This is a genomic window from Chitinophaga eiseniae, from assembly GCF_012641265.1.
In the GTDB taxonomy this organism is placed as follows: domain Bacteria; phylum Bacteroidota; class Bacteroidia; order Chitinophagales; family Chitinophagaceae; genus Chitinophaga; species Chitinophaga eiseniae_A.
The window spans coordinates 115,344-346,029 of the sequence record NZ_JABAHZ010000004.1; the positions used below are offsets into that span (position 1 = coordinate 115,344).

A 230,686-nucleotide genomic window follows, 5' to 3' on the forward strand; every position below is an offset into this window, starting at 1 on the left:
GGAGGTTTCCTGTAAGAGGCTGCGATCAGCCCAGGCAGCCAGTATTTGTTGTTGTAATTCCATCTTTTTTTATTTTCCGCAAACATAATACGTAAAAAATAAAATTACGAATCAGGAAGGGGGGAATTCGGGAAATCTTATCAGATATGCGTAAATCGCCATCTGTAATTCGTAATTTCGCGTTTTCGTCTGATAGCGCTATATGAAAATAGGATTCGACGCCAAACGGGCATTCCAGAATAATACAGGTCTCGGCAACTACAGTCGCACGTTAATATCTTCACTGGTAAAGGATTTTCCAGGGGAGGACTGGCTTCTGTTTGCGCCTAAGCAAACAACGATGTACGACCTGCGCAATATGCCGGCCCTGAAAGTGGTGACGCCGGCACACGCCCTTTACCGTTGGTTTAAATCCGCCTGGCGCAGCCGCTTCATCGTAAAAGACCTGATACGCTATCATATCAATATCTTTCATGGCCTCAGTCACGAGCTGCCCTTTGGTATCCATAAAAGCGGTATCCGCGCGGTGGTGACCATGCACGACCTGATTTTCGAAAGATACCCGGAACAATATAACCCGATCGACGTACTCACTTACCGCCGCAAGGCAAAGTATGCTTGTCGCTATGCCGATAGGGTGGTGGCTATCAGCGAACAAACCAAACAAGACCTGATCACCTGGTACCATACCCCCGCGGAAAAAATTGATGTGGTGTACCAAAGCTGTGACCCTGCCTTTGCGGAAACGCATAGCGCTGCCGACATAGCCGCGATGGTGACTAAATACCAGCTGCCGTCTCAATATTTTCTCTATGTGGGCTCGTTAATCGAACGAAAGAACCTGCTGGGCATTGTAACGGCCATGAATACACTAAAAGGAACACTCGATATCCCATTGGTGGTTTTGGGCAGTGGCAGCGGCTATAAAAAGAAGGTGAAAAGTTACCTGGAAGCTAATGGACTTACCAGCCAGGTGATTTTCCTGAATGAAAAGGCAAGGCTCCGGAATGAAGAGTTGCCGTTGCTCTACCAGGGCGCGGTGGCGTTGATCTATCCTTCTTTATTCGAAGGATTCGGCATTCCCATCCTGGAGGCGTTGTGGAGTCGTACGCCCGTTATTACATCTAACGGCTCCTGCTTTGCGGAAACTGCCGGCAATGCTGCCCTGTACGTAAATCCACTCGACCCTGCAACGATTGCGGAAGCTATGAAGGAAGTAGCAGGCAATCCACAGCTGGTAGCGGAAATGCGGGAAAAAGGCTGGCAGCATGCGCAACAGTTTACACCGGAAAAATGCGCGGCCGCCATGATGGAAGTCTATAAAAAAATAAATAACCAATAAATAATAACGGATAAAATGTTTGAAGACGATATCAGCGCGGCCATGCCGGTGCTGCGCAGCGGCGGACTAATCCTTTATCCCACCGATACCATCTGGGGTATTGGCTGCGATGCCACGGATGAAGCGGCGGTGAAAAAAGTATTTGCCCTGAAAAAACGCAGCGAAAGTAAAAGCCTGGTGATCCTCCTGGCCGATGTGCGCGATCTGCTGCAGTACAGCGCTAACCCCCTGCCAGATATCGCCGACATCATCGGAAGCTTTACCCGCCCTACCACGGTGATCTATGAAGGCGCCCTGGGCCTGGCACCCAACGTCATCAGCGAAGACGGCAGCGTAGCTATCCGCATCGTGAAAGATCCTTTCTGCCGCCACCTGGTTAAAAGACTGCGTAAACCATTGGTATCCACCTCTGCCAATATCAGCGGAGCCCCTTCCCCGGCTTCTTTTAAGGAAGTGTCGGAAGAAATCCGGAATGGCGTAGATTACGTCGTAAAATACCGCCAGGACGATACCGAACCCGCTACGCCGTCCAGGATTATCCGGATAAACAAAGACGGTTCTATCGCCATAATCCGGGATTAAATTGTTTATTTATTACATTTGCGCCCTGGTTTCAGCGAAAGGAACAAACTTAACAGGAATATATTTATATGATCAGCAGCAAACCGTTAGATATACCCTGCTCCCTGCAGGAAAGAAAAGTGCTGGAAAAGATAGCCTTGGCCGCCCATGAACTGGGTGTACCCGCCTATCTGATCGGGGGCTTTGTGCGGGACAAACTGTTGGGAAGGAAAACTAAAGATATGGACATCGTGTGTGTTGGTGATGGAATCACCCTCGCACATAAAGTTGGACAAAGCCTGGGCGACAACATTCCCGTTAGCTTCTTCAAAACCTATGGCACCGCCCAGGTAAAGTGGAACGACCTCGAAATAGAATTTGTAGGCGCCCGCAAAGAAAGCTACCGCCAGGAATCCCGTAACCCGGAAGTGACTGCGGGCACCTTGCAGGACGACCAGAACCGCCGCGATTTTACGATCAACGCCATGGCTATCAGCCTTAGAGATATAGATTATGGTACCCTGCTCGACCCATTTGAAGGGCTCGCAGACCTCGATAGAAAACTGATTCGTACACCCCTGGCGCCTGAGCAAACTTTCAGCGATGACCCTCTGCGCATGATGAGAGCCATCCGCTTCGCATCCCAGCTGCAGTTTACCATCGAAGAAAGCGCCTTCGCCGCTATCCGCAGCAATGCAGAACGTATCCGCATCATCTCCCAGGAAAGAATTACCGATGAGTTTAATAAGATCATGCTCTCCTCAAAACCGTCGGTGGGCCTCGACTTATTGTATAAATCCGGCCTGCTCAAAATTATTTTCCCGCAAATGATCGATATGGTGGGGGTAGAGATGTATGAGGGAAAAGGGCATAAAGATAATTTTTATCATACCTTGCAGGTCGTAGATAATATCTCGGAAAATACCCGCGATCTCTGGCTGAGATGGGCCGCACTGTTACACGATATCGGTAAGCCTGCTACCAAGAAATTTGAACCAGGCCATGGCTGGACATTTCACGGCCACGATGCGGTGGGAGGGAAGATGGTCACCCGTATCTTTACCCGGCTTAAATTACCGCTGGGCGATAAGATGAAACTGGTGAAAAAACTGGTAGAACTGCACCTCAGGCCTATCAGCCTCACCAAAGAGAATATAACAGACTCGGCTATCCGTAGATTGCTGTTCGACGCCGGCGATGATATTGAAAGTCTCATGATGCTTTGCGAAGCAGATATCACCTCAAAAAACAGGACCAAAGTAAAACGTTACCTGGAAAATTTTGAACTGGTACGCAAACGCCTCAAAGAAGTGGAAGAAAGCGACAAAATCCGCAACTGGCAGCCTCCTGTAACTGGTGAAATGATCATGGAAACTTTCGGCCTGAAACCCGGAAGAATAGTAGGTGATCTCAAAAATGCCATCAGAGAAGCTATCCTGGATGGCCATATCCCCAATACATACGAAGCAGCATATGCTTTTTTATTGGAAAAAGCCGGGGAATTGAATCTTACCCCTGTTAAATAAAATTGGTAATTTTACATAACCATAATAACAACTAATCATCAGCATAGGGGCTACCGCTCACTGCGGCCTGTTTAAACATTATCTAACATATAACCTTTTTGTCATGCCGGTTTTGAAATTCAGAGTTTACTGGGAAGAAGATGAAAGTGTCTACAGAGACATTGCCATTAAGCCGAATCAGACGTTTTTACTATTTCACCAAGCTATTTTGCAGGCATTCGAATTTGACTCAAAACATAAAGCTACTTTTTTCCGTAGCAATGATAACTGGCAACGCGGCCGCGAAATTATCCTCGAACTGGATAACCAGCCCCGTAAAGCCGAACCCTTGCTCATGGCCGATACCATGATCGCCGCCGCCGTAAAAGATCCTAACCAGAAATTTATTTACCTCTACGATTTCGCTAAAAACTGGTCTTTCCTCGTAGAACTGATCGGTGTTTCCAAAGACGAAAACAGCAAAATTACCTACCCCGCCTGCGTACGTAAAGAAGGCCTCGCGCCCAGTCAATATGGCACCAAAGGCCTCGTAGGTGACAAACTGGTAGAAATGGAGGAAAAATACGACCTCAATAAAGAAGGCATGGATGCCGATGGCTTCGGAGAAGAAGGAGAAGAAAGCGATGCCATGGGCGGCGATAGTGAAGAATTCGGCGCAGAAGAAGAAAGCAGTTTCTAGTTAATTTATCCAACACGATACAACGGAGTTTTGGGAAGATGCCAACAGCCATTGTGCTACAGGTCATCTGCTCAAAACTCCGTCACTTTTCAGCTCATCAGATATGCAAAAAACGGTCATCGTCATCGCAGGACCCACTGCTTCCGGTAAAACAGCCTTGTCCATACAGCTGGCACAACTGTTCAATACCGCCGTAATCTCTGCCGACTCCCGGCAGTGCTACCGCGAAATTACCATCGGTACTGCAAAACCCTCTCCCGAAGAACTGGCGGCCGTTCCACACTATTTCATTAATTCCCACAGCATAAAAGAAGATATCAACGCCGGTATCTTCGAAAAACTCGCCCTCGGCTACACCCGGGAAATATTTCAACAGAACGATGTGGCCATTATGTGCGGCGGCACCGGCCTCTATATCAGGGCCTTCGCCGAAGGAATAGACGATATGCCCGCTATTCCCCCCGGCATACGTACCCATCTCAACGAACAATTTGTTCAACACGGCATCGCCTGGCTCCAGCAACAGCTCCAGGAAAGAGATCCAGGCTTCTATGCCATCGCAGAAACCCAGAATCCACAGCGCCTCATCCGCGCCCTGGAAGTGCTCAACGCTACCGGAAAATCTATTACCACCTTCCGCACGGCCAACCGCACACCCCGCGATTTCCGTATCATCAAAATAGGGATCACCCTCCCCAAAGAACAACTGCACCACAACATCCATTACCGCGTAGATCAGATGGTCCACGCCGGCCTCGTGGAAGAAGTACGTTCGGTAGCTCCCTACCGCGAACATAACGCACTGCGCACAGTAGGATACCAGGAAGTCTTCCAGTTCCTCGATGGACATATCTCCCTCGATCAGGCCATCAACGATATCAAAACACATACCCGCCAATACGCCAAAAGGCAACTGACCTGGTTCAGGAAAGATCCCACCTTCCAATGGTTCGACCCCCGCCAGGTGAAAGACATCGTTACCTGGATACAACAACAGCTATAATCACGCAAAGAGACAAAGAAGCAAAGCCTTGCAAATATTCTTTGCTGCTTTGCTCCTTATAAAACTTTGTGTGAAACTTACATTTGCGAACAATTCAAACCATCCGTGCAGCTACCGAAAATCCCGTGAAGAGCTTAAAAATGGAATAATGTCAAACTCCAGGTAAATAAGAAGGTCCGGGTATAAAGTACCCGGACCTTTTATTTACCTGGAAATAACTTGCTTAGAATTTAAGCCCGATCGTCAGCATAATATTGCTCCGCGTATAATCCAGGCTGGCGGCCTTGGGACTGAGCGACGCTTCATATACTGTATAAGGCTGGTACCTGTCGTTACCCTGTGTATAGCTGTAAGTAGCGTCTGCATAAAAACCCTTGTTACGGAAACCTACACCACCGCTATATACTTTACGGGAAGCATCTATACCGGCATTGTAAGCATCATTGCTATAGGGGTTGGCATACCAGGCAAAACCGGCTCTCACCGCGTACATCGACATGAATTTCAGTTCGGCGCCTGCACGTAAATTGGAAGTAGAGCGGTAAATAGCGTTGATATTATTGTTTAACAGGTTCTGGGTGCCTTTATCATCACTCATCCTGAACTTACCGCTGGCCTGGTTTACGAACTCGTAATCAGCCGTGATAAAGCCCTGTGTGCTGCGCGGATCTTGCAGGTTACCAAAGAAGTAGGAGGCGCCGGCAGCTGCACGCAGCGGAGCGGTAAAGTTGTAATCACTTTCTACAGCATAGCCATTGGTTTGATCAACAGAGAATGCGCTCACTTCTTTTTTTCCATCTTCTACATCAGAGTAAAGTTCAGAAGTAATGGCATCATGAAGCGAATAGAAAGTTGGTGTCACAAAAGTACCCCCTACTCTGAAACGATCCGTTACTTTATAAAGAATACCCACTTTACCGCCAATACCCAAACCAGTACGTTTCAGGTTTTTGTAATAGTCGAAGTAAGAGAAATTGTTGTTCGGGGCTTTGCTTACATCATCTTCCGACCAGGTGAGGGATTCCTTGTAGTTGATGCTGGGCAGGTTCAGGCTGGCGCCAATGTACAGGCGATCGCCATAGTTACCGCCAATGGCAAAAACATATTCGTTCAAACCACCTTCTGTTTTCAGCGTACCGCGCTGGTCAACAGATGGCAGGTTCCCAATTTGTCTTTTGGGAGAAGCTAAGCTCATCGGTTCCTTACTACCTCCGCCCGTTGGCTGGAAGTCGGCAATCAGCCCGGTGCTGAAGCCGAGGTCAGTACCCAGGGCCTGGGTAGCTTTGTTGCCGCTGAAAATATCATCTACCCAGGAATCGGAATAAGAGGAATTGGAATTCCTTCCTGCAATAGCAATTTGATTATTATAGTTGGCCAGGCGGTCCATACCCAATGAAAAAGTAATGTTGTTCCAGGTACTGCGGCCGCTGTTTTTGTTAGTGGCAAAGATCACCCCGATGTTAGGCACCTGGAAATTGCTCCGGTTGCCGGTTGTCTTATCTCCATTCGGATTAGGTAACCAGGTAGAAGTATTGTTATTGATATTGACGGCCCCGGAAATCAGGAATTCTCCTGTTTTAAATACGGCAATACCTGCCGGGTTAATGTGGGCGGATGAATAATCTCCTCCCAGGCCAACGCCTGCTCCGCCTAACGCCTGGGTTCTGGCGGTACCATGAGGTTGTAAGGGCGAATAAAGCAATGCATCGTTGGAGCTCTGTGCGAGGGCTGTTGCAGAAATAAACAAGCCGCCTAAAAGAGGATAAAGTCTTTTAATCATGATCTGTGGTCTTAAAAAATGAGATTTGCTTGCAGGTAAACGCTGTAGTTGCTAACACGTACTGCAGTCTGTATAACGGTTATATAGGCAAAACCTTGTATGGAGACAAAAAATAAGCGTAGGTTTTTAGGCTACGCTTATCTTGTCAATGTTTTTAATTAACGGCCCCCTCTGGAAGGACGGCTGTAACCACCGCCTCCGCCACCGCCGGAGTTACCACCACCTCCGCCGCCGCCAACACGACCACTACCACCGGAAGGAGGAGAGTAGCTAGGCTGACTAGGTGCAGGTCTGCTGTATTCTACACGCTGTGGACGGGAATAATTACCACCGCTATTGTTGTTGCTTGGATAATTGTTATAGTTGCCGGAAGGACGGGAAATAACGGGTCTTTCAGAGTTGCTCTGTTGGAAAACTCTGCGGGGTCTGTCACCTGATGGGTTTACATAACCACCGTTACCATTGCCATTCACCGGTTGTAAAGTACCGCTGCGGGAAGGACGGGAATAACCGCCGTTACCGCTGCCGCCTACCACACCGCCGCCGCTGGTATAGCTGGCCCTTGGAATTCTTTCACCGCTGGATCTTACCGGGCCGTAGGAGTTAGAAGGACGGCTGGTGTAATAACCACCACCATGTCCCCAGTATCCACCGCCATGGCCCCAATAACCACCACCATAATAAGGGTAGCCACCATAGTAGTAAGAAGGCCAGTAACTGCCAATGTAAGGATACCCCCAACCACCATAAAAACTGGTAGCCCATGGGCTATAGTAGCCGCCACCCCAGCCCCAGCCTAAGCCCAGGCTCAGAGATGGACCGTAAAAGCTGCTGTATGGACTGTAACCTAAGCCAAATCCGCTGCCCCAGCCCATACCATAGCTGCCGAAATACATGTTGGACGCCGCATTGTAACCATCCCAGTAACCACCGGAATAGCTGCTGCCACTGCTGCCAAATCTGTTTAAACGACGCTGGTAATCGCCCTGGTCATCGTCATAGGTCACATAGGTACCTTCATCCTGTACACCTTCTACATAAGTACCATCATTCTCATCCTGGCGGCTGTTGCCGTTGGATCCGTTGTTGGAGGCATAGGAGCCCTGCTGCTGCTGACGCGGAGAATAGTAAACATCATCCGGGGTCTGAGCCGTTTTATATGTGCTGGAACATGCCCCCAACGCGAGCGATGCTGCCAGTCCCATGTATAATATAGGCTTCATTTGAAATATATTTTAAGCGTGATTCGTGTAGTAAATTTACTTCTTTTTAACGGATTTAATAGTCAGAAAGTTACAATAACACAGACGACTATATAATATTTTGTGATAACTGTTTGCACAGTTATGTTTTTCATCTATGTTTGTGGCATTTTCTTCTTACGTAAAATTCGACAAAAACTAAGCCAATTCAGCCTTTATCAGCCGGCTGGGATAGTTATTTTTGACAGGATAAATTGATGCGTAATTAGTTTAGAACTAACGATATATAAATAGGTATAATTTTTATGAGTAAAGAGATTACAGCCCGCTCGGAAGACTATTCAAAATGGTATAACGACCTGGTATTGAAAGGCGGACTGGCAGACTACTCTGCCGTGCGGGGATGTATGGTGATTAAACCATACGGCTTTGCATTATGGGAAGCAATGCGCGACGTACTGGATCGCAAATTCAAGGAAACCGGCCACCAGAACGCATATTTCCCGCTGTTCATCCCCAAAAGCTTTTTAAGTAAGGAAGCCGCCCACGTAGAAGGCTTCGCAAAGGAATGCGCCGTAGTAACACACTACCGCCTGAAAAATGATCCAAATGGCGGCGGCGTCGTAGTAGACCCCGAAGCTAAACTGGAAGAAGAACTCATCGTTCGCCCTACGTCCGAAACTATTATCTGGAATACTTATAAAGACTGGATTCAATCTTACCGCGATCTGCCGCTGCTCATTAACCAATGGGCCAACGTAGTGCGCTGGGAAATGCGCACCCGCCTGTTTCTCCGCACCGCCGAATTCCTCTGGCAGGAAGGCCACACCGCCCACGCTACCGCGGAAGAAGCCATCGCGGAAACAGAACAGATGCTCGACGTATACGCCGACTTCGCAGAAAACTTTATGGCCGTTCCCGTGATCCGTGGCGTGAAATCACCCAGCGAAAGATTTGCCGGCGCAGTAGAAACCTATTGCGTGGAAGCCCTCATGCAGGATGGTAAAGCCTTACAGGCCGGTACCTCCCACTTCCTCGGTCAAAACTTCGCCAAAGCCTTCGATGTACAGTTTTCCAATAAAGAAAATAAACTGGAACACGTATGGGCTACCTCCTGGGGCGTATCTACCCGCCTCATCGGCGCACTCATCATGGTACACAGCGATGATGAAGGACTGGTACTGCCACCTAAAATAGCACCTGTCCAGGTAGTGATCGTGCCTATCTATAAAGGCGCAGATCAGAAAGCCGGCCTCGATGAAAAGGTGAACGTGATCGTGAAAGAACTGAGAAACGCCGGTATCATCGTGAAATACGACGACTCCGACAACTCCCGCCCAGGTTGGAAATTCGCAGAATACGAAATGAAAGGTGTTCCCGTTCGTATCGCCATCGGTGCAAGAGATCTTGAAAATAATAGCGTGGAAGTGGCCCGCAGGGATACAAAAGAAAAAATGAGCATGTCGCTCGACGGACTACCAGCCCGCATCAAAGACCTGCTCGACGAAATACAACTCAACCTCTTTAATAAAGCTAAAACTTACCGCGACAGCCACATTACCCGGGTAGATACCTTCGATGAAATGGTGAAAGTGCTGGATGGAAAAGGTGGCTTTGTATCTGCTCACTGGGACGGTACCGCCGAAACAGAAGAACAGATCAAAGAACGCACGAAAGCGACCATTCGCTGCATCCCGCTGAATAACCCGCAAGAAGCAGGTACCTGTATCCTGACCGGTAAGCCTTCCAAAGAAAGGGTGTTGTTCGCAAGAGCATATTAAGATCGTTTATTCCCTTATGGGCGTATTTTATTATATTGGCTATATTCCTTGTAATAAAATACGCCAGTAGGGGAATAAACAACTTTTCGTATATCCCTATTGGACAATAAATCAATAAAATGATCCAATGCCCTTGAACCGTTTTATAATGTTATGGGCGCTGGTCTTCTTCTGTAAGGTTACCACATGCATGGGGCAGGGGCTCATGATCCGTAACTATAATGTGAAGGATGGACTGGCCAACGCTACTGTTTATGCTGCCGTGCAGGATAAAGACGGTTTCATATGGTTTGCTACACCCACCGGCGTCAGTAAGTTTGACGGGAAAAGATTCCGCAACTACACCAAAAAAGATGGACTCACCGACAATGATGTTACTAAACTGGCCGCCGATTCCAAAGGACGGGTATGGTTTTTTACCCTCAATGGAAAACCCTCTTTCTACGACAAACCACTCATTCACAGCGAAGAAAATGATTCATCACTGATCTTCAACAGTCGTAGACACTACATGCAGTACGCCTTCGACGGAAAAGGCGGCTACGTTTGGTTTCTCAATACCAACAACCGGATCATCATGTATTCGGGTAAGGAAACTTCCTATATACCGGGTACATTCGACCTCTTTCACATGATGCGCAACGATAGCATCTATCATCCGTTGCAGCCGTCTTTTCATCTCGATGGACTGGCAGATCTGAACAACTCTACCCAGAAAGTATTTCCCGTATGCCCGTTGCCGTTAGATGATTCCTCGCTGCACACCCGTATCATTGATAAAGCCCTGGTGATTATCCGCAATACGCTGTATTCCTACACGGCAAAGGATGCCATCTGCTTTTTCAATGGCAGCGAATGGGGCATCCACGACGATATCAGCCACGTTTGCCTCGATAATGATAACCTCTGGGTAGGTACCCAGCGGGCCCTTTACTTCCTCAAAGATTTCTTTAAAGGAGAAAGAAAAGTGACCAGGCTGCTCGATAACCACTACATCACTTCCCTCCTGAAGGACCGCGACGGCAACATCTGGATCACCACCTTTGGTGATGGGGTTTACAATATTCCCTACAAGAATTTTTATTTCAGCTACCTCGATAATACAAATGGTCTTTATTCGCACTCTATCTTCAGCATCTCCAAAGACAAAAAAAATAACCTGCTGCTGATAGGACAAAACGCGGGTATCCTCAATACCATGGATGCGGAAAACCGTATCCGCCAATACACGCTGGATACCACTTCCGGCCGGAACAGCCTGCTCACTATCCAGCCCCGTGGCGATAATAATATGATTATTGGCACCGATAACGGGCTGTATAATTTTAATACCGCTACCCAGAAAGCATCACTGCTGAAAGCAGTCAGAATGCTGAAAGACGTGGATATTTCCCCTACCGGCAAAATCAGGATAGCCGCTAAAAACCAGGTGATTGCCCTCGATGATTATTTCATCGGCGACCTGGATATGCTGGTGAATTCTGTTGCCTGTATCAACGACTCCGCCTATTATGTGGGCACCAATACAGGGCTTTATTACTGCACCGATGGTAAACGTCAGCTGATACCTACGGGAACGGATATCCTGCGTAAAGTCAATATTAAAGATCTGAAATGGATAGATGGCTCCCTGTGGATTGGCACCAGCGACCAGGGCATTTACGTAATGCGCCATGATGCCATTGTGAAACATTTTTCTTCTGCCGATAACCTGGCCAGCGATATCTGTCAGCAGCTTTATTATGATGGTATCGGCCGCCTCTATGTAGCCACCAACCGCGGGATGTCGGTTATCGATGTAAAAAACGAATCCATTACCCGTAACATCACTTCCAACGATGGACTGAGTTCAGATGATATTCGCGGGGTATATTCAGATAACGATGTATTGTATATAGCCACTTCCAATGGCCTATGCTATTTTAATGCAGATCATATCCCGGTAGACACCATTCCACCGGTCATCTACCTGAATAATATCCGTTATGGCGACAGTACCTACATGGCCATTAATAATTTTGTGCACCTCTACCAGCGGAAAGCTTCTTTTGAGGCCGAGTTTGGCACCATTGTCTTCGACCTGCCGGAGCTGGTAGAGTACCAGTATAATTTTTCGGGAGATACCACCAACGGATGGGTATCTACCCGGTCAAACATCATCCCGTTCCCTGACCTGCAGCCAGGAACCTATAAACTGATGGTGAGGGCCCGTAAGTATAAGAGCGATTGGTCCAATACCCTGAGTATGGATGTGAGCATCCTGCCCAGGTGGTACCAGCAATGGTGGTCCAGGGGGATCTTGTTGCTGGCCGGCCTGTTGCTGGTATTGGTAGGCCTGCGCTTTATTATCCGGCGTATAAAACAGGCGGAAAAGCGGAAAACGGAATACAACCGGCGTATCGCAGAGCTGGAAGCCAAGGCGTTGACCAACCAGATGAACCCGCATTTTATATTCAATTCCCTCAATTCGGTACAGCACCTCATCCTCGAAAAAGAGGAGAAGCAGGCCCTGAATTTCCTGGCAGATTTTGCCACCTTAATGCGGCAAATGCTTAATAATTCCCGGAAATCCTATATTTCCCTGGAAGAGGAAATCGCCTTCCTGACCCGGTACCTGGAGCTGGAGAAGATCCGGTTTGCCCATTCCTTTACGTACCGCTTTATTATGGAGGATGCACTGAAGGAGTATACCATTTACATTCCCCCCATGATTATTCAACCGATAGTGGAAAATGCCATTAAGCATGGCCTCGCTCCAAAAAATATCAGCGGTTACCTGGAAATCAGGCTGGAAATGGTGGATGATCTCTTATATTGTTCTGTAGATGACGACGGAATAGGCTGGGATAAGTCAAATAGCATTAAAAGTTCGAGGCTCATTAAACACGAGTCTACTGCATTAAGCGTGATTAAAGAGCGCTTGCAGATTATAAAATCTTTTAATGGAAGTGTTGGAAAGTTAGAAATTATTGATAAATTTAAATCTGGTTTCGGCAATAAGGAAGGTACCTTAGTTGAAATTCTGATTCCCATTGTTAAGATGTTATGAGTAATATAAAAGCTGCCATTGTAGACGATGAAGTCCGCAACATTCATATTTTACGCAATATACTGGAGAACTACTGCAAAGATGTGACAGTTGTCGGTGAAGCGCAAAATATCAATGAGGCGGCAGAAATGATCAAAAACAACCCCATTGATGTTCTGTTTCTTGACATTGAGATGCCACCACACAATGGGTTTCAGCTCCTGGAAATGTTCCCGGTCCTGAATTTTGAGGTCATTTTTATCACCGCGTTCCAGGAATATGCGCTGCAAGCCATCAAATTTGCTGCGCTGGACTACCTATTGAAACCCATCAAGGTAAGCGAGGTAGAAGATGCCCTGGAAAAAGTGAAAAAGAGCAAGAAAGGCCGGCTCAATGAACTGGCGTCTATCCTGAAGGATTATGTCAAAAACAACGATAACGCCTTCTCCAAGATCGTAATACCGGTCAATGATGGCTATAATGTTATCGACCTGAAAGATATTATCTACTGTGAGGCGTTCGACAGCTATACCAAAATACAGCTGATCAACAACGTTTCCCACCTGATTTCCAAATCGTTAAAGGAGTACGAGGAAATGCTCTCCGATAAAGGATTTTACCGGGTGCATAAGTCCTTCCTGATCAATATCCACCATATCGTTAAGATCATTAAAGGTCTCGGTACGGCGGTAGTCATGAGCGATCAGAAGAATATCCCCATCTCTTCCCGCAAAAAAGACGAATTCTTTACCCAACTGAAAGGGGTGATCAATCTCTAATATTATTAAATTTTTTTAATTATTAAAGCCGGTTGCACAACGCTTAACCGGCTTTTTGCTGCGTTCCTATCTTTCTTTATAGCGTTTACGGATTAAGGGATCTCCGTTTCATACACTTGTATTATTTTCATAATGGGTTTTCATAGATATGGCTGATTGCATGATTTGCCTTTCCAGGTAATCCATGTATGACTTAATGGAAAAGCCCCCCGCGGAACGTGGGGGGCTTTTGAAAGCTTTATTATGGCTTAGGCTTACAGGTTTTGTGAAGCGCTGCCGGTTGTTGAAATATTATAATAGTAGATGCTGTTGCCTCTTTCCGGGTAAAAGCCAACGAGTTTCAGGTTTTTGTTCTTGTCCAATGCGCTGCTGAGTGCATCTACAGAGGTTACCGGGGTATCGCCGGCTTTCAGGATCACAAAGCCGGGCGCCATAGAGGTTTGTTTTTTCAGGATACCGTTGCCGATATCATTTACAATAACGCCGCCATTTACGCCTAACCGGGTTGCCTGGTCCTGGCTCAGCTCACCCAGATCAGCGCCTAAGCGGTCCAGGGCAGTTACTTTCACCAGGTCGGTATTCCCTTTCAGGTTTTTCATGACTACATTATCCACAGTGGTTTCTTTACTGCCACGCAGGTAAGTAATACTGATTTTATCGCCTGGTTTGTAACGGGCTACCTGCTCGCCGAGTTGGGAAGTAGCCGGAATCTTTACACCGTTAATAGCAGTGATCACATCGCCGGCACGCAGTCCTGCAGCGGCTGCAGAGCTATTGGGCAGTACTTCTGTTACCTGTACGCCGTTTACATTCCTTTTAATACCGGCATCTTTCAGCTCTTCATCGCTCATATTATTGATGAGGGAAGACTGTGCATATCTTACGCCCAGGTAAGCTCTTTGTACGTTACCGTATTTCAGGATATCGTTGACTACTTTTTTCACCAGGTTAACCGGGATTGCGTAGGAATAACCAGCATAAGAACCGGTAGGTGAAGCGATAGCAGAGTTAATACCTACCAGCTCACCAGCCGTATTTACCAGTGCACCACCACTATTACCCTGGTTTACAGCGGCATCGGTTTGTATAAAGGATTCGATGGCACTGTTCATCTTACCACCACTGCGGTTAATACCAATAGAGCGGGATTTGGCGCTCACGATACCGGCAGTAACGGTAGCATCCAGGTTCAACGGATAACCTACGGCCAGTACCCATTGTCCTATATCCACGTTGTCGGAGTTGCCATACATCAGGTAAGGAAGGTTTTTGGCGTCTATTTTAATGACGGCCAGGTCGGTGCTGGGATCCGTACCTACCAGCTTAGCCTTGAAGTTCTGGTTACTGTTGAGTGTTACATTGATTTCGTCAGCATCAGCAATCACGTGGTTATTGGTAACGATATATCCATCGCCGGAAATCAGCACACCGGAACCGGAGGCCATTTGACCAGGAATGTAGTATTTACGTCCGCCACCGCCGCCGTTGAATTCATCCCCAAAAAAGTCATCGCCAAAAAGATCCTGCAGGATACTGCGTTGACGCTGGAGGTTATTGCCATTCGTGACCTGGCGGGGATTGATTTTTGTTTTGATGTGCACTACGCCGGGAACTGCGGCCTTGGCGGCCATGGTAAAATCAGAGGGTGGGGCAGCGTTGGTATTGCCTTCGTTACCAGGCATATAACGTGCATAATTAACCGGGACTTCTGTACCATTCTGATAAACTATTGGCTGCCTCGGTTGGAAATATTTGCCATACACAAATATGGAGGCAGTTGCCGTTACTGCACTGATAAGGACAGTTGTAACAATTTGCTTGAATTTCATATTATAGTGTGTTTGCGTGATAATTAATGAGATAACAACGGCATAAGATCAATTTGCATGCCCTTGCTACAAATTTAACAGGTACAATGAATGAAACGCAAGTACCCATATTTACTTTAACACATTTTTATCGTAATCGTTAAACACGGCTTAAAACCCCACTGACAGGGCTGTCAGGTTGCATGTCAATATAACAAGTAAATGCGACAAATTGTTAGAAGAGGTATGGATGGCAGGGAAGGCAGGCGCCTTCCCTGCGTTTATAATTCCAGGAGAAACTTCAGGGTGTCTACGCCGTCGGCGTAGTCGATCAGGTTGGGTTGCTGGGCGTAACCGAAAGGCGTAAACGACTGGCCTACCAGGCATTGGATGGCTTCTTCGCCGGAAAGCTCCTGTTGTAGCTGGGCCATATCTATATAATAGCTATAGTGCAACACGCTGAGCGGGGAAAACAGGGCGGTATTTTCCTGCAGTAGTATCGTACCATTGGTAATATAAGGGCTGCTATTGAGCAGCAGTAAAGCCAGGTTATAGTCGTAATTGTTTTTGTATTTATGGTGTTCCGCCAGGTAGCTGTACTTGTCCAGTGCTTTTAACAGCGGTGCAAAATCGTAGTTGGTTGGTACATATATCTTAGTCACATTCCGGCAGCCCAGTCCGAAGTACAGCATAATATCATCTGCCAGGGCTTCCAGCTCAGCAGCTGATTCGTGGCCGGTAAGAATGGCGGCAGAGGTGCGGTTATGCCGGATAATATGCGGGTATTTGGCAAAATAATAATGGAAATACCGGGCAGAGTTGTTGCTGCCGGTGGCAATATAGGCATCGCAGCCTTTCAGCATCTCCTGGATTTCGGTTTGGTGGGCGAGGGCAGGATACCATTCGCCCATCTTCTCCAGGATATGTTTCAGGAGGATTTCGTCTTTGGCCGATAGCTTCATTTTTACCTGGTGCCCGCTCACGAAACCGCAAAGCCAGTCATGGAAGCCTACCAGGGGAATATTCCCTGCCGTTACAATGCCCACCGTTTTAGGCTCGTGGGCGTCCGTTACTTTCGGGTAGCCCTCCAGCCAGTCTTTTAATTTTTCCGGGGAAAGGAAATACCGGGAGATATTGTCCAGGGCGTTGTCTATAAAGGCGGGTGTAAACCATCCATTGGCGATAAAAGCGCGCTCTTTCACTGCTTCCAATTCGGGGCTTTTAGCGGCCAGGTACTGACCCAGGCGTATCAATGCGGCTTCTTTTTCTATAATGTTCATGAAACTATATAAATAAATGACTTAATTAAACCGGGAAAATTTTATTTTTGTCACACAAAATTAATGGCTTACTACTTAATCAAAAAGTTTACACTATGGCAATTAAGATAACAGACGAATGTATAAATTGCGGTGCCTGCGAACCAGAATGCCCTAACAATGCGATCTATGAAGGCGGAGTAGAATGGGCCATTGCGGATGGCACCACTGTAAAAGGCTCCTATACCCTTATGGATGGTAGTGTAATGGACGCAGACCAGCGCAATGCGCCTATCAGTGTAGATACCTACTACATTGTACCCAACAAATGTACAGAATGCCAGGGATTTCATGAAGAACCGCAATGTGCGGCTGTTTGCCCGGTAGATTGTTGTGTACCTGACGAAATGTACCAGGAAACGGTGGATGAGCTGATGGGCAAGAAAGCAAAACTGCACATCTAAAATATTTAAAAGGAAGCTTAAAAACCGTTGCGGCTATAGCCGGAACGGTTTTTTTATATCATTTTAACAGCAGCTAACCCAAAAATATACCTATGGCACTTAAAATAACAGACGAATGTATAAGTTGTAATGCCTGCGAATCAGAATGTCCCAATAATGCGATCTATGAAGGTGGCGTAGAATGGGCCATGGCCGACGGCACCACTATTAAAGGCGCTTATACCCTGATAGGCGGCAGCATGATGGATGCCGACCAGCGCAATGCACCCATCAGCGCAGATATCTATTACATTGTGCCTGACAAGTGCACAGAATGCCAGGGGTTTCATGAAGAACCGCAATGTGCGTCCGTTTGCCCGGTAGATTGCTGCGTACCCGACGAAATATACCAGGAAACAGTGGCGGAGCTGATGGACAAGAAGGCTAAGCTGCATGCCTGAAATATTTTAAAGGAAATTTAAAAAACCGTTACGGCCTTAGCCGGGACGGTTTTTTTTATGTAATTTGAACTGCAGCAGCTGTCAGGGCCGTTGCTCTTGCCAATTAACAAATAACCTTTAACTTTACCCGCTTATTGTAAAACATCTTATGAAGAAGAATATAGCTTTGGTAGCCGGTGGATATTCCGGAGAATATGTGATATCTGTGCAGAGTGCCGTAACAATTGAAAATAACCTGGATAGCAGCAAATATAATGTCTATAAGATCATTATCACAAAAGACAGCTGGGGCTATACAGCGGCAGATGGTACCATTGTAGAAGTAGATAAAAATGATTTTTCGCTGACCGTTCAGGGAAATAAAATCACCTTTGATGCCGTATTTATTGGTATTCATGGCACTCCCGGCGAGGATGGCCGCTTACAGGGCTATTTTGAAATGCTGGGGATTCCCTTTACCAGCTGCGGCATGGTTACCTCCGCTGTTACCTTCAATAAGAGCTTTTGTAATAAGATAGTAGATGCCCTGAACGTGGTAAACGTGTCTAAGTCAGTACATATTTTTCGCGATCAGCCTTATAATACTACCGATATCCTGCAGCAATTACGTTTACCGGTGTTCGTGAAGCCGGCAGAAGGTGGCAGCAGCATCGGCATGTCTAAAGTAAAAACAGCGGAAGAACTGCCATCAGCCATTGATAAAGCCTTTAAGGAAGACGCGCAGGTACTGATAGAAGAGTTTATCAAAGGCCGTGAGCTCACCATTGGTTTGTATCGTGAAAATGGCGCCATTACAGTGTTGCCTATTACGGAAATAGTGAGCAGCAAGGAATTCTTCGATTACGAAGCCAAATACACCCCGGGGGTATCCAACGAAATTACCCCTGCACCCGTATCGGACGAAATTACCCGGAAAGTGCAGGAAATAGCTACCATCCTGTATAACAAGCTGAATTGCAAAGGTATTACCAGGGTAGATTTTATTTATGAAGAGGGCACCGGAAAATTATTTTTCCTGGAAATAAACACTATGCCGGGGCAATCAGAAAACAGCCTGGTACCGCAACAGGTAAGAGCTGCGGGTAAAACGCTGAAAGAATTTTATGGCGTGCTTTTAGAAGAAAGCATGAAGTAAGGATTATCACACTTAATATATCATTATCGTGTTCGACTTTATTACCAAACGCTCATTTGGAATCAACCTGCTCGCTGTTATCGCCATGTTCTTTGCACTGGCCCTGCTGTTCTTTTCTTTGCTGGGCTTGATCACCAAGCATGGACAACAGCTGACAGTACCGGATGTGCGCGGAAAAAGTGTAAAGGAAGCTATCAGCCTGCTGGAAAATGCCGGTTTTGAGGCTGATGTGAGAGATTCCATTTATATTGATTCCATCCCCCCACTGGCGGTATATGCACAAACTCCCGATAAAGGAGCCCAGGTAAAGGTGGGCAGAACCATCTACCTGACTGTGAACAAGACCGTAGCTCCTATGGTGAAAATGCCGGACCTGGAAGGGCTTACCTTCCGCAGCGCCGAAATGATGCTGAAAAGCCTGCGCCTCAATGTAGGAGATACCATCTATAAACCAGACTTTGCCACCAATACGGTATTACAACAGCTGTTGGGCGGCAAGAAAATAAAACCAGGCACCCTCGTAGCGGAAGGCAGCAATATTACGCTGATCCTCAGTAGCGGTACCGGCAGCGTAGAAAACCCGGTGCCTAACTTCGTGGGACTTACCTACGCCGAAGCCCGGGAAATGCTGAGTGCCAGCAACCTGAACCCCGGTACGGTGATCATCGATCCAAATGTAACAGATACCGCCAACGCCTATATTATTAAACAGGTACCGGCCCGCAAAAATGAAATCGGTGACTTTAACATGGTGAGAGCCGGCGAAAGTGTTGATTTCTGGTTATCTGCCAACAAACCGGTAACCGATAGTACGGTTACCCAGCCGGCTAAGCAGGAATAAAAGAAATAGTGTAATTTGAACTTGATTTTAAATACTTTATAACTATACAACTATGCAAAATATAACAGCAGAAGAACTGAAACAACGTATTGATAACGGGGAAGAGCTATATATTTTAGACGTAAGAGAACCGCACGAACGTGCAGAATTCAATATTGGCGGTGTACACATTCCGCTGGGCTTTGTACAGCAAATGCAGGTAGACGAAATTGAAGACTGGAAGGATAAAGAAATTATCGTGTATTGCCGCAGCGGCAACCGTAGCGGCCAAGCCTGCATGCTGCTGGATTCTATGGGCTTTACCAACACCAAAAACCTGGTGGGCGGTATGCTGAAATGGACGGAACTGTATAAATAAGCATAAACGCAGAAAGCTTAAAGCAAAAAGCTATTGAAGCGAATGAACTTTGCGGATATAAAAATCGCATGGTTTATTCGCTTCAATAGCTTTTTGCTTTCGGCTCCTATGCTTTCTGCTCCACGATGGCGGTAACTTCCACTTCCACGAGGTATCGCGGATCTATCAGTTTACTTACCTCCACCATTGTGGTAGCCGGTTTAATACTTTTAAAGAACTCTCCGTGTGCCCGGCCATATTCTTCCCATCGTGATATATCCGTCACAAACATGCGGGTGCGTACTACATCATGCAGCGTGGCGCCGGCATTGATCAGCGCCGCTTCTATTTTGGCCAGGGCGAACCTGGTTTGCTCGTAGGCGTCTCCTTCTGCTACTACTTTATCATTGTCGGAAGCAACCGTGCCGGATACTTCTATCACATTGCCGATCCTTACAGCCCGGGAGTAACCTACTTTCCCTTCCCAAAGGGCTCCGGAGGAATAATTGGTACGTTTCATAAGCGTTGTTAAGGAGCACCTTGAGTGCGTTGCTCCTTACTAAATTTAACAATTTTCCCCAGCAAATCAAACCAGAACGGAGCGCCTAAAGAGAGCGCCAGCGCGGTGAGCACCCATCCGGCCCATACCAGCCGCCTATTTTGCTGCAGTGGATGGGTAAAGCCACAGCGGATGGTTACCTGCCCGTTGCTGCTGTCGGCCACACAACCCCGGCTAATACCCAGCACATTCCTGGCATCGCCGGCATCGTTGCGAAGCATGGCGTATATGCCTATCAGTGAGGTATCATTAACGAATACACGGAGGGAAGTATCTGCGCGGTAAAAGGAGCTGTCTTTATGCACCAGGTGTTTACTGATCAGGGTGTCGGTAACGGCAGTATAAGCCGGCACACGGCTGGCGGCCAGTTGCACCAATTGCGTCCTTACATTTTTATCTTTCATCAGGATACGCGCAATGGCAATGGAATCGACATTAAAAACGGCGGCAATCACCAGGCCCAGGCACAACAGCCAGGTTTGTGTTTGCTTGCGGTACCAGCCACTGGCACGGGTCATGGTTTCATTGAACCAGCCCTCCAGCTCTACCCGGAAAGCCTTTATATCGTGTGTGGCGTCTTCAAAAAGCTGTTGCAGGTGTTCCAGGGTATCGGGGGCCAGATACAGGTAATTGTTCTGCAGCGCGGTATAGATCATTTCCGGATCGCCTGGACTGTCAGCAACAGTGGGTTGTTGCGCTTTATAACTGCTGCGCAGCAAATGAATGATGGCCTGGGAAAAAATAGACGGACTGATATACGCCGGCCTCGAAGCGGCGGTATTTTCTCCCAGGTGGAGGATAGAGGGACTATTGTAAAATTTTTCCAGGAAAGGACTGCCTTTGAAAGGCGCAAAGAAATAGATGATACTCCAGCCCAATTCGTAAAACCAGTTGAAAAATGTAAACCGGCGAAACCAGCGATGATCCCGGCGCCGGGGATCTCCTTCCAACAGGCGCCGTAATCCTTTGGTGAGCCCCCGCGCCCGGGCATTCAACATTCTCGCAATAAATTCCTGCACTACAGAAGCCAGCAAGCTATAAAGCAGGTAAATGAAAATAAGGCCAAGGGCCACATCTATGGCCAGGTTGCTAAACATAGGATAATGTATTAAGTTGACATATATACATAAAAATAATAATTATTATTACTAAGTTACCTGCCAACTACGCAATGTATTTGTCAACTCACCGTTATCTTTGGTAGAGTGTGGTAAAAGACCACCCGTGTAAAACCATTTTCAGACATTATATATTTGCGTACATTTTAAGTTATATGAAATTGAAACATTTATCCCTGTGTATGGGGCTGGCGGTAGCGGGTAGTGCTTCTGCCCAGATCAAATACAGGGACACGGAGAAGAAGCCAGCTTTAGTGCCTTACGACAGTAGTATCGCTTTCCAGCATCTTACGCCAGATATTGCCCAACTCACCCTGGTAGGCCAGGAAATCACTTTTCTTAAACTGAATCCGAAACGAGGGGTGAAGAACAAGGAAGACTCGCTGCTGGAGAACATCAAGGTAAAAGCGGCCATAGAAGTACCTTATAAAAGCGTAATCAGAGGCGGGCATCTTTATACGCCCTATAAGGCAATAGAGAATAAAACATTCAAAATTGTGGACTATGACCGGAAAAGTGCAGAGTCGGGGGAAGTTACACTGGTATTCACGCTGCGGGATGAAGACCGCAAATTGTTGTTGTACCAGGTACCCGCCGACAACCTGGCCGGTACCCCGGTGATTATCAATGCCAATTATGAGTGGATGAAAAGGAAGTATGTAGGAAAACAATTACATCTCCTGAAAGAAAATATGAAAACCACCAATATCCTGGAAGATAATAAGGACCTGAGCCTGCGTCAGTCTGACGAATTTTCCTGTACAGATATCGCGGTTATTTTCTCCGGAAAACAAAAATTCGGGCAGCCTTTTCTGATTGTAAAAAATGGCGAAAATGAAGAATTCGCTGTGGGGCTGGGCAAGAGAAGTGAATATGTAACCGGCCCGCTGATCGAAGAATTTGGGTTGTAAGGTAAAATAAAACAGAGAGCCGAAAGCTCTCTGTTTTATTTTATACGCTTATGCTGGTTGTTCAAAAAAGCAGCAGCTTCCTCCCACCCAGGTATCTTTACTATTGAATCCTACGCCAATCATTTTGCCTTTGCTGATACGGGCCAGGTTGTGTACCAGCATAGGACGGGCAGCGCCATCCTGCCAGATATAGATCATACGTATTTCACAGATAGCAGGACCAGTGGGTGTTGCAATAGCAGGTGCATACTTTACTTTATGTTGCAGGATCCAGTTTTCAGGATCCTGTATACGGTCAATATCTTCCTGGGTAACATCTATCAATACACCTTGTCCGGCAAAAGAGAACAGGGGCTTTAATACATAGTTTTCCAGGTCGGCCGGAATAACGGGCAGCTCATGCAGGAACCAGCTTTTAGGCACATATTCGCTGTGAATAAAAGGCATGATGTACTTGCTGATACGATAAAACCAGTTGGGATGCGTAATCCATTCTACGTCCAGATCCTGGAAAAGGTTTACATGCTCTCCCAGGGAAGCGGATTGCTTTTGCAGATCATCGAAGATGATGCGGTTATAGATACGCTGCACCGGTGTTTTAACGCCGTTGCGCAGGTAATACAGCTTTTTCCCGTCTTGTATAAGTTCCGTTAAGCACACGGTAGGAATGCCCAGGCTCTTTTCCGTGCTATAGAAATCGATTTTTGTTTTTTGCTCTTCCGGTTTTACTTCCAGCAGGATCACTTCTTCTGGTGCGTAAGGCCCCACGATCATATCCCTGAGCAGCTCATAGTAGGTTGTTTCATCTAACCCGTTAAAAAAATTATTGAGATAGTCAGGAATATCGAAATGTGTTTTAAACTGCCGGGCCATTACCTCCTGGAAAGCCAGCATGGTAGGGAATCCCTGCAGTTCTATCAGCTGCGGTACCAGTTCGCCGGTGGCTGTTTTACAAACTGCAAAATCAATTACAATAAAGTGAGGATGTTCATTTTCACGCGGCACCTTCAGTGCAGGGGGAATGGCATCCTGGGTAATTGTTTTGAAGTCGGGCCGGAGCAATACTTCCACGATTTCTTCGCAGGCTTGCACCAGTTTACTACTTAGCGCAGCCGGAACAAAAACGGGGGTTTCCGCAATCCGGAAAGACGGGGTTACGCCGGTATCCGTCGCAATACCTTCGAGGAAAGCCTGGTATTGTTCGGGGGTAAATTGTCGATTATAGGATGTTCTGACGTCTGGAATCATGATGTTTTCATTAAAAGAACGAGTGTTCATTATCTGTATGGGCGGCCACCTGCACCAGTCGTTCGATGGCAGCCAGTCTTTCTGAGAGTTGGCCATAAATGGCGTAGTCGAGGAAAGCGGTAATGAACCGGTCGTGTGTAAGCATAATCTTATCCGGATCTGTTAACTGGTTGATCATGCTGTTGTATTTTTCTATGCCGTGGTGATCTATTACTTGTTTTTTCTTTTCGTTCTGCTGAAGATACATATGCATACCTGCAGCATCGGCTTCGGGGTGGAACTGGGTACCAATGAAATGCTCATTGAAGCGGATGGCCATGGTGGCACGTTCCAAAGGTACATGCGGCCTTTCTTTTTCCAACGCCAGCACATGCCCGCCCATGGCTTGCAGATTTGCGTAGTTCAGCTCTATGACCTGCCAGTCGCGGCTATCTACAATATAAAAAGGATCGGGGAGGGCGCTGAACACTTTTTCCTGCATACCAGCTGCGGATTTATGTACAGGGAAAACGCCGAAAGCAGGTGATTTGCGCTTGCAAACATTGCCCAGCTGGTAGTACCGGCACATGATCTGGTAAGAGTGACAAATAAAGAACGCCGGCTTTTTAACTTTCTCCGTACGGTTCCATTCCAATAAATCTTCTACCAGGGAAAAATAGGCGCTTTCCCAGTCACTTCCTTCACTGGCAACGGGGCTACCGGGTCCGCCGGTAGAAATATAGATATCATAGCTGGTGTCGGGAACTTGTATCTGCTGCCTTACTTCAAATTCATCAAATTGAAGGTCCAATGCATGCATGCTGGCATATTTCGTCAATATTTCACGGATACAGCGCATTCCTTCGTTGGGAACACCCTCGTACATATCCAGCACAGCCACCTTCCAGCTTTTTTTAGTTGGATGCATACTGCAAAATTACGAAATATGGACTAACAGCCCCGGAGAAACTGGTCATGAATGAAATCGGTTACTGCTACGAGGTCGTTGGTATCGGCAAATACCTGCAGTTGTTTGTCGGCGCCGGTACCTGTTTCCATGAGCCTGGTGGTAGCCGCAATCACATCGCGGCTGCCCAGATCGTCTACCACATCGTCTATGAAGTCGAGCAGCTCAAAGATCAGGGACCGGGTGTTTACTTCGACCTCTTTACCGAAATCGATCAGGTAGCCGTCGATACCATAGCGGGAGGCTCTCCATTTGTTTTCGTTGATCAGGGCGCGGTTATAGATAATGAAGTTAAGGTTTTGCATGCGCAGCTTGTAAATTTTTGCGCACACGGCCTGGAACAGGCCGGCTATCGTAATGGTATCATCCAGGGTAAGCGGTACATCACAGATCCGGAACTCTACCGTATTAAAGAAGGGATGAACTCTTAAATCCCACCACACCTTTTTGGCATTGTCGATACAATTGGTTTTTACCAACAGTTTGATATAGTTGTCGTACTCCTCTATGCTGCCGAAATAATCGGGGATGCCGGTACGGGGAAATTTGTCGAAAACCTTGGTACGAAAGGATTTGAAACCGGTATTCCTACCCTCCCAGAAGGGAGAATTGGTACTGAGGGCAAATATATGGGGCAGAAAGTACCTAACGGAATTGGCTATATGAATGGCCATTTCCCGGTTTTCCATGCCCACATGCACATGCAGTCCGAAGATGAGGTTAGACCGGGCAGCATCCTGCATTTCGTTCACGATTTCGAAATACCGGGGATGATCGGTAATGAGTTGTTTTTCCCATTTGCTGAACGGGTGTGTACCGGAAGCCCCCATATGAAAGCCCAGGTCGCCCGCTATCTGCGCAATGGTACGGCGCAGCAGGGCTACGTCAGCTCTGGCTTCATGGACATCGGCGCAAATGCGGGTACCTACTTCCACCACAGCCTGGTGAAACTCGGCCTTTACCTGGTCGCTGATCACCTTGTGTGCCTGTTCTACTATCTTTTGTTCGTGTGATCTGAGCTCGCGGGTAGTAGGGTCAATTACCATGTATTCTTCTTCGATGCCGAGCGTGAAGGCCTTAAACATGTGGTGTATTTTTAGCTGTGAGCTGTTACTGGCTTACAGCATCAGTGAATTTTTTTATATAGTTATCGGTTTTTCGCAGTGCTGCTGTCCAGTACTGTGGACAGATATGGAAAATATCACTTTCAAAAAAAGCGAATTGCTGTTTACAAATGTAGCGCAGTAAAATGGAATCATTTTTCTTTTTGCTGTTTTTTAACAGGGCTTTTTTTCGCTGCTGTTTTTCGTTCCTTGAGGTCCGCTTCTTTCTTCGCTTTGGGAGCAGCAGCTTTCTTTTTTTCGCTTGCAGCTTTACTTCTGGACGGACTCCGTTGCACAAACTTGCCCCAGGTAAGATTATCTTTTCCCGGCTTCTGTGCAATAGCTCTTTCAATGGCATAGCGGGCGCTGGTTTCAACTATCCACTCAAAATGTTCTGCGCCGATAGAGTGTAAATCCGCATCGGGTGCAGGATTGCAGAAGTCGATCGCATAAGGAACGCCGCCGCGTACGGCTATCTCCACGGTATTGAAATCGTAACCCAGGTATTGATTCAGCGTTTGTACGTGCCGGGTAATTTGTTCCAGCAGGGCGGGAGGGGCCGTATAATTGGCATCATAGCGCAAATGGTGTGGGTGCCGGGGATTATACGGCATAATCCGCACTTCTGTTCCACCTATGCAGAAACAGCGAAAATACTGGCTGAAATCAATTTCTTCCTGGAGCATCATCACCAGTTGCCCGGTTTCGCTATGTTGCTGGAAGAAGTCCTCTTTATCCTCGAGCCGGTACACATGTTTCCAGCCGCCGCCTGCGTAGGGTTTCATGTAGGCAGGGAAGCCCACGTAATCGAAAATCGTGTTCCAGTCGAACGGGTAAATGAGGTTACGGAATGATTTATCGTTGGTATCTTCTGGGTGTTTATTGGAGGGAAGGAGTACGGTACGGGGTACGGGTACGCCTACTTTTTCGGCCAGGGCGTTATTGAAGAACTTATCATCGGCGCTCCACCAGAACGGATTATTAATGACGGCCGTTCCCGCCATGGCGGCGTTTTTAAGATAAGCCCGATAAAAGGGCACATCTTGGGAAATACGGTCTATGATAACGGCGTAGCCGGAATCGGCGCCCTGCATCACTTTGTCGATGGTCACAAATTCGGCAAAGATGCCCGGGGGATTGATACGGTTCACCCGGTCTACAAATGCCTGGGGAAAAGTGTTTTCCTGTCCGAAGAGAATACCAATTTTTTTCATATCCTGCTACTTGATAAGTGAGATATAATGCGGTAACATTTCCCGCCATACTGCCCAGTCATGGGTCGTTTGCGGGCGTATGTCCAGCCAGTGGGCAATTTTTTTATGGGCAAGTATACCTGACAATTGTTCGTTTTGCGGCCGGGTCACATCCCGGTCTGCCACGCCGAGTACAATACCCATCCGCCATAGGTCTGCCTGGTCATTATCCGGCATAAAGTCGGCGGGATTGTTATAGTACACGGTATCATTGTAATAGCCATCTACCCTTGGTTTGATATCAAATACACCGCTCAGGCTAAAAAGATACGATACCTTATCGGGGTGCCGGAAGGCAAAGTTGGCCGCATGGTATCCACCAAAGCTACAGCCTGCTGAAACAATGCGCTGATGGCCGGTTTCGGCTTCTATCCGGGGAAGTACTTCCTGCATCAGCAGCTGGTCATAACAGGAATGATTATACGCTCTTTCTTCCGGTGTAATATTTTTATTATACCAGCTGAATGCATCGATGCTATCAGGGCAATAAACTTTTATTCTGCCTTCTTCAATAAACCAGCTGATGGCGTCGATCAGGCCAAAATCTTTACTCTCATAGTAGCGCCCCATGGAGGTAGGGAATAGCAGCAGGGGATATCCGCTGTCACCGAATACCAGCATCTCAAAGTCTTTTCCCAGGTTGGGCGAATGCCATTTCAAATAGTTTTCAGTCACAGGAAAGTGTTTAGTTAAATTTAAAGAAGATTATTGGTTTATTGGTAAATTGTTGGGATGCAGACAAGTCGACATGATATTCCTTCTGTGTACCTGCAACGGCAGGTGAGGCTGGAGGCCTGGTGGGAGGGGCCGGCGCCTTCTATATTGCTGCTGGTAAATGATGGACAGGAGCTGGAAGCATTATTACCGCCGGATTTGCCCGCGTCTGTACTGATCGCAGGTATTTATGCCGGTGAGCAACGCCGCGCCGAATACGGCACTGCGGGCGTATTGGATTACATGGGTCAGGGGGCTTTGGCGGAAAATTATACCCGTTTTATACTCCGGGAGCTGTTACCCTGGCTGCAACAACAGTATCCGGGTATGCAGCTCAGGCGGCGTGCTTTTGCCGGCTTCTCCCTGGGAGGCTTATCTGCGCTGGATATGGTGTGGCGCTATCCCGATCTTTTCCAGCTGGCAGGCGTATTTTCCGGGTCGCTCTGGTGGCGGAGCAAGCCATTGGGCAGCGATTACCAGGACGATAAAGATCGTATTATGCACCAGTTGATCCGCCAGGGGACCTATCACCCCGGGCAACAGTTTTTCTTTGAATGCGGTACCGATGATGAAACGGCCGACCGTAACCAGAACGGCATCATCGACAGCATTGATGATACCCTCGACTTAATGAACGAGCTGGTGTTAAAGGGATATAAGCGTAATGAAGAAGTATTTTACGTGGAGATAAAGAACGGGCGGCATGATGTAAGTACCTGGAAAATTGCCATGGACCTGTTTTTAGGGCTACCTTTCTTTCATCACGACTAACCCCTGGTTATTGTGAAAGATGATAAATCACAATTTCTACCCGCCTGTTTTTCCTTCTCCCGGCTGCGGTGTTGTTGTCCGCCACAGGAACAGATTCTCCCATGCCCGTCACCTCCGTAATATGAATGGCGGGGTCTTTTTCACGGATATAGTCTGATACGGTAAATGCCCTGCGCATGGATAGTTCCTGGTTGTACACCGGTGTACCGGTATTGTCGGTATGCCCCGTTACGGTAACGGATATATGATCCCCTGCGGGAATGCGGCCAATGAGGCTATCCAATGCACCCAACATCTGGTGGTTGAGTTGGTGGCTGTTGACTTCGAACAGGAGGTCGGGAATCAGCAGGGTATCGGTATGTGTAACCGGTACGGTGACTTCGCCGGCCGGCTGGCAGCTGATAAATTCCACTCTTTCGGTAGAATCGCCGCCGGGAGCGCATTTTCCTATACCGGCAATGATAAAATCATCAAAACTATACCCCTTTTGATATACCAGGTAGGAAGCTACCGCTTTTGCACGGTCCTGCCCCAGGATTTCATTATATTTTTCGTTGGTATGCCGGAACACATAGCCGGTCAGTTTTATTTTGTTGCGGACATTGTCTCCCTGCAACTGTAATATTTTTTCTAATTGTGAACTATAGGCGGAATTAATATATCGGGTACCAGGCACAAAGAAATCGTTTTTTAGCAGCAGGGTATCACAGGCGCCTTTGTTGAAGAAAACGGTTTGTAAGGTGGGGGCCACCGGTTGAGGCTCCCCATCGTTGTTGGGAGAAATATAGTGATGACGATCGTGCTGTGCATAAAGTATTTTTTTGGTCACGGCCGCGCTTGTACAGAGCTGGCCAGAGAGAGGCGTGAGTGATATACTGTCGATGCTCAGGTAGTAATCTGCCTTGTTGGGATAATTGGCGGTAGAGGTATCAAAGTTCCCGATCACCAGGTGGTTAGCGGAAGCAGGGGCGGTAAATGTTTTTTCCAGTACTGTCCATTTGTTCTCCGCGTGTTTGTCGGTGGTCCGGGAGAAATAGAAAGTAGGAACTACCTGGAGTGGGCGGGGTGTCCAGCGATACACGGCAACGGTATCAAACAATACCGCGGGTAACGGATAAGGGCGGTCTTCGTCCATCAACAGGTAGATTTTCAGCAGGTACTGTTGCCCTTTCTGTAAGGGGCAAAGCAGCTGAGTTTGGCTGTAGGTACGGAAGTCGGGATCAATGCTGCTGTAAAGGGTAAGGGTAATATAGCGGTTGCCTTTATCGGCAGTATACATCAGTTTACTGGTGTTGGGTGCTACGGATTCCCAGGCGCTGGGGGCACAGGGATAGCTGTATTCCGTACAGATATTGACATCGGTGAACCCGGCATTGGCAATCATGTTTTGCGCCTGGATACGTTGAAGCGGAAGCAGGACGGCGACTAATAGAATAAGAGTACGTATAGAGGCCAAGGGTAAGGGTTTTGAGAATAACGGAAATAAAGGGCGATTTATTATAAGATTTTAAATGGGGATGGAAGGAGAAGGTAATTGGAGAAGGTGTTTGAAAAGAGGTAGATGTATAAATTCTGAACGAAATTATCAAGGCGTATTCTTTTTAAAATGATAGTCCCAAAAGAGATATTTTTATCTCGTTGTACGTAGCATTTAACCCTTCAATCCAGTAGCCTTTTATTGATTATTTACCTTTTAATTTTGGTTTATGTATCCTTTAAAACCTTATCGCAAACAGTTTAGTTTGCTATTATTTGTTGGTGCCTTTTTGATGAGTGCCTGTCAAAAAAAAGAAATAGCAGCTTCATCATCCGGGAAGGAAAAATCCCAGGAAATTACTTGTGCATGTGAAACAGCAGATGCGTTACCCGACATTCCAGGGGAAAGAGTTTATGTAAAAGACGCGGCGGGTAATGTAAAGTTGAGTTTTTTGAAAAAGAATAATGTTTATGTTAGTGGGGATATGATCTTTAATCAGGGGCAATTCGATTATTTGACAAAATATTTTCGTCACCCGTTGAAGGAATCTAATCCACTATCAATGCATCCGTCGCCGCTTGCTATGCAAAAAGCGGCATTGATAAAGTCGCAAGGTTCGCCGAATGGCAGGGCTCCAAGGAAAGATTCGTCCATTTTTTCCCGCACAGGGATTGCTCGTATTGGCTACCTCTGGCCCAACAGGACGGTATATTACACCATAAACGGGAGTTTACCTGCACAAGCAAGAGTTAGTATGGCAATTACCCATTGGCAAAACCAGACTAACATCATTTTTGTACCAAGAACAAATCAGGCGAATTATATTGAATTTGTATGGGACCCTTTAGTCTGCGCTTCGCCGATTGGAATGCAGGGTGGGCGCCAGCCAATCTATCTGGCAGACGGTTGTGGTGTTGGTCAGGTTATCCATGAAATAGGTCATGCAATTGGATTTTTTCATGAACAGTCGCGTTCGGACAGGGATAATTTTGTGACTATTAATTTTAATAATATTCAGGAAGATAGAGTGAATAATTATCAAACCTATACACAAACAGGGGATCCTGGTTTTGAGTTGAGAACATTTGATTTTAATTCTGTTATGCTCTATAGTTCAGGTGATTTTGCCAAAGTACCTGGTACTGCTGTTATGCTCCGATTAGATGGCAGTTGGATAGTTGGACAACGCGATGGACTATCAACAGGAGATGTGGAAACATATAACTATATGTATAATCCGTCTATCACAGCCGTGGTAAAATATACGAAAACGCGTGATGATTATGATTGGAATACCGGCTCTTCTGCGGTAGAGGGACATTCAACTATTTACTTTTATACAGATAATACCAGAAGTACGCCACTGGCATTAACCCATCCACTTAAGCTAACTGTCCAGGATTTGGATACAAAGAATTTTGTATACTGGACAATACCTGCTGGAGTTAGTTCCTTCAATTTGGGAGAAACGTGGGAATACCAGGTATACGACTATGGTAATCTCACTTATTATTCCGCTGGAGGTGGATGGGTTTACCCTGGCGTAGGGTACCATTATTTTTGGGAACAATTGTAGAACAAGACAGGCATGAAGGGGAGTTTTCAAACCTTAATGGCAAGAAGATTCAGGCTAACACAACAACGACATTTTTATAAAAAAGGAAAGGCCTCCATGAAAATCACGAAGGCCTTTCTTTTTTTATAAAAATGATTAGAAGCTGTAGCGAAGACCCAATTGCCCTCTCCAACGAGCGGTAAAGTTGTTGATGTAGTATGGTTTTTCATTACCAAAGCCATCGACCTCTCTTCTTCTGTCATATTGGAAAACTGCATTGCCGGTGGCATCGAATTTTCTGAATGTCAGTGGTGTAGATGCGTTGTTAGCAATGAAATATGTTCTTCCCCAATCTTTGTTGAGGAGGTTACCTACGTTCAGGATATCGAAAGTGATTTCTACTTTATGATTTTTATAAATAGGCAGTACCTGCGCTATTTTAAAGTCAAAGATATTTTCGAATGGAGTGCGGCTTGCATTTTTCTTGGCATTTTCACCACGGTGCTTACTGAGGTAGCTGTCGTTGGTAATCAGACGTTCCAGGTCGGCTTTTTGTTGGTCTGGAGTGCGGGTGTAGATCACATTACCTTTAGAATCTTTCTGGGAAATCAGATCGAAGTTCATAGCAGCAACTTCTGTTGCTTTAGGAATGTAGATCAGATCGTTGTTGCCGCTGGAGCCTAAATCATCACCGGTAGGATCAACTGTGTTGAAGTATACCCATGAGTAAGGAATACCGGATTGACCATTATAGAACAGCGTTAAGGTAGTACGGAATTTGTCTTCTTTACCATATTTGAACGTTTTGGAAACTACTGCCAGGACCCGGCTACCCATGCTATAGTTAGAGCGGGCTAATTCCAGGTTGTTCAACCCATTAACATTGGGTCCGAAGCGCCAGTTAGAGCCGGCTGTGGAAGAAGTACCGTCATTAATTGCATAGGAATCACCGTAAGAATAACCAACTTTCAGAAAGAGACCATTGCTTGTTTGTTTGGTTAACTCACCAGAGATGTTATAGGTATAACCTTCACTGGTATTTTTCAACAAAAGAATCTGGTCGCCCCAGTTTTTGTTCTTCTTTACCCAGGTAGGTCTTTTAATACCACCACCTAAAGAAACACTATCGTTAGATTGAACAATATTCAAATTTTCCCAGATAGCGTTGTTAAGCGTTTTGGTAAAGTTTCCTTCTATGGTAGCGCTCATTCCCCATGGTAATTTTCTTTCTATCGCCAGGTTGGTTTTAAACATCTGTGGGAATTTGAAGTCCCTATCGGAAAGGTTGATGTTGGAAGGGCGGCTTCCTACGCTAGCTCCCATTGCAGCGAGGTTAGCAGCAGAATATTGTCCGTAAAAAGGACTATTTGCATCATAGTTGAAGCGGAAGTTGTTTGGAAGGGCGGAACCGCTCAAGCTCACATTGGTATAAACATTACCGGTATTTGCATACTGGTTGGAGATCCATACAAATGGTACGCGGCCGGTAAAAATTCCCACACCACCACGGATGGTAGTCATTCCGTCGTTAGTAACATCCCAGTTGAAACCAATGCGCGGAGCGATCAGCGGTCTTGATTTTGGAATGGTAGTAGTGGAGTAACCAGCAAAGCTAGGATCTTTCGAGAATGCAACGTTATCCGGAGGAGTGGTTGGGAAGATAGGAATATCTATTCTTACACCGTAAGTTAGGGTGAAGTTTTTCCTGATATTCCATTCGTCCTGTGCATAGATACCGATCTGGGCTGCTTTGAAGCCGATACCATCCCGAAGGGTAGAATCAGCTGTATTATAGTTGATCTGGTATTGTCTTGGTTTCAGGTTGTTAATGAATCCGTTGATGGAATCATATGTATAAGAACCGAAAGCACCTTGAATAAAGGTATTTTTGATCTTGTAGATTTCAGCATTTGCACCTACAGTGATGGTATGTTTACCTTTATACATAGTCAGATTATCTGTAATGGTCCAGATGCTCTGATCCAGGGCGTTGGCCGTAGAGGAAAACTCACTACCCAGGTTAATGGTACGTCCGTTGTCGTTAATGGTAACGGTAGGGAAGGGCTGGCCTTCGTAGCTTCTTCTGTCTTTTACATTATTATAGCCAACCCTCAGTTCATTACTTAATTTATTAGAGAAATTGGAGTTCAGCTCAATAACACTGGAATTACTTTTTGACGGGAAGGTATAATAGTTGTTTGCGAAAGCCGCAGAACTATTGCTTCTGCTGTAGATCAGGTCACTTGCATTCAGATAGTTATGACGTATCGTCAGTTTGTGAACAGAATTGATGTTCCAGTCAATACGTCCAAAGAGAGTAGTAGCTGGTTTATTACGTTCCTGGTCAGTGTAGCTTCCCAAATCTACTTTATATTTAGTAGCAACAAAATCATAGATACTTTTCAGTTCGTCAGTGGTTACGTTGGAAGCTCCTGTTCCAGGGTTGAAATCTATTGGGTTCTTTCTAACAGATCTTTCAGCGTTTACAAAGAAGAACAATTTGTTTTTGATGATCGGACCACCTAAGCTGGCACCGAAAGTTTTATTACTGAAAGTACCGTATTTAGAACGGGTGGAATCCGGCGCTTTTCCCACCAGGCTTTGATCCTGGTAATAAAGGTAGGCAGCGCCATGGAGTTCGTTGGTACCGCTTTTGGTAATGGCATTGATACCGCCGCCGGTAAACCCACTTTGTTTAACGTCGTACGGGTTCAGTACAATCTGTAACTGGTCAATCGTTTCTATGGAAATAGGATTAGCTCCAGCCTGGCCACCATTGGTACCGGAAGCAGACAAACCAAATACGTCGTTGGTTACTGCACCATCCACTGCAAATTGGTTGTATTTATTGCTTTGGCCACCAAAGGAAATACCCATTGGTGAACCGTCTTTACCGTTGGTAGATACAGAAGCCTGAGGACTCAGTCTAACAAAATCCTGTACACTTCTGTTAACCGAAGGAAGGTTATTGAGCTGGGTACGGGAAATGTTCATGGCCGTGCCACCGTTACCTTTAACAGTATTCTTAGTGCCGGTAATGCTGATTTCTTTCAGGGTAGTAGATCCTTCAGACAGCTTAACGCTTATTTTCAACGGCTCACCCAGCTTCAGGAAGATGTCGTTGTACGTTTCGGTACCATAGCTGATGAAAGATACTTCCACTTTGTATGGTCCGCCAACACGCATGTTGGGAATGGTAAACTCACCACCGTTACGGGTTGTAGTTCCGTAAATGGTTCCGGTAGGTGTGTGAGTCGCTTTTACCGTAGCCCCAATCAGGCCCTGGCCTTTTGAATCAGTTATCACACCCGTGATGCTACTGGTGGTAACCTGGGCATAAGTGAAGAGAACAGTGATTAACAATGATAATGTAAAGAGTAACTTTTTTAACCCCATAAAGCAAAGATGTTGTTGTTTCAGGCGCAAAGTTGGTCATTTTTCTTGTGAAAAATTTAACTTCAAATTAACAAATTGTTAAGTAGACTGTGGATATCTCGCCTGGTAGATAAAAAATTAAACAGCATCTAGTGGAGGCGTTATAAACAATATGATTTCTGAGAATTCGCACCAAAAATTATAATTTCTCAAATAGGTGTTATTGATAATGAATGAAACATACACGCTGTTTGAACTTTATCGGTATTTAATTGTATGACATTCAATCGTATCGCCTTATTTTTTTATACATTAAAATCGCTTTGTATAATTAAACTATCAGCAATGCCTTTTTGACCAAAATCAACCTGTCCTTCGCTTCATCTTTTCACAGGTATATGTCGTAACTTTGCGCCATTCACATTACTGACCCGGAGGGAATATTATATGTTAGATACAATAGCAGCAGCAATAGAAGATATAAAAAACGGTAAGCTGGTGATCGTAGTAGATGACGAAGACCGTGAAAACGAAGGTGATTTTGTAACAGCAGCACGCAATGTAACACCTGAGATTATCAACTTTATGAGTACCCACGGCCGTGGGCTGATATGTGCTCCTTTAGTGGAAGAACGTTGTGAGGAATTAGGACTGGAGATGATGGTCCGCGATAATACCGCCCTGCACCAGACTCCTTTTACGGTATCGGTCGACTTGCTCGGACATGGCTGTACTACCGGCATTTCCGCACATGACAGGGCCAAAACCGTGCAGGCGCTGATCGATCCTACTACCAAACCGGAACACCTGGGCAAACCCGGGCATATTTTCCCGCTGAAAGCCAAAACAGGAGGCGTGTTACGCCGCTCGGGCCATACCGAAGCAACGATAGATCTGGCCCGCCTGGCAGGATTCGAGCCCGCCGGCGTGCTGGTGGAAATCATGAATGAAGACGGCACCATGGCCCGCCTGCCGCAACTGCGCGAAATAGCCACCAAATTCGATCTCAAACTCATTTCCATCAAAGACCTCATCGCCTACCTGCTCAGCACCGAAACCCTGATCGAGGAAGGCGTGAAAGTACAGATGCCTACCAAATACGGCAACTTTGAACTGGTGGCCTTTAAACAGATCAATTCAGGTGAAATTCATATGGCCCTGAAAAAAGGAAACTGGAAAAAAGATGAGCCGGTACTAGTACGTGTGCACTCCTCTTGTGTAACAGGAGATATACTCCATTCATTACGTTGCGACTGTGGGGAACAACTCCATGCCGCTATGCAGATGGTGGAAAAAGAAGGGAAAGGTCTTATATTATATATGAACCAGGAAGGACGCGGTATAGGCCTCATGAATAAGCTGAAAGCCTATAAACTCCAGGAAGAAGGAATGGATACCGTGGAAGCTAACCTGGAACTTGGTTTTAAAATGGATGAGCGCGATTATGGTGTAGGCGCACAAATCCTCCGCCAGATGGGTATCTCCAAACTCCGCCTGATTACCAACAACCCGCGCAAACGCGCCGGATTAAGCGGTTACGGACTGGAAGTAGTGGAAAATGTGCCCATCGAAATTCATCCTAACCCGCATAATGAAGGGTACCTGAAAACCAAGAGAGATAAATTAGGTCATGATATCCTGAAAGGATAGACACATATGACGGCCCATAAGGCCGCGTGACCGGTGTGGCAACATGCCGGTAACCCATAAACCACGCGAAGGAGGAAACCGGTGCTACAACTGGTTTTCTCCTTTGTCGTTTAACCCATCTTACTCGTTGTTTTTTGTGTTCTTTTGGGTTGCTTTTGCGGAATCTTCCTGTTCCTTTTTCAGGGCAGCGGCCTTACGCAGCGAATCGAGCAGCGGCGTACGCCGGCTGCGGTTTCCCCCGTTGAATAGTTCGGAAAACCGGTTGTACTCCCTGATATAGGAAATGCCTACGCCGGATTTCGTACGGTTGTTGAGGTTATATACGTCGTAGTCCGTTTTACTAAAGGCATTGATACGGAAACGACCATCAGGTGTCAGGAGGTATTCAACGCGGAAGTCGCCCGCAAACCGGTTGGTATTGGCAGACGTGGCCGTTTTACCCCAGTCATAATCGCCACCGGCATATAAACGGAAGCGGTTGTTAAACAGGTTGCTGGTAATACCGGCGCTCACCTGGTTACGGTCTACGGAAGAGTTATCCTGGGGGCCGCCCACGTTATAAGCCCGGTAGTTAACGTTTACGCCTATACCGCTTCCCTTCAGCAGGGCGCCGGTAATATTGTTCAAAATGGCCTGGGCCTGGGCTGATAAAGCCTGCCCTACGCTGTTCTTACCAGTAATACCCACATTGGCAGCCGCAGTAGTGGTAGCATCATCGGGTAAAAACTGGTTGGAAAATAATAATCCCCATACCTGGAACAAGGCCTTGTTCTGGTCGTTATTAATTTCTTTCAGGTGGGCGGCTACCCCGCTTTCATAGGCCAGGCTGCCTACTTCCGGTAATTCGATGGAATAGGTGATGTCCGGTTTCAACAGGGCGCCACGCAGGTTGATCAGTACATCCACCTTTTCGGTGCGGGTAGCCAGTTTATCGGAGCTGATATTGGTGCCCTGTCCTACCAGGTTGTAAAGGCTCACCTTAGGCAAGGAGTACTTGGCCATAATATTTACCCGCGCTTCAGAAGGATCTCCGTTCCAGATAATGCTGCTGTTCTTCTCTATATCAAATTTCCAGCTGGTTAAGCGCTGGAAGGTGAAGTTGTAAGACCCATTATTGATTTCGTAATTTCCGAACATGCTAAAATCACCTTCCGTATTCACGGTGATCTGCAGGTTGCCGGTACCGTTGGCCGAAATGATATCGCCGGTAGTAGCATCCAGGATAACATCTATCTGTGCATCAGGGTTGGCGGCAATGTCGAGCTTGACGGTAAGTTTGGTGTTATCTTTTTTCTTCTTCTTTTCTACGATCTCGGTACCATAGGTTTTAAAGGTGATGTAATCGTATTTACCGATATCCTTGCTGTCGGACATGGGCAGGTAGAAGTGGGTGCCTTTAATGGGCCGGGCCAGGATATGCATCTGCATATCGTTGATCGGGCCGGAGAAATATACTTTACCATCGGCAATAACATCACCGTAAAACAGGTCGTTGTCATTGGCGGTGGTACCCAGGAAAACGAAGCTCCGGCCGGTTACATCGAAATCGAAATTGAGTTTGTCGAAGTGATCATGGCTGATATAGCCGCTGGCGGTGCCCTGGGTATTGTTTTTATCTACCAGTACGAAGTTGCCGAATTCAATCAGGTTATCATCTACATTGACGTTCAGCTTGGGGATCCGGTAATGGGTGCCCAGGTAATCTACGGTTACCCCCACTGTATCCAGGGAAAGGGTGCCTTTCACCGATGGCTGGGCGGTAGTGCCGCCTATTTTGAGATTACCGGCTACGGTGCCGGTAAGGTTCGACACATAGCCCGCCAGGTACTTATTCAGCAGGCTGATAGAGGTCCCATTGAGCTGGATGCCCGCGTCGATATTATTGTTGCCGGCCAGCAGGCCCACCTGTCCCTGTGCGGCGAAAGCCTTGCCTTCATTGTCCGACTGTACGCTGAAGGTAGCTATCCCGGTTTGATGATGATAGGAGCCATCTACATTCACGACACCGATAGAATCGTTGTCTATGCGCAGCTCCCGGGTTCTCAGGGCGGTATTGATATCCAGGTTGGCGGTAGGATCCGCAATATTGATGGTACCGTCTGTAATCCCTTCAATGCGGGTGGTAATGAGTTGGGCAGGGATAACGTCGGCCAGGTTCAGGTTTTTAAGGGTAACGATGAACTTCGACTCATCCGGGTTAAACTCATTGGTTTCTATGGTAACGCTTTGATCATTGCGGGTAATGCGGAAATTTTTTACTGTGAGAAAGTGTTTGCTCCAGTAAATTTCATTGCCGGGTGTTACATTCCACTGGCGCTCGTTAACCGTGAAGGCACTGTTGAGGAAGTTGACTTTCACCCCTTCCGCTACGGTGATGATACGGGCATAAAAGCCATCCAGGGACGAAGTGTCTTCTGCGGAAAGGTCTACTTTCACATAGGAGGTATCATGCCCGGAGCTGGCCAGTATCACGGGGTTTTCAAACATTACATTCTTACCGGACAATATTTTACCAATACTGGTGCTGATATTGACCTTATTAAAATTACCTTCTCCCTTTACCTGTAAATCCTGTACGTGGTAACCCTTGAACCCGGCTTCCGGTATGTTGATATTCAGTGCCAGGTTGCCTCCATTCATCGTATTCAGGGCGCCGTCGACCCGGCTTTGGTTAAAGCCGGTGAACTGGTTGGTAAAGCCTTTCAGCAGTTTGTCCACCTCTCCCAGGTTGAAGGCAAAGGTGAAGTCCTGGTTGATATTGGTTTGTGGCGGGGGACTGAAATAGCTGGGATAATATTTATAGAGCAGCAGGTGAAAGGCATTGGGCAGTTGGAGGAAGCTATATTGTCCTTTTACAAACCCGCTGATTTCACTGCCGGCAAATTCCAGTACTTTTTTATTGTCCACCATATGCGACAGTACGTTGAGGGAGTCGAACTCCAGTCGCCGGTTGTCTTTGAACACCGATACTTCATACATCCGGGCGCTTCCATCGAAGTTGTCGATGTTACTGCCTTTGAAGTTGAGATCCAGCTTGGCTTGCAGGGTAACGGAATCTTCTGTGAGGTGCAGTGCTTTCAGATCGCTTTTACGGATTTCTGAATTGAAGTTAAATACGGGGAGGGCCTCGTTGAAGTCGATGGTACCGGCAAAGTCCATATCCAGGTTAGGATCATTGGCGGTGAGGGAGCCATTGAAAAATTTGCGGCTCATTTCCCCTTTGGTTTTGATGTTGCGGTAGTTGTAGCCGAATAGGGCCATTTCCTGTATATTGGCGTCTACACTGGCTTTGAGCGTTTTAAAGTTAAAGCCGGCGCCATCTACTTTAGCATCCAGGGAAACGGTAGACAGGTTATCGTTGTCGAAAAGGCTGCCTATATCAAAGTTGCTGGCCTTGAGGCTACCGGAGTACACCGGTATATCCCTGCTGGTTTTAAAGTTCAGATCGGAGTTGAGCTTTCCCAGGTTGGTCTGAAACTGGCCATAGGCCACAAAGTCATTGATGAAGCCGGTGTAGCTTCCCTGGAAATGGATATTGGACAACCGGTCGATGCGAACGGTATTAACGACGTCTTTTACGATAGGCATGATCTGCATCACATCTTTACCGGTAGTGACCAGTTCGTCGGTATGGAAATCGATGAATGTTTCGTAAATGTCCGGCAGGCCGCGCATTTCCAGGCTTCCTTTCAGGCGGGTGGTGTTGCCGGCGCTGAGGTCTATTTCAGATGCTTTCAGGTTACTTACCGGACCCCGGGCCTTTCCGTTGAGGATAATCTCTTTTTTCCAGGAGGAAAGGGGCGGGGCAAAAAAGGCGATATCGTCGGACGAGAGTTTACAGTTTTTAAAATGTGCCTGCATAAAGACATCATCGATATAATTGCTCATATCACTGATGTCGCTGTATTGCATGGTGTAGTAGTCACCGATATGACTGCGGTTTGTTTCCAGGTCGAGCTGTGAGAACTCCATTTCTACAGGCGACATTTTAAAGCGGCTGCTCAGTTTTTTCACTTCAAAGCCGCTGCGCTCTTTGGTGCGCAGGGTAAGGTCGCCTATCACGCTGTCCTTTACCAGGCTGGTATTGGTGAGGGAAAGGTTGATATCATTAAAGCGGATATGGTGTGGCGCAAAGTAGCCTTCTTCAATTTTGGTGGTATCGTCGGGATTATCGACGCCGAAAATTCCGTTTTTGATATTAATCTCTTTTATAATAAGTTTCCAGTTGGCACTGTTCCACCGGAGTTCATTGATCTGGCTACTGTCTACAGGGTTGGTGCCTGGAGCGGGGCGTCTGCGGTGACGCAGGGGGGAAGAGGCATAACTGCTTACAATAAAAGCAGGTGAGGTGAGGGTGAGCTCCTGGATATCAATATTATGTTTTTGCAGGTCGAGGTTTTTAGCATCCAGGTAAATGCGTTTGGCGGATGCCCGCATATCTTCACCTACCCAGGCGTCTACCTCGTTGAACTGGATATTGCGGAGGTCTATTTTTTTCAGGTCCAGCGAAATGCCTTTGCTGGGCGTATGGCTGGTATCTGTTGGACCGGAGAACGCTTCTTCCAGGAAATGATAGTTCCACACAGAGTCTTTGCGGGAGCGGAGAAGGTTTACCTGCGCGTTTTCCAGCCCGATAAACTTAATCACCGGCTTATCCTGGAAAAAGAACCAGTCGGTAATGCGTACCTGTAATTTGCCGGCATACAACAGGGTATCGCGGTGTTGATCTTCTATCAGCGCTCCTTCCAGCTGCATATGATTAAATAGCTGAAACTTTACACGGTCAATCTGTACCCTTGTTTTCAGCTGTTCGGATAAACGGCTGGTCACTTCCCCCACGAGGAAGTTCTGTACCACCGGGATGTTTACCAGTATTCCGACCAGGATGACAAGGCCTAACAAACAGAGTAACACGACAGATAATATTTTCCGTACTTTTTTCAGGCGCCTAAAGTTTATCCGGCAAAAATAATTAATAGTTGCCAGTCCTTGGCAATCAGCCAATAAATAAGATAGATTTCCCTATTTGAACGGTGCGATGAGGGATGCTTTTTTCGTATATAGATAACAGTGAGTAGATACGGTTTTGGCGCGGTTGATCAATATTTGTATGGGTAAAATGCATGATAAGTATTTATCACTGGATTGTCTTGTAGGTATCTATATAGTGGTGTTATTTTATCGTATTGTGATTTTATTTTCATCCACCATATGTTGATATGATAATTGCATATTTTATAATAAATTGATTATCAATTATTTTATTTCAGTCGGAGCAATATTGGTATAGTAATTCTTTCTGTCACTGTATTGTCAATAATTACACGCTGCCTATTAAGAAAATTTTAACATCTCTAATTTTCCCCCCGGAACTGTGAACAATTGTAGTAACATCGACCAAAAAAGTAGACAGTTATTATCAACGAGCATTAATAAGTGAACAATACCTACGAGCATTAATATCAGTAACATTAACCAGGATCGATAGTAACATTCTTATTTACATAATTTCAGGCGAGTGCTTAGAGAAGAAGATTATTACCCGTGAACGTTAATAAGTGAACAACATTTCAGGACTGTCAACCAAAAAAACAAAAAGAAACAATAAACGATTTCCAGTGAACAAAAGGTAGTTATCAACCCATCTGATAATTCCAGCTTAATTTATTAAACCAGAATCTATGCACAAAAAGTTGCTATTGCTAGCGCTAATGGGACTGCTATGCCTGCAGGTATGGGCCCAGGAGCGAAAAATCTCCGGTACCGTTAAAGATGACAAAGGGGTTGTATTGCCCGGTGTATCTGTGAAAGAAGTGGGTACCAACAATGGAGCCGCTACTACACCAGATGGTAAATTCACCCTGACGTTAAGAGGTAACTCTGGTAAGCTCTCTATCTCCTATATAGGCTTTGAATCGCAAACCATCGTCCTCTCCGGTAATACTTCCTACACCATTTCATTAAAGCCGGATGCTAAAAGTCTGAAAGACGTAGTAGTGATCGGGTACCAGGAAGTAAAACGTAAAACGGTAACAGCCGCTGTTTCCAGCGTAAAAGGCAAGGAAATCGAAAACCTGCCTTCTCCCAGCTTTGACCAGCTGTTACAAGGTCGTGCTGCGGGGTTGAACGTACAGAACTTTACCGGTGAGCCGGGTGTACGTGGTTCCTTTGTGGTGAGAGGAAATACTTCCATTAGCCGCAATGCTTCTGCTGCCCGCACTTTGAGCTCGCCCTTATTTGTGATCGATGATATTCCCATTTCCATGGATGATGCAGCTGCATTTGACAACACCGGTACCAACTATATTGCCGGTATTAACCCTAACGATATTGAATCGATCGACATCCTGAAAGATGCGTCTGCGGCGGCCATTTACGGCTCCCGTGGCGCCAACGGCGTGGTGATCGTGAAAACAAAACGTGGAAAGCCCGGCAAACCACAGGTAAACGTTTCCGCGTATACCGGTTTGGTGGAGCAGCCTAATTTCGAAAAAGTATTTGGTGGCGCGGAAGAAAGACAGTTCAAAATGAATTTCCTCCAAAAGAATCTGGGCTATGATCAGTTGGCCATCAGGATACCTATGCTGCTGACAGACAGTCTCAACCCGGCTTTCACAGGAGCTACCGACTGGCAGGATCTGTTTTACCAGAAAGCCCTGATCCAGAACTACGATCTTTCTGTGGCCGGCGCCAACGACATGACCAATTACCGTATCAGCGGTAACTACTATAACGAAGAAGGTACTATTAAAGGGACCGGCTTTAAACGCTACACCGTGTCTGCTGCCATGGGTGTGAAACTGAGCACTAAGCTGAATGTAAGCTCCCTGTTCCGCCTGAGCCGTGGCGATAGATCCAGGGGCCGCGGTACAGCGCCCGGTGAAGACGTGATCCCGCTGAATGGCGGACAGTACTTGTCTTCTCTCTTTAACCTTTCGGATTTGGATAAGAAAAACTATGTAGGCGACTTTGGTGATGGAAGAGATAAAAATATCAATGATGATATCACGGCCAGCGTAACGCTCAACTACGATTTCAGCAAAAAGCTGCGTTTTGCTTCTACGGGCTCTATACAGTCGAGCGTCAATTCCCGCGATATCTTCAGACCCGGTGCGCTGAACGTAGCAGGCCTGTCCTATGCACAAAGCAGCAAGTCGCGCTATGAAAACGTGAACCTCGATAACACCCTGAGTTATACGACTAACATAGTGAATAATGATCACCACCTCAATGTGTTGTTGGGTAACACGATCAATAATGTGAAGAATGAATACACCGGTATCGGTGCAGGTGCGCTGAGCAACGACAACGTGAAAGTAGTACAGGGCTTTGTTCCGAACTACCTGGCGTTCTATGACGCTGGCGGAAACCTCATCTCCGGATCGAATTATCAGTCTGCCGGACTATTGTCTTTCTTCTCCCGTGTTAACTATGATTATAAGGAAAAATACCTGTTATCGTTCGCTTACCGCGCAGATGCTTCTTCCCGTTTTGGTAAAGACAGCAGATGGGGATACTTCCCTTCTGTTTCTGCCGGATGGAATATCTCCGAAGAGCCGTTTATGGCGCCGCTGAAAAAGTGGGTAGAGTACCTCAAAGTACGCGGTAGCTTTGGAGTTACCGGTAGCTTGCCAACTAGTTATTACCTGCCGTTCAATACCTACAGCATCAACCAGGGAACTTACGGCGGTTCTAATGGCGGTACTTACAACGGGGTGAATGCGGTAACACCGAACTTTAGTGATGGAGTAGCACAGAATGGGTTGACCTGGGAGCAGGCGCTGCAGTCCAATATCGGTGTTGATGCGAGCTTTTTTAGCGGGCGTTTGAATGTTACTGTAGATGCGTTTAACCGCGGTACTTCCCGCAAACTGTTCGACCTGATGCTCCCTTCTACCACCGGGTATAATAAAGTAAACACTAACGCGGTAGATGTGCGTAACACCGGTGTGGAATTCACGGTACAGGGCCGCCTGATGCCGGCTAACAGTAAATTCCAGTGGAATTCTACGCTGATTCTCTCGTTCATCAAAAACCAGATTGTGGCATTGCCTAATGGTAACCGTGATCTCGTGGTACCTGATAATAATACCGGTATGACGTATATCCTTACCAAAGGAAGAGCCATCAATGAGTTTTACCTGATGCAAAGTAAGGGCGTATACAGTACCGCAAAAGATATTCCTTTCAACCCTTATACCGGTGAGAAACTGACCTACTGGAACGGTAACCATACTGTACAACCAGGTGATTTTATCTGGGTAGATCAGAATGGCGACTACGATGTATGGGACTGGAATGATAAAGTACGTGCGGGTAACCCTAATCCCGGTTGTACCGGCGGTTTTACCAATACCTTTATGTATGGTCCCTGGAGCCTGCAGGTGTATATGACCTTTACCCTGAAACGTGATATTTATAATAAATACATGTCTGACAGGTTGGAGGCTTTAACCAACCGCTATGCAGATGTAGCAGCTATTGACCCTGCCTCCATCGACAGCTGGCATAAAGAGGGCGATCAGAGCAAGTATGCACAGGTAATCCCTTATAGCCAGAATTATTACTACCAGTTCTTACCATTTTCTTCTGCCTTTGTGGAAAACGGTTCTTATGCCCGTATCAAATACCTGAACCTCTCTTATACTGTTGGACCTAAATTATTACAGCGTGCAAGACTCAGTAAGCTGCAGATTTACGGTGTGATTGATAACGTGAAAATGTTCCAGAAATCCAGTGTACCGGATGCGGAAGCGGTGGATGAAAAAGGTACTTACACCGGTGGCGGATACCCTATTCCAAGGAAGTTCACATTGGGCGTAAATGTTGGTTTTTAATTTTAAAAAGAAGTTGATATGAAATGTCTTAAAAATATATTTACAGTGGTGGCAGCGGGGCTGATGTTATCGCCGTTGGTGTCTTGCCGCAAGCTATTAAACCAGGATCCGATTAACTCGCCTTACAGTAATGTTTTCTGGCAAAACCAGCGGGATGCAGAGCAGGGGGCAGCAGGTGGGTATGCCTTATTGCGCCGGGCCTTAACTACCAATACCGACTGGGATCAGAGCATGTCGCATTTTGCATATGGCTCCCTGCCGGCATTCGAGTTCGCGGACTATACCACCTATGACGTAAGGGCGTTAGTAAAAGGAGGGGATGGTTTCAGTAATGCCGATTTCCTGGGTTCTTACCTGGATAAATACCACGACTGGTCGCCGTACTACAAAATAATTACCCAGGCGAATATTATGTTGCATAATATTCCCAATATCCCGGATAACCAGTTTACCGACAACCCTACCCGTACCCGTAACCGTTTCCTGGGAGAGGCGTATTTCCTGCGTGCATTTTCCTATTTCTATATGGCCCGTATCTGGGGCGATGTCCCGGCAGTATTTCAATATGATGCAGATCCGGCACATTCCACCAACATTCCCAGAACCAGCGAAAAGACCATCATAGATAGCTGCGTGAGCGATCTGAAAAACGCGATCCGCCTGCTGCCCTGGGAATATAAATCCGGTACAGAAAGAGCCGTGAGAGCCAACAAGGGAGCGGCTTTTGGCTTGCTGGCACACGTGTATATGTGGAAAAACTTCCTGAATAAAGGCCAGGTGATTTCTGATGTTACCAACGCCATCGCGGCGGTTGACTCGGTGGAAAACAGTGGTATGTACCAGCTGGAGCCTTATGCTAATTATCCGAAAGTGTTCCATGGCAAATCAAACGAAGGCATCTTCGAGATCAACATGCAGGCTGCTAACGGTGAGCAACAAATCGAAACAGGTTTTTATTATAGCCTGATGAAAGCACCTTTTGTCTATAATAAAAGTTCCAAAGTAGACGTGGTAAATCTCGACCTGATCTACTCCCTGTATGACGTGCCTTCTTCAGATGTACGTACCAATTACTTCTTCTCCGGGTTAACGGACAACAGCAATGCCTATGATGTGATCCTGTGCAAGTTTGCTGGGCCTAACCGGGAGAATATCAGTTATAAAAATCCGGGTGACAACAGCGGTGCATCGGTAGATGCCAATATTATGTTGTTGCGCTATGCCGACCTCTTACTGCTGCGCGCTGAAGCCTATGCCGATCAGGGCAACGAAGGTGCAGCACTGCAGGATATCAATACCATAAGAGCCCGTGCGCAGGCTGCCCCGCGTACTGCTGATGATATCGACAACATTAAATGGGAAGTGCTCCGCGAGCGTTCCCGTGAACTGTATGGCGAAGGCCAACGTTGGTATGACCTGGTACGTACCGGTTTCCTGACTAACCAGGATCTGAATGGCGGTGGCATATTCCCGCAGAGCCGTTTTGATGCCGGTGGTTGGAAATGGCCAGTGGGAAGGGTACTGTTTCTCAATAACAACGTGATCTCCCAAAACAGTTTCTGGCTGGGCAAAGTGAAATAGCTTTTAAAATCTTACAAACGTATTGACATGAACAAACTGAAAATATATACTACCCGGGGCGGATGGGCTATGCTGTTGCTGGCGTTGTTGTTTACCGCCTGTAAAAAGGATGATCACTTTATTGGAGGCAGCCCCACCAATGATCATACACCAATGACAACTTACGATTACCTGAAGGCGAATCCCCTGTTTGATACACTGATTTTGCTGATTGATAAAGCGGGTTTAAAGGAAACGGTAAATAGCGATATTACTTTTATTGCACCTACCGACTATTCCATCAAAACATTCCTGGCAATACGGACGCTCCAGTTGCAAAAGGCTACAAATGATGAGAACGTTAAATACACGATCGATAGCCTGAAAGCGCCTGAACTGCGCGACTCCCTGATGGCTTATATGTTTAACGGGAAGATTGTAAGATCCGACCTGTCGCTGGAAGCCCAGGTGTATAAGAATAAAGTAGGAGAAAGTTTTGCGTTCAAGCAGGTAAAATCAGGCGACTATTCCGATGTACTTTCTGCCGGAGTGCGTTACCTGTCGGTAGCAAAGATTATCAATGGGCTGGATCCGGATCCGCTGCCAGATGGTTACCCCGACGGGGATAAGGACAAAACAAACATCCTGCAAACCACGGGTATCATCACCACTACGGGCGTGTTGCATGTATTGGAAAACAAACATGCCTTTTACTGGAAATAGTCATTGATCAAAAAACTTAAAAGTATGTCTGAAAAATATAACCTGAAAAAATTACTGGGACCTGCTATCCTGTTGGGTATACTCATGGGAGGATGTAAAAAAATCGATGAAGGTTTTTTGAGTGATGGACTCTATGTGCCGGATAATCCTCTTACCATACAACGGGGTAACCCTTTCCAGAAAACCAACGCCATCCTGGCCGATGGAACCACACAGCCCATGACCATTACCTTGCTGGATGTAAGAAGGGCAGATACCAAAAAACATGCAGATGAATTTTACAAGGAGTACCCGGTATACGTATATACGGCATCGGTAGATCCTGCTGTTGATACCACCATCGAGCAGGTGAATAAGAAACGTACCCTTAAAAACCTGAAACCATTTGTGTTTTTAACAAGTGGCCAGTTTATATTCAATGGCGCTACAGATAGCTTACCATTGGGCGTTACCTACGAGTATGATATCCAGGTGTCTAACGTGGCCGGATCTAAGGTGTACAAGAATATTGCTACCATGACTACCGTCGATCCGCCTTTGATAACAGAAACAACGGCCAATTGTAACTTCTTCCCGAGTGATGGTTCTGCAACTATCCCTATGGGAGCGCCAACGATGACCATTACCCGGGTAAATGAAAGTGGTGCGTCCGTGATCCTGAAGATAACAGATAAGTACGGTAAACCATTTAACCCGTCTAAGGGAGAAATCATTAAACGTGGCGACCGTCCTATTTTTGAGAACTATGCCCGTTTTCACCCTATCCAGTACACGGATACTGCGATGATCTGTAATTTCGAGATTGCGCCCTTCCCGCTGAGTAAATATTCCAACGGAGGTACCAACTGGAACTACCTGATGTATTACCGGGTTCCCGCTTCTTTCATAAAGGTAGATCCGGCTTTAACAAGTAAGGTCGGTAGCGCCAATCCGTTATTTGCCTTCCGTTTAATGAAAGCAGGCGTATACGTGGTAGAAATAAAATTGCCGAAAGTAACGCATATCTGATAAGGATACCGTTATAGTGTATAGATTGTCTGAACCGGGAGTGATCCTGGTTCAGACAATTTCTTTTAGGAACTGGTGCAGCGTAGTGATATCTTCCCGCAAATGCAACGCAGATATCACTGCCCTGTTTACGGGTACGCTCTGTGGCTGGGGATAAGGAAAGCTGGAGATAATAATATCGCGGTCTTCCAGCGATTTTACCAATGCTTCTCCCGGCGGCAGGATAAATGCCGGTAACCCATGTGGATTATGTACCGGAAGATCTGCCATGATTTGCAGCATATGCGTAATATTCTGTTGCAGCTGCTTACGCATTTTTTGTATCAGCTCTCCTGCATGTAGCCAGGCATGGGCATTGGCGGGCATCATAGGAGTGCTTCCGGCAAAAAGAGGGCTCTTTTTTAAGGCCATAATATCTGCGGCCGATCCGGCAACCACGCCGCCCTGTATGCTGTAAGCCTTGGCCAGGGAAGCGGTGAGCAGGTAACGCACAGGAGGCGTTTTGGGCATAAAGTGAATGCTGCCTTGTCCTGCCGGGCCCAGTATCCCTATGCCATGGGAGTCGTCGGCTACTACCAGCACTTTGCGTTCCAGTTCCTGCAGCCATTGAAAAGGGTGCAGCGTGCTGGTCAGCGGGTTCACGGCGTCGGTAATAATCACAAAGGTATGATCGGGGTGACTGTTTACCTGTTCAATCGTTTGGCGGATCCATTCTTCCCGGGTTGCAAGGGGAAGCGCAGTGGGGAGTCCCCAGAGCGCAGGATGCGTATCCGGCGCATATAGCGGTTTTCCACAGGTGAGCGCGTAATGCACGGCCGCCTGGGAGGCGAGGAAGCCGGAAGAAAATACGGCGGCCGATTGCAGATGCAGCAGTGTACAAAGTGCATGTTCTATTTCTTCGTATAAGGATAACCGTAAGTTGCCTGCCCTGGAGGACGGGAAAACGGTGCCATATTTTTCCACTCCCTGTGCCAGCAATGCCTTAAAGGCCGGCTGCTGGTGTAGCCCCAGGTAAGCAAATCCCGAAAAAAACAAACAGGTCCGGCCTTCCAGTAAGGTAGTTCTGCCGGGCGTATGATCTGTATACTGCATCTGGTGTTATTCTTTTTTGGTACAAAGGATAAACTGGAAATCAGTCGATGTTACTTTCATATCGAAGTAGTCGTCTGTTAACTTTGTAATGGTCACCAGGTTCTCCACTTTCCGGTCGCCGTTTTTAGCGGTAACAGAAATCATGGCGCCATTACTGAGTATAAAATATTTACCGGTATCTGATCTGCCGGCAATGGTAGCTACGAAAACATTTCCTTTCAGAAACTGGTAGTAGGCATCCCGGTAGTAGGTCTTTTTAAGATCTTCTGCCTGGATGTACTGGGTATTACTGATAGGCGCATCGGGCGGTACTTTCACGTCATATACCCGCCACTTTTTATTCATTAGCAGTTCATTGTTCTGTTGGCCCCTGCAGGCTGCCATCATTCCTACGGCGGATATAACGGACAGGACTATACGTATTTTCATGAATTATTTGTTCCCTGTTTTTGCGTTGTTAAAGGCGGCCGATGCTCCTTTGGGGATAGACAGGCTTTGCCATTTATCCTGGAGGATCATTTTACCGATATATACGATCTGGCCTACGTGGTAGGGCACATGCGCCAGCTGGCGATTGATGGCATCTACCACGATATGCGGTTCGTTGCGGATAAAAACGGTTCTGTCGAGGTCACTTTCCTGCAGGCTGCGGATCGCATTCATCATACAGTCCCAGCCTTCATTCCATTGTTCCAGCAGTTGGGCAGCAGTGGTATTGTGTTCTTCAAATTCCTGGTCCCGGTCCCGGTTGGACTTTTCCCCATCGGTTGTCAGGAAATCGGTCCAGCGCGATAGCATGTTACCGTGCAGGTGTTGTATAATGTGGGCAATGCTGTTGGGTTCTCCCGCAGGTTGCCAGTGCAGTTGTGCGGTATCTAATCTTTCAATGGTTTTCTGTCCCAGCTGCCGGTGGGTTTCCAGCCGGTTTAATACGCTTTGCAGATAGATGGATTGGAAGGACATAAAAAAGGTATTTGGGTGTTATTGATTTAGTATCCTGCCGCACTATCATCACCCCGTTTATCGCCAGATGCTTCCAGGAAGCGGCTCCCAGGGGCTCTTTTAATGATTTCGGTACGGCCTATAGGGCCACGTTTACTGATCTTATATCCCATGGCTTCGAGCGCCTGGATGGTGCTGTCTGGAAAATCTTTTTCCACGGCAATTTCATCCGGCAGCCACTGGTGGTGAAATTTGGGCTTGTTGATTGCGTCTGCAGGCGACATGCCAAATTCCAGGGTGTTCATCAATGCCTGGAAGACGGAAGTGATGATAGTAGATCCTCCGGGAGTTCCCAGAGAATACAGCACCTGGTTTTGTTGTAATACCAGGGTAGGCGTCATGGAGCTGAGCATGCGCTTGGATGGTGCAATGGAATTGGCTTCGGTACCTACCAGGCCATACATATTAGGTACGCCGGGTTTTACGCTGAAGTCGTCCATTTCGTTATTGAGCAAAAAGCCGGATTTGCCCACTACCGTTCTGCTACCGAAGTGGCCATTGAGCGTAGTGGTTACCGCCACGGCATTCCCGTCTTCATCGATGACACTGAGGTGAGTGGTTTCTTCGCTTTCTGGCAGTACGCCAGCTTTGGTTTTATCGCTGGAACCAGCCTTGCCGGGAGTGAAGTCCTGCATGCGGGCGGCCAGGTATTTTTTGTTGGTCAATTTTGCTACCGGCACTTTCACAAAGTCGGGGTCGCCCAGGAACTGTGCACGGTCGGCATAGGCCCTGCGCTCTGCTTCTACCATGAGTTGTACCGATTGTGGAGATTGAAAGCCCCATTGCGACAAGGGGTAGTTTTCAACCATTCCCATCAGCTGTTGCAGGCAAATGCCTCCGCTGGAAGGCAGTGGCATAGTTACAATCGTATAGCCTTTATAGTTAAAAGCTACGGCTTCTCTTTCACGGGCCTTGTAGTTTTTCAGGTCCTGTAGGGAGATGATACCATGGCCTCTTTTCATTTCAGCTATGATATTGGCGGCGGTTTCACCCTGGTAAAATCCGGCTGCACCTTTATTACGTATAAGCGTGAGCGTATGAGCCAACTCTGGCTGTATCAGGGTATCGCCTGCTTTCCAGGGTTGATCTTTAACGAACGCTGTTTTAGTTGTATTTAGTCTTTCGAAATCGGCCCTGGCGGCGTTTAGCCCATTGGCCTCCGCTTCTGTGATCACGAACCCTTTCTCTGCCAGCCGGATAGCAGGGGCTATCAGTTTGGAAAAAGGCAGTTTGGCGTATTTCATGGAAGCAAAGAGTCCCGCTACGGTACCTGGGATGCCGGCAGCCAGGTGCCCGTCCAGGCTAAGCTGGGTAATGGGATTGCCTGCCGAGTCGAGGTACATATCCCTGCTGGCTTTAGCCGGGGCGGTTTCGCGGTAGTCGATGGCTATATTGCGTCCGTTTTTCAGATGCCCCACGAGAAACCCTCCGCCGCCGAGGTTACCGGCGCCGGGATATACCACTGCCAGCGCCAGCTGTGTGGCGATGGCCGCATCGACAGCATTTCCTCCTTGTTGCAGTATCATGGCGCCCACCCGGCTGGCCAGGGGATGCGCTGATACTACAGCACCATGCAATACTTTGATGTCTTTCTCAATCGTATAATCGAAAGGATGTAAATCATCTATGGGGTGCTGGGCACAGGCGGTTTGCCAGGTACACACCACCAGTCCGAGCAGGATCAGGAAACGCATGGGTATCGTGTTTGAAGCTAAATTAAGATAAGCGCCGAACTATAGGAAATTTATCATCCGGGGGACCGGGGAAACATTCATTCGGAAAACAATTCCTACCTTACAGCATCTAATTACCAGGCTTTCTATGCACAGACTAGTATTATTGACGTTCGTGATGCTGGGCTTTATTTATACCCGTGCCCAGGTACCCACTCCGGATCAATTCCTCGGCTATCCCCTGGGGGCCCAGTTTACTCCCCATTACCGGGTACTCGATTATTTCAGACAGGTAGCTGCTACCGCTAAAAATGTAAAGCTGGAACAATATGGTACCACTTACGAAGGCCGGCCCCTGATGATGGCCATTGTGGCCTCCCCGGAAAATTTTGGCCGCCTGGAAGACATCCGGCAGCATAGCCTTGATCTTTCCAACGCTCATAGCAGCAGTAACGGACAAGAGCCGGTCATTGTATGGTTAAGCTACAATGTACACGGTAATGAGGCCGTATCTACAGAAGCGGCCATGCAAACGCTGTATGAACTGGTAAATAACGCCAATGCACAAACGCAGCAGTGGCTGAAAAACACGGTAGTCATTATTGATCCCTGTCTGAACCCTGATGGGCGGGAGCGGTACGTGAATTTTTATAATGCCGCCCGCGCGGTGAAACCCAATGTATATGCCTGGTCCCGCGAACATAATGAGCCCTGGCCCGGCGGAAGGTCCAATCACTACTATTTTGACCTTAACCGCGACTGGGCCTGGCAAACACAAAAAGAGTCACAACAGCGGATCGCAAAATACAACCAGTGGATGCCGCAGCTGCACGTCGATTTTCACGAGCAGGAAATAGACGCACCTTATTATTTTGCGCCGGCAGCAGAACCGTTTCATGACGCTATTACGCCCTGGCAGCGGGAAATACAGGTATTGATAGGCAGGAATAATGCAAAATATTTTGATCAGCAGGGCTGGTTGTACTTTACCAGGGAGCGTTTCGACCTGTTCTATCCCAGCTATGGCGACACTTATCCCATGTACAACGGGGCTATTGGCATGACCTATGAGCAAGGCGGCAGCGGAAGGGCAGGCGTGGCCGTGTTGAAGAGAGACGGAGATACCCTGACCTTGTCTGATCGTATTGCACATCATTTTACCACGGGGATGTCTACCATTGAAGTGGCTTCCCTGCAGGCCGGAAAGATCATCACGGAATATGCCCATTATTTCCAGGCTGCCCAGAAAACGCCGCAGGGAGGCTATAAAGCCTATGTGGTGAAAGCCAACGGTAATACTGAAAAGCTAAATACACTGGCTGAACTCCTGCGCCGCAACAATATTGAAGTTGGTTATGGCGCCAATACAGGTAGTGCCAGCGGATTTAACTATTTCACCGGCAAAACTGAATCCTTTACCATCGATAAAGAAGACCTGGTGATCAGCGCCTTTCAGCCTCACTCCAATATGCTGCGGGTACTGTTTGAACCGGTATCTCACCTGACAGATTCTGTCACCTATGATATTACTGCCTGGGCGCTGCCCTATGCATATGGGCTCACTTCCTATGCACTGAAACAGCCGCTCACGCCTGCGTCTACCACCGCAACCATACGGAATAACACGCCGTTATCTGCCCAGAAGCCTTATGCCTACCTGGCCCAGTGGAACAGCGTACGTGATGTGAAGTTCCTGTCTGCCTTATTACAGCATGATATTAAAGTACGTTTTACTGAAGCGCCTTTCAGCGTTGGCGGAAAAGATTTTTCTGCCGGTACACTGATCATCACCCGTTCCGGTAATACCACCCGTGGCGACCAATTCGACCAGTTTATTACCTCCCAGGCCAATCGTTTCAAGATCTCCCTGGACGCGGTGTCCAGCGGTTTTGTAGATAAGGGGACTGACTTTGGTTCTGATAAAATCCGTTTCATCAAAAAGCCCAACGTAATGTTGCTGACCGGCGACGGCGTTTCTTCACTGGGCACCGGGGAAATCTGGCATTTCTTTGAGCAGCAGCTGGATTACCCGCTAACGGTAGTGAACGAACGAAATTTGGGAGATGTCAACTGGGATCAGACCGATGTCCTGATCTTACCGGAAGGCAACTATAAACTATTCAGTGATAAAGCCGCTGCCGAACGTTTGAAAGAATGGGTGAACAATGGTGGTAAATTGATTACCATCGAAGGTGCCGCGGTGGAACTGGCCGGTATGGACTGGGGCATAAAACTGAAGAAAGAAAAAGAAGAAGAACAGAAAGAAGATAAGGGGAAAGTTGCTCCTGTCAATAACTACGATATCCTGAAACCTTATGCCAACAGGGAAAGAGAGAGTATCCGCCAGTTTGTTCCGGGCGCTATTTATAAAGTGCAGCTGGACACTACCCATCCGCTGGCATTTGGCTATGGCCCTTACTATTATACCTTAAAGCAGGATGCCCATTTATACGGATTTATTGAAAATGGCGGCTGGAATGTAGGCGTATTGAAGAAAGACAGCTACCTCAGTGGTTTTGTGGGGGCAGATACCCGGGCGCAGTTGAAAGACGGATTACTGTTTGGGGTGAAGGAACTGGGCAGTGGTCAGTTGATTATCCTGGCAGATAACCCATTATTCAGAAGTTTCTGGGAAAACGGTAAGTTGCTGTTCGGCAACGCCGTGTTCCTGGTAGGACAATAAAAGCAATAGAAAAGCAGCTATTTTGCACCAGCCGTGCAAAGTAGCTGCCTTCAAAAGCGTGTGCACCTTATAAGTTACGCTTTATATTACAACCCAGGCTATGGGAAGTGCTTACTGCTACCGGTTTCCCGGCCAGCATTTCATTAATGGCATTATGCAACAGCCGTGTTTTTACTGCATCAGCATTTCCCGGGCTATCATCAATCCCTCCCTTATAGGCCAGGCGGCTATTCTTATTGAATAAAAAGCATTCAGGGGTGTGGTTGGCATCAAAGGCATCTGCCAGCACGGCTTTCTTATCCACCACGTAATACCAGCTTCTGAATTGTTGTTTGGTGGCATATTCCTTCATGGCTGCAAAGGATTCCAGGTCATTGCGGGCTGCTTCGTTAGAGTTGACCATTACCACACCGATATTGTTTTTACGGGCATAGGTACATACCTCGCGCAGCCGGTCGTGGTTCCGTTGCATATAAGGACAGCTGTTACTGCAAAAGATCACCAGCAGCCCGTTTTCCTGTTTGGCGGTATTCAGGGAAATTTCTTTGCCGGATACATCCATACAAGTGAGCTCGGATTTAGGTAATAAGGCACCCGGCTCCAACGGTATTTCCAGTTCAGGTTGAAATGAAGAAAGTAATACAGTACAACAGGATAAATAAAAGGTGGCCTTCATCATAACAAATGGTTTTCAGGTCCGGACTAAATATAGTAAATGCGACAGTTATTTGCATGCGTTTGGCAAATAATCATATCAAGATATAGAAGAAAATTACAAAATAAAAATAATTATCAAGTGTAAAAAAGTAATAAATTGACTATCTGGCTGATAGCGGGGCAGTACTGGATTTTTCTTCTTGTCTTGCGTCGCTCACACTCCGGATGCTGGCATTTAGTTCAAAGCCTACGAGGAGAAAGAATGAGTTGAAGAAGATCCAGAGCATGAGTACCAGGATGGTACCGATAGAGCCATAGATTTTATTGTAGTTGCCGAAGTTGTTAACGAACCAGGAGAAGCCGATGGTTACCAGTATCATACAAACCGTGGCCACCGTAGCGCCGGCGGTAATGAATTTCCATTTGCGTGTGGTAGCCGCACCAATGCGGTATAGTACTGCATTGACTGAGTAAAATAGCATTACAATCACTACCCACCTGGCAATATCGAGCACATTTCTTAGCGGGGCGCTGGTAATGCCTACCAGGTTGAATAGCCAGCGGAGCGTGGTACCCTGGGCAATAATGAGCGCTACGGTAACCAATAGCAGCAGTACCAATATGGCAGTAAGCTGCAGGGCTATTAACCGGTTTTGCCACCATTTTCTTTTCCGGAAACCGGCGCCCTGTATTTTGGAAAAGGAGCGGAGTATGCCCATTACGCCATTAGACGAATAAAAGAAACCCATCAGGAATGCGATGGAGAGCAGCCCATTGCGGTGGGTATACAGGAAATCATGGATCATTCCCCGCACAATCATGTAGGTATTGTAGTTGGGCGTCAGATCCTGGGCCAGGTCATAGAGGGTAGGCTCTATATTTTTTACCGGTATATAAGGTACCAGGGTAAAAAGGAAGATAAAGAAGGGCGGAATGGCCAGCAGGAAGTTGAAAGAGATGGCCCTGGCGCGGTCGCCCAGGCCCCTGTTTTTGGTTTCCTGTCCGAAGTGTTTAAGTACATCATACAAGGGTAACCCCTCAAATCCGGGCAGGATAAGGGTTTTAGTCCTTTCCACCAACCGGCGGTAGGGGCGGGAATGTAGAATGATGTTTTCGGGTTTGAACGGCAAGTTTATTTTTTAAAATTGATTATTCCCTTATTTCAACAGCGTATGTTACTGTTAAAATAAGGGAATAATTAAATATAGTGTTTGCTAGAATCCTCTTTTATTGAGTTCTGCCTGGTATTTCCTGGCATTCACCAGGTGCTCTTCGTAGGTGGCTGCAAAGGCATGGTAACCGGAGAAATCGGATCTGGCGCAAAAATACAGGTAATCTGTATCAGGTGTGTTTAATACGGCATTTAATGTTTTTTCGGATGGGGTGCAGATAGGGCCAGGAGGTAATCCGCTATAACGGTAAGTATTATACGGAGAATCGAACAGGGTATGATTTTCCCTTATCCGTTTCAATCCAAAGTCCTGCAAGGCAAACTTCACGGTGGGATCGGCCTGCAGGCGCATGCCTTTACGGTAGCGGTTCAGGTATACGCTGGAGATCAGGGGCTTTTCATCGTTTTTATTCGATTCCTCTTCCACAATGGAGGCCAGTATGGTAACTTCATTCACAGACAGCCCCAGTTTGGAGGCTTTTTCTTTCCGGTCGTCTGTCCAGAAAGCCATCCTGGCTTTTTCCAGTTTTTTGAAGACGGCTTCCGCGCCGGTATTCCAGTAAAATTCGTACGTATCAGGCAGTACCCCACACATTACGGTGTTGGTATCGAGGCCAAACTGGCGGAGGTACACTGCATCGGCCATCAGGGAGCGCAACACCGTGGAATCGGCTTCCAGGTTATTGGCTATCTTTCTGACAAAATCGTCTTTGGTGCGTATTTTATTGATAACCAGGTCTACGGGCGATTGTTTCCCCGAGCGTAGCATACGGGCAATATCGAAATTGCTCATCCCCCGGTTAATCTTATACCGGCCGGCCTTTACCCGGGAAGGATAATCCAGCTGTTGAGCCACCCAGTTGAAGCTGTTGCGGTTGCGGATGATGCCTTGTTCTTCCAGTCCATCCAATACATTAGCATAAGTGCTGTTGGTACGGACATAGAAGTATTTGCTATCGCCAAAAGCCTTGGTGTTGGGGCCAAATACGCGATAGGAGATGTATACCAGCGCTCCGGCCAGCAGGCAGCCGGCAATAACCAGTATTCGCCTTATCCAGACAGACTTTGAGCTGGGTTGTTTACTTTTTTTTGCCATAGATAGTGTTGGACATTAGAGTGGGGGCGAATGCGCGCTATCAGCTGGTTTTTCAATATACTCTGTCAGTCGCCATTAAAAAAAACCTCGCTTTTAACGGCGAGGTTTTAAATATTATTATTCAATATGTTATTTATTTCTGTGCAGGAGCAGGGGCAGGAGCCGGAGTGCCAGCAGGTTGCTGAGCCGGAGCCTGTGGTACTACAGGTTGACCACCAGCTGCTTTTTCTATTGCACTGGGAGCCAGTTGTTGTACTTTGCTGATTTTACCAATGAAAAAAGGAGCAGTCAGGCAAAGTAATGCGATCACTATCGCCAGGATCCAGGTACCTTTTTCCAACACGTCAGTAGTTTGACGCACCCCAATCACCTGATTACCAACACCACCGAAGCTACCGGATAATCCGCCACCTTTAGGGTTCTGGATCAGCACGAAGAAGCCTAACAACACACAGGCTAATATGATCAGGATACCGAAAATTATCAACATAGAAATTATTGTTTATTTTTTGTCTGTTAGTGACTTTAGTTCTAAAATCTTTTGCGCAAAATAAGCGTTTTTGTCGGGATTAAGCAAACTTAATTTTTGATATATCTTAATCGCGTTGCCGTATTGATGCTGGCGTATCCAGATTTCTGCCAGCGTTTCTGAAACGATGTCATTGTTGAATACAATGGAGTTCATGGCCATTTTCTCTACGGTTTCCGACACTTCCGGTTCTTCGTCTTCTTCATAAATGCGGTGCAGTTGCTGCTGATACCAGTCTCTGCTGGTTTTACCCACAAAGTTGTCTTTCATCTGCCGCAGCCAGGAAGTAAAGCTTTTCATTTCTGCGGCGCCCTGTATGCTTAATTCATCCGCTTCTTCCGGATTTTTCAATCTTTTATAAGCGAAATAGTCGTCGGTGTATAAAGGTTGGAAAGTAAGTTCTGTTTCTGTTGTATCTACTGCCAATGGGAATATTTTAATAGGCCCCGGAGAAGGATCTTCTTCTTCCGCTACCGGCAGATCAACCGGTGCAGGAGGGGGCATTACTGTGGTGGCATTTGCAGGAGGTGCTTTGGTTTCCTGTTCAAAGTCGGCCACGGTAAGCGGTGTATGGTGAATAATGTCCTGTTGTGGCAGGGCATCTTCAGGAATTACGGGTGCAATGCGGTCTTCCACTACCGGTAAGGTGGTTTCCTGCGCTATTTCCGCGGCTATGGTGGCAGCAACGGTTTCTTCCGGAACAATGTCTTCAGCTATGGCGGTAGTAGTAGCTTCCGGCGCAGGGATTTCCGCATTGTTGTGGATGGCGGCAATCGCGTTCTCCGGCTCCTGCTGTGGCAGGGCATCTTCGGGTATCACGGGCGCAATACGGTCCTCTACTACCGGTAATGTGGTGTCTTGTGCTATTTCCGCAGCGATAGCTGTAGTGCCTTCTTCTTCCGTGAGCGTATTTTCCGGCATATCACCAGTGATCAGCTGATAGGCATGATGGTGCTGGTTCGTATACAGCAGCGCTTTTTTCACGGCATCGCTTTGAAGATTACCGGTTTGCTGGTATACTTTTTTGGCCAGTAACAGCCTGCCTGCAGCAAAATAAGGGTGATCTGCCACGAGTTGCTCCATTACAGCTTCATCAACCTGTTGCAGGGAAGGCTGTAGAAACACATGCGATATAATCCTGTTTACCGTCATAGGTTACTAATGTAATAAAAAATGAGTTACCCGTTACCAGTTCGCAAAGGCCCTGTTGAAGATATCATCTGTAATGCCGGGGATGATCTGATCATCCAGCAATCCATTTTCTACGGTGCTGGGCAGCTGGGTAGCCTTGAACTCAGCAGAACGGGAAAATGACTGGGTAAATCCTTTTTTATCGCCTATACGCTTAATGAATACTACGTTAACGGTCACGTTTAAACGGGAAGTGGCTGCCTGGTCAACGTTGGTAACCGCCGCGTTGGAGAAGGAATAACCGGTAATAGTAGCTTTGAATTCGTAGTCGGCTTTCGGTGCGTTCTCGTTGATCTGTGTCAGACGGGTCTGTGACGTGATTTTATCGCGCAGCTTCTGGGTTAGTTTCTGGCTCAGGGTGGGGTTGTTGATCGGCGCCCTGTTTTCAATAAAGCGCACGTTCACCGTAGATGCGCCCTGGTCTATACTGGCGCCGCTAGCAGAATATTTCACGCTGCAACCCGCTGCTGATACTGCCAGAATAGCTACTGACAGCCATGTTTTAATGCTTTTTATCATTGTAGTGCTGATATTAAATTCGTTTATTCTGCAATGTTATATTCTTTGAGTTTGCGGTAAAGGGTTCTTTCCGAAATACCCAGGTCCAGCGCGGCATCTTTACGTTTGCCTTTATGTTTTTTCAGCGCTTTTACAATGAGTTCTTTCTCTTTATCGGCAATAGACAATGTTTCTTCTACTTCTTCGTGATGATCAATTTTATTATCAGAGATGATAATGGGTTGTGCCGTGGCGATGTTACTGCCCGATGGCGTACCCAGATCCGTAGTGGAAGGGAAACTATGCAGTACATGATTATTCTCCGGGTGATACTCGGCCGCATGCGCCATATTGGGATTCTGCAGGATATCGAAGAACATTTTCTTTACCTCGGTCACATCTTTCTTCATATCGAAGAACAGCTTATACAGGATATCCCTTTCGCTGGCGAAATCGCTGTTCTGTTGCTGTGGCGCGGCCAGCATTGGTAAACGGTTTACTTCCGGCTGATCGGGCAGGAAACGTTTCAGGTCGTTGGCGGTCACCAGTTTATCTGATGATAATACAGAAATCTGTTCTGCAATATTTTTCAGTTCACGGATATTACCTCTCCAGGGATAGTTCACCAATATATTACGGGCTTCTTCATCCAGTTGTATAGAAGGTGTTTTATATTTTTCGGAGAAGTCTACCGAGAATTTTCTGAATAACAGGGGGATATCTTCTTTGCGGTCGCGCAGGGCGGGGACGCGGATAGGCACGGTGTTGAGCCGATAATACAGATCTTCCCGGAATTTGCCCTGTTGGGTACGTTCCAGTAAATCGCGGTTGGTGGCAGCTACTACGCGCACATCCGTTTTCTGTACTTTGGAGGAACCCACGCGGATATATTCGCCGGTTTCCAATACGCGCAACAGGCGGGCTTGTGTGCCCATGGGCATTTCCCCGATTTCATCGAGGAAGATGGTGCCGCCGTTAACGGTTTCGAAGTAACCTTTACGGCTGTCAACCGCACCGGTAAAGGATCCTTTTTCATGGCCGAAAAGCTCTGAATCGATGGTTCCTTCCGGGATCGCGCCGCAGTTCACCGCAATAAAGGGATTGTGCTTACGTGCACTGAGGGAATGAATGATCTGGGAAAATACTTCCTTACCCACCCCACTTTCTCCATTAATCAGCACCGTGAGGTCGGTATTGGCTACCTGAACAGCCACCTGCAATGCGTAGTTGAGTGCGGGACTACTACCAATAATGCCAAACCTGTTTTTTATAGCCTGTATGTCCATAAGCGGTTGTTCGTATGTTTGATGGTTAAATTTATAGCGGCATTGTTATCTGCCGGCAGCTATTGTACGGCTTTTCCTATCAGGGTACCAGAGGTACAGCTTTCTACCTTCACCATCACATAGTCGCCTTTTTTGAAGTTTTCTTTAGGGAAAACAATGACTTTGTTCTGGTCGCTGCGGCCAAAAAGCTGTTCGGTAGAGCGTTTGGACGTTCCTTCTACCAATACTCTGAAGGTTTTTCCTACTTCTCTTTCCATCCCTGCCTGTGAATATTTGCGGTGTAATTCCACTACTTCGGCCAGCCTTCTTTTCTTTACTTCTTCCGGGATATCGTCGTCATAGCGGCGTTCTGCCAGGGTACCCGGGCGTTCGGAATAGAAATACATATAGGCCAGGTCGTACTGGGCATATTTCATGAGACTGAGGGTATCCTGGTGATCTTCTTCCGTTTCTGTGCAGAAGCCACAGATAATGTCGGTCGACAGGCCACAGTCAGGAATCAGTTCCCTGATACGGTCAACTTTCTTCATGTACCATTCCCTGGTATAGGTACGGTTCATGAGCTGCAAGATGCGGGAGCTGCCGCTTTGTACTGGCAGGTGAATATAGTTGCAGATATTCTCATACCGTTGCATGATAAAAAGCACTTCGTCGGTAATATCTTTCGGATGGGAGGTGCTGAAACGTACGCGGAGCAATGGATCTATCTGCGCTACTTTTTCCAGTAACATGGCGAAAGTGATGGTTTCGCTGCCGTCGGCGCTGGTCCAGTAGTAAGAGTCAACATTTTGCCCGAGGAGCGTTACTTCCCGGTAGCCGTTGTCGAACAGTTCGCGGGCTTCCCGTACAATGGAATATGCGTCGCGGCTGCGTTCCCGGCCACGGGTAAATGGTACTACACAGAAAGTACACATATTATTACAACCTCTCATAATGGACACAAAGGAGGTAACCCCGTTGTTGTCCAGTCTCACCGGGCTGATATCGCCATAGGTTTCTTCGCGGCTCAATAATACGTTCACTGATTTTTGCCCGGTTTCTGCTTCTGCAATCAGGGCGGGGAGGCTACGGTAGGCATCAGGGCCTACTACCAGGTCTACCAGCTTTTCTTCTTCCAGGAGCTTTCCTTTGATACGTTCGGCCATACAGCCTAAAACGCCTACCAGCATGCCGGGTGTTTCCCGTTTCAGCTTTTTGAATTCTGTGAGTCGTTTACGAACGGTTTGTTCCGCCTTTTCGCGGATGGAACAGGTATTTAGGAGAATGAGACTTGCTTCTTCTGCATTGCGGGTAGGGCCATAACCCTCTTGTCCAAGTATGGAGGCAACGATTTCACTATCGTTGAAATTCATTGCACAACCATAGCTTTCAATGTAAAATTTTTTAGTATATGTTTGGGTGCCAGCCACGGCGGGAGCATAAGCTTCTCCCTGGCGACTTTCATCATGCACTTTAGTTTCCAGATCAAGCATCCTGACAAAAATTTTGGAAGGCAAAAATAAGCAATAAAAATAACAAAATGACAGAATGGCAGCAAGATTAAACGAGGGTATATTATAATATACTTTTTATTTGCTGATAAGTATATTATAATATACCTTTGCTCGACAAGTAAATGTCATGAAATGTTCTGAGTTAAAGCGGATATTAATGAGAGCAGGTTGGCAGATATTGAGAAGCGGAAAAGGAAGCCATTTAATTATGATACATCCAGGTAAACCCGGCATGAAATAGTTTTCCCCGATCATGGAAGCGCTGAGATGGGTAAAGGCTTAGAGGTACGAATTTTAAAACAGGCAGGATTGAAATAATTAAATAAAATCACGACGAAATATGAAAAAACACTTATTTGTAGTTGAAAAAACAGCTACCGGATACTCCGCCTATGCTTCCGATTTTGAGTCTACCCCCGTTGGCACTACAGGCAAACATATGAAAGAACTGAAACAACGTGTTTTAGAGGCTATGAATGAATACAGGGCTTACAAACATCAAAAGCCCGTTACCGAGAAAGATGTAGTGGTTAGTCTCGACTTGAGGCAGTTTTTTGAATATTATAGCGAGATAAATGCAAAGGCCTTTGCACAACGCATAGGAATGAATTATACTTTATTATCGCAATACATTGCCGGCTCCAAAAAACCAAGTGAAAAGCAAGTGCACAAAATTTTAGGAGGAGTACGGGAACTGGGAAGGGAACTTACCCAATTAGAGATTGCCTAACATAAAACGCCCTGTAACCACTGGTTACAGGGCGTTTCAATATTTTATTCCTGGCTACGCTTTCGCTGCCAGCTTTTTACCTACCCAGCTGTTTTTCAGCGGTACCAACCACTGCGTATCCAGCTCTTGCTTAGTGAGTACGGTATTATTCAGATAGAGCGTGTTTTCATCTATATAGCCTTTTTCCAGCGCGTAGGGCACCTGGGCCATCGGCAGCAGTTGTACCTTATCTTTTACGATAAAGCCCAGCAATAGGCGATCAAACATATTTACCTCGTATTGCCGTTCTATGCTTTTAATGATTCTAACAGAACTATCTGTACTGCAACCACTTACGGTAGTCTGGGATTCATCTGCAATGAGAATGATCACCTGGTTCAACACTACCTGTCCCCAGCCCTTTACTGGTGCGCCGTGGGCATTCCATTGGGCGGTAAACTGGTGCAGCTGTTCATTTATCTCAAGTATCTCCTGCTCGTTGAACGGTCTGTTGCTCTGGTATATCCACACCCTGGAGGCCGGAGAGAAGTCTGCAGGGAAGATGTTATTCATATTCATACCGCAAATTTACGCAAATGAATTTATTTCATGCTTTGCTCGATTAATTCTGCGATGTCGAGCACTTTTACGCTTTCTTCCTTACCGGCTTCCTTTACGCCATCGGTCAGCATGGTCATGCAGAAGGGGCAGTTGGCCGCAATCACGGAGGCGCCGGTAGCTACAGCTTCCTGTCCGCGTTCGAAGTTGATACGGTTGGTACCTTTTTCTTCTTCTTTGAACATCTGGGCACCGCCGGCGCCGCAGCAAAGTCCCTTACTCCGGCAACGTTTCATTTCTATCAGTTCGGCGTCCAGCGTTTCCAGTACTTTACGGGGCGCCTCATATATATTATTGGCGCGTCCGAGATAACAGGAATCATGATAGGTGATCTTTTTGCCTTTAAAGGAACCGCCTTCCTGCATCTTAATCCTGCCTTCATCGATGAGTGACTGCAGGAAGCTGGTATGGTGTATTACTTCGTAGTTGCCTCCCAGCGCGGGATATTCATTCTTCAGTGTATTAAAACAATGCGGACAGGCAGTAACAATTTTTTTCACGCCATACATATTCAACAGCTGTATGTTATTTTGTGCCATCATCTGGAAAATGAACTCATTGCCGGCTCTTCTCGCAGGATCTCCAGTACAGCTTTCTTCCTTACCCAGTATGGCAAAGGAAATTCCTACTTTATCCAGTATAGTGGCAAATGCTTTTGTTATTTTTTGGGCACGCTGATCAAAACTGCCTGCACAACCCACCCAGAAAAGGACTTCAGGGGTTTCTCCGTTCGCGGCATATTCTGCCATTGTTTTAATATGCATTCGTATCTTTTTTAAATTAGTTATTCAGTGGCCCACTTATCCCGGTCGTCCATGCTGAATTTCCAGGGAGCCATATTATTTTCAATATTGCTGAACATGCCCGTCCATTCTGCCGGGGCGCTGGACTCTTCCATTACCAGGTGGCGGCGCAGTTGCAGGATAATATCCAGTGGATTGATACTTACGGGGCATTCCTGTACACAGGCATTGCAGGTGGTGCAGGCGCGCAGTTCTTCTTCGGTGATATAGTCGCGTAACAGTGTTTTGTTGTCGTCTGTAAACGTGCCATTGTTGGCTTTGATGTTGCGGCCTACTTCTTCCAGGCGGTCGCGGGTATCCATCATAATTTTACGGGGCGACAACCGCTTGCCGGTGATATTGGCCGGACAGGCGGCGGTACAGCGTCCGCATTCCGTACAGCTATATGCATCCAATAAGTTTTTCCAGGTAAGGTCGGTTACATCTTTGGCGCCGAATTTAGGCATGGTGTCCGAAGCTGGCGCATTGGCGGCCAGTTCGGGCTGCAGCATCAGCTGTACTTCGTGCTGTACCGCGGGCATATTTTCCATTTCTCCTTTAGGTTCCAGGCTGGCATAGTAGGCATTGGGAAAGGCCAGGATAATATGCAGGTGCTTGGAATAGGGGAGATAGTTCAGGAAAGCCAGTACCCCCGCAATGTGCAGCCACCAGCAGCCCCGCTCTATTACTTCGAGGGTGCCATCAGACATACCTGCAAATATGGGTGTGAGTATACCGGAAATCCAGAAGTTGCCGGTAGGGATATAATGCGCGGCACCCCTGCCTTGTAAGGCCTGGTCGGCCGTATTCATGGTCAGGAAGAGCAGCATCAGCACTATTTCAGTGATCAGGATGTAGTTGGCATCGGAACGCGGCCACCCATCGAGATCCTTGCTGATAAAGCGTTTTAGCTTTAAAATATTCCTGCGTACCAGGAATATGGCGCAGCCGGTAAGGACCAGTACCGCCAGTATTTCAAATAAGCCGATTAAAACGGGATACAAACCTCCCAGTACGGGAACGAATAAACGATGTTGCCCAAGAATACCATCCAGGATAATTTCCAGTATTTCAATATTAATAATCAGGAAACCGGCATACACAAAAAAGTGGAGTACAGCTACCAGTGGATTGCGGAACATCTTCTTCTGGCCGAATGCCAGCAGGAGCAAGTTTTTCCAACGCAGGTCAGGATGATCGTTCAGGTCATTGTCCCGTCCCAGCAAAATGTTTTTCCTTATCTGGCCGGCCTTTCGGGAGAAAAGGTATACTGCTGTTCCAAACAGGATGACAAATAATAATTCTTGTACAATTCGCATTATCTCAGATTTGACTCCCTAATTTATGTCTTTTTTAGGTGCCGGCCATTCGACTGCTATATTTAGTAGTACTGATTTTTTAAGAGATAACAGCAGCCTAATGGCTAATTGCTTATTTTTGCCGATATGGAAAGCAGGAACATCATTCTAACACAGGATATCATTCAAAAGAAAATTGAACGCATCGCTTACGAAATTTATGAACTCAACAGCGATGGCGGTGAAATCATTCTGGCTGGTATCTGGGACCGGGGCGTGATTGTAGCGCACAAGATAGCCGCTATACTGGAGCAGATTTCTCCCCTGAAAACCCATATCATCGAGTTACGCCTCGATAAACAACGTCCGGGGGAAGTAGTGGTATCCGAAGATCTCGACTTCAATGACAAGGTAATTGTGGTGGTGGATGATGTTGCTAACTCCGGCCGTACGATGCTGTATGCCCTGAAACCTTTCCTGAAATACCTGCCTAAAAAAATCCAGACCGCCGTACTGGTTGACCGCAAACATAAGTCCTTCCCCTTATCTGTCGACTTCGTAGGCTATTCACTGGCTACCACGCTGCAAGACATGGTACTCGTAGAAATGAATGGAGAAGAAATTGTATCTGCTTATTTTGAATAACGCTGGCTAGAAGTACAACGCGTGTAATTTCACCTGGCCTGATGAGTTCAACTCCAGTGTGGGCGCGGGAAATTTGATCATGTTCAGTACCTGGAACAACACTTTTACGCCTTTTTTACGGGTATAAATTTTAGTGAAATCCACATCCGGAGAAAGATAAAACTGTCTTATCCGTTTCAGGTGACTATAGTCCTGGTCTACTCCATGTTGATCTGTCCAGGTATTATCCCTGCCGCCCAGCATGTTATCCGCGCCATATCCCACTGCTATATTCAACCATTTGGGCAAGCGACTTTCCTTGCGGAAGGAGTAAACATTGACTGACAGCCAATAGGTTTGTCCGTTATAATTTTTCAGGGTTCTTTCCCAGAAGCTTTCTCCAAACAGCTGGTCGGTCTTGGCGCGTAATACAGGATCATTGTATAAGTCGGGGTGCGACGAAAACTTCAGCTGGATGCGTTGTTCATTCCACAATAATTCCTGGCTGACCAGCATGCCGGAGCCTATGGCATTGGCGCCCATATCGCCCCAGGAAAACCCCCACTCTGATGAGAACCCGTCCAGTACTTCCACGACCGACTGAAAGGCGAAGCCGGTCAATCCTCCGATCCAGATTTGCTTTTTCCTGGGAAGGCCCGACCATCGCCACATTTCACGACTGTATTTACCAATAAAATAAGCACTGAAGATATGCCCGGCTTTATCCATCTGGTTCCATTCGCCCATATCATTGAAAAAATGGAAGCTGGACCTCGGATAGCCTTTATACCAGGCGGTATTCAGGGCAGCCAGGCTGGCGCCATACAGCGCTGCGGTAGTACCGGTGAGTATCCATACATGTGAAGGGGTGGTGGTATCGGGAATAGAAAAGAAAGACACTTTTTTTTGTGCTTCGCCACATAGGAAATGTAGCAGCAGGATCAGCATCAGTAGGCTTTTTTTCATGCGGGTATATCAACAATAAACCCGGGAATGCAGAAAGGGTGTTTGTTAGATGCGTCCTTTCAACATTCCCGGTGGCTTCCTCTTTAGAGGATAAGGGGTATTATTTCAGTTTCAGATCCTGGATAATACCATTTATCTTCTGGTCCAGTTCAGCAGTTACTTTATCATAATCTGCTGCGTTGGCCAGTGGTGCATTTACACTGAAGTAGAATTTAATTTTTGGTTCCGTACCGGATGGACGGGCAGATATTTTGCTGCCATCGGCCAGTAAAAACTGGAGTACGTTGGATTTGGGCAGGTCAAGTGCCTTTGTTTCCCCGGTTTTAATATCGCGGATCTGTTGCAGCTGGTAATCGTAGAGCGTCACTACCGGAGAGCCATTGATGGTCACCGGTGGATTTTCGCGGTATCCCCGCATCATTTCTGCAATTTCTTCGGCGCCTCTCATGCCTTTCTTGGTAATGGAAATCAACGATTCTTTGTAGTAGCCATAACGAACGTAGATGTCGATCAGCTCTTCAAACAGGGATTTACCCTTGCTACGCGCATAGGCCGCCATTTCACAGATCATGGCCACGGAAGAAATTGCGTCTTTGTCACGGATATTGTTGCCTATCATGTAACCATAAGATTCTTCACCTCCGCAGATAAAGTTTTCCTGTGGCTCTTTCCGGCGGATCAGGTCAGCAATCCATTTAAAGCCGGTCAGTACATTATAGCAATTAATATTGTTTTTAGCGGCAAATACGTCAATCAGGTCGGAGGTTACCACGGTTTTGGCAATGAAGTCATTGGGCTTGGCCAATCCTTTGTTTTTGCGGCCTTCCACGATATAGTTGAACAGCAGCACACCGGTTTGGTTACCGTTTAGCAGTATCCACTCGCCTTTCAGGTCTTTTACGGCAATGCCTACACGATCGGCATCGGGGTCGGTACCCAGGAGGATATCGGCATCGAGTGCTTTGGCTTTTTTCAACCCCAGGCTCATTGCTTCGGATTCTTCCGGGTTAGGGAATACGACCGTAGGGAAGTTACCATCGGGCGTTGCCTGTTCTTCTACAATGGTAACGTTGGTAAAGCCATAACCAGCCAGTACGGCGGGCACCTGGGTAATACCTGTACCATGAATAGGCGTATATACTATTTTAAGGTCGTGTTGTTGTTTGTTGATGTCCGGGTTGATCGACAGGCTGATAAGCTCCTGCTGGTAAGCTTTGTCTATTTCAGCGCCAATCAGGGTAATATTGGCTTCGCCACCGGTCCATTTCACGTCGGCAGGCGACGCTATATTTTCCACTTCGCGGATCACATTACCGTCGTGGGGAGGTACCAGCTGGGCACCGTCATTCCAGTAGGCCTTGTATCCATTGTATTCCTTGGGGTTATGGGAGGCGGTCAGTACCACGCCGGCCTGGCAGTGCAGGTGACGGATGGTGAAAGACAGCTCCGGTGTGGGGCGCAGGCTCTCGAAAAGAAATACCTTAATACCGTTTGCGGCGAATACATTAGCCACCGTTTCAGCAAAAAAGCGGGCATTATTGCGGCTGTCGTGGGCAATAGCTACTTTAATATCGCCGGTAAAGGTTTTTTTAAGGTAGTTGGAGAAGCCCTGGGTAGCCATTCCAATGGTATATTTATTCATCCGGTTGGTGCCCACACCCATAATACCACGAAGTCCGCCGGTACCAAATTCGAGGTTACGGTAAAAGGCGTCAGTGAGTTCATCGGGGTTACCTTCCTGCATCTTCTTAATGGTGGCCACGGTTTCGGCATCGAAGTTACCGTTGAGCCATTGTGATACTTTGTTTTGAATACTTATATCCATGGTATTTTTTTTGAGCCGTAAATGCTAAAACGAAGTGTAAAGTAAAAATAAAAAAATGAATGTGGGAAATTACTGATTCCAAAAAAGCATTGAAAATTGTGGGTAATGGTTAATTTTGCGGCCATGAGGCGGTATGAAGATACTTATAAGCAAAAGGGCTTACGTAAACAACTAGTGGATAGTATCCGTCAGAAAGGTATTACCGACGAAAGTGTTCTGGCGGCTATTGGCGCCATTCCGAGGCATTTTTTCCTGGATACGGCTTTTGAGAGCATTGCATACGATGACCGGGCTTTTCCGATCGGGGAGGGGCAAACCATCTCCCAACCGTATACAGTGGCTTATCAGACCCAGCTGCTGGAGGTAAAACCCTATGAAAAAGTGCTGGAAATCGGTACCGGTAGTGCCTACCAGGCCTGTGTACTGGCGGAACTAAAGGCCAATGTTTTTACTATTGAGCGGCAACGCAAGCTGTTCGACCAGGTAAAGGCATTCCCTTTTAAAGCCCAGTATCCTAATCTCCGGTTTTTCTACGGAGATGGCTATGAAGGATTATCTACCTATGCTCCTTTCGATAAAGTACTGGTGACTGCGGCGGCGCCGCATATCCCTGAGAAACTGCTGCAACAGCTAAAGCCCGGGGGAAAGATGGTCATCCCGGTAGGGGGGCACGAAATACAGCGCATGTTGCGCATTACCAAAATCAGCGATACCGAAAACGAACAGGAACTGTTCGATAACTTCTCTTTCGTGCCTATGCTGGCAGGAAAGAAATAATACTAAAAAGCAAAAGGGGATGGTACACATCCCCTTTTGCTTTTATAACCTGCCAGTACCTTCTTTAGGTTTCTCTTCTTCTTTCTTTTCTTCCTCCTTCTTATCATCATCATCCTGCGGCTTCTTTTTCTTGAACAGGTTGGGATCCATTTTGCCGAACCGGTAGCGCACATTCAGGCGGATAAAGCGGGTAGTCCTTTTGCGGTCGTAGTCCTGTATAAAGGTGGCAGTCTGGTAATGCGAATTGAATTGCTGGGTGTTCAGGATATCTGAAATATTAAGCGCCACTACGAGGGCCCTGGTTTTCAGGAACTCTTTACGAACGCCAAAGTCCATACCATTCATGGCTTTAAAAGTACCCTGGGGCTGGATGCGGGGGGAGCGGAAATGGCCGCTCAGTTCCACACTCACCCTGCCGGGTAAACGAAACTGGGTGTTGCCATTGAGCCCATAACTGAAATTTTCATTGTTGATGGTAACGCTGGTAAGTTTGTTATATTCCACATTAAGGTTGGCCCATACTTTCCACCATTTGGAAAGATTGAGGCTATAGGAAACGTTACCGCCAATGTTTTGCTGCGTAGCCAGGTTCATTGGCCGGGTGGTGGTTATCCCCGAAATGGTGTCCAGGGTGCTGATCCTGTCTATATTATCGTTGGTTTGAGCATAGTAGCTGCTGATGCTCATGTAATTGTTGGTTTTGGGATAATATTCGGAATAACTGACCTCGAATTTATGTGATAAAGCTGGCTGTAGTTCCGGGTTACCCGTACGGATATTCTGCGGATCGGAGTTGTTGACGTACGGTAACAACTGATCGAAGTTAGGCCGGTCTATACGGGTAGAGTAGTTGAATACCAGGCTCTGGTTCTGGTTTTTAGGCAGATTATACTTCAGGAATACGCTGGGAAACAGGTTAAAGAAACGATTATTCACCGTAGTATCCCGGGTAACGGAATATCCTTTGAGATGGGATTGCTCTGCGCGTACGCCCACCTGGTAGCCGAGATTGCCGATAGCATTGGCAAAGTTGAAGTACCCGGCAAAGATATCTTCTTCATAATTATACTGGTTGGATAACACCGGGCTCACCTTGTAATCAGGTATACTCCAATCATACAGGGAGGCAATGTAATTGTTATCGATATGCCGCATGGTGGTTTTTACGCCTGCTTCCAGTTTTCCTTTGGCGCCTATGGGGGAGGTGTAGTCGGATTGCAGGTTCCAGAAACTGTTTTTGTTGCGGGAGGTGTTGTATTGTTTATCCGCGTTGGGCAAGGTATCTATGCCGGTAATATGGTACTGCGTATAATAGTTGCTGCTGCTGTTGCTGCTATTGCCGCTATAGCTGACATAGGCTGTGAGCTCCTGGTTGGGCTTATCGAACGTATGTTTATAGTTGAGATTGGTGTTGTTGTTACCGCTGTTGCTGCGGCTGGTATTATTCCGGTCTCCATAGCGAAGCGTAGCTTTTTTATCATCCATGTAGTTCAGGAGGATATTGTCTTCATTCTGGTTATTATTGCGGTTAATACCTTGTGAGATGGTAAAGGTATTATGGTCGTCGAGGAAATAGTCGAAGCCTAATCGCCCTCCATTATTGCGGTTGGTATTTTCGTTCCGGCTCGATTGGGAGAAGAAGCTGGTATGGCTGCTGTCGGCTACCAGGTTTTGGCGATAGCTGTAGCCGCTGCCATTTACCTGTTCATAGCGACCGTTGTAGTTGCCGAAGAAGTTAAATCGTTTTAAACGCAGGCTGGCATTGAGGCTGCCGCTTCCTTCGCCCCTGGTGGCGCCGCCGGCGTTGATCATTACATTGTAACCAATCGCCTTATCTTTTTTCAGCACGATGTTGATAATACCACCGCTGCCGTTGGCTTCAAACTTTGCCGAAGGGTTGTTGATCACTTCCACCCGGTCGATGCTTTCGGCGGGAATCATTTGCAGCGCTGTTTTAGCATCGCCAAAGGGTGAAGGCTTTCCATCTACATAAATGGTGACACTTTTCCCCCGTAAAGTGATGTTGTCATCTATATCTACATCTACGCTGGGAATATTTTTCAATATGTCGGTACCGGTTCCACCTTCCGCATTGATCATGTTGCCGGCATCAAATACCTGGCGGTCTATCTGCATGGAGAAAGCAGGTTTTTCTGCTTTTATTTCCACGGCGTTCAGCACTTTTCCAGCGGGTTGCAATCTTAGGGTGCCGGCGAATGTATTTTTTCCTTCCGTTACTCTTACAGCTTTTTCGAGCTTTTCATATCCCATGAAGGTGATGCGTAACACATATATGCCCGGGGCGATATTATTCAGGGAGAAGCTGCCGGCAGGGTTCGTATATGCGCCGGTAACCATCGCCGAATCGGCTTGTTTAAGTAATACTACTGATGCGTATTCAACAGGTTTACCGGTAGCGATGTCAGCTATTTTTCCGGTGACTTTTAATGGGGTCGATACTGTCGTTTGTGCGTTCACGTTATACGACGCCACGAACAGCACGACGATGAGAAAGAGATAATTTCGCATGCGTGGATTTAGCAACTTTAATTCTTTGATACAACAACCCCATAAAAGTAATAGGCGTATGTTTAAACATCGACGAAATATGATGAGTGGTAGCTAAAAAAACATGGCCGGCAGCCGCGCTGTTGCGTGGCTAACCGGCCTGTGGTTTGCATTCACCTTCTTAGATATCTTTTAGAAACTCTGCGTAGGATCGCCCATCTGCATATCGTTTCCATTTCCCTGGTCTTTCTTTTTCTTTTTAAAGAGCGACGCATCGAATTTTCCGAAGCGGTAGCTGAAGTTGAGTTTCAGTATACGGGATTCGCGCTTGCGGATATAATCCTGCGCAAACTCCGGAGTGGCCTGGTTTAGCTCGTACTGACGGGTATTGAAGATATCCGACAGGCTCAGCGTAACAGCCGCTGCTTTGTTTTTGAGGAATTCTTTCTTCACGGCTATATCCACTGTACTGAAGCCTTTGATGGTGCCCTGTGCGGTGCTTGGAATCTGGTTGAAGCCACCGCCGCCGCCACCACGGCCACCGCCGCCGGATGCCGGCAATGCAATGGTAGGCGCCTGGTAAGTAGCATTTACCTGTACGGTGAAATTGGCCGGTAACTTTGTTTCTGAATTGATCTTGGCAAACCAGCTAAAGCCGCTGTTGTTATAGTTCTGACCGTTGGCGTTTACCTTCATATCCGTTTGATAGAGGTTTACATTGCTGGTAAGATCCCATCCTTTTACCACCTGGTTTTTCAGCGTAAGTTCTGCGCCATAGGAATTGCTCCTGTTGGCGTTGATAAACTGGGTGAGCAGCGTATCTGCACCAATTGGCGTACTGATAGTGGAAATCATGTTATTGGTATTCCTGAAATACACGCTTCCGAGGAAATTGCTGTTAGCCCAATTCTTAACATAGGAAAACTCAAAGCTATTGGTGTACTCTGGCTTCAGGTTCGGATTTCCTTCGCGCTGGTTCTGCGGATCGCTGTAATCGCGATAAGGAATCAACTGGAAGAAGTTAGGCCTGTTTACCCGGCGGGAGTAGTTGAGTTGCAGTTCCTGGTCATGTTTTAATTTCTCCGACAGGAATAAGCTGGGATACAGTCCCGGTACGGCTTTGGTAGGTTTGTATTTAGCACCTTCATTTTCGCCGGCATATACATATTGTTCCACACGTAAGCCTGCCTGGTAGCCGAAGTTACCAATGGTATTGGCAAAGTTGGCATAGCCGGCGTATATTTCTTCGTTGTATTTGTAGTTGTTGGATAATAGTGGGTTGGGGATAAAATTACCACTGACAGTATCTTTGTCAAACACGTTATACATGCTGGTATAATCACGTACGGTGGCTTTGGCGCCCAGTTCCAGTTTCCCATTTTTCCCGATTGGATTGGAATAATCGGTCTGGAAAGTCATGAAAGTCGTTTTTCCGGAGGTGGTATTATTTTGCAGCATGGCTTGTCCCAGTGGCTGGCCCATGGGATCCTGCGCCTGGGTGAGGTAGTCGCCATTGCGACTATTGGAGCTCCGGTTATAGTTGATATCGGCTGTCCATTCTTTATTGGGTTTAGCATATGTATGCTTGAAACTCAATGCCGTAGTGTAGTTTCGGAAGTTGAAATTATTATTGTTGAGCCGGTCGCTTTTGCTGGTAATCGTATGGTTGCGATCGGAGAAAGTACTGGCGAGGTCTTCCTGGTTTTTAAAATCCCCTGCTACGATGTTTTGAGAAACAGAAATGGTATTCCGGTTATCGAGCATATAGTCGAGTCCGAAGCGCCCAAACTGGAACAGCGGTTTGGTAGTGCTGTTGCTGTTTTGGAGCAGGTAGCTGGTATCTTTAGCAACGCCACTGTGATAGTTGCTGCGATTGGTAGTACCATCGGCCCAGTTGTGATTGGAGTTGATATTGTAGTTGGCAAATACGTTGAATTTACCCTGACGGATGTTGATATTGCCGCCACCATTGAATTTGTTTCCTGTGCCTACACCGGCATTTACAGCACCGTTGAATCCTGCTTTGCGGTTTTTCTTCAGTACGATATTTAGTATTCCTGACATTCCTTCGGCGTCGTATTTGGCAGAAGGATTGGTTATCAGTTCAATGCTTTCAATGGCATCGGCCGGTATCTGGTCCAGGGTGAGGGTAGAAGGTTTACCATCTACAAAAATATTGGGAGAAGCATTACGTACGGTAACGTTACCATCGAGGTCAACGTTTACTGCCGGCACACTTTTTAATACGTCTTGTGCCGTACCGCCTACGCTGCTAAGGTTTCTGTCTACATTAAATACTTTTTTATCAATGCCCATTGTGAAAGCGCTTTTTTGTCCGGTTACTTCCACGCTTTGCAGGGTTTTTACATTGGGCTGCATTTTAAGGTTGCCGAGGTCCTGTTCTATTGCCTGGCCGGTGATGACTACTTTTTTGATCACGCTGGTATAACCCATGAAGTTAACACGTAGTATCATGGGCCCGAAAGGTAGATTTTCGAGGCTGAAATCGCCGTTTGGTTTGGTGAGCATGCCTGTTACGAGGGCAGAATCTCTTTGTTTCAGTAATGTAACAGAAGCATATTCTATGGGCTTTCCTGTTTTAGCGTCCACCAGTTTGCCATAAAGGTGGCCTATCTGTGGCATGTTGGGGCGTCCCTGTTGAGTAGGTCCTTGCTGGGGATTCGTAGCTCTCGGCGTCTGTGCATGGGTATGGACCTGCCATAGTAAAAGCCCGGCAAGTACTGCATAGCATTTTTTCATCCTGTTTATTTTTTATCCCGACTTTTCTTATCAGATAGAACAAAAGTATCGGGGTATAGGTATGAAAGGTCGGAGATTGTGATGAGTGGGATTATTATCCGCAGGAAATCACAAAAACGGGCGCTAAGAGGTCTTAACAGTAGTTAACAAAGCTGGTGTGGCGGCTTAAAGGAGACTGATGCCCAGGGCAATGAGGCCGGTGATAAACCCGGTGAGAGCGCCCAGCCATTTAAATTGCCGGAGGACAGCGGGGAGGAGTCGGTGGACCGTACGCTCCAGCTCTTCTGCGGAAATGGCGGTTATTTTTTCTGTCACCATTTTTTCCAGGTCCAGGTCTTTTTCTGCGTTGTCCAGGTATTGGTTAATTAAAACGGGGAACAAGGTATCCAGTTCAGCTACCAGGTGAGATTTGATCTGGTTAACGATGCTGTCGCCGATGAACATGGAGAGGACAGGCATTGCTTTGGGTAGTCTTTCGCGGAGAAAGGCGTCGAGGTGGGTTTCCACCAGTGGAATAATCTTTTTTATTTTTTCCGGGTCTGTCAGTTTACGCTTAATGTCTTCAAAGGAAAAATTTCCGGCCACCATAGCGCCGATGCCTGCGGCCAATTGCGCCTGTCTTTTAGGGAACACCCCCTGTAGGGTAATGAACCCGATTTTTACGGGTTGATAGGGGCGAAACAGCAGTGTAGTGGCAAGGCTGTTAAGCAACCAACCAATGAGGGCAGCAATAAGTGGGAGGAAAAAGATCATTATGAGTAATTGATTTTCAGGTTATCACAAATGTAGAGAATCAACGGGCAATTCTTGCATAGTTTATAATAAGATTGTTTTAACGATATGCACTCGTATAGACAGCATCATTACCACGGTTATTTTTGCGCTGAAAAATCTTCTTTAAAAAAACAGCAAAAAAATTTCTTTTGTAGAGAAAGATTCTCTTATATTTGCACTCCCAAAAACGAGATAATCGTTTGGACACGGTGGTTGTAGCTCAGTTGGTTAGAGCATCAGATTGTGGTTCTGAGGGTCGAGGGTTCGAAACCCTTCAATCACCCAAGATAAAGTAAGGCTTCAGTAATGAAGCCTTTTTTATTTTTATATCTCTCGCAAAGTAGCTAAGAAGCAAAGTCGCTAAGCAATTTTTACAGAAATAAGTTTGCAAGAAATTTTTTCGATGAAGAAATAAGGGGGTGAAGAGGTCATGCTGAAAACCTCCTTGTTTTTTGTTCCTTACAAGGAACAAAAAAGGCTTCGTATTTTACGAAGCCTTTTTAAAACCTGGGTGATTGAAGGGTTTCGAACCCTCGACCCTCAGAACCACAATCTGATGCTCTAACCAACTGAGCTACAACCACCGTTTTTCCGTTGTTGGGAGTGCAAAGATAAGCGAAAGTATTTTTAAATTCCAAAAACTTTGAACAAAAAAATTTCAAGGCATTATACATGGTAAATGCTTTAAATGTAATTGCCTGTCCGGGATGTTAACCGATCTGGTTGTTTGCAGGCATATATTATGCGTTTCGGAATTATTCACCCGTTTTGCACACTTCCGGAAAAAATGTATCTTTGCGCACTTTCCCATTCCATTCCCATTTTTTTAATTAGTTGATTATCAGCTGAATGTTGTTTGCTTAGCATCAGAGAAGCCCTTGTTTCCGGGTATTTCGATGCGGTTGAGTGTGGATATATTGCCCAGGACGGAATATTTAACAAAATTCCCTTGCTACTGTCAATTAGAGTAATATAAGTGTTTAATTTTTAATTGTATATACATTATGGATCAGCTAAAACTGAAGTTACAGGAGTACTATCAGCGTTACCAGCAAATGGATCAACGGGTGAAGCCTGGAAAGGAGGAGCCTGGTTTTGAGGACGTGCTGGACATGGAAAACGATATTCTTTCACAGTTTGGATTGCCAACGTCCCGTCGATTTGTGCAGATACTGCACGACTTTGTACACCACGGCCATGTGAGCGACCAGCTGTTGGATTTTGTGAGTAAGAAACTGCGTACCGCTGCACGCAAATACCTGTTAGCGCCTGTTATGTCGGACATTGATTTATTGGAAGGAGCCCGCGAACAGAAACGGAGTCCCTACGATGTATTACCGGAGCTGGGCTACCCGGTACATGAATATGCATTGTTCCTGTTGGGGGAACTCTTTTACCGCCGCAACATGGCCGCTACCGATATTGTGGATGAGCTGAAAAAAATGCAGCACTTCGACAGCTGGGGGGATCTGATGTTGTTGAGCAAAATACATAATCATACCACCCATGAACTGTATGCCAAGCTGAAAAAGCATGAGCTGCGTTTCATCGATGAGTTTATACAGTTCACCCGCCGCCAGGAACCATCCCGGCTGGTGAATAAACGTGCTACTCCCCTGGAAGAAGGCTATACGCCCAACTACAAAACCATTACCAAAGTACAGGTGGAAGACATCATCTTCGATGAGCAAACCTCTCCCAGCTTATTTGGTAAAATCAAGAGTGGTCGCGGTTACGCTCGCATCACCATCAGCCTGGAGTTTTCAGAACTGAACCAGATCCTGATGAGTAGCGATGAACTGGGGGTAGAGATCAGCAACCATATCAAAAAACGCCTGGCTAATCCCGCTGCGGAAAAACCAACGGTAATAGATATACGCGCCGAATTCGGAGATGTGTTGAAACTCGACAACTGCTATCTCGAGGTATATAAACCTCAGCACAGGGAAGGCAGCAAATGGGTAGAAGACAAAGACAACTTCTACTTCGTAGATAAAATTCTCTCTAAAAAAGAATTTGAAAAACGTACCAAGGAAGCAGAAGTAAAACGTAAAATACAGGAATGCCTGGAACTGATCGGCGGCTCTTATGTATATTACCAGCGGCTGCGCCGCCTCGGTATCACCGACGAAGAAGCCAAGCTGCGTGCAGGCTTACAGGACGAACTCCTGTTTAAATTGTCTTTCTTCCTGAATAAAGTGAAAGAGTAGCAACAGGCTAAAAATAAAATGATTGAGGCGAATGATGTAAGTCATTCGCCTCAATTCATTTAGGACTACAGCAATCCAATGCCCAGCGTGAGTACACATATGGCCAGTAAAAGAACGCCTGTATATAAAATACCTATCCATTGATTGGGCGCTGTTCTTGCCTTCCCGGCCGCGGCTGCAAAAAATCCGCCGCTGATCAGCAGCGTACTCACGGGTACGCCTATCCGGACCAGCCATATTAACCCTGCACCCAGGGAAGCCTCATCTGCCAGGGGCTGACAAATCAGTGATAGCAGCAATAATACCCCCGCATGCGCATGGCCTGCCCTGAACATGCCCTGCTGAAAGGGGGTAAGTGATAACCGGGACATCTTTCCGCTGATGACCTTTAAAAGAAAATATCCTCCAAATTCAATGGTGGGAACGGTAATCAGGATAAGCCCGCACATCAACCTGGCTGAAGCTGTCATAGTACAAGTATTGGTAGATGATAAATATACCTGCTTGTTTATTGCGGCCTCTTAACAAATGTTAGTTTCTTCCTTACGGGGAATTTTTTATGTTTGAGGAAAAAAAGATGGAAGAACTTACATTGGGCGTAGGCTCCAGGGTGCAGCACGCTCACTTCGGCCCCGGCGTCATTGTGACGGTAAAATATGCACAATACCGCGTTACCTTCATGGACCACGGTATTAAAATGATCGATAAAACCGATCCCCTATTTGAAGTGCTCGTAGCAGAAAATGCAACGCCTGAAGTAGAAACTGCATCGGACGTGGAAACATCGCTGCTCAAAATTCTACGCCTATGGGGCGGCATTACAGAAGTAGTGGCCCTGGGCGACCGCTGGAAAGGTGGTACGCTGATCCTGCAACCTGGCGATGCTGGCCTTAAAGCCAAGGAATTACCGATAGATACCTTCTTCCACAAAATAGTGATGCTGCGCGACCGCCTGCGTGTACTGGAGCAAAATATCAACAGCCATAAAGTGCTGACGGATGAAGAAAAGATAAATATCCAACAGTATATTACCCGTATCTACGGCTCTCTCACTACCTTCAATGTATTGTTCAGAGACAAAGAACATTGGTTTACCGGGGAGAAGACCAACGACTAGTTCGTATCTATGTGGTAAATCTGTTCCAGCTCCCAGCGGTAAGGTCCCAGCATGTGATGTGTGAATATGTTTTTACCGTTGAAAGGAAATTTTTCATCATACCCGTTTACAGGATATAATATTACCGGGGTACCTGCCGGGGTATAACTGTGGCTGTTCACAAAATCGGGCCGCCCATACTCCGGCAAAATTTTCTGCACCCGTTTGGCCGCAAACTTTCCCAATACCCGTTGCAAACGCCGGGAAGACCGTTTGGTAGGGCGGTCGAGGCGTCCGTACATATACCGTAAGGCGCCGCGGATAGGCCATTTTTGTGCTTTGATAGCGCCGCTGATATCCGTAAAGGGATTCACCGTAGTAAAGTCGCGGGTAGTTTGTACAGAAAAAGGCGTTTCCGGTACCCAATCCCGGGCATTCACCACCCTTAACCCCCAGCCATCGCGACTGATGTAATCAAAATCATAGGCATATTCCTGGTTACCTGGCTTAGGAGCGGCGCTGGCGTAGGTTTTAAACACCAGGCCTTTGGGAAGTCCTTCTGCATATTCGAAATAGGAGCGCATCAGGAAACAGATAGCACCGCCCTGGCTATGTCCGAAGATGATATATTCGTGTATGCCTTGCTGATAGTATTCATTGATTTTACGGATCATGTCGGGGCCCATGGCGGCTACCGCCAGCATCCAGCCGGCGTGTACATATGCTTTCGGATTTTGTGCCACTTTGTAGGGAACAATGGTGCTGTCGTTCAGCTTTACCTTTCCCTGGGCGGGAATCATACCTGCATAGAAATTCTCCAGCCAGGAAGTACTGGTACCGTTGGTACCGCGGATAGAAATAATGCCTACGCCATCTTTGCGCAGCCATAAGTCCCAGCGATTTTCCAGCCCCACTACCGGTGAACGGTACACCAGCTTGCAATCGCGGGGCGGTGTGCTGGTCACTTTTGTCCAGGGCGTATCCGCCAAACGGTCTACCAGTTTTAACAGTTCGCTGTATTCCGAAGGATTGAAATTAGGTGACAAGTGCTGTCCAACAGCATTATTTCTCCCGAAAAATAAAATTAGAAAACAGAACAGTGAAATACGGATCCCCATAGATAATTACGAATTACAAAACATGAACAACGTATAAAATACTAATAAAAGTGCGTTGCTTTAAAACAAAATGAAACAATTCAGTTGGCTCTATTGTTCTAAATGCGTTTAACTTCCATGCCTAAATTAATCTAAATATGGGAAAGAGAATTGAGCACGATTTCCTTGGAGAAAAGGAAATACCCCAGGATGTTTACTATGGTATTCAAACATTGCGTGCTATTGAAAACTTTCATATTACCGGTATTCCGTTGATGGAGGAACCGATATTCGTTCAGGCATTGGGTTATGTGAAGAAAGGTGCGGCCATGGCTAACCGGGACCTGGGCGTACTGGATAAAAATATTGCGGAATATATCATTAAGGCATGCGACCGGGTGATAGCCGGGGAGTTCAACAACCAGTTCCTGAGCGACCTGATACAGGGTGGCGCCGGTACTTCGGTAAATATGAATGCCAATGAAGTGATTGCCAATATTGCCCTGGAAATGATGGGCAAAGAAAAAGGGCAGTATGAATTTTGCCATCCCAACAACCATGTAAACTGCTCCCAGTCTACCAACGATGCATATCCCACCGCTTTCCGTATTGCGCTGATCAATAAACTTACTGGTTATAAAGAGATATTGGGTGACCTGGCAGGCGCCTTCCTGGCCAAGGGAGAGGAGTTTAAAGACGTGCTGAAAATGGGGCGCACCCAATTGCAGGATGCCGTACCTATGAGCATGGGAGATGAGTTCAAAGCTTTTGCCACCAATATCAATGAAGAGCTATCACGTATAGAAGACAGCAAACGCCTGATCTCCGAGATCAACATGGGGGCTACGGCTATTGGTACGGGTGTAAATGCGCCCAAAGGATATGCTGTGCTGGTCACCAAATACCTTGCGGAAATAACCGGGCTGGAACTGGTGCTGGCGGGCGACCTGATTGAAGCTACCTATGATGCCGGTGCTTACGTACAGTTGTCGGGCGTGTTGAAACGTACTGCGGTAAAGATTTCCAAGATATGCAATGACCTGCGGTTACTATCTTCCGGGCCACGTACAGGGCTAAACGAAATTAACCTGCCACCTATGCAACCAGGTTCTTCTATTATGCCGGGAAAGGTAAATCCCGTAATTCCCGAAGTAGTGAATCAAACGGCTTTTTATGTCATTGGCGCCGACCTGATGGTGACTATGGCTGCCGAAGCCGGACAGTTGCAGCTCAACGTGATGGAGCCTACGATTTCTTTTGCGTTGTTTACGGCTATCACTTATATGAGCAATGCCTGTAAAACGCTGAAAGACAAATGTGTGGTGGGTATTACGGCGAATGCCGACCGTACGAGGGAAATGGTGATGCAGAGCATTGGCATAGTGACCCAGCTGAATCCTATTATCGGTTATGAGAAATGTTCCGCCATTGCGCGGGAAGCGCTGGAAACAGGTAAATCGGTACATGACCTGGCGGTAAAGGAAAAGCAATGGGTAACACAAGAGAAATGGGATGAAATTTTCACCTTCGATAACCTGATCAGACCTCAGTTTATACAATAAGTAATAGTACCGGCTAACCGGGCAACCGGCTGGCCGGTACTATACTGCAGTGTTACAGGCATTGATAGCGACTGGTATTTATGACTGAATATGGTTATCTTCAGCCATACTTTCTTCATATGATCTGGTTACAATTTGCAATTTTATTGGGGGCTATCCTTATTGGTGCCCGTATGAAGGGCATAGGATTAGGGGTGATGGGTATGGTGGCCCTGGCAATTTATATATTCCTGTTCAGGATGCGTCCTGCAGATCCGCCTATTGATGTAATGCTGATCATATTAGCGGTAGTCAGCACTGCTGCTACCTTGCAGGCTGCCGGGGGAATGGATTACCTGGTAAGGCTGGCAGAGAAGATCCTTCGCAGCAAACCTTCGCTGATTGTGTTACTGGGACCGCTGGTCACCTATGTATTTACCCTGTTCGCCGGCACGGCGCATGTCACGTATTCCCTGCTACCTATTATTGCAGAAGTATCTACCAAAAAACGTATACGCCCCGAAAGAGCGCTGAGTATTTCCGTGATCTCTGCCCACCTGGCTATTACTGCGAGTCCCATTTCGGCGGCTACTGCGGCGCTTTTAACGATCCTTGGTGGCAAGATGGCCCTGCTGGATATCCTGAAAGTATGTATTCCGGCTACGCTGATAGGCACACTGGCTGGAGTAGTAGTATGTTGGAAGAAAGGGAAGGACCTTGATAAAGATCCGTTGTTCCTCGAGAAAATGAAAGACCCGGCTTTTGCAGCAAGTATCAATACAGACGTGGCTACTGCCGAAGCGCCTTTGTTGCCCGGGGCCAAAGTTTCGGTTTTTATTTTTGGATTAGCGGTGTTGACGATTGTGTTGGTGGGCGCATTTCCCGCTATGCTGCCTTCATTTGGGGCGGGTAACAGTAACCTGTCGGTAGATGCGCTGGGACATATTAAAATGTCGGCCGTCATAGAACTGGTGATGCTGGCGGCAGCTGCGGCTATTATGCTGATTTGCCGCACTACGGCAGCGGCGGTAGCTAAGGCCAGCTTGTTCAATTCCGGGGCGCAGGCGGTGGTATCTATTTTCGGCGTGGTGTGGATGAGCGCTACTTTCATGCAAAGCAATGCCGCTACCATAGAGCATGCCCTGGGAGATATGGTGCGTTCGGCGCCCTGGACTTTCGCTATTGCCCTGTTCCTGCTGAGCATCCTGCTTTTCAGCCAGGCGGCTACTACCAAGGCATTGATGCCGCTCGGGGTAACCCTGGGCATTGTACCGCCCTATATGCTGGCTATGTTCCCGGCAGTAAACGGCGACTTTGTATTACCCGGCTATCCTACACTGCTGGCGGCTATTAACTTCGACCGCACCGGCAGCACCCATATAGGTAAATATCTCGTGAATCATAGCTTTATGATACCTGGTGTTGTGAGTGTGGCGGTATCTGTAGCGGCGGGCTTTTTGCTTGCCGGGATATTGTTGTAGTACCATTAAGGTATCTATAAAAAGAGCAAGGGCGAATGATGATCATCATTCGCCCTTGCTCTTTTTATACTACATGAATTTATTAGAATTCCTTTTCCAGACGGCCTACACTACCATCTTCGGTGATACCTTCCGCTACTAAACGGAAACGTTTGGTGAAGTCGTTGTTGTAGAAATGGAAGCGGGCGGTATGCATCGTGGTGTCTATGGCTACATTCGGATTCCAATAAAGCGTGAGGCGCTTATCCGGTAAGGCATGTACCTCTTTCTTCACGGAGTAATCCGGGGAGTAGAACTGTTTTACCACCGTATAGCCAGCTTTCTTATACAGCTTAAATCCTCTGATGCTGGGATCATTTTTAGGGGCATTGTCGCCGCCTTTCTTGGTGTATACTGCGATAGCGCCGTTAGCGCCGCCAAAGCCGCCCATAAATGGAGGACGGAATACTTTTACCAGGGCGATATCCTGCATGGAGAGGGTGCTCAACATGCTCACATCTGTTTGCATTTCATTCAGGTATAAACCTGGTTTGCCACCGCGCCAGGAAAGAGAGGGGTTGTTGAGATCACCGGTGATCTGTAACCCTGCTACTTTTGACTGGAGATATTGAAAAACGTTGAGTGAAATCGGTGTTTCCTTGGTGAGGTCGAAGGAGTAACCATCGCCGCCGGAGAACATGCCGGAAGTATAACGTTTTTCGGTGGTTTCCTCTGGTTTCACCTTTTTGGCATTTACGTTTACTTCCTGCAGGTATACCGTTTTATTGTTGATAGAGCGCATTACTTTATTGCCTTCAGATGCCGTTACCAGGAACTGCTTCAGTGCGTTGGGATCTACTGTTGGCGGTACCCGCAGCGGATAAGGTATTTTAATTTGTGTAGGGCGTTCGAAGAAGTGGTTATCGAACTTCACATTTACATCCACTCCTTTTTTCACGAGGTCGTTGCCCTGGTAAAAGATATAAGCGGTATCCGGGAATACCATGTTGGCCACTTCAAATTGCCCTTTGTCATTGATAGGCGCAGAAGCAAACATGGAGGAGCTGTCTATCGGCAGGCGGATGATCATATCCAGTTTGCCGGTAGGCATGGGCCGGCCATTGAGCATGGTGGCTATTCCCTTCATGCTGAGTCCCTGTTCGTAGGGGAACCTGATGTCGGGGAACTGGTTATTGACAATTTTTTCCCAGCTGAAGCGCGACCAACCGTTGGTCATCATCACGAGGTCCAGTCCTTTCAGGGTGGAGTCGGCGGTATTGCGTAAATACCAGGATGGGTTATAAATATATCCTTTCAGATCGGAGGTCAGTAAGAAGGTGGATACAATGTTGTTGGAATTTTTATCTACGGGTACGGCATCGGCATCTGTTACAGACACGGAAATGTTGGATTGTATGCTATCCGGTAATCTCAGCTCGATAGTATTCAGCGACCTAGGTTCTTTATGGGTGTCGGCATCGAGTATGTCCATTTCCAGCAGGTCGTTTTTACGTACAAAGGCCAGTCGCTCAGAGAGTGGCAGCCCTGTTTTGGCAAAGAGGGTGATGTGGAGGATACCGGTAGGGATGTGATCTGCCGGGATAAAACCACTGATGCGGCCTTCGCCTACATTGAGGCTGGCTTTATACACCAGCTGGGAGCCCATTTGCGCCAGGATGATAAGGTCGTTGAGCGAGGTATCGGCTACATTACCGGGAATGGCCTGGTAGAAGATGCGGTTACCTTTGTTGAATACTTTCAGGGAGGCGCCGGTGGTTACCGCTGCCGGGAGGGCAATGGTTTTAGTGCCTTTGGCGCTTTTTACTACCGCCTGGAAGGCATCCTGGGCATCGGCGGGAGTAATTTCGAAGCTACCCATTCCATCATGCAGGGTTTTAATGGCTGCGCTGCTGGTGTTTTTACTATTTTTTACCGTACCGGATACTTCTATCGGGTAGCCGTTGTTGTCGATGGCTTTAAAAGCGACTACGTTAAGCTGGCCGGCGATCAGGTTTCCTCCTTCGGGGAAGAACTGTACGGAAAAGTCGGGCGCTGTGGCGGCGGCAGTATCTGCCGGCACTTTACTTTTGCCGGAGGCGTCAAATATTTCAATATTCCTGCTGTAGCTGAAGGCGGGGTCGAAGTTGAGCATCCAGGCGGTATAAGCGCGGAGCTGGTATACGCCGGGTTTCTGCGTTTCCGGCAGTTCGAAGAAGCCGGGAGAGCCACCATTGCCTACGGCGAACAATTTTTTCTGGACAATCGTATTGTTTTTATCAAGCAGCTCTACATACAGGTTGGTGGCGGTGGTAGCCGGTGCGCCTTGTAGTGTGAGGTATCCTTTGAACCAGATGGTTTCCCCGGCGGCATAATAGTCTTTGTCGAGGTGCAGGTATACCTTTTCCGCAGGATAGCGGGAGCCAAATGTATGTAAAGCTTTTATGATGCGGTCGGACCAGTCATCATTCGATGGTAGGATAGCCAGTGCACTCATTACGCCGGTTAACAGAACGGCTGGGATCATCCATTTCAGGTGATGTCGCTTTTTCTTCAGGTGCGGTTGCATGCAATATAGTTTGAGCCAGTATAATATATGTAAAAATATAAACTTCGGAAGATTAATCGATAAGATTACGGCAGGTTTGTTATTATTGCGTGTTCAAGCCTTGGTTTTAACAAGATTTTAATGAATTCAGAAAGAAAACGTTTAGTGGTGACTGGTGGCGGGGCTGCCGGCTTTTTTTGTGCCGTGAATGCGGCGCGGCTTTGTCCGCAGCTGGAGGTGATATTGCTGGAAAAAACCGGTAAGCTGTTGTCTAAAGTAAAAGTGAGTGGAGGAGGGCGTTGCAATGTAACGCACAATGCCCCGGATATTACGTATATGGCTAAACGCTATCCGAGGGGACAACATTTCGTAAAGAAGGCTTTCTCCCGGTTTTTTGTACCTGATACGGTGGCCTGGTTTGCAGAAAGAGGGGTGAGGCTGAAGGCGGAAGAGGATGGCCGTATGTTCCCGGTAACGGATAGCTCCCAAACCATTATCGATTGCCTGTTGAAGGAAGCCGATAAGTATCACGTGAGCATACGCACCAACACAGAAGTAACAGGTTTTGCGAAAACGGCACAGGGGCGTTGGGAATTGCAGCTGCAGGCGGGTACTACGCTGAAAGCGGATTACCTGTGCATTGCTGCCGGCGGGTATGCCCAGGCAGGCAAGTTTGCCTGGCTGGAGGCCTGCGGACATAGCATCGTGCCTCCGGCGCCTTCCCTGTTTACTTTTAATATGCCGGGGAATCCGATTACCAGTCTGATGGGCGTGGCCACTACAGCACAGGTAAAAGTGGCCGGTACCAAACTACTGGAACTGGGCCCGGTGCTGATCACCCACTGGGGCATGAGCGGCCCGGCAGTCTTGCGCTTGTCGGCCTGGGGCGCCCGGGAGCTGCAACAAGTGCAATATACCTTTACTGCGGTAGTGAACTGGTTACCGGACTACAACGAAAATACGCTGCGCGACTACTGGCAACAGGCACGTATCGACGCGGGTAAGCAGAAAATATATAATAAAAATCCTTTTGGATTACCCCAGCGACTGTGGCAGTTCCTGTTACAGCAGGTAGGTATTGGAGAAGACACACGCTGGGCGGATCTTCCGGCCAAAGACCAGAACCGGCTCATAAAGCTGCTGGTGAGTATGGAGTTCCCTGTGAAAGGTAAAACGACTTTTAAAGAGGAGTTTGTGACCTGTGGCGGTGTAACACTCAGTGAAATAGACCCTGCTACCATGGAAAGCCGTATGGTGCCTGGTTTATATTTCGCCGGGGAGGTAATGGATGTCGACGGGATCACAGGCGGCTTTAATTTCCAGCATGCCTGGACCAGTGGTTTTGTAGCGGCAGGAGCTATTGCTCAACAGTGTTGAGCTTATTTGTAAAAAGGAAAGGAACGATAGTGCTATCGTTCCTTTCCTTTTTTATAGTTATAATTTGAGATAATGTACTCCCGGCGTGTATTCCTTTTCCAGTGCCAGCAACAGGCTTTCAAAGTCTTTCGGTTGCCGCAGGAAATCCACTTTCGTGGTATCTATCACGAGGGTACGTACCGGGTGTTGCTTAATGTATTGCATATAGGTGTCGTGTACGTTCAGCAGGTATTCGTCTGGGATATGCTGTTCGTAGGACCGGTTACGGTGTTTAATGTTTTCCTGTAGTTTAGCTATCGGCGCATTCAGGAAGATAAGCAGTTCGGGTTGTACCAGCTGCGGATTGATGATATCGAATAATTTCTGGTACAGGGAATATTCTTCTTCCGGCAGGTTAATTTTTGCAAACAGCAGGCTTTTGATAAAGAGGTAATCAGAAATGATGACATCGCTGAAGAGGTCTTTCGACTGCAGCATTTCCTTCAGTTGTTTATAGCGTTCGGCCATGAAAAACAGTTCCAGCGGAAAGGCGTATTGCTGTGGGCGGTCATAAAAAAGCGGTAAAAAAGGGTTGTCGGCAAATTCTTCCAGGATGAGTTTAGCAGAGAAATGAGCAGACAACATATTCGCCAGGGTGGTTTTCCCGGCGCCTATATTTCCTTCTACCGTAATAAATTTATAGTGCATGAATGTTTATTTAGTATGTAAGCATCGCTGTGGGTAGCTATTTAAGGTTGATAGCGGCTGGCCGGCAGGGTGTCGGTGCAGCTGGCCGCCAGTTCGCGCACTGTTTGATGTAATACCGGGTGAACATAGTCAGGTACTATTTCCGATAGTGGTACCAATACAAATTGCCGGAGCTGCATCCGGGGGTGCGGTACTTTCAGTTCCGGTAGTGATATCACGCTGTCATTGAAAAAGATAAGATCTATATCGATCACGCGCGACCCCCATTTCTGCTGGCGGATGCGTCCTATTTTCCGTTCAATTTCCAATAGTGTATGCAATAGCGTTAGTGCATCCATGTTGGTGCGGATTTCCACCCCCTGGTTCAGGTAATCGGGTTGATCCACGGCTCCCCAGGGAGCGGTCTGGTATAAGGCGGAGGTTTGTACTACCTCTCCGGCAGTTTCCTGGATAAGTTGTACCGCCTGTTGGAGGTTCCCGGTACGATCTCCCAAATTGCCACCTATAAGTAATATTGCTGTATTCATGTATATTTCGAACCTCAAAAGTAGCCATATTCCTTATTTTTGAGAAAATGTATCTTGTTATCTCAATTTCATCTTAACAAAAACGTATGCGTTTCTTTAAAGTTTTCCTCGCTTCCCTGCTTGCCTTTATTGTTTTCACGATTATTTGCTTCATCGTATTAACGGTAATAATAGGTAGGGCGCTTACCACAGAAAAGGTAAATATTTCCCCCAATGGCGTGCTGGTACTCGAAACCGGTCAGGCCTATAAAGAACAAAAATTAGTTAACCCGATCGGCGCATTGTTAAGGGATGAGCCGGGCGAGGTGCCGGGATTGTATCAAACAGTACGACTGATCAGCCATGCGGCTACTGACGACAATATCAAGGGCATTTACCTGAAAGTAAATGGTAATCCCAATGGATTTGCCAGCACTGAAGAGTTGCGCGATGCATTGCTTCGTTTCCGCAAGTCCGGCAAATTTGTGGTGGCTTACGGCGAAGTGATGGAGCAGAGCGCTTACTACCTGGCTACTGCAGCGGATAAGGTATACCTGAACCCTAAGGGAGCGGTAGATTTTACCGGTTTTTCCAGCCAGCTGACGTTCTTAAAAGGAACGCTTGAAAAGCTGGAGATCAAGCCAGAGATCTTTTATTGCGGAAAGTTTAAAAGTGCGACAGAGCCTTTACGCGAAACCCAGATGACAGAGGCTAACCGGGTGCAGACCACCCAGTTCCTGGGCGAGTTATACAGCAATTTCCTTACAGGTGTAGGTAAAGCGCGTCAGATAGATACTGCCACCTTGCATGGTTATGCCGATGAAAACCTGATCCAGGAGCCTGCTGATGCGCTGAAATACAAGCTGGTAGATGGATTGAAATATGATGACGAAATAGTGGCTGAGCTGCAGGGCAAAACGAGTATCAAGTCAGATGAGAAGGTAAACCTGGTAAGCCTGGGTAAATACAATAACAGCACCACGTTGAGCGATGGCAGCGGTGACAATAAGATTGCGCTTATCTATGCACAGGGCGATATTGTTGGAGGAGAATCGGAGCGCGATAATACCATTGCCAGTGAAAACTATATCCGGGAAATCCGTAAGGCCAGGCAGGATAAAGAGGTGAAGGCGATCCTGTTTCGTGTTAATTCCGGCGGCGGTAGCGCGCTGGCATCCGAAGTGATCTGGCGGGAATTGTCGCTGGCCAAAAAAGTGAAGCCAGTAGTGGTTTCTATGGGTGATTATGCAGCTTCCGGCGGGTATTATATTTCCTGTATGGCCGACAGCATCTTTGCGGAGCCCAATACGTTGACCGGCTCTATCGGTGTATTTGGCGTGATGTTTAATATGCAGGACTTCTTTAAAAACAAACTGGGTGTTACTTTCGATGGCGTAAAAACTGCTCAGTATGCAGACCTGGGTTCTGTAGGCCGTCCGTTGACAGAAGGAGAAAAACGTTTTATACAGAATGGGGTAGACAGTACCTATGCTTCTTTCAAATCCCGTGTAGTTGCCGGTAGAAAACTGGATGCCGCTATCGTGGACAGCATCGCGCAGGGACGCGTATGGAGCGGCGTAGAAGCTCAGAAGCTGGGACTGGTAGACCGTATTGGTGGTATAACCGAAGCCCTGGCCTGTGCTGCCCGCCTGGCTAAATTATCTGAATACCGTTTACGCGAGTATCCGGAGGTAAAGGACCCGGTGTCGAAGCTGATGAAAACAGTGGGCGCGGATGTAAGTACGCATATGGTAAAGAAAGAGCTGGGTGTTAACTATGAGTTATACCAGCAGATCAAGGAAGTGCAGGCTATGCACGGGGATATCCAGGCAAGAATGCCGTTTAAATACAGTTTTTAGGAGCTTTTGAGCAGAAAGCAGAAAGCAAAAAGCTATTGAGGAGACTGATCAACGCGGTTTTTACCCGCTAAAATCAGTCTCCTCAATAGCTTTTTACGTTCTGCCTGTTACTTTCTGCTTTTTTATATTAGTTTTACCGCCGTTTTTAAAAGCAGATCAGATGAATGGAGCTAAGTACAGTCAGCTAAGGGCCATGCTGGCCATTACGAAGGGTAGTTTACGGGGTATTTTCCGCAGTCCTTCCGCCGTGGTATTCAGTTTAGGCTTCCCGATGGTATTTATCCTGGTATTTGGGTTTATTGGCGGTAGCAGTGTTTCCGTGAAAGTGGGAATTGACCGGCAAACGGATATCAAGAGTGAGTTTTACCAGGGCCTGATGCATGTGAACACCCTGAAGATGATTGCCGATCAGCCGGCGGCGGAGATGGAAGATGACCTGAAAAAGGGGCGTTTGGTAGCCATTCTGAATATTATACCCAGCGAGGGGGCTGATCATGTGATGCACTATGACATCCAGATGCGTACTTCCACGGCGTCGGATGCCAGCAAGAAACAGATCCTGCTGAATATCCTGAAGGGCGTGACGACTAAACTGGATGATGAGGCGTATAAACGTCCTACGGTGGCTACTATTAGCCAGACGGAGATTCCGGGGCGTGAGTTTAAGACCATTGACTTTATCTTACCCGGACAGTTGGGCTTTGCGTTGATGAGTGCGGCGGTTTTTGGTACTGCTTTCCTGTTTTATAATATGCGTCAAACGCTGGTGCTCAAGCGTTTTTTTGCTACTCCTATTAAGCGTACTTATATTGTATTGGCGGAAGCCGTGAGCAGGATGATCTTCCAGCTGATCAGTTCGGTGGTGATCATTGCTTTGGGGCATTTTGCCTTTGGCTTTACGCTGGTACACGGATTTGCCACCTTCCTGGAAATGCTGGTATTGTCAGTATTCGGGCTACTGGTATTCATGGGTTTTGGTTTTGTGGTAAGCAGCCTGGCGAAGAATGAAAGCACGATTCCTCCTTTGGCTAATATTGTGACCCTGCCCCAGTTTCTGCTGGCGGGCACCTTTTTCCCGATAGATTCTTTCCCTGGCTGGTTGCAGCCCATTTGTAAAATTATGCCACTGACTTACCTGATAGATGCCCTGCGCAAGGTAGCGTTTGAAGGACAGCATTTATGGCATGTAAGCTGGGATATTGCTATCCTTACCTTATGGGGTATTGTCGTGTATGCGGTAGCCGTGAAAGTATTCAAATGGGAGTAATGTGATTTCGTTAGCTTTGTGCTATCTAAATCCAGTCAGATGCAAGCCTTTTTTATTATCCTGGGTGCATTTATTGTCCTAGTACTGGGGCTCTTCATTTTCAGTTTATTCTTGTCCCCCTCCGTAAAGGTAGAGCGGTCGTTGCTCATGCCTGCCCAGGCGGGCGCCATTTTCCCGCTGGTCAATGTAGTGCGCAACTGGGAGCTATGGTCGCCCTGGAAAGAACAGGACCCGATGGTGAAGATCACCTATGGGGAGAAAGAAAGTGGCGTGGGCGCGGGCTATAGCTGGGAGAGCCGTAACCGTAACGTGGGAAGAGGACATATGTCGGTCACCGAATCGCGGGAGGACCAATATATTGCTACCAGCACGGATTTCGGGGGAATGGGGATGGCTAAAGGCTATTTCCGTTTCGATCCTATGCCGGAGGGCACGCTGGTTACCTGGGGAATGATATGCGACATGGGGCAGCATCCGCTACGGAAGGTAATGGGATTGATGATGGATAAGTGGGTAGGGAAGGATTTTGAGAAGGGGTTGGGCAATATCCGGCACCTGTTGCGACGATAAGGGGATCATCCCTTCAAAATAATATATTTTTTCTATGCGTCTTTTTAAGTTATTGGTGATCGGTGTGATCATTTTATGTGGATTGAGTTTTTTACTGTCCCTGTTATTCCCTTCCACTGCCGTGGTAGAGCGTACCGGGGTTATTAATGCGCCAATTGACACGGTATACGCCCATGTGAGCAACCTGAGGGCCTGGGATGCCTGGAATCCATGGACCCGGCCCGATAGCACCGCTACCCTGGTATATTCCGATCCGGCTGCCGGCACCGGCGCCTGGTACAGTTGGGAAGGAAAGTTAAACAGTGGTAAAGTGACCATACTGGATAGCGCACCTGGTAAGGGAATACACTACCTGCTGGATATCAAAGGGGTACGCCCGGTGAGCAGCGGTATAGAACTGAAGCCCTCTGCCGATGGTAAAGGAACAGCGATATTCTGGCACCAGGAAATAAAACTGGGATTACTACCTTGGTGGAAACTCCGGGGCTTCGTAGCCGATAAAATCTATGGACCTGTGATGGAAAGCGGGCTAACGAAACTCAGCCAGGTTTGTGAACACCGTTAAATATGGATTTATTTTACCATTGATCCAATAGTTTTGTTGCTGCTGGATAGAATAGTTTAAATTGTTAAGCTATCTCAAAACAATCATCTCATTCCAGAAAAAACTTAGCAAATGAAACATTTCTTTTTGGCAACCTTATTTTTGGCCGTTACCAGCCTCGTTTTTGCCCAGGAAAAACCACCTAAAAGCCCACATGTAACAGTAGAGGCCAACGGTATCAAAGTAGTATATGGACAGCCTTCCAAGAGAGGCCGCGTTATCTTTGGCACCCTGGAGCCATTTGGTAAAGTATGGCGTACCGGCGCTGACCAGGCTACCGAAATTACCTTCTCCAAAGATGTTGTTTTTGGCGGAAAACCAGTAAAAGCAGGTACTTACACTTTTTTCTCCATTCCTGATCCTAAAACCTGGACAGTAATCCTGAACGGAAAACTGGGACAATGGGGCGCTTATGATTACGAAAAGAATAAAGGCGAAGATGTTGTAGCCGTGAAAGTTAAGCGGGAAGCATTATCTACCCCCGCTGAAAAATTGACTTTCACGTTACCCGGAAATGCAGTGGTGTTCGAATGGGACGACACTAAGATCAGCGTGCCGGTTAAATAAGCTGAGCATAAGGCACAAAGCATAAAGCTATTGTAGCGAATGAACTTAGCGAATATTAAAATCGCATTGGTCATTCGCTACAATAGCTTTATGCTTTGTGCTTTATGCCTTATGCTTCTCTCAGCAGCTCGCGGATGCTTTGATACACCTGCTCCAGTTGTTCATCCGTAATGCAGTAGGGGGGAAGGATGTAAAGGGTATTGCCCAGCGGACGAAGCATGATCCTCCTGGCCCGGAAGAAGCGATGCAGTTCATCTGCTAATGAATTCGTATAACCGTCGGCGTTAGTGGTGCTGATTTCAAATGCCAGGATAGTGCCCAGTAACCTGGGGTGTTTTACGATCGCTATTTGTTGCAATTCCTGTAAAAAAGCCCGGTGTTTTTCGTGTATACGCTGGCGATTGGCGGCGCAGGCAGGATCCATAAAAAGGTCCATGCTGGCCAGGGCGGCAGTACAGGCCAGTGGATTGGCCGTAAAGGAATGTCCGTGAAACAATGTTTTTAATTTGTCGTTCGACAAAAATGCTTCGTAAATGGCCGCAGTACTGGTAGTAACGCCCAGCGCCATGGCGCCACCGGTTAGCCCCTTGGAGAGACAAATCATATCCGGCAATGTTTGCAGATATTCCATGGCGAAATTCTTCCCGGTTCTGCCAAAACCGGTCATCACCTCGTCTGCAATCAGTAAGATATTCCTGGATTTACAGTATTGCAGCAATTGATCAAAGGCATTGGCCTCATACATGATCATGCCGCCGGAACCTTGCAGCAGCGGTTCAAATACAAAGGCAGCTATATCTTCCGGTTGTAAACCATCTATGGTAGCGATGAGTTGAGAGAGATTAGCTGCATTGGGCACATCAATGAAATGTACATCAAACAGGAGGTCATCGAATACGCGGGTAAACACACTTCTGCCGCTGACGCTCATGGCGCCAAAAGTATCGCCGTGGTAGGCATTGTTGAACGCCAGTATTTTACGTTTGCGAATGCCCTGGTTGTCCCAGTACTGTATGGCCATTTTGAGGGCTACCTCGATGGCAGTAGAGCCATTGTCTGAATAGAAAACGCGGCGCTGGTTACCCGGCAATACCTGGAGCAGGCGTTCCGCCAGGTTCACCGCCGGCGGATGTGTATACCCGGCAAAAATGCAATGTTCCAGTTGCAACGCCTGGGCAGCCAGCTGTTGCGCGATATGCGGATGTGCATGACCGTGTATGTTTACCCACCAGCTCGAAGTGGCATCTATATAGCTTTGATCGTTTTCATCGAAGAGAAGGGCGCCTTGTCCGCGTACCATGCCGATAGGCACTGGGGCCGTCTGCATTTGTGTATAAGGGTGCCAGATCACGTCGAGGTCGCGGGCCGACAAAGATTTTGTTTGCATAGTTGCCTGCTTTTGTGCAGGCGCGAAGTTAGTACAAAAGGGTTTATACCGGTCTATGCTGTGCGAGTATGTCCAGCAGGGCTTCTGCTGCATAAGGCTTAGGCAGGATATCTTTTATCTGTAAGGCTGCCAGGCGTGTGGATACTTCGGGGAGTATATCGGCCGTTACCACCACAATGAACGCACCAGGTTGCAGGCGTTGTATATGCGGAATAGTATCATACCCATTCATCTCAGGCATATGCAGGTCGAGGATAATGCCATCGAAAGTGGCGCTTTGTATTTTAGACAGCGCCTCGCGTCCATTGCTGGCGGTTGTAATAATGGCGCCGGTTTTTCTCAGTTGTAATTCCAATATGCGGACATTAATGGCGTTGTCTTCCACGATCAATAACCGGATGCCGTGGAGAAAATGAGGGCTGCTGGTGTTACTTTGATAGGACATGGTTCGTTTTTAGTGATGGCGCGGCCCGGACAGGCGTCGTTATGCCATTTTATTTTGGTTGCTTAACACGATGCGTGCAGCCAGCGTAACTGTGCTGCTGGAATAATAAATGTAAGTATTTACCGGTGAATATGAACAGTCGAAGGGTATCCTTAAAAAAAACGGCGTACAGGTACTGCTGTACCTGTACGCCGGTGAATATATAAAAGCGGTATGCTATTGCTTCATACCATTGTTTTTAAACAGGTAGTAGGCGGTCTGGTAGTACGCCAGGCTATTTTTCAGCAGGCTGCTGTCCATTGGTACAGGGTGTTGCTCGTTTTTTGCAGCGTTCCAGCTAAAGCACTGGGCCTTCTGCTGTGGGCTCAGGATCAGTAGCTTGCCGGGTTCCAGGTAGCCTAACTTTTGGTAGGTGCTTACCATAGCCCTTGGCTGATAGGCGGAGTCGAGTACATTTTCTCCATAAAGTTTGCTTTTATAGGTCCAATGCAATAAGCCCAGCAGAGTAGGGTAGATATCAATCTGGGAGCACATCTGGGTAATTTCCCGGGGCGCCTGGCCAGGTACATTGTACAGGATGCAGGGAATATGATATTTGCTGATTTCAATTTCATTTTTGCCGGCGCTGCTGGCGCAGTGGTCTGCTACGAAAATGACGATCGTGTTTTTAAACCAGGGTTTGGTGCTGATCTTTTTCAAAAACTCCCCGATGGCGTAGTCGGTATATTTAACCGCTCCTTCCCGGCTGCTGCCGGAGGCAATATCAATTTTTCCAGCCGGATAGGTAAAGGGCCGGTGATTGGAGGTGGTCATGATGAAGTCGTAAAAATGCTTACCTGCGGCATATTTCTGGTCGGCGCTTTTGATCGCCGCCGTATAAATATCTTCATCACAGATCCCCCACGCATTTTCGAACTGGATATCACTCTTCGGGATGCTGGTCCGGATGGTAGCAATGTTGTCTTCTACCAGGTTATTGGGATTTTTATGATCTACAATATCGTATCCGTTGTTGCCAAAGTACTTGTTCATATTATCGAAGTAGCCATCGCCTCCATAAAAGAAGGTACTTTCATAGCCGGCCTGTTCGAAGATATGCCCGATAGTAAAGAGGTTTTCGTTGTTTTTGCGGCGTACGATACTTTGTCCGGGTGTAGGCGGAACGGCCAGCGATAAGGCTTCCATGCCTCTCACGGTGCGGGTGCCGGTGGCATACAGGTTGGTAAACAGGATGCTTTGTTTGGCAAGGCTATCCAGTACCGGTGTGATATGCTGGGTATTACCGAAACGGTCCATGAAGTCGGCACTGAAACTTTCAATGGTCACCATCATAATGTTGGGCATTTCGATGGCCGTAGTATCGGTGATATTCCTGTAAATACTGCGACCGTTTTCCAGGTACTGGCTGCCAGGCTCCCGGAGTAGTGTGCGGAGCTGATGGAAGTTATTGTCTTCATCTTCCATCAGGTAATATTTATCGTAGGCCAGCTCATTATTCAGGAAGGCAGATACAAAGGAATACACCCCTGCTTTGGAGAGCTCCTGTGCATAACGATTTTTGCTTTTTTCTGCCCAGGTATTGCTGACCAGGAATACATGCAGCAGTAATACGCCCAGCAGTAACAAAAAGGTAAGTAGTCTTTTGCCAAAGGGGGTACGCGATTGAAAGCTGTTGCGGAAAATGCCCCGGCGTGCCATGAGCCAGGTGAGCAGGGTGGTAAACAGCAACACGCCACCGATCAGCAGGGGCAAAGGATACGACTCGTTGATATTCTCTATTACCTCGTAAGTATAAATCAGGTAATCTACCGCAATGAAATCAAAGCGACCGGCATATTCTCCCCAGAAGGTAAACTCCGCAAAGAAGGAAAATACCAGGATCATGGTGGCCAGGAAAAAGCCTGTATAGGTAAAGATGCGGTTAAACCGCGTGTTGTTGATCCGTTGTGGCAACAGCAGCAGGTATATGGCATAGGCAATTGTGAAAAACAGTGCTACACCCAGGTCGTAGATAAAACCTTTACCGTAAATAGCGGGTATATCGGAGATATGAAGACCAGACTGTGGGAGGGCCCAGATTAACAATGCAGTTCTAACGAGGAAGGACAGGCTAAGGACTAAGGCGCCGAACCCAAAAAGGACGGCGTACCTGGATTTAAACGATCTCATTTGCACAGAAAATTAGGATCGCAAAGGTACGCCGTTCTCAATATTATCTATAAATTAAATTTTACGGACAGGTTGATGGTACGGCCATCGATAGGTCCCCATAGCGGGGCAAAGGTAGGGTTGCTTACCGGGCCGGTATACAGTGGCGCATTTTTACCCTGCCTGGCGTCGAAGATATTTTCCCCGTTGAGCACCACGGTGATATGCTCACCGAATTGACGGGATATCATGGCTGCCCAGAACCAGTAGTTGGGCGTTTTTTGATTGTTGTAATCATATTGATTACCTACCCAGCTGTTTTCTATGCCGAAGCGCCATTTCCCTTCTATTTCATAGGCCAGGGTGCCGGCAAATTTGTCCTGCGGCGCAAAGGCTACATGTGTAGCAGCTGTATTATCATATTTTGATACAGTATGGTTATAACCGAGGTATAATTCCAGGTGATCGAGGGCCATGCGTAGGTAAGTATCTGTACCCAGGCTATTTACCGAAAAGGGCATATTTTCCAGCCGAACCATGTTTTTAGCATCTGCTACTGGTAAAATGGGGTCTTTGATATGGGTGTAGTACAATGCCTGGTTAAGGGTGATTTCCACCTTGCCGATATTAGTCCGGTAGTTACCATCGAAGTTGATACCCTGGCTTTTCTCAGATTTCACGTCAGCGCCCAGTGGGAGGAGGTTGCGGTAACCAATGGTTTGTGTTTGGGTGGTAAATACGGCGGGTGATTTATAGCCGGTGCCGGCACTGAGGCGGATGGACAGGTCGTCTATCGGTTTATACACAAAGGCCAGGCGTGGCAGTACATACCAGCCGAATACATTGTGGTAGTCGGCGCGGAGCCCTGCTTCGGCCATGAACTGGTCGGTAATGTGGTAGCCGTCCTGTACAAAGGCGCCCATGGTGTTGTAGGTGTAGTTATTCAGGAGCGTGCTGTCGCCTTTGGCGCGGCGGTATATTTCGCCGGTGTTGTTTAGGCCTGCGACCCAATCATGGCGACCGCTTTTTTTATTGTAGGCAGCTTCCGCGTAGGTGCTGGTTTGGTTGCCCAGCAGGGAAAAGGTGCCTTCATCGTTTTGCAGGTGGAAGAAGCTACCTACTCCTTTCACAGTGAGGGCGCCACCGCCGAGGTTTTTACGGGTAAACTGCAGGTCTACGCTGTGGCGATTGCTGTTGTTTACTTCTGTATACTGGTGAATATTGTCGGACTGATGTTCCAGTACCTGCATATCGCCTCCTTCGCGTTTTTCGATGGTGCCGGTATACCCCGCTATCAGCGTGCTTTGCGGGTTGATATACCAGAAAAATCGTGGATGGAGGAGATATTGACGAACGCGGGGCACATCACTGAATCCGTCTTTATTTACATCCACCGGGTTTTGGGTGGTAACGCCGGCAAACAGGGTCAAGCCTGTTTTACCATAACGTTCGGAGTAGAAAGCGTTTACATTGGTTTCTTTGAGTGTGCTCCGGTTGGCCAGTATGGTTAGTTCGGGTTTGCTACCAGGTGTTTTGGCGATGAAGTTGATGATCCCGGCAATGGCGCCACCGCCGTAGAGGGTGGACACGGAGCCTTTGATAATTTCAATTTGTTTAAGGTCCAGTGGAGGGATGGCCAGTACGCCAAAGTTGCCGCTTAAACCTTCATATACCGGCGTGCCATCGCGGAGCAGCTGGGTATATTTACCATCCAGTCCCTGCATGCGGATGGCGTTATTGCCGCTAACGGCAGAAGTATTTTGAATATGTATTACAGATAAATCGCCCAGTATGCTGGCTACGTTACCCGGTTTGATCCCGCTTTCTTCTATCATTTCTTCTTTACCCAGTACTTCTACTTTCATGGGTAGATCTTCGATGCGACTGTTGTTGCGGGTAGATGAAATCACTACTTCTCCCAGGTCAGATACTTTGCTGATAGTATCTTTTGAAGGTGCGGGCAAGGTGTCTTTAACGGGGACGGGCACACGATTTTGTGCTTGTATGGTTCCGGTGATGCTCAGTACGATGGCTGCCAGTAAAATTCGTTTCATATGATGGCTCTGATACTTTAATAGCGCAAAGAAAAGAATTGAATCTGGAGTAAATCTGAATATCTGTTGTTGATGACTGATTATATGCCTGTGCTGAACGTATGCCATCCGTTTTCGTAACTATATTGGAGTGACAGCTGGTAGGAATCAGCAATTTTTTTCACGATAGCCAACCCTAAGCCGTTAGAGTTCGTATACACATTATGTTGCTTTTTAAAGCGCTGGAAAAGTATGTCAGGTGGAATCTGTGGCAATTCGCTGGTATTGGAGATGCTGAAGGTTTGTGCACTGATATGGATACGGATATGGCCGCGGGGATAGTTGTACTTGATAGCATTACCGAGCAGGTTACTTACCAGTATGTCGGTAAGCGCGGGATGCAGGGGCCAGGGTGCGGTGGCAATCATATCGGTGTGGATTTGCAGCTCTTTTTCGCGGATCAGTTCTTCAAAGAGCGACAGGTATTTTTCCAAAACGGTGCACAGGTCTGGCTGATCAGTAACCGGGTATTGCTGGTTTTCGATTTTTGCCAGGAGGAGCAGGTTATGATTTAATCTTGATAAGCGTTGCAGTTCATCGTAGCTGGTCAGGATGCCTTTGAGTTGTGTTTCGGATAGGGAGTCGTCCTGTAGCAGTAATTCCAGTTTACTTTGTGCGATGGCTAGTGGCGTCTGCATTTCATGGGCGGCATCTTCCGTGAGTTCTTTGATGTTGGTATAATCCTGGTGAATGCGGGTGGTCATGTTATTCAGTGCTGCATTCAACTGGTTGAATTCGTGGGTAGCCGTACGGTCAAACACGGTGTTTTCCAGTTTGTTGAGCTGGAGCCGCTGTATTTTATCCAGGGAGGCATAAAACGGCTTCCAGATACTTTTGCTGATCAGCCAGTTGGAGAGCAAAACAAACAGGAAGAGGCCTCCAAAGGCTGCCAGCATTACATGGATAATGTTTTTTATGAGGTCATCTTTTTCGATGAGGGATTTGCGTAGTGTTAGCTGGTAGTTTTTGTTATTAACGGTAATAACCTGGGTTAGTTGCCGGAAAGGGGCATAAGTATCTTCCGGTTCCTGGAAAATGCTGACGCCTTTGAGTTTATGTTTGGTTTGAACTGGTTTATCGGTGGGTTGTAAATTAAATTCAGGTGTATTGATGGCAAATACGGGATTGTTGATAGTAGCTGTATCAAGATAGCGCATCCACTGGAGTTTATCGTTGACCAGTTCTTCATCTGTTTCGTGTTTTATTTCCTTATTGAAGGTGGTATAGAGATAGAAGGCGCCTGCGGTAAAAACGGGCAGCATGATAAGAAGGAAATACACCATTGTTTTGGTCAGCAGCTTCATGGAGTGGGTATCTTTTTTCACTGTCAGGGAGAATTTAACCGAAGCGGTATCCGGTGCCATATACGGTTTTAATATAGTCTTCACCATCTGCCTCCAGCATTTTTTTACGGAGGTTTTTGATGTGGGTATAGATAAAGTCATAAGACCCGGCCTGGTCGTATTCATCGCCCCAGAGGTGTCCGGCCAGTGCGGATTTAGTGACTACCCGGTGTTGGTTGGCGATAAAATAAAGCAGTAGCTGGTATTCTTTACCGGTGAGGGTAATTGATTTGTTATGTACCAATACTGTTTTAGACGCAGGCTTGATGGTGATTTCATTGAAGTTGATGGTAGTATTGCCGTCAAATTTCTTGCGTCGTAAAATGGCATTTACGCGGGCGTTGAGTTCGGAGAGATGGAAAGGCTTGGTGAGATAGTCGTCTGCGCCAAGTTCCAGGCCTCTGAGTTTATCTTCCAGTGAATCTTTAGCAGAAATGATGATGATACCGGCTTTGGATTCCAGTATTTTCAGTTCTTTGACCACATCGAGTCCATTTCCCAGGGGAAGGCCTATGTCTGCCACAATACAATCGTAGTCAAATTCGTTGACTTTGTGGATGGCTTGTTTAAAATCCTCCGCCAGTTCACAGATATAGCCCTGGTGAGTCAGGTATTCCTGTATACTGTTTCTGAGTGCGGGTTCGTCTTCTATAATCAGCACTTTCATGGGCTAAAATTAGGGATAATTCCTAAAGGAATTCTGTAGTAGCGGGATTTGGCGGAAGCTATGCTGGAAGTGGTTGTTGGTGGCTGGTTTTCAGTTGGCGTAGTTAGGCGTCCATATCAGCAAAATGGATTTAGTAGCATTGTCAATGCCCGTGATTGCTAACCGTTTTTTTGATAAATGATAAAACTATGCATGGTTGAATATCGTAGATACATTACGGATAACTAAAATACTTATGGTACTTACTTTATGAACACGTATTTCAAAATCGTTGCGAACCGGCTTATACCCGGTATGCCGGCAGAAGATGCAATACGGGCACGGCCTGCGCCCGACGACGACACAAAGGAGCTGATTGCTTTGATGGATCATATCCCCAATGCCCGGTCAGTGGCCATCATGTACCGGCAAATGATGAAATCCGGCTCGCTGGAGAAGCGTTTTAACACCGGTGATCCGGGCAAACGCTGGCTGGAGATAGAACAGATGATCCTGGACCGGGAGATAAGGCGTAAAGACAATAAACGGAAGGTTATTTGCATGTTGATCATATTTATCCTGGTGGGGATTACTTCTTATTTTGGAGGTGTTTATTTGTTGACCAGGAGCCGACATCTGGCTGTACAGGCTTTTAAATAAGCTGTTTCTACACTTTTTTCCCATGAATAGTAGTGTTGGGATGAATTGTTTGCTCCCGTAATTACTTTTCTGCCTGGGCTATCTGGCTATTGAAAACCTTGCCTCTCCCAGGTCCCATTTTCCCTCTTCTAAGCTGTCTTTATATATCGTTGCACTGATCTGGTGATGGCATTGTATGGCCTGTTGTAAAGTATTTCCCGGGCAGGGAAGCACCTGCCCGGTGATGGTTATTTTCTTTCCGGCATCGGGATGCTGAGTGGCAGCTCGTTGCGGAGCATCTTCGCGGCCTGCCCGGTTAGCCAGAGATAGTGATCAGCCGGTTTTCCATCGAGATGAATAAAAGGAGTGGTGGTACTTACGGGTGGCTGATCGGTGGTTTTAAAGATGGCCGTGGCTTCATTCACTTCATCGAACATGGCTACATACAGCATGGTGGCGCCGGCGCTGATGGCGGTGGTGATTTGCTGCCAGTAAAAGCGGCCGCCCTGCCGGGGAATAGAGCCGGATGGCTTTACATCGTCCGGAAATTCATAGCGGCTGAGGTTATGCCAGCTGAAGCCGGGATACACACAGGGCACATACTCCAGCTGGTGCTGACGACACCAGGCCATATCTTCCAGGGTGTTGTCGCGGTAGCGGTCCATATCATTGTGTAGCAGGGGAGAGTAGCGTTGTACCGTCCAGGGAAGCACGATATCCGCCTGTTGGATCAGGGTGTGCAGGTAGGAATCTGGCATACAATCGGCATTGAGGGTACGCCAGGCGGTAGGTACACCGAGCATCACGGCACAACCTCCGTATACCGGATCATTTTTGAGAAAATCGATCAGGCGTTCCAATCCGATATTCCGTAGTTGATAGGGGCGATCCGGGAACCCTATGCCCCAGATGGCCACCACTGGTTTACCATTCTCCTGCAAATAAGTTTTAGCGCCTGACTGATTGGTTACTTTCAGCTGATCCACCAGGTATTTCCAATCGGCAATGATGGCGGAGCAGTCTTCCCCGCTGGCTTTGAGCCCGGACAAGTCATACATAACAGCAATAGCCCGATGATATTTGGAAGCGGCAGCGAAGGCATTTTTGAGTATTACGCCGGAACTGCTGTCGCGGTGTTTGGCATTGTTAAAGAAGCGTTGCATGAAAACGCCGTCAATGCCATATTCCTGCATCCATTTGAAGTGCAGATCGGTCGTGCTTTTATCGTAAGAGCTGAAGAACTTTGCGGGCTGGCCATCAGCGAGCTTAAAAGGGGTACTATAGGTTTTCTCATATTCACTGACATCGGGCCACATATCGATCCCACTGCGGGTTTCATCGCCATAGGCAAAATGTTTGGCGCCGGAGCCATCGCCGGCAGCGCGGAACCAGCCCTGGTAGCCGGCCATGATCAATCCGTGATAAGTAGGATACTGCGACTCCCGGCTGTGTTTTCGCTGGGCCTGGGCGGGTATGGTCAACAGGAAAAGGAACGCGGTTACATAACGCTTCATATGCATACTATTTGTTTATAACGGGAATGGTGAAGGCCAGGTAGGCGCATTCACCTTGAATAAGGCTGCAAGTAAAGCGGGAAGGCCTAATGAAAGGCCTAACAAACCATTAATAAGCGGGATTAATGGCGATAAAAGTTGTTTTTTACTCTTTCCAGGGAGTAGCGGGGTTGTTGACAGCCTTCCAGAGCAGACCATCCAGGTCGTTGAAAAAGCTGCTGTCGGTGCGGGTATTACAAAGCATGGCCCAGGTAAAGCCGTGATGAGAGCGGATCACCTCTGCAGAGGTGCCGGGCAGGGAACCGGAATGCCACCAGTTGTGATAGGGATTCACGGCCCATCCGAGGGCATAGCCGGGGTTGGCCACAGAGGCGGTGGTCATAGCTGTAATAGAAGCGGGTGTCAGGATATCGGCGGGCGCAGGAAATCCGTCAATATGTACCAGTAGCCTGGCCAGATCGGTAGCAGACGCAATCCATCCGCCATGCGCGTCCATCCGGGAAATATTGTAGATATAAGGCTGCTCGCCATGCTGGCCGTAGTATACTACCTCATTACTTTTCCTTTGTTCCAGGGTATTGCCGCCAATTTGCATACCCGTAATGCCGCAGGGCCGTAATACGGCTGTTTTTACATACTGCTCATAGGTCATGCCCGATACTTTTTCAATAACCCGGCCCAATACACAATAGCCGAAGTTGGAGTATGCATACACTTTTCCGGGCGTATCTACCAGTGGCTGATGATCGAGCGTCCAGCTGATAAGTTGCTCAGCTGTCATTGCCGGGTGCATAAACATCGGATCTGACCCGTTGTTGGTCCAGCCGCCGGTGGTATGTTGCAATAGTTGCCGGATGGTAATCTTTTCCAGGTTGGGGGCATAAGGTTGTTGGCCATAAGTGGTGCCCAATACGCCATGCAGGCCGAACACGGTATTATCGAGCGATAATTGTTTCGCTTCCACCAGTTTTAATATAGCCGTGGCTGTGATACATTTGGAAACGCTGGCAATGCGGAACAGGCTGTTGTTGTTAACAGGTATTTTGTGGAGCGTGTCTGCATAACCGTAGTTGCGGGCATAAACTAATTTACCGTGATAGGTAATGGCGATAGCCATGCCGGGTACCTGGTATTGGGTCATGAAAGCCTGTACGGTGCTGTCGATTGCCGGGATGCTTTGGGCGTTTGAGCGTAGGGATGCGAAGAGCAGGAGGGGGAGGAGTATGCGGGAGTATGTCATGGGAGGAAGGTACGGAAATATTTTTGTGGGGAACAAGGCGGTTGTAGCAAGGATAACTACAGAAAGTATTCCAAGGTAGTTTCAAGGCTAATTAAGTTCCTTTATAAAAGCATATTCCTTTAAATGCCCTGGTTATTGAAAGTAAGTAACTTCCATTGGTCTTCGTTACAAGAATATTCAAAGACTGTTGTTGATCCACCTCCATTAGAGAAGTTATAGCTACGATTTTTATAAGTTATATAAAAGTTGATAATAGTAATTACGAACTTGTTTTTATTTAATGCAGTAAGTACTTTCCAGGCATAAATGCCTTTTGACAGTACTTTCCTATTTCGATCATCATAGATATTAATGAATTTAAACTTACTGCTGGATGGCACATAAGTTAATGGCTGATCCTGCTCATTTAATAAATACAAGCTTTCAAGATAATATTCATTCTTTTGTTGTTTGCCCGTCTCCCAAAATTGTGCATACATCATGGCGATGGCAGAATCAATCATTGCTTTAGAGTCGTCTTTATTTTGTTGTGCATGGACGTTAAAAGCACAGAATAATATAGTCGCTGTAAAAATGATCACTTTCATAGACTATTTCTTAGGTATTGCAAAATTAGCTATCTATTCTTCCGTCTTATACCAATTCCCCTTTACCTTCGCCCACCCCTGTTTATAGTATACGGTTCGATGTTTCTCATCAGAAAACCGTACCAGGTCCGGCCTTTCGTTATTTAAAAGGCCAATAAACACATTTCCATTGGCATCAACTTTCAGACTTTTAACATTGTAGGATAAAAAACGTATTGCCAGCTGCTGCAATGACGTTTTATCAATATTGATTGTATCTGTCATTAGGTCGGTGTTAGTCTTTACTACACTCTTCAAATCCTCATCAATATATACTATAAAAGGACCATCGTTCCCTTTTTTCCCAAGGTCATTATCTACAAATAACATAAGTAAATGCTCATTATCTCTTCCTCGGAGAAATACGCATTGTTAGTAAATGCTGTAAAATCGGCATCGGCGTATTTATCAACAAATCGGTCTTGTTGTTTGCTGCTACATGAAGGCATAATCCAAAGTAGCACGAGCAAAAATCGGTTAAACAAATACATATTTATTTTTATGTTTCTAAAAACTGATATGGGTAGCAAAGGTCCAACTTCAACCTTACCTGAGTACTTTATAATAATTAGTATATCCCTATTCAAATCCTTTCATTATAGCGTACTGATCATCGTTGGAATCAAATTAAGAGCTATAATTTTTTTAACAATTGAATTTCCTTATTCAATTGAATAATATACAGCGTTAATTCCTCTACCTTCTGCACCAATGCCCGGTTCACTTCTCCCAGATCTACTCCTTCGCTATTCACGGTGGCTGCTGAAGGCAGTTGAGGCAGGTGTTTATGGCGGTCAATAAATTGTTCGAGCGTATCTAATTTTGGAAGATCATATGTTTTGTCAAACACATAATCCGGCCAGGGACTGGCTTGTGTGACCTTTATTCTCCGGGCGCTCAGGAGTCCTTCTACGGCGAGTTTGCTGGTACCGGGGTCGGTGGTGCCGATGCCAACGTTGCCATTGGGTTTAAACACCATCCAGGGAGTTGAAACAGGTATATTCGCAGTGGTATTGCCCCCAATATAAGCGTAGATAAGGTTTTCGTTGTTGGCATATGCCCCCAGAGACACCAGTTTCCCGGTGCCCATTGTGGCTCCCTTATAGGAAATGCCGAATTCTCTTGCCCAGTTGCCGGTATTATAATCCACGTCTATATTAATCCCGTATGGATAGCCGTTTGGATTAGTGGCTTTTATATTTCCTCCATTTACATCCAGCAGGGATGATGGCGCAATGGTACCAATGCCTACGTAGCCGTTGGGTTTAAATGCCATCCATGTAGCGTTATGTGACGCGTAGTTCGTAGTATTGCCACCAATATAGGCATAGTTGAATACGCCATTGTTCATATAAGCACCAAAGGAGGCCACTTTTCCCGAAGCTTTATAAGAAATACCGAACTCCCTTGCCCAGGGAGATGTAGTGGAATCCATGTCAATATTAACGCCATACGGATAAAAGTTAGGATTGGTTACTTTGATGTTTCCGTTATTTACATGTAATGAAGCGGATGGAGTGTTTGTTCCAATACCCACATTTCCGGTGGAAGGATACGTGTTCTGAGCTTTAACATTTAAACCGGCAAACAGCACAATGGCTGCGGTGATGATGTATTTCATAGTACAGAATAAATTTAAAATGATCATGTTGTTCGCGCTCAATCCCGCAAACTTCCTATTGGGCTTCATTGAAGAAAGGCATTCACCGACGAAAAGGCCGTTATTACACTTTTGGGTATAACTGGAACGTTGTTTTTTTTTATGGGCACAGTCAGGAGTTTAACAGCAATTCGTACAGATAATCGGTTTTTTATAAAAATACAAACTTAAATGCTAACTCACATTTTTTAATGTCCCATAGCAATAATATTGACACATTGCGCAGCCAATCTGCGTAACAAACCTTCATTGGTTACGCCACAAAAATATTTCCTTCCATGTAAGTCCTGCACGTTCCTCCAATCGTTACTTTATCCCCGGCATCTTCGCAATAAAGTTTACCTGTTCTTGCAGACAACTGCAACGCCGTCATCGTTTTTTTACCCAGCTGTTGACTCCAGAAAGGGATGAGGGAACAATGTGCGGAACCGGTGACAGGATCTTCGAAAATGCTGGCCTGTGGCGTAAAGAAGCGGGATACAAAATCCACTGTTTTGCCTTTGGCGGTGGCGATAATTCCGCCGGGGTCGAGATTGATCTGGTCGAGGATACTTCTGTCGGGGCGTAGGTTACGGATAATTTCTTCATCATGATAAATCAGCAGGTAGTCCCTCGCTTTGAGCACCTCCATGGGATATACGCCCATACCTTTTGCTATTTCAGGAGGGAGGGTAGCCGCGGTAGCCGGTCTTGCGGGGAACTGGAGTACCAGGCGTTCGTTCTGTTTATGTACCATCAATACACCGCTTTGAGTATGAAAGGAGATCTGGTGCATATCCCAGCCTAAGTGGTTCATGAGGATATGCGCGCAGGCAAGGGTAGCATGTCCGCAGAGGTCCATTTCTATCTCCGGGGTAAACCAGCGTAATTCATAGTGTCCGGGTTGACCGGTGGGAACAAAAAACGCTGTTTCAGGCAGGAAGTTTTCCGCTGCAATGAGTTGTAGTACTTCGGTGGGTAGCCACGCTTCCAGGGGGCATACGGCAGCGGGGTTTCCTTTAAAAAGTTCGTCTGTGAAGGCATCTACCTGGTAAATGGGTATATGTGGCATAACGAAACATTTGATTGCTACCGTAAAGGTATTGTATTTCCCCCAGGGAAGCATTTAATCAAGTATGTGCAGTTGTGCTTCTATCAATGCCGAGAGTGATTCACTGTCGGGGTACATCCTGCGGGTAATACCCAGCCCGTTCCAGTTGTTGAGCAGTAGCCGGGCCAGCAGGGCGGGATCCAGTTTAGAAGTGAGGATACCTTGTTGTTTGCCGCGTTGCAGGGCTTCCAGGAAATTGGCTTCCAGTTCCTGCAGGTGGTGGGCTGCCTGCTTCATCAGCAGCGGGTCTATATTGGATAGCTCAGCGACTGCATTGCCGAATATGCAGCCTTTTTGATGTACTTTTTTGGGTTGTCGTGCAATGCTCCGGAAGAATTCCCGGATGTATTCAACAGGATCTGCTGCCGCATCGAGCTCTTTCCGGAACCGGCTCACCGCAGCCTGGTCGAACTGTTCCAGCACTTTCTCATACAGCTCTTTCTTACCACCTTTGAAGGCAAGATAAAAACTACCTTTACCAATGCCCATGGCGGCCAGCAAATCTTCTGTGGACGTAGCTTCATAGCCCTGGCGCCAGAATACTTCTGTCGCTTTGGAAATGACTTCTTCGTTATCGAATATTTTTGGCCTGCCCGACATGTATGGTTGTTTTATCCGGCAAAGATATATTCTTTACTGTATAGTACAAAAAGTTCACGCAAAGGGGCAAAGAAGCAAAGGCGCAAAGAAGTGTCATCCTTTGCGCCTTTGCTTCTTTGCCCCTTTGCGTGCAAAAAATTAGCTTTCTCTTACACCATGTAACAATTTTTCCATCGCATTTTGCAGGGACCCGGCACGCGTTACTTCGCCGGAGTTGACGAAAAATATCTCATCCGCATTTTCGATGGTATTCAGGCGGTGTGCGATGATCACACGGGTAGTGGTACCAGGCAATTTTTCAAGGATTTCTCCCAGCAGTTGTTCCGTAACGGTATCAATGTTGGCGGTGGCCTCATCGAGGATCAGCAGGTCCGGTTGCCGGAGCACCGCTCTCATAAAGGCTATCAGCTGTTTTTGTCCTAAGCTCACACCGTCCCCGCCGGATATCACTTTGGTATCCAGCCCGTTTTCAAAAATAGCCAGCAATTTTTCCAGGTTAGCCTCCCGGATAGCTTCTGTGAGTTGTTCGTTGGTATAATCGTTATAACGAGGGTTGCCGTACAGGATGTTCTCTTTTACGGTGCCGGTAAACAAGAAGGGTTCCTGGAGAATAAACCCGATTTTCCGGGAACGCTCATCTGCGGCATAGGCCCGGATATCTTTCCCATTCAACAAAACGGTACCCTGGGTAGGATCATACAGGCGGGCAATCAGGGAGGCGGTAGTGGTTTTGCCTCCCCCGGTAGGTCCTACCAGCGCATAGGTTTTACCTCTCTCTAAAGATAAATTGATGTTGTGCAATATTTCCCTGCCTTCGGGGTAACCGAAATGTACATTTCTGAACTCCAGCAGTGCCGGCGAAAGGGAAGGCTGCATAGTATCGGGAACAGTGATCAGGTCTGTTTCCAGCTCCAGTATTTCTGCGATGCGATCCCAGCCTGCCATGGCCACCTGGAAGTTGGCCCAGAGTGTAGCGAGTTGTCGCAACGGATTGTAAAAATAGGTTGCATATGCGAGGTAGCTCACCAGCAAGCCTATGCTGAATTCACCCTCGCTAATCAGGTAAATACCTCCTGTAAGGACCAGCAATTGCGCAACACTTGCGCACATGGCATAGAAAGGAAGGAAGATATTGTTGGCTAAACCCGCACCGATAGCGGTTTGGTAATTTTTTTCGTTGGCTTCATTAAAACGCTTCCGGAAATAATCGCGGCGATTGAAGGCAATGATCACTTTAAAATTACTGAGACTTTCCTGTATCTCTGCACTCATACCGCCCACCGTCTTCAGGTTGGCCGCATTCTTTCTTTTAATCCAGGGCGAAAGGACACGGGTAAATAGCAGTATCAGCAAAGCCGGCGCCAGTGCGGCAATACCAATTTTATAGTTGATGATCAGCAGGAAAACACCAGCACCGATCATGGTAACGATGTTGCCCACAAACTGCATCAGCGATTGGGAAAAGAACTGGTTGAGTTTATCGGTATCATTGTTTACCCGGGAGATGAGATCGCCGGCTTTGTTCTGGTTAAAGAAAGCTACGGGCAGCTGTTGTATTTTGCTGAAGATTGTGTTCCGCAAGGTAAACAATGTTCTTTGTCCCACGCTTCCCATCAGCTTCGTTTGAAAGAAACTGGTGAAAAGCGCTACCAGGTACATTGCCAGCAGGATGCCAGAAAACACCAGCACGCCATGATACTGTTTATGCTGCACATAGTGGTCGATGGTATACCCGATAAGGAACGGCCCCAGCAGGTTGAGGGTAGAGTTGAGCAGGATCGCTAACAAGGCCACCACCAGGTTTTTCTTCTCGTGAGAAATTAATTGCAGCAGGTTTCTGAACGCCGTATAATTCGACGTTTTATGCTCCTTGCCGGTATATTTATTAAGATTGTAATTCATAGTTGCTGGTGCTTTGTTGGGAATTAAAAATCTGGATGTACTCAGGACTGGTGAGCATCAGTTCCTGGTGCGTACCACCGGCAATAATTTCGCCCTGCATGAGCAGGATAATCTGGTCGTAATGGGTGACGGCTGCTATCTTCTGGGTAACAGACAACAGGGTGATACCTGGGTATAACAGTTGTACATTACGCAGGATTTTCTGTTCGGTGTTGTTATCTACACGGGCAGTGAAATCGTCGAGCAGCAATATTTTTGGATTTACGGCCAGTGCGCGGGCCAGCATGATCCGTTGCTTTTGTCCGCCGGAAAGACTGGCCCCTCTTTCCGAAACGATGGTGTCCAGTTTGTTGGGGAGACTGTTGATAAACTCTTTCAGTTCGGCAGCCTGTATTGCTTTTTCCAGGGCTTCGTCGGTTACAGTATCATTGAAGGCGATGTTTTCGCGGATGCTCATATTGAAGATGATACTATCCTGGAATACAAAGCCTACCTGGCTGTGGAAGGATTCGCTGTTATAGTCTGTTACCGGGTGGCCATCTACCAGCACGGAGCCTGATGATGGTTTCAGGAGACCGGTGAGTAAGTTGAGTAACTGCGTTTTCCCTGCAGCGGTGGGGCCGATCACCGCTACTTTTGAACCAGCCTTTACAGAAAAACTGATGTCTTTCAGCACTGGTTTCTGACCGTAGTTGACGGTCACCCCATTGAAGGCAATATCTCCCTTTAACTGCGCTGTAAGCGTACCTCCGGGCATCAGGTCGGGCATATTGATTACGGCACTGATTCGCTGGTAGGAGGCTGTAGCCTGTGCAATGATGTTGCTCATAAAACCGATTACCAGGATCGGGAAGATGAGCAGTGCGAGATAGCTATTGAATGCCGCAAAATCGCCCAGGGTCATACTGTTGGTGATCACAAAATGGCCGCCCAGCGACAGGATAATCAACCCGGCAATACCGGCGGTAAAGGTGATTACGGGGATCAGTCCTGCAAACAGCCGAACAATCGACAGGCCGAAGCCCATTGCTTTGCTATTGGCATCCAGGAATTTTTCGTATTCCAGTTGCTGGGAATTGATTACCCTGATAAGGGCTGCTCCGAGGATGCTTTCATTGATGACTTTGTTGAGCCAGTCCATGATTTCCCGGCTTTTCATGAACATAGCCCTTACCTTGCGTAAAACCAGGAAGAAGGTGATGCCGATAACGGGAAGGGTGGCAATGACTGCCAGTGCCAGTTTCCAGTTAATGGTCAACAGCAGAATGCTGGCGCCGATAATAATGAACAGGGATGATACCAGGGAAACGATGGCCTGTGACACAAACAGTTTGATGGAGTCGACATCGGCGATGAGGTTGGTCAGCAACCTGGATGGGTTGGCCTGTTCTACCCAGGCATAGCTTTGCCCGGATATTTTGTCGGATATTTTCGTGCGCAGGTTACGTGCTACCTGTTCAGACACGTAAGTTTGTATGATGTTCTGCAGGTAGGTAAAGGTGAGGATAATGATGACCGCTACCATAAATTTTATGAGTAGGGGTTGGAGTTGAAAGGTGCCGTGTTCATAGGCATCAATGCCATTTCCAATGATTTTGGGTAGCCATAGGTTGAGCCCATTGCTCACCAGCGTAAACAGTATGAGCAGTGCAACCATGCCCATATACGGTTGCAGCAAACTGAATATGCCGGCTTCTTTCTTTTTAGTACCAGCTTCTTGTTTCATTTTAACAGGTATGTGTTTGGCGGTATGCAGCTAAAAAAGGTTTTCCGTTTGGAGACGAATCCGCACTGCAAATATTGTAAAGGAGAGCAAGATATCACAATTTTTTTGCTCCTGGGGGATAAAATTGGGGGAAGAATATAGCGGAAGAAGCCCGTTTCTTCCGCTATATCCGGGTGTTATACGGCGAGTGGTTGTAATTGTTTTTTCTCCTGGACAGCAGATGCCAGCCAGTAGAAATCATCGATGAATTTTTGTGCCGACCGGATGGTGTGTTCATTCGTCAGTTCGTGTCCTTCATTGAATGCGCCGTATACTTCTGGTACCAGCAATTTGGTAGGCAGCGGGAATGCGCCCAGGTTGAGGATAACCTGCTGCAGCTGTGACGCAGCGTTAATCCCGCCAAATTTCCCTGCGCTGACGCCTACCGTGCCAACTACCTTTTTGCTGAATTCGGCGTAGAAGTAGTCCAATGCATTTTTCAGTACGCCGGAGAAGCTCCCGTGATATTCCGGCGTTACTAAAATAATGGCGTCTGCTGCATGGAGCCGGTTGCTGAGTTCCTGTGCCGTATGCGGCAGCTGTGGATGCTTGCCTACGCGTTCTTCCAGCAGGGGCAGTTGAACGTCGGCGAGGTCGACCAGGTCGGTGGTCAGGCCCCGTTGCTGTAATACCTGCTGAAGATGATGTGCTATTTTATGGGATTGCCTTCCCTGGCGTATGCTCCCGATTAATATCGCTATTTTCATCGCAATGGATTTTATGTGTAAGTAAAAACAGGCAGTGCCGGGTATATGGCAACCGCATTATTATTATAAGCTATCAGCCGGAGGGCCCGGCCAGCTGACAGATGGGAAAAACGCAGGCGTTGCCATGGCCTGTATGCCAGGCCTGTAGTAGGTTTGCCACGTTTCGTTTTAGTTGTGGAACAAAGATAGTATCTTTACTTAATAAACCAAATAAACACTTTGTTTATTATGAATAATAGTTTTCCGGAGAACGACCGGGCCATCTGGATATTAAAGACAAAAGGGCCGCAGGCCTTGTGTGTGGTGGCAGAGGAGCTGAAGATAACGATGGAGGGCGCGCGTTTCCAGTTGCTTAAACTGGCCAATGAAGGCCTGGTAGAGGCCAGCACAGAAGCTAAAGGCAGGGGAAGACCCAAGCAGATATGGTCGCTGACCGAAGCAGGGCATGCCCGGTTTCCGGACAGGCACCAGGACCTAACCACCCGGCTGCTGTGTACGATGCGCAATACCTTGTCGCCGGAAAAAATGGGCGAAGTGCTGCGCGCCACTGCGCAGGGTGTCGTGGAAAAATACCGCGAGGCATTGAAAGACAGTAAAGACCTGGAGAGCAAAGTACGTGTGCTGGCTGACCTCCGTAAACGGGACGGTTATATGGCGGAGTTTCAAAAAGAAGGCGATAGCTTTTTGCTGATAGAAAATCATTGCCCTATTCATGCCGCCGCCAAATGCTGTCAATGGTTTTGCCAGTCGGAACAGGATATTTTTACCGAAGTACTTGGAAAGAAAGCGCATATCACGCGTACGGAGCATTTGCCATCAGGGCAGCGTCGTTGTGTTTATCGTATTAGTGGAACGTAATATTTTTTGTGTACACGTTATATTAAATTGTAAATTAGTATTTATCCCAACCAATATTCTATGATCGCACTTGTAGTAAGATGGGCCTCCCTGGTAGCCATCGCCGCTGGCACAGCCGGTATGCTTTTTTGTTTTCCGTTTCTTTTTTCTGCTCATCATGAAGACCTGATCGGCGCGGGGTTTCCGTTCGCCGGGGGCGCTATCATCGCGGGTGCTGGTTTAACAGCGCTTTCCAAGATCGTGGAAGAGGGGGAGCAGTTTATGTGTTCGCTCGTAAAATGGGGTGCATTAGCCGCCATAGGCTTAGGGGTAGCGGGAATGTTTTTCTGTCTGCAATTCCTGTTCTCTGCCCACATGGTGGATTTGATAGGCGCCGGCTTTCCGTTTGTAGGCGGGGCCATTATTGCCAGTGCGGGATTGATTACGTTGTCTAACCTGGCTGTTAAAAAGATCAGTGAATAATATATGGAAGCCATAATTTTTTGTGGCATACAGGCCACGGGGAAATCTTCTTTTTACCGGGAGCGGTTTTTCGACACGCATATGCGGATTTCTATGGATCAACTGCATACACGCAATAAGGAAAGTCGTTTCCTTGAACTTTGTTTTTCAATGCAGCAGGCTTTTGTATCTGACAATACGAATCCCGCGCGAGCAGACCGGGCCCGGTATATTGCCCTTGCCAGGCAGCATAAATTTAAAGTAACGGGGTATTATTTTCAGTCGGCTTTAGCAGGCGCAATGGCGAGGAACAGCCAGCGCTCGGGCAAGGCCCTGATCCCGGAAGTGGGGATCCGCGGTACTTATAACCGCCTGGAACTTCCTTCACCCGAAGAAGGATTTGATGAGTTATATTTCGTAGAAATTGTTGATAACCTATTTGTTGTTAAACCCTGGAGGAATGAAATTTGATGAATTAGACGAGAAGATGCGCTTGTATGAAACTGCGCACGACCTGGTGGTTTTACCGGAAATGTACATGGTAGCCAGGATTGATGGACGGGGATTTACCCGCCTTACTAAAGAAACACATGCCTTTGAAGCTCCATTTGATGAGCGGTTCAGGGATTACATGATTGCCACTACGCAACACCTGATGAATTGCGGCTTTCACGTGGTATATGGTTATACCCAGAGCGACGAAATTTCGTTGCTGTTTGATTTTAATGAAGCCGCCTTTTCACGCAAGCTCCGGAAGTACCATTCTATATTGGCCGGGGAAGCCAGCGCTAAGTTTTCTATGTTGTTGGGAAGCGTAGCCGCCTTCGACTGCCGTATTTCCCAGTTTCCCCATGAAAGGCTGGTGGTAGATTATTTTCGCTGGCGTAATGAAGATGCTTACCGCAATGCGCTGGAAGCGCATTGCTACTGGCGTCTCAGAAAGGACGGCTACTCCCGGAATGAAGCCACCCAGCGACTTTCCGGCGCGAGCGCAGCGGATAAGAACGAGTTGTTATTTTCCTATGGTGTCAACTTTAATGATTTACCCCAATGGCAGAAGCGGGGAACCGGTATTTATTGGGCGGAAGTAGAAAAGGAAGGCTTTAATGTAAAGACTCAGGAAGCGGTCACCGTAAAAAGACGACAATTGTATAGCAATACCGAATTGCCTATCAAAGACGCTTACAGCGAATTTGTACAGCAGTTTGTCCAGAAAACCGCATTATAACCCATCCCCTACGTATTCTGCTGTAATAAACCGGGTACACCGGTGTTGAAGATCCCGGCACTCGTCGAATAATAAAGCCGCGCCCTGGTGACGCTGCACCTGTTGCGTGACCAGTCCCAGGAATAAGTCTTCCCTGGCTACTCCTACTGCCTGGAAGTCGGCCATTATAACGCTGGAAAGCGATAAAGCACAGCACAGTTGGATAATGGCCTGATCGTTCGCATGAACCCGGTGTATATCGCTGTGGGGATGAACATCCGGCAGTTGGTATATTTCCCGGATAATAGCATGATGAGGATTTCCATTTTTCGTCACATAGGCCTTTACCGTTTCGGGGATCAATTTTCGCCATAAGGATTTGGGACCGATTTTTTTTGCATAGGTAAAAGGGGATATCTCCTGGAGCTGGGGTACCATCAATCTAACTGTTTCCATAAAGTACGGGCCACTGGGAAAGCCAATGATAACTACCTCGCCGGGGCTTACCGTAAAGGGCGGTATATAGAAACGGCCAATGGTGGCGCCGGTAAAGCAGAACAGGGTATTATCCATATAATTAAATGTGTTGTCAAATATACACTACCAACTTTACCTCACTTAGTTTCTTGTGGCAAAATACTTAAGTAGTCACCATAAATACTTAAACTATCACCACAAACAGTTAAACCGTTTGCCGGAAATTTGGTCTATCAAAAAACAAACAAATGGCAACGAAAAACAAAATAGCATTGGTTACCGGCGGCAGCCGCGGCTTAGGCAAAAATATGGCATTACGGTTGGCACAACGGGGCTACCAGGTGCTGATCACGTATAAAAGCAATAAAGAAGAAGCGGAGAAAGTGATAGCTGCTATCCGGGAAATGGGAACATCTGGCGCAGCTTTTCAGCTGGATACCGCGGATACCAAAGCTTTTGACACGTTCTTTACTACCTTATCCGGCTACCTGAAGAAGGACAATGGCAATGGGCGGTTCGACTTCCTGGTCAACAATGCAGGTATCGACCGGAGGGCGTTGATTACGCAAACGACGGAGGAGGAATTTGATGAACTATTCCAGGTGCATTTAAAGGGCGTGTATTTCCTGACGCAAAAAGCATTGCCTTTTATCAACGACCATGGACGCATCATTAATTTATCGACCGGCCTGGCAAGGTTTGTTACGCCGGGATACGCGGCCTACGCCGCCATGAAAGGTGGTATCGAAGTATTTACCCGTTACCTGGCCAAAGAGGTGGGCAGTCGTGGTATTACCGCTAATGTAGTGGCCCCTGGCATCATTGAAACAGATTTTACCCGGTCCGTATTTGAGCATGCCCCCGAGGCCATTGCGCATATTAAGTTGCAAACAGCACTGGGCCGTACCGGCGTACCTGATGATATCGGCGGAATTGTGGCATTCCTGTGTACAGAAGAAGCCCGCTGGATTACCGCCCAGCGTATTGAAGCCTCCGGCGGAATGTTTTTATAGAGCGGAAGGCAGAAAGCAGAAAGCAAAAAGCTATTATCGTGGATGACCAATTCGAGTATTAACTGCGTAGGTCATCCACGATAATAGCTTTTTGCTTTCTGCTTTGAGCTTTCTGCTTTAAATTGCTTTTAAATTAAAAAGTAATGTCGGGAGAAGCAGTACTGAAGAAATTATACTTTCATAAAGCCGGTAGCGCTTTAATTGTAAATGCGCCGGAAGTATATACCGTCTTAATCGGGGATGTGGCTTACGACCAGCGTCCGGTGGCCAGAAAGAAGGGTGTCTACGAATTTGTGCAGGTATTTGCCACTACCCAAAAGGAGCTGGAGCAATTGGTACAGGCTACTGTGGGAGCGGGAAAGCCCGATTGTATCTATTGGGCTTGTTATCCCAAAGGTAGCGGCAGTATTAAAAGTGATATCAAAAGAGAAACGGTATGGGTGGCCTTTGAAAAAGTGGGATTGGAAGCTGTCAGTAGTGTATCTATCGACGATACCTGGACAGCCTTAAGGGCCAGGCCTGTGGCCCGGTAAGATAGCCGGGTTAATTGCCGGCCAGGGGAAGTTCCAGGAAAAAGGAACTGCCGCCTGCTTCGTTGCTTTCAAACCAGATCTGTCCTTGTTGCGCTAAGGTATACTCCTTACAGAGAAATAATCCCAGGCCAATTCCTTTTTCATTGTCGGTGCCGAAGGTGGACCTTACTTTCAGCGAAAATATATCTGCCTGCCTGGCCGGATCGATTCCTTTACCACTGTCTTTTACTTCAATGCGGCATTTGGCATCGGCGGTTCTGCTGGTACGGATATAAATAGCCCCGCCGGCAGGGGTAAATTTAGCCGCATTGCCTACCAGGTTGCGGACAATCAGCTGTAGCATATTCATGTCGGCCATTACTTTGATGGAGGCATCTATATTAATATCGAGGGCGATCTTCTTTTTAGCTACCGCCATTTTATTGATTTTCAGGATAGGGTGTATGGCTGTAGCTACATCTACCGGGGTGAGATGGGTGTTAAGTCCATCCATCTGAGTTTTAGACCATACCAGGATGTTATACAACATTTCCTGGGTGCTGTTAACAACATACAGCAGCTCTGTTTCTATCTGGGCCTTGTTTTCCGCGTCGAGCTCTATATCCCGCATCAGCTGCAGGTACGACTGTATCGAGGCCAGGGGATTACGCAGGTCGTGGGAGATAAGAGAAAAGAGTTTACTTTTTTCAGAGTTCAGCAGCTCGAGCTTACGGTTTTTTTCTTCTCCTCTTTTTTTCTCCTGGTTGTATGCATTTTTCAGGTAGAATGTGCCTACAAAAATGACGAGTATGCAGGTGATATATGTAGGCGTCATATCTGCAAAAATATCCCCGCGGGTTTTATAGACGTTCACTACGGCATTGGGGTAATAGTATTCGTAGCAAATTAACCCGATTACAGTCACCAGGTTGAAGGCCAGCCACCAGTAGTATTGTTTGGCCGGGGAAATCACCATGATCAGGAAAAAGGCCAGGGTGAAGGATAGCAAAGAGGCACCTTCTATGCCGCTGCTATAGAAGTAGTTGATGGCAAACATCACGTTGATGCTGATCACCGCCAGGGCTACTCCCAGGTTTACCTGCTTCCTGAACCTCGACAGGTAATAGATAAAGCCGAATACCAGCGTAAGGATCGAAAATATCAGGGAGGTGACGGTCAGGCCAGTGGCATAGTTATAAGGAATATTAAAAGTAATAATAAAGATGGCGATGGCGCAAATGGTATTAAAAATGCGGTTCTCGAGGGAAAAATGAAGTGGATCACCGACAATATTATGAACCATTCCTTGTACTCGTTGCGACAGATTCCGGTTACTGTTTATTGACATGATACGAATTTAATCAAAAAGTTTTCTTTGGTATAGCGGTATATAAGGTAATCAGGATATTGAAATGTCATTTTTTTTCAGATTTCTTCTTACAATTTGATTAATTTTCAAAAAGAATCGTTGTACAACCAAAATATAATTTCAGCCGTTATGAAAAGCATTGTCTGCGCTACATTGCCCCCCTATGGCATAAATCAGACCAACTTAATTAATGTTTTAATAATGTAACATTCGTTTACCCGGTAAACGGATAAAAGTAATTTCGTCAGGTGCGATCATTCAATATATGACAACCCATTTAACAGACATAGCACTGTTTCATCTTATCAAGGAGGATAGTATGGAGGCCTTTACAGCATTGTATATGCGGTACTGGGAGGAGTTGTATGGGTATGCCTGGAAGATACTGGAAGACAAAGCGCCTGTAGAAGATATACTGCAAGAGCTTTTTTTGCATATCTGGGACCGGCGGAAACGTCTTAATATAGACCATCATGTAAAAGCCTATCTCTATAAAAGTCTTAAAAACCGGATCTATAATTTCCTAAAAGCCAATGCCGTGAAAAATGCGCATTACGAGGCGCTATTCAACAGTATGGGCCAGCTGGCAGAGGAAGATGCTACCATAGACCGGAAAGATTATATACAGCGCCTACTTTGCCACCTGGAGGCGCTTCCTGGAAAAATGAGGGCCATCGCACGCCTTTATCTCCTGGAAGGCCATAATATCAAAGAAATTTCCGATCAACTTTCGCTTTCAGAACATACCGTTCGTAATCAACTCGCCAATGTAAAGCGACGACTCCTCCGAAAATAGTATTTGTTAATGAAATGTTAAATGCGGCATTCGCCTGATCAAAAAATAACCGCCCGATTGTCTTCGTATACACATACCGGTTATTATGCGGCGAAGAGACAAAAAAATAGCTGACTTCCTGGATCGGCTGAGCCAGGAGAACAAGGCCACGCCATTTGCTTCGGAAGAAGAGCGGCAACAGGCGCAACAACGCCTGCTCAGCGGCATTATGGCGAGGGCGGAAGCGCCGGCGCCACGTACCGGCCGCATTATCAGCATGGTCCGCATGGCCGTAGCTGCTGCTACGCTCTTACTGCTGGCCGGTATTACCTGGCTATGGCAACAACGCTCCGTTAATGCGCCTGCCACCCTTACCTGGATCAGCACCGGGGCAAGGGAACAAAAGCGGGTAATGCTCCCCGATAGTTCCATTATTATATTAAATGCCGGTACCCGGCTCAGTTATAGTACTGCCTTTAATAAAAAGGACCGGGTAGTCACCCTGTACCAGGGAGAAGCCTTCTTCGACGTACATACCAACGCTACTATTCCTTTCAGGGTGCTTACCGATAGTATCAGCACTACGGTGCTGGGCACCTCTTTTAATGTCATGAAATATGCCCGCGCCCATACAGTGAGGATTACGGTGAAAACAGGAAAGGTACAGATAGGTACTACCAGCAAAGTACTGGGCAACCTGCTGCCGGCAGATATGATGCTGGTAAATGCCCAAACCGGCCATTTCACCAGCAGTCATGATGAAGGACTACAGGGAGACGAATGGACCAGCGGCCGTATCATCATGCGGGAAGAACCTTTATCTGCTATCCTGGAACGCCTGGAAATGATTTACGGAGTAACGTTTGACCGGCATTCACTGCCCGACGATTCGCTGCGAACAATCACCTTCAATGCCAGCATGCCCCTGCCGCAGGTGCTGACAATTGTAGAAACCATTAGTAGTGTGCGGTTCGGAAAAAAAGACGACCAAAACAAAATTCACGTCTATGTAAAATAAAACAGCATTCGCCCTAACGAATGCTGCTGAAAAACTCTCACATAAAATGTAAGCTCATGATTCTCATTTCTAAAATTAGAGAAAGGATACCTATTTGCCAATTATTTAGGGCAAAAGTACTCCGATTGTTTTTATGGCTGCTGCCCTTAGCCTGGAGCACTACCATGGTAGGGCAAACCGGCGCGCAGCTCGACAAAAAGATCCCCCATGTGACCATTGCCGCCGGCAATGCACTGGACGCCCTGAAAGAAATTGAAAAGGTAACCGGGCTCAATTTTGCCTACAATGCCAACCAGCTAAAGAATTTCCCGGTAAACCGGCAGGTATACGACAACAAAACCCTGCGTGAGATATTAGCCAGTATATTGAAAAACACAAAATCGGTGGTGAATGAACAGTCGGGCATAATCGTCATTTTACCGGGTGCGGCGCAGGATGCCGCTCCCGGCAGGCCCACGAAGAAAACCAGCGGTATCGTTACCGACAAAAACGGCCCTCTTCCCGGTGTAACTGTTATAGAGCAGGGCACCAACAATGGCACCGTTACCGATGAAAACGGACACTATACCATTAAGCTGAAAAGCGTACCATCTACCCTGGTATTCAGTTTAACCGGTTCCAAAAAACAGGAAGTTCCTGTTGCGGAAGAAGGTACCCTGAACGTTAACATGGAAGGGGATTTACAAAAACTGGGAGAAGTAGTGGTAACAGCTTTAGGCATCAAAAGAGAGGAACGTTCGCTGGGATATGCTGTACAGAAAATAGGCGGAGAACAGGTAGGTACCAGCAAGATCACCGACCTCAAAACAGCGCTGGCAGGAAAGATTGCCGGCGCCCAATTAGTAGGCGCTCCCAGCTCCACCTTTCGCGATGCCGGTATCAGGATACGCGGCGCCAACAGCCTGGGAGGCGGTTCCCCGATTTACGTACTGGATGGTACCATCATTTCCCATACTGATATTAACCTGGACAACATCGAGTCTATTTCTGTGCTGAAAGGCGCTGCCGCTACCGCCCTATACGGTATCCGCGCCGCCGCTGGCGCCGTGTTGCTGACTTCCAAAACAGGCAAAAAGAATCAGCGTATGCGGGTGGAAGTTAATTCCGGTACCGCTTTTGAAAAACTGTCGGTGATCCCGCAATACCAGAATATTTACGGCGCCGGAGATAATACCAATTTTGATGTATTCCATTTTGATCCCAGCAAACACCCGGCCGACTGGCAACGATTCGACGGACAAAAAATGGTGCAATATTATATGGACCAGAGCTGGGGCCCGAAAATGGATGGTACCATGGTGAGAGAATGGTTTAGCTGGTACCCTGGCGAGGATTTTGGTAAAGAAACACCCTTTGTGTCACATCCCAATAATATCCGCGACTTTTTTCGCACGGGCATCAATCTCAATAACAGCGTAGCTTTTTCCGGTGGCTCTGAGCGGGCGTCTTACCGTTTATCGTATGCCAACCAGTACCGGGATCTTATTTATCCCAACGCCAACCGTAAACGTAATTTTATCGACTTTGCCGGCACGTTTGATGTAACCGATAAGTTTTCTGTTTTTGCAGACATTAATGTCGTGACTACCAAACAGATTGCCGAACCTTATGATGGCGGTAATTCCAATCAGCGGAGTATCATGGCGCAGTTTAACCAGGAGTTTCAACGCTCTGTGGATATGAAGCGGTTGTGGCCCTACAAAACACCGGATGGCACCTACCGGACCTGGAATATCCTGGGGCCTAATGGCAATGATTCCGCTACCGCCTTACGTCCGCGCAAGCGCGATAACCCCTACAGCGTGTACTATGAAAGCTATCGTCGCTACTCCAACTTCCGCGTGTTTGGTAACGCCGGGTTCAACTACCGGATCTTGCCCAACCTGAAGTTAACGTCGCTGGTACGGGCCGATATCATGGTAGACGATTACGACGATCGCATCGCATCTGGTACGGTAAAGCAGGACTGGTACAAATCCGGCTCTTCGCTGCCGCGTGAGTTCAACTATGAAATGACCCTGAACTACAACAAGCAATTACGCGACTGGTCGGTAGATGCGTTGCTCGGCGGCAATATCCGTCATTATAAAATGATCCGTAATGAAGCCAATACCATAGGCGGGTTAAGTGTGCCCAACCTCTACGCCATCACCGCTTCTAACCAACGGCCCAATGCCTTCAACGATTACTTTGAACAGGAAGTACGAAGCGTATATGGTAAGGTGTCGCTGGGATATAAGCATTTGTTGTATATAGATGTAACCGGTCGTAACGACTGGTCATCTACCCTGCCGGTTGCGAAGAACTATTATTTCTACCCTTCCGTATCGGGTAGCTTTATTTTTACAGAGCTGCTGCCGAAGAGTAACTGGCTGAACTTTGGTAAAGTAAGATTAGGTGTGGCACAGGCAGGGTCAGATGCCGGTATCTACGCCATCAACACCGGGTACAACCTGCAAAACCCTTACGGCAGTTCCCCCACATTGAATACGCCCGACCAGCTGATAGATCCTCATCTGTCGCCATCGCTGAGCACCAGCATAGAAGCGGGACTTGCGCTGAAACTCTTCGATAACCGTGTAGGCGTTGATGTGAGCGTCTACAAAAATAAAAATACCAAACAGGTGGCCAGCCTGCAGATCAGCGAAACCAATGGCTACAGCAGCTACCTGACCAACCTGGGAGAAATACAGAGTAAAGGAGTAGACCTGGCTATAACGGCAACACCCATACGACATCGTGATTTCAACTGGGACCTGTATGCTAATATCGCCACCAACAAATCGAAGGTAATTGACCTGGCGGCCAATATGGATAACTACCTGGCTGCTTCCCGGGAAAATGGATTAAGACTGGAGCTGGATCACCGCAAAGGCGCTGAATGGGGGCTGCTGGTAGGGCCTACCTTCCAGTACTACCAGGCCAAAGATGCCAATGGTAAACCGATAGAAAGTGCCTCGAATGGTAAACCCATACTCAACGCCAATGGCGCTTACCTAACCAACGAAAACCAGCCACTGGGTTCTATCCTGCCTAAGTTTACCGGCGGATTGGGTAGCACCTTTGTGTATAAGAATTTCGACTTTTCCTTCTCCATCGATTACCAGGTAGGCGGTAAATTCCTGTCGCTCACCAAGATGTTCCTGTTGGGCACCGGCCTGGATCCGTCTACCGTAGGCACCAACGACAAAGGTATTGACTGGCGTTTGCCGGTAGCCCAGGGCGGCGGTATCAAGCCGGATGGCGTGCTGGCCGATGGTACGCCGTTTAATGGCTACGTAGAAGCACGTACGTACTACTGGACTTACCTGTTTAACAAAGTAGCGCCGCCATTTATTTTCGACGCCAGTTATGTAAAGCTACGGGAACTGCGGTTGGGGTATACTTTTGCGGCAAAGCCATGGACCAGGCGTTTGGGCGTCAACAGCCTGAATGTAGCCTTGTATGCACAGAACCCATGGTTGATTTATACCGCGCTGAAAGGCATCGACACTTCCGAACTGGAAAGTTTCTGGGAAGAAAGGGGACAGGTGCCGGCTACCCGCACCATTGGCTTTAACCTGAAACTGGTATTGTAGGCTATCAAAACATTTACTTATGAAGCGTCAATATATTACTTATATACTATTGCTGGTATTATCACTGTACGGATGTAAGCCGGGCGATTTCGGGGATATTAATACCAACCCCAACATGCCTACGAAGCCTTATACCGGTTACCTGCTCACCAATGTTATCAGGGATATGGCCTCCACCATTGGCGGCAGCAGCGGGAGCCCTATCCGGGAAGCGCCTTTATACGCGCAACATTTATCTGAAATGACTTATCAACGGGAAGGGGTATACGTAAAAGGTAACTGGGATTTTGGGTACTACCAGGGAGCATTAAACGATTTGCAGGTAGTGATCAGTGTTAACTCCGATCCGGCCAGGAAGGCCCAGGCGCTGTCGTTTGGCTCCAATGCCAACCAGCTGGCGGTGGCGCGTATCCTCCGGGCGTATTTCTTTTTACACCTGACCGATCGTTGGGGAGATGTACCTTATTTTGAAGCCCTGAAAGGCAACGATAATCTTACCCCTGCTTACGACAAGCAACAGGATATTTACAACGACCTGTTCAAAGAATTAAAAGCGGCGGCAGCACAGTTTGATGGAGGCGTAAATGTAAAGGGAGACATTTTATTCGGAGGTGATCCGTCAAGATGGAAAAAGTTTGCCAATACCATGCGCCTGGTGATGGCCTTGCGTTTGTCGAAAATAGATGCTGTCAAAGGAAAGACGGAGTTTAATGCCGCCCTGGCAGATGGCGTGATCACGGATAATAAGGACAACGTGGTGTACAATTACCTGGCAGGCGATCAGAATAATGAAAACTACTGGTCGTACAGCTGGCGGGTAGACAACAACCCCTATGCGTTGTCCAAAACGCTGGTAGATATGCTGCTGGCTAATAATGATCCCCGTTTACCGAAGTTTGGCGATAAAGCGGGAGATGGTTTATACCACGGGCAACCTTATGGCGTCATCAATACCAACTTTGGCGCTATGTCTATGCTGGGCGCGGGGATGCGTAAGCCGGAGTCGCCGGTGTATGTGTATACCGCTGCCGAAGTACAGTTTGCCCTGGCGGAAGCGGTGAAGCTGGGCTGGATACCCGGCAACGATACTGATGCCGCCACTTATTATCTCAACGGTATTAAATATTCCCTGCAACAGTTTGGCGTATACACCGATGCGGCCTATGCCACCTGCATTGCTACCCCTGGTGTAGCTTATGATCCTGCGCATGCGATGGAGCAGATCGGTACCCAAAAATGGGTGGCCCTGTTCCTCAACGGCTGGGAAGCCTGGTATGAATGGAGACGAACAGGTTTCCCCAGGTTGCAGCCACCTGCCAATGCACAAACCCGCGATGGTCAGATTCCCCGTCGCCATGGGTACCCTTCCAGGGAAGCATTGCTGAATAAAGCGCATTACGATGCAGCCGTGCAACGCCTCGGCGGCCCGGATGACCTGAGCAGCCGGGTATGGTGGGATAAGCAATAGAAAGTTTCACGCAAAGACACAAAGAAGCAAAGCAACAGAAGATATGATATCCTCTGTTGCTTTGCTTCTTTGTGTCTTTGCGTGCCCCTTTATGCTATCCCAAAGATTATCACTATTTTTCCGGGGTATTTACCCACTTAATATGCGCAATAATGATGGGCGATGGTGATTTACTACAGCTTATAAGGCAGGATGACACAGCCGCATTTGAATCTATTTATGATAAATACTGGCAGGCCCTTTATTTAAAGGCATGTCAGCGGGTGGATAAAGATGAGGCAAAAGATATGGTACAGGAAGTGATGATCACTTTATGGAGAAGGAGGCAGGAGATCAGCGTGAAGCAGGAAGGGGATCTGGGACGGTACCTGTTTACCGCCATCCGGTACCGGGTGATCAGTCACTATGCGTTTACTGCCACAGAAATTAAGCGGGCCGGTTTTTTCGACACTTTTGAAAATCAAATAACAGCAGATACCCTGGAAGCGAAGGAGTTGCAGGCCCGTATTGAGGCGGAGATCGGGCGGCTGCCGGCCAGGATGCAACAGATTTTCCGCCTGAGCCGGGAAGATGATCATACCATTGCAGATATTGCACAGATGCTCCAATTATCGGAGCAAACGGTGAAAAACCAGCTGACGGATGCGCTGAAAAGACTCCGCACCTCCCTCAAAGCCTCTTCTACGGGCGATTGGACCCTGGTATTGCTATACCTGTTCTTCCACATACATAATAACCATTAATCGTTCCTTACTATCCTGGTCACCTGTTTGCTGTTGGTTATGATCAACCAGGGGAGAAGTATGTGCGGTAGACTGGCGGGTAAAATTTTTTTTTCAGTGGACTAGTACCAGATCAAATTTTTTCAGATAAGTAATAAAATCGCAGGCATTGGAAGTCAGTAAAATCAGGCAACTCTTTAAAAAATATATGCTGGGGCATACCTCGGGGGAGGAGCAACAGGCGGTAGACCAGTGGTATCAACTGTTTGATGCCGATGTGTTGCCCAATATGGACGAAGCAGAACAGGCCCGGGTAAAACAGGAAATATGGCGGGGCATACAACCGCAAATTGTAGTGGCTAAAACGTTTTATCTCAGGCGGCCCTGGATCAGCGCAGCAGCGGCTATATTGTTACTGGCAGGCGTCGGCGCCACCTGGTTTATGTTTCATTCCCGCAGCAGGGCGCCACGTTATGCTACTTATACCACCCGCGTGGGTGAAAGAATTACCATTCACCTCGGAGATGGCTCCCTGCTGGCCCTGAATGCCGGTACTACCATCCGGGTGCCGGAAGATTTATCCAAAACAAGAACCCTGCAACTCATCGATGGGGAGGCTTTCTTTGACGTGAAAACGAACCCTGACCTGCCTTTCATCGTAGAAAGCGGCCCTGTGCGCACTACGGTACTGGGTACTTCCTTCAATGTAGCCGCCTATAAAGACATGCATACGCTCACCGTAGGCGTGGTATCCGGAAAAGTGCGCATCGCCACCAACCATGAGCAACTACAGGTATTGGAACGCGACCAGGAACTCATCTATAATAAAGCGAACCGGCAAATGAGAGTGGCCTCGGTAGATGAAAGTTTACCCGGATGGAAAGAAGGCAGACTGGTATTTAATGACGTATCGTTCGATGATATGGTGATACTGATGGAAAAGAACTTTGGCATCAGCATCTCCACCACGGCAGATCATGTGAAGTCGACCCGGTATACCACAGAACTACCCACTGGCATGGATCCGGAAAAAGCAGTGCAGGTACTGGCAGCCATCCATCACCTGAAAGTACGGGTAGTAAGCCCCCATACCGTGATTTACGAGTAACCAATAAATATATCACCAAAAGCTAAACGCAAAAAAGACAGCAATGCCACGTAAATGGAACCTTTTGTTAATGCTAACAATTAATGCCTAACCACGTATGAAGAAAATTGTAAAAGAATTTAAAAAACGAATGCTGGTCATCGTTTTAATGCTAACCTGTGCGCCGACCCTATTGCCGGTATACGCAGGACAAGGACAAATACTGCATGAAACCAGCGTTACCATCGCCCTGAAAAGCGGTAGCCTGGAATCAGCATTGCGCGATTTGCACCGGCATACGAAGATAACCTTTGCTTACGACCGGCAACTGATCAGTGCCTATAAAGTAGACCGGCACTCTTTTTCCAACGAGCGACTCGACTATGTACTGGAAAAATTATTGCAGCACAAATCGCTGGGATTCGCGGAAGTGAATAATATTATCGTCATCAGTAAATTGAATACGCCGGCATCATCCAGCAGTAACCCTGCCCGCCAGGAGGTAGTAGTGTCCGGGATCATCAGGGATGAAACCGGCAAACCACTCCCCGGTGTAAGCGTAGCCGTTAGAGGTGTGAGCACCATGACCACCACCGATGCGGAAGGTAAGTACAAAATCCTGGTGAACCCGGATAATGCGGTACTGGCTTTTAGCTTTATCGGTTATGAAACAGCAGAAGTAACGGTAGGTGGCCAAACGGTGATCAGCCTGCAATTGAAACTCGCCAGCAAATCGCTCGGGGAAGTAGCGGTAGTAGGCTTCGGTACCCAGCGTAAAGTAAGCCTGGTAGGTGCACAGTCTACCATCAATCCCAGTGAATTCAAACAGCCGGCATCAGACATTTCTACTATGCTGGCAGGCCGTATCTCCGGCGTAGTGGGTGTACAGCGCTCCGGCGAGCCCGGCAAAAGCGGTGCTGATATCTGGATCCGTGGTATCGCTACCTTTGGCGACGGCAACAAATCTACGCCACTGGTATTGGTGGATGGCGTAGAACGCGCTATCAATAACATCTCTCCGGAAGACATTGAATCGTTTACCATCCTGAAAGATGCCGCCGGCACAGCCGTATATGGCGTACGTGGGGCCAACGGCGTTATCCTGCTGAAAACGAAAACCGGTAAGGTAGGTAAACCACAGATCTATTTCGACTACAACGAGGGCGTCAACTCTTTTACCAAAAGGCCTAAAATGCTGGATGGTATTACCTATATGAACCTGGCCAATGAAGCGGCTACCGGCCGTAACCAGAACCCAATCTATTCCCAGGAAAAAATTGATAAAACAAAATCAGGCGCCGATCCGCTGTTGTACCCTGATGTAAACTGGATGGACGCTGTATTTAATAAATATGGCCATACCCGCAGCGCTAACCTGAATGCCAGCGGTGGCGTGGAAAATGCACAGTACTACGTATCACTCGGCTACTTTAATGAAAGTGGTTTCCTGAAAACAGACGAGCTGTCAAAGTACAACTCTTCCCTGAAGTACAACCGCTATAACTTCACGTCCAATCTCAACCTGAAGGTCACTAAAACGACTAAACTGGATGTGGGCATACAGGGATACTTCTCCAATGGTAACTACCCCGGCATTCCCAGTCACGATATCTTCCAGAGTGCCATGGATGCTTCACCAGTAGCTTATCCTATTATGTACCCGGGCAACCTGGTACCGGGGCAATCTGCCAACGGCGGTTTCCGCAATCCCTATGCAGACCTGACCCGCCGCGGATACCGCAATGAGTTTAAAAACCAGCTGTATTCCAATATCCGTGCTACCCAGGACCTGAAAGCCCTTACACCGGGATTGTCGGTAACAGCGATGTTTGCGTTTGATACCTACAACCAGAACTATATTATCCGTTCCAAGAGAGAGGACACCTATTACCCGGATATGAATAATCCCTACAAGCCGGATGGTTCGCTGAACCTGATTAAAACTTTTGTGGGAGATGATTACCTGGGATTTGACAACGCCAACAACGATCGTCAAACCAGCCGGCAGTTTTATACAGAAGCCGCCATCAACTACGATCGCGGATTTGGTAAGCATCATGTTACCGGTTTGGGATTGTTCTATTCCAGCGATAAGACCAATACACTGGCCGGCGATTTCATTAACTCTATCCCCGAACGTTACCTGGGCATAGCAGGTAAGGCGGCCTATTCTTACGATGACCGCTATTTTGCGGAGTTCAATTTCGGTTATAACGGTTCAGAATTATTTGCACCGAAAAATCGTTATGGTTTCTTTCCCGCTATTGGCGTGGGTTGGGTAGTATCGAACGAACGCTTTTTTGAACCGCTGAAAAACGCGATCTCCTTCCTGAAATTCCGTTACTCCAATGGTAACACCGGTTTGGGTAGTGCGCGGGAAAGGTTCCTGTATATCACCAACCTGAATACCAACGACAACACCTATAAATATGGAACCGGTTTCGTAGACAACGGCCGCGGTATCAGTATTAACCGCTACGCCACCGATGTGCGCTGGTCGGTGTCCAACAAACAAGACCTGGGCGTAGAAATGGTGGTGCTGGGCGACCGCCTGAGAGTGAACCTGGACGTATTTAAAGAACATCGTACCGGTATCTTCCTGCAGCGCGCTTCCAATGTGATGTTTATGGGATTGGAAAATCAACAGTTTGGTAACCTGGGGGTAGTCGACAACCAGGGATTGGATGCTAACCTCGAATACCGCATGAAGATAGGACAGGTGGCCGTAAATGTGCAGGGCAACATTACCTGGAATAAAGATAAGCTGATAGAAGATGACCGTCCGCCACAGCTGTACCCCTGGATGGAGCATCGCGGCAACAATGTAAACGCCCGCTATGGCTATATCGCAGAAGGATTGTTTAAAGATCAGGGGGAGATAGATAAAAGCGCGGTGCCTGGCGACCGCTCCCAGGTAAAGCCAGGGGATATCAAGTATAAAGACCTGAATGGTGATGGTATAATCAACTCTGCCGATGTTACAAAAATTGGCCGCGGCGATGTGCCGGCTGTGGTATATGGTTTCGGCGCAGATATCAGCTATAAAGGATTTAATCTCACTTTCCTCTTTCAGGGCCTATCCGATGCCGACCGCCTGTTATCCGGCAGTGCCGTGATTCCTTTCAACGGTGGTGGCGGCGTTACCAACGCCTTCAGCATTGCTGCCGACCGGTGGACAGAAGACAATCCCCGCCAGGATGCCTTTTATCCAAGACTCGCCTATGGAGAAGCGGAGAACAAAAACAATACACAGGCCAGTTCCTGGTGGGTGAAAGATGTGAGCTTTATCCGGCTTAAGCAGTTGCAGCTGGCGTATAACCTCCCTGGTAGCTGGTTACAGCGCATAGGGATCCGGAATGCGGCTATCTATCTCAATGGTATCAACCTGCTCACCTTCAGCAAGTTTAAGTTGTGGGATCCTGAGCTGAATACAGATAACGGCTCTTCTTACCCTAATGTAAGCACGATTTCGCTGGGCGCTAACCTGAAGTTTTAATCACATAAGTCACTGATCATGAAAAAGCTATTATATATTTTGCTGGCTATAGGATTATTATCTTCCTGTAGAAAATACCTGGACCAGGTGCCAGACGACCGGTTAACCATTGAAGAAACGTTTCGTACCTGGGCAACTGCCCAGCGTTTCCTCGACAACGTATACAGCAGGATTCCTGATGAATTCGGGCAGCGTAATCCCGGCGACAATACCAACCGCGGGCTATGGACCGGCGGTTGCGATGAAGCCGATTACGTATGGGGCTTTGTACAATCGAACGATGTAAACATTGGTAACTGGGATGCCAAGTCAGGTTTTGTAGGGGATTACTGGAGAAATTTCTATAAAGGTATCCGCGCTGCCAGCGTATTTATCGACAATGCCGATAAAATCATTGATCTTACGCCGGAGCTGAAAGAACAAGCCAAGGCCCAGGCCCGCGCGCTGAGAGCCATGTACTATTTTTACCTGATGCGTATATACGGTCCCGTTGTATTAATGGGAGAAAAACCGGTAGCGGTAGACGCCACCCTGCAGGTTCCCCGCAATTCCTTTGAGGAATGTGTGAACTATGTAGCAGACGAATTACAGAAAGCGGCGGCAATATTGCCCGTAGATTATTCTTCCGATAAGCTGGGACATATTACCAAAGGCATTGCGCTGGCCTTCCGGGCCAATGCTCTGATGTATGGGGCCAGTCCCTTGTACAATGGCAATACCGACCTGGCGGTCCTGAAAAATAAGGATGGTAAGCAGTTGATCGGCCAGACCTATAATCCCCAGAAATGGAAGGATGCGGCCGCAGCCTATAAAGCCTTTATCGATGAATTTGTACCGGGTACCTATCACCTCTTTACAAAGAATGATGCTAATGGTAATTTTGATCCGTATCTTTCCTGTCGCGATGTATTCCTGACCGATTGGAACCCGGAAGTGATCCTGGCCCGCCCGGATAACTCTCTTGGCTCCCGCCAGTACGAAATGACGCCTTATCACAGCGGGCAGGATTCCAGGGATGTAAGAGGCAGTGGTGGTTTGGGTGCTACGCAAAACATGGTAGACGCATTTTTTACGAAGAATGGCCGGAGCATCGATGATCCGTTGTCCGGCTATGTGAAAACCGGTTACTCCGATTTCCGGGCGCCTAACGACAAGGTAACGCAGAGCATCTATAACCAGTGGGTAAACCGCGAGCCCAGGTTTTATGTAAACATCACTTATGATGGCAGCATCTGGCTGAATAAAAGTTATCCGAATATCGTGACCCGCCTGTATAATACGGGTAACTCCGGTAAGAAAACAGGAGGTAATGATTACACGCCTACCGGTTACATCGTTCGTAAAGCCATGGGATTAGATAAATGGGATATCGGTGGTCGTACGCTGATGCTGATCCGCCTGGCGGAAATTTTCCTGAGCTATGCAGAGTGTGTAAATGAAGCAGATCCGGGTAACCCGGATGCGTTGAAATACATTAACCTGATCCGGGAAAGAGCGGGTATTCCACAGTATGGCTCGGCTTCATTACCGGCGCCCATTGGACAGGCAGCTATGAGAGACGCCATCCGTAAAGAACGTCGTGTGGAGCTGGCCTTTGAAAACAATCGTTTCTTTGATGTGCGTCGCTGGAAGATGGCAGAGCAAACAGAAAATGGTCCTATTTACGGATTGAATATCAGTGCCGACTTGCCGGACTTCCTGAAAGTAGTACCTTTCGAGACCCGTGTATTTAATAAACGTCATTACTTTTTCCCGATCCCATCCGATGATGTAGACAATGACCGTGAGCTGATACAGAACCCGGGATGGTAGCAATGCTTGATACAATCAATAAATAAACAGCTATGAAACGAACCTTTATATTGCTTGCAGCTTTGCTGTTACATAGTAATTGTTCCCGTAGCGGCGCTAAAAATGATGTACCGGGGCCCGCCCCGGTACAAGGCGTTTCTTTTACGCTGAAAGACGCTACTACGGCCTATAATACGTTTAACCAATATTTCTACAGCAGCAGCGATAAGCTGTATTATGCTACTACTGCACAAAAGACGATCGGCGCCATCTGGACCCAGGCCATTTACTGGGACATGGCCATGAACGTATATAAGCGCAGCGGCAATGCGGCAGATCTCCAGCGGGTAAATGATATTTTCCAGGGAGGCTTTAACCGCTATGACCATTATAATTGGAACAATACCAAAGAGTGGTTTATCTACGATGATATGATGTGGTGGATTATTTCTTTAGCCAGGGCGCATCAGCTCACAGGAAATAAGAACTACCTCGACCTGTCCTTGTCGGGATTCAAGCGGGTATGGGAGGGTTCCTACGACCCGGTAAACGGCGGCATGTTCTGGGATTTTAATCACAGTGGAAAAAATGCCTGCATCAACTTCCCTACCGTAATAGGTGCTATAACCCTGTACAATATTACCCACGATGCCGCTTACCTGCAAAAGGCTAAAGACGTATACAGCTGGGGCGTTAATAACCTGTATGATGCGAGTACCGGCAGGGTGGCCGACAATAATGTAAATGGACATAAAGGCTGGTCGGATTATACCTACAACCAGGGTACTTTTATTGGGGCCGCCGTGATGTTATACAAAGCCACCGGTATACCGGCTTATCTTGATCAGGCGAAACTGGCGGCTACCTATACACAGAAAACCATGAGCGATGTAAATGGTATACTGCCGGCGGAGGGCGACTGGAATGAGCAGGGCGTGCTGAAAGCTATCTTCGGTCAGTATATCATGATGCTGATCAATGATGGCGGACAAACCCAGTTTCTGCCCTGGGTACAGCAGAATATCAATGCTGCCTGGGGGAACCGGGATGCTGCCCGGGGACTTACCTACCGTAATTATAAAGTGCCGTGCGTTACCGGTGAACTGCAATCATATGAGGCCAGCAGTGCCGTGTATATGATGCAGCTTTGCCCGCCGGCGAAATAAACGGGAACATCGTTTTCATAAGGTAAAGTGCTACTTTTGCACTTCAATATTTTTTACCATATGAAGACGATGTTCTTTTTTTGTTTTGTTTGTATCCTCTCTTTCCTAACCTGTACTGTATTTGCCCAGGAAGAAACAGATGGTCGTACCTGGGGTTTATTTGCCGACCAATCCCGCTACATATATGGTGATACAGCGTTTGTACGTGCCAGTGCTGATACCAGGCAAGCCCCGATAGATACTTTGTATACCGGCGATGAAATTGCCATTACCGATATCACCGACAAAGTATTAAATCTCAGGGGCATGAAATTGCCCTGGATAAAAATTAAGTATAAAAAAGAAGGGCAGGATAAAGAAGGTTTTCTCTGGCAGGGCATCATATCGCTGGCGCCAATGCGCCGGGGCGAGCTTAAACTGGTGGCGGGGATGGAACGCCGTGTGGATACCATCCTGGTATACGATGATGGCAGTAAAAATCCCGGGAAACAGTTTTTAGTAAAAATTAAAGCGGTGCAGGGTGGAAAAGTAATCGCCACTAATTCCTTCCGCATGATGGACGATGAAGCCGCCAACTTTGCAGAGCCCAAAGTAATGAGCGGATTAGGATTGTCCAATGTACAATACATCATGGTCCTGAGCTTTGGAGGCGAAGCTTGCGGTATCCCTACCAACTACCATTACTTTGCCTGGTTGAACGACGGCCGGCTGGTAGCTTTACCGGAAAGAATGTGTGTAGGCGATGCCGGCGCTTATTATCATGATGAATCTTTTATTTTCCCGGTAGAGAAAGGCGGAGAACCAGATACCATTATCTGGCATGTGGAAGAAGAAGAAGCGACCGATAAAGATGATAAGGATGGTAATCCTGTTATGAAAACTAATATCAACGTATCCAGCAAATATGCCTGGGATGGCGTGAATGGTACTTTTAAAAAGATTGGTAAATGGCGGTCTTGAGCTGGTAAAATAAAGTTGGTAACCTCATCATTTGTAATGGCCGTTCATCTATAATTTTTACATCGTGCTATTTTATTGAAATAGCTTTGTGACGTGTAAAAACCGCCCAGTCATTACTTCCCATGTCCGTTTACCATCAACCCAGAAAACGCGTAATCATACTCATTATTACGGCTTTAGTACTGATCATTACTGCCAGGTTATTGTTCCTGCAGGTAATAGAAAAGAAATATGTCCGCCTGGCAGATGCCAATGCGGTGGTCAGGAAAATAGTATACCCCAGCAGGGGAATTATTTTTGACCGGCAGAACCGAAGTATTTTAAGTAATGATATTCTTTATGACCTGGTGGTAACGCCTGCTGCTGTTAAGAAAATTGACACTGCTTATCTCTGTAATATCCTGCAAATAGATAAAACAGAATTCCGGTCACGTATCGCCGATGCCATTAAAAAGAATGGAAGGGTGCGGCCTTCTGTGTTTGCAGGCTTATTGTCGGCCACTACGTATAGCCGTTTACAGGAGAGCATGTATTTGTTTCAATCGGGTTTTGAACTGGTGCCCCGGCCCATCCGGTCGTACCCATATAAGGCTGCTGCCAATATATTAGGGTATATCGGGGAGATATCGCCGGCGATGTTGAAAATGAGTGCCTACCAGGATTACCAGTCGGGCGACTATATAGGATTAACTGGTTTGGAAAAGACCTATGAAGCCGTATTAATGGGGCAGCGGGGTACGCAGTACATCCTTAAAGACAACCTGAATCGTCCGCAGGGAGCATTGGAAAATGGCGAATTTGATACTGCAGCTATAGCAGGAAAGAATCTTCGTTTATCACTGGACATAGAATTGCAGGTATTGGGCGAACGCCTGATGCGCAATAAGGTAGGTAGTATTGTGGCCATTGATCCGCAAACAGGCGGTATACTGGCCATGGTGAGCGGACCGGTATTTGATCCCAACCTGTTGGCCGGCAGTTCCCGTACCCGTAACGTGGGTAAGTTGTTTAGCGATCCTACAGAGCCTTTTCTCAACCGGGGCATACAGGCTACCTATCAGCCGGGATCGGCGATGAAGCCATTAACGGCGCTGGTGGCCCTGGATGAGGGATTGATTACACCCGGGTTTGGTTATCCTTGTCATGGAGCCTATACCAGTTGCGGGCATGTGGTAAAATGTTTACACAGTGAGGCAGGGCATGCCGCTAACCTGCGGGTGGCGATGGCGCATTCCTGCAATGCTTATTTTATTCATTTGTACCGTATGGAAGTAGATGCCGACAAATGGGGAGGCGTAAAGAAAGGCCATACCAAATGGCGGGAATACATGACCCGCTTTGGGTTGGGGCATAAGTTGGGCATTGATATCCCGGGGGAAAACGGCGGTATTGTGGCGGATACCACGGTACTGAACCGGCTTTACCGGGGACAGTGGAATTCCTGTTCTGAATTATATGTGGGAATGGGGCAGGGCCAGGTAGCGGTAACGCCCCTGCAAATGGCCAATGTGATGTGCATGATTGCCAACCGCGGATATTATTACCTGCCTCACCTGGTGCAGTCGATCGATAATGATCATTCCGACCTGCTGAAAAAATATAAAGAAAAACATGCCATTGGCAATGTGTCTGATACCGCCTATCATTCTGTTATTTATGGGATGGAAGATGTGATAGAACATGGTACTGGCCGGGGTGCTCAAATTGCCGGGATTGCCGTTTGCGGTAAAACCGGCACGGCGCAGAACCGGGGCCGGGTAAATGGGAAGGTGGTCGACCTGGAAGACCACTCTGTATTTGTCGCTTTTGCGCCCCGGGATAATCCCCGTATAGCCATTGCGGTGATTGTGGAAAATGCCGGTACCGGCGCCCGGTTTGCCGTGCCTATCGCCAACCTGATGATGGAAAAATACCTGAAGGATACCCTGCCGGCTTCCAAAATGGCTATTATGCAACGGATGCTGGAAAGTAGTACCATTCCGGCGGAAAAGCAGCTGAATTCGAAGATTGATTCGCTGAATACGACTACGGGCGCGTTAACGGCGGCGGATATATTAAAACAGTATTTTCACTAGTAGGCTTATTACAGCAATGACCTACTATACAGTGATTACTTTTACTCCTTTCTTTTTGCAGTACTGGAGCTGGTCGGGAGCGGCATCTGTGATGATGGTTTGTACCGTTTCCAGCGGTGCAAAATGGAGGTAAGAAGGTTTGTTGATTTTGGAGGCATCGCAGAGCAGGTAAGTGGTATGGCTATGATGGGCCAATGCAAGTGCCATGTCTGCTTCCTTTTCACTATGCGCAAACAAACCTTTAGCCGACAATCCATCTACCCCAATAAATGCTTTATGCGCCTGGTAGCGGGCAATATGTTCGATGGCCATGCTGCCATGAATGGCTTGTCGCGCTGCATCATATTCGCCGCCGATGATATTGAGAGATACCGTTGTGTTTTGCAGGGCCTGGATAACGGGCATCGAATTCGTGATCACTTTGATTTTCCGGTTTTTAATAAACTGGCATAGGCGGAAAACCGTGCTGCCACAATCCATGAAGATGATGTCGCCATCGTTGATGGTGGCGGCTGCCTTGCGACAGATATTATCTTTAGCGGATTGGTTCGCCGTAGCTTTATGTGTAAACTGAAATGGAAGCGGGGGCTGATCTACGGGGATGGCGCCACCGTGGGTGCGGTATAATTGCCCTTCGTCGGATAACCGGTTCAGATCACGGCGGATGGTAATTTCCGATATATCCAGGGCCAGCGCAAGTTCCCGGGTATCCACTTCTCCCCGGGATGCCAGTTGCGCCAGTATTTTATTTTTTCGTTGTTGGAAATTCATATGAAATGACTAACTTGATCAAATGTAATCAAAAACGATCAAAAACGATCAATTTATATGAAAGCAATCAACATTCTCGAAACAGCCATATTATCCGACAACTGGTATACATTGAAGAAGATTACGTACGAGATGAAGGGGAGTGATGGCGTGATGGTGAAACAGGAACGGGAAGCGTATGACCGTGGGAACGGGGCTACCATTCTCCTGTATAACCAGGAGCAACAAACTGTAGTACTCACCCGGCAGTTCCGCATGCCTACCTATATCAATGGCAACGCATCGGGCATGCTGATAGAATGTTGTGCGGGGCTACTCGATGCCGATAACCCGGAGGACTGTATCCGGCGAGAAACCATGGAGGAAACCGGCTATGCTGTTACCGATGTGCGTAAGGTGTTTGAGGCATATATGTCGCCCGGCTCTGTTACAGAGATTTTGCACTTTTTTGTGGCGGCCTATTCCGCTGCGCAGAAAGTGCAGGAAGGAGGAGGGTTGGCAGAAGAGCAGGAGAATATACAGGTGCTGGAGCTGCCGTTTATGCAGGCCATGGAAATGATCCGCAGTGGCGATATTAAGGATGCCAAAACTATTATGTTGCTGCAATATGCGGCGCTTCACCGCATTTTCGATTAAGGTAATGAAAGGGGCGTTGGTAGGGAAAACATTTTATCTTTGCAGGTATTATCCGGCAGCATATGAAAATGGCCCATTATTCACCATCGCCTCTACTCGCTCCTTTCGTCAAAACTTTCCTGGTAATAGAAAGTGAGGAAGGGATAGAGAATAATACTTTGCCGGATACATCGGTGGTGATGAGTTTCCGTATCCGGGGAACGGTGAGCCTGCGACAGGAATCACTGTTGACGCCATTATCAGAAACGGGCATATCGGGCCTGCGGAAATCCGCCAGGCTATTGCGTTACGCGCCGGGCACCACCATGTTGCTGGTTATATTCCAGGAAGGAGGGGCCGCCGCATTTTTCAAAGCGCCTTTACACGAATTATTTAATACGCATTTACCATTGGATGACCTGGTACAGCTACGAAAATTGGAAATGGTAGAAGAACAGTTGAGCGAAGCTGCGCAGCCTTCGCAGTGGATAGCTATCGTAGAACGGTTTCTTCAACGAGAGCTGGTCAGGCAACCCGACATATTGATTCACCATGCGGTGGCGCAAATAAAAGCGACGGACGGGCATATCAAAATGAAGTCCCTGGCTACTTCGCTATTTATCAGCCAGGATGCATTTGAAAAGCGCTTCCGGCGTAGCGTAGGTACTTCGCCCAAACAGTTTGCTGCTATAGTGAGATTAAGGCACTTGTTGGCACATTATACGCCGCATACTTCATTGACGGCCGCCGCCTATAGCGCCGGGTATTTCGACCAGGCGCATTTCATTAAAGACTTTAAAGGATTTACGGGACAATCGCCCCAGGCTTTTTTCCAGTCGGCCGACTGGTGGTAGTAGCGCAAAGTCTGTATTTTCGGTAGTTTTATGCATATTGCCAGTTCGTTTTTTCTACGAACGGCGGATATTTTAAAAAAATAAATCCCCGAAAATTTTTAAATGAGCAAATGCTCACTTATATTTGCAGGTAATGAGATACCGTGACGAAAATAAAATGCAGGCCATCCGGGATTGTGCCATTGAGATGGTAGCGAAGAATGGTTTGGAGAATTTTGGGATCAACCGTTTGGCAAAGGCAGCGGGCGTATCTCCGGCTACTATTTATATCTATTACAAAGACAAGGAAGATTTACTCACCTCCATCAGTATTGAAGAAGGGGTGAAGATGACCCGTGCTACCCTGAAGGGATTCGATCCGAATGCGTCGTTTCGTGAGGGACTTTGGGTGCAGTGGAAAAACCGGGCCGCGTTTTCGCTGGACAACCTCCAGGCAGCCGAGTTTTTCGAGCAGCTGCGTAACTCCACCTATAAAGATAAAATGAGGGAAGCGATCAGCCTGGAGTTCCGCAAAAGCATGGGTAGTTTCGTGGAAAATGCCGTGAAGCGGGGAGAGATCAACGAGATGCCGCTGGAAGTGTATTGGTCGGTAGCTTTTGCGCCGTTGTATGCCCTGATCAGGTTCCATAATGAAGGACAAAGCCTGGATGGCCGTAAGTTTAAATTTTCAGAAAGTATCATGAAACAAACATTTGATTGCGTGTTAAAGGGATTATCGAAATAGCTATTTTTTTTCTCAAAAAAATAAATGAGCGCTTGCTTACATAATATGAAAACGGCAAATCATATTCTCATTTTCAAAACGAACATCACTACTCCGGAAGACCGGCTGAAAGTAGCTGCCGTCCTCGATCAGCAGCCATTCATCAGCAAATGGACCGTAGACACGGAAGATATAGACCGGGTACTGCGGATAGAATCGGCCATTGCAGCCACCGCGCCGATCATTCACCTGATCCGTTCGCGCAATTATGAATGTGCGGAGTTGGAAGATTAACATCATTGACTATTTAATACTACATCATGAAACAAATGCCTGCTTTCACCACCCATCAGAAGCTGGTGATCACCTTGTTGGCCCTTACCCAGTTTACCGTCGTACTTGACTTTATGGTGATGTCTCCCCTGGGAGATATGCTCATGAAATCGATGAACATTAAGCCGAATCAATTTGGTCTCATCGTATCTGCTTACGCCTTCAGCGCAGGCGTGTCCGGCCTGCTCACCGCGGGGTTTGCCGATCGTTTTGACCGCAAACGACTGCTCGTATTTTTTTACGGCGGATTTATCCTCGGCACTTTCTGCTGTGGATTGGCCAACAGTTATGTAACGATGGTGGCCGCCCGTATCGTTACCGGATTATTCGGTGGCGTGATAGGTGCTATTTCATTAGCTATTGTTACCGACTTGTTCGATATTTCCCAACGTGGCCGTGTAATGGGATTTACCCAAATGGCTTTTGGGGCCAGCCAGGTGCTGGGTATTCCCATTGGCTTGTACCTGGCCAACGCCTGGGGCTGGGAAGCGCCGTTCCTATTAATAGCCGGACTGGCACTGGTGATCGTGCTGCTCATCTGGTTTATCCTGGAACCCGTTAACGCACACCTGGCAGTACAAAGAGATAAGAATGCATTTTTGCACCTCTGGCACACCGTGCAAAAAGGAGATTATCGTATAGGCTTTGCCGCTACCGCATTAATGTCGGTCGGTGGTTTTATGATGATGCCCTTTGGTAGTGCTTTTGCCATTAACAACCTGCACATCACAGCAGAACAACTTCCACTGCTCTTTATGGTAACGGGTGTCAGTTCCCTCTGCATCATGCCATTGCTGGGTAAGCTGAGTGATAAAATTGATAAGTTCCGCCTTTTCGCTACCGCAGCGCTGTTTATGATGGGCGTAGTGATAGTGTACACGCACTTATCGCCGCACCCACTGTGGATGATCATGGGATTAAATATCCTGATGATGGGCGGTATTGTGGGACGTATGATCCCGTTTACTACGCTTATTACAGGTATTCCGGACTTATCGGACAGGGGCGCTTTTATGAGCGTTAACTCCTCCCTGCAGCAAATAGCCGGCGGCATAGCAGCCCTCATAGCTGGTATGATCGTATCGCAGCAAAGTAAGTACAGCCCATTGGAACACTATGATACCCTGGGTTGGGTGATAGTAACACTCACTGTTCCCTGTATCTTCCTGGTATACCGTGTAAGCGTAATCGTTAAAAAGAAACTGGCAAAAGGTGCTGTGGTGCATACGGCGTCTCTTCCGGCAGAAGTGTAATGGGCGATGAATTGGCCCTTAAAAATGTATTTTCTCGCCAAGGCGCAAAGCAGCAAAGGATTTAAAAGAAGAAGAGAGCGAATTTTAAGCCCGCAAAGCGGGGAGATTATAGCATCTTCCGTTGTGTGTTATAGAATCTCCCTGCTTTGCGGGCTTAAAACTCGCCTCAATCTCCGCTTCTTTGCTGCTTAGCGCCTTGGCGAGAAAAATATCCTTTTAGTATCTTTCCTGGTCCTTTAGTTTTTGCGATAACTCCTGCACCTGTTTGTTTAGTTGAATGATGTACAGCATTTGTTCCTCTACTTTCTGCAACAGGAGCTTATTCATTTCGCCAAGATCAATTCCCTCTTCTTTTACCTGTTGGGTAGTGGGGATGCCAGGAAGGTGTTTGTTTTGTTCAATAAAATCAGCTACTTCATTGATAGCGGGTAGTTGATAATCTTTGTTAAATACAAAGTCCGCCCAGCTTTCCTGGGTTACTTTTACCCGGCGGGTGCCGATAGTACCTTCCACAGCAAGTTTATATCCTTTTGAATTAGGGGTGCCAATGGCTACGTTGCCATCGCCGGTTACTTTGAGTTGTACGCCCAGGTTATTTTGAAGCGTCATTAAATCCCACGCAGTACTTGCTGCGTTATGTACCTGCAAGCCCCGCTTGGTAGTGCCTTCCGTTTCTGCGGCATTGCCGGGGCCAAAGAAAACTACCGGTGCAGTGGATTTCATGATGCCGCTGGCACTGATCGTCAACAACCGCCCATTCGGATTGGCGCTTACATTAGTATTTACAAAGTTAAATCCCCGGATACCTGTATTGAGATTAAAGTTGACGCCGTCATCATTTACACCTATTCCCAGGTTATAGCCGGATGTACAGCTGCCGGTTCCGAAAAGAAACTGTTGATTATCACTTATAATATGCAGGCGGGCAGCAGGGGCTGGCGGTGCACCACCAGCATCTAACCCTATTCCAACATTTCCATTTGGTGCGATATTCATATCGGTTTTATTTACTGTTCCTCCTAACAGTAAACCGTAGTTAGTGAGGCCATATACTTGCACAATGGACCTTGTAAAACCAATACTATAAGCCTGGCCACCAAAGCTGCCGTCTACTCCCAGCTTAAAGAATTTTTTTACATTCAGCGTATCCATCTGGGCATACAACTGGGCAACCAGGAATAGGGCAAACAGTGTTGCGAAAACTTTCTTCATAGATATTCATGTTTAGTGATAAATAATTCAATCCGGGAAACAAAAGAGGCTAAGGGGCACCATCTGCTGATGGGTATAGGTTTATACTACAGGGTTACCACAACTGGAACAGCCTTCGATCACAGAATAACGGCGTGAAAATAGCGAAAATCCTTACAACAAAAAAGGATGACACATTCATGTGCCATCCCGTGGAAAACGTGTTATTGAAGCCTGTTAGCGGACGTATGTTAACGCCGCATTTTCCTTCGCAGCAGCTAAGCGGTGATAAAAAACATACGAGCCAAACAGGAGTATATAAGCCACAGATATGGCCGCCCATTGCGGCATCGGATCACCTACCGCCATACCGGAATACATGGCGCCGGTAAAATCGAAGAACAGCCCTGCATAAGCCCACTCTTTCAGGCGGGGGAAACGCGGAACCAGTATGGCTACAACGCCCAGTATCTTGGCCAGTCCCAGGAAAGGGGAGAGATAAGCAGGATAGCCCAGGTGTTTGAATACGGTGAGCGCCTCGGGAGTACTGAGTAGATCAGGAATAGCACCCAGCAAGGTGAGCGCAGATAATATACCTGTGAAAATCCAGTAAGTAATTTTTGTCTTTTTCATATTTGTCAGCTATTTGATGAGGTGTGATGAACGATACAAAAGTACTTTCCTGCTTTGAAGAACGCCGGGGCGTACACGACTTAAAAAGGGTTGATTCCGACAATCTTTTGTCTTAGATTTGGAATATGAAACAGATATCCATTCTCGTTCCCAGGGGGGCGGTAGCCCTCAGTTGTATTGAAGGCTCTTTTGTAGCTTTTACCAAGGCAAACGATTTTTTGGAGAGCTTAGGCCGTCCACCGCTGTTTAAGGTACAGCTGGTGGGGCTAACGAATGAGGCGCAGGTATACGATCGTTTATTTAAAGTAACGCCGGATACTACCATTTCGCAGGCGCCGGCTTCTGACCTGATCATCATTCCGGCGGTGAATGGGGAGCGGGCGGATGTTATAGAACAGAACAAGGAGTTTTATCCGTGGATAGTGGCCCAGCACCAGAAAGGTACCGAGGTAGCCAGCCTTTGTGTGGGCGCTTTTTTACTGGCCTCTACGGGCTTACTGAAAGGCCGGCGTTGCTCTACGCATTGGCTGGCAGCAGATGAGTTCAGGGGCATGTTTCCCGATATAGAACTGGTGTCGGAGAAGATCATTACCGATGAAAACGGCATCTATTCCAGCGGGGGGGCCAATTCATTCTGGAACCTGTTGCTGTATATCCTGGAAAAATATACCGACCGTGATATGGCCATTTTAGCGGCTAAATATTTTGAGATAGAAATAGACCGGAACAACCAGTCTTTCTTCACCATATTCAAAGGGCAGCGGGAACACCAGGATGAATCAGTGAAGGCGGCGCAGGAGTTTATTGAGCAAAACTTCCAGGAGAAGATCACGGTGGAACAGCTGTCGTCCATGTTTGCAGTGGGACGCCGGAGTTTGGAAAGACGTTTCAAAAAAGCAACTAACAATACGGTGTCAGAATATATTCAACGGGTAAAAGTAGAAGTAGCAAAGAAAGGATTTGAAAGCAGCCGGAAAAATATTAATGAGGTGATGTGGGAGGTTGGTTATTCTGATACAAAGGCTTTCAGGACTATTTTTAAGAAAACCACCGGATTGTCGCCATTAGAATATAGAAATAAATACAACAAGGCGGTTGCCAGGTAAGCGATTTAATGGTCATGATTGGAAGGAACAGAAAATAATTTCTGCCACCGGCCTTCCAATACGCCTCTCAACATGCTGCATAGTTCCTGGAAAGTATTAGGTTTGGTCAGAAATAGTTTGGCGCCCAAACGGAGGGCATCTTCCATATCCTCTTTCATGTCGGAAGTACTGAGAATGATGATGTTGGTTAGCTTATGCTGCAGGATCTTTTTCAGCTCAATTAAACATTCCCGACCATTCATCAGGGGCATGTTAAAGTCGAGGAAGATGTAGTCGTATTCAGGCTGCGGACTTTTCTCTTCCTGGAATAAGGCGAGGGCTTGTATACCACTGTCACACACCTGTGTTTCTATTACTGGTGAGATATTATTGATGGCTTCCTGGAAGAAGTTCCGGTCATCCGCATCGTCATCGATAATCATTATTTTTTGTGGTTTCATCATAATGGCTAAAATTTAAGATACTGGATTTCCATTCTATTTTGCTGGCGGGAAATATGAAAGTAAACAAAAATGTGAGAGTAGTCGAATTAATTATTTCGTAATACATACGGCAGACCTGGGATGGGCGGATGCGCATACGCCAGGATGTTGCCGGGGTGCGCCGATAACGCATGAAAACGCCATATAATCACCTGGCAGAACCATTCACTTGTGAGCCGGTAAATGAATGATATGAAGATATTTCAACAAGCTATACAACTACATCCGAGAAAGCGGGGCTTTCACCTCATCACGTCTGAGTTAGTGCAGGCATTTCCCCGCCTGTCGGAAATTAAAGCCGGTATGCTGCAGGTATTTATCCAGCATACTTCTGCATCGTTGACGCTGAACGAAAATGCAGACCCTACCGTGCGGATGGATTTTGAAACCTGGTTTAACAAAGCGGTGCCGGAGAATGATCCTGATTACCGTCATAATGACGAAGGACCGGATGATATGCCCGCTCATCTGAAAGCGGCCCTGTTGGGTAGTGCTGTCATGATTCCTATCCATAACGGGAGGTTGGCATTAGGTACCTGGCAGGGCGTTTACTTATGCGAGCACCGTAGCTATGGAGGCGCCCGCAATTTATTGCTCACGGCCTGGGGAGAATAGCGCTCAGCTCAGCGCATCATGGAAGATGATACCCAGGGTGTGCCTTTGTCCGCTTAATACCGGGCTTACGCCATGCTTCATATTTACCCGGTAGTATCCTTTGCTGCCTTTAGCAGGACGGAAATTAGTGGTGAAAATGAGCAGGTCGCCTTGCCCGGGACGTAGCACATTGGCTTTTGACTGTGCCCTGGGAATTTGTTCGGTCAATACGAATTCACCTCCCGTATAATCTTCTCCCGGTTCATTCAAAAAAATAACCAGCTGCATCGGGAAATAAATATCGCCGTATAAATCCTGGTGCAGGGTATTGAATCCGCCGACGCCGTATTTTAATATAAGCACCGTGGGCTGTGTTTGACCATGGGCGTGGCAATATGCTTTCAGATCTGCATGTGTAGCCGGAAACCGGGAGGGTAACTGCAACAATTCCATCCACTTGTTGGCTACTGGCGCAATAAAAGGATATACTGTTTCCCGGATGCTGTTGATGAGGCCGGGCAGGGGATATTGGAAATATTTATATTCTCCTTTGCCAAAACGATAACGTTCCATGACAATCGTTTTGCGATAGGTATGATCAGCCTGATAAGCATTGATAAGCGTTTCACATTCTTTGGGCGTAAGCACCCGGTTCACTATTGCATATCCCTGTTCCAGCAATTGCGCCGTCGTATCCGGCCAGGCATGTGCCTGCAATCTTTCCGTAATCGTTTTCATCTGTTTATCATTTAATGTGAAGTAAAATTAGTCGTAACAGGACGGCGGGAAAACCCGGTTCTTGCGGTCTTGTAAAGTTGGGAGATGGTATTATTACAAGTATGCGTGGTGTTTTTTAGACAACCTGTTTGACGGGGGAACATTAAGTTGTAACGTTGCGGAAGTTTAAAAAACAATGAGATGTTGAAGGTAGCTATCCTGAGTGATATTCATGGAAATCTGCCTGCATTGCAGGCAGTATTGGAAGATATAGACCAGTTTGGGGCCGACCAGGTTTATTGCCTGGGAGATCTGACAGATGCAGCACCCTGGCATAACGAAGTAATTGAGCTGGTAAGACGGCGGCGTATCCCGGTTATCATGGGGAATCACGATGAACGTATTGCCTTTGATCACCCGGTGCTGCCGCTGAGTAAACATGGCAAAGAAGAACGGGAGGCCCGTATTAAAGCCATTGCTCATACCAAGACAACGATTACCGCCAACAACCGCGCTTTCCTGGGGAGTTTGCCAGGGCACCTGCGACTTGTTTTTGAATCCTTTACGTTGTTGCTCGTACATGGAAGCCCCCGCAGCAATGATGAGTACCTGTATGAACAACATGATGAAAATGATATCCTGGATATGATGGCAGCACACCAGGCCGATGTGTTGATTACGGGGCATACACACCTGTCGTATGTGCGGCCTTTGTCTGCCCCCGGAAAGATGATCATCAATGCAGGATCGGTGGGGAGGTCGAAGGAAACGGATCGTTTAGCGGCTTATCTCCAACTAACGATTACACCGGAAGCGATTACGCCGGTGATCCGCAAGATCGCTTACCCGGTGGGTGATACGGTGATGGCTATCCGACAAAGCCCGATACCGGATTTTTATGCTGAATTTTTAGCGGGATGATATTAGTATCTTTGATATCCTAAATCATACGTATGGAAGCCACGCCACGGGATTACAGCAGTATTAGCCCCACAGCCAGAGCGCTGTTGTTACTGAAAGGGATGACCGCTATCCCATTTATGAAAGAAGCGGCACAGCTGATCCTGTCGCCCGACCCTTACACACCCGATTTCAACAGCAGGGACCTGGCTATGTGGGCCGGGGTATTACATTTCGAGGATCGTTACTGGAGTATTGACCAGTTGCTGGCGGGATTGCCCCTGCGGAATATCCTGGAGCTATCGTCTGGTTTTTCTTTCCGTGGATTAGCGATGATGCAGCAGCCGGGTTATTATTATGTGGATACCGACCTGCCTGATATCATCCGGCTCAAGAAGCAGCTGGTGGCCGCTTTAGATTCGGTGTCTACCGGAGGTACAATGGAGCTGTTGCCGTTAAATGCTTTGGATGAAGCGGCGTTTTCACAGGTGGTAGCGCATTTCCCGGCGGGAGAGCTGGCGATTGTTAACGAAGGGTTGCTGATGTACCTCAATACCATGGAGAAGGAGCAGCTGTGCGGTATTATCCGCCGGGTGCTGGAGCAACGTGGTGGATACTGGATCACCGGAGATATTTATATCAAGACAGATGAGCGGAAGATGGATATGCAGCGTAGCAAGGAGTGGCAGGAGTTTTACCGGCAGCATCAGATCCACGAAAACAAGTTTGATAGTTTTGACCAGGCGGAATCTTTTTTCAACAGTATGGGATTTGTGGTAGATAAGATGGCGGTGCGGGAACATGCGCGTTTAACGGCACTTCCCCGGCTGCTGGATGTAGCTACAGAAGAACAGTTGCAGCAAATGCGCAGTGTAGGGCGTGCCAGGGCCACCTGGCGGCTGAAGTTAGCGATGTAGGCGGTGCTAAGCCATTACTACCAGTTCTTTCAGCGTAGTGTATAGTTGTTCGATATTTACTGGTTTACTTAAAAATCCGTCGGCGCCCGCGGCGGTGACTTCTTCTTTTACTTCATTAAAACTGTTACCGGATACCAGGATAAAAGGTATCTGTCTTAGTTTTTTATCTGCCTTGAATTGCGCCAGCATTTCCACGCCGCCAACATGCGGCATGATCATATCCATGAGGATGGCATCCGGTTCATGGATGCGGGCTTTGGTAAGGCCCTGGGGGCCGGTATCGGCCAATATTACTTCCACGCCGAGTCGTTTGAGGGCGAGGGAAAAAGCGAGGTGGTTCAGTGGGTCATCATCTACTACCAATACTTTCATACCATTCAGGCGGCCATAGTCGATGTTGTTGCCGGCACTAAGCGGAGGAGTAGAGGCTTCCAGGGGCATTACCAGCGTAAAGATGCTACCACCTTCAGGATTATCGGCAGCGGTCAGATCGCCTCCCATCATCCGGGCGATATGCCTGGCAATAGGCAGGCCGAGACCACTGGATTCCGTATGTTGTCCCATTTCCGTGACATAGGGGTCGAAGATATGTTCTTTCCTGTCGACCGGGATGCCCCTGCCCTGGTCGGTAACAGAGAAGATCAGCTGTTGATTTTTGACAACGGCTTTCACGGTGATAATGGAGCGTACTTTGGTAAACTTGATCGCATTACTCAGCAGGTTGGTGATGATGGTGCGCAGCTTGGATTTATCAGCCAGGATATATTCAGGTACCTGGTCGCTGAAGGCGATATTGATATGTACGGATCTTCTTTTAGCGAGGTATTCGTAGGTATCGCAGAGTTGCAGGATCCAGTCGGTGAAGTGGAAGGGTGATTTGTTGATTTCATCTTTCCCGGCTTCAATCCTGGACCATCCCAGTGCGTTGCTGATGACCAGCTGCATATCCTGGCAGGCGAAGTGTACTGCTTCCAGGTGAGCGATGCCTACCTGCACGGTTCTTTTTTCTTTGTCGGCCGTTTCAATATAGTTTTGGAGAATGCTGTTGACCACATTGAGGGGAGACCTTATTTCGTGGGTAGTTTCCCGCACATAAATCCGCATGGCCTGGTTGGTTTTGTCAAGTTGGTTTACCAATGCCTGCAACTGTTGATTCCGGAAGCGGCTTTCTTTAGTGAAGTAATAGAGTGCGGTACCATTGAGAAAGGTGGCAGCAAATATAGCGAGCCAGTGGAGGGCATCGTTGGATGCCTTGTCCAGCGGAAGGCCGGTAATGACCGGGTACCGGTAGTTTAATTCTACCAGTAGTATGGCGGCGGCACTTGCCGTGATAACAAGGACTTGTAGTAATGCGGTATTAAAAACAAGGAATACGCAGAATACCAGGAAGGGGGCAAACAGATAGATCTGGGAAGCGGGGCCCAGCAATATGCCAAAGTACCAGATGGCCAGGCTGTGCAGGAGAAACATCAGCTGCTGCCCGTATTCAGGCCTGCTATACCTGGTTACCAGTAATACTGATAGGAATAAGGCACTTTCTGTCATGGCCGGGTACAGAATGATTTTGTAACCCGTCATATAATATAATATGCAGCCCAGTGCAAAGGCCAGTAAACTGGCGCCAATGGCCAGTGAATTAATAATGGAAACCACTCTTGCGGTGGGGTCGTCCGTTTTATTCACATCAGTATAATAGTGCTCGGTCCCGGGTAATACATTTTTCATAATCCTGTTTTTTTCCAGGTTGATTGTTTCAAATCGGGGCAGGTTTTTCATTTTGCCGCATTCAAGGTAGAGGAATGCAGATTATCAATTGTAAATTCTTTGTTAACAACATACTTATTTTGGAGTAAGTTTAAAGGGAGCCGGGGAAGATTTTCACAAGAAACGCACATTTTTACCTGGGTTATGAACATTGCATCATATCTGCAAAATACACTACATACAGGGGGTTGTTTCTTAAATGATTTGTCCGCATTACTGTTGCCCCATGTTTTTATCGTACGCCTTTTTTTACTACATTTAATGCGCCCGCAGATGGGCAGTACTACCTATATTCCAGGTACTGTTTCCGCGATAGCTTTGCGTGACCACATGTTATCCGCTTATACCAGGCATATCACTTTGTTGATACTGATGATCGTATTTATCAGTGCCCACACTTGCGGGCAGGTCCTGACGCTCCATAATACCGACAGTATATATACCGTAACATACCCCGCGCTGTTCCGCGATGCAGGTGGTAACATGAACATTACTGCGGTGCAGTCGGCCCCGTTTGCCCCTTCGCGGCAGGCGGTGGTAGCCCTGGGTGTAACTACCGACGCCGCCTGGGTTTATTTTGATGTGGTTAATCAAACCGGGCGGGATAACTGGTGCGTAGAAGTAGCGGCGCCGGTGTTGCATACGGTGGATGTATATATTAAGGATATCACCGGCGCCCGGCATATGCAGGTGGCCGTGGATGATCATGGGTTTGCAGCACGGCCGGTGAAAGTAAATGACCTGATCTTTCCGCTGCACCTGGCGCCGGATACGGTTACCCGTATCTACCTGCGGGTAACCAGCCACAATACCCTGCGCATCCCGGTGCGCATCGCCACAATGGAGCGGTTGTATGAAACCAACCATCGTATCGATTTCGGGAATGGATTTTATTTTGGCCTGATGGTTACCCTAACGGTGTATAACCTGTTTGTATTTCTGTTGTTGAAAGACCTCACTTACCTTTATTATGCAGGATATATTTTCTTCAGTGCCATCTTACAGTTGATATGGAATGGATACCTGTTGGATTTCTTCCCGGGCAATCCTTTTAATGCGGTGACCCTGGCCTGTGCGGTTGCCATGATTTTCAGTGTACTGTTCACCAATGCTTTTTTGCAGACCGCCCGCGACCTGCCACATATTTACCGCTGGCAGCCCTGGCTGATTGGATTGCTCTGTATTCCCGTACTGTTGCTGATCAGAGGCGGGCCTACCTGGAGTTACCGGGCGTTCCAATGCGAGATGTTCGGAATTTTTATTTTCTGGCTTTACGCGGGTATCATGAGTTGGCGCAAGGGGTATCATCCTGCCAGGTACTACCTGCTGGCATTTGCCTCCCTGGTGGTGATCAGCGTTATTTTTAATGGGCGCGACAATGGCTGGCTACCTGATCATAGCTTTTCCGTGCTGGCGCTACAAACTGGGTCATGCCTGGAAGCATTGATTTTATCATTTGCCCTGGCGGTGAAGCTGAATCGCTATAAGCAGGAAAAAGAAAAGACCCAGGCAATGGCGCTGGCACAGGCCAATACTTTTTCGCGCGACCTGATTACCATGCAGGAAATGGAACGGAAAAGAGTTGCCTCTGAACTGCACGACAGCGTAGGGCAACAACTGATATTGCTGAAGAACAGAACCCTTTCCCTGCGAGGGCATGCCGACGAACCCGTACAGCGGCTGTCGCATGACCTGGGACAGGATATAGGCGATGTATTGCAGGAGATCAGGGATATTTCCTATTCACTGCGCCCTTACCAGATGGATATGCTGGGGTTAACAGAATCGGTGAAAAGCCTGGCTGCCGATATGATGGAAGCTGCTGGTATCGATTGTACCATCGTGGTGGATAATATTGACCAGGTGTTGGGCAGGGAACATGAAATGAACCTGTACAGGATTGTGCAGGAAGTGCTGAATAATATTGTAAAACATGCCGGCGCCTCCCTGGCAGTTATCAGTGTTCGCCAGGAGCCTGATCAGCTGGAAATTATCATCCGGGATAATGGCAAAGGTTTTTCTCCGGATACAAAAGTAAAGGGCCTGGGGCTAACCAGTATCCGGGAGCGCGTGGCGCTACTGGAGGGCAATCTGGGCATTACCCCCTATCTGCCATCAGGAACAGTTGTTAAAATAATCATACCGGTAAAACCATGAGTACAGTAAATATTTTAATTGCAGATGATCACCCTATTTTTTTAAAGGGATTGAAAGAAGTAGTGGAAGCAGGCAATCACCTGCAGGTGATTTACCAGGCAGCAAACGGACAAGACGCTATACAGGGAGTGACGACCAAATCGGTAGATGTGGTGATTCTCGACATAGATATGCCTGTTAAAAATGGTTTGCAGGCGGCCGTGGAAATATTGCAGTTAAAACCGGAGATGCCGGTCATTTTATTGACCATGCATAAAGCAAAAGATGCGTTTTTAAAAGCACTGGATATAGGGGTGATGGGATATGTGCTGAAGGAAAATGCCGTGGTAGATATTATGTATGCAATAGAAGCGGTGCTTCGCGGACACTCCTATATCAGCCCGGAGATGACCTCCTTTTTACTGGCGCAGAAGCGCAGCCGGCAACCGGCGATGGATAATGTAACCACTTTACTCACTTCTTCCGAAATAAAAATATTAAAGATGGTGGGAGAATATAAGAGTACGAAAGAGATAGCAGACGAATTATATATCAGTGAAAAAACGGTGTCCAACCACCGGATGAACATCACCAAAAAATTGCAGTTGACGGGGAAGAATAGCCTGCTCCGGTTTGCAATTGAGTGGAAACAATAACGTATGCGCATAGGTAGCTGTACCCGGTTTATATTCCTGCTGCTGGCAGTCCTCTTTTTTCTGCCGCCTGTTGCAAAGGGGGCAGGAGTATCGTTGTTGGAAAACAGGGGTGTATACCCGGTGCGGGACATTTCCTATTACATGGATAATAGCCGGCAAATGGACATCACGGCGGTGTTGCAGCATGCCGGTCATTTTCGCCGGGTTCCTTCCACATTGCTATCTTTACATACCACCGCAGCCGCAGTATGGGTAAAGATCAGCATAGATAACCGTACCACCGATACCTCCTGGTATTTGCAGCTGACCAGCCCCCCGGTGATGCAGGAAGTGACGTTGTATGAATTAACACAGCGGCAACCCAGTCGTATTTTCCATCTCTCCGAAAACAATAAGACATTAAATCAAACGATTATCCCGCTGCGGCCTGCGGCAGGCGCCACTACGGACTATTACCTCCGGATACGGGGTGATAATATGGTACGGCTGTCTATGGTGGTGGCAGATATACAAACATTGTATGAGCGCAATCACCGGCAGGACGTGCTGAATGGCATTGTGCTGGGCGTGCTGGCGGCGTTTATGGTATACAATATTTTCATTTTTCTCCTGTTAAAAGAGCCGGCTTATTTCTTTTATGTGGGCGGTGTTTTTTGCTGGGGGCTGAACCTCGCTTTTTATAATGGATATCTTCCGCTGATTGCTCAAACGCCAGGCTGGATGAACAGCGCTTCGGTGCTGATTCCGGTCAGTACGTTTTTTAGTATCTGGTTTACCAACGCTTTTTTACAGACAAAAATATATGCTTACCGTTTTTACCAGCTGGGTTGGTGGCTGACAGGCATCCTGGCCATCCCGCTGTCATTAGGGGTATTGGGATATTGGGCGGCAGGTTTCACTGTGATCCAATGGATCATGTATCCGTTCTTTTTTTATTGGATAGGAGCGGGAGTGGTTAGTTACCGTCGGGGATTTATTCCTGCAGGCTATTACCTGGCCGGCTTTGGCGCTTTTGTGCTGGGAAATACGATCAACAACCTGAAAGACCTGGATATATTGCCGGATGTTTTCCTCACCCGCACCAGTATGCATTGGGGAGCCATTGCAGAAGCATTTATCCTGTCGCTCGCACTGGCGCAGAAATTTAATTATTATAAACAGAAGGAAGAAAAAATCCGGCGGGCGGCACTGAAGTTGGCAATCACCTTTTCTCACGACCTGATACAGGCACAGGAGAAAGAGCGAAAGCGTATCGCTGCTGAATTACATGATAGCCTGGGGCAAAAGCTGATACTGATTAAGCATAAATTGCTGCTGGCACGGAAGCAGGGCATTGATTTACCAGAGGATCAGTTTTCAGGGAATGTAGGTGCTATTATACAGGAGGTGAGAAATATTTCCTATTCGCTGCGTCCTTACCAGATCGACCTGATGGGGCTCACGCACGCGTTGCAAAGCCTGGCGGATGAACAGGCCGCTGCAGCAGGTATCACTTGTCATTTGTCGATAGACCCCATAGATGGACTTTTTTCGCCGGATAATGAAATCAATATTTACCGGGTTGTGCAGACACTTTTACAACAGGCGTTGCCCCCAGCGCCAATGGTAAACGCTTTTTCGCTGATCTTACGCAAAACGAATGAAGAAGTACATTTATTTTTTACGCCAGATCCATATGTACCTATGGAGGACGATACGCTGTTGAGGGATATACGTGAACGGGTGAGTATATTACAGGGCCGTTTCCTGGTGCATGCCAGCGGCTATGATATGTCGTTGCCGGTAGTGCCCTGGTGACCATAGGTATTGCTGCCTATATAATTAAATAGTAATGCCCATTTCCCGGGCAGGGAGGCAGCATTACTTTTGTGGTACAGTAATTCTGAAGATATGGCACAATTACGGTTCAACGTTTTTAAACAGGCGCACAAAGGTCTGAGGCTTTTATTAAACGATACCATACAGGCAATTCAACAAACAGATTTTTCTATACCGGCGGAAGGAAATGCGTGTATAGCCACCATAAAAACTACCCTGCAACTGTTTCACGTACATGCGGGCCTGGAAGACCAGGATGTATTTCCCATGCTGTCGCAAATAGCGTCTGCCGTGGTAGCGCACTTCGAAAAGGAGCATGAAAAGGATGAAGCGCTGATCATGAATCTCCATAAAACTTTTGAAGCGTATGAGTTGGCGGATAGCCCGGAAGCGCTGCTGGCAGCAGGTAATACGCTGTTGCATGAATTCATTGCCTTCACAGTTTTTAACCTGGAACATATGAGCCAGGAAGAATGCCTGCTGAATCCTTTTTTATGGTCGCAGTATACCGATGAAGAAATACTGGCAGTTGCCACTGCCGCCGTGAAGAAAATACCTCCGGCCAAAAACGATCTCTTTATTCCCTGGATGCTGAAAGGTAACAGCAATAAAGAAGTAGCGCAATGGCTGCAGCGGGTAAAGGAAAGTGCGCCGGCGCCTGCGTATGAGCGCCTGTATGCCACCGCCATACAAACACTGGACGGTAGCAGGATGCAGCATATCACCGCTGTCATGGAGGGATGATATAGGTAGTGTTGCCTATATAAATGATCACTAACGCTTATGATAGGACGGTAAGACTTCCGCTAAATTTGTGTCACTGATAATTAAATCATCAACGATGAGACGCCCCATATTAACAGGTATTTTCCTGCTGGCCATGATGGCCTGCCGCCACCGGCCAACAGAACAGCCGGAGCCGGTTGTGCCCCAAACCTATACTTCTTTTGGCGATAGTGCTATTGCTTATGCACACCCTACAGCTATTGACCTGGATAAAGACGGTGCACTGGACTTCACCGTGATGATACCACTGGTAATGGAGAATGGGCGTAGCGAGATGCGGTTTGTAGTAGTGCCCGCCCTTGGCAACAGTACATTACTGAACGGCAATTTACCTGTGAGCTATGCCGCGGGAGAACGGGCGCCGTTAACCGACCAGTCGCCTTTGGTATGGGCCACGCATCAGTCGCCGGTACTGGTAGCGAAAATACATGATCCCGCTACCCAGCTTGCGCATTGGGAGGGTGTATGGAAGCAGCAATATAAACGTTCGCTGGCCGTGCGGATAAAGAAGAATGATAACATCTATTTTGGATGGATACGTTTTTCTTATGCAGGAGGCGACCAGGAGGCGATCATCCTGCATGACGCAGCGATCGCTACCAAGCCAGGTCTAATGCCCAAAGCACTTTAAGAACCCCCATTATACTGAGCTTAAAAAAGCGTGATGAACAACTACTACCCCAAAACAGCCGGCCTGTTGTGCTTAACTGCGCTCCTATGGTTGGGCGCCTGTAAAAAATCAGGTAACGATACACCCGACAACAGCGGGTCTGAACAACTGGCCTATAAAGCAGTAGGCATAGTGAAAAACGCAGATGGCAGCCCGGTAAGCGGCGCGAAGGTAAGAGCCGTGAATCCTGTATTACTGGATGCTTCAGCAGATGTATTTACAGATGCCAAAGGCGCTTATATTACCCCTAAACTGGACCTGGGCGGCTGGTATCTGTATGCATGGAAAGAGCAGGAATATGAAGGATATACCTACCATCTGCGTGTAGCGCCCGAAGACGACGACTACAATCCCTTCAGTATTGACAAGGGAGGAAAGGTAAAGCATTTTAAACTGCGGCTAACCGGCCGTATCAAAGATATACCGAAGTCGGAAAATATGCCGGATCAGGGCTATTATGGTGGCACCCTGCAATTTGTAAACCTGGGATTGGAAGCGTTTAAGAAAATGCCGGTCAACACCCCGGTGAAAATTATACTGACGCCACTTCCCGGTAGTAAGTTACTGGATGGATCAGCGCCGGCGGTAGTGGAAAAAACGTTTACAATTGCAGAAGGAGAGGATAATTACTGGATTACAGATATTCCGCAATGCAAGTATATTATCACTGCGAGGTCTGGTAATAAAGTGATCCGGTTAACCGACCATCGTGATATCTACGGAGAGGAACCGTATAAAAATTCCCTCAGTTGGATGTTTAAACCGGCAGCCTCGGCTTCTTATGCCGGCGGCTTGAAAGGCAATTCAGATAAACCTTTTTATATGGATTTAGAGTAAGCACTGCGCATCGTCAGGGCATAACCCCAAGATAAAGGACCTCCCTCTCGCAGGGCAGGTCCTTTTATAATGTATACGGTCATGCATGGTAATGGCAATTTTTTATTATCTTGCTACCCTCAACGGAATTTTTTATGCATCGCATTTATTCAAGTACACCTCCTCCTGCTGTTGTTGTTGTGGTACCCGCACAATAACCAGCGTTCTTTTGCTTAGCAGCTGTGCCTGTTGCAGGTAGCAGTGTGTTCATTTTGTATCTAAGTCAGTCAGACCTGGTTATTCTTCGTGCCCCTGTATTTTCTCTTTTTATTGTTTTTAAACGAAAATAATGACCAGGTATATATTCATGGTTTTTGCCGGTGCATGCAGCTTCGGCATCCTTTCTACATTTGTAAAACTGGCTTACCGGGAGGGGTATGCCGCTGCAGAGATATCCGTCACACAAGCCTTTACAGGCATGCTGGTGTTATGGGTTCTTACATTCATTTATCAACGGAGTAAAGAAAAGCTGAGTGGGCGGGATTGGCGCTGGTTGCTGTTTACCGGCGCCACCATTGGGCTCACCAGCTTTGTATATTATGTATCGGTAGCGTATATACCGGCTTCCATAGCCATTATCCTGCTGATGCAATTTACCTGGATAGGGTTGTTGCTCGACTGGATCATTTTCGGAAAACGTCCATCGGGCCTGCAATGGCTCACTGCGGGTCTTATCTTGCTGGGAACCTGGCTGGCCAGCGGTTTGGCCAGTGGGCGTATGGAAGCGTTGTCGGTAAAAGGGCTGGCCTATGCCGGCGCCTCCGCCGTACTGTATGCCATTTACGTGATCGCCAATAGCCGGGTGGCCAAACAGCTGCATCCGTTGCGGAAGAGCGCCATTATCATGACCGGATCTACAATGGGCGTGCTATTGGTAAATGCGTCGGCGCTGGCAGTGAGCACACATTTTAATGTGGGCCTTATCAAATGGGCCTTGTTCCTGTCGCTGTTCGGTACGATCATTCCACCGTTGCTGTTTGCGCGGGGAATTCCCAAAGTAGGCGCAGGTATCAGTGCTGTTATCATGACAGCTGAACTGCCAGTTGCTATTATTTGTTCGCATTTATTGCTGGCGGAGCCGGTAAATGGCGTGCAATGGGCGGGAGTAGTGGTGATGCTGCTGGCCATGTTGTTGCTGAATGCGCATTATTTCAGGCGTTGATGAGAGTGGGGCAAGCCATTGGCTTGCCCCACTTTGTTTATCGCGACATTACTACGATCAATGCCAGTGCCAGTCCATAATCTTTAAACTCGCTACGCATGACCTGCAGGGATTTTCCCATATGTTTTTCTACAGCTTTCACAGAAATGCCTAAACGTTCTGCAATTTCTTTGTGGCTGAGGTGTTCACGGCGACTGAGTAAAAATACCTGCCGGCTGCGTTCTGTTAATTTATCCAGTGCCCGTTCCAGTTGCTGTTCCAGCAGTTTTACATCGTAGGTGTTGGCGGTTTCTGTTATTTTATCTGTGGGGAGATGTTGATGATGTTGCTGGTGCAACAGCGAATTCCTGATCTCATTGAATATCCTGTTGCGCAGCGCGCCGTACAGGTATGCTTTTATATTTTTTATCTCCCCCAGGGTATGGCGGTTTTTATATAGTGCAATAAAAATATCCTGAAGCATATCTTCCAGCAGATGCGGTACCGGAAACTTGTTGTAGGCATGATGATACAGGTCGGCAGCATAGCGCTGATACAAGGTTTCGAAGGCCTTGTTGTCATTGTTCGCCAGTAATATAACTAGTGCTTCATCCTGTAATGCAATATACTCGGTCATTCTTTCCCACTTATGCCGGCAAGGTCAGATGGCCGGCTATGCTTGAAGGCATAAGATATAAAAAAAAGGGGGCAACGTATCAAACCCGCAAAAAATAAATTTTAAAAAAGGGGTAGGGTAGGATGACAGTGAGGTGTCTACAGCATCAGACAACCAAAATAAATGAGTGATCAACAACTGATTGGATTACTGGAAAAATACCTGCGGGGTAACTGTACAGCGGAAGAGAAAGTCGCGCTGGAGGCCTGGTATGAAGGGTATAGGGCCGCGAAGCCGGCAGATGGTGAGCCGGCATCGCCTAACTTATTGGCAGTGTATGATGACATCACCGGCCGGCTAAAAAAGGAAGGTGACTGGGTGGAAACACCGGTGCGTACCCTCACTCACCGGTGGTGGCGTATTGCTGCGGCCGTTTTAGTGCTGGTAACAGCCATCGGTATCTGGAAATATTATCCCCGTCCTGCGCGGCAGTTAGCCCTCGATACAGCCGAAGGTGTCCGGAAACAAGCCACCCTGGCCGATGGTACACAGGTTTGGATGAACGTGGGTAGTCACCTGCGCTACCCTGCCAATATGGGCAAGAGCCGGGAAGTGTACCTGGAGGGAGAAGCTTTTTTTGCGGTCACTAAAAACGATGCCCAACCTTTTATTATTCATACCGATGATATGCAAGTACAGGTGTTGGGCACCCGTTTCAACATAAAAGCCTATACCGGCGACGAATCGCTGGAAGCTACGCTGGTGGAAGGACGTATTGCCATCGGTCACCAGGAGCATCTGCTTAACCTGGATGCCGGCGAAAAATTAACGCTGAAAAAGAAAACCGCTTCTTTCCGGCAACCGCTGGGCAGCCGCGTACTGGATTGGGGCGACCGGATCGCTATCGTGGAAAAAATGGCGCAGGCAACCGATCAAACCAATACCAGCGAACTGGTATGGATGGACAACAAGCTGGCATTTAAAGACAAGTCCTTCCCTGAACTGGCCAGGCTGATGAGCCGCTGGTATAACCGCAAAATTATACTGACGGATACTTTCCCGGCAGACTACCGGTTTAAGGGCACTTTTAAAAAGGAAACAGTAGAAGAAGTATTGAATGCGTTACAAATAACAGCTGATTTCAAGTATACGGTCAGAGGAGATTCCATCTTCCTGCATCACTAAATCAACCAAATCATAAAAAAAATCACGCCATGAAAAATTTTACCTGGGTTCCACCTAAGTGGCCATAGTCACTCCTTCCGCCAAGAGAAAGGGACGCGTGCGGCGTCCCTTCCAGCCAAACATGGAATGAAACAAGTAAATCCGTGCGGGATGTCATTGTTTCAAATGTCTAACGTTCAATTTCAAAAGTATGAAAAAAACGCTGTGTTTAAAAACAGCCCGTTCCAACTATTTAGCGCGAAAAACATTCCTGTGTATGAAGCTTTGCCTGATTCTCATAACTGCTGCTGTTTTACAGGTGCGTGCAGAGGCTTATTCACAAAGCAAGTTTACACTCAACAGCCGGCAGATAGCACTGCATAAGCTGTTGGAGTGGGTGGAAACGAAAAGTGATTACCGTTTCCTCTACAACTACAAAACTTTTCCGAAGGATGAAAAGGTAGATGTAAACTTCAAAGATGCCACCCTGCCGGAAATCCTGGACCAGGTACTCACTAAAAATTTCAGATACCGGATGCTGGAGGGCGGACTGGTAGCCATTTCGGAAAGCACCGCCGATATCACCGTAAAAGGTAAGGTAACTGCCGAAAACGGACAGGAACTACCCGGCGTAAGCATACAGCTGAAAGGTACCAGTCGCGGTACCGCCACCGATGTAGATGGTAACTTTACCATGACCGTACCGGAAAACGGTGTACTCCTGGTATCATTCCTGGGATACCAGGCCGTTGAAGTGCCAGTAAAAGGGATGAAGCAACTACCGGTGATCAGGCTGAAGCCTTCCGAAGCAGGCCTGAACGAAGTGGTAGTACTGGGATACGGTCAGAAGCAAACCCGCCAGAGTATTACCGGCGCGGTGTCCAGTGTACAAACCAAGGAACTGAAACAAAGCCCTGTCGCCAATTTATCGAATGCACTGGCGGGGCGCCTGCCAGGGCTCATCACCGCGCAGCATTCCGGACGCCCCGGTGGCGACGATGCCCAACTGTTTATTCGTGGTATCAGCACCATCGGCGCTACCAATCCCCTGGTGGTAATCGATGGATTGCCCCGCGGCGATGCCAACATCGGGCAGCTGGACCCCAACGAAGTAGAATCGGTGTCTATCCTGAAAGACGCTTCCTCTACTGCACTATACGGTATACAGGGCGCTAACGGTATTGTGCTGGTTACCACCAAACGCGGTAAAGACGGTCCTCCCAATATCCAGGTGAATATGCAATATGCCTTGCAGCAACCCACTAATTTCCCCCGCTTCCTGAGCGCTTATCAATCCGGCGTACTGGAAAATGAAGCGGCCAAAAATGATGGACTGCCGCCCGTATTTTCAGACCAGGAACTGGAATATTATAAAACAGGACTGAAACCCTATGATTATCCCAATACTGATTGGTACGCGGAAATGATCCGGAAAAACTCACCGCAAAAAACTGCCAACATCAATATTGGCGGTGGTTCTAAGTATGTGAAGTATTTTGTTTCGGGCTCCTACCTGCGGCAGGAACCTATTTACCGCCGGGCCAACGAAAATATCTACAGTGTAAAGTATAAATATGACCGTTTCAACTTTCGCTCTAACGTGGATATTACGCTCGACAAAAACACGGACCTGCAGGTAGACCTGGCCTCCCGGCTGGAGAATAGAACGGGTCCTTCCAGCGATCGTAACAACAATGAGTTCCTTTGGGTAGTATTGTCGCAGATGACCAACCGGCTTACACCCCGGCTCAATCCCAATGGTACCATTGCTTCCGGCACTATGCGGGAAGACTTTTATAATCCCTATGGTATGCTCACCCGCGGCGGCTACCTCGATGCCTACTGGCATAGCACCAATGGCAGCGTGGCCATGACGCGTAAACTGGACTTCATCACACCCGGGCTGAAAGTAAAGGGACTGTTTACTTTTGAAAACTATGGCGACATCAACTTCGCCCTGGACCAGGAGTTTGACTCCTATCGTTATAAGTCGGTGCCCGGCAGTGATGGTATATACACCCAACACCGCAAAGCTACCAGCCTGCAACGTTCCGGCTATTCCAGCGGCGAAAGGTATTACTATTACGATCTCAAACTGACATATGACCGCGATTTTGGTAAACACTCCATTAGCGGTTTATACTTATTTAACCGTAATTACCGGTCCCAATCCGGCAACCTGCCAAGGGTATATGAAGGATTTGTAGGAAGGATTGCTTACAATTATGCGGCTAAATATTACCTCGAATTCAACGCCGGCTACAATGGTTCTGAAAACTTTCCTCCAGGTAAACGATATGGCTTTTTCCCGGCCATTTCCGCCGCCTGGATATTGAGCAGTGAAGAGTTCATGAAGCATCAGTCGGCCTTCAGTTTCCTGAAAATGCGTTTCTCGCATGGCTACGTAGGTAATGACCAGATAGGCGGCGACCGTTGGTTGTATATGTCTGATTACGCCCGTGGTGGCGGTTTTACTTTTGGTAGTGTAGCGTCTTCTGTTGGCGGATATTATGAGAACAGGATTGGCAATACCGCCATCACCTGGGAGAAAGCCGCCAAAACCAACCTGGGAATAGAAACGGGTTTCATGAAAGATAAGCTGAAGTTTTCGGTAGACATCTTCAATGAGCTGCGTAAAGATATTCTCACGTATGCCGGTACCATTCCTGCTTACATGGGTATCACTGCTTCGCTCAACAGGAATATGGGACGCATCCGGAATAAAGGGATAGAAGCGGAGCTGAACCTGTATACCAATATTCACCAGGTAGGTGTTTTCTCGAAACTGAATTACCAGTATGTGAAAAACAGGATATTGGAGCTGGACGAGCCCAAACTGGCCTACCCCTACCAGAGTGCCGTGGGCAATCCTATTGGCTACGACCTGGGGTATGTAGCAGAAGGATTGTTCCAGAGCCAGGATGAAATCAACAAGAGCGCGAAGCAGACTTTTTCGCCCGTGATACCGGGAGATATCAAATACAAGGACCTTAACAACGACGGTAAAATAGACGAGGCCGACAGAACCATGTTGCCGATGATGAATGTACCCACCAGCTACTTCGGCGCCACGTTGGGCTTCGACTATAAGGGGCTGGATGTAAGCGTATTGTTCCAGGGGGCAGGTGGTGGACGCCAGATCTTTTCTGCACAGCTGACCGCCAACTACCGCGAAAGCTTCCGTCCTTTTCATGAAGGCCGCTGGACACCAGAGAATGCCGCCAATGCTACCTTTCCGGCATTGCACCTTACAGAAGCCAATATGGCCAACAACTTTGTGTCGTCTACCTACTGGATACGGAAAACAGATTACGTGAAATTAAAGAATGCCGAAATAGGTTACCGCTTACCTGCAAGCTGGTTGAAGCGGGTGAAGATGAAAAGTGTACGTATATACGTGAATGGTATGAACCTCGTCAGCTGGGACAATGTGAAAGAATTGGGTATTGATCCGGAGTCCAATACTGGTGGGCGTTGGGGATGGCAACCTTATCCCATTATGCGGGTATACAATGCCGGTGTGACGATCAATCTTTAATCATCTGCGATAAAATATAACCATGAGAACGTTCTTACTTAAAACAGGAATCGCAGCGGTGCTGGCGTTATGTGTAACTGCCTGCGGAAAAAATTACCTTGATAGAAAGCCCAGCGACCTGATTACCGAGAAGGAAGTATTTTCCAATATCGAAAACGCCGAGGGGTTTGTGAATAACATTTACACGAGCTTACCTAATATTTTCAAGCCTGGCGCCGCCTGGGGGCTGAGCAGTGCTACCGATGAAACCAACCAGGCGAACGACTCCTATGCCGGCAGCTTTAATACCGGTTCCATGAGTCCTTCTAATTTTCCGTTGCAAAGCTGGTGGGGCGATTACTTCGGTAAAATACGCGCGTGCAACAAATTCCTGGCGCAGTATAGCCTGGTGCCGGAAGACCCGAACTATCCGCAGCGCCGCTCCCGTTTAAAAGGAGAAGTGCTGCTATTGCGTGCCTTCTATTACTTTGAGCTGATGCGCTCTTTTGGTGGCGTGCCGTTGTTGCTGGAAGAAAAGAATCCTTTCGACAACCCATCCGGTATTTATTTCAAGCGCAACAGCATCGATGAAGTGACCGCTGCTGTTATCAAGGATTTGCAGGATGCTGCGGCGTTGTTGCCGGTCACCTATAATGAACGTCCTTCCAATTGGGGACGGGCGTCCAAAATGATTGCCATGGCCCTGGAAGGAAGGGTGCGACTGTTTTATGCCAGTCCGCTTTTTAACCCGGGTAATACAGCGGGCCGTTGGGAAGCTGCAGCTGTAGCTTGCAGGGCGGCATTAGACACAGCTATCGCCAACGGCTATACGTTGAACGACAACTACAGCGATATTTTTACGCAGTATTTCAACCGGGAAGTAATCTGGAGCCGTGGTGCTCCCGGCGCATTTGGCGATGGCGGTATAGACCGGGAGATGAACCCCCGTAGCGCCAATGGGTATGGCAATATTACGCCGTTGCAGGAGTTGGTAGATGATTATGAGATGAAGGCAACCGGGTTACCTATTACAGATCCGGTTTCCGGTTACAGTGCGCAACGGCCTTACGATGGCAGGGATCCTCGCTTTTATGCCACCATCCTGTATCCTGGCTGCAGCTGGAAAGGAAAGGTACTGGACCCTAATGGTGCCGATGCGCCCCGCTCCGGGCAGATAGCCACCAACTACTGGCCACGTAAATACCTGCTGCCTTCTGTAGACCTGTTTGCCGGTACCGGCGCCAGCGACCGTAAGTGGGTATTGATCCGCACAGCGGAGTTGTATCTCAATTACGCAGAAGCACAAAATGAAGCCGCAGGCCCGAGTGGCGATGTATACAACGCGCTCAACGCGATCCGTAGCCGGGCCGGTATGCCTGCTTATAGCGGAGGTGATCAGGCCACGCTGCGGGCTAAGATCCGTCATGAAAGAAGGATAGAGCTGGCCCTGGAAGATCACCGTTTCTGGGATGTACGTCGCTGGAAAATAGCGGAAGTGGTAGATAACAAAGAAGTACATGGCGTAGCGGTAAGTGGCACCGGTAACATCACCTATACTTACCCGGTTATCCGGAAGAGAGTATTTGATCCGGCGAAGAACTACTGGCTGCCCATTCCACAGAGTGAAATAGATAAGGTCAGCGGCCAGAATCCTGAATTCAGGCAAAATCCGGGTTGGTAACTGTTAGTATCTCCTTAAAAAAAATAACAAATGAAAGCTATGATATACCGTTTGCAGGTAGTCCTGTTGCTGCTCGCAGCTACTGCCTGCAACAAAGACAAAGGTTTTGTACACGACAACAATGCCCCGGTGGTAGTGGATAGATTTACACCGGAGACTGGCGCCGCCGGAACCGAAGTATTGATTTACGGCAGCAACTTCAGCACCGATACTACCGGCATTACGGTTACCGTAAACGGTAAGAAAGCCTTGATAGAAGGTGTGATCAGCGATCATATCCTGGTGGTGATACCAGAGAAAGCAGGTAGCGGCAAAATATTGGTGACCATCAACGGGCAAACCGGCACCGCGCCCAAAGATTTCCAGTATCAAACCTCGTACAAAGTGACTACCCTGGCTGGCAGTGGCGCCGCGGGGTATGGAGAAGGAAAAGGCAGCGCCGCATTTTTTAATTTCAATAACCGCTGTGGACTGGATGTAGATGCACAGGGAAATGTATATGTGGCGGACGGCGGTAACCTGCGGGTAAGAAAAATCACACCGGATGGCACAGTATCTACCCTTTGCGGCAACGGTACCTATGGTTACCTGGAAGGAAAGGGCACTGATGCACAGTTTATGCTGCCTATGGACATTGCCACCGACAACCAGGGCAATGTGTATGTGACCGATCCTATCGCCTGGACGATCCGCAAGATTATACCTGATGGCACCTCTTCACTGGTATGCTGGGGCGCTGCCTGGGGCATGGGGATCGATAAGAGAAATGGAACGATGTATTATGCCAATGCGCAAAAACCGGGAAGCATTTACCAGGTAACACCCGATGGGCAGTCCACACCAATCATTACCGGCCTGGAATACCCGGCAGATGTGGCGGTAGACGATAAGGGCAACTTGTTTGTTACCGAAAATGGCACCTCCGTTATCAAGAAGTTTAAGGCGGGCACCTGGGAGCAGGACGGTATCGCCGGTACAGTGGGTCAAACCGGGTTGGTGAATGGCACCGGCAGTGCTGCCCGTTTTGATTATCCCTGGTTTTTGGCCATAGATGCCACCAACAACCTGTTTGTAGCGGGTAATGGTACCTGGGATGGTTCTTCTGTGAACACCAATCAATGTATCCGTCGTATCAACACCAGCACCTGGGATGTAACCACCTATATTGGCGGCAGCACCGCCGGATTTGCTGATGGTTCCGGTGCGGCAGCTTTGTTCTATGCGCCTACAGGTGTAGCGGTAGATAAAGATGGCGTGTTATATATACAGGACAGGAACAATAACCGCATTCGTAAAGTAGTAGCAGAATAATGAGAACGATAATGAAACGATACCTGCTGGCAGCGGCTTGTTTGCTGTTGACAGTGACTGCCCGGGCACAGCAACCCGGATTTAAATGGAATGTATTACCGGTAAAAGGGCTGCTGTTGAGCGTACCGGCGCCACAAGATGTCCCTCTGCTTTGTCGCTTCATCAAAGAAGCATTGAAGGCAGAAGGCGTGAATACACTGGCACTCAGGATTGAATATGCATACCAGTTCAAGTCGCACCCGGAGCTGGCAGAACACAACGCCATTTCAGAGAATGACCTGAAGCAGATTGTGGAGGCCTGCAGGGAATCGGGCATCCGGTTTATACCGACCCTGAACCTGCTGGCTCACCAATCTGAGCAAACGGAGATGGGGCCCTTATTGAAGCACTATCCCCAGCTGGATGAGTCGCCCGACTATAACCCGCCAGTGCCCTGGAAAAATGGCGGCATGTTCGACTTCTACAGCAAATGTGTTTGCCCGCAACATCCCGACCTGTTTCCTATCATCTTTTCGTTGATGGATGAGTTGATTGATGTGTGCGGCGCTGACGCCTTTCACGTAGGGCTTGACGAAGCATGGATTATCGGCTATGATAAATGTCCCCGTTGCGGTGGGCGTGACAAAGCGGAGTTGTTTGGCGCCTATGTGACTGCGTTGCACCAGCATCTCAAAGAAAAGAAATGCCAGCTATGGATGTGGAGCGATCGCCTGATAGATGGTAAAACTACCAACCTGCTGGCATGGCAGGCGAGTATGAACAATACTGCCCGGGCCATAGATATGATTCCAAAGGATATCATGATCTGCGACTGGAAATATGAGGATGCACCGCCCACTCCCGGTTACTTTGCCGTAAAAGGATTTCATGTACTGCCTGCTGCCTGCGGTAACAAAGACGTGGCGCTGGCTCAACTGGAACAGGTATATGCTGCCCGTAAGAATGCGCTCCGGGCGGAATTTTCCCGGACGTTGTCAGAACGTATGCCCGGCGTATTTGAAACGATGTGGGTAAACACCCGTGAATTTATAGACGGTTATTACAACCGCAAAGGGGTGCGTCCGGCTACGCAGGACAATGTAGATACGTTTAAGGCGTTGTTTGCAGAAATCCGGAAGAAGGAGAAACAATAATAGAAGCGTAAAGCAGAAAGCGTAAAGCAAAAAGCTATTGTAGCGAATGACCAATGCGATTTTTAAATATTCGCGAAGATCATCCTCCACAATAGCTTTTTGCTTTTTGCTTTCTGCTAGTTGGTGAGCGGCACCATACAGCGCAGGTGGGTATTATCCAGGTATTGTTCCAGGCAGTATCCCTGCGGATCCAGTTGAGGAGCATGTAAAAGTTCGTCGAAGGCCTGGCCTATGCGGGCAGGATCTTTCGTATAATCATGGAGCAGGGCGCTGAGATATTTCCCTTTCCGGATGATAAAAGTATCGCAGCCGTATTGCTGGCCTTCTCCCGGGGAAAGGGCGTTTACAGCAGCCCGGTAAACGATGTGCCCGCCATTTTCCGGGCGGGAGATACCATAAAGCTGCCTTCCTTCCATATTGGGCAGCAGGGTACCGAGCTGGTCAAAGGCGGCGGGGATACCCTCCGGGAAGGAGCTGGCCGTAACATAAAATACTTCTATATCGTGTTCCAACGTATATGGTTCCATAACAGGAAGTTTTGACATACTGCTAATGTACAACAGATCCCCGGCCGGGAAGCGGGGAAAAAGGGACAAATCAAGGGGGGAATCAGGCAATTGTTGGCATTTATAAAAACTTCAGGAGGGGGGCAAAGACCTTCCCCCGAAGTTTTTATAAATGCCAACAGCCCCCATTAAATATAATTGGTGTCAAATTAACGATTAAAATAAAATAGCTCCTTCTCTTTATATATATTATTGTCAATACGACAGTTAACATAGTTGTATTATAGTGTAATTGGGTACTTTGGGATAATATACGTTTATAATCGGTTAATTATTCTGTATCCATGTTTACTGCTTACCCCTACTTTTATTGTGCTAACTATTCTATGAGCGCCTTCAACCTGTCAACCAAACGTTAATCAAATGGCACAATCAGTAAAATCAGCAGTATCCCGATGCTTCGTACCGCTATGCGTGGTATGTTTTCTCGCGCTCTTCCCCCGTGTTGCATCGGCGCAGAAGAGGGCGGTTACAGGTACTGTGGCCGATTCATCCGGCATGCCTGTTATCGGCGCTACCGTCCGGGAAAAAGGCGGCAAGGCCGTCACTACCTGTGGCGCCGACGGGACTTTTAAATTAACTGTAGATGAAAAAAATTCCCTGCTCATTTCCAGTATCGGGTTCCTGAATGCGGAAGTAGCGATAGGCAGCAGGACCACCTTCGCTATTACGTTAATCAGCAATACCTCCGCGCTGAATGCCGTGGTAGTAACGGCGCTGGGCGTAAAACGGGAAAAGCGTAACCTGACATTCAGCTCCCAGCAACTGAACGGGGAGGAGCTGTTAAAAACCAAGGAACCCAACCTGGTGAACACCCTGGCAGGAAAGGTGCCAGGTATACAGATCACCAGTTCTTCCGGTAATGCAGGGGCCTCCTCTCGCATTGTGATCAGGGGTAATTCTTCTCCTACCGGGGAAAACCAGGCATTGTTTGTTATTGACGGCGTGCCGGTAGATAACACGGAGACCGGTAATATCAGCGGTGGAGCAGCGGGTTCCGGCGTAAACCGTATCGCAGATATCGATCCTGCTATTATTGAAAACGTGAATATCCTCAAAGGCGCTGCCGCTACTGCGTTGTACGGTTCTTCCGGCGCCAGGGGCGTAGTGCTCATCACCACTAAAAACGGAGGCGTAGATAAAAAGCCGGTATTCAATTTTTCGTCGGACGCCTCTTTTGAGCATCCGCTGTTACCGGAACGGCAAACGATGTATGGACAAGGTACCAAAGGTATATTTTACAACGGGGAAGATGCAGACCAGAAAACAAGCCTTTCCTGGGGCCCCCGCATGGATACACTCAAGGTAAATGGCCAACCCGCACGGACCTACAACCCATACGATTTTTTCCGTACCGGTATTACCACCAACAATACCATTTCTGCTTCGGGCAGTAACAATAATTCCAACTACTTCCTCAGCTATTCCTATTTAAACCAGAAAGGAGTAATGCCGGGAAATGATTTTAAACGGCATTCCTTTTTTGCAAAATACAATTCCAAAATAGGCAAGTATGTAAGCACCACTTTCCAGCTGGGATACAGTAATTCCGACCAGGACAGGCTGCCGGAAGGCGCCAGCAACGGACCTTTATTTGTGCTGCTGGTGCAACCGGTATCCTGGAATCCTTACCCGGTGTTCCAGTCAAATGGCAGCCAGCGCGGCTATCGCAATTCCAGGAATATGCCCCTGTGGACACTCGATAATATCAGCAACGATTCCAAAGTCAACAGGTTTCTCCCGGTATTTACTACCAACATCGCGCCCACCAGCTGGCTTACTATTACAGAAAGGCTGGGCGCAGATATATACACGGAGTCCGATAAATATATAGAGCATCCCAGTCCGCAGATCGGGCTCACCGGGCAGATCAGGAACCAGAACGTCAACTTCCAGCAGTTTAACAATGACCTGATCGTGAACGCCACCAAAACATTTGGCAAGTTTAATGTGAACCTGCTGCTCGGTAATAATATCTATACTACTTACAACCAGTATATGAATATTAATAGCACGGGCCTGAATATTACCGATTTTAACAACTTATCGTCCGGTACCACTATTACCGGTACGGAAAACCATACCCAGCTCAGGAAAGTGGGCTTTTATTCACAGGCTAACATTGAGTACAACCGCTTCCTGAACCTGTCTTTAACCGGCAGGTACGACGGTAGTTCCGTACTCAATCCCGATAAAAACTTTTACCCTTACGGGTCGGCCGCTGCCAGCTTTATCTTTTCCGAATTCCTGGGGCCTAAGGCTTCCAGCGTCATTAACTTCGGAAAGGTGCGGCTGAGCTATGCCACAGTAGGTAACGATGGCGTTGGTGCGTACGCGTTATCTACTCCTTATATACAAGCCGGGCGGAACACGAATGCCGGTTATTTCCTGTTCCCATTCCAGGGGCAACAGGGATTTTTGCTCACGTCGGCGCTGGGTAACCCAACGCTCATTAATGAACGACTCAATGAATATGAAGCAGGGCTTGAAATGCGGTTCCTGAAAGACAGGATCAGCTTCGAAGGATCCTATTTTAGCCGGCGCTCCAGAAATGGCCTTATCCCGGGGTCACAAATCTCTAATGCTACCGGCTTCAGTAATACCACTTTTAACTCTGCAGAAATATCCAACAAAGGGATAGAACTATTGCTGGGCGCCACTCCTGTAAAATCAAAAGATTTCAGCTGGAATATTACCCTGAACTTTTCGAAGATCAAAAACAAAGTGCTTACACTGGGACCGGGCATCGGGCAGCTTGGACGCCTGATCAAGGGAGAGCCTTATAATATCTTCTATGGCGCCCGTTATAAGCGCGCCGACAATGGCGAGCTACTGATCGACGCCAGCGGATTGCCGGTAGTGGATCCTCAACAAGGTATTGTAGGAGATATCAACCCGGATTGGCTGGCTGGCCTGGATAACAGTTTCCGCTATAAACAATTCAGCCTTTCCTTCTTCTTCGACATGAAAAAAGGAGGCGATGTGCAGAATGATGTAGAAGCAGCGGGGCTTTATTACGGCACATCGAAAGAGACAACTACCCGTGGCAAAATCGTAATAAAGGGGATCAGTGAAGTAGACGGAAAGTCCAACAACGTGGAAGTAGATGCGCAAACGTATTATCAAACCAGGCAATACGAATCTACCATCCAGGATGGTACTTATATCAAATTGCGGAACGTAAGTCTTTCTTACTTCCTGCCGGCATCCTTCCTGGCTAAAACGCCCTTCAAATCTGCTTCGCTGGCAGTAGCGGGCAGGAACCTCTGGATCTATAGCCCGCATTTTACCGGCGCTGATCCGGAAGTAAGCTCCTACGGCACGGGCAACAGCTCACAGGGCATTTATGCGTTTTCTACGCCTACAGCACGCTCTATCAACTTTTCACTGAAATTCAGTTTTTAGTATGCCAGCACCACTAAAATTTATCAACATGAGAAAGTCTTTTTATATACTGCTGCTCGGGGGAATTTGTTTACAGGGCTGTAAAAAGTTCCTGGATGTAAATAAAGATCCCAACAACCCGGTAGATGTGCAGGAGTCACTAATCCTGGCGCCGGCAGAACTGAACATTTCCGACAATATCCAGGGCGGTAATGCCGGGATCATTATACAGAACTATGTACAGAACATCGCTGCCAACCAGCTGAATCCATACGTGGGCAGTTACCAGCTGTTTAATATTGATATGGATGGCGACTGGTCCAACTTTTACGTTACCTCGCTCAACAACCTGATTACTCTGAATAAAAAGGCGGAAGCGAATAGCAACTGGAACTACGCGGCCATCGCCAAAATACTCACTGCATACACCCTCGGTACTGCCACCGATTTCTGGGGAGATATTCCTTATTCTAAAGGGTTTACCAGCGGCGTTTTTACCGTACCGTACGATAAGCAGGAAGATATCTACAAAAGTATCCAGTCGCTGCTCAGCGATGCCATTGCCAACATCGATAAAAATAGCAGTCCCAAAAGCCCTGCCGGCGACGACTACTTCTACAATGGCAACATGAGCGCCTGGCGCAAGCTTGCCTGGTCGCTGAAAGCGCGATATTATATGCATCTCACCAAAGCGCCCGGGTATACAGCCAAAACGCAGGCAGAAGATGCGATGGCCGCTTTAAAGAATGGTATGACTTCCAACGACGATGATCTTAAGTTCAGCTACGCGGGCGCGGCGGGAGCAGAGAATACCTGGTATCTCACCTTTACGCCGGTAACCACCTACGTGATGAATGCCACATTAGTAGATTCATTGCGTAACCGGAACGATCCCCGGTTGCCGAAGATGATTGCTCCTGCTACGGCAACAGGGTTATATACCGGCAGAAGGATCGGTACACCTACCGGCGACCTGGCCAAGTATGCTTATCCTGCTGCATTTTACGGCGCCAAAGCTTCTTCCAATTATATATTCAGTTATACGGAAGCACTATTTATACAGGCAGAGGCCTTGCTGATCACCAGCGGTTATGCCGCGGCGCAGCCGGTGTATGTAAATGCCATCAATGCCCATCTGTTCAAATTAGGCATTGATACTACCTCCGCTGCAGCCACTGCGTATGTAAACAGCCGCAAATTAACTGCCGCCAACGCATTACAGCTGATCATGGAAGAAAAGGCGGTGACTAACCTCTTTAACTTTGAAACGTATAACGACTGGAGGAGAACTGGTTTCCCAAAACTGCAGAAGGTAGACGGTGCATTGATAGACATCCCCCGGCGGTTATTATATCCGCAAAGCGAGATAATAACAAATGCACAGCCACAACAAACCGCTATCCAGAGCACAAAGGTGTGGTGGGATAATTAAGACGCCATCATAACGGAGGCTGACCAAAAAGTATAATTTCTCGCGAAGGCGCAAAGAAGCAAAGGATTTAAAAGAAGATAAGAGCGAATATTAAGCCCGCAAAGCGGGGAGATAATGTATCTCTCCGCTTTGCGGGCTTAATATTCGCGTTCTTCTTCTTATTGAATTCTTTGCTTCTTTGTTTCTTTGCGCCTTCGCGAGAAACAGGTTTAGTCCCCCTTTTTTACAATTCATGACCCTTATTCTGCAATCCAGGCAGTATCCAATTCCCCCTACCGCTGATCCTTCCCATCTTTGCTATGAAATAATAAAATAATATCAGCATTAAATTTAAAAATGATGAAAAAGCTTTTACTAGCCTTAACCATTGTTTCCGCCGGCTTTGCCTCCTGTAAGAAAGATCACGACGCCCCCAAAGAGCATCTGTTCAAAGGCCCGGAACAAATTTTTCAACATGGGAAAGCATGGACCTGGTTTCAAACAGATGAAAATGATAAACCACTCCGCATTGCAGTTGCTATTGATGATGCAGCTATGAGCAGTCTTGATACCGGCCATGTAGGTGACGGTGGCCACGATCACGCCAACATGTTGTCACTCGCTTTTCACCCCAAAGCGGCGATCACCCCATTTCAACATTTTGGATTGGATTGGAACCCGCATGGACATGAGCCTGCCGGCGTCTACGATAAGCCCCATTTCGATTTCCATTTTTACATGATCAGCGAAACTGAAAGGATGGGTATTCCGCCTTATGAAAATGATAGTCTCAAATTTAAAAACTATCCTGCGCCGGGTTATATGCCGGCAAACTATGTACCGATCCCCGGAGGCGTTCCACAAATGGGCACACATTGGGTGGACGTCACTGCTGCTGAGTTAAATGGTCAGCCTTTTACACAAACTTTTCTTAACGGATCTTATAATGGCAACGTGATTTTTTATGAGCCTATGATCACACGCGCTTTTATACAGGCCAATGCTACCTACGAAAGAGCGGTGCCACAGCCGGCGAAAGTGCAGAAGGATGGCTATTATCCGAAGAAAATGAAAATTGAAAAAGGTAATGGCGTGACGAATATTATACTCGAAGATTTTGTATACAGAACAAAATCCTGATTTACCTTCTCATAAACACATCCATATAGTTATTTCCCCAAAAGCTACTTTTAAAACAAGTAGCTTTTCTGCATTTCAATATCTGCCGTAGAAAATGCGGGATAAATATTGCGATTCTTCATTACATTAGACTCAAAAATTGCCCCTTGTGCTCCGACCAGCTTACATTATAATTTTAATGATTCTCTGGATCTCCGGTCTGCAGGCGCAGCAGCGCTGGTTCTTTTCCCACCTGGGAAGACAGGAAGGACTTGTGTCCAACAAGGTAATGGCCGTTCAGCAGGATGCAAAGGGGTATATATGGATTGCCACCACGGAAGGATTGCAACGTTTCGACGGCCAGCGTTTCGTGGTATTCCGGCATAAGGCCAGTGATCCCGGATCTATTCCCAATGACAAAATATTGCATGCCCAGCTGGATAAAAAGAACCGGTTGTGGCTTTTGTTCGACTATAATGAGGTGGGATACATCACGCCGGATGACCGGCGTTTTCACCGGGTGCCGGTCCGGTTCAAAGAGCAGCCGCTCAAAAGTGCGGAAGGTCACCTGTACATGGACATTTCCGGCAACATATTCTTGATTTTATACAACGAAGCGGTGCTGTGCTATGACCAGCAGGTAGGCGACTTTTCTGCCATGGCCAATCCTTTTCCGCTCCCTTCCAACTGGCATCCCACGCGGATATTCCAGGACAGTGTTACCCATAGTTATTGGATTGGCAGCGACTCCGGACTGGTAAAATACAATCCTGCCAGGAAGATGCTTTCCTGGCGGGGACATAATGAAGAACGGGATCCGGTGATTGACCATTATGCCCGGCTTACGCATGTATACCTGCCCTACCTGGACCAATCCGGCCGCTTCTGGCTTGCTTCCTGGCCACCACATGGTAATACAACGCTATTCAGCTACGACACGCATTCCGGGAAAGAAAAGGAATGGGAGCCGTCCCTTTTTAAATTACTCCGCTATAAATATCATGAGATCCAATACCTGAATGAACTATCAGATGGTACGCTCTGGATTGCCGGTGTTGACCTGCTGGCGATGCTCAAAAAGAACAGCGACAATTTTGAAATCCTGCAATCGCAGCTCTCGGGCGAGTTTAGCTTGCATTACGACCATATTCATCATTTGATGGAAGACCGGGAGCATAATATCTGGCTGGCCTCCGACAAAGGGCTTTATCGCTTCAATCCTGCAGCCCAGGTATTTCACACGGTCACCAACAGGCGACCAGGCAAAGACACGGTATTTACCCCAGACGTTACTGATATCCTGCAAGCCCGCGACGGTACCATCTTCGTGAGCACCTGGGGCAACGGACTTTTTGCTTACGACAGTAATTTCAACGCGGTGGAGACGCCTGTTACCAGGCCTTCCATCCAGCAAACAGAGATGCTCACCTGGTGCATTCATCAACGGGGTAATGGCGACTTATGGCGGGGTAACCAGGATGGCCTTCTTTGGATTTTACATACGGCTACCGGCCGGCAGGAGGCATTGCGTCTGCCCGTTTTCAGGAGCAGCACCATCCGGCAGATCACAGAAGATAACCAGGCCAACCTGTGGCTGGGAACACAAAAAGGTGATCTCATAAAATGGGAAGCTGCGTCCAATAATTTTACCCCGGTGCAGTACTTCGGTAGCGCTATTATACGGCTTTACAAGGATAGGCAGGGATATATATGGGCATGCACGGTAAAAGACGGCGTGTACAAGATCCATCCATCAAATGGCAGCACCCTGGCGCATTATTCGTCGCAAAGCCCGGCTGGACAAAGATTAACAGACATTGGCGTTACTGATATCGTGCAGTATTCAGATAGCTTATTTGTTATTGCCAGCGGTCCGCTTCATATCCTCAACGCCTATACGCAGCAGGTAAATGTGATACGTACTATCAATGGTATACCTGCCAATACAGTTACCAACATCATCAACGATGGGAGAGGAACCTGTTGGGTGACCACTGAAAATGGCCTTTACAAAATCAATATCAGCACCGGCGCCGGCAGCAATTTCAACGAATCGGTGGGCATTGGCGCCGGATCATTTTCCAGTGCGGCCAGCTGCCAGCTAAAAGATGGACGTATTGTAATAGGCACCAGCCATGACCTCACCGTATTTCAACCCAGGGAAATAACTACGGAAACACAGCAGCCTCCCGCTGTTGAAATCACCAATTTTTCACTGATGAATAAGTGGCTGCCGATGGACTCCCTGTCCAGGCTCGATCATATAGCATTACCATATGATGGCAACGCCATACACATCGTGTTTTCTACCCTTACCTATCAGAGTAACTTCAATATCTTTTACAAATTAGAAAACCTGGATAAAGACTGGATTGCATCCGAATCCAGCGAAGCGATGTACAACTACATTCCACCCGGGGAGTATGTATTTAAAGTGGAGGCCCGTAATCCTGTTGGTGGCCGCAGCATTACCACAACGTCCATTAAAATAACCGTGGCGCCGCCCTTCTGGCAAACCTGGTGGTTTTATAGTTTCCTGTTGCTGGCCGTTATGGCGTTACTCTACTGGTTCGACTGGCAGCGGATGTACCAAAAAGAAGCGCTGCAGAAAATGCGTAGTAATATATCAGATAATCTTCATGAAGATGTGAATACAGCGCTCCAGCACATCAACGTATTAAGCGAAATTGCGCGGATCAAAGCGCGTAAAGAGCCCGAGCAGTCTATCACTTACATCAATGAAATTCACCACAAAAGCAGGAGCATGATCATTGCAATGGAAGATATGCTGTGGAGTATTAATCCTGCTAACGACAAAATAGAGCGGGTTGCCATCCGGATGAAGGAGTTTGCAGCAGCCTTATCCAGGAAGCTGGGCGTTTATATAGAAATCAGGGCAGATGAAAAAATCCTCTCCCGCAAACCTGATATGAAAATCAGGCATGAACTGATACAATTGTATAAACTGTCGCTCCGCCTGGTGGTGGAAGAAATGAATGCAGCGGAAACTATCATCTGGATAGACCAGGAAGGAGCGAAGCTATCATTACATGTCTATGCCTCCGGGTCAAAGCATCCTCTCCAGCATTCATCGCTGAAAGTACGGGAGGAAATGAGGGCGAGAACCGAGGCCATGAAGGGAACCATCGATTTTCAATTCGATGAAGGAAAAACCGTTATCATGATTATTTTCCCATCCATTTCTTAAAGTCCATTACTTTTTCCCGGCTCACCAGGGCTTCCTTGTCAATCGTTGGTTTGAGGCCTAATATCAACCGGTTGCCAAAATATTCGTCAATTTTTTCAATACAGCCGGCCGACACATAGAAAGAACGGCTGATCCTGAAATAGGAGCGGGGATCGATCATGTCTTCCAATTCATCCATGGTATAGTCCACAACAAACTTCCGGTTATCGGTTGTTTTAAAAAAGTTCAACCGCCCGTCGCTGAAGAAGTAGGCAATTTCATGCACTTCCACACTCACAAACTTCTGCCCGTGTTTAACGAGGAAACGCTGGCGGTATTCCCTGGGCTGCAGTTGCTGGCATAATTCTTTCAGCAGGTTATCCAGCTTCAGGCTTTCGTCATTGGTTTCACCTGTACCAAATTTTCCCTGCATGCGTTTATATTTATCCAGGGCAGCCTGTAACTCCTCTTTCTGCACGGGTTTTAGCAGATAGTCTATACTGTTTACCTTAAAGGCTTTCAGGGCATATTCATCATACGAAGTAGTGAAGATAACCGGGCTTTTTACTTCCGTAAGCCGGAATATTTCAAAGCTTTGGCCATCAGACAGCTCGATATCCATGAGTATCAGATCGGGTGTGGGATGCTGTGCAAGCCATTCCACCGTGCTTTTAATACTGTCGGTAACCCCTGCTACAATGGCCTGCTCATCCACCGTTTGCAGTATCTTCCGGATTTTTTTTACCGCAAGATCTTCATCTTCTATAATTAATATTCTCATTAATATATTATTTTAGATTTAGCCATTATTCCAAATCAGTGGCAGCACCACCATAAAGTTGCGTTCTCCTTCTACTACCAGGAAACCCTCTTGCTTCATTAGCAGGTACTTTGCCCTGATGTTGCTTAACCCGATGTGTGTGGACTGCACCCCAACAGACTTCTGCTGGAGATTATTGTTAACTACCAGTTTATTGCCTTCTGTTGTCAATATTTCCACCATCAGCGGTTTTTGTTTGGAGATGATATTATGCTTCACCGCATTTTCCACCAGCAGTTGCAAACTCAGGGAAGGTAACTGGTAAGGATAATACCGGTGATCGATATCGAGACTTATCTGTAATCCTTCTCCGTAACGGGTTTTCAGCAACTGAAAATAAGATTCAATAAACTTGATCTCTTTTTCTACCGTACTGATGCCGTCTTCGTTGTTGCGTAACAAATAGCGGTAAACTTTACTCAGTTCATTCAGAAAATGGTCTGCTTCTTCTTTATCCTCCTCGATGAGAGAAGAAAGGGTATTGAAGCAATTAAAGAGAAAATGTGGATTCACTTGTCCCTTCAGGCTCTCAAATTCATGTTCCATGCTCATTTTCTCCAGTAGTTCTTTCTCCAGTAAGCTCTCTTTGTATTTATTAAGGAGAAAGAGCACCTCCCACAGCGTTTCAAAAAGCAGGTTAACGGACAAACCACACAGGTATCCCCATTTCAGGTCGCCCGGCCGGAGATGGTAGCCTAAAATAGAAAAGTAGTCGTAAATGAAAAATATGATCAGCACCGAGGGGACCATGACCACGGGGTTTACAAATGTTTTCAGAAAAATCCTTTTCCCCGTTTCTTTCAGTGTTGGAAATTTTTTCCGGATAAAATGATCATATTGTATGTGTATATACCAGGAAACAATGCCAATGGCATAGATAAGCGGCCAGGAGAAGCACCAGACCCTCCAGTCGGTCAGAAAACGATCTTCAAATAATATCGCCTGCCATGCCAGCTCGATGAAGGGCATCGAGATGACAAAACCAATGATCTCTACTTTTAATGGTTTGGAAAATTTCATGATGACCATTCATTTTCGATGAGTGGAATCACCAGCAAACGACGTATGCCCGTTTCCTGGATTACTATTTCCGGTGGTCCCAACAGCCGGTATTTATTCACCAGTTCATCCAGCCCTTCTTCATAGTCAACATGATCACCTGCAAAGACTTTGGGCTGCAAGGTGTTTTCGATGACCAGCTGCTGCCCTTTTTGGGTATACATCCAAACAAAGATGGGGTTTGTGCGGGAGAACGCATTTCTGTAGATGATATTCTCCAGCACCACCAACAGGCTCATAGGAGCAACTTGTTTCGTTGCGTCTTCTGCAGGAATGTCTATGTGAATATTGAAAGCCATTCCAAACCGGGTGTTTACGAGGAACAGGTAAGCATGAATGAATTTAAGTTCTTCTTCCAGGCTTACCCATCTTTCCTCTTTTCCTTTCAGCAGGTAGCGGTATACCTTTGTCAATTCATCGAGGAACTTGCCTGCTTCTTTTTCATTTTCATGAATAAGGCTGGAGAGGCTGTTGAAACAATTGAATAGAAAATGAGGGTGCAGCTGACGGCGGAGACTCAGTAAACGGCTTTTCTGGTAAGCGCTTTGCAGGCGTCCTGTTTCGGCCATGGCTGTTCTCCATTTCTCCCATCCGGAGGCGGCCTCATTCAGGAAAGTGAGGATACTGCTGGCCAGGCAACCATAGCCGGTTACCCACCACTGCATCCATTGCCGCGGTGGGTAACTGGCCAGGTACAGTTTCCCGTAAACCAGGTAATATCCCTGTACCGTTAATAAGTTCATGATATAAAAAACAGGCAGCAGGATGCCAATGCGTGAAAACAGCTCATGATCTCCGGGAAACCGTTGTTTCACTACCGTGGCTACAATGCCAAACAAACCATAACTCAGCGCAGCTAACAGCAGTGAGCTTCCCAGGTAAGTAAAGAAAGCATTGGCGGAGTACAGGATACCGGTACCAAATATCAGGAGATTAATCAGGATGGTATAGGGCAGTATGAAGCATGAAATGATCCATGGCTCCACCCTGCTGTACTTTGAGATGATCATACCTTAAATTTATACAAAATCCCATTTATAATCAGTGATATTGCTGCCTGCCGGTACCTGCCTTTACTGACCTGCCCATTTAATTTTATAGAAGCCTTCCACCTGGTGATTGGAAAAAGATGGAATGCCTGTCCCCCCGGGTGGTACCACCGTTTTTCCTGACTTTGTAATATTGAAAGAACCCATAGTATAACTACCTGCTACTTCATCGCTTTCAAAGAAGGTAATTCCTCCGGGGCTGGCTGTGCCACTGGGTACACTGTACTGAACATAGTAAACAGAGTTGCCATTTTCGTGGTAGCTATATTGAAAATTAGGGAAGGTCAGTGCCCAGCCCAGTACATCCCATTTTTGGGGATGTCCCATCCAACGCATAATAACGCCGTCCCCGATAGTGGGATTTCCGGGAATCACCGCCGTAAACTCCCTTAGCACGCCCAGGGGGGTAGATATGGCCGTTACTCCCCGTACACTTACCGCGTGCATCCAGGGCCCTTTATCGACGCGGAAAGTAAGGCCTTCCTTGCCGATATAGATATTGGCCACCAGTAAATATTTACTGGTCTTTGTTTGCAGCTCCGCGCTTACCGCCACCGGCTGACGATCCGGGATGGCCGCCGGTGCAGAATAGGTGGCGACATCGTTATGGGGAACCAGGCTACCGGCGCCTGCCAGCTTCCATTCTTTGATTTGGGCCGGGAAACTGTCGGATAATGGCGCGTTGGGCATCGGTACCATGTCATCGTCATCCAGTGTTTTGATAGCCTTCAGGGTAATCGTGCTTCCCGGGTCCACAAAGCTGATACCTGGCACGATAGCGAGTTTTTTAAAGAGGCTCCAGTCGCTGAAGTGGTTGGTACTAATCGTCACCTTTTTTTGGGTGGTGTCGTTGGTTTCTCCTTCTGCCGTGCGCCATACGCCTTTGCTATCCTGGTAAGCAATGCTCATGGCCTGCGGAGTAGTATTCACCAGGTCGTCCTGGTTGTAAGTGAAAGTAATTTTGACGGGTTGGGCAAAGTTGACATCATGCGGCGTAATGCGATAAGCTTTTCCGGCGCCGCCAGGCACGTTGTTAGTGATAGGTTGTATGGTAATGGTATTGTTGCCCGTGAGTGCGCCCTCCGGGAAGGTAATGAACATTTTACCATCGGCCGTTGTAAAAGTGCCGCCCGCCGCGCCTATCACTTTACTTTCAGCAGTACCGTCGGGACTGCCGACCGGTGTAACTTTTCCCTGATTGTCGACCACCTCTTTTTCCGGTATTGCTTTCTCCTTTTTACAGGAGGCCAATATCAGCAGTGGTATAAATAAAACTAGTAGATTTTTTACCTTTGTCATTGAGAATGTATTTAAAGAAAGCCAAAACTAAAAAGCAACCAGCGGTGTGAAAATGCCTGTTGGGATGAATTGCAAAAAATAGGTGTTGGATTGCATTAAATCGCTCATTCCCCCTTTTTGTTATTCATTCCTGATCGGGCCCCAAGCTTTTCATCCATACTTTTATACAATTCATACATCAGCCATTGCGATTGATGCGATTGGCTTTAGACAACGCCTGCACGACGATTTACCTTTGCGATATACCTGTGGTGATTCATTTATTTTTCACACGGGGCCCCGTTCATCCGTTTTATTAACATCCAAAAAAAATTAGGTATGTCTTCATTATCCGAAAGGAAAAACATTCTGTGGCTACGTATCTGTGTGGCTATTTTCCTGCTTGCCATTATCGTTTTAACGATCGCCTTAACAGTGGCTTATTCCTACCACATCTCTTTATAACATTCAAACTTAACATATGAATACAAAGCCAATTATTTTAGTTACCGGAGCTACCGGCGCACAGGGAAGCAGTGTAGCCCGCGCTTTACTAGCCCAGGAAAAATTTACCGTTCGTTGTCTTACCAGGGATATTACGTCAGACAAAGCACAGGTGCTGAAAGAGCTGGGTGCTACGCTGGTAGCAGGAGACCTGGCTGATAAAGCAAGCCTGTTGCCTGCCATGGAGGATTGTTATGCGGTATTTGGGGTTACCAGTTTCTGGGAGCATTTTGAAGAAGAAAATCAACACGGAAAAAACCTGGTAGATGCTGTGAAACAATCGGGTATCCGGCACTTTATTTTTAGCACACTTCCCAGTTATTATGAGCTTAGCAGCGGCGCTTATTCTGTGCCGCACTGCGATGGAAAGGCTGCGCTGGAACAGTATTGCCGTAGTTTGGGCATCCCCGCCACTTTTATTCACATGGCATTTTATTACGAAAACTTTATCAACTTTTTCCCGCCGCAAAAAAAAGAGGACGGCAACTACCATTTCGGATTCCCACAGGGTAATACTCCGCTGTCGATGGTCAGTGCAGAAGACCTGGGCGTGATCATAGCGGCTATACTGGATCACCCGGCGGAGTACATCGGGCGAACAGTGGGCGTAGTAGGAGAGGACAAGCCGTGTGACGCTTACGCAGAAATAATGACCCGTGTACTCGGACAACAGGTATGTTATGATCATATCCCTTATGAGGTATTCTCGGAACTGGGCTTTCCTGGCGATAAAGAGCTGGCCGGTATGTTCGAAGTGCAACGGCTGCATATTCCGGGAAGACGGAATGCGCTGATAGAAAGCTACCGCCTGCATCCAAAAATGCAGGGATTTGAGGACTGGTTAGCTTCCCACAAAGACCAAATCAAATTATAGCATATAGATCCCTTTATCTCTTTTTCACTATTTAAAAACTCCATATGAAACAATTTACCCCCCATTACAAAGCAGCGTTATTTTTATTACTGCTCAGTACCTCCCTTGTTTCCTGCGATATGGGATACGCACCAGGAAGTAAGATGCCAGCCACTACGCCTCAGCAAAAAGTAGAAAGAGGCAAATATCTTGTGAATACGATGGGATGCGATGATTGTCATTCGCCCAAGAAAATGGGCCCCACCGGCCCTGAACTGGATGTAGAACACCGGTTGTCGGGTTACCCTGCCAGCCGGCCCATTGCATCAGATACAGATGCGGTTAGAAAAGGCTGGGTACTTTTCAATGGCGACCTTACACAGGCAGTAGGGCCCTGGGGTACGTCCTTTGCAGCCAATCTTACGCCCGATATCAGCGGTATCGGTAACTGGAGCGAGGCACAGTTTATTAATGCTTTAAGGAAAGGTAAACTGAAAGGGCTCGATAACTCCCGGCCTTTACTACCCCCTATGCCCTGGCAGAATTTCAGTAAGCTCACGGATGAAGATATGTCTTCTATCTACGCGTTTCTCCAGAGTATAAAGCCGGTCGATAACGTGGTACCGGCCCCTATCCCTCCAGGTGGAGTTCAATAGTGGATTGGTTAAAAAGAAAGAAGCTGTCTCAAGTAAATTGGGACAGCTTCTTTGATGTTGGGCTATTATTGTTTTACTACTTTGATCGTTTTGCTTTGCGTACTCTGCCTGATATGGATATAATAAATACCCGGTGTCAGGTTTTGGCCAAGCTGATAGTAGGCGCCGGCATTTATCCTGGTAGAATAAACGGTGTTGCCAGCGTTGTTAATAATCATCAGCAGCGCCGGGGCTTTCGAAGAAGAGGTCATTCTTACATTAAATGCGCCACCAGAAGGATTTGGATATACGCTGGCGGTAAAATCCAGTGTAGGGTGGGTATTTAATTTGTTATCGCCCACTACCATCGTGCCGGGGCTTTCGCTCAGACTTTGCAGGGTATCTCCCGGAGAGGTGTTCCGCACTTCGATAGCCGCAATAGAGCCGCTGTAAGGATCATACTGCCCTGTTTTAGGATAGAAGAATACCTGTATCAGGCCTGCACTGTTGGCTCTTGCCCGGATGGTTTTGATAACAGCAGTGTTCAACTTATTACCTGCCGCCTGGTATACATTGAAGTTCGTCAGGCTGTCGAGGCCATTGGTGGCTTTTACGCTGAATATCCTGTTATTTTTCTGGGCATCCAGTGGTTCTACGAAGTGGAGGCGGATTGCATAAACAGCATTAGGCGTAAGGCCGCGCAGGTAATAGCGCATTTGGGTCACGTTATCTTTGAATACGCGCATATACTCGTATACCTGTGGTGGAGCAGGGTCAATTACATGAGATACATCTATCGGGCCATCCACTTTTTGCACCCAGGTATAACCGGCATGCCACAGTTTATCTGTGCCCGTAGGACCTTCAGGAACATATTGCGCAAAGGTGGTATTGGTATACGGACCAGGGGGCGTGTTGGTGGTACCGGCATTGATACCATAAACAGCAGATTTATTGGTCTTTAAAACTTCTATACAATAATCGTCCACCCATACGGTGCCGGTACCGGTTTTAGCTATCCAGTAAGTAAGCCCGGTGGCGCTGTCGGGCACATTGATGGTATCTCTTATCTGCGCCCAGTTGTCGCGATAGGCTATTACGTTGTCCACCTGTTTTTGGTAACTGGCACTGCCTGTTGCTGCACCGAGGCTATCAATGAAACCAACGCCGTATCCAGCCCACCACGGATAGCCCATGGCATCTTTTTCTACCTTAATCCATTGGGTAAATACGATGATGCTACCACCTCTCACCCGTATGGCGCCTTGTATGTTTAAAGCGGTTTTTGCGGTCGTATAACCCAGGGTGGCTGCCTTGTCGCCGGAGTGGCCTTTTCCACTAACGGCATATACAGCACCCGGAGTGAGGGAGGTGTCTTTATAGGTCAGCCAGTTAACCATACCACTTTCAAAGCCATAGTTGGGGATACCCCCGCACGAATCATATGGTACCACCGTTACCGGTAATGTAGCTGAAACCCCGGAGCTGTCAACGGTATTGGCGGTAATAGTAAGCGTACCCTGTTTAATGGCAGTAATCAACCCGGCGCTGTCGATAGTAGCTAGTGCTGTATTGGAGCTGCTCCAGGTTACTGTTTTGATGGACGTATTGGCGGGTATAAAGGAAACGTTTACCCGTATCGTATCTCTTTCCCCGATGATAACCGGAGATGGTTGGAACGTTAAACCAGTGGCCAGTACATTGGCTACATGCACACTGGCCTGCGCCGCAATGGCCGGGTTATCTGCCGATGTAGCTTTGATGATCACATCACCCTGTTTGATGCCACTGATAAGCCCGGTGGCACTAACGGTAGCCAGCGCGGTATCTGAAGAGGTCCATATCACGCCTTTATTGCTGGCTTTGGCCGGGGAGATGGTCGCATTCAGTTGCAGGGACGATCCTACAAATACATTGGCGGAGGTGCTATCTAACGTTAATGTAGTAACCGGTATATAGATGACATGGTACGTTTTGGCAGCAGTGAAGCCACTTTCTACGGAGGTAGCCGTGATGGTAACCGTGCCGGCTCTTTTTCCAGTTACGATTCCATTCAGGTCTACGGTAGCAATGGAGTCGTTGGAAGATTTGTATACCAGATTCCGGTTAGTGGCATTGGCAGGTGTAACCGTGAGTTTCAGCGTGTCTTTATAGCTCACATACAGATTGCTGCTATCTGAATAGATATTAATTCCCTGCAGCGGGATAATATTTGCCTCGAGGGCCGCTATAGAAGCGGTGTATGGACCGTTGATAACGCCATTGGGATAAAAGAACACGGCCAGTAAACCCTGGTTATCTGATTTGGCTTCCAGGGTACGTGTAATCACGGTATTCAGCTTATTACCTGCCGCCTGGTAAGGATTGAAGTTGATGAGACTATCGCCACCGGTTTTTACGCTAAATACCCGGTTGGTTTTATCCACATCGCTGGGCTCAATGAAATGCAGCCGTATGGAATAGTTGGCATTGGGAACCAGGTTGCGGAAATAATAACGCATCGGTGTTTGATTATACCTGGAGATGCGCATGTATTCATATACCTGGCGGGGAGCCGGCGATGTTACCTGGGTCAGATCTACCGTTGCGGTGATTTTGACATTGCCGGTATATCCTGCGTGCCATAGCTTATCTGTACCAGCAATGCCTTCAGGTACATATTGGCCCACATTGGTATTCTGATAAGGTGTTGCCGGGTTACCAGTGGTGCCCGCATTGATAGCAATCACCGTGGTATTTACCACCAGCTGTGCGGTTTTAGTGAAACCGCCGTCTGCCGCAGAAATAGTGAGGGTGGTAGTACCTATCTTAAAGCCGGTTATTACGCCGCTGGCATCTGCTTTGGCAATTGTGGTATCCGCTATTGACCAATGCAGGGTTTTATTGGTAGTGTTGGCGGGTATAACGGCAACGGCTATCTGTTTAGGCGTATTCATGGTACCATATACGATACTGTCGATGGTAACACCGGTAGATATCGTGGGCGGAATGACGACCAGCTGTCGCGTATTTGTTTTTCCACCATCGACGGATGTAAGTGTGATCGTAACGGTACCTGCATTGAGGGTCTTTACGTTTCCGAAGGGATCTACTTTTGCTATCGCTGTATCGGAAGAACTCCACGTAACGGATGGATTGGTAGGATAGGCAGGTGTCAGCTTCGCATTCAGTTTGATGGAGTATCCTTTTACGATGGTATCTGAGGAGGGATTGATGATTTCGACCGACTGTACAGGGCCTGCTATCGGTGTACCGAAGTAGATACCGTTTCCGTGGGCGGAAATTATCATTCTACCTTTGTTATCGGCAGCAATGCTGGGCGCCACGCCTGGTAAGCGGTCTAAGATGGTAGTCCAGGTACGGCCGGTATCATCTGATCGGAAGGCGCCGTAGTAAACACCATTGATCGGAATAGCCTGGCTGGTCACGTACAAAGCCAGGTGCGCAGTAGGGGTGGTGTCGGACATGGTTGCTGCTATCCATTTAGGCTTGATACTGTCGCCGCCTACCTTCACGAATGTTTTACCGGTGTCTGTGGTATGGTAAAGGGCGCTGTTCTGAGGATAGGATTCATTGTGATAGGCGATCCATACATCCCCTGTTTTCCCCGGCGTTGTTTCCACGTTGGAAGTAGTAGCGTAAGCAGAACCATTTGTGTTATTGCCACCATTGGCAGTAAGGCCGGCGGCAGCTGTTTGCGCGAATGATTTTCCACCATCGGAGCTGACAAAAAAGGCGCCGCGGTCCCATACATAGAAATAGTCGCCGTTTACTTTATCCGAGGCCAGGTGGTTTTCCCCGGGATATACCATCCACTGCCCGCCTGCGGGTAAGATCCCGGAAGAAAGGCCGGTGGATTTAGTCCAGCTGGTACCCAGGTCGGACGACCAATAAACGTTGCCCAGGTTGTTGCCATCCATTTGCGTGAGCCAGACAATATTCCGGCGATCGGCAGATACGGCGATACGTCCGCGTAAACCCGGCGATTTTGGGAAGAGGGTATAGCTATCGCCGCCGTCGGTGGAATAACCCGAGCGCGAGTCGCTGATGTTGGAGGTATTCGCGCCATCGGAGCCTGCGCGCACCACAAAATTAGGATCGGTATATTGGAAAGCCACGCCATTCATATTGAATGCGCTAAAGACGTTGTTGTGCAGCACCGTATTGGAAACAGCACCCTGGTATAACGGCTCCGTCAGGGAACGGTGATGACCGCCGCCCACATCGGCCGTAGTGGTGAGCAGCACGTTCTTGCCGCTGGGAGGACACAGCATAGGACCTGTTACCATGATTTCTTCCAATCCTACTACACGTATCTTCCAGTTATTAACAGCATCGGAGATGTTATCGGTAGAAAGTATATCCAACAGGTCGTTGATCCATACTCTGTTGGGATAAAAAGGATCCCAGGTAAACGCGAGGGCGTTATGTCCGGGGTCATTATAGGATAAACCATCATTTGCCGAATGCGGCGCTTCTGAATTATCACGGGTGATGACCCCCGGTGTATAAGAGCCCGGGGCGCCGCCGTTCTTTGAAATATAATAGGGATCTTTTTGCCAGGAGCCACGGGTGCTTACAATGATATAGTCTGAATTGGCTGGACTTACGGCCACTTTGGAGAAGAACCTGTCGTTTTTAACCGGATCGGGTACTAAAGTTACCGGAGAGATATCTTGCCAGGTGTTGTTCTTATACTTGAAAACGCCCTTTGGCAAATCTTCGGCTCCGGCAGATACATACAGCGTTCCATCGGCATGAATAGTGGCCCGGATGGGATATTGAGGGCTATTGCTCATTAAGGTGAACGAGCCACCGCCATCGTCTGATACGTATACGCCGTTGGAACGACCAATATAAATCCGCTTGCTGACATTTACCCCATTAATGACAATGGTCCCTGCACTTTTGTCGTAAAGCAGGAAAGAGCAGACGCCTGATGTGGCAATGGCACTTACCTGCGACCAGCTGGCGCCGGCATCTTCCGATTTCCAGGCGCCACTCTGGTCTGTTACTACCCATACCCGGTTACTGTTGGCAGGATCTACCTGTATACGGTCCCCATAAGCTTGTGTGTTATTAGGCCTTACCCAAATGGGTACATGCAAATCCGTCCATGAATCGCCCCGGTCAGTACTCTTCATGATAGTGCCGGCGCTGGTGCCTTTACCGGGCCCGGAACCGGCTACGTGTTCTACGGTAGCATACAGGATGTTACCGGTAGAATCATTGGGATCTACGCCAATACTGCCGCAACGCTGGCTAAACTCCCAGCCCCAATAGTTAACAGGCATCTTTTTAAACAACATTAAATCCTCCCATCTCTGCAGGTTCTTATTCCATCGGTAAGGAGTGCCTACATCAGTGGTGATGAAATAGAGGTCGGGTACTTTCGGGTGCGGTACAAAAGAGGGCAGCGCACCCGATCCGCCTATCCGGACCTGGTTCCAGGTGTACGTTTGCGCACGTACGCCCTGCAAGACCACCAGGTGAAAAATAGTGAATAGTAATGTGTAGCAGATCTTTTTCATGTTCATAGCGGAATTATAAGGGTTTTTTAAAATGCTCCTGGTCGATGTTTCTATGGTGGTGGCGGGGGGCCACAATTCATCATTGTTTCACATTATGCACAGCTGATAGAGTAATACGTTTGTGAAGAATAAACTACGTAGTTGTAACAGAGAAATATTTTTAAAACGGGGGAAAGTATTGATAGGAAAGGATTTGAATAAGTAAGGTGGTCTGTTGGCAGCCCAAATCAGTTGGGGTATACTTAAAGCGTAAAAAGGACGTCTCATTTATTTTTGAGACGTCCTTTTATATAAATGGTTGGTTTTTGCTGGATTAAAAGCTGCTCATAGACATGGCCGCAGTAGCTTTAGGGGCGCTGGCTTTGGTGCCACGGGAAATCACGTCTTTGATTTTAGTTTCGGTATCAGGACCGAAGCCGGTGAAACGCTCCATAATTTTTCCTTCTGTATCTACGAGGTAAAGGGTAGGGATACCGGAAAACTGGAACTGCTCCATCGTTTTATCTTTGTTGTCGCTGAGCAGTTGTTCCCAGGGCATTTCTTCTTCTTTCATGGCTTTTCTCCAGGCGTTTTTATCGGTATCTATGGAGATGCTTACCACATCGAAGCCTTTAGCGTGATAAGCTTCGTACAATTCTTTCACTTTTGGAATAGCCTGGCGACAAGGACCGCACCAGCTTGCCCAGAAATCTACCAGCAGGTATTTACCTTTATATTTTTCCAGTCCGGCGAGTGAACCATTGGCATCCGGGTATTTCACAGATGGCATGGGCTGCCCGGTTTTCAGCTTCATAGCTTGTGCGCGGTTGGTAATAATGGTTTGCTTTAACTGTTTAGCTTCTGTTAACCACGGATAGCGGGCAATCAGTTTTTCCAATGCAGCCATGGCTTTGTCGTATTGGGCGGCAGATTCTGTGCTGGCCATCCCACGCAAACCATATACCATCACGGGTCTGTCGGCATAGGCACGGTTCAGTATTTCTTCCCGCTGGTTATAATCTTCGCGCATAGGGTTATACTTGATATGATTTTTCATATAGTCGAACCAGGTAGTATCTTTATCTGCATACTTTTTGGCGTAATACTCCATGTTATATTCGTCTATCATGCGGCGGTAGCTCAATTCGCCATTTAGTACCGACAGGTTGATGTAGTTGTTATCATAAGATCCATCTACATAGTTGTAGTGTGGGATTTTTACCTTATAGAAAGCGGTATCATATCCCCTCATTTCCACTTTTACATCAGCATCGCTCCAGAAGGTGGCGTGGTCCCATTGCAGTGCATCGATGGTATATATACCCTGATGGTCCTGTTTGATTTTAAAAGTGAAGGTATTGCCTTTTCCCAGTACACAGGAATCCACCACTTGTGGCTTACCGCTGAAGTTATCCTTGGATAACCATACTTTGTTGACTGTTACTTTAGGATCTGTAAATTCCACTTTACCGCGAACGGTAATGGATTTTACCACATTGTTTTGCTGTGCCAGCAGGGCGGCAGGTGTGGCCAGCATGGCCAGTGGCATAGACAAGGCAAGAACTGCTTTCTTCATTATTGGTAGTGATTTAAGTTATTACGAACGTAGCAGCAAAATACAGCTCCCGGTATATCCCGCCACGAATAATGGACATACCGGGTACGTTTATGTACATTCTCCCTTTTGGAAGGGATGAACGCATTTAAGGCCAGTTAGCTGTGGAGCCGCGCCACTGTAGGCAGTTGCCTGTGTATGACCTGCCTTTTTAAAAGTACGAACCCGCTAATAGGAAGGACGAAAAAAATAAGCGGGTTTTTATGGTGAAACCTATGCGGCATATAGTATCTTCAGCGCTGTTAGCAATGATATTATTAAAATCATCATATCGTTATTTTATACATCTGGCCATCTGGATGGCGTTACTGGGACTGTACACGTTTCCGCAGTTGCGGGTCAACTGGCCTTCTGCTGTGGGGCTGAAATGGGTGTTGGTACACGATATCGCCTATGGATTTATCAATTTTCATCTTTTTTACGTGTTGGTGTTTGCCTGGTTACCATCGCCGGTAAAGCAGCGCCAATACGCCAAAGCGGTGGCAGGCACGCTGGTGGTAATATTGTTGTTTGCGGTTATTAAGTTTCTCGTGGGCTATTACCTGTTCCCCGACGAGGTATTGCAAGGGATGTTTGCTTTAACTGGCATGCCTAAAACTTATATGTCCTTCCGGGAATACCTGCCGCTTACCATCAGAACCGGTCTGGGAGTGGCGTTGCTGGCCTATGGCTACCGGCTTTTCCTGCAATGGCGCAATACCGAGCCGGAAGACAGGATACTGGCTACAGCTGCCGCGCAGGCCCGCTCCCGGTACGACCGTATGCAGGAAGGATCCCGGCAGTTGTTGCACAATCTGCAACTACTCACACCCGTACTGGAAGACGGACAAAAACGGGAACAGGAAGGTACCCAGGCGATTCTGCTCCTGTCTGACCTGTTGCGATATATGTTGTATGATAAAGCCCTGGAGAAGGAAAGGGTTCCCTTTAGAAAGGAATTAGCTCACTTTGAACGCTATATAGCGCTGCGTAATTTACTACATCCTCAACAACGGATACAACTGCATACAGCAGGAACGCCCCAGGGAGCGATTGAGGGCCTGCGGCTACAACAATGCGTGGAAGCCGGTTTGCAGCAGTGGCAGCAGGTAGCCGGCACTATTACGATTGAATTAACTTGTAGTGAAGAAGAGGTAACGTTATCACTCGAAATACCCCATCAGAAAAAAATTCATCAACATATTCCGCTGTTTCCCGACCATGCATAAAACGCGTATACATATCCGTGAATTTTTGCTCTTGCTGCTGGTATGGATGTTACTGATGTATATCGGTAGCTTTTTGTTGCTGAGAAGTTATTCGGCAGCAAGCATGCACTATATCAATATCAACAATGGTTTATTTGGCCTGATCAACTTCGCGCAGTTTTATCTTTACCTGCGATGGGTAGTTACCCCATTCCTGCAAAACAGGAATTGGAAATCTTTTACCGGGAGGTTGCTACCGGTGTTTGCCGGGTTCATTATAATCAAATATGCCATTGCCGCTGGTTGTTTTCCGAAAGATGTACTATACCGCGGGTATCGTATAGAAAACAGGCAACGGGTAGATATATACGTCACCGTAACAGAATACACTATCAGCAGTTTATGGAGCGGGGTATTGGTGGTGTTGGCGGCTTTTTTCTATCGTTTTTTTATATGGTGGCTGGCAGAAGACAGGCGCAGGGCCATCTTGCAAAAGCAGCAATTACAGGCAGAATCTGGATTTCTGAAGATGCAGTTAAATTCACATTTCCTGATCAACAGTTTAAACAGCATTTACTCCCTGGCGCTGATGGGTTCGCCGGAGGTAGTAAGGGCCAATAAAACGCTGACGGATCTCCTGTCGTACATGGTGGATCAACCTTCCGATATCGACTACCGGGGACCGGTAGCTGCTGAAATCCGCTACCTGGAAGACTTTGTAACATTGCAGCGTATCCGTACCGGTTGTGAGGCAGGCGTATTATTTAATATCCCGGCCCAATTGCCAGATAAGCAGATAGCGCCTTTATTGTTGGTCCCCTTTGTAGAAAATGCTTTTAAACATGGAGTGAGTAACCGGTCGGAGATGCCCGTTACCATTACGCTGGAGTGTAGTGAGGAACAATTGGTATTCCGGGTGCACAATCATATTTCGGGGCATCAGCGGGATAAAACCGGCGGTATAGGGTTGGATAATGTGAGGAAGAGGCTGCAGTTGATTTACCCGGGGCGTCACCAGCTGGAGATCCGGGATTTAAGCAATGAATATTATAGTAACTTAGTGATTAACTGGTAATGATATGGCTCTAAAGTGTATAGTGGTAGATGATGAACCATTGGCGGCGCAGGTACTGGTGTCGTTTATCAATAAAACGCCGGACCTTCAGCTGTTGAAAACCTTTCATCATCCGCTGGAAGCATTGCAGTTTCTGAAGCAGGAGAAAGTAGACGTAGTATTCCTGGATATCCAGATGCAGGAACTCAGCGGGATAGAACTGATGCAGCTGGCGCCTCCGGGCTTACAGATCGTGATGGTATCGGCGTACGACGAGTATGCCGTGGAGGGATTTGACCGGGAGGCGGTAGATTATCTCCTCAAACCGGTGTCGTTCGACCGCTTTGCACGGGCAGTACAGCGGGTGCTGGCAAAAAGTACACCCGCCATATCTCAGCCCGCCGGCACTGACTATATTTTTGTACGCACTGATAAGCGTATTGTGCGTGTAGACCTGAAAGATATTCTCTTCGTGGAAGCGCTTCGTAATTATGTAGCCATACAAACCAGTCGCCAGAAAATACTCACCCTGCAGAACCTGCGCAGTTTCGAAGAAATCCTGGCGCCGTTCCGGTTTTTCAGGGTACATAAGTCGTATATTATCTCCCTGGATAAAATAGACAGCATAGAAAGGCAACGTATTTTTACCGGGTCGCACAGCATTCCTATCGGCGACGCCTATGTGAAACAATTCCTGGAAGTGATCAATATGCCGCGGTAGGCATTAATTCAGTTCCTTGCTCCACTGTAAAAAGAATTGCTGTACAGTATGCGTAGCCTCGGGGCCGGCACGGTAGCACATTTTCCAGATGTAAGGCTTCTTTTCGTATTCGGGGTTTACAAATACTTTCTTATTACGGGCGCCATCTTTAAGCGAGGCGCCGAAGTCTACTTCTTTCATCTCGTTCAGCAACTTCATCAGTCCTGCTTTTATTTTGATATTGGGAGAAGCAGGGTATTCTTTTTGCCATTTGGTCAGCTCCGGGTTGGGATCATCGAGGTCGGCTATCACTGCCTGGTAATCGCTGATTGTTTTCTTATAGCCTTCCCTTACCTCGCCAGACGTTTCTTTCATTGATTCCTTTAGCGTTTCTACCATTTCCACATATGTTTTTTTCATTTCCTGCCGCGAAGCCAGAAGGTTGGGATCGGGCGCTGTGGTAGGTTTCCGTTGCTGCCGGTCTTTTTCGTATTGCTCCTTAAATGTGGGCGAATTAACATACGCTTTCAGGTATTCGCAATAGGCTTTTGCTTTGCCGGCCCGGTCGCTCACTGCTACTTTGGCAAGTGCTTTAAAAGCGGGGATGCTGAAATATCCCTGTGTGAAATTATCCCAGATATATTTTTCCGCCATCTTATCGGTGAGCCCTATTTCTTCCACAATACTATTGCCTGTGATTTTGAATGACATCAGCCAGGCTGCCAGTGGCAATGCCATGACGATGATGAGTAATTTTTTCATATCCTGTTGTTGTGTGTAACGAAAATATTAACGTACACAAAACTAGGGATAGCACAGGGTAGGGCGCATAGGTAATAGTGTTCATTTACCTGGGTAATGTTGCCATATAGGTAGTGTTACCTATGTAAATGAATATTGCTGCTTATATACGGGTATTCATTCATCTTTACTTTTGTGGTATAAAGCATGGATTTTGTGATAGTAGGAACGGATGAAATGATAATCGTTGATAGGAAAAAGGACCGGTATATTGATACCGGTCCTCGTTAATTGGGCTGCATTGCATCAGCGCGATTGTTTTGGTGTATTATTTCTCCGCCTCATGAATCGCCATCACTGTTTTTATGACTGCATCTGGTGTAACTGAAATACTATCAATTCCCTGTGATACCAGGAATTTGGTAAAATCCGGGAAGTCGGAAGGTCCTTGTCCGCAGATACCTACTTTTACCTTCATGCGTTTGGCTACCTGTATCAGGTGAGTGATCATGCGTAGCACTGCCGGATTGCGCTCGTTATAAATATTGGCCACAAGGGAGGAATCCCTGTCGAGACCAAGTGTGAGCTGTGTCAGATCATTAGATCCTATCGAGAAGCCGTCGATGAGGGCGGCAAATTCTTCCGCCATCATAATATTGGAAGGCAATTCTGCCATCAGGTATACTTCCAGACCGTGTTCGCCACGGCGTAGTCCGAACGATTCCATGGTGGCCAGCACCGCCTGCAGTTCTTCTATAGTCCGGCAGAACGGAATCATTACGACTACATTTTTAAGCCCCATGGTTTGTCTTACTTTTTGAATGGCTTTGCATTCCAGTTCAAAAGCAGGCTTGTATTGGGCGGAATAATAGCGGGAAGCGCCTCTCCAGCCAATCATGGGATTTTCTTCTGTGGGCTCAAAGTATTTACCACCTAAGAGATTGAAATACTCGTTGCTTTTGAAATCAGAGAAGCGAACGATGACTTTCTCAGGGTAGAAGGCGGCGGCAATTTTTCCAATACCATAAGCCAGTTTACTTACGAAGAAGTCAGCTTCATTGTCGTATCCCTGCATCAGCTGTGCAATCTGTGCCGACAGTTCCGGGTCATTGAGCTCTTTGTGTTTGAGCAATGCCAGCGGATGTACTTTGATGTAGTTGTTGATAATAAATTCTTCCCGGGCCAGTCCCACGCCTTTGTTGGGCAGGTGGGTAAAGGAAAAGGCCATGCCGGGAGAGCCTACATTCAGCATCAGTGGGGTGCGTATAGCCGGGAGGGTAGACAGGTCCAGGTGATTTTCCCGGAAGGGGAGTATATCTTCATATACAATCCCATCACTGCCTTCTGCGCAGCTGACGGTGATTTCCTGGCCGGCGTTGAGTCTTTCTGTGGCATCGCCGCAGCCAACGATAGCAGGTATGCCCATTTCACGGGCTACGATAGCAGCATGACAGGTACGCCCGCCCTTGTTGGTAACGATAGCAGAAGCCATTTTCATGATAGGCTCCCAGTCGGGATCTGTCATGTCGGTGACCAGGATGTCGCCGGGTTTAAATTCACTGCCTGTAATTAAACGGTTGTCGAGGGAAAAGAGAATATTTACTTTGCCGGCGGCTATTTTATCGCCTACGGCGATACCTTTCAGCAATACTTTTGGCATGGTGCCATTGTGGTGAATGGCAAAAGAAGATATCTGGTTATGATCTTTCCGGGAGTGGATGGTTTCCGGACGGGCCTGTACGATATACAGTTCATTGGTGAGCCCATCTACGGCCCATTCTATATCCATAGGACACCAGCGTCCTTTCTTTTCAGAGTAGTAGTCTTCAATACAACGCACCCAGGTGGCGAGCTGCATGATTTGCTGATCATCCAGGCAGAAATGGTGTTGTTGCTTTTTCTCTACGGGGATAATCCTGGTACGTTGATCGCTGCTTTCACCGTATACCATTTTTTTATCCTTCACGCCCATTTTTTTCTCAATAATAGGCGTGTATCCTTCCTGCATACAAGGCTTGAATACGATGAATTCATCGGGGGATACAGCGCCCTGTACCACCATTTCTCCCAGTCCCCAGGAGCCGTTGATCACCACTACATCTTTAAACCCGGATTCTGTGTCGAGAGAAAAGGCTACTCCGGAAGCGCCCAGGTCGGCACGTACCATTTTCTGTACGCATACAGATAAGCCTATGCTGAAATCGTCGTATCCGAAGTTGCGGCGATAGCTGATGGCACGGTCGGTGAAGAGGGAGGCGAAACAGTTTCTTACTGCATCGATCAGGGCTGCGGGGCCTCTTACGTTGAGGAAAGTTTCCTGTTGACCTGCAAAAGATGCATCGGGAAGGTCTTCGGCGGTAGCGGAAGATCTCACGGCCACGTCGGTCTGGTCTTGTCCGTATTGCTGTGAGAGGGCATAGTAGGCGGCAATAATTTCCTGGCTGAGTTCATGGGGAAACCGGGTGCTGCTGATGGCTTGCCTGATCTTCTGCCCGGCCCGGCGGAGGGTAACGATGTCATTGAAATCAACGGTGGCTACCTGTTCGGCAATAAACTGTTCCAGCCCGCTTTGTTTCATGAATTCGTAATAGGCGTTGGTGGTGATGGCAAACCCGGAAGGCACCGCTACGCCGGCTTTGGAGAGGTTAGCAATCATTTCGCCCAATGAGGCCGATTTGCCTCCTACCAGGGCAATAGCGTCCATGCCCACCGCTTCAAGCGGCAGTACAATACTTTCTCTCATGTAAAAATGAGTTTAGTGAATAAAAAATATGGAAGGATAACTTAAGTCTTCCGAACGTGGTTGTGTTTTTGTTACCAGCAAATTAGACCATGTAACGGTGCCGCGATAAGGATTCGGACAAAAGCGAAAAGAAAACTAAAAAGGATGCCTGTAACAGACTTTTTTTCTGAATCAGTAGCCATATTCCTATTTTTGATAAAAATACGCCCATGACTTTCATACCTGACCAGATTGATATGTGTATAATGGACATATTGCAGGAAGACGCCAGGACAACCAATAAAGAGATTGCTTCCCGGTTAGGTAAGTCTGTTACTTCTATATTTGAAAGAGTAAAGCGACTGGAGGCAGAAGGTTATATCCTGCGGTATATTGCCGTACTGAATAAACATAAGCTGGGTAAGAACCTGGTGGCCTATACCAGCGTAACACTGAAGGAGCACGGTCATGACCGCCTGCTGTCGTTCGAGCAAAAGATCAACTCTTTCCCGGAAGTGATGGAATGTTACAAAATGAACGGGCAGTTCGATTACCTGTTGAAAGTGCTGGTAGCAGACATGGAAGCCTATGAAGTGTTTAACCTCACGAAATTATCGCGACTCGATAATATCTATAAGATCCGTAGCCTCTTTGTATTATCAGAAACCAAGCATGAGGTAGAACTGAACCTGAAAACAAACTGGCAGGCGAAGCTGGTTCCTAAAAATAAATAAATTTAAAAAGTCAGGATTTCTCACCTCCCTACCACCGGGAACTGTGCAATACGCAATTGTGTACAGCCATAAGGTATCAATATAATTTCTTCTTCTGCTCCCATTTCCATACCGTAGGTAATACTATAGGGCAGGGGACCGGTCATGTCGTTATATAACTGCCACGATGGAATACGTTTGGCTTTGGTGGTAATGGAGATGGGGGCATTGGCCTGGTTCCAGGGATAGTTGGTAAGTGTCCCGGTTTTAACTACCTTATAGTGCGCGGCCAACTGATCGGCGGGCGTGGCTATCAGGGCATAGTTCCAGGGTGTGGTGGGCCGTACCTCCTGGTAGGTATCGCCATATTCCAGCGGGTCTTTGGTGTTTTTAACGGTGTTCACCGCTTCTCCGATTTTCAGTGCATAGGTAACCGGGCCCCGTTCTACCGATACAGAATTTTCGAACCAGGTGGGCTGTTGTATGGTCATAGGCAGCTCCAGGGTCACCACATCTCCGGAGGTCCATTCCCGTGATACGGGAACTACCTGGTTGCCGGCCACTTCCTGCAGGGTTTTCCCATTGATGGTAATCGTTCCTTTTTTGCACCAGGCAGGGATGCGCAGGTGAAGCGGGAAGCGCACTTTTTTACGGGTTTGTATCGTAAAGGTAACCGTTTCCTCAAAGGGGTATTGTGTGGTTTCGGTAATGGTAACGGGTATACGTTGTGGTCCCACGCTTACTTTTACTTCGCTGGGAGCGTAGATCATGGCGGCTACGCCGCTGTCGGCGCTGGCATACCAGAGGTGTTGCACCAATTTAGGCCAGCCCTGGTGCATGTTGGATGTACAACAGGGATACCCGGATAATAAGCCATAGCATACGTCGGTGCCGCTATGGTTTACATCGAAATTACGGATATGGCGGGTGGCCATCACCTGGTTGGCCTGCTGGAAATACTGTCGCTGCATAAAGTCGCCCGTTACCTGGGCAGGTAATGCATTGAATGCAATCTTCTCCAGCTGGTCGGCATACCTTACTTCTCCGCTTACTTCCAGGATGCTTTCCAGGGTAAACATCATTTCCATGGCCGTGCATAGCTCGGATCCCTGGGTGGGATTATTGCCGTGCAGGGCTTCATCGCCGCCATAGAGGCCGTGGGCCATGCCATTGAAGCGTTGGAGGTCATCGAAGCCTTTGCGGGTGGCTTCCCGGTATTGGTTGTCGGGGTGTTGCTGGTAATAGATCATGGGCTCTTTCATGCCCTGGGCCAGGTTTACGCCGTGAATGCTGCCGGGGGTAGACAGGAGATTGGTATGTAAAAAGGCTTGTGTGTAATCGAATGTTTGTTTATGGATTAGTTCCGCCAGGTCGAGCAGGAAGGCATCCCCGGTGATATTGTACAACCAGTATACCACCATCAGGTTGTCTCCGGCGCGATAGCGCGCCCAAAACGTCCAGTGGTCCAGTGGGTGCTGCGGTAGTTCTTTGAGCTGGTAGCGGAAATAGCCGGTTAGCAGGGGGATGATACGGGGATCGGCGGTGGCCTGGTAGTATTGTTTCAGCACCTTTAGCATCACCATTTTAGGCCACCAGTCGCGGCTATTGTCCCGTTGTATGCCGGGTTCATAGGGGTAGTCTTTCGCCGGGCCGAAATAGCCGTCGGCCTGTTGGCTTTGGATAGACCATTCCACCCAAGGTTTTACTTTGGCAATAAGTGCCGTATCGTGCAGAATATAGGCCAATGGCAGTAATCCATCGAGCCAGTAAGGGCCTCGTTCCCATTGATCGCCATCGCCGCCCAGCCAGCCATTGCGCTGACTCATCACCAGGGGATACAGTTTATCCAGCTGCCCGGTGGCACCATTTTTTTGCTGTATCAGCATATGCCGTAACCATCCTTTAGGAGCAATCGCCCCAATGGGCAATTCGGTAAAAGGCTTCTGATATAAAGGGGCACGGTTAAAAATATAATTCGTTGCCTGTTGGCTGCTTACCCGGTTACCCCATAAAAGACCAAGCCATAACGTGGAAAAAATAGCAATACGTTTCTTCATGCTTGCTGTTCAGCGCTGATTAGAGAGGCAAGTTAGGAGTAAAAACCGCCGGTAGTTAGCCGGATTTGCTCATTGTTTCGCTAAAATGTATCAGGAAAGTATCGGGATTGAAAGTAGAATAGCCACAAATTCCTACTTTTGCATAACGAAAAACACCTATTTATGAAGCTATATATGACGGTAGCAATTCCAGCATTTTTGCTGACAATACACCCTGATGCGCTTTTCAGTAAAGACAAAGCAGCAGTGGAAGCAGTAGCACCCAAACCTCAGTCACGTATTTCCTTTGGCAGCGGTATCGACCTTATTGTAAAAGGACTGGGATTAAACATCGATAACATCCGCTTTATCAAGGAGCCCAAGGCCACCGATTACTTCCCGAAGGCGAATAATAAAGCGGCTTATGCATCATCGCTGATTATTGCGGCTAACAATGGCATAGAATCAGGCCGCTCGTTGAATCCAGAGTCGCCGGCTACCCGCGAACAGTTTGCCCTGGCCCTGTTTGAAGCAATAAAATCCACCGGCCCATATCCGGAAACAATGAACTGGGTAATCATTAAGGACGAAAAATCCTTTACCGGGGGTGGATTGTCGGCCGTACAATCGCTCAGCAAGTACAAAGTAGTGACGCTGGAAAATGGCAGCTTCCGGCCCAAGGCCTATATCACCAAAGCAGAAGCTACTAAAATGGTGAAAGCCGCCGCAGATTTTGTAAAGTCGCACCGCGGCGTAGCTGAAAATGGTAATGCCGGTAAAGAGGCGATTACCTATACCACCAAGCCTATAAATAATCATGTAAAAAGTGTGGTACTTTCAGCTGGAGAGAAACCTACGGGTGGTTACGATCTGTTGGTGAACAGTATCGTGTTTTCCGGTACGGATGCTATTATTCACTACAAGCTGATGCCACCACCTGCCGGCAGCATGAATGTTCAGATGATTACTACCCCTACGGCTACTACTTATATTCCATCTACCTATAACGTAGTATTACAGGAAGATTAAAGAATAACGTATAGTCGTGCTGGTTATACGATTTTATAGTCGGCATGAGGTGCTCCTACTTCATGCTGACAACCCTACTACTGCGCTAAGATTACTTCCCCCGTATATTTTGCATCTCCAGGCTTTAAGCTGTAAGATAGAAACATAGCAATGTGTTTTTGACTTACAATTAGGTAGTTATGTGCTTTTTATTTCAAAAACCGTTAGTGTGTGGAAAAATTTTTTCCCACGCGAGGAAATGACATTTAATAGTAATAACTTTGAATTAACTTAAAAGTGAATTGCAAAAAAGGAAAAGTAATCGTATACGCAACGTATCCGGCTTTGACGATATATACTTTTAAACCCAGAGGTGAAGTGTGTTTGTTTGATCAATTTATAGCGAAGTTTGAGAATGAAAAGATGTATCGCCCCAGCCTTAATAAGATTCTTGCAGCCATTGGCGAGTTTACGGCACGAGGTATTAACCGGGGGAGATTTCGACCCCAAGGGGAGCGTGCTATTGAAGCATTACCTTCGGGCTTTAGTGCCCTGCGGTTATACTGTGTTCCCTATGGTGAGCATGCAATATTGATCGGCAATGGAGATATAAAAACGGCTGCGTTGGTACAGGATTGTCCAAAATGCGGCCCACACTGGAGATTTTTGACTTTGCTTGATGCTGAAATTCAACAACGTTTATTGGAAAAAGAGATGTTTTGGCTAAAAGTAAACAGAGAAAGCATACTTTCCGGGAATATGTATTTCGAAATTGGAGATTGTGAATAATTTGTAAATTTTCTATCATTATGTCTACGAAATTTGATCGGATATTAAAAGAAGTGCCACCAGAAATCAAGTTAATGGTTTCCAAATCTTTTGACATTACTGAAAGAATATTGGACATTTTGGATGCAAGAGGAATGACTCAAAAGGAGTTTGCACATTTATTAGGGAAAAAAGAGTCCGAAATCTGCAAATGGATGAAAGGAACACACAACTTTACATTGGAAACCATTGCAAAAATTGAAATAGCGCTGGGTGAGGCTCTTCTCGAGGTCCCCAGGAATAGGCAATTGCCTGTTTTGGAAAGTGCTAAACAACAGGTGTTTTTTGATCTTTTGATTACAGTTAAAGAAGGTCGTCTTACTGCACAGGAGGAGATAGAAGGTAACACAACCGTATATATTAAGACGTATCAATACCAGCAACACGTTAAAATACCCTTAGTTGTCTGATAAGCTATTATGGAATTAGGAGTAACAATATTGAATCTCAAAGTGGTCGGATATAAGGCCAATAAGCCTAAAGATATCGCCTATGGAGGGCTGTATAATGGGAAAGTTGCTTTAGATGCGGAAGTCAGTGTAGACGTTAAATCCAGGCAGATTGCCATCAAAATTACCGCCACAGTTTTTGTAGAAAATGATGTAAAGGATTTGATTAACCTGGGATATATTATTGGTGAAACAATTTTCCACTTATCGGACGTTGTCTGGAGCACCAGTTTAAAAAAAGAAAAGAAAGTTTCAATGATAGATAGTGGTTTGGAAAGTTACCTGATTGGGATTGCTTATGATTCCCTAAGGGGGCTCTTGCATGAAAAAGGGAAAAAAGATGTATTAGGTAAAGTAATCCTCCCACTGGTTGATCCATCCAATATAACAAGAACACGGAAAAGTAAAGTAAATAAAAATAACTGACCACTTTCCAATAATAAAAATGCGGAGCCTCCGGTGTTCAACACCGGAGGCTCCGCATTTTATATCATTTCTAAATACTGTTCTTTCCAATCACTGTCCAATCTTCCTGACCATGTCCTTTGGCAATCCATTGGTCCATTTCTTTGGCAATGGCCGGCAGTACTGCCAGGGGAACGCCCGCTTTGTTAGCAGCGTCAATAAACAGCTGGGTATCTTTCCGCGCCATATTCAGTTCCCAGGAGGGATTGTCGTAGGTGCCGGAAGTCATACGTTTTACGCGCGCAGCCAGGCCGTTGCCGGGATTCCATTCGCCGAAGAGGCCAGTCACATCACTGAGAGGAATGTTCAGTGCTTTGGCGAGCGACAATGTATCTGCCAGGCCGGCGGTTAAGCCAACGAGGAAACTGTTGCCGATCAGTTTCATGCCGGCAGCTTTCCCTTCTACGTCGCCAAAATTGACCACCTGGCCCGTCATTTCTTTCAGCACTGGCAGGTAGGTGGCCACCACTTCCTGGTCGCCCGAAACGAGCATGTACCCAGTACTTTCCAGGGCATTCTGCGGACCCATGAATACCGGGGCGTGGAGATAAGTAAAGCCACGGGCTTTCCAATCTTTTGTTCGCTGCACGGCCCCATCAGCAGAGGTGGTGGTATGATCTATGATCACGGCGCCGGGTTGAAGCCCCGGAGCGGCCGCCGCCAGTACCTCATCTACCGTATGATCATCTTTTAATGTAATATGTATGCGGCTTGCACCTTTCACCGCAGCCGTTACACCGGCAAATGCTTTGGCGCCATAAGCCTCCAGTGCAGTGGCTTTGGAGGTAGTACGATTCCACACCTGCACACTGTTCCCCTTATTAATCAACGCCCTTACGAAATTTGACCCAAGAAGGCCCATGCCTAAGAATGCTATCATAACCTTTTTTCTTCCGAAGATAGGAAAAAGTTAAAAGGTATGGGGGGGAAGTGACGTCTTGCACGTCATATAAACGATTGTGCTGTTTCTTTTTTAAGGAAATTATTGGACCTGATGCCGTTTACCTACAACTGTACCTGCAAGGGCGTAATGTGCCTGTTATTGTGGTTGATTTCGGGGGCAGGATATGGACAAACTGCGCCCGGAATCGCCGGAAAAGTGGTGAATCAATTTACGCAGGAACCGCTGCCCTTCGCCACTGTTTACTGGAAAGCTGCCGGCTTTGGCTGTATGACAGACAATGCCGGCATATTTAAGCTGAAACCAAGTAGTCGCCCGGCTGATACGCTGGTGGTGCGCTACGTAGGATACGCCGTTAAATACCTGCCAATGCAGCATCCGTACAACAATACGGAGCTGGTCCTGCAGCTCGAAGCTAACATGAACAAAGGCGTGGAAGTAAAAGCAAAGCTGGACCGCGGCCTGGTTTGGTGGCGACAGATAGTGGCGCATAAAGCGGAAAATAGCCCCCGGCACTATAATAACTACTACGCCGAATTATATAATAAACTGGAACTCGACCTGGCCAACTTCAACAGGAAGCGACTGACCAATAATAAATTGCTGCAGCCCTTTGCATTCGTACTGGATCGCGTGGACAGCACTTCCGAACAAAAGCCTTTCCTGCCGGTATTTCTCACCGAATCTGTATCAGATTATTATGTGGCGGGAACGCCTCCCCGCGTACGGGAAGAAATCAAAGCATTACATACCAGCGGTATTAAGAATGAATCAGTGATGGAATACCTCGGTGGTATCAACCAGAAAATTAATACCTACAACAACTACATGCTGATATTCAAACGGGAATTTATCAGCCCCGTCAGCGAAAACGGCGACCGGTACTATCATTATAAAGGACTGGATACCATACAGCTGAACGGACAATCTTATTTCCATCTGGCCTTTACGCCGAAGCGGGAAGGAGAAAATCTTTTCTCAGGCGATTGCTGGGTGAACAGCCGTACCTGGGCATTGCTGAAAATCAGCTTGTCGGTGTCGGGTACCGTGGATATCAACTTTGTAAAACGACTCGACATCATCCAGGAATTTGCCCAACTAAATGAGAAAGATTGGGTAGTGACAAAAGATAAATTTATTGTAGAACTGGCGCCGCTGGGCAAGGAAAAAACTACTTTCATTGGCCGGAAAACCACGCAGTATCAACAAATCAGGGTCAACGCACCCGATATTGCCAGTAAAGTAATGGCCAATAAAAAAGCGGAGGAAGTGTTGGTGGCCGACACGGCATTAACGGCAGGTAAGGAATACATGAGCCAACACCGCCCCGACCCCCTGACCAAAAATGAACTGCATGCCATCACCCTGGTGGATACACTGAAATCGATGCCGGCCTTTACCCGGTTAAGCAATACTTTCACCTTCCTGGTAGACGGACATATCAAGCTGGGTAAAGTAGAAATAGGCCCCTGGTATAAATGGATCAGCCGCAACCGCATTGAAGGTATGCGGTTACGTTTCGACCTCGGCACCACGCCCGAATTCAACCGCAACCTGCGCCTGTTCGGCTACCTGGCCTACGGCAGCAAAGACAAGGCCCTGAAAGGTAAAATGGCCATGGCATACGAATTACCTAAAACAGGATGGAGCTTTGCCTCCTGGTATAAAGACGATCTCGATAATAATCAACGCGGATTTAACGGGGAAGAAGTATCCCTGGATAATGTATTCGGCGCCCTCGTACGGCGGCATGGTATTCCACAAAAGTTTATACGTCAGCGTGAGTTTAAACTGATGGCCATGAAAAAAATTGCCGGTACTTTTTCCATACAGGGAGCGGTGTCGCATAGCGCCTACACTACCTTTGATCCGCTGCCTTCCCATAAAATGTTCCTGCGCCAGGGAGAAGAAAGAAATAACCTGGTGAATATGGAGATGCAACTCAATCTCCGTTATGCACCCGGAGAAAAGGAAATTCACACCTTCCGGAAGATACGCAGGATACGCGGGCAACTACCCGTGCTGGAACTGAATTATGCGCTGGCGCCTTCCGGTATCCTCGACAGCCGGTATAGTTACCAGAAGGTGAATGTAAGCCTGATGCAGCAAGTACAATTGCCTAACTGGGGACAGCTGAGCTATATGGTGTATGGCGGAAAAATTTTCGGCGACCGGTTGCCTTTTATGTTATTACAGATGCATCCGGGCAATGAAACGTATTATTACAATAAGCAGTCGTTTAGCCTGATGAATAAGTACGAGTTTTTCAGCGACCAATATGCAGGGATTAATATCGAACATCATTTCGACCGGAAGTTGTTAAACCTGTTGCCTTTTATGCGGAAAACAGGCGTACGTCAGTTCTGGAATGTGAAGACAGTATTTGGCGATATGTCGGCCAGCAATCGGAGCTTTAATCACATCGAGTTTGCAGACTATGGCATGCGCTCTCTCAAAGGGCATGTATATACGGAAGTAGGTACGGGGATAGATAATATCTTTAAATTTTTCCGTATTGATGCGGTATGGCGGTTATATCCCAATAGTAAGAATGTTTCACATACCGGCAATTTTGGACTGTTTGGCAGTTTGCGGCTACAGTTTTAATCACGTAAAGGAGCAAAGAGGCAAAGGCGCGAAGTGCTTTGCTTCTTTGCTCCTTTGCGTGATCAGGTTTTTGCTTTTTCAAAGCCGCTGTTATCCCGGCTATCTTTGCTGGTTTGCAACAGGATTACAAAAGGAGCATCCTGGTTTTTATGATCCAGGTGAATAAAGTATTCGTTTTTACCAATCAGTTCCGGTGTTCCGCTGATGATATTTTTTTCCAGGGAAGTCACATTTACCAACGTTGTTTGCGCAGGCAGCTTTACCCGCAATTGGCCGGACACGGGTACATTACAAACCACCATGTACACGCTGTCTGTACCGGATTTGCGGATATAATATCCCCAATCCTGTTTTGCGAAGCCGGCATCTGTACCTCCATAAATAGCACTGCCATTTATTTTCATCCAGCGGCTTATTTCCTGCATGCGCTGCACTTCTTCTGTACGGAAAGTACCATCGCTTTTAGGTCCGAAGTTAATCACGAAATTACCGCCCAGCGAAGCAGATTTTACCAGCATTTCAATGAGTTCATTAGATGATTTGATGTGTCCCGCCCACCTGGCATTGTAGCCCCATTGGTTTTCAGGAATAGTCATTACGCCTTCCCAGTCGTTGCCATGTACATCGGCTGATTTTTCCGGCAGCTTGCGTTCCCAGCCCTGCTCGTAATCGCCCATCAGGCGGCCATTGGAGTCGAAGTGGCGGGCGCCTTTTTCATCGGCGCGTAAACGGCTGCCGATAATGAGGCCGGGATGTAATCGTTGCAGGTACTGCTCCAGTTCATCGGAGAACGAGCCGTCGTTTTTCCAGGAATCGTCCCAGGTGCCGTCAAACCAGAAACCTTTTACGGTAGGGTATCGCTGTAATAATTCGGTCAACTGGTTTTTTACAAATACCTTGAACCGTTGATAGGCGATGGAGTCCGCGGGTGTTTTTAAGGCAGCGCGCCAGTCGGGCTGATTCCAGTCGATGATGGAAAAGTACAGGTATACATCGATCCCTTTTTTATTGTAGGCATCTACCATGGGACCAATAATATCTTTTTTCCACGGAGAGGCAGCCACGCTATATTTACTGTATTTACTGGGCCACAGGCAAAATCCATCGTGGTGTTTGGTGGTGATGATCATGTATTTGGCGCCCATATCGTTGGCTTGTTGCGCCCATTCTTCCGGCTGATAGTTGACCGGGTTAAATTGTTTATACAGGTTATCATACTCCTGTTGTGGCATTTCCTTCCAGGAGCGTATCCATTCGGCGGCGCCGTTATATGTTTTTCCTTTCCATTCGCCACCGGGAATGGCGTACAGTCCCCAGTGAATAAATTGTCCCAGGCGCTGTGAGCGCCAGCGGGCCATGTCCGCATCTGTTCTGTTGCCGATGCGGTGGGCGCCGTGTTCCAGTGGAAGGGTATCTCTTATGCTTTGATTCGTTTGAGCATGTCCGTGCAGTTGTAATAACAACAGGGCATTGGCGGCTATAGTACGCAATGTTTTTTGCATCATGATCAGTTAAATGTCCAGGTAATGGTATCCGTATATGCTTTGCCGTTATAGATGCCGGTGGCGGTGATCGTATTGTTGCCGGGTTGAAGTGTGATATCGTCAAAGATAATATCTCTTTTATTCGCGCCCCTATGACCGGTAACCGGTGCATTATTATTTACCTGCAGGGTTACAAGTTCCAGGTTGCTGAATACTTCTACTTTCACGTGGGCCTGGTGGCGGATATTGTTGCGGCGTTCGGCGATATATACCATGGGCGCCGGGTTCCAGTTAGCTTTATACCAGTAGAACGCATCTTTTTTCTCCTGGCGGTCGTAGGTGATCAGGCCTTTCAGGTTGCGGGCATTCACTCCGCCCCGGTTCCACATGGGTACGGCAAATTCGAACATATTCCATAAATAGGAAGCGGTGATATACGGGTGTTTTTCTATCACGGCCCATTGCTGCACGTGAGTAGCTGTCTGATAGGTTTCCGGAAAGAATTGTCCGCTTACCGGGTCAAAGTCTGTTACCAGGCTATCGGTATGCTGATGAATGTTTCCGTCGGCGCCATATTCCGTTAGCATCAGCCTATAGTCCGGGTAATCTTTTTCCAGTCCTTTTACCCAGCCTTCTATATCCCCTATTTTGCCTTCATACCAGCCGAAGTAGCGGTTCATGCCCTGGATATCTGTGGCCAGGTTGGCGGGGCGATTCATTTCGCCGTAGCCGCTTACCGCCACGGTATACCGGCCAGGGTCGTTGGTTTTGGCTATATCGTTCAGCTGTCGGGTGAGTACTGATACATAATCGTCGGGTGTTTTGGCATATACTTCGTTGTGCATACCCCATACGTAGATCGCCGGGTGGTTGAAGTTTTGCCGGATTAACTCGGTGAGTTGCTGTTGGGCATTTTCACTTTCTTTCCCGGAGAAGTTATTAACGAAAGGTATCTCTGCCCAGATCAGGAAACCCATGCTATCACATTGGGAGTAGAGATATTCCGATTGCTGGTAGTGAGCAAAGCGGATGGTGGTGGCCCCAATTTCGCGTATCAGGTCGAGGTCTGTTTTATGCTGTGCATTGCTGAGTGCATTGCCATAGTCCTGCCATTCCTGGTGGCGGGTAACACCGTGCATCGGGTAAGCTATACCATTCAGGAAACAACCTTTCCCCGCCTGCACCTCGATGCGACGTAGCCCCAGTGGCTGAGTTACGGCATCCAGCACTTTTCCGCCGGCTATAATGGAGGTAGTGAGGGCATAGAGATAGGGATCTTTGAGCCCGTTCCACAAATGCGGATTATTGACCGGGAGTTCCTGGTGGACGATGTTGATACCTTGTGGAGAGAGGCTTGCATCTTTAACGGAAATGGCTACACGCTTTCCCTGGTGATCCTTTATTTCCGTTTGTACCTGTACGTTCGTATAATGAAGACGTTTGTTTTCGATCTTGGCGGTCACCCCTACCTGTGCCTTTTTATTGCCCAGCTCCTGCGTAATATAAATCCCCGGCGAAGCATAGTCGGTAGTGGTGATGTTGATATCATTGGTGATCAGTAGGTTGACCGGCCGGTAGATACCTCCGAAAATGCCAAAGAGAAAGTTGTTGACGGGCAACACATCTTCCCTGGCTTTATTATTGGCTTTTACCACGATGGTATTTTCTTCTCCATACTTCACCACGTGGGTAATCTCAAAACAGAAGGCGGCATAGGAACCTTTATGCTCGCCGATGAAACGATTATTGATGTAGAGGTTGGCTACGGAGCCTACGCCATCGAAGCGGAGGAACAGGCGCTTTCCTTTCAGCGAGGCTGCTACGGGAAATTGTTTTTGATAACAACCTTCGCCGGCATAGAAATTTTTGCCTTCCTGCATATCTTTATTATTCCAGGTATGCGGGAGTGTTACGCTTTGCCAGCTGGTGTCGGACTGGTTTTTATCTGCTATGAGCGGACCTTTGCGAAAGGTCCATCCATCGTTGAATGGCAAGACAGTTCTTCCCGTTTGTCCGTACCCCTGCAAAAACAGGAGTACAGACAATAAGGAAATGAGGAGTGATTTCTTCATGGCAATGATTTATTTACCGTAGCCATCATTTTGTGTAAGCACGGCATCTTTATTCACGTCAATTTCCGATTGCGGAATAGGCAGGTGTATGTTGAAATCGCTGATGGTAGGCGCTACTTTCGGATTGTATTTGCGCACCCTTGCCACCAGGGTATTGGTTCTGATGAGGGTGAGGCGGCGCAGCTCTTCTGCGGTGAGCTCCCGGGCCCTTTCATCGAGAATATAGTCCAGCGTTACATCGGCGGCCTGTACCGGTGTAGCGTGGGCGCGGTTGCGGATCACGTTGATACTGGCAGCAGCATCTGCATTGCGTCCCTGCTTGAATTGCGCTTCTGCCAGCAGCAGGTAAGTTTCCCCAAGACGCATTTGTATCCTGTCTTTGTACGATTGCGCGCCCTGTATATCCTGTGGCTGAAACTCATACCATTTGGTGGTATGGGCAAAGATATTCTGGATGGTATCAAAGCCGGTAACCTTCACCGGTTGTCCATACTTGGGAGAAGCCGGATCGTTGTAATAGTACTGGCGGCGGATATTGAAGCGGGAGTTGCGCATGTCGTCGTTATCGTACAGGTTGTACGTCCACCAGTTGGTAGGGCGTATCCTGCCAATGCCGCGTCCGCCGAGTGAATCGCATACTTTCATGCCGGCCACGTTTACATAAAAAGGTCCCCACTCGCGGCGGCGCTGATCAAATGCAGAGGCGCCCCCGGGAATGTTGTATTGTTGCTCTATGACCCAGATGGCTTCGGTGTTGCCCTGGTTGCGGCGCATATTACCGTAGGTAAACATATCGGCAAAAGGATCACCGGGTTGGGACGCTTTTACGCCATAGCGAGCATTGATGAGACTAAAGAAATTGCTGTTGATAATCCTTTTCGCAGCCGCCTCTGCATCGGCGGGTTTGTTGGCCCGCAGCAGCGCTTCGGTCAACAGCTGTGCCGCTGCAAATTTATTGATGCGTCCCTGTTTTTTTACACTGGCCGGATCGGGGAGGTGCGCTTCTGCAAAGGTGAGGTCGTCGATGATCTGTTGTATCACCGCTGCTTCGGTAGCCCTTGTAAAGTCGGTACGGGGCGCTGTTACCGGCGTGGTGATCAATGGTACGCCACCAAACAGGATAGAGAGATGGTTATAGGCATACGCACGGAAGAAACAGGCTTCCGCTTTGTATAAGTCGCGCTGGGCCTGCGTGAGTGTAGCCTTCGGGTTGGCCGAGGCGGTAATGATCACATTGGCGGTATTGATTAATTTATAACCATAGTTCCAGATGCTGCTCAGCGAACCTGTTTGAGAATTGAGATTCTGATAGTTTTCATAGGGCGCCTGTATGGTATTTGGCTGACCGGTAATGGCCATATCGGTACCTACATAAAAGGTGGCCAGTAAGCCCTGTGTATCTCCGTAGTCATTGCGCATTACGCTCAGCATCCCGGTGCTGGCGGCTTCGAAGCCTAATTCATCTACCAGCGTATTATCCGGTGCGTAGGCCGATTTAAGGTCTTCGTCAAGAAAATGTTTACTGCAGGAGGAAACAGACAGTGTCAATACCCCCGCTACTAAGATCCTGCATATATATAAGCAATTTTTCATGGTCATCTCTTTTAAAATTATAAACTGATATTAACACCCAATATCAACGACATATTCAGCGGATAGAAATCGGAGCTCTGCTGGCCCGCACCCTGCCCGTTATTTAAGCGGGTACTGGAAGAAGTAATAGAGGAGGGCGATGTTTCCGGATCGTATCCCTGCCATTTGGTGATGGTAGCCAGGTTGCGGCCGCTCACATATACCTGCAGGTTAGAAATGTTGTAACGCTGTAAGGCCTGTTTGTTGAAGTTGTAGCTGAGTGTTACATCCTTCACACGGATAAAGGATGCATCCTGGGCATATTTATATCCTTTTGGATTGGTATAAAACAAGGCCGGGTTGGTATTGATCTTGTTTTCGGAAGTCCAGTAAGGAATGGAAGCCGGCAGGTTGATAATGCCCGCCTGATCGCGGTTGTCGAGGATGTTGTTGGCCCGCAGCGATCCATGTACATCCTGCAGGAAGATGTTCAGTGAAAAGTTTTTATAGGTGAAGGTATTCGTCAGACCGGCAATATATTTAGGTAATTGTGTACCGAGATAGGAACGGTCGGCGGCATCTATTTTACCACTGTTGTCCAGGTCTTTAAATTTGATATAACCTGCTTTGGCGCCGGGATCAATCTTGCTGTCTTCTCCTTCCTGCCAGATGCCGGTCATGGTATAGTCGTAAATGCCCAGCAATGGCTTGCCTATGAACAGGTTGTTACCGATATCATCTTTATTATCGCCATACAACGATACCACTTTATTCCTGTTGAAGGAGATGTTGAATGCCGTTTGCCAGGTGAAGTTATCGGATTGGATGTTGCGGCTGTTCAGTAATATTTCCAATCCTTTATTGGCTGTTTCGCCGATGTTGTCATATACAGACGTATAACCATTGGCCGCCGGTATTTTCCTGCTCAACAACAGGTCGTAAGTACGGGTGCTATAGGTTTCAATGCTACCACTGAGGCGGTTGTTCCACAACGCGAAGTCGATACCCAGGTTCAAACCGGAGGTGGTTTCCCATTTGAGTTTGCTGTTGCCTAATATATCCGGGACTACACCCACAGTAGTAACGCCATCAAATACATAGTTGGCGGTGGCGAGGCGCGACAGGGTGCGATAGCTGCCTACCGCCTGGTTACCGGAGGTACCATAGGAGGCGCGTAGTTTCAGTTGCGAAATCAATGGGAGTTGCGCCATGAATTTCTCATTGTGAATATTCCAGCCCAATGCAACAGAAGGGAATACACCGTATTTATTATCCGGACCAAAGCCGGAGTAGCCATCACGGCGGATGGTAGCGGTGAGCAGGTAGCGGCTGTCGTAGTTATAGTTGATTCTGAACATCTGCGAAAGGAGCATGCTGCCGGTGTAGGAAGTGGTAGTTTTCTGCACCTGTGCCGCTTTCATATTGTAGAAGTCGAGGTTATCGTTTACAAAAGAATTGGCATCCAGCTGGGAGGTAAAGTTTTCGTCTTTCTGCGCGCTGTATAAGCCGGTGAGGTCGAGGTGATGCTTCTTCCACTGGGTAGTATAGGTGAGGAGATTTTCTACAATCCATTGCTTACTTTCTCCGTTGATCACCTGGGCAGTGCCTTGCATATCACCCATTTTGCGGCCGGTATAGTCGCCGCTGCGGTTAGGACGAAAAGAATAGGAGGCATTGACCCGGTATTTCAGCCCTTTTATAAAGTCCGGTGCTATTTCTGCATATCCACTGGCCGTCATGTTTTTGCTGCGGCTGATAGCAGGGTCGTACAGGTTGATCAGCGGGCTGGTATATAGTGTTTGCGGCGCAATCGGGTATACCTCGTAGTCGCCGGCTGCGTTGTAAAGCGTGCCGTAAGGGCTGAGCGCATTGGCGTTAAAGAGCGATACTTCACCGCCATCATTGTTATTATTGACGAGGAACATGTTCACACCGGTTCTTAGCCAGGACGTTACCTTAGCATCTACATTGGCGCGGATGCTGGAGCGGTTGTACTGGTAGCCTTTCAGGGTACCGTCTTCTTTCAGGTAGGTACCGGAGAGATAGTATTTCACGTTGTCGCTACCGCCAGAAATACTCAGCTCGTGGCTATGGATATATCCCTGTTGTGCAATTTCTTTGAGCCAGTTTACTTCTTTGGCGCCGTTGGCAAAATTATTTTGTTCAGACAGGTAAGGCAGATCCGGCGCATCAGGGCGGCCCGCCTGGATATTATACCAGTGGTTTTTGGTGCGGTATTGTTCGCCATTCATTTGTTTTACCACGTTGGACTGGTATTCCGGGCCGGCGTAGCCATTATAGCTGATCTGTGGTTTACCGGTTTTACCTTGTTTGGTGGTGATCATGATCACGCCATTGGCGCCCCTGGCGCCGTAGATAGCAGAGGCAGAAACATCTTTCAGCAGGTCGATAGACGCGATATCGTTGGGGTTGATATCGTTATAGCTGCCGCTGAAAGGGATACCATCCAATACGATGAGAGGCTCGTTGCTGGCGTTAACGGATTTAAGACCGCGTAAATAGAAGGCGGGAGAGCTTCCCGGCTTGCTGCTGTTGCTGATGATATTTACCCCGGGCGTAGTTCCTTGAATCGATTGCAAAACGTTTGTAACAGGAAGATTTTGAAGTCTTTCTTTCGGTACAGAAGATACAGCGCCGGTTACATCGCTTCTTTTCTGCGTACCATAACCTACTACTACCACTTCTGTTTGTTGTTCTACAGAAGCTTTCAGCGTTACGTTGAACGTGCCGCTGCCGGCAACGGCCACTTCCTGGGGCACCATTCCTACAAAGGAAAATATCAATACCTGCGGGCCTTCCGCGCTGATGCGCAGGGTATAAGAACCATCATTGGCAGTGCTCACACCCTGGGAGGAATTTTTAACCCTCACAGAAACGCCGGGTAAAGGGTGGCCGGTTTCATCGGTTACTTTTCCTCTTACTTCGATAGCAGGGGCCGCAGGACTGCTGTTATTGTTGTTGGTCGTTGGCCTGGGAGAGATGAAGACAGACTTGTTTTCAATCACATATTTCAGTGGCTGATCTTTCAGCATGAGATCGAGGAACGTTTGTATAGATACATTTTCCACTTTCAGGGTAACGGGACGTGCTTTTTCCAGTACGTCGCGGCTGGCTACCACGGTATAACCGGATTGCCTGCGGATAACCGAAAAGAGTTTTTCTACCGGCACATTGTGTCCCGACCAGGTGATCAGTTGCGCATACCCGGTGGCACTTACTTGCAGTAAAGCGGTAGTTAATAATAAGAAAGTCAGTTTCATAACTAACAGCATTTTGGTTGAAAACCGGCTCCTGTTGCGTATCTTTCCTAACATAGGCGCATGGGAATGCCGGTTACAAAGAGCAATTTTTTGCATAGCTTTGCATTGATTTGGCTTGTAAATAGATTGTTGTCTGGAATACTCAACTGTTTTGCATAGCTGTAATCTTTCTTAGCCGGAGGTGGGTCGAAACACTTCCGGTTTTTTATTACAGGTGGCTTCCTGGTTGATGGTTGAATTGTTTAGTTCACTGTTTTTCTATAACATGTTTGATGAAAACGTCTTTTTATGATTTTATAATTATTTTTCTGCCTGTCAGCTGGAAGTGAATGCCTGAATCTTTCAGGAAATTGAGTACGCTGGAGAGGTTTACATCACTACCTATTTCTCCTACAAAGGTGATGTCTGGCGGCGTTGATTCATATACGACTTCGATATCATACCACCGGGCAATGATGCTCATGACGGTGGTTAGTTTTTTATCCTGGAAGTTGAGCACGCCATTTTTCCATGCAATAACGGCCAGGGTATCTACCTGGTGTTGCAGGGTGGTGGCGCCGGTTGGTTTATTGATCAGCAGTTGCTGTCCTGGCTGTAATACTTTTGGTTGATGAGGTACATTTACCCGTACCGCGCCTTCGAGCAGGGTAGTGCTGATGTTGGCGTCTTCCTGGTAATTATTGATATTAAAATGTGTGCCCAGCACTTCTACGCTGGTTTCATTATTTAATTTCACAATAAATGGCTGCCGGCTGTTGGGTGCTACCTCAAAATAGGCTTCCCCGTTGAGGGTAACGGTTCTGTTGCTGCCGGTAAAGGCGGTAGGGTAGCTGATGGCGCTGGCGGCATTGATCCATACCTGGGTACCATCCGGCAGTTGCAGCCTGAATTTGCGTCCGCGGGGCGTACTCATAGTATTATAGCTCACTGTGCCGGCGGCAGATGCATCATAGGCCAGCTGGCCGTTGTGCAGTGTAACGCGGGTACCTTGCTGGGTGGTTACCACGCCATTGTTTAAGCTGTCTAATACTACCTGGCTGCCATCTCCGAGCGTTAATACGGCGCCGTTCTTACCGGGTTGCACATCTGTATTGGCTGCTATCACCACAGGTGGCGGAGGCGTATGCTGCCGCCAGGTAAACCAGGCTACTGTGCAGCACAGCAACCCTGCGATAGCTGCTGCCGCCACATAAGGGCGGCGATAAAAGCGAATTTTTTTAACCACCGGTTCCCCCTGTAAAATACGCTGGAGCTGTGGTTCATATACAGAAGGATCATAGGCCGGATCGGCTATGGCAGTGATATGCAGCTCGTTGATGAGTGCGGTCCATTCGTCGTCATCGTCATTGGTACGCAATGCTGCAAACAATTCAGCTTCCTCCGCTGCGGAGGCAGTACCTTCGTAATAACGCTGTAATAAAAAGCGGTAATAATCTTTAGCTTCCACGATACAGTTCCCTTCTTTTGCTGGTTAGACGCTAAAAAATAACAAGTGTACTATGCGTCTGAAAAAAAATCACAAAAATCTCGACAACAGGGTAATCAGTAAGATAGGAAGGCGGGTGCCGGTATGTTTTTCCAGGTATTCCCGGATAAATTTGCGGGCGGTAACCAGCTGGTTTTTAACGGTATTTTCAGAGATGTCCAGCGCTTCAGCAATTTCCTTGCGGGATTTGCCTTCCTGGATATTCATCATAAATACGTCCCGGCGGGAGGCCGGTAATTTTTCCACCGCTGTTTTAATCAGGCCTTGCAGTTCCTTTGCATAGATGCCGGCAGAAAAATCTTCCTGGTCAGGAACATCAGCAATGATATCATCGTGACGGTTTTTTTCCCGGGCATGTTGACGGAGCACCGACAACGATCGGTTGGAAGCCAGCGTATACAGCCAGCCGCCGGGATTTTCGATATCTGCCAGGGTGTCCCGGAGCAGCCACACTTTCAGGAATACTTCCTGCAGCACTTCTTCTGCCGCGGTATCTGATTTCAACAATTTTTTGACAGAGCCTATCAGCACGGCATTGTACCGGTGATATAATAAACGAAAAGCTGCTTCATCTCCATGGGCGATTGCTGAAAAAAGTTTCCTGTCGTCTGGTATGTTCACAGCGTGTTCCTGGTTATTGGTGGCAAAAATGTTTAGCTGCCCTCAATATTAGGGCATTTAAGGGTTTTCTGCAAACGCTTTCTTTGATAGATGGCATTTCATTTTACTTTTTTATTTTTATGTTACTACCGGAAACTTTTAACTGACTGTATGGCTAATTATACTAACATGGCTTCCGCAGCTATTCATGCTGCGCAATCCCATATCGCCGAAAATGCCCACCTGGTGCCTGTTTTCGCTACCTCTACATTTACTTTCGATAATGCGCAACAGGGCATGGACCGTTTCCAGGGTACGGCCCCGGGTTATATTTATTCCCGCTTTGGCAATCCTACGGTAACGGTTGCCGAGGAGCTGATCGCCGCCCTGGAAGCGCTGGAGCTGAAACAGGAAGATGACAGTCCTCTGCCACTGAAAGCTATTCTACATGCCAGCGGACAGGCAGCCATGGCTACCCTCATGCTGTCGAACCTGGTAGCGGGCGACCAGGTGCTCACCCATTATTCATTGTATGGAGGCACCCACGAGTTCCTGTTTAACTTCCTGCCTGCCTTTGGGGTGACTGCGCAAATTGCAGATCTGCATGACCTGGAAGGACTCGACGCCCTGCTGGCAGCTAATCGTACCGTGAAACTGATCCATATTGAATCGCCGGCCAATCCCTCTATGCGCTGTGTAGACCTGGAAGCGGTATGCCGCATCGCCGGCAGGCACCAGGTAAAAGTAAGTGTAGACAATACCTTTGCTACGCCTTACCTGCAACAGCCATTCCGCTATGGTGTTGATTTCGTATTTCATTCTACTACCAAGTTCCTAAACGGGCATGGCACTGCTATCGGCGGCGTGTTCATCGGAAAAGATATTGCCTTTATGCAGTCGAAGGCACGCAAAACCGCCACCTTGCTGGGTGGTTGCGCTAATCCTTTTGATACCTACCTGCTCATCCAGGGCATTAAAACCCTGGAACTCCGTATGAAGCAACATTGCAGCAATGCGCAACAGGTAGCTGAATTTCTCCAGGCACATCCGGCAGTAGCCAAAATAAATTTTAATGGTTTGCCGGATCATCCGGACTATGCATTGTCGGCCCGGCAAATGCGCCACCCCGGCGCGGTGATGAGCTTTGAACTGAAAGCGGGATTTGAGGCGGCAGTACGATTTATCGACCGCCTGCAAATGTGTTTGCGGGCAGTGTCGTTGGGTACAGTAGATACCCTCATCTCTCACCCGGCTTCTATGTCGCATTCCGGTATGAAGAAGGAGGACCGGGAAAAAGCAGGTATTTCTGATGGCTTAATCCGCCTGAGTGTGGGACTGGAGCATATAGACGATATTATCCTCGACCTGGACCAGGCGCTCTCCGCATAATACTATATCCCCGGCAGGCAGTGTGATAACAGGTACACGCCTGCCAGCGATACCAGCGCCATCACGATGGTGCTGGTACTATATACCCGCAGCATGTCTTTTACTTCCAGCCCGGAAAACCGGGAAATAACCCAGAAGTAGGCATCGTTGGTATGGGAAATCATCATAGACCCCGCGCCCATAGCAAGTACACAGATGATATGGCCATTACCGGAATCCAACCCGATAATAGGCAGTAATGGCTGCATAATCGCAGCAGCTGCAATGATAGCCACGGTAGAGGAGCCCTGGGCGGTTTTGAGCAGGGCAGTGACCAGGAAAGGTAATAATAAACCCATGGCAGCCACTGCCTGGTTTTGTGCAATGTGACTGCCAATATCAGCTTTCGCCAGGATGGCACCAAAAGCGCCACCGGCCCCAATGATCACCAGTATACCGGCAGCTTTCTCTGCGCTTTCCTGCAACAGCGGGCCGGTCTTATCTTTTAACTGCGTTAAGGCCAGCAGGATACCCACGCTGAGTGCTACCTCCGGTATGCCCAGCAAGGCCAGGGTCTTTAAAGCAAAAGACGGCGCCACGCCAGTTTCCAGGCTAAAAAGCGAGCGTATCGCAATCAGTAGGATGGGCACCGCCACCGGCAGCACCGACATTCCTACAGAAGGGCCCACCGCCACCGGCGTGGCGGTAATTTCTGTACTAACGTGGGCGGCTAAACGCTTCCCGGCAAATACCGACCATGCGTAGCCACCGGCGGCAGCGGGAATAGCGATCAGCAGGCCATAGAGCATCACCTTGCCTGTTTCTGCATGAATAGTAACAGTAGCCGCTGTAATACCCGGATGCGGCGGCATGAGGCAATGCACAGCATATAAACCGGTGGCCAGAGAGGACGCCATGATCATCAACGATACGCCGGAACGCTGTGCCAGCGCCTTATTTAATCCGCTTAATACAATGAATCCCGAATCACAAAAAATAGGCATACCCACCAGGTAACCAATCATATTCATAGTCAGTGCCGCTTTACCGGTACCAATACGCTGCAATACATAATTGGCCAGTACCGCCGTGCTGCCGCTATGTTCCAGGATCAGCCCCAGGGTAGTGCCCAGTATAATCAGTAATCCTAATGAACCAATAATGCTACCCATGCCGGATTTAATGCTGCCAAGAATATCGGCTGCCGGCAGGCCCAATATGCAGCCGGTCAATACTGCTGCCAGCAGCAAGGCAAAGAAGGCATGTACCCGGAACCTGGCCGTGAGCAATACAATGAGGGCAACGCCCGCTAACAGGCCAGACAGGCTTTGTAGTAAAGGAATGGTTGTCATAGTTACTACAAGATAGAAATTAATGCTATAAAAAAGGCCGGATCATTGGATCCGGCCTCTCTCGAGCAACAATAATTTTTACTGGATGCTGATCTGCTGTGCAGCAGCGGTATCCAGGTAAGATGTCTTAATATGTAACGTTCCTTTTTTGTCTGACGCGTTAAAGAAACAACCGGTAACAGCCTTATCAAACGCTTGCTGGCTGCTGTACACTTTCACTGCCTGGCCATTGATCATTACCTTTTTCGGAGCGGTAGCACGGTGTACCTGGAGCAGGTATATACGTTGTTTGTTAATACCGGTATAAGTGCCCCTGGCCGCGTTGATGGTGATGTGCGTACCCTGGGTGGCATCTACTTCGATCAGCGTTCTGGCAAAGGTCCCATTGTTGTATTCGCGGGTTAGTCCATCATCTTCATATAAATCAAAAGAGGATTTACCGGCAGGATAAATGTCGAGGGTGAGGGTATCTGTTTTTTTCTCCCCATCATAGTTCATCTGCGGGTACATGGGAATAATAGCGCCCTGCTTAATGAACAGCGGCAGTTTATCCAGCGGAGCGTTATAGTTATTCAGTACGGTTGCGCCAGTATAAGCGGTGCCATCCCAGTAGTCGTACCAGGTGCCGGCAGGGAGATAAATGCTGTCCCGTTTACCCTCACTTTTATACACAGGCGCTACCAGTAAGGAAGGGCCGTTCATAAACTGGTATTGGGTAGCGGTACCGCGGCATACCGTATCTTCCGGAAACTCCAGTATCATAGCCCTGGATGCGGGAACGCCGGTAGCATGGGCATCCGCGCAGAGGGTATACATATAAGGGGTGAGCCGCATTTTGAGTTGCAGGTATTTCCGGTTGGTAGCGGTGTTTGTTTCCCCTTGCAGATAGGGCTGTTTATTTTTCTTTGCCCAGCCGTTCATGACCATGAGTACGGGCGTAAAACATTTCCATTGCAGGTCGCGCACATAGGTAGAATCGCTGCCCCGGAAAATGCCGTCTACATCGCCGGTGGCGGCGTTTTGGGCAGATAAGCCGGCGCCGATAATGGTGGGGATATGAAAGCGGATATATTCCCAGTTGCCCGATTGATCGCCCGACCATACGGTGGAGTAGCGTTGGGTACCTGCCCAGCCCATCACGCTCCAGATATAACCCCTGGCGTTGCTGTTATTTTCGATGCCTTCATAGGCGGCCTTGCATCCATCCAACGCAAACTTATAACCAGGGCCTACCCAGGCTACATCCAGTTTGGCCAGGCGGGAGCCGTATACCCCTACTTCTTTGGCTATTTTATCTACCCCGTTTTCTGTCCACAGGCCGGTATAGAAGCCGCGCTTATGGAGTTCCATGATGGTGGAGTCCAGCTTCGTATAGCCACAGCCGTAACCATCGTTGGGGAGGATCCAGCCGCGGGGCATATCGTTTTCTATGTATTTGTCGGCCACCAGCTTAATCACATCCGGGGTGGTGCCGGTAGTGCCGGTGCCTTTATACGCTTTAGAGTCGGTGCCGGCGCCACCGCGATTGTAGCAGTTGGCATCGCCCAGGCTCAGCGCCCAGCGGGGCATCAGGAAAGGGCGACCGGTAACGCGGGTATAGCCATCGAGAATTTGTTTGAGGGAAGGGCCGTAGAAATAGAAGCAATCGAAACGGTTTTCATTGTGTTTGAATTGCAGCGTGTCCCTGAAATCGTATTTACCCACATCGAACGTGTTCCTGAAAGCGCCGTACCCGGCGGTGGACATGTAGAATGGCGCAGGGTTGGGGCGACCGCCATTATCCCAGCCATTCCCTTTTTCGATTAAAATTTCCTGGCCGCGATGGGAGAAATAGCCATTCTGCATCCCGCCGCCATAGAAATATTCGTCGGGTTGACGTTTCATGGTCTGGGTGGTCACCGAGCCAAACGTGAGTGGGGCCGACTCTTCCCAGATAGCCCTGGTGTCGTTAATATCGTATAGGGCAAAGCGTAAGGGCTGCTTATATACACGTACCACGCAGCTATTGCTTTTCACCTGGTAATAAGTGCCTTTGTCGCTGCTGTTGAGCGTAACCTTACCCGGTTGATTCATCACCACGATGTCGTTGCCGGCGGGGTCGGTAAATTCGCCATCGGGGGCCATCCAGAGCCGGAAGATATCATCTGCATAGAAGATAAGCTTAAAGGCCGATAAGCCGGCGCGGATATCGAATTCATTGGCGCCGGCAGCCTGGAAGCCCGTTACATTACCGATGTGCGACGCATTGGCGTTGATGTGTACGCGCAGGGAATCATTGGTGCGATGTTCATCTTCCTGATATTGTAACACAAACGCTACATTATGCATAGGGCGATCGGTGAGGTCGGTAGCCGGGAATTTAATGCTCAGTTCCTCGCCGGGCTGCAGTCCCTTTTTATTAGCGGGCACGGTGACGGTCACCGGCGGCCGCTGGTCGATGTTGCAGCGCACGGTAAAGGCGGATTTGATGGCATCGATCCCGCTGTTTTTTACGGTGATGGCCAGTTCATCGGCTTTAGTGAATGTATTTTTTTCTTCCGTATGGGAAGTGAGGCGGGTGATGGCCAAGTCTTTTTTGTAGCCTTCCGCCAGTTCAATATCGTCGATCATCCAGTACCAGCTGTAAAATCCTTTCCAGTAAAAACGGATGTATACCTGTGGCTGATGAGCGGCTATTTTAGTGATGTTGAGTTCCTGGTTAATGGGAATAAACATGTCATTGGCCGCTGGTACGTTGTTCATCACGTTGAAGTCGGTCCAGTGAATGCCATCGGTGCTCACGCCTGCCAGCAAGGCGGCGCCGGGGGCGGCAAAGGCGCTGTTGTACCGGAAGGTATGCTGGAAACGCAGGATCACCGACGATTTGCCGGCACAGTTAATGGGGCTGGTTTGTACCCAGGTGTCGGGATATTCTTTCTTTTTAACCCAGGATGGCTGGTCTTCATCTACGAAGTAGCCAGCCTGGAATTGCAGGTGGTAGCCGCGGCTTTTAGAAGCGATGGGAGGCGCCTGTTGCTGGTATTCGAACGAGCCGGGATAAGGCTGATTGGTGACAATCCAGTTGAGCTGTTTATGGCTTGAGTCAACGTTTTTCCATCCGTCGGGCAGGTCGCTGGTATTAAAATGTTCTGCCCAGAACACCCGGGTATCGGCGGGGGCATTTTGGGCCATGGCCTGCCGGCCAGCTACGGCCAGTAGTGCAAATAGCAGTGCTTTTTTCATGAATTGTTCACCGTTAAAATCAAAAAAATTCCGGGAGGCCGGAAGGAGCCCCAATATTATGTTATTGTAATGTCCCATACCAGCCATAGGGAGAGAAAATGACATTCGCGCTACTTTTCGCCGAATCCTGGCACTGGTAGCTGCCATCCGGGGAGGCGCCATAACAGTATATAACATTAACGCATATATGTTTTTCTGAATATTAGAGTTTGTCGATGCAACAGCTTGATAATGGCTATTTTACATACCTTTGTGCCCTAATACACAGGATATGAAAAGAATGTTATTCATGACACGCTATTGTTTGCTGGCCCTGGTAGCAATGGCTTTTATGGCTTCCTGCGCATCTACCAGGAAAAGCAGTAGTCCCCATGTATATATGAGCAAGCAGTACGAAGAGTTGAAGAACGTATTGAATGAAGCAGACGTAAGTATTATCAAAGACAGTTTAAAGGTTATTTTCCCCAACAACGTATTATTTGCCTCTTCTTCCGACCAGGTAAATGACGCTGTCAAGCCTACTTTTGGCCGTTTTGCTGAAATACTCAATAAGTATGGCAAAACCAAAATATTGATTACAGGTCATACGGACAATACTGGTGCTGCCGATTACAACCGGGAGCTGTCTGAGAAGCGGGCTGCTTCTGCGAAGGGGTTGCTCAGCAGTTTTAATGTGAACAACGACCGTATGTTTACATGGGGATTATCGGACCGTGATCCAATTGCCTCCAATAATACAGACGCCGGCAAGGCCCGTAATCGCCGGGTAGAGTTCGTGATTTTGTATGATGTAAAGCAGTAAGCGGAAAGCATAAAGCATAAAGCTGAAAGCTATTATGGAGAAGAGCTTAGCGAGTATCTCAAAATCCGCTTAGATCAATCTCCATAATAGCTTTCAGCTTTATGCTTTATGCTTTCCGCTTTTTTACGTATTATTAAACCATTCGTGAAACCCAAAATATTCCCGTTATGCATTCTCGCCGCAATTTCTTACAACAGATCGCCGCTACGGCTATGGTATTACCTTTAATGTCGCTCCCCGGTTGGGCCGTCACCCGGCGCCCGAAAGACGGAAAAGTATTGAGGGTAGCCCTCATGGGATTAGGTAGCTATGCCAACCGCGTAGCCGACGCCATGCAATCCTGTACCAAGGCTAAACTGGTGGGCGCGATCAGCGGAACGCCTTCCAAGATCACCGACTGGCAGCAACGCTTTGGCATCCCGGCGGCCAATTGCTATAACTACGACAACTTCGACCGTATCAGGGATAACCCCGATATAGATGTGGTATACATTACTACGCCCAATGCCTTGCATCATGCGCAAACCCTGCGGGTAGCCGCTGCAGGAAAACATGTGATCTGTGAAAAGCCTATGGCCCTCAATGCCCGCGAGGGCGCTGAAATGATAGCAGCCTGTAAAAAAGCTAACGTGCAATTGCTGGTAGGCTATCGCATGCACTTTGAACCTAAAACGCTGGAGATTATCCGCATGCGGAATAATGGCGAATTCGGAAAGATCTTATTCTTCCAGGGACAGTGCGGCTTCCGCATAGGCGATCCCACCCAGTGGCGGTTGAATAAGGAACTGGCCGGTGGGGGCTCCCTGATGGACATCGGCATTTATGCCATCAACGGCGCCCGCTATATGACTGGCGAAGAGCCGTTGTGGGTAACTGCCCAGGAAACCAAAACAGATCCCGTAAAGTTTAAAGCTGGCGTAGATGAAACCATACAGTTCCAGCTGGGATTTCCCAGTGGGGCAGTGGCCTCCTGCCTGTCTACCTACAATATGAATAATCTCGACCGCTTCTTCCTCAATGGAGAAAAGGGCTTTGCAGAACTGCAGCCTTCCACCGGCTACGGCCCCATTAAAGGGCGCACTTTTAAAGGAGAACTCACTCAACCACATATGACCCATCAAACCGTGCAGATGGACGAAATGGCAGATATTCTGCTGGCCGGAAAACGGCCGCTGGTAGCGGTCAACGGCGAAGAGGCGCTGAAAGACCAGAAGATTATAGACGCCATTTACCAGTCGGTGAAAACAGGGAAAAAGATCCATCTCGCCTGAGCAGCCCCGGAATTGGCCGAGGAAATTCCGGGCATGACCGTTAAAATCGGCAGGATCATCTATTAGTGAATGCCCACCGGCAATACGTATCAGATCCATTCGTTTCTTTATGGTTAAAATAACAACTATGAAAAAACGAATGTTGGCAGCTTTGTGTGTTTTTTGCTTTGCTGTTTCATCCCTCCGTGCCCAGGGGTTTCACTATGGCCTGAAAGCCGACCTGAATATGTTTAAACTGGATGGAGAAGGTATTAATCCCAACTATACGCTGGGAGGAAGAATTGGTGTATTTGCCACCTATGATGTTTCGAAGAAATGGGGGATACAGCCGGAGCTGTTGTTTTCACAGGCAGGGCCCAAGCGGGCGGATGATTTCAGCGCGCGTTATATTCATGATAGTAACGATGGCGCCAATAAAAATATCAAGTTAAGTTACATTACTCTCCCGATATTACTGCGTTATAACATCAATAAAATGATTACAATTAATGCAGGACCCGAATACAGCTATCTCGTCTACGAAAATGACAACCTGCTCACCTATAACCGCAGCGCATTTAAACGTGGCAACCTGGGAGCTGCTGCCGGCGCTACGTTAACGTTTGACGTACTGCATGTATATGCCCGCTATGTATTGGGCCTGTCCAATATCAATGGTATTGACGATCGTTACCAATGGAAAACCCAGCAGTTGCAGGTGGGATTGGGGATTAATTTTAAGTAAGCGAAGCTATCACGCAAAGGGACAAAGAAGCAAAGCAGCAAAGGATATTTCTTCGCCGCTTTGCTTCTTTGTCCCTTTGCGTGAAACTTATACCAGTTGCTCCTTCAACACATGCGCCTGGATATTTTCCAGCTGGCGGATATGCCGCCGGGTATGTATATTGATGAATTTGATCCACTCCAGCCGGGTGAAAGGACCGAATCCAGGTACTTCAAAAGCCAGGCATTCTTCGTTAAGATCTACCGTGTTGGCGGCGGTAGTCAGCTTATCCCATACCTGGTGAATATGCTCCATTACCTGCGTTTGCGTGTGTGGCGCATTGCCGGGAATAATCATTTCCGGTGCATTAAATTTTGTATTGTAATCCTGGAACAAAGCCCTGATCGCATTTACCTTTTCATCTGCCGCCCGCTGTGTAGACGCTGATGGGCCATACACCACGCCACAGTCTCCCGCTTTCCAGATATGTTCCGCCACCTGCGCCGCCGTCCAGCTACCTTCAAAAGGTACGGTATTGAGTTGTTTATCATCAAAAGCCGACAACACCTGCACCAGCAATTGGCCGGTTACTGCTGTTTCGCTGATCAATTGCGCTCTCATAAGTGATTTTTTAAAGGATGAATAATACCGCAAACTTAGGGTGATCTGCGGAGTTATACCGGGTGGTAATGCGACAAATAAGCGGGCAAAAAGCGACAGCGTCCCGGGAGGTTTTCCCGGTTCGGGTCTCCCCGTTTTTTGGGGCCCTAAAAAAAATAAGCGGCTAATAATTATTAATTGTATATTGGACAATTAATAATGACAGGCGTCGGCCCAGGTGTAAAAACCAATTCGCAGCAGGTGGTTTTTCCCGGGGGGACAGGTTTCACGTTTATGTTAATTTTCCACTTATGAATGGTGTGCATCTTCAACAATATGCAGACGATGTTCTATTAAACTTGCTCAAAGAAGGCAACAGGGAAGCCTTTGATGTGATATACCTGCGCTATTGGGAACAACTTTACTTTTACCTGGTAAAAGCCATCAAAGACACCGAAGAGGCGGAAGATATTCTGCAGGAAGTGTTTGTATCGTTATGGAAACGGCGCCACAACCTGGGCAACATTACCTCGTTATATACCTATCTCTTTTCCTGTGTACGATATGGAGGCTTTCGCTATATCCGGCAGCAAATGAAAAAGACTACACTCCGCAAGTCGTGGGGCTTCCTGTTTTCAGAAGCCGACGACGTATTTGAACAGCAGCTGGACGCCAATGAACTATTACACCTGGTGAACCGGGAAATTGATAAACTCCCCCTGAAGATGCGGGAAGTATTTATCCTGAGCCGGAAAGAAGATCTTTCCCATAAAGAAATTGCCCATAAACTTAACATCTCCGATAAAACAGTGAAGAAACAAATCAATAATGCCCTGAAATACCTGCATCTGAAACTCAATGTGTAACCACTGTTACATGAAAATATCCCGCCACTAAAATTTTTTTTTCCTGCACCTACTACCAACGTTTCTTTTCAGACACTACTTTACTGACCACGTGTTATGATGACTGCCCAAATTGTTTTTAATGAAAGAAGAAACGCCCGGACGTTTGCTGGACCGTTATTTAAAAGGGGAATGTACACCGGAAGAACAAAGACGCCTGGAACAATGGCTGGACGAACGATCGGCGGCCGGTACGCACGATACCACCTCCTTTAACCGGGATGAAGTGCAGCAGCGCCTCAAAGCGAAAATTGACCGGCAACTGGCTGCACGGCCATTGGTTTACATGTCGCGTGTATTTCGTATAGCCGCCGCTGTTATCGTGATCTTGCTGGGTACTTTCATTGTTTTTAAAAGTACAGAAACAGGTAACGCCACCTATGCCACTACCAGGGCGGGCAGAGGACAACGTCTGCGACTCACCCTGAGCGATGGCTCTGTGGTTACGCTCAACGCAGGCTCCAGCCTCCGCTATCCCCAGGTTTTTAAAGGTAATAGCCGGAACGTAACCCTCCTGGAAGGAGAAGCCTTTTTTGAGATACAACCACGGGAACGATGCCCTTTTATAGTAGGCACTGCCAATACAATAACAACAGTACTGGGTACTGCTTTTAATGTACAGGCCTACACAGATGCTAAAGAAGTAAAAATAACTGTAGTGAGTGGAAAAGTAGCGGTAAAGGAGTCCCATGGAGCTGAAGCCATGGTAGTACTGCCCGATGAACAGGCGGCCTTGTCGCCCGCAGGGATACAGAAAAAACAGGTCAGCGCCACCGACAACACCGGCTGGCTACAGGGAAAACTGCAATTCAGAAATGAAAGCCTGGAAAAGGTAGCCCTGATACTGGAAAACAATTATGATGTCACCATCACTTTCAGTAAAGAAGCAACGCGGCATATCCGTTTTACCGCCACCTTCAGTACCAACGACCCGCTGGATAAAATTCTTTTTGCCATCACCAAAGCCAACAAACTTAGTTATTCCATGAAAGATAAAATCATATCACTCTAACAACCATAGGTTGAACTAAATCACTTGTGCATGTACTGACAATCATCAACAAAAAATAACCAGCATGATCCGCAAAATCATAGCTGGCTATCAGGCAGCCTATGGCCGCCCTGTTCAGAAAAATAAACGACCATTTATTTAACCAAAACGTTCAAATGTATGAAAAAATTCATTTGGTGTCATCTCTATGCCCTGCGGAGAATAGGGTGTATCCTGTTCCTGCTCGGCATCACCGCCACCAGTGGGTGGGCAGAAGCGCAAGCCAAACCCAGCGCAAGCGGGGTGAGGATCGACCTGCAGCTGGCCGATAAATCATTACCGGAAATATTGAGCCTGATAGAAAAGAAGAGCGGCTTAGGCATGGTATACAACGATCAGCTGGTAGCCGGTTATGATCGCATCTCCATTACCGCCAACCAACAACCGGTAACCGCCGTACTGGATAAGATCCTGAAAGATACCCGGCTCCACTACCTGCAGAAAGATAACCTGGTGATCATCGTAGAGAAGGAAAATAAAACTACCTCGATACCCGCCAATACCAGCGGTCATCTCAGCGAACAAGAACCTGTAAAAGGTAAGGTAACAGACGACAAAGGCGAAGCGCTGCCAGGTGTAAACGTAAAAATAAAGAATGCGGCTGCCGGTACAGTCACCGATGTTACGGGGCATTATACCCTGCATATCAACAGCCCCGATGCTGTCCTCATATTTTCCTTTCTCGGCTTCCAGGACCAGGAAATACCTGTGTCCGGGCGTACGTCCATCGATGTAGTGCTGAAAGCCACCGTGGCCAACCTGCAGGAAGCTGTGGTAATCGGCTATGGTACCCAGCGCCGCGGAGATGTGACCAGCGCCGTGGCCACTGTTAAATCGGCCAACTTCGTGAAAGGACCCGTGCAGGACGCCGGACAGCTCATACAGGGAAAAGTAGCGGGTATGACCATCGGTACGCCCAGCGGCAACCCTACCGCCGGTTCCCAGATATTACTCCGCGGTAACACCACCCTGTATGGCGCCAATGCCAACCCCCTCGTAATTATCGATGGCGTACCCGGTGATCTTAAAACAGTAGCGCCGGAAGATATTGAATCGATGGATGTGCTCAAAGACGGTTCTTCTGCCGCCATCTATGGGGTAAGAGGCTCCAACGGCGTTATCATCATCACCACCAAAAGAGCCCGCGGCAGTTTCTCCAACACGGTTGACTATAGCGGCTATACCACCACGCAGGTGATTGCCCGGAAACTGGATATGCTTACCGCCCAGGACTACCACGACCAGATCAAAGCCGGCACCCGGCTGGCATCCTGGGATGCCGGCAGCTCCACCGACTGGCTGAAGGAGGCTACCCGCACGCCGCTTTCACACGTACATAACCTTACCATCCGCGGAGGCAACGCTACCACCAACTACCTCGTATCCGGCAACTACCGCGCATTACAAGGCATCTTTAAAAAGAGCGATAACAATACCTTTTCCGGAAGAATTGATGTGAACCACAGCATGTTCAACGATAAGGTAAAACTGAACGTGGGCATCCTCAATCAAACCAACAACTATACCCGCAACAACAACGGCGACAATAGTTTCAACGGATGGATATACCGGCAAACGGTGATCCGTAACCCTACAGAGCCGGTGCGTAAAGCCAATGGAGACTTCTACGAGCAAACGGGCAACTTCGATTACGAAAATCCACTGGCCCTGCTGTACGAAAGCGACGGGCAAGCGAAGAATGTAAACTCCCGTATGAATGCCACGGTAACGTATACACCGGTTAATAACCTAAAATTGTCGGCATTGTTTTCCTATGCCCGGTTCAATTCCAACAAAGGATACGCAGAATCCAAAAAGCATATCTCCAATATCAAAAGCGGGGTAAATGGCTTTGCCTCTGTGGCTGCCGATCTGTCGATCGACCGCCTCACGGAATGGACAGCTGAGTATAGCCGCAACTTTGGAGAACACCACTTTACCTTATTGGGCGGCTATGGCTACCAGGAAAACGAATCCTCCGGCAACTATGCCGATAACCAGGATTTTCCTACCGACCTGTTTGGCTATAATAACCTGGGACTGGGAGAAGGCATCAAGAATAAGCTGGCCAATATCAGCAGCTATAAAACAGAAACAAACCTGATCAGCTTTTTCGGCAGGCTCAATTATAACTATGCCGACAAATACCTGTTGCTGGCGAGTTTGAGAAGAGAGGGCGCCAGCCAGTT

At 47.5% G+C, this 230,686-nt stretch carries 184 protein-coding genes and 2 tRNA genes (2 of these 186 only partly in view); 99 read left to right on the top strand and 87 right to left on the bottom strand.

From position 1 onward, the window contains the following. Positions 1-63: the 5' end (the start) of a 2,3,4,5-tetrahydropyridine-2,6-dicarboxylate N-succinyltransferase gene (locus tag HGH91_RS17555; RefSeq protein WP_145667933.1), read on the bottom strand. It extends 750 nt beyond the left edge of the window; only the first 63 of its 813 coding nucleotides appear in the window; its start codon is at positions 61-63; the stop codon falls past the left edge of the window. 139 nt (positions 64-202) lie between these two features. Here HGH91_RS17555 and HGH91_RS17560 point away from each other — a divergent pair, with 139 nt between their 5' ends. The 5 genes from HGH91_RS17560 (at position 203) to miaA (ending at position 5,111) form a co-directional block, all read left to right on the top strand. Continuing rightward, positions 203-1,342, top strand: coding sequence for a glycosyltransferase family 4 protein (locus HGH91_RS17560; protein WP_168740114.1), 1,140 nt, complete (start codon positions 203-205; stop codon positions 1,340-1,342). 15 nt (positions 1,343-1,357) lie between these two features. Continuing rightward, a complete protein-coding gene (locus HGH91_RS17565) occupies positions 1,358-1,924 on the top strand; it encodes an L-threonylcarbamoyladenylate synthase (protein ID WP_168740115.1) in 567 nt (188 codons plus the stop codon). 68 nt (positions 1,925-1,992) lie between these two features. Continuing rightward, positions 1,993-3,429, top strand: coding sequence for a CCA tRNA nucleotidyltransferase (locus tag HGH91_RS17570; RefSeq protein WP_168740116.1), 1,437 nt, complete (start codon positions 1,993-1,995; stop codon positions 3,427-3,429). Positions 3,430-3,532: 103 nt separating this feature from the next. After that, positions 3,533-4,108, top strand: coding sequence for a plasmid pRiA4b ORF-3 family protein (locus HGH91_RS17575; RefSeq protein ID WP_145667945.1), 576 nt, complete (start codon positions 3,533-3,535; stop codon positions 4,106-4,108). Positions 4,109-4,211: 103 nt separating this feature from the next. Further along, entirely contained in the window at positions 4,212-5,111 is a 900-nt protein-coding gene (gene miaA / locus HGH91_RS17580; protein WP_168740117.1) for a tRNA (adenosine(37)-N6)-dimethylallyltransferase MiaA, read from the top strand. Between the two features lie 223 nt (positions 5,112-5,334). On the opposite strand, the gene HGH91_RS17585 is transcribed toward miaA, so the two are convergent. Together HGH91_RS17585 and HGH91_RS31105 are read right to left on the bottom strand one after the other, a co-directional pair. Beyond that, positions 5,335-6,891 carry an OmpP1/FadL family transporter gene (locus tag HGH91_RS17585; RefSeq protein ID WP_168740118.1) on the bottom strand — a complete coding sequence of 519 codons (1,557 nt, stop codon included), beginning with the start codon at positions 6,889-6,891 and terminating at the stop codon, positions 5,335-5,337. Positions 6,892-7,049: 158 nt separating this feature from the next. Next, positions 7,050-8,114, bottom strand: coding sequence for a hypothetical protein (locus tag HGH91_RS31105; protein WP_211092374.1), 1,065 nt, complete (start codon positions 8,112-8,114; stop codon positions 7,050-7,052). A gap of 284 nt (positions 8,115-8,398) precedes the next feature. Between HGH91_RS31105 and proS the strand changes: the two genes are divergently transcribed. From proS to HGH91_RS17605, 3 genes are all read left to right on the top strand, one after another. Further along, positions 8,399-9,874 (top strand): proline--tRNA ligase, encoded by a 1,476-nt coding sequence (gene proS / locus HGH91_RS17595; RefSeq protein ID WP_168740119.1) that lies wholly within the window; start codon positions 8,399-8,401, stop codon positions 9,872-9,874. Between the two features lie 133 nt (positions 9,875-10,007). Beyond that, entirely contained in the window at positions 10,008-12,923 is a 2,916-nt protein-coding gene (locus HGH91_RS17600) for a histidine kinase (protein WP_168740120.1), read from the top strand. Then, entirely contained in the window at positions 12,920-13,681 is a 762-nt protein-coding gene (locus tag HGH91_RS17605; RefSeq protein ID WP_078672331.1) for a LytR/AlgR family response regulator transcription factor, read from the top strand. Before HGH91_RS17600 ends, HGH91_RS17605 begins: the two co-directional genes overlap by 4 nt. A 254-nt stretch (positions 13,682-13,935) precedes the next feature. Here the strand turns inward: HGH91_RS17605 and HGH91_RS17610 are convergent, their stop codons facing one another. Continuing rightward, a complete protein-coding gene (locus tag HGH91_RS17610; RefSeq protein WP_168740121.1) occupies positions 13,936-15,510 on the bottom strand; it encodes a trypsin-like peptidase domain-containing protein in 1,575 nt (524 codons plus the stop codon). Between the two features lie 260 nt (positions 15,511-15,770). Further along, a complete protein-coding gene (locus tag HGH91_RS17615) occupies positions 15,771-16,769 on the bottom strand; it encodes an acyl-CoA reductase (protein WP_168740122.1) in 999 nt (332 codons plus the stop codon). Positions 16,770-16,864: 95 nt separating this feature from the next. Between HGH91_RS17615 and HGH91_RS17620 the strand changes: the two genes are divergently transcribed. The 5 genes from HGH91_RS17620 to HGH91_RS17640 all read left to right on the top strand — a co-directional run bounded on the left by HGH91_RS17620 (position 16,865) and on the right by HGH91_RS17640 (position 19,986). Next, positions 16,865-17,212, top strand: coding sequence for a 4Fe-4S dicluster domain-containing protein (locus HGH91_RS17620; RefSeq protein ID WP_145667986.1), 348 nt, complete (start codon positions 16,865-16,867; stop codon positions 17,210-17,212). 92 nt (positions 17,213-17,304) lie between these two features. Further along, positions 17,305-17,652: a 4Fe-4S dicluster domain-containing protein gene (locus HGH91_RS17625; protein ID WP_168740123.1), complete on the top strand. Its 348-nt coding sequence runs from the start codon at positions 17,305-17,307 to the stop codon at positions 17,650-17,652. A 148-nt stretch (positions 17,653-17,800) separates the two neighbouring features. Then, positions 17,801-18,787, top strand: coding sequence for a D-alanine--D-alanine ligase (locus HGH91_RS17630; protein ID WP_168740124.1), 987 nt, complete (start codon positions 17,801-17,803; stop codon positions 18,785-18,787). A 28-nt stretch (positions 18,788-18,815) separates the two neighbouring features. Continuing rightward, positions 18,816-19,628 carry a PASTA domain-containing protein gene (locus HGH91_RS17635; protein ID WP_168740125.1) on the top strand — a complete coding sequence of 271 codons (813 nt, stop codon included), beginning with the start codon at positions 18,816-18,818 and terminating at the stop codon, positions 19,626-19,628. Between the two features lie 52 nt (positions 19,629-19,680). Beyond that, on the top strand, positions 19,681-19,986 hold the full coding sequence (locus HGH91_RS17640; protein ID WP_145668028.1) for a rhodanese-like domain-containing protein: 306 nt from the start codon (positions 19,681-19,683) through the stop codon (positions 19,984-19,986). Between the two features lie 106 nt (positions 19,987-20,092). Here the strand turns inward: HGH91_RS17640 and HGH91_RS17645 are convergent, their stop codons facing one another. Further along, positions 20,093-20,485: a RidA family protein gene (locus tag HGH91_RS17645; protein ID WP_168740126.1), complete on the bottom strand. Its 393-nt coding sequence runs from the start codon at positions 20,483-20,485 to the stop codon at positions 20,093-20,095. Positions 20,486-20,493: 8 nt separating this feature from the next. Further along, positions 20,494-21,621, bottom strand: a complete 1,128-nt coding sequence (locus tag HGH91_RS17650; protein ID WP_168740127.1) for a hypothetical protein — start codon at positions 21,619-21,621, stop codon at positions 20,494-20,496. A gap of 176 nt (positions 21,622-21,797) precedes the next feature. On the opposite strand from HGH91_RS17650, the gene HGH91_RS17655 reads away from it, so the two are divergent. Beyond that, positions 21,798-22,553, top strand: coding sequence for a hypothetical protein (locus HGH91_RS17655; protein ID WP_168740128.1), 756 nt, complete (start codon positions 21,798-21,800; stop codon positions 22,551-22,553). 48 nt (positions 22,554-22,601) lie between these two features. Here HGH91_RS17655 and HGH91_RS17660 read toward each other — a convergent pair whose 3' ends face one another. From HGH91_RS17660 to HGH91_RS17680, 5 genes are all read right to left on the bottom strand, one after another. Further along, on the bottom strand, positions 22,602-23,801 hold the full coding sequence (locus HGH91_RS17660) for a hypothetical protein (protein WP_168740129.1): 1,200 nt from the start codon (positions 23,799-23,801) through the stop codon (positions 22,602-22,604). A gap of 10 nt (positions 23,802-23,811) precedes the next feature. Continuing rightward, positions 23,812-24,708, bottom strand: coding sequence for a type 1 glutamine amidotransferase (locus HGH91_RS17665; protein ID WP_168740130.1), 897 nt, complete (start codon positions 24,706-24,708; stop codon positions 23,812-23,814). A gap of 23 nt (positions 24,709-24,731) precedes the next feature. After that, on the bottom strand, positions 24,732-25,832 hold the full coding sequence (locus tag HGH91_RS17670; protein WP_168740131.1) for a carboxylate-amine ligase: 1,101 nt from the start codon (positions 25,830-25,832) through the stop codon (positions 24,732-24,734). Positions 25,833-26,002: 170 nt separating this feature from the next. Next, complete coding sequence (locus tag HGH91_RS17675) at positions 26,003-27,064, bottom strand: RimK family alpha-L-glutamate ligase (RefSeq protein WP_168740132.1); 1,062 nt, start codon at positions 27,062-27,064, stop codon at positions 26,003-26,005. Between the two features lie 6 nt (positions 27,065-27,070). Continuing rightward, positions 27,071-27,778, bottom strand: a complete 708-nt coding sequence (locus HGH91_RS17680; RefSeq protein ID WP_168740133.1) for an esterase family protein — start codon at positions 27,776-27,778, stop codon at positions 27,071-27,073. A 57-nt stretch (positions 27,779-27,835) separates the two neighbouring features. On the opposite strand from HGH91_RS17680, the gene HGH91_RS17685 reads away from it, so the two are divergent. After that, entirely contained in the window at positions 27,836-28,588 is a 753-nt protein-coding gene (locus tag HGH91_RS17685) for an alpha/beta hydrolase (protein ID WP_168740134.1), read from the top strand. A gap of 7 nt (positions 28,589-28,595) precedes the next feature. Here HGH91_RS17685 and HGH91_RS17690 read toward each other — a convergent pair whose 3' ends face one another. Continuing rightward, positions 28,596-30,044 (bottom strand): OmpA family protein, encoded by a 1,449-nt coding sequence (locus HGH91_RS17690; protein ID WP_168740135.1) that lies wholly within the window; start codon positions 30,042-30,044, stop codon positions 28,596-28,598. 250 nt (positions 30,045-30,294) lie between these two features. On the opposite strand from HGH91_RS17690, the gene HGH91_RS17695 reads away from it, so the two are divergent. Beyond that, positions 30,295-31,641, top strand: a complete 1,347-nt coding sequence (locus tag HGH91_RS17695) for a M12 family metallopeptidase (protein WP_168740136.1) — start codon at positions 30,295-30,297, stop codon at positions 31,639-31,641. A gap of 135 nt (positions 31,642-31,776) precedes the next feature. Here HGH91_RS17695 and HGH91_RS17700 read toward each other — a convergent pair whose 3' ends face one another. Then, complete coding sequence (locus HGH91_RS17700) at positions 31,777-35,016, bottom strand: carboxypeptidase regulatory-like domain-containing protein (RefSeq protein WP_168740137.1); 3,240 nt, start codon at positions 35,014-35,016, stop codon at positions 31,777-31,779. 426 nt (positions 35,017-35,442) lie between these two features. Between HGH91_RS17700 and HGH91_RS17705 the strand changes: the two genes are divergently transcribed. Continuing rightward, the gene (locus HGH91_RS17705; RefSeq protein ID WP_168740138.1) at positions 35,443-36,645 is read left to right on the top strand and encodes a bifunctional 3,4-dihydroxy-2-butanone-4-phosphate synthase/GTP cyclohydrolase II; all 1,203 of its coding nucleotides are present in this window, start codon (positions 35,443-35,445) and stop codon (positions 36,643-36,645) included. 120 nt (positions 36,646-36,765) lie between these two features. On the opposite strand, the gene HGH91_RS31535 is transcribed toward HGH91_RS17705, so the two are convergent. Beyond that, positions 36,766-41,559, bottom strand: coding sequence for a translocation/assembly module TamB domain-containing protein (locus tag HGH91_RS31535; protein WP_168740139.1), 4,794 nt, complete (start codon positions 41,557-41,559; stop codon positions 36,766-36,768). Between the two features lie 767 nt (positions 41,560-42,326). Between HGH91_RS31535 and HGH91_RS17715 the strand changes: the two genes are divergently transcribed. The 4 genes from HGH91_RS17715 to HGH91_RS17730 are packed head-to-tail and all read left to right on the top strand — an operon-like array spanning position 42,327 to position 48,773. Next, a complete protein-coding gene (locus tag HGH91_RS17715) occupies positions 42,327-45,482 on the top strand; it encodes a SusC/RagA family TonB-linked outer membrane protein (RefSeq protein WP_168740140.1) in 3,156 nt (1,051 codons plus the stop codon). Positions 45,483-45,500: 18 nt separating this feature from the next. Further along, positions 45,501-47,063 (top strand): RagB/SusD family nutrient uptake outer membrane protein, encoded by a 1,563-nt coding sequence (locus HGH91_RS17720; protein WP_168740141.1) that lies wholly within the window; start codon positions 45,501-45,503, stop codon positions 47,061-47,063. Between the two features lie 27 nt (positions 47,064-47,090). Further along, positions 47,091-47,765, top strand: coding sequence for a fasciclin domain-containing protein (locus HGH91_RS17725; protein WP_168740142.1), 675 nt, complete (start codon positions 47,091-47,093; stop codon positions 47,763-47,765). Between the two features lie 24 nt (positions 47,766-47,789). Further along, a complete protein-coding gene (locus tag HGH91_RS17730; protein WP_168740143.1) occupies positions 47,790-48,773 on the top strand; it encodes a DUF5007 domain-containing protein in 984 nt (327 codons plus the stop codon). 51 nt (positions 48,774-48,824) lie between these two features. Here the strand turns inward: HGH91_RS17730 and HGH91_RS17735 are convergent, their stop codons facing one another. From HGH91_RS17735 to ggt, 4 genes are read right to left on the bottom strand one after another with little or no spacing between them, the layout of a single operon-like run. Next, the gene (locus HGH91_RS17735) at positions 48,825-49,865 is read right to left on the bottom strand and encodes an aminotransferase class I/II-fold pyridoxal phosphate-dependent enzyme (protein WP_168740144.1); all 1,041 of its coding nucleotides are present in this window, start codon (positions 49,863-49,865) and stop codon (positions 48,825-48,827) included. A gap of 6 nt (positions 49,866-49,871) precedes the next feature. Continuing rightward, positions 49,872-50,294, bottom strand: a complete 423-nt coding sequence (locus HGH91_RS17740) for a hypothetical protein (protein ID WP_168740145.1) — start codon at positions 50,292-50,294, stop codon at positions 49,872-49,874. A gap of 3 nt (positions 50,295-50,297) precedes the next feature. Then, positions 50,298-50,828, bottom strand: coding sequence for a DUF1572 family protein (locus HGH91_RS17745; protein WP_168740146.1), 531 nt, complete (start codon positions 50,826-50,828; stop codon positions 50,298-50,300). A gap of 26 nt (positions 50,829-50,854) precedes the next feature. Further along, on the bottom strand, positions 50,855-52,561 hold the full coding sequence (ggt, locus tag HGH91_RS17750) for a gamma-glutamyltransferase (protein ID WP_168740147.1): 1,707 nt from the start codon (positions 52,559-52,561) through the stop codon (positions 50,855-50,857). A gap of 127 nt (positions 52,562-52,688) precedes the next feature. On the opposite strand from ggt, the gene HGH91_RS17755 reads away from it, so the two are divergent. Continuing rightward, complete coding sequence (locus tag HGH91_RS17755) at positions 52,689-55,223, top strand: M14 family metallopeptidase (protein WP_168740148.1); 2,535 nt, start codon at positions 52,689-52,691, stop codon at positions 55,221-55,223. A gap of 67 nt (positions 55,224-55,290) precedes the next feature. On the opposite strand, the gene HGH91_RS17760 is transcribed toward HGH91_RS17755, so the two are convergent. The 8 genes from HGH91_RS17760 to miaB all read right to left on the bottom strand — a co-directional run bounded on the left by HGH91_RS17760 (position 55,291) and on the right by miaB (position 63,123). Next, positions 55,291-55,902, bottom strand: coding sequence for a redoxin domain-containing protein (locus tag HGH91_RS17760; protein WP_247651770.1), 612 nt, complete (start codon positions 55,900-55,902; stop codon positions 55,291-55,293). Between the two features lie 139 nt (positions 55,903-56,041). Continuing rightward, positions 56,042-57,010 (bottom strand): YihY/virulence factor BrkB family protein, encoded by a 969-nt coding sequence (locus tag HGH91_RS17765; protein ID WP_168740149.1) that lies wholly within the window; start codon positions 57,008-57,010, stop codon positions 56,042-56,044. 84 nt (positions 57,011-57,094) lie between these two features. Next, on the bottom strand, positions 57,095-58,147 hold the full coding sequence (gene mltG, locus HGH91_RS17770) for an endolytic transglycosylase MltG (RefSeq protein ID WP_168740150.1): 1,053 nt from the start codon (positions 58,145-58,147) through the stop codon (positions 57,095-57,097). A gap of 133 nt (positions 58,148-58,280) precedes the next feature. Further along, a complete protein-coding gene (gene secG / locus HGH91_RS17775; RefSeq protein ID WP_168740151.1) occupies positions 58,281-58,637 on the bottom strand; it encodes a preprotein translocase subunit SecG in 357 nt (118 codons plus the stop codon). A 12-nt stretch (positions 58,638-58,649) separates the two neighbouring features. Then, positions 58,650-59,828: a hypothetical protein gene (locus HGH91_RS17780; RefSeq protein WP_168740152.1), complete on the bottom strand. Its 1,179-nt coding sequence runs from the start codon at positions 59,826-59,828 to the stop codon at positions 58,650-58,652. A 33-nt stretch (positions 59,829-59,861) separates the two neighbouring features. Next, positions 59,862-60,386 (bottom strand): LPS assembly lipoprotein LptE, encoded by a 525-nt coding sequence (lptE, locus tag HGH91_RS17785; protein WP_168740153.1) that lies wholly within the window; start codon positions 60,384-60,386, stop codon positions 59,862-59,864. 23 nt (positions 60,387-60,409) lie between these two features. Continuing rightward, positions 60,410-61,651: a sigma-54 interaction domain-containing protein gene (locus tag HGH91_RS17790; RefSeq protein ID WP_168740154.1), complete on the bottom strand. Its 1,242-nt coding sequence runs from the start codon at positions 61,649-61,651 to the stop codon at positions 60,410-60,412. A gap of 59 nt (positions 61,652-61,710) precedes the next feature. Next, on the bottom strand, positions 61,711-63,123 hold the full coding sequence (miaB, locus tag HGH91_RS17795; protein ID WP_168740155.1) for a tRNA (N6-isopentenyl adenosine(37)-C2)-methylthiotransferase MiaB: 1,413 nt from the start codon (positions 63,121-63,123) through the stop codon (positions 61,711-61,713). A 148-nt stretch (positions 63,124-63,271) separates the two neighbouring features. On the opposite strand from miaB, the gene HGH91_RS31650 reads away from it, so the two are divergent. Continuing rightward, on the top strand, positions 63,272-63,385 hold the full coding sequence (locus tag HGH91_RS31650) for a type II toxin-antitoxin system HicA family toxin (protein WP_211092346.1): 114 nt from the start codon (positions 63,272-63,274) through the stop codon (positions 63,383-63,385). A 99-nt stretch (positions 63,386-63,484) separates the two neighbouring features. Further along, positions 63,485-63,874: an XRE family transcriptional regulator gene (locus HGH91_RS17805; protein ID WP_168740156.1), complete on the top strand. Its 390-nt coding sequence runs from the start codon at positions 63,485-63,487 to the stop codon at positions 63,872-63,874. A 54-nt stretch (positions 63,875-63,928) separates the two neighbouring features. Here HGH91_RS17805 and HGH91_RS17810 read toward each other — a convergent pair whose 3' ends face one another. From HGH91_RS17810 to HGH91_RS17820, 3 genes are read right to left on the bottom strand one after another with little or no spacing between them, the layout of a single operon-like run. Then, on the bottom strand, positions 63,929-64,432 hold the full coding sequence (locus HGH91_RS17810) for a hypothetical protein (RefSeq protein WP_168740157.1): 504 nt from the start codon (positions 64,430-64,432) through the stop codon (positions 63,929-63,931). A gap of 23 nt (positions 64,433-64,455) precedes the next feature. Next, positions 64,456-65,235 carry a (Fe-S)-binding protein gene (locus HGH91_RS17815; protein ID WP_168740158.1) on the bottom strand — a complete coding sequence of 260 codons (780 nt, stop codon included), beginning with the start codon at positions 65,233-65,235 and terminating at the stop codon, positions 64,456-64,458. A gap of 20 nt (positions 65,236-65,255) precedes the next feature. After that, complete coding sequence (locus tag HGH91_RS17820; RefSeq protein WP_168740159.1) at positions 65,256-66,572, bottom strand: (Fe-S)-binding protein; 1,317 nt, start codon at positions 66,570-66,572, stop codon at positions 65,256-65,258. A gap of 126 nt (positions 66,573-66,698) precedes the next feature. Between HGH91_RS17820 and HGH91_RS17825 the strand changes: the two genes are divergently transcribed. Further along, positions 66,699-67,196, top strand: coding sequence for a phosphoribosyltransferase family protein (locus tag HGH91_RS17825; protein WP_168740160.1), 498 nt, complete (start codon positions 66,699-66,701; stop codon positions 67,194-67,196). A gap of 6 nt (positions 67,197-67,202) precedes the next feature. On the opposite strand, the gene HGH91_RS17830 is transcribed toward HGH91_RS17825, so the two are convergent. Continuing rightward, the gene (locus HGH91_RS17830) at positions 67,203-68,141 is read right to left on the bottom strand and encodes a DUF2279 domain-containing protein (protein ID WP_168740161.1); all 939 of its coding nucleotides are present in this window, start codon (positions 68,139-68,141) and stop codon (positions 67,203-67,205) included. Positions 68,142-68,241: 100 nt separating this feature from the next. Then, the gene (locus HGH91_RS17835) at positions 68,242-69,966 is read right to left on the bottom strand and encodes a phospho-sugar mutase (protein WP_168740162.1); all 1,725 of its coding nucleotides are present in this window, start codon (positions 69,964-69,966) and stop codon (positions 68,242-68,244) included. Positions 69,967-70,089: 123 nt separating this feature from the next. On the opposite strand from HGH91_RS17835, the gene HGH91_RS17840 reads away from it, so the two are divergent. Further along, positions 70,090-70,743 (top strand): protein-L-isoaspartate(D-aspartate) O-methyltransferase, encoded by a 654-nt coding sequence (locus tag HGH91_RS17840; RefSeq protein ID WP_168740163.1) that lies wholly within the window; start codon positions 70,090-70,092, stop codon positions 70,741-70,743. Positions 70,744-70,785: 42 nt separating this feature from the next. Here HGH91_RS17840 and HGH91_RS17845 read toward each other — a convergent pair whose 3' ends face one another. The 3 genes from HGH91_RS17845 to HGH91_RS17855 all read right to left on the bottom strand — a co-directional run bounded on the left by HGH91_RS17845 (position 70,786) and on the right by HGH91_RS17855 (position 76,764). Continuing rightward, complete coding sequence (locus HGH91_RS17845; RefSeq protein WP_168740164.1) at positions 70,786-73,272, bottom strand: outer membrane beta-barrel family protein; 2,487 nt, start codon at positions 73,270-73,272, stop codon at positions 70,786-70,788. 171 nt (positions 73,273-73,443) lie between these two features. Next, positions 73,444-76,011 (bottom strand): outer membrane beta-barrel family protein, encoded by a 2,568-nt coding sequence (locus tag HGH91_RS17850; RefSeq protein ID WP_168740165.1) that lies wholly within the window; start codon positions 76,009-76,011, stop codon positions 73,444-73,446. Positions 76,012-76,176: 165 nt separating this feature from the next. After that, the gene (locus tag HGH91_RS17855) at positions 76,177-76,764 is read right to left on the bottom strand and encodes a DUF445 domain-containing protein (protein WP_168740166.1); all 588 of its coding nucleotides are present in this window, start codon (positions 76,762-76,764) and stop codon (positions 76,177-76,179) included. A gap of 230 nt (positions 76,765-76,994) precedes the next feature. On the opposite strand from HGH91_RS17855, the gene HGH91_RS17860 reads away from it, so the two are divergent. Then, positions 76,995-77,068 (top strand) — tRNA-His (locus tag HGH91_RS17860). A gap of 227 nt (positions 77,069-77,295) precedes the next feature. Here HGH91_RS17860 and HGH91_RS17865 read toward each other — a convergent pair. Then, positions 77,296-77,369, bottom strand: a tRNA-His gene (locus HGH91_RS17865). A 420-nt stretch (positions 77,370-77,789) separates the two neighbouring features. Here HGH91_RS17865 and HGH91_RS17870 point away from each other — a divergent pair. Then, a complete protein-coding gene (locus tag HGH91_RS17870) occupies positions 77,790-78,995 on the top strand; it encodes a hypothetical protein (protein ID WP_168740167.1) in 1,206 nt (401 codons plus the stop codon). A 65-nt stretch (positions 78,996-79,060) separates the two neighbouring features. On the opposite strand, the gene HGH91_RS17875 is transcribed toward HGH91_RS17870, so the two are convergent. Beyond that, positions 79,061-79,465, bottom strand: a complete 405-nt coding sequence (locus tag HGH91_RS17875; RefSeq protein WP_168740168.1) for a hypothetical protein — start codon at positions 79,463-79,465, stop codon at positions 79,061-79,063. A 107-nt stretch (positions 79,466-79,572) separates the two neighbouring features. Here HGH91_RS17875 and HGH91_RS17880 point away from each other — a divergent pair, with 107 nt between their 5' ends. Next, positions 79,573-80,112 carry a hypothetical protein gene (locus tag HGH91_RS17880; RefSeq protein ID WP_168740169.1) on the top strand — a complete coding sequence of 180 codons (540 nt, stop codon included), beginning with the start codon at positions 79,573-79,575 and terminating at the stop codon, positions 80,110-80,112. Here HGH91_RS17880 and HGH91_RS17885 read toward each other — a convergent pair. After that, positions 80,109-81,137, bottom strand: coding sequence for a lipase family protein (locus tag HGH91_RS17885; protein ID WP_168740170.1), 1,029 nt, complete (start codon positions 81,135-81,137; stop codon positions 80,109-80,111). The genes HGH91_RS17880 and HGH91_RS17885 overlap by 4 nt on opposite strands. A gap of 209 nt (positions 81,138-81,346) precedes the next feature. On the opposite strand from HGH91_RS17885, the gene aspA reads away from it, so the two are divergent. Then, positions 81,347-82,750, top strand: a complete 1,404-nt coding sequence (gene aspA / locus HGH91_RS17890) for an aspartate ammonia-lyase (protein WP_168740171.1) — start codon at positions 81,347-81,349, stop codon at positions 82,748-82,750. Here aspA and HGH91_RS31405 read toward each other — a convergent pair. Next, positions 82,735-82,869: a hypothetical protein gene (locus HGH91_RS31405; RefSeq protein WP_262888327.1), complete on the bottom strand. Its 135-nt coding sequence runs from the start codon at positions 82,867-82,869 to the stop codon at positions 82,735-82,737. The two genes, aspA and HGH91_RS31405, sit on opposite strands and share 16 nt — an antisense overlap. Between HGH91_RS31405 and HGH91_RS17895 the strand changes: the two genes are divergently transcribed. Next, positions 82,870-84,210, top strand: coding sequence for an anaerobic C4-dicarboxylate transporter family protein (locus HGH91_RS17895; RefSeq protein WP_168740172.1), 1,341 nt, complete (start codon positions 82,870-82,872; stop codon positions 84,208-84,210). Between the two features lie 82 nt (positions 84,211-84,292). Here the strand turns inward: HGH91_RS17895 and HGH91_RS17900 are convergent, their stop codons facing one another. Beyond that, the gene (locus HGH91_RS17900; protein WP_168740173.1) at positions 84,293-86,755 is read right to left on the bottom strand and encodes an MG2 domain-containing protein; all 2,463 of its coding nucleotides are present in this window, start codon (positions 86,753-86,755) and stop codon (positions 84,293-84,295) included. A 120-nt stretch (positions 86,756-86,875) separates the two neighbouring features. On the opposite strand from HGH91_RS17900, the gene HGH91_RS17905 reads away from it, so the two are divergent. Beyond that, positions 86,876-88,111: an NAD(P)/FAD-dependent oxidoreductase gene (locus HGH91_RS17905; RefSeq protein WP_168740174.1), complete on the top strand. Its 1,236-nt coding sequence runs from the start codon at positions 86,876-86,878 to the stop codon at positions 88,109-88,111. Between the two features lie 57 nt (positions 88,112-88,168). Here the strand turns inward: HGH91_RS17905 and HGH91_RS17910 are convergent, their stop codons facing one another. Together HGH91_RS17910 and folK are read right to left on the bottom strand one after the other, a co-directional pair. Next, entirely contained in the window at positions 88,169-88,798 is a 630-nt protein-coding gene (locus tag HGH91_RS17910; protein WP_168740175.1) for a deoxynucleoside kinase, read from the bottom strand. A gap of 41 nt (positions 88,799-88,839) precedes the next feature. Continuing rightward, positions 88,840-89,325, bottom strand: a complete 486-nt coding sequence (gene folK / locus HGH91_RS17915; protein WP_168740176.1) for a 2-amino-4-hydroxy-6-hydroxymethyldihydropteridine diphosphokinase — start codon at positions 89,323-89,325, stop codon at positions 88,840-88,842. An 86-nt stretch (positions 89,326-89,411) separates the two neighbouring features. Here folK and sppA point away from each other — a divergent pair, with 86 nt between their 5' ends. The 5 genes from sppA (at position 89,412) to HGH91_RS17940 (ending at position 94,171) form a co-directional block, all read left to right on the top strand. Next, entirely contained in the window at positions 89,412-91,163 is a 1,752-nt protein-coding gene (gene sppA / locus HGH91_RS17920) for a signal peptide peptidase SppA (protein ID WP_168740177.1), read from the top strand. A gap of 160 nt (positions 91,164-91,323) precedes the next feature. Further along, positions 91,324-92,430, top strand: coding sequence for an ABC transporter permease (locus HGH91_RS17925; RefSeq protein ID WP_168740178.1), 1,107 nt, complete (start codon positions 91,324-91,326; stop codon positions 92,428-92,430). A gap of 39 nt (positions 92,431-92,469) precedes the next feature. After that, positions 92,470-93,000: an SRPBCC family protein gene (locus HGH91_RS17930; protein WP_168740179.1), complete on the top strand. Its 531-nt coding sequence runs from the start codon at positions 92,470-92,472 to the stop codon at positions 92,998-93,000. Between the two features lie 34 nt (positions 93,001-93,034). Continuing rightward, positions 93,035-93,565: an SRPBCC family protein gene (locus HGH91_RS17935; protein ID WP_168740180.1), complete on the top strand. Its 531-nt coding sequence runs from the start codon at positions 93,035-93,037 to the stop codon at positions 93,563-93,565. 111 nt (positions 93,566-93,676) lie between these two features. Continuing rightward, positions 93,677-94,171, top strand: a complete 495-nt coding sequence (locus HGH91_RS17940) for a DUF2911 domain-containing protein (protein WP_168740181.1) — start codon at positions 93,677-93,679, stop codon at positions 94,169-94,171. A gap of 109 nt (positions 94,172-94,280) precedes the next feature. Here HGH91_RS17940 and bioA read toward each other — a convergent pair whose 3' ends face one another. The 6 genes from bioA to HGH91_RS17970 all read right to left on the bottom strand — a co-directional run bounded on the left by bioA (position 94,281) and on the right by HGH91_RS17970 (position 102,254). After that, positions 94,281-95,558, bottom strand: coding sequence for an adenosylmethionine--8-amino-7-oxononanoate transaminase (gene bioA / locus HGH91_RS17945; RefSeq protein ID WP_168740182.1), 1,278 nt, complete (start codon positions 95,556-95,558; stop codon positions 94,281-94,283). Positions 95,559-95,601: 43 nt separating this feature from the next. After that, complete coding sequence (locus HGH91_RS17950) at positions 95,602-96,003, bottom strand: response regulator (RefSeq protein ID WP_168740183.1); 402 nt, start codon at positions 96,001-96,003, stop codon at positions 95,602-95,604. A 216-nt stretch (positions 96,004-96,219) separates the two neighbouring features. Beyond that, positions 96,220-98,172, bottom strand: a complete 1,953-nt coding sequence (locus tag HGH91_RS17955; RefSeq protein WP_168740184.1) for an LTA synthase family protein — start codon at positions 98,170-98,172, stop codon at positions 96,220-96,222. A gap of 47 nt (positions 98,173-98,219) precedes the next feature. Continuing rightward, entirely contained in the window at positions 98,220-100,205 is a 1,986-nt protein-coding gene (locus tag HGH91_RS17960) for a TonB-dependent receptor plug domain-containing protein (RefSeq protein WP_168740185.1), read from the bottom strand. Between the two features lie 80 nt (positions 100,206-100,285). After that, on the bottom strand, positions 100,286-101,608 hold the full coding sequence (locus tag HGH91_RS17965) for a sensor histidine kinase (protein WP_168740186.1): 1,323 nt from the start codon (positions 101,606-101,608) through the stop codon (positions 100,286-100,288). Then, the gene (locus HGH91_RS17970; RefSeq protein WP_168740187.1) at positions 101,583-102,254 is read right to left on the bottom strand and encodes a response regulator transcription factor; all 672 of its coding nucleotides are present in this window, start codon (positions 102,252-102,254) and stop codon (positions 101,583-101,585) included. The genes HGH91_RS17965 and HGH91_RS17970 overlap by 26 nt, the downstream gene beginning before the upstream one ends. 249 nt (positions 102,255-102,503) lie before the next feature. Between HGH91_RS17970 and HGH91_RS17975 the strand changes: the two genes are divergently transcribed. After that, a complete protein-coding gene (locus HGH91_RS17975; protein ID WP_168740188.1) occupies positions 102,504-102,893 on the top strand; it encodes a hypothetical protein in 390 nt (129 codons plus the stop codon). A gap of 227 nt (positions 102,894-103,120) precedes the next feature. Here the strand turns inward: HGH91_RS17975 and HGH91_RS17980 are convergent, their stop codons facing one another. From HGH91_RS17980 to HGH91_RS18025, 10 genes are all read right to left on the bottom strand, one after another. Beyond that, a complete protein-coding gene (locus HGH91_RS17980) occupies positions 103,121-104,386 on the bottom strand; it encodes a glycoside hydrolase family 71/99-like protein (RefSeq protein ID WP_211092347.1) in 1,266 nt (421 codons plus the stop codon). Between the two features lie 145 nt (positions 104,387-104,531). Then, complete coding sequence (locus tag HGH91_RS17985; protein ID WP_168740190.1) at positions 104,532-105,626, bottom strand: serine hydrolase domain-containing protein; 1,095 nt, start codon at positions 105,624-105,626, stop codon at positions 104,532-104,534. Between the two features lie 119 nt (positions 105,627-105,745). After that, complete coding sequence (locus tag HGH91_RS17990) at positions 105,746-106,213, bottom strand: hypothetical protein (RefSeq protein WP_168740191.1); 468 nt, start codon at positions 106,211-106,213, stop codon at positions 105,746-105,748. A 33-nt stretch (positions 106,214-106,246) separates the two neighbouring features. Then, a complete protein-coding gene (locus HGH91_RS17995) occupies positions 106,247-106,582 on the bottom strand; it encodes a hypothetical protein (protein WP_168740192.1) in 336 nt (111 codons plus the stop codon). Positions 106,583-106,886: 304 nt separating this feature from the next. Then, complete coding sequence (locus HGH91_RS18000) at positions 106,887-107,873, bottom strand: hypothetical protein (RefSeq protein ID WP_168740193.1); 987 nt, start codon at positions 107,871-107,873, stop codon at positions 106,887-106,889. 292 nt (positions 107,874-108,165) lie between these two features. After that, positions 108,166-108,963 (bottom strand): PhzF family phenazine biosynthesis protein, encoded by a 798-nt coding sequence (locus tag HGH91_RS18005; RefSeq protein ID WP_168740194.1) that lies wholly within the window; start codon positions 108,961-108,963, stop codon positions 108,166-108,168. 54 nt (positions 108,964-109,017) lie between these two features. Continuing rightward, positions 109,018-109,602: a TetR/AcrR family transcriptional regulator gene (locus tag HGH91_RS18010; protein WP_168740195.1), complete on the bottom strand. Its 585-nt coding sequence runs from the start codon at positions 109,600-109,602 to the stop codon at positions 109,018-109,020. A 138-nt stretch (positions 109,603-109,740) separates the two neighbouring features. Continuing rightward, the gene (locus HGH91_RS18015; protein WP_168740196.1) at positions 109,741-111,504 is read right to left on the bottom strand and encodes an ABC transporter ATP-binding protein; all 1,764 of its coding nucleotides are present in this window, start codon (positions 111,502-111,504) and stop codon (positions 109,741-109,743) included. Beyond that, positions 111,488-113,230 (bottom strand): ABC transporter ATP-binding protein, encoded by a 1,743-nt coding sequence (locus HGH91_RS18020; protein WP_168740197.1) that lies wholly within the window; start codon positions 113,228-113,230, stop codon positions 111,488-111,490. Before HGH91_RS18020 ends, HGH91_RS18015 begins: the two co-directional genes overlap by 17 nt. A gap of 176 nt (positions 113,231-113,406) precedes the next feature. Beyond that, on the bottom strand, positions 113,407-113,976 hold the full coding sequence (locus tag HGH91_RS18025; protein ID WP_168740198.1) for an NADPH-dependent FMN reductase: 570 nt from the start codon (positions 113,974-113,976) through the stop codon (positions 113,407-113,409). A 228-nt stretch (positions 113,977-114,204) separates the two neighbouring features. Between HGH91_RS18025 and HGH91_RS18030 the strand changes: the two genes are divergently transcribed. From HGH91_RS18030 to HGH91_RS18045, 4 genes are read left to right on the top strand one after another with little or no spacing between them, the layout of a single operon-like run. After that, on the top strand, positions 114,205-114,834 hold the full coding sequence (locus tag HGH91_RS18030) for a helix-turn-helix transcriptional regulator (RefSeq protein ID WP_168740199.1): 630 nt from the start codon (positions 114,205-114,207) through the stop codon (positions 114,832-114,834). 60 nt (positions 114,835-114,894) lie between these two features. Further along, the gene (locus tag HGH91_RS18035; RefSeq protein ID WP_168740200.1) at positions 114,895-115,296 is read left to right on the top strand and encodes a hypothetical protein; all 402 of its coding nucleotides are present in this window, start codon (positions 114,895-114,897) and stop codon (positions 115,294-115,296) included. A gap of 3 nt (positions 115,297-115,299) precedes the next feature. Next, positions 115,300-115,746 carry an AAA family ATPase gene (locus HGH91_RS18040; protein ID WP_168740201.1) on the top strand — a complete coding sequence of 149 codons (447 nt, stop codon included), beginning with the start codon at positions 115,300-115,302 and terminating at the stop codon, positions 115,744-115,746. Next, positions 115,736-116,503: a tRNA(His) guanylyltransferase Thg1 family protein gene (locus HGH91_RS18045; protein WP_168740202.1), complete on the top strand. Its 768-nt coding sequence runs from the start codon at positions 115,736-115,738 to the stop codon at positions 116,501-116,503. The genes HGH91_RS18040 and HGH91_RS18045 overlap by 11 nt, the downstream gene beginning before the upstream one ends. On the opposite strand, the gene HGH91_RS18050 is transcribed toward HGH91_RS18045, so the two are convergent. Next, complete coding sequence (locus HGH91_RS18050) at positions 116,498-117,055, bottom strand: hypothetical protein (protein ID WP_168740203.1); 558 nt, start codon at positions 117,053-117,055, stop codon at positions 116,498-116,500. The genes HGH91_RS18045 and HGH91_RS18050 overlap by 6 nt on opposite strands. A gap of 152 nt (positions 117,056-117,207) precedes the next feature. Between HGH91_RS18050 and HGH91_RS18055 the strand changes: the two genes are divergently transcribed. After that, the gene (locus HGH91_RS18055; RefSeq protein WP_168740204.1) at positions 117,208-117,972 is read left to right on the top strand and encodes an SDR family oxidoreductase; all 765 of its coding nucleotides are present in this window, start codon (positions 117,208-117,210) and stop codon (positions 117,970-117,972) included. A 143-nt stretch (positions 117,973-118,115) separates the two neighbouring features. Then, positions 118,116-118,505 (top strand): DUF3052 domain-containing protein, encoded by a 390-nt coding sequence (locus tag HGH91_RS18060; RefSeq protein WP_168740205.1) that lies wholly within the window; start codon positions 118,116-118,118, stop codon positions 118,503-118,505. 10 nt (positions 118,506-118,515) lie between these two features. Here HGH91_RS18060 and HGH91_RS18065 read toward each other — a convergent pair whose 3' ends face one another. Then, complete coding sequence (locus HGH91_RS18065; protein ID WP_168740206.1) at positions 118,516-119,832, bottom strand: sensor histidine kinase; 1,317 nt, start codon at positions 119,830-119,832, stop codon at positions 118,516-118,518. A 286-nt stretch (positions 119,833-120,118) separates the two neighbouring features. Between HGH91_RS18065 and HGH91_RS18070 the strand changes: the two genes are divergently transcribed. From HGH91_RS18070 to mrdA, 11 genes are all read left to right on the top strand, one after another. Further along, positions 120,119-120,649 carry an RNA polymerase sigma factor gene (locus HGH91_RS18070; RefSeq protein ID WP_168740207.1) on the top strand — a complete coding sequence of 177 codons (531 nt, stop codon included), beginning with the start codon at positions 120,119-120,121 and terminating at the stop codon, positions 120,647-120,649. 85 nt (positions 120,650-120,734) lie between these two features. Continuing rightward, the gene (locus HGH91_RS18075; protein ID WP_168740208.1) at positions 120,735-121,646 is read left to right on the top strand and encodes a FecR family protein; all 912 of its coding nucleotides are present in this window, start codon (positions 120,735-120,737) and stop codon (positions 121,644-121,646) included. Positions 121,647-121,771: 125 nt separating this feature from the next. Beyond that, a complete protein-coding gene (locus HGH91_RS18080) occupies positions 121,772-125,224 on the top strand; it encodes a SusC/RagA family TonB-linked outer membrane protein (protein ID WP_168740209.1) in 3,453 nt (1,150 codons plus the stop codon). Between the two features lie 19 nt (positions 125,225-125,243). Then, positions 125,244-126,692 carry a SusD/RagB family nutrient-binding outer membrane lipoprotein gene (locus HGH91_RS18085; RefSeq protein ID WP_168740210.1) on the top strand — a complete coding sequence of 483 codons (1,449 nt, stop codon included), beginning with the start codon at positions 125,244-125,246 and terminating at the stop codon, positions 126,690-126,692. A gap of 152 nt (positions 126,693-126,844) precedes the next feature. Then, positions 126,845-127,435: an RNA polymerase sigma factor gene (locus HGH91_RS18090; protein WP_168740211.1), complete on the top strand. Its 591-nt coding sequence runs from the start codon at positions 126,845-126,847 to the stop codon at positions 127,433-127,435. Between the two features lie 148 nt (positions 127,436-127,583). Continuing rightward, the gene (locus tag HGH91_RS18095; protein ID WP_168740212.1) at positions 127,584-128,522 is read left to right on the top strand and encodes a FecR family protein; all 939 of its coding nucleotides are present in this window, start codon (positions 127,584-127,586) and stop codon (positions 128,520-128,522) included. Between the two features lie 97 nt (positions 128,523-128,619). Further along, positions 128,620-131,997 (top strand): SusC/RagA family TonB-linked outer membrane protein, encoded by a 3,378-nt coding sequence (locus HGH91_RS18100; RefSeq protein ID WP_168740213.1) that lies wholly within the window; start codon positions 128,620-128,622, stop codon positions 131,995-131,997. A gap of 18 nt (positions 131,998-132,015) precedes the next feature. Then, positions 132,016-133,809 (top strand): RagB/SusD family nutrient uptake outer membrane protein, encoded by a 1,794-nt coding sequence (locus HGH91_RS18105; protein ID WP_168740214.1) that lies wholly within the window; start codon positions 132,016-132,018, stop codon positions 133,807-133,809. Positions 133,810-133,841: 32 nt separating this feature from the next. Next, on the top strand, positions 133,842-134,954 hold the full coding sequence (locus HGH91_RS18110; RefSeq protein ID WP_168740215.1) for a glycoside hydrolase family 76 protein: 1,113 nt from the start codon (positions 133,842-133,844) through the stop codon (positions 134,952-134,954). Between the two features lie 60 nt (positions 134,955-135,014). Then, positions 135,015-135,914 carry a hypothetical protein gene (locus tag HGH91_RS18115; protein ID WP_168740216.1) on the top strand — a complete coding sequence of 300 codons (900 nt, stop codon included), beginning with the start codon at positions 135,015-135,017 and terminating at the stop codon, positions 135,912-135,914. Positions 135,915-136,036: 122 nt separating this feature from the next. Beyond that, a complete protein-coding gene (mrdA, locus tag HGH91_RS18120; protein ID WP_168740217.1) occupies positions 136,037-137,989 on the top strand; it encodes a penicillin-binding protein 2 in 1,953 nt (650 codons plus the stop codon). Between the two features lie 24 nt (positions 137,990-138,013). On the opposite strand, the gene HGH91_RS18125 is transcribed toward mrdA, so the two are convergent. After that, complete coding sequence (locus tag HGH91_RS18125) at positions 138,014-138,760, bottom strand: DeoR/GlpR family DNA-binding transcription regulator (protein WP_168740218.1); 747 nt, start codon at positions 138,758-138,760, stop codon at positions 138,014-138,016. A gap of 57 nt (positions 138,761-138,817) precedes the next feature. Between HGH91_RS18125 and nudK the strand changes: the two genes are divergently transcribed. The 5 genes from nudK to HGH91_RS18150 all read left to right on the top strand — a co-directional run bounded on the left by nudK (position 138,818) and on the right by HGH91_RS18150 (position 142,518). Continuing rightward, positions 138,818-139,396: a GDP-mannose pyrophosphatase NudK gene (gene nudK, locus HGH91_RS18130; RefSeq protein WP_168740219.1), complete on the top strand. Its 579-nt coding sequence runs from the start codon at positions 138,818-138,820 to the stop codon at positions 139,394-139,396. A 62-nt stretch (positions 139,397-139,458) separates the two neighbouring features. Then, a complete protein-coding gene (locus HGH91_RS18135; protein ID WP_247651771.1) occupies positions 139,459-140,229 on the top strand; it encodes a helix-turn-helix domain-containing protein in 771 nt (256 codons plus the stop codon). Positions 140,230-140,362: 133 nt separating this feature from the next. After that, entirely contained in the window at positions 140,363-140,953 is a 591-nt protein-coding gene (locus tag HGH91_RS18140; RefSeq protein WP_168740220.1) for a TetR/AcrR family transcriptional regulator, read from the top strand. 45 nt (positions 140,954-140,998) lie between these two features. Further along, on the top strand, positions 140,999-141,226 hold the full coding sequence (locus HGH91_RS18145; protein WP_168740221.1) for a hypothetical protein: 228 nt from the start codon (positions 140,999-141,001) through the stop codon (positions 141,224-141,226). A 26-nt stretch (positions 141,227-141,252) separates the two neighbouring features. After that, positions 141,253-142,518: an MFS transporter gene (locus HGH91_RS18150; protein WP_168740222.1), complete on the top strand. Its 1,266-nt coding sequence runs from the start codon at positions 141,253-141,255 to the stop codon at positions 142,516-142,518. 216 nt (positions 142,519-142,734) lie between these two features. Here HGH91_RS18150 and HGH91_RS18155 read toward each other — a convergent pair whose 3' ends face one another. Both HGH91_RS18155 and HGH91_RS18160 read right to left on the bottom strand, forming a co-directional pair. Beyond that, a complete protein-coding gene (locus HGH91_RS18155) occupies positions 142,735-143,730 on the bottom strand; it encodes a hypothetical protein (protein ID WP_168740223.1) in 996 nt (331 codons plus the stop codon). Between the two features lie 216 nt (positions 143,731-143,946). Further along, a complete protein-coding gene (locus tag HGH91_RS18160; protein WP_168740224.1) occupies positions 143,947-144,342 on the bottom strand; it encodes a DoxX family protein in 396 nt (131 codons plus the stop codon). 125 nt (positions 144,343-144,467) lie between these two features. Here HGH91_RS18160 and HGH91_RS18165 point away from each other — a divergent pair, with 125 nt between their 5' ends. After that, positions 144,468-145,448: a GlxA family transcriptional regulator gene (locus tag HGH91_RS18165; protein WP_168740225.1), complete on the top strand. Its 981-nt coding sequence runs from the start codon at positions 144,468-144,470 to the stop codon at positions 145,446-145,448. A gap of 5 nt (positions 145,449-145,453) precedes the next feature. Here the strand turns inward: HGH91_RS18165 and HGH91_RS18170 are convergent, their stop codons facing one another. Beyond that, the gene (locus HGH91_RS18170; RefSeq protein WP_168740226.1) at positions 145,454-145,891 is read right to left on the bottom strand and encodes a response regulator; all 438 of its coding nucleotides are present in this window, start codon (positions 145,889-145,891) and stop codon (positions 145,454-145,456) included. Positions 145,892-146,128: 237 nt separating this feature from the next. Between HGH91_RS18170 and HGH91_RS18175 the strand changes: the two genes are divergently transcribed. Beyond that, on the top strand, positions 146,129-146,545 hold the full coding sequence (locus HGH91_RS18175; protein ID WP_410493805.1) for a secondary thiamine-phosphate synthase enzyme YjbQ: 417 nt from the start codon (positions 146,129-146,131) through the stop codon (positions 146,543-146,545). 3 nt (positions 146,546-146,548) lie between these two features. Here the strand turns inward: HGH91_RS18175 and HGH91_RS18180 are convergent, their stop codons facing one another. Further along, positions 146,549-147,262 carry a 2OG-Fe(II) oxygenase gene (locus HGH91_RS18180; protein ID WP_168740228.1) on the bottom strand — a complete coding sequence of 238 codons (714 nt, stop codon included), beginning with the start codon at positions 147,260-147,262 and terminating at the stop codon, positions 146,549-146,551. Positions 147,263-147,442: 180 nt separating this feature from the next. Between HGH91_RS18180 and HGH91_RS18185 the strand changes: the two genes are divergently transcribed. Together HGH91_RS18185 and HGH91_RS18190 are read left to right on the top strand one after the other, a co-directional pair. Continuing rightward, on the top strand, positions 147,443-148,162 hold the full coding sequence (locus tag HGH91_RS18185) for a metallophosphoesterase family protein (RefSeq protein ID WP_168740229.1): 720 nt from the start codon (positions 147,443-147,445) through the stop codon (positions 148,160-148,162). Between the two features lie 32 nt (positions 148,163-148,194). After that, entirely contained in the window at positions 148,195-149,058 is an 864-nt protein-coding gene (locus HGH91_RS18190; RefSeq protein ID WP_168740230.1) for a hypothetical protein, read from the top strand. Between the two features lie 6 nt (positions 149,059-149,064). On the opposite strand, the gene HGH91_RS18195 is transcribed toward HGH91_RS18190, so the two are convergent. Then, positions 149,065-150,783 carry an ATP-binding protein gene (locus tag HGH91_RS18195; protein ID WP_168740231.1) on the bottom strand — a complete coding sequence of 573 codons (1,719 nt, stop codon included), beginning with the start codon at positions 150,781-150,783 and terminating at the stop codon, positions 149,065-149,067. A gap of 300 nt (positions 150,784-151,083) precedes the next feature. Between HGH91_RS18195 and HGH91_RS18200 the strand changes: the two genes are divergently transcribed. The 7 genes from HGH91_RS18200 to HGH91_RS18230 all read left to right on the top strand — a co-directional run bounded on the left by HGH91_RS18200 (position 151,084) and on the right by HGH91_RS18230 (position 158,926). Continuing rightward, complete coding sequence (locus HGH91_RS18200; RefSeq protein ID WP_211092348.1) at positions 151,084-152,979, top strand: 7TM diverse intracellular signaling domain-containing protein; 1,896 nt, start codon at positions 151,084-151,086, stop codon at positions 152,977-152,979. Next, a complete protein-coding gene (locus HGH91_RS18205) occupies positions 152,976-153,614 on the top strand; it encodes a response regulator (protein WP_168740233.1) in 639 nt (212 codons plus the stop codon). Before HGH91_RS18200 ends, HGH91_RS18205 begins: the two co-directional genes overlap by 4 nt. Before the next feature lie 3 nt (positions 153,615-153,617). Beyond that, positions 153,618-155,411 carry a 7TM diverse intracellular signaling domain-containing protein gene (locus HGH91_RS18210; RefSeq protein WP_168740234.1) on the top strand — a complete coding sequence of 598 codons (1,794 nt, stop codon included), beginning with the start codon at positions 153,618-153,620 and terminating at the stop codon, positions 155,409-155,411. 93 nt (positions 155,412-155,504) lie between these two features. Next, a complete protein-coding gene (locus HGH91_RS18215; RefSeq protein WP_168740235.1) occupies positions 155,505-156,176 on the top strand; it encodes a hemerythrin domain-containing protein in 672 nt (223 codons plus the stop codon). 97 nt (positions 156,177-156,273) lie between these two features. Then, positions 156,274-156,849, top strand: coding sequence for a hypothetical protein (locus HGH91_RS18220; protein WP_168740236.1), 576 nt, complete (start codon positions 156,274-156,276; stop codon positions 156,847-156,849). A 33-nt stretch (positions 156,850-156,882) separates the two neighbouring features. Continuing rightward, positions 156,883-157,725 carry a carboxypeptidase-like regulatory domain-containing protein gene (locus tag HGH91_RS18225; RefSeq protein ID WP_168740237.1) on the top strand — a complete coding sequence of 281 codons (843 nt, stop codon included), beginning with the start codon at positions 156,883-156,885 and terminating at the stop codon, positions 157,723-157,725. A gap of 328 nt (positions 157,726-158,053) precedes the next feature. Continuing rightward, positions 158,054-158,926, top strand: coding sequence for an EamA family transporter (locus HGH91_RS18230; RefSeq protein WP_168740238.1), 873 nt, complete (start codon positions 158,054-158,056; stop codon positions 158,924-158,926). A 37-nt stretch (positions 158,927-158,963) separates the two neighbouring features. Here HGH91_RS18230 and HGH91_RS18235 read toward each other — a convergent pair whose 3' ends face one another. Then, entirely contained in the window at positions 158,964-159,542 is a 579-nt protein-coding gene (locus HGH91_RS18235) for an RNA polymerase sigma-70 factor (protein WP_168740239.1), read from the bottom strand. Positions 159,543-159,704: 162 nt separating this feature from the next. Here HGH91_RS18235 and HGH91_RS18240 point away from each other — a divergent pair, with 162 nt between their 5' ends. The 5 genes from HGH91_RS18240 (at position 159,705) to HGH91_RS18260 (ending at position 168,327) form a co-directional block, all read left to right on the top strand. Beyond that, positions 159,705-160,706, top strand: a complete 1,002-nt coding sequence (locus HGH91_RS18240; RefSeq protein ID WP_168740240.1) for a FecR family protein — start codon at positions 159,705-159,707, stop codon at positions 160,704-160,706. Positions 160,707-160,962: 256 nt separating this feature from the next. Further along, entirely contained in the window at positions 160,963-164,223 is a 3,261-nt protein-coding gene (locus HGH91_RS18245) for a SusC/RagA family TonB-linked outer membrane protein (RefSeq protein WP_168740241.1), read from the top strand. A gap of 22 nt (positions 164,224-164,245) precedes the next feature. Further along, entirely contained in the window at positions 164,246-165,883 is a 1,638-nt protein-coding gene (locus HGH91_RS18250) for a RagB/SusD family nutrient uptake outer membrane protein (protein WP_168740242.1), read from the top strand. A 30-nt stretch (positions 165,884-165,913) separates the two neighbouring features. Then, positions 165,914-167,194 (top strand): IPT/TIG domain-containing protein, encoded by a 1,281-nt coding sequence (locus HGH91_RS18255; protein ID WP_168740588.1) that lies wholly within the window; start codon positions 165,914-165,916, stop codon positions 167,192-167,194. Further along, positions 167,194-168,327, top strand: a complete 1,134-nt coding sequence (locus HGH91_RS18260; protein ID WP_168740243.1) for a family 20 glycosylhydrolase — start codon at positions 167,194-167,196, stop codon at positions 168,325-168,327. Before HGH91_RS18255 ends, HGH91_RS18260 begins: the two co-directional genes overlap by 1 nt. Before the next feature lie 116 nt (positions 168,328-168,443). On the opposite strand, the gene HGH91_RS18265 is transcribed toward HGH91_RS18260, so the two are convergent. Beyond that, positions 168,444-168,854: a transcriptional regulator gene (locus tag HGH91_RS18265; RefSeq protein ID WP_168740244.1), complete on the bottom strand. Its 411-nt coding sequence runs from the start codon at positions 168,852-168,854 to the stop codon at positions 168,444-168,446. 402 nt (positions 168,855-169,256) lie between these two features. Between HGH91_RS18265 and HGH91_RS18270 the strand changes: the two genes are divergently transcribed. From HGH91_RS18270 to HGH91_RS18285, 4 genes are all read left to right on the top strand, one after another. Next, complete coding sequence (locus HGH91_RS18270; RefSeq protein WP_168740245.1) at positions 169,257-172,298, top strand: SusC/RagA family TonB-linked outer membrane protein; 3,042 nt, start codon at positions 169,257-169,259, stop codon at positions 172,296-172,298. A gap of 28 nt (positions 172,299-172,326) precedes the next feature. Next, positions 172,327-173,709 (top strand): SusD/RagB family nutrient-binding outer membrane lipoprotein, encoded by a 1,383-nt coding sequence (locus HGH91_RS18275; protein ID WP_168740246.1) that lies wholly within the window; start codon positions 172,327-172,329, stop codon positions 173,707-173,709. Positions 173,710-174,048: 339 nt separating this feature from the next. Then, a complete protein-coding gene (locus HGH91_RS18280; protein ID WP_168740247.1) occupies positions 174,049-174,828 on the top strand; it encodes a DUF5602 domain-containing protein in 780 nt (259 codons plus the stop codon). A 178-nt stretch (positions 174,829-175,006) separates the two neighbouring features. After that, on the top strand, positions 175,007-178,015 hold the full coding sequence (locus HGH91_RS18285) for a two-component regulator propeller domain-containing protein (RefSeq protein ID WP_168740248.1): 3,009 nt from the start codon (positions 175,007-175,009) through the stop codon (positions 178,013-178,015). Here the strand turns inward: HGH91_RS18285 and HGH91_RS18290 are convergent. The 4 genes from HGH91_RS18290 to HGH91_RS18305 all read right to left on the bottom strand — a co-directional run bounded on the left by HGH91_RS18290 (position 177,993) and on the right by HGH91_RS18305 (position 182,221). Continuing rightward, complete coding sequence (locus HGH91_RS18290) at positions 177,993-178,775, bottom strand: LytR/AlgR family response regulator transcription factor (protein WP_168740249.1); 783 nt, start codon at positions 178,773-178,775, stop codon at positions 177,993-177,995. The genes HGH91_RS18285 and HGH91_RS18290 overlap by 23 nt on opposite strands. Before the next feature lie 18 nt (positions 178,776-178,793). Beyond that, the gene (locus HGH91_RS18295) at positions 178,794-179,834 is read right to left on the bottom strand and encodes a sensor histidine kinase (protein ID WP_168740250.1); all 1,041 of its coding nucleotides are present in this window, start codon (positions 179,832-179,834) and stop codon (positions 178,794-178,796) included. Next, complete coding sequence (locus tag HGH91_RS18300; RefSeq protein ID WP_168740251.1) at positions 179,831-180,883, bottom strand: sensor histidine kinase; 1,053 nt, start codon at positions 180,881-180,883, stop codon at positions 179,831-179,833. Before HGH91_RS18300 ends, HGH91_RS18295 begins: the two co-directional genes overlap by 4 nt. 63 nt (positions 180,884-180,946) lie before the next feature. Beyond that, on the bottom strand, positions 180,947-182,221 hold the full coding sequence (locus tag HGH91_RS18305; RefSeq protein ID WP_168740252.1) for a hypothetical protein: 1,275 nt from the start codon (positions 182,219-182,221) through the stop codon (positions 180,947-180,949). 318 nt (positions 182,222-182,539) lie between these two features. Between HGH91_RS18305 and HGH91_RS31410 the strand changes: the two genes are divergently transcribed. Genes HGH91_RS31410 through HGH91_RS18315 form a run of 3 tightly spaced genes read left to right on the top strand, consistent with a single transcriptional unit; the run spans position 182,540 to position 184,213 of the window. After that, a complete protein-coding gene (locus HGH91_RS31410; protein WP_262888329.1) occupies positions 182,540-182,665 on the top strand; it encodes a hypothetical protein in 126 nt (41 codons plus the stop codon). A gap of 16 nt (positions 182,666-182,681) precedes the next feature. Continuing rightward, positions 182,682-183,578 (top strand): NmrA/HSCARG family protein, encoded by an 897-nt coding sequence (locus HGH91_RS18310; protein ID WP_168740253.1) that lies wholly within the window; start codon positions 182,682-182,684, stop codon positions 183,576-183,578. A 44-nt stretch (positions 183,579-183,622) separates the two neighbouring features. Further along, on the top strand, positions 183,623-184,213 hold the full coding sequence (locus tag HGH91_RS18315) for a c-type cytochrome (protein ID WP_168740254.1): 591 nt from the start codon (positions 183,623-183,625) through the stop codon (positions 184,211-184,213). Positions 184,214-184,278: 65 nt separating this feature from the next. Here HGH91_RS18315 and HGH91_RS18320 read toward each other — a convergent pair whose 3' ends face one another. Beyond that, positions 184,279-189,723 (bottom strand): Ig-like domain-containing protein, encoded by a 5,445-nt coding sequence (locus tag HGH91_RS18320; protein ID WP_168740255.1) that lies wholly within the window; start codon positions 189,721-189,723, stop codon positions 184,279-184,281. 313 nt (positions 189,724-190,036) lie between these two features. Then, positions 190,037-191,278, bottom strand: coding sequence for a TlpA family protein disulfide reductase (locus HGH91_RS18325; protein WP_168740256.1), 1,242 nt, complete (start codon positions 191,276-191,278; stop codon positions 190,037-190,039). Positions 191,279-191,520: 242 nt separating this feature from the next. On the opposite strand from HGH91_RS18325, the gene HGH91_RS18330 reads away from it, so the two are divergent. From HGH91_RS18330 to HGH91_RS18340, 3 genes are read left to right on the top strand one after another with little or no spacing between them, the layout of a single operon-like run. After that, a complete protein-coding gene (locus HGH91_RS18330) occupies positions 191,521-192,525 on the top strand; it encodes a histidine kinase (RefSeq protein WP_168740257.1) in 1,005 nt (334 codons plus the stop codon). Beyond that, positions 192,518-193,579, top strand: coding sequence for a sensor histidine kinase (locus tag HGH91_RS18335; RefSeq protein ID WP_168740258.1), 1,062 nt, complete (start codon positions 192,518-192,520; stop codon positions 193,577-193,579). The genes HGH91_RS18330 and HGH91_RS18335 overlap by 8 nt, the downstream gene beginning before the upstream one ends. 4 nt (positions 193,580-193,583) lie before the next feature. After that, positions 193,584-194,279: a LytR/AlgR family response regulator transcription factor gene (locus tag HGH91_RS18340; RefSeq protein ID WP_168740259.1), complete on the top strand. Its 696-nt coding sequence runs from the start codon at positions 193,584-193,586 to the stop codon at positions 194,277-194,279. Positions 194,280-194,282: 3 nt separating this feature from the next. On the opposite strand, the gene HGH91_RS18345 is transcribed toward HGH91_RS18340, so the two are convergent. Beyond that, positions 194,283-195,020: a hypothetical protein gene (locus HGH91_RS18345; RefSeq protein ID WP_168740260.1), complete on the bottom strand. Its 738-nt coding sequence runs from the start codon at positions 195,018-195,020 to the stop codon at positions 194,283-194,285. Between the two features lie 307 nt (positions 195,021-195,327). Further along, positions 195,328-197,742, bottom strand: a complete 2,415-nt coding sequence (gene ppsA / locus HGH91_RS18350) for a phosphoenolpyruvate synthase (protein WP_168740261.1) — start codon at positions 197,740-197,742, stop codon at positions 195,328-195,330. Positions 197,743-197,951: 209 nt separating this feature from the next. Here ppsA and HGH91_RS18355 point away from each other — a divergent pair, with 209 nt between their 5' ends. Further along, positions 197,952-198,455, top strand: a complete 504-nt coding sequence (locus tag HGH91_RS18355) for an Lrp/AsnC family transcriptional regulator (protein ID WP_145668603.1) — start codon at positions 197,952-197,954, stop codon at positions 198,453-198,455. 20 nt (positions 198,456-198,475) lie between these two features. On the opposite strand, the gene HGH91_RS18360 is transcribed toward HGH91_RS18355, so the two are convergent. Continuing rightward, positions 198,476-200,491: a beta-L-arabinofuranosidase domain-containing protein gene (locus tag HGH91_RS18360; RefSeq protein ID WP_168740262.1), complete on the bottom strand. Its 2,016-nt coding sequence runs from the start codon at positions 200,489-200,491 to the stop codon at positions 198,476-198,478. Positions 200,492-200,653: 162 nt separating this feature from the next. Between HGH91_RS18360 and HGH91_RS18365 the strand changes: the two genes are divergently transcribed. The 4 genes from HGH91_RS18365 to HGH91_RS18380 all read left to right on the top strand — a co-directional run bounded on the left by HGH91_RS18365 (position 200,654) and on the right by HGH91_RS18380 (position 203,181). Next, positions 200,654-201,499 carry a protease complex subunit PrcB family protein gene (locus HGH91_RS18365; protein ID WP_168740263.1) on the top strand — a complete coding sequence of 282 codons (846 nt, stop codon included), beginning with the start codon at positions 200,654-200,656 and terminating at the stop codon, positions 201,497-201,499. 276 nt (positions 201,500-201,775) lie between these two features. Next, positions 201,776-202,267: a hypothetical protein gene (locus tag HGH91_RS18370; protein ID WP_168740264.1), complete on the top strand. Its 492-nt coding sequence runs from the start codon at positions 201,776-201,778 to the stop codon at positions 202,265-202,267. A gap of 20 nt (positions 202,268-202,287) precedes the next feature. Further along, positions 202,288-202,716 carry a multiprotein-bridging factor 1 family protein gene (locus HGH91_RS18375; protein WP_168740265.1) on the top strand — a complete coding sequence of 143 codons (429 nt, stop codon included), beginning with the start codon at positions 202,288-202,290 and terminating at the stop codon, positions 202,714-202,716. A gap of 9 nt (positions 202,717-202,725) precedes the next feature. Next, complete coding sequence (locus HGH91_RS18380) at positions 202,726-203,181, top strand: hypothetical protein (RefSeq protein ID WP_168740266.1); 456 nt, start codon at positions 202,726-202,728, stop codon at positions 203,179-203,181. 70 nt (positions 203,182-203,251) lie between these two features. Here HGH91_RS18380 and HGH91_RS18385 read toward each other — a convergent pair whose 3' ends face one another. Continuing rightward, positions 203,252-204,100, bottom strand: a complete 849-nt coding sequence (locus tag HGH91_RS18385; protein ID WP_168740267.1) for an NAD(P)-dependent oxidoreductase — start codon at positions 204,098-204,100, stop codon at positions 203,252-203,254. Between the two features lie 114 nt (positions 204,101-204,214). Here HGH91_RS18385 and HGH91_RS18390 point away from each other — a divergent pair, with 114 nt between their 5' ends. After that, positions 204,215-206,728 carry a DUF5686 and carboxypeptidase-like regulatory domain-containing protein gene (locus tag HGH91_RS18390; protein WP_168740268.1) on the top strand — a complete coding sequence of 838 codons (2,514 nt, stop codon included), beginning with the start codon at positions 204,215-204,217 and terminating at the stop codon, positions 206,726-206,728. A gap of 62 nt (positions 206,729-206,790) precedes the next feature. On the opposite strand, the gene HGH91_RS18395 is transcribed toward HGH91_RS18390, so the two are convergent. The 6 genes from HGH91_RS18395 to HGH91_RS18420 all read right to left on the bottom strand — a co-directional run bounded on the left by HGH91_RS18395 (position 206,791) and on the right by HGH91_RS18420 (position 217,244). Then, a complete protein-coding gene (locus HGH91_RS18395) occupies positions 206,791-208,230 on the bottom strand; it encodes an alpha-L-fucosidase (RefSeq protein WP_211092349.1) in 1,440 nt (479 codons plus the stop codon). A 5-nt stretch (positions 208,231-208,235) separates the two neighbouring features. Beyond that, the gene (locus HGH91_RS18400) at positions 208,236-210,284 is read right to left on the bottom strand and encodes a glycoside hydrolase family 2 protein (protein ID WP_168740270.1); all 2,049 of its coding nucleotides are present in this window, start codon (positions 210,282-210,284) and stop codon (positions 208,236-208,238) included. Positions 210,285-210,293: 9 nt separating this feature from the next. Beyond that, positions 210,294-211,877: a RagB/SusD family nutrient uptake outer membrane protein gene (locus tag HGH91_RS18405; RefSeq protein ID WP_168740271.1), complete on the bottom strand. Its 1,584-nt coding sequence runs from the start codon at positions 211,875-211,877 to the stop codon at positions 210,294-210,296. Between the two features lie 17 nt (positions 211,878-211,894). Then, positions 211,895-215,137 carry a TonB-dependent receptor gene (locus HGH91_RS18410; RefSeq protein WP_168740272.1) on the bottom strand — a complete coding sequence of 1,081 codons (3,243 nt, stop codon included), beginning with the start codon at positions 215,135-215,137 and terminating at the stop codon, positions 211,895-211,897. Positions 215,138-215,423: 286 nt separating this feature from the next. Then, a complete protein-coding gene (locus HGH91_RS31540) occupies positions 215,424-216,584 on the bottom strand; it encodes a FecR family protein (RefSeq protein ID WP_168740273.1) in 1,161 nt (386 codons plus the stop codon). A 69-nt stretch (positions 216,585-216,653) separates the two neighbouring features. After that, complete coding sequence (locus tag HGH91_RS18420) at positions 216,654-217,244, bottom strand: RNA polymerase sigma-70 factor (protein WP_168740274.1); 591 nt, start codon at positions 217,242-217,244, stop codon at positions 216,654-216,656. A gap of 150 nt (positions 217,245-217,394) precedes the next feature. Between HGH91_RS18420 and HGH91_RS18425 the strand changes: the two genes are divergently transcribed. Then, positions 217,395-218,612 (top strand): trans-sulfuration enzyme family protein, encoded by a 1,218-nt coding sequence (locus HGH91_RS18425; protein ID WP_168740275.1) that lies wholly within the window; start codon positions 217,395-217,397, stop codon positions 218,610-218,612. Positions 218,613-218,614: 2 nt separating this feature from the next. Here the strand turns inward: HGH91_RS18425 and HGH91_RS18430 are convergent, their stop codons facing one another. Next, entirely contained in the window at positions 218,615-219,943 is a 1,329-nt protein-coding gene (locus HGH91_RS18430) for a GntP family permease (protein ID WP_168740276.1), read from the bottom strand. A 78-nt stretch (positions 219,944-220,021) separates the two neighbouring features. Continuing rightward, positions 220,022-223,342: a TIM-barrel domain-containing protein gene (locus HGH91_RS18435; protein ID WP_211092350.1), complete on the bottom strand. Its 3,321-nt coding sequence runs from the start codon at positions 223,340-223,342 to the stop codon at positions 220,022-220,024. Positions 223,343-223,436: 94 nt separating this feature from the next. Here HGH91_RS18435 and HGH91_RS18440 point away from each other — a divergent pair, with 94 nt between their 5' ends. From HGH91_RS18440 to HGH91_RS18450, 3 genes are all read left to right on the top strand, one after another. After that, positions 223,437-223,967 carry an OmpA family protein gene (locus tag HGH91_RS18440; protein WP_168740277.1) on the top strand — a complete coding sequence of 177 codons (531 nt, stop codon included), beginning with the start codon at positions 223,437-223,439 and terminating at the stop codon, positions 223,965-223,967. Between the two features lie 167 nt (positions 223,968-224,134). Beyond that, a complete protein-coding gene (locus HGH91_RS18445) occupies positions 224,135-225,238 on the top strand; it encodes a Gfo/Idh/MocA family protein (protein ID WP_168740278.1) in 1,104 nt (367 codons plus the stop codon). 127 nt (positions 225,239-225,365) lie between these two features. Next, positions 225,366-225,962: a porin family protein gene (locus tag HGH91_RS18450; protein ID WP_168740279.1), complete on the top strand. Its 597-nt coding sequence runs from the start codon at positions 225,366-225,368 to the stop codon at positions 225,960-225,962. Between the two features lie 87 nt (positions 225,963-226,049). On the opposite strand, the gene HGH91_RS18455 is transcribed toward HGH91_RS18450, so the two are convergent. After that, complete coding sequence (locus tag HGH91_RS18455) at positions 226,050-226,562, bottom strand: DinB family protein (RefSeq protein ID WP_168740280.1); 513 nt, start codon at positions 226,560-226,562, stop codon at positions 226,050-226,052. 290 nt (positions 226,563-226,852) lie between these two features. Between HGH91_RS18455 and HGH91_RS18460 the strand changes: the two genes are divergently transcribed. The 3 genes from HGH91_RS18460 to HGH91_RS18470 all read left to right on the top strand — a co-directional run. Further along, complete coding sequence (locus tag HGH91_RS18460) at positions 226,853-227,407, top strand: RNA polymerase sigma factor (protein WP_168740281.1); 555 nt, start codon at positions 226,853-226,855, stop codon at positions 227,405-227,407. A 121-nt stretch (positions 227,408-227,528) separates the two neighbouring features. Next, the gene (locus HGH91_RS18465) at positions 227,529-228,458 is read left to right on the top strand and encodes a FecR family protein (RefSeq protein ID WP_168740282.1); all 930 of its coding nucleotides are present in this window, start codon (positions 227,529-227,531) and stop codon (positions 228,456-228,458) included. A 159-nt stretch (positions 228,459-228,617) separates the two neighbouring features. After that, positions 228,618-230,686, top strand: the 5' portion of a protein-coding gene (locus tag HGH91_RS18470; RefSeq protein WP_211092351.1) for a SusC/RagA family TonB-linked outer membrane protein. It continues 1,237 nt past the right edge of the window; only the first 2,069 of its 3,306 coding nucleotides appear in the window; its start codon is at positions 228,618-228,620; its stop codon lies off the right edge, out of view.

Bases quoted from the DNA above. Each gene is read 5' to 3' on its own strand.
- HGH91_RS17560 (WP_168740114.1), top strand. From the start codon at position 203: ATGAAAATAGGATTCGACGCCAAACGGGCATTCCAGAATAATACAGGT.
- HGH91_RS17565 (WP_168740115.1), top strand. From the start codon at position 1,358: ATGTTTGAAGACGATATCAGCGCGGCCATGCCGGTGCTGCGCAGCGGC.
- HGH91_RS17570 (WP_168740116.1), top strand. From the start codon at position 1,993: ATGATCAGCAGCAAACCGTTAGATATACCCTGCTCCCTGCAGGAAAGA.
- HGH91_RS17575 (WP_145667945.1), top strand. From the start codon at position 3,533: ATGCCGGTTTTGAAATTCAGAGTTTACTGGGAAGAAGATGAAAGTGTC.
- miaA (WP_168740117.1), top strand. From the start codon at position 4,212: ATGCAAAAAACGGTCATCGTCATCGCAGGACCCACTGCTTCCGGTAAA.
- HGH91_RS17585 (WP_168740118.1), bottom strand. From the start codon at position 6,891: ATGATTAAAAGACTTTATCCTCTTTTAGGCGGCTTGTTTATTTCTGCA.
- HGH91_RS31105 (WP_211092374.1), bottom strand. From the start codon at position 8,114: ATGAAGCCTATATTATACATGGGACTGGCAGCATCGCTCGCGTTGGGG.
- proS (WP_168740119.1), top strand. From the start codon at position 8,399: ATGAGTAAAGAGATTACAGCCCGCTCGGAAGACTATTCAAAATGGTAT.
- HGH91_RS17605 (WP_078672331.1), top strand. From the start codon at position 12,920: ATGAGTAATATAAAAGCTGCCATTGTAGACGATGAAGTCCGCAACATT.
- HGH91_RS17610 (WP_168740121.1), bottom strand. From the start codon at position 15,510: ATGAAATTCAAGCAAATTGTTACAACTGTCCTTATCAGTGCAGTAACG.
- HGH91_RS17615 (WP_168740122.1), bottom strand. From the start codon at position 16,769: ATGAACATTATAGAAAAAGAAGCCGCATTGATACGCCTGGGTCAGTAC.
- HGH91_RS17620 (WP_145667986.1), top strand. From the start codon at position 16,865: ATGGCAATTAAGATAACAGACGAATGTATAAATTGCGGTGCCTGCGAA.
- HGH91_RS17625 (WP_168740123.1), top strand. From the start codon at position 17,305: ATGGCACTTAAAATAACAGACGAATGTATAAGTTGTAATGCCTGCGAA.
- HGH91_RS17630 (WP_168740124.1), top strand. From the start codon at position 17,801: ATGAAGAAGAATATAGCTTTGGTAGCCGGTGGATATTCCGGAGAATAT.
- HGH91_RS17640 (WP_145668028.1), top strand. From the start codon at position 19,681: ATGCAAAATATAACAGCAGAAGAACTGAAACAACGTATTGATAACGGG.
- HGH91_RS17645 (WP_168740126.1), bottom strand. From the start codon at position 20,485: ATGAAACGTACCAATTATTCCTCCGGAGCCCTTTGGGAAGGGAAAGTA.
- HGH91_RS17650 (WP_168740127.1), bottom strand. From the start codon at position 21,621: ATGTTTAGCAACCTGGCCATAGATGTGGCCCTTGGCCTTATTTTCATT.
- HGH91_RS17655 (WP_168740128.1), top strand. From the start codon at position 21,798: ATGAAATTGAAACATTTATCCCTGTGTATGGGGCTGGCGGTAGCGGGT.
- HGH91_RS17660 (WP_168740129.1), bottom strand. From the start codon at position 23,801: ATGATTCCAGACGTCAGAACATCCTATAATCGACAATTTACCCCCGAA.
- HGH91_RS17665 (WP_168740130.1), bottom strand. From the start codon at position 24,708: ATGCATCCAACTAAAAAAAGCTGGAAGGTGGCTGTGCTGGATATGTAC.
- HGH91_RS17670 (WP_168740131.1), bottom strand. From the start codon at position 25,832: ATGTTTAAGGCCTTCACGCTCGGCATCGAAGAAGAATACATGGTAATT.
- HGH91_RS17675 (WP_168740132.1), bottom strand. From the start codon at position 27,064: ATGAAAAAAATTGGTATTCTCTTCGGACAGGAAAACACTTTTCCCCAG.
- HGH91_RS17685 (WP_168740134.1), top strand. From the start codon at position 27,836: ATGCAGACAAGTCGACATGATATTCCTTCTGTGTACCTGCAACGGCAG.
- HGH91_RS17695 (WP_168740136.1), top strand. From the start codon at position 30,295: ATGTATCCTTTAAAACCTTATCGCAAACAGTTTAGTTTGCTATTATTT.
- HGH91_RS17700 (WP_168740137.1), bottom strand. From the start codon at position 35,016: ATGGGGTTAAAAAAGTTACTCTTTACATTATCATTGTTAATCACTGTT.
- HGH91_RS17705 (WP_168740138.1), top strand. From the start codon at position 35,443: ATGTTAGATACAATAGCAGCAGCAATAGAAGATATAAAAAACGGTAAG.
- HGH91_RS17715 (WP_168740140.1), top strand. From the start codon at position 42,327: ATGCACAAAAAGTTGCTATTGCTAGCGCTAATGGGACTGCTATGCCTG.
- HGH91_RS17720 (WP_168740141.1), top strand. From the start codon at position 45,501: ATGAAATGTCTTAAAAATATATTTACAGTGGTGGCAGCGGGGCTGATG.
- HGH91_RS17725 (WP_168740142.1), top strand. From the start codon at position 47,091: ATGAACAAACTGAAAATATATACTACCCGGGGCGGATGGGCTATGCTG.
- HGH91_RS17730 (WP_168740143.1), top strand. From the start codon at position 47,790: ATGTCTGAAAAATATAACCTGAAAAAATTACTGGGACCTGCTATCCTG.
- HGH91_RS17735 (WP_168740144.1), bottom strand. From the start codon at position 49,865: ATGCAGTATACAGATCATACGCCCGGCAGAACTACCTTACTGGAAGGC.
- HGH91_RS17740 (WP_168740145.1), bottom strand. From the start codon at position 50,294: ATGAAAATACGTATAGTCCTGTCCGTTATATCCGCCGTAGGAATGATG.
- HGH91_RS17745 (WP_168740146.1), bottom strand. From the start codon at position 50,828: ATGTCCTTCCAATCCATCTATCTGCAAAGCGTATTAAACCGGCTGGAA.
- ggt (WP_168740147.1), bottom strand. From the start codon at position 52,561: ATGCGTTTCCTGATCCTGCTCGGACTGGTGGTGTGTACCTGGCAAACC.
- HGH91_RS17755 (WP_168740148.1), top strand. From the start codon at position 52,689: ATGCACAGACTAGTATTATTGACGTTCGTGATGCTGGGCTTTATTTAT.
- HGH91_RS17760 (WP_247651770.1), bottom strand. From the start codon at position 55,902: ATGATGAAGGCCACCTTTTATTTATCCTGTTGTACTGTATTACTTTCT.
- mltG (WP_168740150.1), bottom strand. From the start codon at position 58,147: ATGGCAAAAAAAAGTAAACAACCCAGCTCAAAGTCTGTCTGGATAAGG.
- secG (WP_168740151.1), bottom strand. From the start codon at position 58,637: ATGTTGATAATTTTCGGTATCCTGATCATATTAGCCTGTGTGTTGTTA.
- HGH91_RS17780 (WP_168740152.1), bottom strand. From the start codon at position 59,828: ATGACGGTAAACAGGATTATATCGCATGTGTTTCTACAGCCTTCCCTG.
- lptE (WP_168740153.1), bottom strand. From the start codon at position 60,386: ATGATAAAAAGCATTAAAACATGGCTGTCAGTAGCTATTCTGGCAGTA.
- HGH91_RS17790 (WP_168740154.1), bottom strand. From the start codon at position 61,651: ATGGACATACAGGCTATAAAAAACAGGTTTGGCATTATTGGTAGTAGT.
- miaB (WP_168740155.1), bottom strand. From the start codon at position 63,123: ATGCTTGATCTGGAAACTAAAGTGCATGATGAAAGTCGCCAGGGAGAA.
- HGH91_RS31650 (WP_211092346.1), top strand. From the start codon at position 63,272: ATGAAATGTTCTGAGTTAAAGCGGATATTAATGAGAGCAGGTTGGCAG.
- HGH91_RS17805 (WP_168740156.1), top strand. From the start codon at position 63,485: ATGAAAAAACACTTATTTGTAGTTGAAAAAACAGCTACCGGATACTCC.
- HGH91_RS17810 (WP_168740157.1), bottom strand. From the start codon at position 64,432: ATGAATATGAATAACATCTTCCCTGCAGACTTCTCTCCGGCCTCCAGG.
- HGH91_RS17815 (WP_168740158.1), bottom strand. From the start codon at position 65,235: ATGCATATTAAAACAATGGCAGAATATGCCGCGAACGGAGAAACCCCT.
- HGH91_RS17820 (WP_168740159.1), bottom strand. From the start codon at position 66,572: ATGCGAATTGTACAAGAATTATTATTTGTCATCCTGTTTGGAACAGCA.
- HGH91_RS17825 (WP_168740160.1), top strand. From the start codon at position 66,699: ATGGAAAGCAGGAACATCATTCTAACACAGGATATCATTCAAAAGAAA.
- HGH91_RS17830 (WP_168740161.1), bottom strand. From the start codon at position 68,141: ATGAAAAAAAGCCTACTGATGCTGATCCTGCTGCTACATTTCCTATGT.
- HGH91_RS17835 (WP_168740162.1), bottom strand. From the start codon at position 69,966: ATGGATATAAGTATTCAAAACAAAGTATCACAATGGCTCAACGGTAAC.
- HGH91_RS17840 (WP_168740163.1), top strand. From the start codon at position 70,090: ATGAGGCGGTATGAAGATACTTATAAGCAAAAGGGCTTACGTAAACAA.
- HGH91_RS17845 (WP_168740164.1), bottom strand. From the start codon at position 73,272: ATGCGAAATTATCTCTTTCTCATCGTCGTGCTGTTCGTGGCGTCGTAT.
- HGH91_RS17850 (WP_168740165.1), bottom strand. From the start codon at position 76,011: ATGAAAAAATGCTATGCAGTACTTGCCGGGCTTTTACTATGGCAGGTC.
- HGH91_RS17855 (WP_168740166.1), bottom strand. From the start codon at position 76,764: ATGATCTTTTTCCTCCCACTTATTGCTGCCCTCATTGGTTGGTTGCTT.
- HGH91_RS17870 (WP_168740167.1), top strand. From the start codon at position 77,790: ATGGATCAGCTAAAACTGAAGTTACAGGAGTACTATCAGCGTTACCAG.
- HGH91_RS17875 (WP_168740168.1), bottom strand. From the start codon at position 79,465: ATGACAGCTTCAGCCAGGTTGATGTGCGGGCTTATCCTGATTACCGTT.
- HGH91_RS17880 (WP_168740169.1), top strand. From the start codon at position 79,573: ATGGAAGAACTTACATTGGGCGTAGGCTCCAGGGTGCAGCACGCTCAC.
- aspA (WP_168740171.1), top strand. From the start codon at position 81,347: ATGGGAAAGAGAATTGAGCACGATTTCCTTGGAGAAAAGGAAATACCC.
- HGH91_RS31405 (WP_262888327.1), bottom strand. From the start codon at position 82,869: ATGAAGAAAGTATGGCTGAAGATAACCATATTCAGTCATAAATACCAG.
- HGH91_RS17895 (WP_168740172.1), top strand. From the start codon at position 82,870: ATGATCTGGTTACAATTTGCAATTTTATTGGGGGCTATCCTTATTGGT.
- HGH91_RS17900 (WP_168740173.1), bottom strand. From the start codon at position 86,755: ATGCAACCGCACCTGAAGAAAAAGCGACATCACCTGAAATGGATGATC.
- HGH91_RS17905 (WP_168740174.1), top strand. From the start codon at position 86,876: ATGAATTCAGAAAGAAAACGTTTAGTGGTGACTGGTGGCGGGGCTGCC.
- HGH91_RS17910 (WP_168740175.1), bottom strand. From the start codon at position 88,798: ATGCACTATAAATTTATTACGGTAGAAGGAAATATAGGCGCCGGGAAA.
- folK (WP_168740176.1), bottom strand. From the start codon at position 89,325: ATGAATACAGCAATATTACTTATAGGTGGCAATTTGGGAGATCGTACC.
- sppA (WP_168740177.1), top strand. From the start codon at position 89,412: ATGCGTTTCTTTAAAGTTTTCCTCGCTTCCCTGCTTGCCTTTATTGTT.
- HGH91_RS17925 (WP_168740178.1), top strand. From the start codon at position 91,324: ATGAATGGAGCTAAGTACAGTCAGCTAAGGGCCATGCTGGCCATTACG.
- HGH91_RS17930 (WP_168740179.1), top strand. From the start codon at position 92,470: ATGCAAGCCTTTTTTATTATCCTGGGTGCATTTATTGTCCTAGTACTG.
- HGH91_RS17935 (WP_168740180.1), top strand. From the start codon at position 93,035: ATGCGTCTTTTTAAGTTATTGGTGATCGGTGTGATCATTTTATGTGGA.
- HGH91_RS17940 (WP_168740181.1), top strand. From the start codon at position 93,677: ATGAAACATTTCTTTTTGGCAACCTTATTTTTGGCCGTTACCAGCCTC.
- bioA (WP_168740182.1), bottom strand. From the start codon at position 95,558: ATGCAAACAAAATCTTTGTCGGCCCGCGACCTCGACGTGATCTGGCAC.
- HGH91_RS17950 (WP_168740183.1), bottom strand. From the start codon at position 96,003: ATGTCCTATCAAAGTAACACCAGCAGCCCTCATTTTCTCCACGGCATC.
- HGH91_RS17955 (WP_168740184.1), bottom strand. From the start codon at position 98,172: ATGAGATCGTTTAAATCCAGGTACGCCGTCCTTTTTGGGTTCGGCGCC.
- HGH91_RS17960 (WP_168740185.1), bottom strand. From the start codon at position 100,205: ATGAAACGAATTTTACTGGCAGCCATCGTACTGAGCATCACCGGAACC.
- HGH91_RS17965 (WP_168740186.1), bottom strand. From the start codon at position 101,608: ATGGCACCGGATACCGCTTCGGTTAAATTCTCCCTGACAGTGAAAAAA.
- HGH91_RS17970 (WP_168740187.1), bottom strand. From the start codon at position 102,254: ATGAAAGTGCTGATTATAGAAGACGAACCCGCACTCAGAAACAGTATA.
- HGH91_RS17975 (WP_168740188.1), top strand. From the start codon at position 102,504: ATGAACACGTATTTCAAAATCGTTGCGAACCGGCTTATACCCGGTATG.
- HGH91_RS17980 (WP_211092347.1), bottom strand. From the start codon at position 104,386: ATGAAGCGTTATGTAACCGCGTTCCTTTTCCTGTTGACCATACCCGCC.
- HGH91_RS17985 (WP_168740190.1), bottom strand. From the start codon at position 105,626: ATGACATACTCCCGCATACTCCTCCCCCTCCTGCTCTTCGCATCCCTA.
- HGH91_RS17990 (WP_168740191.1), bottom strand. From the start codon at position 106,213: ATGAAAGTGATCATTTTTACAGCGACTATATTATTCTGTGCTTTTAAC.
- HGH91_RS17995 (WP_168740192.1), bottom strand. From the start codon at position 106,582: ATGTTATTTGTAGATAATGACCTTGGGAAAAAAGGGAACGATGGTCCT.
- HGH91_RS18000 (WP_168740193.1), bottom strand. From the start codon at position 107,873: ATGAAATACATCATCACCGCAGCCATTGTGCTGTTTGCCGGTTTAAAT.
- HGH91_RS18005 (WP_168740194.1), bottom strand. From the start codon at position 108,963: ATGCCACATATACCCATTTACCAGGTAGATGCCTTCACAGACGAACTT.
- HGH91_RS18010 (WP_168740195.1), bottom strand. From the start codon at position 109,602: ATGTCGGGCAGGCCAAAAATATTCGATAACGAAGAAGTCATTTCCAAA.
- HGH91_RS18015 (WP_168740196.1), bottom strand. From the start codon at position 111,504: ATGAATTACAATCTTAATAAATATACCGGCAAGGAGCATAAAACGTCG.
- HGH91_RS18020 (WP_168740197.1), bottom strand. From the start codon at position 113,230: ATGAAACAAGAAGCTGGTACTAAAAAGAAAGAAGCCGGCATATTCAGT.
- HGH91_RS18025 (WP_168740198.1), bottom strand. From the start codon at position 113,976: ATGAAAATAGCGATATTAATCGGGAGCATACGCCAGGGAAGGCAATCC.
- HGH91_RS18030 (WP_168740199.1), top strand. From the start codon at position 114,205: ATGAATAATAGTTTTCCGGAGAACGACCGGGCCATCTGGATATTAAAG.
- HGH91_RS18035 (WP_168740200.1), top strand. From the start codon at position 114,895: ATGATCGCACTTGTAGTAAGATGGGCCTCCCTGGTAGCCATCGCCGCT.
- HGH91_RS18040 (WP_168740201.1), top strand. From the start codon at position 115,300: ATGGAAGCCATAATTTTTTGTGGCATACAGGCCACGGGGAAATCTTCT.
- HGH91_RS18045 (WP_168740202.1), top strand. From the start codon at position 115,736: ATGAAATTTGATGAATTAGACGAGAAGATGCGCTTGTATGAAACTGCG.
- HGH91_RS18050 (WP_168740203.1), bottom strand. From the start codon at position 117,055: ATGGATAATACCCTGTTCTGCTTTACCGGCGCCACCATTGGCCGTTTC.
- HGH91_RS18055 (WP_168740204.1), top strand. From the start codon at position 117,208: ATGGCAACGAAAAACAAAATAGCATTGGTTACCGGCGGCAGCCGCGGC.
- HGH91_RS18060 (WP_168740205.1), top strand. From the start codon at position 118,116: ATGTCGGGAGAAGCAGTACTGAAGAAATTATACTTTCATAAAGCCGGT.
- HGH91_RS18065 (WP_168740206.1), bottom strand. From the start codon at position 119,832: ATGTCAATAAACAGTAACCGGAATCTGTCGCAACGAGTACAAGGAATG.
- HGH91_RS18070 (WP_168740207.1), top strand. From the start codon at position 120,119: ATGACAACCCATTTAACAGACATAGCACTGTTTCATCTTATCAAGGAG.
- HGH91_RS18075 (WP_168740208.1), top strand. From the start codon at position 120,735: ATGCGGCGAAGAGACAAAAAAATAGCTGACTTCCTGGATCGGCTGAGC.
- HGH91_RS18085 (WP_168740210.1), top strand. From the start codon at position 125,244: ATGAAGCGTCAATATATTACTTATATACTATTGCTGGTATTATCACTG.
- HGH91_RS18090 (WP_168740211.1), top strand. From the start codon at position 126,845: ATGATGGGCGATGGTGATTTACTACAGCTTATAAGGCAGGATGACACA.
- HGH91_RS18100 (WP_168740213.1), top strand. From the start codon at position 128,620: ATGAAGAAAATTGTAAAAGAATTTAAAAAACGAATGCTGGTCATCGTT.
- HGH91_RS18105 (WP_168740214.1), top strand. From the start codon at position 132,016: ATGAAAAAGCTATTATATATTTTGCTGGCTATAGGATTATTATCTTCC.
- HGH91_RS18110 (WP_168740215.1), top strand. From the start codon at position 133,842: ATGAAACGAACCTTTATATTGCTTGCAGCTTTGCTGTTACATAGTAAT.
- HGH91_RS18115 (WP_168740216.1), top strand. From the start codon at position 135,015: ATGAAGACGATGTTCTTTTTTTGTTTTGTTTGTATCCTCTCTTTCCTA.
- mrdA (WP_168740217.1), top strand. From the start codon at position 136,037: ATGTCCGTTTACCATCAACCCAGAAAACGCGTAATCATACTCATTATT.
- HGH91_RS18125 (WP_168740218.1), bottom strand. From the start codon at position 138,760: ATGAATTTCCAACAACGAAAAAATAAAATACTGGCGCAACTGGCATCC.
- nudK (WP_168740219.1), top strand. From the start codon at position 138,818: ATGAAAGCAATCAACATTCTCGAAACAGCCATATTATCCGACAACTGG.
- HGH91_RS18135 (WP_247651771.1), top strand. From the start codon at position 139,459: ATGAAAATGGCCCATTATTCACCATCGCCTCTACTCGCTCCTTTCGTC.
- HGH91_RS18140 (WP_168740220.1), top strand. From the start codon at position 140,363: ATGAGATACCGTGACGAAAATAAAATGCAGGCCATCCGGGATTGTGCC.
- HGH91_RS18145 (WP_168740221.1), top strand. From the start codon at position 140,999: ATGAAAACGGCAAATCATATTCTCATTTTCAAAACGAACATCACTACT.
- HGH91_RS18150 (WP_168740222.1), top strand. From the start codon at position 141,253: ATGAAACAAATGCCTGCTTTCACCACCCATCAGAAGCTGGTGATCACC.
- HGH91_RS18155 (WP_168740223.1), bottom strand. From the start codon at position 143,730: ATGAAGAAAGTTTTCGCAACACTGTTTGCCCTATTCCTGGTTGCCCAG.
- HGH91_RS18160 (WP_168740224.1), bottom strand. From the start codon at position 144,342: ATGAAAAAGACAAAAATTACTTACTGGATTTTCACAGGTATATTATCT.
- HGH91_RS18165 (WP_168740225.1), top strand. From the start codon at position 144,468: ATGAAACAGATATCCATTCTCGTTCCCAGGGGGGCGGTAGCCCTCAGT.
- HGH91_RS18170 (WP_168740226.1), bottom strand. From the start codon at position 145,891: ATGATGAAACCACAAAAAATAATGATTATCGATGACGATGCGGATGAC.
- HGH91_RS18180 (WP_168740228.1), bottom strand. From the start codon at position 147,262: ATGAAAACGATTACGGAAAGATTGCAGGCACATGCCTGGCCGGATACG.
- HGH91_RS18185 (WP_168740229.1), top strand. From the start codon at position 147,443: ATGTTGAAGGTAGCTATCCTGAGTGATATTCATGGAAATCTGCCTGCA.
- HGH91_RS18190 (WP_168740230.1), top strand. From the start codon at position 148,195: ATGGAAGCCACGCCACGGGATTACAGCAGTATTAGCCCCACAGCCAGA.
- HGH91_RS18195 (WP_168740231.1), bottom strand. From the start codon at position 150,783: ATGAAAAATGTATTACCCGGGACCGAGCACTATTATACTGATGTGAAT.
- HGH91_RS18200 (WP_211092348.1), top strand. From the start codon at position 151,084: ATGCGCCCGCAGATGGGCAGTACTACCTATATTCCAGGTACTGTTTCC.
- HGH91_RS18205 (WP_168740233.1), top strand. From the start codon at position 152,976: ATGAGTACAGTAAATATTTTAATTGCAGATGATCACCCTATTTTTTTA.
- HGH91_RS18210 (WP_168740234.1), top strand. From the start codon at position 153,618: ATGCGCATAGGTAGCTGTACCCGGTTTATATTCCTGCTGCTGGCAGTC.
- HGH91_RS18215 (WP_168740235.1), top strand. From the start codon at position 155,505: ATGGCACAATTACGGTTCAACGTTTTTAAACAGGCGCACAAAGGTCTG.
- HGH91_RS18220 (WP_168740236.1), top strand. From the start codon at position 156,274: ATGAGACGCCCCATATTAACAGGTATTTTCCTGCTGGCCATGATGGCC.
- HGH91_RS18225 (WP_168740237.1), top strand. From the start codon at position 156,883: ATGAACAACTACTACCCCAAAACAGCCGGCCTGTTGTGCTTAACTGCG.
- HGH91_RS18230 (WP_168740238.1), top strand. From the start codon at position 158,054: ATGACCAGGTATATATTCATGGTTTTTGCCGGTGCATGCAGCTTCGGC.
- HGH91_RS18235 (WP_168740239.1), bottom strand. From the start codon at position 159,542: ATGACCGAGTATATTGCATTACAGGATGAAGCACTAGTTATATTACTG.
- HGH91_RS18240 (WP_168740240.1), top strand. From the start codon at position 159,705: ATGAGTGATCAACAACTGATTGGATTACTGGAAAAATACCTGCGGGGT.
- HGH91_RS18245 (WP_168740241.1), top strand. From the start codon at position 160,963: ATGAAGCTTTGCCTGATTCTCATAACTGCTGCTGTTTTACAGGTGCGT.
- HGH91_RS18250 (WP_168740242.1), top strand. From the start codon at position 164,246: ATGAGAACGTTCTTACTTAAAACAGGAATCGCAGCGGTGCTGGCGTTA.
- HGH91_RS18255 (WP_168740588.1), top strand. From the start codon at position 165,914: ATGAAAGCTATGATATACCGTTTGCAGGTAGTCCTGTTGCTGCTCGCA.
- HGH91_RS18260 (WP_168740243.1), top strand. From the start codon at position 167,194: ATGAGAACGATAATGAAACGATACCTGCTGGCAGCGGCTTGTTTGCTG.
- HGH91_RS18265 (WP_168740244.1), bottom strand. From the start codon at position 168,854: ATGGAACCATATACGTTGGAACACGATATAGAAGTATTTTATGTTACG.
- HGH91_RS18270 (WP_168740245.1), top strand. From the start codon at position 169,257: ATGGCACAATCAGTAAAATCAGCAGTATCCCGATGCTTCGTACCGCTA.
- HGH91_RS18275 (WP_168740246.1), top strand. From the start codon at position 172,327: ATGAGAAAGTCTTTTTATATACTGCTGCTCGGGGGAATTTGTTTACAG.
- HGH91_RS18280 (WP_168740247.1), top strand. From the start codon at position 174,049: ATGAAAAAGCTTTTACTAGCCTTAACCATTGTTTCCGCCGGCTTTGCC.
- HGH91_RS18285 (WP_168740248.1), top strand. From the start codon at position 175,007: ATGATTCTCTGGATCTCCGGTCTGCAGGCGCAGCAGCGCTGGTTCTTT.
- HGH91_RS18290 (WP_168740249.1), bottom strand. From the start codon at position 178,775: ATGAGAATATTAATTATAGAAGATGAAGATCTTGCGGTAAAAAAAATC.
- HGH91_RS18295 (WP_168740250.1), bottom strand. From the start codon at position 179,834: ATGAAATTTTCCAAACCATTAAAAGTAGAGATCATTGGTTTTGTCATC.
- HGH91_RS18300 (WP_168740251.1), bottom strand. From the start codon at position 180,883: ATGATCATCTCAAAGTACAGCAGGGTGGAGCCATGGATCATTTCATGC.
- HGH91_RS18305 (WP_168740252.1), bottom strand. From the start codon at position 182,221: ATGACAAAGGTAAAAAATCTACTAGTTTTATTTATACCACTGCTGATA.
- HGH91_RS31410 (WP_262888329.1), top strand. From the start codon at position 182,540: ATGTCTTCATTATCCGAAAGGAAAAACATTCTGTGGCTACGTATCTGT.
- HGH91_RS18310 (WP_168740253.1), top strand. From the start codon at position 182,682: ATGAATACAAAGCCAATTATTTTAGTTACCGGAGCTACCGGCGCACAG.
- HGH91_RS18315 (WP_168740254.1), top strand. From the start codon at position 183,623: ATGAAACAATTTACCCCCCATTACAAAGCAGCGTTATTTTTATTACTG.
- HGH91_RS18320 (WP_168740255.1), bottom strand. From the start codon at position 189,723: ATGAAAAAGATCTGCTACACATTACTATTCACTATTTTTCACCTGGTG.
- HGH91_RS18325 (WP_168740256.1), bottom strand. From the start codon at position 191,278: ATGAAGAAAGCAGTTCTTGCCTTGTCTATGCCACTGGCCATGCTGGCC.
- HGH91_RS18330 (WP_168740257.1), top strand. From the start codon at position 191,521: ATGGTGAAACCTATGCGGCATATAGTATCTTCAGCGCTGTTAGCAATG.
- HGH91_RS18335 (WP_168740258.1), top strand. From the start codon at position 192,518: ATGCATAAAACGCGTATACATATCCGTGAATTTTTGCTCTTGCTGCTG.
- HGH91_RS18340 (WP_168740259.1), top strand. From the start codon at position 193,584: ATGGCTCTAAAGTGTATAGTGGTAGATGATGAACCATTGGCGGCGCAG.
- HGH91_RS18345 (WP_168740260.1), bottom strand. From the start codon at position 195,020: ATGAAAAAATTACTCATCATCGTCATGGCATTGCCACTGGCAGCCTGG.
- ppsA (WP_168740261.1), bottom strand. From the start codon at position 197,742: ATGAGAGAAAGTATTGTACTGCCGCTTGAAGCGGTGGGCATGGACGCT.
- HGH91_RS18355 (WP_145668603.1), top strand. From the start codon at position 197,952: ATGACTTTCATACCTGACCAGATTGATATGTGTATAATGGACATATTG.
- HGH91_RS18360 (WP_168740262.1), bottom strand. From the start codon at position 200,491: ATGAAGAAACGTATTGCTATTTTTTCCACGTTATGGCTTGGTCTTTTA.
- HGH91_RS18365 (WP_168740263.1), top strand. From the start codon at position 200,654: ATGAAGCTATATATGACGGTAGCAATTCCAGCATTTTTGCTGACAATA.
- HGH91_RS18375 (WP_168740265.1), top strand. From the start codon at position 202,288: ATGTCTACGAAATTTGATCGGATATTAAAAGAAGTGCCACCAGAAATC.
- HGH91_RS18380 (WP_168740266.1), top strand. From the start codon at position 202,726: ATGGAATTAGGAGTAACAATATTGAATCTCAAAGTGGTCGGATATAAG.
- HGH91_RS18385 (WP_168740267.1), bottom strand. From the start codon at position 204,100: ATGATAGCATTCTTAGGCATGGGCCTTCTTGGGTCAAATTTCGTAAGG.
- HGH91_RS18390 (WP_168740268.1), top strand. From the start codon at position 204,215: ATGCCGTTTACCTACAACTGTACCTGCAAGGGCGTAATGTGCCTGTTA.
- HGH91_RS18395 (WP_211092349.1), bottom strand. From the start codon at position 208,230: ATGCAAAAAACATTGCGTACTATAGCCGCCAATGCCCTGTTGTTATTA.
- HGH91_RS18400 (WP_168740270.1), bottom strand. From the start codon at position 210,284: ATGAAGAAATCACTCCTCATTTCCTTATTGTCTGTACTCCTGTTTTTG.
- HGH91_RS18405 (WP_168740271.1), bottom strand. From the start codon at position 211,877: ATGAAAAATTGCTTATATATATGCAGGATCTTAGTAGCGGGGGTATTG.
- HGH91_RS18410 (WP_168740272.1), bottom strand. From the start codon at position 215,137: ATGAAACTGACTTTCTTATTATTAACTACCGCTTTACTGCAAGTAAGT.
- HGH91_RS18425 (WP_168740275.1), top strand. From the start codon at position 217,395: ATGGCTAATTATACTAACATGGCTTCCGCAGCTATTCATGCTGCGCAA.
- HGH91_RS18430 (WP_168740276.1), bottom strand. From the start codon at position 219,943: ATGACAACCATTCCTTTACTACAAAGCCTGTCTGGCCTGTTAGCGGGC.
- HGH91_RS18435 (WP_211092350.1), bottom strand. From the start codon at position 223,342: ATGTTATATACTGTTATGGCGCCTCCCCGGATGGCAGCTACCAGTGCC.
- HGH91_RS18440 (WP_168740277.1), top strand. From the start codon at position 223,437: ATGAAAAGAATGTTATTCATGACACGCTATTGTTTGCTGGCCCTGGTA.
- HGH91_RS18445 (WP_168740278.1), top strand. From the start codon at position 224,135: ATGCATTCTCGCCGCAATTTCTTACAACAGATCGCCGCTACGGCTATG.
- HGH91_RS18450 (WP_168740279.1), top strand. From the start codon at position 225,366: ATGAAAAAACGAATGTTGGCAGCTTTGTGTGTTTTTTGCTTTGCTGTT.
- HGH91_RS18455 (WP_168740280.1), bottom strand. From the start codon at position 226,562: ATGAGAGCGCAATTGATCAGCGAAACAGCAGTAACCGGCCAATTGCTG.
- HGH91_RS18460 (WP_168740281.1), top strand. From the start codon at position 226,853: ATGAATGGTGTGCATCTTCAACAATATGCAGACGATGTTCTATTAAAC.
- HGH91_RS18465 (WP_168740282.1), top strand. From the start codon at position 227,529: ATGAAAGAAGAAACGCCCGGACGTTTGCTGGACCGTTATTTAAAAGGG.